This is a genomic window from Kitasatospora sp. NPDC093102, from assembly GCF_040683915.1.
In the GTDB taxonomy this organism is placed as follows: Bacteria; Actinomycetota; Actinomycetes; order Streptomycetales; family Streptomycetaceae; genus Kitasatospora.
In genome coordinates this window covers 57,672-284,231 of sequence record NZ_JBFBFA010000006.1, presented here as the reverse complement: position 1 = coordinate 284,231, position 226,560 = coordinate 57,672, and the positions used below count along the sequence as shown (strand labels likewise).

Sequence of the window (226,560 nt, the reverse complement as noted above, 5' to 3'; positions counted from 1 at the left end):
GATCAGCACGACCCCGAGCCCGGCGTCGCGGGCGGCGGTGACGTACTTGAGCACCACCCCGGACTGCTTGACGCCGAGCGCGGCGGTGGGCTCGTCCAGGATCAGTACCTTGGCGCCGAAGTGCACCGCGCGGGCGATCGCCACGCACTGGCGCTGCCCACCGGAGAGGGTGCCGATCGGCCGGTCGACGTCGTGCAGGTCGATGCCCATCCGGGCGAGCGCCTCTCGCGTGGTGGCGCGCATCCCGTCGGCGTCCAGCCGCAGGCCGCCCCAACGGCGCATGCCCTGCTCGGAGCCGAGGAAGAAGTTGCGCCAGACCGGCATCAGCGGGACGACCGCGAGGTCCTGGTAGACGGTGGCGATGCCGCGGTCGAGGGCCTGGCGCGGGGAGTCGAGGCGGACCTCCTCGCCCTCCACGGTGTAGCGGCCCTCGTCGTGCTGGTGCAGCCCCGCGATGATCTTGATCAGGGTGGACTTGCCGGCCCCGTTGTCACCGAGCACGCAGCTGATCTCGCCGGCCCGCAGGGTCAGCGAGACGTCCTGGAGCGCCCGGACGGTGCCGTAGCTCTTGCCGACGCCGTCGAGGGAGAGCAGTTCGTCGCCGGTCGGAACCCCGGTCCTCATGCGTCCACCTCGTTCCGCCCGGCGGAGGCGTCCGCCCACGCGCACCTCTTCATGCTTCTCCCCCGGCCTCCGGCCCGGGGGCACCTCCCGGCCGCCAGGCCGGGGGCGGGTGCCCCGGTCCTCCGCTCGCTCATCGCGGCCCCCGTTCGGCCCGGCGCTTGACGTAGGCGTTCAGCAGCGCGGCCAGCAGCAGCATCGCGCCGAGGAAGAACTTGAACCAGTCCGGGTTCCACTGGGCGTAGATGATCCCCTTGCTGGCCATGCCGAAGATCAGCGCGCCGAGCGCGGAGCCGACCACCGAGCCGTAGCCGCCGGTGATCAGGCAGCCACCGATGACGGCCGCGACGATGTAGATCAGTTCGTTGCCGACGCCCTCGCCGGACTGCACGGTGTCGAAGGAGAACAGCAGGTGCTGGCCGAGCACCCAGGCACCGAAGCCGACGCCCAGGTAGAGCACGGTCTTGGTCCGGGCGACCGGCACGCCGACCGCGCGGGCCGCGGCCGCGTCGCCGCCGACCGCGAAGATCCAGTTGCCGAAGCGGGTGCGCAGCAGCACCCAGCTGCCGACCACGAGCAGGCCGAGCCACCACCAGACGGTGGCCTTGATCGCCAGCCCGCCGACGGTCACCTCGGAGGCGAACAGCCAGCGGCAGGAGGCGAAGCCCTCCATGTCGGAGATCGGCTTGGTCGAGACGGTGCCCGAGATCGCCTTGGTGACGCCCAGGTTCGCGCCGGTCAGCATCAGGAACGTGCCGAGCGTGACGATGAAGCTGGGCAGCCCGGTGCGGCCGAGCATCCAGCCGTTGAACCAGCCGACGGCCAGCGTGGTCGCCAGCGAGACCAGCACGCCGACCCAGGTCACCGCGGTGAACTGGTACGAGACCATCGAGGAGGTCAGCGCGGCGGTGGTGACCAGCACGCCGGCCGAGAGGTCGAACTCGCCGCCGATCATCAGGAGCGAGACCGGGACCGCCATGATCCCGATGGTGGAGGCCGCGTACAGCACCGTGCCCAGCGAGGAGACCCGCAGGAAGGGTTCTGCGACCGCGGCGAAGACCACGAAGACCGCGACGGCGGCGATCAGCGAGCCCAGCTCGGGGCGGGCGAGGAGCCGTCGCAGGGCCGCCGGGCGCCCGTCGACCAGGCCGTCCCGGGCGAGGAGGTCGGGGGTGCTCACCTGGTCCCCCTCGCGACGTACTCGGCGAGCGCGTCGGCGTTGTCCTTGGTCAGGATCTGCGGGCCGGTCTCGACGGGCTTGCCGCCGCCGAGCATGTTCAGGTTGTACTTGTACAGCCAGAGCAGGTCGACACCGGTGTAGCCCTGGAGGTAGGGCTGCTGGTCGACGGCGAATCCGACGCTGCCGGACTTGAGCCCGGACACCACCTGCGTGCCCAGGTCGAAGGTGTCCAGCTCGACGCTGCGGTGGGCGTCCTGGACGGCCTGGAGGCCGGTGGCGGCCATCGGGCCGGAGAGGGTGAGCACGGTGTCGATGGCCGGGTCGGCCTGGAGCTTGGCGGAGATCGCGGCACGGGCGTCGGGCATGTCGACGCCGTTGACGTAGAGCACCTGGAAGGCGCCGCCGGCCTTGGACTGGGCACCGGAGCAGCGCTGCTCCTGGCCGACGTTGCCCTGCTCGTGGATCACGCAGAGCACGTTCTTGCGGCCGCGCGAGGCCAGCTCGGTGCCGGCCGCCTGGCCGGCGGTGGCCTCGTCCTGGCCGATGTGGGTGAGCGCGCCGAACTTCTGCGAGTACTCCTGGCCGGAGTTGATGGTGATCACGGGGATGCCGGCGGCCTTGGCCTTGCCGAGGACGTCAGCCATGGCGTCGCCCTTGGCGAGGGTGACCAGCAGGCCGTCGACCTTCTGGTCGATGGCGGCCTGGACGAGCTGGACCTGGTTCTGGGTCTGCGCGTCGTTGGAGTACAGGAAGGTGATGTTGTCCTTGGCGGCGGCCTGCTCGGCGCCCTTGCGCACAGTGTCCCAGAAGGCGTCGCCGGCTCCGGCGTGGGTCACCATGGCGACCTTCCAGCGCGGGGTGGTGACGGCGCTGCCGCCGGCGGCCGCGGCCTTGGCGCGGGCCTCCTCGGCGCGTCTGCCTCCGGTACTGCTGCAACCGGCCGCGGTGACCGCGAGTGCCAGGAGGGCACACACGGGCCAGAAGCGGCGGGACGGGCGAAAGCGGGTGATGCTCATCCCCATAGTCTCCCTGCCCCGGTCTCGCGGGATCGCACCGCCTCGCCCGGCAGCGCGAACGGCCTGGGAGGTAAGGTGCCCCGGGGGACCGTTCCTGGTAGTCCGCTGAGCAGCCCGTCCGGACGACATCCGTTCGGGTGGCAGACTAGGCGCCGATCCGAATGGGGCTCATCACAAGAACGTGATGTTCCTCTCAGGTTCCGCACAGATTCGGACGGCAACCGATCACCGGTCCATCGCCGTCCAATGCCATTGACGTGCGTTCGGGCGAGTGGGGCCCGGGCGGCGTGCGACCCGGATACGAGAACTCGATGGAACTGACAGGTACGCCATTCTTCCTCCTCACCGTCGTCCTGGTACCGGTGTCCATCGCGGTGGCGCTGCTTTTCTGGGGGAAGGTCGGCGGCCCGCAGCCGGTTCGCCATCTCACCCGGATCGTCATGATCATGTTCTGCCAGGTCACGGCCGTCCTGATGGTCTTCGTGATGGTCAACAACGCCAACCTGATCTACGGCAACTGGGACGACCTGCTGGGCACCGGCGACCACGTCCGCGCGGTGCCCGTGGTGGCACCGGTCGACCCGGCCGCCGTTCCGGGCCAGAGCGCTGACGCCGCCAAGGAACCGCCGAAGGTCAAGCAGAGCTTCGGCGGCGTGAACGACCCGCTCGTCCCGGGCGACGTGCAGAAGACCGAGCTCAAGGGACAGGTGTCCGGGGTCGACGGCGAGGTGCTGGTCTGGCTGCCGCCGCAGTACAACGACCCGGCGTTCAAGGACAAGAAGTTCCCCGTGGTCGAGCTGATCCCGGGCTACCCCGGCTCCTCCTCCACCTGGTACGGCACCCTCAAGGTCTCCGAGCAGCTCAAGCCGCTGATGCAGCAGGGCAAGGTCGCGCCGTTCATCCTGGTCTCGCCCCGCACGAAGCTGCTGAACAACCAGGACGCGGGCTGCACCGACATCCCCGGCAAGATCAACGCCGACGCCTGGGTCACCCGCGACGTCCCGCAGATGGTGCTGGACAACTTCCGCGCCGACCCGTCCGCGGACCGCTGGGCGATCGCCGGCTACTCGGCCGGCGCGCACTGCGCGGCCAAGCTGTCGCTGTCCCACCCCAACCGGTACCGGGCCGCCATCGCGATGTCCGGCTACAACGACCCGGCCCAGGAGCCGGACTCCCTGGTCGGCAAGGACGCCAAGCTGCGCGAGGCCAACAACCCGGTCAACATCCTGAAGACCGCCGCGCAGCCGCCGAAGGTCGCCCTGCTGGTCAGCGGCTCCAAGGGGGACGGCTACGAGGACGGCGAGGCGATCCGCGCCGCGGCCAAGGCCCCGACCACCGTCCAGGTGGAGGAGGGCACCGGCCCGCACACCACCGAGCAGTGGAAGAAGATGGTCCCGGGCGCCTTCCAGTGGCTGACCTCGGTCATCCCGGTGCAGTAGCGGACCGGCAGCAGCGGACCGTACGAAGAGGGCCCGCCGCGACCAGTGGTCGCGGCGGGCCCTCCCGCGTGTCGGGGCGTGCCGTCAGGCCAGTTCCAGCGCCAGGTAGAAGTCCACCCGGTCCTCCAGCCGGGAGAGGTCACGCCCGGTCAGCTCCTCGATCCGGCCGATCCGGTACCGCAGGGTGTTCACGTGGACGTGCAGCTGCGCGGCGCAGCGGGTCCAGGAACCGTCCGACCGCAGGAAGGCCTCCAGGGTGCGGACCAGGTCCGCCTGGTGCTCGATGTCGTACGCGATCACCTTGTCCAGCAGCCGGCTGCGGAAGGCGCGGCGCACCTCGTCCGGGACGGCGGCCAGCAGCAGCACGTGCGAGGCGAGTTCCTCGGGGCCCGCGACGCAGACCCGGCCGACCCGGGAGGCGGCGATCCGGCGGGCGTGCCGGGCCTCCTCCAGGGCGCCGCGCAGGCCCCCGGCCTCGGAGGCGGGGGCGGAGACCCCGAGGGTGATCCGGCCCTCCGAGCCGAGCCCGGCCTCCAGCGGGGCGAGCAGTTCGCGCAGGGTGTCGGCGGGCACCGGGCCCTCCAGCGCGGGCAGCACCACCACCGCACCGGTGCCGGCCCCCGCGACCAGCGCGCGGTCGGTGATGCCGCCGAGCGCCTCCTCCAGCACCGCCCGTACGGTGCCCTCCGGAAGGCCGGTGCCCTCGGCGCTGAGTACCAGCCAGGAGCTCTCCTCCGCCTGGGACTTGGGCTCGGGGATCTCGTAGCGGGCGGCCATGGCCGAGGAAGCGTACAGGGTGCGGCTGATCTCGGCCGGGTCGGCGTCGCGGCGCAGCAGGGCGAGCACCTCGTCGGCGAGCCGGCGGCGCAGCCGGCGGCCCTCGTCGCGGCGGTGGCGCTCGGCGGCGACCAGCCGGGCCAGGTTCTCGGCGAGCTGCTGGCGCTTGGTGGTCCATTCGGTGACGTCGCCGGCCACCGCGAGCACCCAGTCCGCCAGCGCGCAATCGGCCTGCGGCGCGCCCTGCTCGGCGGAGGCCGGGGCGGGCAGCAGCGAGTAGGAGCCGGCCGCCAGCCGGACCCGGTGCGGGGGGCGGCGGCGCTGGCGCTGGGCGGCGAGGTGGGCGCGGACCAGCTGGTCGCGGTCCTGGGCGGAGAGCCGGTCCGCGGGGCCGGCGATCACCGCGCCAGTCGGGGTGAGCACCCAGCAGTCCAGGTCGAGGTCGCCGCCGAGCAGGTCCAGCACCGCGTCCAGTCCGCCGCCGCCGGCCGCCGAGACCAGCAGGCGGTGCCGGTCGACCAGGGCGGCGAGGTCGGCCGCGCGGTCGGCGGAGACCTGGCGGCCGATGAACTCGGCCACGGTGCCGAAGGCGATGTCGTCGGGGACGGCGAGCAGCGGCATCCGGTGCCGGCGACAGGCCTCGACCAGGTCCTCGGGCACCGGGCCGACCTCGGCCTCGCCGGCCGCCAGGGCCACCGCGCCGCCGGCCGCGAGGGTGCGGACGAAGCGCTCGGAGTCGGCCGGGACGGTGCGCCAGAGCATGCCGGTGAGCACCAGTTCGCCGCCGTGCAGGTAGCGGCCCGGGTCCTGGAGGTCCGTCGTCATCACACCGCTGACCTGCCGGTCCAGCTCTTCCTCGGCCGCGAGCAGGCGCAGTCGCGGGGCGCCGGGGGCGAGCAGGTCACGGACGCGCATCCGCGGACTCCTTAACGGGACTTGGGGGGAGGGATGAAGGGGTAACGATAGGGCCTGGCCGAACAGGCGTGCGCCCGGGCCCGTAGCCCGCGCGTCACGGCCGGATTACGGTCGTAGGTAGCACACGGTGAACACCTGGGCTGCGAGATTCTCCTCCTTAGAGGAACGTACAGGATGCCGGGCGGGCTCACAGCCGGGGCTTCATGCCATCGGTGACTGCCAGTGGGCCGCGTCACAGCGGTTCACTGGGCGACACGCCGCCGGACACCCGGCGGGCGACGACTTGAGGAGACACCCGCATGGAGTTTCTTCGGCCCGCCACCTGGGACGAGGCGCTCGCGGCGAAGGCCGAGTACCCGACCGCACTGCCCGTCTCGGGCGGTACGGACGTCATGGTCGAGCTGAACTTCGACGTGCACCGGCCACCCGCGATCCTCGACCTGAACCGCATCGCCGAACTCGCCGAATGGTCGAACGACGGCAGCGTCGTCAGGCTCGGCGCCGCGGTCCCGTACGCCCGGATCATCGCGGAGCTGTCCACTCCGCTGCCCGGACTGGCGCTGGCGGCCCGCACCGTCGGCTCGCCGCAGATCCGCAACCGCGGCAGCGTCGGCGGCAACCTCGGGGCGGCTTCCCCGGCCGGCGACTCGCACCCGGCGCTGCTGGCGGCCGGGCGGGACGTGTTCGTCGAGGCGGCCTCGGTGCGCGGCACCCGGCTGATTCCGATCGACGACTTCTACGTCGGGGTGAAGCGCAACAGCCTGGAGGCCGACGAGCTGATCCGGACCGTGCACATCCCGGTGGCGGACGGACCGCAGCAGTTCTCGAAGATCGGCACCCGCAACGCCATGGTGATCGCGGTCTGCGCGTTCGGCTTCGCCCTGCACCCCCGGAACGGAACCGTCGGCACCGGTATCGGCTCGGCCGCCCCCACGCCGCGGCGCGCCGTCGAGGCCGAGGAGTACCTCCAGAACGTACTCGCCGAGCGCGGCCTGTGGGAGTCCGGGGAGCTGCTGGGCGCCGAGGTGGTCCAGCGCTTCGGCGAGCTGGTGAAGGCCGCGGCCTCGCCGATCGACGACGTCCGGGGGACCGCCGACTACCGCCGGCACGCGCTCGCCGTGATGGCCCGCCGCACCCTCACCTGGACCTGGACCGACTACAGCAAGCAGATCAGGAGCGCGGCATGAGGGTCACTTTCACCGCCAACGGCAAGCCGGTCGAGGCCGACGACGTGTGGGAGGGCGAGAGCCTGCTGTACGTGCTGCGCGAACGGGTCGGCCTGCCGGGCTCGAAGAACGCCTGCGAGCAGGGCGAGTGCGGCTCCTGCACGGTCTACCTGGACGGCGTCCCGGTCTGCTCCTGCCTGGTCGCGGCCGGCCAGGTGCAGGACCGCGAGGTGCGCACGGTCGAGGGCCTGGGCGCGGAGGACGGCGAACTGGGCCTGGTCCAGCAGGCGTTCGTCGACACCGGCGCCGTCCAGTGCGGCTTCTGCACCCCCGGGCTGCTGGTGCAGACCGACGCGCTGCTGGAGGACGACCCGCAGCCGAGCGACGACGACATCCGCGAGGCGCTGTCCGGCAACCTGTGCCGCTGCACCGGCTACGAAAAGATCATGGACGCGGTGCGGCTGGCTTCGGCCCGCAAGTGCGCGGGGAAGGCCGGTGCGGCGTGAACGAGCGGACGATCCAGCGGACCATCCGGGGGCAGAAGAACCTCCAGAACATCAACCAGGCGTCCAAGGACGGCATCGGTGGCTCGCCGCTGCGCCCGGACGGCAACCTGAAGGTCCGGGGCGAGTTCGCCTACTCCTCCGACCTGTGGCACGAGGACATGCTCTGGGGCACGGCGCTGCGCTCGCCGCACCCCCGGGCGAACATCCTCTCGGTGGACATCTCCGAGGCGCTCAAGGTGCCCGGGGTGTACGCGGTGCTGACGCACGAGGACATCCCCGGTTCCAAGTACTACGGCCTGGAGATCCAGGACCAGCCGGCCCTGGCCATCGACAGGATCCGGTACCACGGCGAGGCGATCGCGCTGGTGGCCGCCGACCATCCGGAGACGGCCCGCCGCGCGGTGAAGAAGATCGCGGTCGAGTACGAGGTGCTCACCCCGATCGTCACCGAGGAGCAGTGCCTCGACCCGGAGACGTACGGGTACGTGCACGAGCCGCACGAGTACAAGTCCCATGCGCACGGCAACATCTGCCACGAGCAGAAGCTCGTCTCCGGCCTGGGCGTGACCGACGAGGTGCGGGCGCTGGCGGACGTGATCGTCAGCGGCGACTACGAGGTCGGCATGCAGGACCAGGCCTTCCTCGGCCCGGAGTCCGGCCTCGCGGTGCCCGCCGAGGACGGCGGCATCGACCTCTACATCGCCACCCAGTGGCTGCACGTCGACCGCCAGCAGATGGCGCCGGTGCTCGACCTGCCGGAGGAGAAGGTCCGGCTCACCCTGGCCGGCGTCGGCGGCGCGTTCGGCGGCCGCGAGGACCTGTCGATGCAGATCCACGCCTGCCTGCTGGCCCTGCACACCGGCAAGCCCGTCAAGATCGTCTACTCCCGGGACGAGTCCTTCTTCGGCCACGTGCACCGCCACCCGGCGCGGATGCACTACGAGCACGGCGCGACCCGGGACGGCAAGCTGGTCTTCGCCGACTGCCGGATCGTCCTGGACGGCGGCGCGTACGCCTCCGCCTCCCCCGCCGTGGTCGGCAACGCGGCCTCGCTCGGGCACGGCCCGTACGTGATCCCGAACGTGCGGATGCACGCCATCGCGCTGTACAGCAACAACCCGTCCTGCGGGGCGATGCGCGGCTTCGGCGCGGTGCAGGCGGCGTTCGGCTACGAGTCGCAGATGGACAAGCTGGCCGCCGAACTGGGCATGGACCCGGTGGAGTTGCGGCAGCTCAACGCGATGTCCGAGGGCGACTTCATGCCCACCGGCCAGCAGATCGACTCGCCCGCGCCGGTGGCCGAACTGCTCCGGCGGGCCAAGGAGATGCCGCTGCCGCCGCCACTGGACACCGAGCACCCGGACCTGCGCCGGCTGCCCGGCGCGCTGTCCAACACCTCGCACGGCGAGGGGATCGTACGCGGCGTCGGCTACTCGGTCGGCATCAAGAACGTCGGTTTCTCCGAGGGCTTCGACGACTACTCCACCGCCCGGGTGCGCCTGGAGGTGATCGGCGGCGAGCCGGTCGCCATGGTGCACACCGCGATGGCCGAGGTCGGCCAGGGCGGCGTCACCGTGCACGCCCAGATCGCCCGCACCGAGCTGGGCGTCGAGCAGGTCACCATCCATCCGGCCAACACCGAAGTGGGGTCGGCCGGTTCGACCTCCGCCTCGCGCCAGACGTACATGACCGGCGGCGCGGTGAAGCTGGCCGCCGAGGCGGTGCGCCGGGAGCTGCTCGACAGGGGCCGTCGGCGCTACGGCTGGACCCACGACGACCTGGCGCTGGCCGGCGGCAAGGTGGTCTCGAAGAGCGCCGGGGTGCTGGTCTCCATGGTCGACCTGCTCGGCGACGAGGCCGTCGACCTCACCCGCGAGCACCACCACCGGCCCACCCAGCCCTTCGACCGGGAGACCGGCCAGGGCTTCGGCCACGTCCAGTACAGCTTCTGCGCCAACCGTGCGGTGGTGGACGTGGACGTGGAACTCGGCCTGGTCAAGGTGGTCGAGCTCACCGCCGTCCAGGACGTCGGCAAGGCGCTCAACCCGCTCTCCGTGGTCGGCCAGATCCAGGGCGGCTGCACCCAGGCGCTGGGCCTCGCGGTGATGGAGGAGATCATCGTGCGGGACGGCAAGGTGCGCAACGCCTCCTTCACCGACTACCTGATCCCCACCATCCTGGACACCCCGCCGATCCCGGTGGAGATGCTCGAACTGCCCGACCCCAACGCGCCGTACGGGCTGCGCGGGGTCGGCGAGGCGCCGACCGTCTCGGCGACGCCGTCCATCGTGGCCGCCATCCGCAACGCCACCGGGCTGGCGCTCAACCGGATCCCGGTCCGGCCGGAGCACCTGACCACCGAACGGCCGGGCTGAGCACCGAACGGCCGGGCTGAGCACCGAACGGCCGGGAACAGCTTGCCCGTCGGCACTTCCCCGGGGCGGCAACCGTCTTCCCCGCCGCCCCGGGGCACACCCGCCCCCACCTCCGCTGCCCTGCCCGCGCCGGGGTTCGCAGCGGTGCGCACCACGCTCGGATGCACCGCCGGCACTCCCCTCTCTCGCGAGTGCCCCCAGTGAGTCGATACGTCCCCCTACGCCGCTTCGTTGACCGGCAGTCAGGTCGGCTCGCCCACCCCAACCCCCTTTGACACTTGGGAGTGGACATGACCAGGATCCCCATGGAGCCCGGCACCACCGAAGACAGACCCGCCGAGGACGACGCCCACCCGTCGCCCCCGGCACCACGCCCCACCGGCGCGCTGGACGCCTACTTCAAGATCTCGGCCCGGGGATCGACCCTCGCCGACGAACTGCGCGGTGGGCTCACCACCTTCATGGCGATGGCGTACATCATCCTGCTCAACCCGCTCATCCTGAGCGGCGCGGACGTCACCGGCGTCAAGCTGGACCACGCCGCGCTGACCACCGCCACCGCGCTGGCCGCTGCCGTCACCACCGTCCTGATGGGCCTGGTCGGCAACGTGCCGCTCGCCCTCGCCGCCGGACTCTCGGTCTCCGGCGCGGTCTCCGCACTGGTCGTCCCGCACACCACCTGGGCGCAGGCCATGGGCCTGTGCGTGATCTACGGCCTGCTGATCGTGCTGCTGGTGGTCTCCGGGCTGCGCGAAAGGATCATGAACGGCATCCCGCTGCCGCTCAAGCACGCCATCACCATCGGCATCGGCCTGTTCGTCACGGTGATCGGCCTCTACAAGGCCGGGTTCATGCACACCGGCGGTCCCACCCCGCTCTCGCTCGGCCCCACCGGCGAGCTGGCCGGCTGGCCGGTGCTGGTCTTCTGCGTCACCCTGCTGACGATCTTCGTACTGATGGCGCGCGGTGTCCGCGGCGCGATCCTGATCGGCATCGCCGGCGGCACCGTGCTCGCGATGATCGTCAACAAGGCCGCGCACGTGCCGGCCGAGGCCTGGAAGAACTCGGTGCCGGTCTGGCCCGGCAGCCCGGTCTCCGCACCCGACTTCAGCCTGTTCGGCGACGTCGACCTGTTCGGCGCGTTCGGTGGCCGCGGCATGGGCGCGATCAGCGCCTCGGTCGCGGTGTTCACCCTGGTGCTGGCCGGCTTCTTCGACGCGATGGCCACCATCATCGGCGTCGGCACCGAGGCCGGACTGGCCGACCGGCAGGGCCGGATGCCCGGGCTGTCCAGGGCGCTGTTCATCGACGGCGCGGGCGGCGCGGTCGGCGGCCTGGCGGGCGCCTCCGGGCAGACCGTCTTCGTCGAGTCCGCCACCGGCGTCGGCGACGGCGCCCGAACCGGGCTCGCCTCCACCGTCACCGGCGCCCTGTTCACGCTGATGCTGTTCTTCTCGCCGATCGCCGGGATCGTTCCGGTCGAGGTCGCCTCGGCCGCCCTGGTGGTGATCGGCTCGATGATGATGAGCCAGGCCCGGCACATCGACTGGTCCGACCGGGAGGTGGCCATCCCGGCCTTCCTCACCTGCGCGCTGATGCCGTTCACGTACAGCATCACCGCGGGCGTCGCGGCCGGCGTCATCTCGTACACCGCCATCAAGGCCGGGCTGGGGCGTCCGCGCGAGCCCGGGCCGCTGATGTGGATCCTCACCGCGGTGTTCGTCGTGTACTTCGCGATCACCCCGGTCAAGTCCTGGCTGGGCGTGCACTAGCCGTCCGCACCGCCGGCCGGGCGCCGCCGCTGCCCGGGCGCCGCCGCACTGGGCACTACCGCCGTCGTACGGGATCGTTTCCCGTACGACGGCGCCTCCCGCTACTGTCGAAACCGTGTAAGGAGCCTCCCCATGCAGGACATCGCCGAGCAGCTGCTGGCCTGGCACGCGTCCGGGCGCTCCTTCGCCGTGGCCACCGTGGTCGGCGTCTCCGGCAGCGCTCCGCGCGACCCCGGGGCGGCGCTGGCCGTGGACACGGACGGCGAGGCGGTCGGCAGCGTCTCCGGCGGATGCGTCGAGGGCGCGGTGTACGAGCTGTGCCAGGCCGCGATCGCGAGCGGCCGGCCGGTGCTGGAACGCTTCGGGTACAGCGACGAGGACGCCTTCGCGGTGGGTCTGACCTGCGGCGGCGTCCTGGACGTGTTCGTCCAGCCGGTGGTGCCCGGGGCCGACGCCGGGCTGGACGCCGGGATCGCGCACATCGCGGCCGGCACGCCGGTGGCGCTGGTGCGGGTCATCGTCGGGCCGGGCGGGCTGGTCGGGGCCACGCTGGCGGTCACCGCCGACGGCGTCGCCGGCGCGCTCTCGCCGACACCCTCGACGGTCGGCGGGCTGGAGAGGGCGATCGTCGCGGAGGCCCGGGCGATGCTGGAGGCCGGACGCACCGGCCGGCTCGTGCTCGGCCTGGACGGACGCCCCTGCGACGAGCACCAGCAGGGCACCGTCACCTGCTTCGTCGAGTCGTACGTGCCCGCGCCGCGGATGCTGGTGTTCGGGGCGATCGACTTCGCGGCCGCGGTGGTGCGGATCGGAAAGTTCCTGGGCTACCACGTGACCGTCTGCGACGCCCGGCCGGTCTTCGCCACCGCCCGCCGCTTCCCCGAGGCCGACGAGGTCGCGGTCGACTGGCCGCACCGCTACCTGGACTCCCAGCTCGGCCGGATCGACGGGCGAACCGTAATCTGCGTGCTCACCCACGACGCCAAGTTCGACATCCCGTTGCTGGAACGCGCCCTGCGGCTGCCGGTCGGCTACGTCGGCGCAATGGGCTCGCACCGCACCCACCGGGACCGCGCGGCCCGGCTGCGCGAGGCGGGGCTCACCGAGGCCGAACTGGCCCGGCTGCGCTCCCCGATCGGCCTGGACCTCGGCTCGCGCACCCCGGAGGAGACGGCGGTCTCGGTCGCCGCCGAGATCATCGCCCACCGACGCGGCGGCAGCTGCCTGCCGCTGAGCGCCTCGGACGGGCCGATCCACCACGACGTGTCGCGGACGGCGACGGAGGGTGACGCGGCGGGCGGCCCGACGCACCGTACCCACGCGGCCTGATCCCGGAGACGGCTTCGCCGCCGCTCACGTTTGCGTGGCCTGCTGGAGGTCGCCGTTGAGACCCCGGCAACGGCCTCGATCAGTCGGTCAGTCCGTCAGTCGGTCAGTCGGTCAGTGCCAGCTTCACGCCGAAGCCCACCACGACCGCGCCGGTCACCCGGTCCATCAGCCGCCGGGCGGCCGGCCGGCGCAGCCAGCCGCGCAGCACCCGGGCGAAGCCCACCAGGACGGTCGACCAGAGCAGGCCCTCCACGACGTGTACGCAGGTCAGCGCCACGCCGGCGGCGAAGTGCGGGGCGCCGGCCGGGATGAACTGCGGCAGCACGGCCACGTAGAAGACCCCGACCTTGGGGTTCAGCAGGTTGGTCAGCGTGCCCCGCCGCCAGCCGTGCGCGAACCCGCCGGCCTCCGGCTCCTCCTCGACCGCCGCCTCGCCGCCCCGGTTGCGCAGCATCCCGATGCCCATCCACACCAGGTACGCAGCGCCCGCCCAGCGCAGGATCTCGTACGCCACCTGCGAGGCGGTCAGCAGCGCCGTCACCCCGGCGGAGGTCAGCGTCCCCCAGAGCAGCGTCCCGGTCTGGATCCCCAGGACGACCCCCCACGCCTGCCGTCGGCGCCCCAACGCCGAGGTCCGCAGGACCAGCGCGGTGTCGAGCCCGGGCGTGAGCGTGAGCAGCCCCACAACAAGGGCGAAGGACCACAGGGCCGTTGTCATCTCCATGGGCCTCGATGCTCTCACAGCCCCGGGCGGCGCTGCGGGCCGCCCGGGGCACATCCGCCGGCGGCCGGGTCAGGTGACGTTGAGGCGTGCGGCGAGGCGGAGGAGGCCGGGGCTGAGCCGGGAGAGCAGCCGGGCCGCCTTGGCCTCGGGGGTGACGGGGACCACGGGCCTGCCGGTGCGGACCGCGGTGAGGATGGCGGTGGCGACCTTCTCCGGCGGGAAGCCGCGGCGGGCGTAGAGCTTCGCAGCGCGGGCCTGCTTGGCAGCCTGCTCGGTGGAGGTGGTGGCGGAGAAGGTGGAGGTGCGGGTGATGTTGGTGTTGACGATGCCGGGGCAGATGGTGGAGACGCCGATGCCGTGGCCGACGAACTCGGCGCGCAGGCAGTCGGAGAGCATGAACACCGCGGCCTTGCTGGTGGCGTAGGCGGTGAGCGCCTTGGACGGCAGGTAGGCGGCGGCGGAGGAGACGTTGACGATGTGGCCGCCCTGGCCTCGGTCGGCCATCAGGGTGCCGAAGGCGCGGCAGCCGTGGATCACGCCCCAGAGGTTGACGTCCAGGACCCGCTGCCACTCCTTCTCGGTGGTCTGCAGGAACGTCCCGGAGTGGCCGATGCCCGCGTTGTTGACCATCACGTCGGGCACCCCGTGCTCGGCGGCGACGGTCTGCGCGAAGGCGTCCATCGCGGCGCCGTCGGAGACGTCCACCCGGTAGGCGTGGGCCTTCGGACCGATCAGCGAGGCCAGTTCGGCGGTGCGCTCGGCGGCCGCGAGGTCGAGGTCGCAGACCACCACCCGGGCACCGTCCTCGGCGAAGGCGAGCGCGGTGGCCCGGCCGATGCCGCTGCCGCCGCCGGTGACCACGACCAGCCGGCCGTCGCCCTCCGCCGGTCGGGACTGCCCCTCGTCGATGCGGGCGGCGAACTCGCGGACCAGTCCGGCCACGGTGGCTCCCTTCTCCAGCAGCGCCGACCAGTGGCCGGCGTGCAGCGTCCTGCGGGTCAGCTTGGTCACCCAGCGCTCCAGCCCCTCGGAGAGGTAGGTGCCGACGTACCGGTCCCGGGTGAGGGTGATCAGCTGGACCGGCACCTCGGTCCGCCGTTCGCGCGGACGGCCCAGGGTGGGGCGGAAGTTGGCCCGGTACAGCTCGATGCCGCGGACCGCGTCGCGGCGCAGGGTGGGCTGTGGGTGGTCGGCGCGCGGGGTGACGTGTTCCAGGTCGCGCAGCACCCGCGGCCAGGCCCGGGCCAGGCCGAGGCGCCAGATGCCGGGGGCGAGGTAGGGCAGGTGGAAGGCGGTGATGTACCAGGAGCGCACGCCCTGGTGCAGCAGCTGCCCCAGGTGGCGCGGGGTGGGGCGGCGCAGCCGGTGGCGCAACCAGTGGCCCATGTGGTCCAGGCTGGGGCCGGACAGGGTGGTGTACGAGGCGATCCGGCGTTCGGCGCCGGGTGCGGTGACGGCCTCCCAGGACTGGATCGAGCCCCAGTCGTGGGCGAGCAGGTGCACCGGTCGGTCCGGGCTGACGGCGTCGGCAACGGCGAACAGGTCCTCGGCGAGGTGCTCCAGGCGGTAGCCGGACCGGTCGGCGGGGGCGGCCGACTCGCCGGCGCCGCGCACGTCGTAGCGGACCACGTGGTGGTCGCGGGCGAGGTCGGCGGCGACGTCGTCCCAGACGGCGTGGGTGTCGGGGTAGCCGTGCACGAGGAGGACGGTGGGGGCGCCCGGGTCGCCCTGCTCGAAGACGGCGAGCGGGAGGCCGCCGGAGTGGACGGTGCGGCGGCGGACCGGGGGCGCCGCCGGGCGCTTCGTCCGGCTGGTCGTCGGGTGCGTCATCGGGTGGCCTCCAGGGTGGTCGGCTCGGTGGTGGTCGGCTCGACGGCGGTCCGCTCGGTGGCCGGCTCGACGGCGGTCCGCTCGGTGGTGGTCAGCTCGGTGGTCTGCCCGGTGGTCTGCCCGGTGGTCCGCTCGGTGGTGGCGGTCCAGCGGCGGACGTGCGGCAGGTCGTTGTCGAGCCAGTAGGCGTCGTCCTCGGTGACCACCAGCAGTTCCTCGAACTTGATGCCCACGCCGCGGAAGCCGATGTGCGGCTCGACCGCCCACAGGCCCGGGGTGGGCGCGTGCCGGGAGGAGCGCCCGTCCGCCCAGAGCGGCGAACGGCCCTGCAGGCGTTCGGAGATGAGCTCGCGACCGAGGGTCTGGAGGGTGCGCACGCCGAAGCCGAAGACGTTCACCCCGGCCGGGCCGCGCGCGGTGTTGCGGGTGACCTGGTGGCCGATCACCCGGCCCGGGTAGACCTGGTGGCGGTTGTCGTAGCCGTGCGCGGCGAGCTGGGCGTCCACCGCGGCGTACACCTCGGCGAGCGGTTTGCGGGCCCGCACCTCGTCGAGGATCAGCTCGCGGTAGACCTTCAGGTCGGCGGCCAGGCGGTCCCAGACCCGGTTCTCGCCGACCTTGCCGCCGTAACCGATGTCGGCGGTGTAGCCGTCCACCACGGGCGCGCAGTCCAGTACGTACGGCATGCCCTCCTCCAGCCGTCGGTTGCCGGCAAAGAACTGCAGCGGGGTGTGGAAGTGCCGGAACGCCGTCCGGTCGCCGAACCAGGCGAAGGGGACGTGGAAGAAGTCCTGGACCCCGGCGGCGACCAGGCGGCGGCGCAGCTCGGCGGTGGCCTGCCGCTCGGTGACGCCGGGTTCGATCCAGGCGGCGACCTGTTCGGCGCAGTCGTAGGCGAGCTGCTGGGTCTCACGGAAGCGGGCGAGGTCGCGCTCGGTGTAGCGGAAGGCGGGGGTCGCTTTCGCCATGGCAGGACTCCTTCTAGAGGTCGAGCACGAGGGTCTCGCCCTCGGCGGCCCGGGAGACACAGGGCAGCAGGGCGCCGGCGGCACGCTGCTCGGGGGTGAGGCGGCGGTCCCGGTGGTCGGGCGAGCCGGACAGCACGCGGACCTCGCAGGTGCCGCAGAAGCCCTGGTGGCAGGAGTACGGGAGGTCCGGGCGGGCCTCGCGCAGCACGTCCAGGGCGGAACGGTCGGCGGGGACGTCGAGGGTGGGGCCGTCGGTGCCGAGGCGGACGGCGAACGGCTCGCCGCCGGTGACCGGAGCGGCGCCGAAGCGCTCGAAGTGCAGGGAGGCGGCCGGGGAGCCGTCCAGGGCGCGCTGCACGGCGGCGAGCATCGGGGCCGGGCCGCAGCAGTAGACGGCGGCACCACGCGGGGCGTGGGCGAGCAGCTCCGGGCCGGTGGGGACGCCGCCGTGCTCGTCGTCGGTGCGCAGCACCACCCGGTGCGGGTCGAGGGCGCGCAGCTCGTCCGCGTACGGGAGGGTGTCGGCGCTGCGGCCGACGTGCACCAGGCGCCAGTCCAGGCCGTGCCGCTGCGCCTCACGGGCCATCGGGAGCAGCGGGGTGATGCCGATGCCGCCTGCCAGCAGGAGGACGGCGGGCTCGGCGCAGAAGGCGAAGCCGTTGCGCGGGCGGCGGGCGGCGAGCCGGGTGCCAGGGTGCAGGACGTCGTGGACCTCGACGGACCCGCCGCCGCCCTCGGGCAGCCGCCGGACGGCGATGCGGTAGGTGGTGCGGTCGGCCGGGTCGCCGCTGAGGGAGTAGTGGCGCTCGCGGCCGGAGGGCAGGGCGAGGCGCAGGTGGGCACCGGGCTGCCAGCCGGGCAGCGGGCCACCGGAGGGGTCGACGAGTCGCAACTCGATGACGTCCATGGTCAGTTGGCGACGCTCGGCGACGACCAGCCGGAGCGGCTGGGTGGGGCGGCTGAGCGGGCGGCGGGGGTTGCGGCGCAGCAGCGGGCCGCCGAGGGCCGGGGAGTAGCGGTCGCTGAAGGCGGTGAGCCAACGGATGAAGCCGTCGGCGCGGGGGCGGCCGTAGAGGTCGGGGGGCGGGGTGGTCAGGTCCATCCGGCGGGATCCTTGGGCGTCGGGAGAGGGCGGGCGGCGGGCGGCGGCGGGTGACAGGTTCCAGACTTCAGAGTTCAGATTTCAGACTTCAGCGAACAGAGTTCAGCGAACAGAAAACGTTTTCTGTTCGCTGAAATCCGAACCCTGCCATCCGTCAGCCGCGCCCGGCGGCCACACGGGCGGCCGGGGAGGTGGCGAGGTAGCCCAGCGCCTGGCTGGACGAGCCCTCCTGGGTCGGGTGGTAGCCCGGTCGCAGGTAGCGCAGCCCGGAGCGGATCGACTTGACCGGGTCCGGCAGCAGTCCGCGCTTGGCGATCCGGCCCGCCTCCCGCCAGGTGGGCTTGAGCCGCCCCTTCAGGGCGGGGTCGGCGGCGAGCAGGAAGCGGGCGCCGCGCACCCAGAGGTGGACCAGCAGCGGCCCGGAGATCACCATCCCGCGCACCCGACGCAGGTAACCCGGGTCCAGGTGCACCATCAGGTCGTAGGCAACGCTGCGGTGCTCGACCTCCTCCGCGCCGTGCCAGCGCAGCAGGTCCAGCATGGTCGGGTCCGCCTTGGCCCGGTCCAGGCCCGGGGAGTTGAGCGCCCAGTTGCCGAGGAAGGCGGTGAAGTGCTCGATCGCCGCGATGAAGGCGACCCGCTCGATGAGGTTCTCCCGCCGCCGGGCCGGCGCCAGCCCCGGCTTGTCGCCGAGGACGCGCTGGAACAGCCAGGAGATCTGCCGGACGTACGGCCGCGGGTCGAGCCCCTGGCCGAGCAGGTGGTCCAGGACCTCCTGGTGCGCCTCGGCGTGAATGGCCTCCTGCCCGATGAACCCGAGGACCTCCTCGCGCAGTTGCTCGTCCCGGATGAGCGGCAGCGCCTCCTTGAACACCTTGACGAACCACCGCTCCCCCTCGGGCAGCAGCAGGTGCAGCACGTTGATGACGTGGGTGGCCATCGGCTCGTCAGGGATCCAGTGCAGCGGCAGCTGGGCCCAGTCGAAGTGGACGTCCCGGGGCTCCAGGACGAGGCCGTCGTGCACGCGCGCCGCGGGGGCGGCAAGGGCGGGGACGGGGGTGGAACGGGACATGGCAGGCCCTCCTGACCTGGGGGCGGCGGCTCGGCTCAGGGAAACGTACTCGCGGGTAGCCGCCGGGACAAGGGCTTCGGCGACTCTTATCGACATCGAGTCTAATAAGTGCCGCACACCGGCAGCCACCACGGGAAACGCGGGAAGCCCCACCGGCTTCCCGGCAGGGCTTCCTCGAACTCATGTGCGCGACCGTCGACCGGCCGTCAGACCGCCATCGCCAGCATCAGCGGCGCCGCCCGGGCCGCGAGCAGCTCGGCGGCGGCCTTCAGTTTGTGGATGTTGTCCACCGGCATCGAGGTGGCCAGGCAGCCGACCGTGCTGCCCGCCGTGATCGGCACGGCCGCGCACACCGTTCCCAGCGCGTACTCCTGGATGTCCAGCACCGGCACCGTGGCCGGCTGCCGCTCCAGCCGGTGCATCAGCTGGTCGGCGTCGGTGACGGTGCGGGAGGTGAGCCGGGCGACCGGGTGCCGCGAGAGGTGGTCGCGCCGGCCGTCCGCGTCCAGCTGGCTGAGCAGGCACTTGCCGATCGCGCTGGCGTGCGCGGTGGCCCGGAAGTCCACCCATTCCTGCACGGCCGGCGCGTAGTCGGCGGCCGAGACCGCCTCCACCGTCAACTCACCGTCGTGGTAGCGGCTGAAGTACACCGCGGCGCCCAACTCGTCCCGGAGTTCAGCGAGCTTGCGGTTGAGTCGGGCCTTCACCAGCTGCTCCCGGTTGTGCTGGCCGAGCAGGGCGAAGGTGCCGCCCAGCAGCCAGCCCCCGTCCTGGCACTGGAGGTAGCCCTCGACCTCCAGGATCTCGGCGAGCCGGCGCACGGTCGGCAGCCCGAGCGAGGTCTCCCTGGCGAGGGACACCAGGGTGGCGCCGTCGGGGTGGCGGTCGACCGCCTCCAGCAGTCTGAGGGCGTGCTGGAGGGAGGCGGGCGGGCCCGTCAGACCCTGGTCCAACGCGGCGTGACGACCCGGGGCTGGTGTCGACATGTCGTCCCCTTCCGATGTCCCCCCACGGAGCGACCGCGGGCACCCACCAGCCTATCGACCCGGCGGCTCCGACGGCTGCCGTCCGTACATATCCATGGACGTTCCGTGCAGCAGCCGCCGGACCGTTGACGGACCGCGAGCCCCTCGACGGCAGGACCGCGCCGTTCCGGACCGCCATCGTCCGGGGACGAACCGGTCGGTCGCCGCGCATGGGTACGTCCGGCTTCCGGACGGCCGGATCCGGACGATCACCACCGGAGCCGGCCGACATCGGCGACACCACGACGGGCCCCGCCCCACCGCCCCGGAGGAAGGGCCCGTCGTACGGGAGGTGTCAGCCCTCGTCGCCCGCCCGCAGCCTGGCGACGGCGGCGGCCAGCCGGGTACCGTACTCCTCGTCCGCGGCGTGGAAGTGGGCGAGGTTCTTCTCCACCACGTCGTCACGCGAGACCTGCGCCAGGAAGCCCGCGATGTTGTCGATCAGGCGGGTCTTCTCACCTGCCGACATCAGCCGGTACAGCTCGCCGGCCTGGAAGAAGTCGTCGTCCTTGGTGTGCGCCGGGGTGGTGTAGGTGCCGGTGTGGCCCGCGACCGCGACCGGCGCGGCCTGCGCGTCGCCGGTCTGGGCCGGGCCGTCGTACGAGTTGGGCTCGTAGTTCTTGCCGCGACCGGCGCTGTTGACGGCCATGTAGCCGTCCCGCCCGTAGTTGGCGGCCTCGGTGGCGCGCGGGGCGTTCACCGGCAGCTGGGTGTGGTTGACGCCGAGGCGGTAGCGCTGGGCGTCCGCGTAGGCGAACAGGCGGCCCTGGAGCATCTTGTCCGGGGACGGGCCGATGCCGGGCACGAAGTTGTTCGGCGAGAACGCGGCCTGCTCGACCTCGGCGAAGACGTTCTCCGGGTTCCTGTTGAGCACCAGGCGGCCGACCTTGACCAGCGGGTAGTCGGCGTGCGGCCACACCTTGGTGAGGTCGAAGGGGTTGAAGCGGTAGTCCGCGGCCTCGGCGACCGGCATCAGCTGGACGTAGAGGGTCCAGGACGGGAACACCCCGCGCTCGATGGCCTGGTGGAGGTCCCGCTGGTGCGAGTCGGCGTCGCCGGCGACCACCTCGGCGGCCTGGGCGCCGTCCAGGCAGCGGATGCCCTGGTTGGTCTTGAAGTGGTACTTCACCCAGTAGGCGTCGCCGTCGGCGTTGACCCACTGGTAGGTGTGCGAGCCGTAGCCGTTCATGTGGCGGTACGAGGCGGGGATGCCGCGGTCGCCGAACAGCCAGGTGATCTGGTGGGTCGAGGCCGGCGAGTGGGCCCAGAAGTCCCAGACGTTGTCCGCCTCCTGCACTCCGGTGTACGGGTCGCGCTTCTGCGAGTGGATGAAGTCGGGGAACTTGATCGGGTCCTTGATGAAGAACACCGGGGTGTTGTTGCCGACGAGGTCGTAGTTGCCCTCCTCGGTGTAGAACTTCAGCGCGAAGCCGCGCGGGTCGCGCACCGCGTCGCTCGCGCCGAGGTTGCCGGCCACGGTGGAGAAGCGCAGGAAGACCTCGGTGCGCTTGCCGATCTCGGAGAGGAAGCCCGCCCGGGTGTACTGCGCGACCTCGTCGGTGACCTCGAAGTAGCCGTACGCACCGGAGCCGCGGGCGTGCACCACGCGCTCCGGGATGCGCTCACGGTTGAACCGGGCCAGCTTCTCCAGCAGCTGCTGGTCCTGGATCAGCAGCGGGCCGTACTCGCCGGCCGATGCCGAGTTCTGGTTGTCGGCGACCGGGGCGCCGGACTCCGTGGTCAGGATCTTGGACATGGAGGGTCCTTCAGGTGTCGATAACGGCGGTGCGTGGGGAGTGAGATGACATATCGTCAGATTCTGGGCCGGGGAGCACCGAGGAGATGGCGGTGGCGGCAGGTCAGTTGCCGAACAGGCTCCGGACGACGGTCTCGGCCGCGGCCGGCCCGGCCGCCGGGCGGGCGGCGGTCAGCGCGGCGGCCTCGTCGGCGCCGAGCCCTGCCCCGGTCAGGGCCGCGACGGCCTCGGTAGCCGGGAGGGCGTTGAACCAGCGCAGCGCCAGGGCGGCGCGGCCGGCCCTGGTGAGGCGGCCGGTGAGCCGGAGTCGGGCCAGCCCGCCGTCCGGGTGGACGTTGATGCGCACGTGGGTCACCGCGCGGCCGGCGTCGAGCCGGAAGCGGTGCCGGGTGTCGGGCTGGAGCCGCGTGCGGGGCAGGAGTTCGAACCACTCGCCGTCGGCCGGGTCCGCCCCGGTCGAGGCGTCGAAGCCGATCAGGTCGGCCCAGCCGGGGGCATTGGCGACGAAGCAGGAGGTGTCCACCTCGACGGCCAGGACCTCACCGCCCCCGGCCAGGGCGATCTGCACCCAGTCGTTGGCCTTGTCGCGCCGACGCCGGGTCTCCCAACCGTCGCCCATGACGGAGGCGCGGCCGGGAGCATTCAGGTTGTGCGGGGAGGAGAAGTAGCGGTCGGACGCCGCCTCGGCCACGCCGCCGTACTCCTGGGCGGCCAGGTCGAAGGTGAGGCCGTCCAGTTCGCGCGGGTCGGGCAGCACCTCGCCGTGCACCCGCAGCCGGGCGACGCCGCCGTCCGGGAAGATGTTCAGCCGCACGTGGGTGTAGCGGGTGCCGTCCGTGACGGCGAACTCGTGGACGGTGTCGCCCCTCAGCGCGGTGCGCGGCACGATCGTGGTCCACTCGGCGTCCTGGAGTTCCTCGGGCGAGGGGTGGCCGGGGACGGACGCGGCCTCGACCGAGGCGGACTCCGGGTAGTTGCCGGTGAAGTGGGCGGTGTCCACGATCACACCGCGGACCACCCCGGCGGCACCGAGCCGGACGATCGTCCAGTCGTGGTCCTCGTCGGTGGGGTGCGGCTGGTCGGCGGAGACGCCGCGGCGGCGCTTGGACTCCCAGCCGTCCATGATCTGGCCCTTGTGGCCGAACGTGTGCGGGCGGAACTCGGCCGGCTTGGCGACCAGCAGGTTCTCGGCGTCCGCGAAGGTGTCCTCGTTCGTGGCGACGACGCCCGCACCGAGCAGCCGGGAGGCCAGGTTGACCAGCTCGGTGAAGGGAGCACTCGGGTTGTCGGCAGTGGTCACTGACTCTCCTCTAGGCGCGTTCGGACGGGGTGGTGGCGGGGTGGGAACGGGGCCGGACGAGCTGCCGGCCGAAGGGGCGGGCCGCGGGGTCCACCTCGCGGCCGCACAGCCAGGTGGTGTGCACCGCGCCGGTGAGGGTCCGGCCCGCGTAGGGCGTCACCGGGTTGCGGTGGTGCAGTCCGCTCGCCCGGACGGCGAACTCGCCGTCCGGGTCGAAGGCGACCAGGTCCGCGTCGTGGCCGGCGGCGATGGCGCCCTTGGTGCCGGTGAGGCCGACCAGTTCGGCCGGTCCGGCGGACATCCAGCGCACCACGTCGACGAGGGTGTGGCCGCGCCGGCGGGCCTCGGTCCAGACGGCCGGCAGGCCGAGCTGGAGCGAGGCGATGCCGCCCCAGGCGGCCGCGAAGTCGCCGCTGCCGCCGTACTCGGGCAGCAGCTTGAGGTCGGGGGTGGACGGCGAGTGGTCGGAGACGACGGCGATGAACTCGCCGTTCGCCAGGGCCTCCCAGAGCGCGTCCCGGTTGGACTCGTCGCGGATCGGCGGACAGCACTTGAAGGCGGTGTCGCCGTCCGGCACCTGCTCGGCCGCGAGGGTCAGGTAGTGCGGACAGGTCTCGGCGGTCACCCGTACGCCGTCCTCGCGGGCCTGCCGCAGCAACGGCAGCACGGAAGCGGAGGAGACGTGCAGGATGTGCACCCGGGCACCGGTGCGCCGGGCCGTGTCGAGCAGGTGGGCGACGGCCGCGGTCTCCGCGTCGGCGGGCCGGGAGGCCAGGAAGTCCCGGTAGTGGACGCCGGGTTGCTGCGGGGCGGCGGCCAGCACGGCCGGGTCCTCGGCGTGGATGATCGCCAGCGCCCCGATCCGGGCCTGCTCGGCCAGCGCGGCCGCCAGGTCGGCGGCCTCGACGTGCGGGAACTCGTCCACCCCGGAGGGCGCGAGGAAGCTCTTGAAGCCGAACACGCCTTCCTCGTGCAGCGGTTCGAGGTCGGCAACGTTGCCGGGGACGGCGCCGCCCCAGAAACCGAGGTCGACCCAGGTCTGACCCTCGGCGATCTTCCGTTTGAGCGCCAGCCCCGCCACCGTGGTGGTGGGCGGGATCGAGTTGAGCGGCATGTCGATGATCGTGGTGACGCCGCCGGCCGCGGCGGCCCGGGTGGCGGTGGCGAACCCCTCCCACTCGGTGCGGCCGGGCTCGTTGACGTGCACGTGGGTGTCGACCAGCCCGGGCAGCAGGGCGGTGTCACCGAGGTCGACGAGGTCGCCCTCACCGGCCGTGAGCGAGCCGTGCGGGGCCGTCCGGGCGATCTTCCCGTCCTGGATCAGCACGTCCGCGGGGCGCTCGCCGTCGGGCAGGACCACCCGCCGGGAGCGGATCACCGTCGGTTGGCTGAAAGGCATGGGAGACCTCCGGAACCTGGGAGTCGGGGTGGTTCGAGGGCGCTTCGGGGGTGCTTCGGGGGTGCTTCGGGGGCGTCGCTTCGGAGCCGGTGGAACGCGGGAGGTGGCGAGGGATTGCCGGGAGCCTAGGCCCGCCTTCAACAAAACGTCAATGGATGAACGCACGAGGGTTCAGCGCGGCAACAGCCGGGCGGCCAGCTGCTCCCCCGCGAGTTCGGCCAGCTCGGCGGCCCTGGTCATGCTCTCCCCCGGCTCCTCGGCCAGGTCGGTCAGCGCGACGGCGGCGGTGAAGCCGGCGGCCCGCCACTCCGGCTCGGAGAGCTCCAGCCGACCCGCCACGGCGGCCACCCGAACCCCCGCCCGGGCGGCCGCCGCGGCGACTCCGGCGGGGGCCTTGCCGTGGAGCGTCTGCGCGTCCAGGCAACCCTCTCCGGTCACAACGAGGCGTGCCCCACGCACGGCCCCGTCGAAGCCCAGCAGTTCGAGCAGCAGCTCGATGCCGGGTCGCATGGTGGAGCCGAGCAGGGCGAGGGCGGCGAAGCCCACCCCGCCCGCGGCGCCGGCGCCGGGCGCCTCCCGGACGTCCCGTCCGGTGGCCTCGGCGACCAGGTCGGCGAACCTGGTCAGCCCCTCCTCCAGGACCACCAGGTCCTCGCCGTCGGCGCCCTTCTGCGGGCCGTAGACGGCGGTGGCGCCGCGCGGCCCGAGCAGCGGGTTGTCCACGTCGCAGGCCACCACGACCTCGACGCCGCCCAGGGCGTCGGCCAGCGGGCCGAGGTCGATCTCCGCGAGCCTGCGCAACGCAGCGCCGCCGGGCGGGAGTTCGACGCCGTCGGCATCACGCAGCCGCACCCCGAGCGCCTGCACCATGCCGGCCCCACCGTCCGTGCAGGCACTGCCGCCGAGGCCCAGCACGATCCGCTTGACGCCGAGCGAGACAGCCTTGGCGATCAGCTGGCCGACCCCGTAGGACCCGGCCGCGAGCGGGGCGGTGCGCCCGCCGGGCAGCCGGGCGAGACCGGAGGCCTGTGCCAGCTCGACCACGGCGGTGTCGTCCCGGACTGCCAGTGCGGCGTCCACCGGCAGTCCCGTCGGACCGGCCACCTTGGCCGGGACCCGACTGAAGCCGGCCGCGAGCGCGGCGGCCAGGGTGCCCTCGCCGCCGTCGGCGACGGGCAGCTCGCGCACCTCGGTGCCGGGCGCGGCGCGCCGGATGCCGGCGGCGATCCGGGCCGCCACCTCGGCGCCGTCCAGGCTGCCCTTGAACTTGTCGGGGGCGACGACCACATGGCCCTGGTGGGGGGTGGGGGGCATGGCGCGGTCCTCGCTTCCGTACGGGTCTGGCGGTGGTGGTACGACGTGCGTCCAGCATGGGGCCGGCCGGCCCGGGGGTGCGAGCTCCTCGGCCGGAGTGGCCGGGACGGAACACTCCGAGGGGATGCGACCCCGTTCGGAGCGTTCCGAAGGGGCACGGCCCCGCCCTGGGCTGCCCTGAGGTGCGCCCCCGTCCCGGGCGGCCCTGAGGCGCGGCCCCGCCCCGGGCGGCCCTGAGGTGCGCCCCCTCCCCGCCGTTCCACTCGTCCCGCTTCCGACGCACGAGAGGCTCCCCTCGGCGGGGAGGAGGCCGGGCGACGCGTACCGGGCACGACCGAAGTGCCCCCAGGGGGACGTACGCGTCACCGGCTTGGATCGACCGACGGGCGGGCGGATGAGCCCCGGCCCGCACGCCGGTCGGGTCCGGCCTCCTGACGGCGCGGGCACGACCGGATGGGTACACGCCGCCAGGAGGAGCTCGGGACGGGGGCTCCACGCGGGAACCCCCGAGGGGGATTACTCGACCTCGCGCCCGGAGAGCCGCTCGACGCCACGCAGGAGCGCCGAGTGGTCGAGCGAGCCGTCGCCATTGGCCCGGGCGGAGGCGACCAACTGGGCCACCACGGCGCCGACCGGCAGCGCGGCACCGACGGCACGGGCGGCGTCGGTGACGATGCCCATGTCCTTGTGGTGCAGGTCGATCCGGAAGCCGGGGGCGAACTCGCGGTTCAGCATGTTCGCCTTCTTGCGGTTGAGCACGGTCGAGCCGGCCAGGCCGCCGCCGAGCACGTCCAGCGCGGCCGCGAGGTCCACGCCGGCGTTCTCCAGGAACACCACGGCCTCGGCGAGCACCTGGATGTTGACCGCGACGATCAGCTGGTTGGCGGCCTTGACGGTCTGGCCGGCACCGGACGGGCCGACGTGGACGACCGTCGTGCCCAGCACATCGAACAGCGGCTTGGCCTCGGCGAAGTCCTCGGCGGCGCCGCCGACCATGATCGACAGGACGGCCTCCACCGCGCCGGCCTCGCCGCCGGAGACCGGGGCGTCCAGGGTGCGGACGCCCTTCTCCCCGGCGGCGGCCTCGACCTTGATCGAGGTCTGCGGGGTGATCGAGGACATGTCGATCACCAGGGTGCCGGGCTTGGCGTTCTCCAGCACGCCGCCCTCACCCAGGACGACCTGTTCGACCTGCGGGTCGGCCGGGACCATCGTGATGACGACCTCGGCGTCCTTCACCGCGTCCGCGATGCTGGTGGCGCCGTGGCCGCCGGCCGCGACCAGGGCGTCGATCGGCGGCTGGGTGAGGTTGAAGCCGGTGACGTGGTGGCCGGCCTTGACGAGGTTGGCGGCCATCGGGCTGCCCATGATGCCGAGGCCGATGAAGGCGATCTTGCGGCTCATCGCGTCGAGTTCCTTACGTGTGCGGGTGGGAGGTCGGGTGGGTCCGCGGCGCGCTGCCCGGAGGCTCGGCTCGGCGGCTCCGCTACTTGGCGGCTCCGCTATCCGGCTGCGCGCAGCTCGCGCGGCAGCCACCCGAAGCTGTCGGCGCTGACGCCGGTGGAGGGGCGGTACTCCAGGCCGATCGAGCCGGTGTAGCCCGCGGCCGTGAGCCGGGCGAACAGGTCCTCGAAGTCCAGCTCTCCGGTGCCGGGCTCGTTGCGGCCCGGGTTGTCGGCGATCTGCACGTGGCCGATGCGGTCGGCGTGGGTGTCGATGACCGCCGCCAGGTCCTCGCCGTTCCTGGCCAGGTGGTACAGGTCGCAGAGGAACCTGGCGTTCCCCAGGCCGGTGGCGGCGTTGACCTTGTCGACCACCTCGACCGCCGCGGCGGCCGAGACCAGCGGGTAGTCCGGCGACTCGGCCCTGTTCAGGGCCTCGATCAGCAGGACGGCTCCGATTCCGTGCGCGGCCCGCGCGGCGAGCACCAGGTGCTCCAGCGCGAGCGCGTCCTGCTCGGCCGGGTCGACGCCCTCGATCCGGTTGCCGTACAGCGCGTTGAGCGCGGTGGCGCCGAGCGAGGCGGCGAGTTCCACGGCGACCGGGACGTTGGCGCGGAAGCGGTCCCGCTCGGACGGCACCGAGACGGTACCGCGAGCGCCCATGCTCAGGTCGTCCAGGAAGTTGAGGCCGGTGAGCCGCACGCCGGCGTCGGTGAACGCCTTGCGCAGCACGTCCAGTTCGGCCTGCGAGGGGTCGTGCTCCTGCCCGAAGGGCCACCAGAGTTCGGCGGCGGTGAAGCCGGCCGCGGCGGCCGCGGCGGGGCGCTCCAGGAGCGGCAGTTCGCCGAACAGGATCGACAGGTTGACCGTGAAGCCGTGCTTGGCAGCCGCCGTCACGTCACTCACCTCTCATCTCTCTTCCTTCATCCGCAACTTCCACGATCCGGAAGAGGGATTCTGTGTGGTGGAAGCATCTCCGGCCCGCCGAGCGAGTGTCAAGAGAGTCGCAACATTTTGTTGAAGAGCCCCCGGGCATGCGCCGCACCCGAGGGCCGGACTGTTCGATCACCCGGCCCCTGCCCGCCCGCACACCTGCTCGCTACAGTGACCCCGTGCGATTGATGGTGGAGTTCACGACAGAACCGTTCGAACTGGACACGTTCCCGGAGCACGCCGCGGCGGCCCGCAAGGCCGTCAACGAGGCCGGCCTGGCCGTGTCGGTCGGCCCCTTCGGCACCGGCGCCGAGGGTGAGGCCGCGCAGGTCCTCGCCGCGGTGACCAAGCTGCTCAAGGAGACCCTGGACGCCGGGGCTACCCGGATCTCGGTCCAGGTCAGCGTGCTGGGCGAGGAGGGCGGTACGCCGTGACCGAGAACGCGGAACACCCGCTCGCCGCAGCGGTGAAGCCGCTGCTGGCCGCGATCGGCGCGACGCCCGTCCCACTGGACGAGGCGAAGCCCGACGACGTGGTCCTGGAGTGGGAGGGCGCCCCGGCCCTGGCCGTCCGGCTGCCGCACCTGGGCAGCGCACTGGACCGGCTGCTCGCCGAGATGACCCGCCAGTTCGACGGCCGCCCGCTGGCCGAGCTCGACCGGCTGGAGAAGCAGCGAGTCGTCGCCCTCCTGGAGGAGCGCGGCGCCTTCACCGTCCGCCACGGCGTGGAGACCGTCGCCTCGGCCCTGGGCGTCAGCCGCTTCACCGTGTACAACTACCTGAACCGCCAGGACGGCGCGAAGTCGTCCTGACGCCCCGGTTCGGCGCCCTTCGGGGCGCCTGCGCCCCCCGTCCCGGGGGGCTTCCGAACGGGTGACCCCGCCGGCACGGCAGGACTGGATCGGCCTGCGGCGGGGCACACTTGGCGAATCGCACACGAAAGGGCCCGGCACCGCGGCCCGGTTCAAAACGTAACCACCAACCGTTCAACAAAGTGTTGACGGCCGGGTGGGGCCGATCTAGCTTTTCCGGGTGGCACCACTCTTCAGGAGGTCCACTCGTGACCAGCCATCCCCACGCCCTTGACGCCCTGGCCGCGGCGGACGCCGCGGAGTTGGAAGAGATCCTGCTGGAGGTATGCTCCAGCCCCCGTTGGGCCGCCGCGATCGCGCAGGCCCGCCCCTGGTCCGACCGCGAGGCCCTGCTCGCCGCCAATTCGGCGGCCATGGCGTCGCTGACGACCGAGGACCTGCGCGACGCGATGGCCGGCCACGCCCGGATCGGCAAGCCCACGGCGGGCGACGCCACCTCCGAGCGCGAACAGGCCGGAATCCAGGGCGTGGACCGGGCGATCCTCGACGAACTGCACGAGGCCAACGCCGCCTACGAGGCCAAGTTCGGCCACGTGTTCCTGATCTGCGCGACCGGCCGCACCGCGGTCGGCATGCTCGCCGCCCTGCGCGAGCGCCACCCCAACGACGCCGCCACCGAGACGGAGATCGTCCGAGGGGAGCTGCGCAAGATCAACGACATTCGGCTCAACCGCCTGCTCGACGCATCCTGACGGCTCGCCGTTCCAGTTCTTGCCGACCCGTTCCGGGTATCCCATCAGGAAACTGACGCATCATCACCTCTGCCATCAGTAAGGTCACTCCACCCATGACTGGCATCTCCACCCACGTGCTCGACACCAGCCTCGGCCACCCGGCCGAGGGCGTCCCGGTCGAGCTCGCACTGCAAACCGAGGGTGGCTGGCAGGTGCTCGGCACCTCCGCCACGGACTCCGACGGCCGGGCCAAGGACCTGCCGGCCGTGGAGGCGGGCTCGGTCGTCCGGCTGCTCTTCGACACCGGCGCGTACCACGCGCTCAAGTCCTCCGAGCCGCCGTTCTTCCCCGAGGTCTCGATCGTCTTCACGGTCGCGCCCGAACAGCACCACTACCACGTGCCGTTGCTGCTCAACCCGTTCGGATACTCGGTCTACCGCGGAAGCTAGTGGACCGACCTTGAAAGCTTAGGAGCCACGTCATGGCCCACGTGCTCGGTCAGAACCAGTACGGCAAGGCGGAGAACCGCATCGTCCGGATCCACCGCGACTCCACCCGGCACGAGATCAAGGACCTGAACGTCTCGGTCTCGCTCCGCGGCGAGTTCGAGGACGTCCACCTCACCGGGTCCAACGCCAACTGCCTTCCCACCGACACCACCAAGAACACCGTCTACGCCTTCGCCAAGAAGTACGGCATCGAGTCGGCCGAGGCCTTCGGCATCCTCCTGGCACGCCACTTCGTCGACGACACCGAGCGCGGCGTCGTGCACAGCGCCCGGATCCGGATCGAGGAGTACGCCTGGGAACGGATCCGGACGCCGGACAGCTCGGCCCGCTTCATCGGCTCGGAGGAGGTCGGTCACTCCTTCGTCCGCAGCGGCCAGGAGACCCGCACCAGCGAGATCGTCTACGACGGCGAGTCCGTCCAGGTGATCTCCGGTCTGAAGGACCTGGTCGTCCTGAACTCCACCAACTCGGAGTTCTGGGGCTACATCAAGGACGGCTACACCACCCTCCAGGAAGCCTACGACCGCATCCTCGCCACCCAGGTCACCGCCCGCTGGAAGTTCGGCTACAGCGGCAGGGACGGCGAGGCCCAGCCCAACTGGAACCGCTCCTACACCCAGGTGAAGCGGCACATGCTGGAGGCCTTCGCCGAGACCTACTCCTACTCGCTGCAGCAGACCCTGCACGCGATGGGCACCCGGGTCCTCAACAATCGCGCCGAGGTGGACGAGGTCCGGCTCGAACTGCCGAACAAGCACCACTTCCTGGTCGACCTGGAGCCGTTCGGCCTCAAGAACGACAACGAGGTCTACTTCGCCGCGGACCGCATGTACGGCCTGATCGAGGGCACCGTGCACCGCGAGGGCGTCGTCCCGGTCATCCCGGTCGCCTGACCTCCCCGCGCCACCACCAGGTGGACTCCGCCCGGAATCGCCGCACCCTCCGGCCCCCACGGGCCGGTCGAGTCCGGGCGGGCCGCTCCACCGGCCCCACCATCGCACCACCGCGCGTTCCACCCGTACCAGCAGTTTCTCCACCCCCACCCCCCACCCACCGGAGTTCGTGTCTGCCTCACGGCGGCCGGCCCGGGGCACTGGAGAGGCCGGCCGAGGGATCCTTGCACCGCCGTCCCGCCCTCGGTCACACCAGCACCAGCCGCACTCCAGCGTCACGGGCGCGCCGGGAGCCACGGGCACAAGAGGGGCTCGACATGGCACCCAGCAACACCAGCAGTACAGACGGCGGTTCCACCCCAGAACGTACGCACGGCCCGGACGGCGCGTCGGCACACCTCCCCGGCGAGCCGCCCCGGTCCGGGACCCACCCCGTGGACGAGTTGCTGCCCCCGGTGAAGCTGTTCTCCACCGGACTCCAGCACGTCGCCGCGATGTACGCGGGGGTCGTCGCACCCCCGCTCATCGTCGGCGCCGGCGTCGGGCTCTCCGCCGCCGAACTCGCCCTGCTCATCTCCGCCAGCCTGTTCACCGCCGGACTGGCCACCCTCCTCCAGACGCTCGGCATCTGGAAGATCGGCGCGCGACTGCCGTTCGTGAACGGCGTCTCCTTCGCGGGGGTCGCGCCCATGATCGCCATAGCAAAGGAGCACGGACCGAAGGACGCCCTCCCGGTGATCTTCGGAGCGGTGATCGTCGCGGGGCTCCTGTGCTTCCTCGCGGCACCGTACTTCTGCAAGCTCATCCGGTTCTTCCCCCCGGTCGTCCAGGGCACCGTGATCACCCTCATCGGGGTGTCCCTGCTTCCGGTGGCGGTCAACTGGGCGCGCGGCGGCTCGCCGAGCGCCCCCGGGTACGGCTCCATGCGGGCCATCGGCCTCGCCGCGACCACCCTCGTCGCGGTGGTGCTCTGCAACCGGCTGCTGCACGGTTTCTGGCAGCAGCTGTCGCTGCTCATCGGCTTGGCGTTCGGCACCCTGATCGCCTTCCCGCTGGGGCTCGCCGACTTCGGCGCGGTCAAGGACGCGAACGTCTTCTCGCTCCCCTCCCCGTTCCACTTCGGCGCGCCGGTGTTCGACGCCGCCGCGATCGTCTCGATGTGCATCGTCATGATGGTCTCGATGACCGAGTCCACCGCCGACATGCTCGCCCTCGGCAAGATCGTCGATCGTGAGGCGGACGAGCCCACCCTCGCCGCCGGCCTGCGGGCCGACGGTCTGGCCACCGCGCTCAGCCCCGTCTTCAACGGCTTCGCCGCCAGCGCCTTCGCCCAGAACATCGGGCTGGTGGCGCTGACGAGGATCCGCAGCCGCTACGTGGTCGCGGCCGGCGGAGTCATCCTGGTCCTGCTGGGGCTGTTCCCCGTGCTGGGCTCGGTCGTCTCCCTGGTTCCGCAGCCCGTCCTCGGCGGCGCCGGGATCGTGCTCTTCGGCACGGTCGCGGCCAGCGGCATCCGCACCCTCGCGGAGGCGGGGATGGAGTCCGGCTCGAACACCATCCTGGTGTCGGTCTCACTCGGTGTCGGCATCATCCCGATCGCCGTGCCGACGTTCTACGACTCCTTCCCGGAGGCCGTCCGGACCCTGATGCACTCGGGGATCTCGGCCGGCTCCGTGGCGGCCGTCCTGCTCAACCTGCTCTTCCACCACGTCGGGGCCGCCCGCCGGACCAGGTCCGGCCAGGCCTCCGGCGCGACGGTGCCGACGGCGACACCGTCCTGACCGGCCGGGGAGGGCGTGCGCCCTTCGGTGCGCGCCCCTCCCGGCCCTCCCCCATAGGAGTCACGCCATGGCAGTCCAGCCCCCGCCCGCGGACCAGCGGATCGTGATCGAGAACGTCGCGATCGCCACCGTGGACGCGAACGACACCGAGTACGCCCGCGGCCACGTGGTCATCCTCGGCAACACCATCGAGGCGGTGGGCGACGGCCCCGCCCCCGCGTGGCTGGACAACGTGGTGCGCCGGATCAACGGCGAGGGCCACCTGGTCACCCCCGGCCTGGTCAACACCCATCACCACTTCTACCAGTGGATCACCCGCGGCCTGGCCCAGGACGACATCCTGTTCGACTGGCTGGTCGCCCTCTACCCGACCTGGGCGCGGATCGACGAGAAGCTCGTACACGCCGCCAGCCAGGGCTCCGCCGCCGCACTGCTCAAGTCCGGCTGCACCACGGCCGCGGACCACCACTACGTCTTCCCCGAGGACGGCGGCGACGTGCTGGGCGCCTCCATCGAGGCCGTCCGGGAGCTCGGCCTGCGCTTCACCGCGCTGCGCGGCTCGATGGACCGCTCCCAGAAGGACGGCGGGCTGCCGCCGGACCACGCGGTCGAGGGGCTGGACGACATCCTGTCCGCCTCCGAAGCCGCCGTGGACCGGTACCACGACTCCTCCTTCGGCTCGATGCTGCACGTCGCCATCGCGCCCTGTTCGCCCTTCTCGGTCTCCACCGACCTGCTCCGCCAGTCCGCCGAACTCGCCCGCCGCAAGGGCGTCCGGCTGCACACCCACGGCTCGGAGACGGCCGAGGAGGAACAGTTCTGCAAGGAACTGTTCGGCATGGGGCCGACCGACTACTTCGAGTCGGTGGGCTGGCTCGGCGAGGACGTCTGGATGGCGCACTGCGTGCACATGAACGACTCCGACATCGCCAAGTTCGCCGAGACCGGCACCGGCGTCGCCCACTGCCCGTCCTCCAACGCCCGCCTGGCGGCCGGCATCGCCCGGGTGCCCGACATGCTCCGGGCCGGCGTCCCCGTCGGCCTCGGCGTCGACGGCACCGCCTCCAACGAGTCCGGCGAGCTCGGCACCGAGCTGCGCAACGCCCTGCTGATCAACCGGCTGCACGGCTCCCCCGCCGCGCTCACCGGGCGGCAGGCGCTGCGCCTGGGCACCATGGGCGGCGCCCGGGTGCTCGGCCGGCAGGACGAGATCGGTTCGGTCGAGGCCGGCAAGCTCGCCGACCTGGCGCTGTGGAAGATCGACGGGATCATGCACTCGTCCATCGCCGACCCGGTCGCCGCGCTCACCTTCGGGGCGCTGCCGCCGCTGTCCGTGCTGTTCGTCAACGGCAACGCGGTGGTCGAGAAGGGGCAGCTGACCACCGTCGACGAGGACCGGATCGCGCGTGACTGCGCGCGCGCCGCCCGCGAGCTGGCGGCCCGTCCGGTCTGACGCCCACCCGCACTCCGGGGGCGCCCAGGGACGGTGCGCCCCCGGACTCCGTCCACCCCGGCGGGTGTACGGACCGCGGCCCCGGACCCACGGCGAGGGTCCGGGGCCGTGGCGTGCCTCCGGAGCACGGCGGACGGATTTCAGCGAACAGATGACAGATTTCATCATCTGTTCGCTGAAATCTGTTCCGTGCTCTCTGCTCCTGCTCCTCGTCAGGTCTCTGTTCCTGCTCCTCGTCAGGTCGCTGTTCCTGCTCCTCGTCAGGCCGTGCGCCCGATCGTCGCCAGGTAGGCGCGCCAGCCGCCGTGGTGGGTGATCTCGCGGTGGACGCCGCGCTCCAGCTCGCCCCGGGAGAGCAGCATGGACAGGCACGCGGAGCCGTCCTCCAGCTTGATGACGCCCAGCTCCAGCTCCCGCGGCTCGCCCGGCAGGATGACGTCCCGCAGCCGCTCCAGCGGGATGTCGTACAGCTCGCCCTCGATGGCGGTGTCCGCCTCCGGGTCGGCCAGCAGCCCCGGACAGACGTCCGTCCCGCCGCTGTGGTCGATGGAGAAGAAGCGGTAGCCGGGGGCGGTCCGGGCCGGCCCGATCAGCGAGTCGGCGACCTTGGCGTGGAAGGGGCCGCCGACCATCGCCTGGCCGTTGAAGAACATGCGCGTCATGAGTGAACTCCTCACGTGGAAAAGACCGTTCCGTACGGCGACGAGAGGACAGGTGGATTCGTCGCCGTACGGAACGGAGTGGTGGGCCGCCGGAGTGCCGCAGCCTGGCAGGCGGCAGCGATGGCGCCGGCGGGTGGGTCGGACTCAGCCCAGCAGGGGCAGCGCGGGAAGGGTCAGGAAGTCCACGAACTCCTCGGCCAGGGCGACCTGTTCGAAGAGCCGGGCGGCCTCGCGCCAACGGCCGGCGCTGTAGGCCTCCTCGCCCAGCCCGGCGAGGAGGCCGGCCAGCTCCGCGGCGACCAGGCCACGGACCAGCTCGGCGGTGGCCTTCTCGCCCGTGTCGGACAGCACGACCCCGTTGTGGATCCACTGCCAGATCTGCGAGCGGGAGATCTCGGCGGTGGCGGCGTCCTCCATCATGTTGAAGATGCCGACGGCGCCCAAACCCCGCAGCCAGGCCTCGATGTAGCGGATGCCGACCTGGACGGCGTTGTGCAGCCCCGCGTGGGTGCAGGTGCCACCGGCACCGGCGATGTCGAGCAGCTGGGCGGCGGTCACCGGCTCGGCCGGGCCGGGGTTGTCCTTCTGGTGGGGGCGCTCTCCGAGCACCGCGTCGAAGGAGGCCCGGGCGACCGGCACCAGGTCGGGGTGGGCGACCCAGGAGCCGTCGAAGCCGTTGCCGGCCTCCCGGTCCTTGTCCGCCTTGACCTTCTCCAGCGCGGCCGCGTTGACCTCGGGGTCGCGGCGGCTCGGGATGAACGCGGCCATGCCGCCGATCGCGTGGGCGCCGCGCCTGTGGCAGGTCTGCACCAGCAGCCGGGTGTAGGCGGACATGAACGGCGAGGCCATGGTGACGCTGTTGCGGTCCGGCAGGATGTAGTGCTCGCCGGCGTCGCGGAAGTTCTTGACGATCGAGAACAGGTAGTCCCAGCGCCCGGCGTTGAGGCCGGCCGCGTGGTCGCGCAGCTCGTAGAGGATCTCGTCCATCTCGAACGCGGCGGTGATGGTCTCGATCAGCACGGTCGCCCGGATCGTGCCGTGCGGGATGCCGAGTTCGGCCTGGGCGTGGGTGAACACGTCGTTCCACAGCCGGGCCTCGAGGTGGCTCTCGGTCTTCGGCAGGTAGAAGTACGGGCCGGAGTTCGGGTCCCCCGCACCCTTGGCCAGCAGTCGGGCGGCGTTGTGGAAGAAGTAGAGGCCGAAGTCGACGAACGCGCCGGCCACCGGGGCGCCGTCGACCAGCAGGTGGTTCTCGTCCAGGTGCCAGCCGCGCGGACGAACCACGACGGTGGCCAGCTCGGCGGCGGGCTTGAGGGTGTAGGCCTTCCCCGCCTCGCTGGTGAAGTCGATCCGGCCCTCGAAGGCGTCGATCAGATTGACCTGGCCGCTGACCACGTTCTCCCAGGTCGGGGAGGTGGCGTCCTCGAAGTCGGCGAGCCAGATCCTCGCCCCGGAGTTGAGCGCGTTGACGACCATCTTGCGATCGGTCGGGCCGGTGATCTCGACCCGGCGGTCCTGGAGCGCACGGGGCGCCTCGGCGACCTTCCAGTCCCCGGCCCGGATCTCGGCGGTCTCGGGGAGGAAGTCCAGCGTGCCGGCGGCGGCGATCTCGGCACGGCGGCTCCCCCGCCTGGCCAGCAGCTCCTGCCTGCGCCCCTCGAAGGCGCGATGGAGCCCGCCGACGAAGGCGATCGCCTCCGGCGTGAGCACCTCCTCCGCCCGGTGGACGCGAGGACCGGCGACAGTGACGACCGGAGCGGCGAGAGAGGAGGCGGTTGGGGGTACCCCCGGCCGGAGGCTGGGGGAGGGCCCCTGATCTGCAGCCATGAGCAGGACACTCCTAAGACGGTTGAGCCTGGCGAGGGGAGCTCCGGTGGGAGGTTCCTCGGGGAACTTCCTCGATCGGAACCCGCCTGTCGGCGAGTTCGATTCTGTAAGGTGGAGACTAGTTTCCGCGATACAGAATTTCAACGGTTTGTTGAAGAGGTCGCCGGGACTCTACTCCTCCCCGACAGCGAAGGGAACGCCGGTGGTTGCGACCCCCGACCCAGCATCGACGACAGGCGCCGACCGCACGGGCGGCGGCGTACAGTCCGTCGAACGCGCCTTCCAACTCCTGGAGGCGCTGGCCGACTCCGGCGGTGTGGCCACCCTCAGCGAGCTCTCCACCAGTTCCGGCCTCCCGATGCCGACCATCCACCGACTGGTTCGTACCCTCGTCCAGCAGGGCTATGTCCGCCAGGACACTGCGCGCCGCTACACCTTGGGCCCCCGGCTGATCCGCCTCGGCGAAACGGCCGGCCGGCTGCTCGGCAGCTGGGCCCGCCCGTACCTGGCCGAACTCATGGAGGCCACCGGCGAGACCGCCAACCTGGCGGTGCTGGAGGGTGGCGAGGTGGTGTACGTCGGCCAGGTCCAGTCGCGCCGCTCGATGCGGATGTTCACCGAGGTCGGCCGACGGGTGCAGCCGCACTGCACCGGCGTCGGCAAGGCGCTGCTCGCCCAGCTGCCCGAGGACGAGGCCCGCGCCGCCCTCGGCCCCAACCCGCTGCCCGCGCACACCGAGTACACGGTCACCGACCCGCAGGAGTTGATGCGCCAGCTCGTCGAGGCGCGCGAGCGCGGCTACGTGGTCGACGACCAGGAGCAGGAGATCGGCGTCCGCTGCATCGCGCTCGCCGTCCCGGGCGCGCCGACACCCACGGCGCTCTCGGTCTCCGGCCCGGAGGCTCGCATCCGGGCCCTGGAGGGGCAGGCCGGGGCCGCCTCACTGGTCCCGGTGATGCACCGGATCGCGACCCGGCTGGGGCAGGTCCTCGCCCCCTGACACCCCGTCAACCCCCCTTGTCGGACCACCGGGTCGGGGCGGCGCGCCGCTTCATCCGTTCGGGCGGACGACGGGCGGGTTGCCCCCGGGCTCCGATGCCGGCTCCGCCACCCTGGTGCCGACGCCGCCCGCGACGGCGCGGACGGCCGGGACGCGAGGGCAGGGTGAGCGGGGATGGAGCAGCAGCACCGGGACGTTCGGGGCGGTGAGGCACCGGGCGGCCACGTACCGGGCAGTGACGTGCGGAGCGGTGGCGCACGGCCTGCCGCGAGAGACCGGGGGTTCGGCGGGGCCGCACTGGTCGCCGCCCTGGCGGCGGGATGCGCGGTGACGGTGCTGGCCACCGACCCGTCCTGGGCGCTGCGGCAGCCCGAGCCCCGGCCCGCGGTGGAGGTCGTCGCGACGGGCGCGTCCGGGGTGTCCACCTTGCCCGCCCCGGCGAAGCCCGGAGCAGCGACGGGCACAGGACCCGAGGCCTCCACGCTGCCCGCGCCGGCCGCCGCTCGCTCGTCCGACTCCGACCTGGAGGTGGTCCGGACCGCCCCGGACCCGGCCACCCCCGGCGGCACCACCACCGTCCGCGCCTTCGTCGGCAACGGGGGCCCGGACACCACCGCCTCCCCCTTCACGGTCGTGGTCACCCTGCCGGAGGGCGTCAGCCCGGAGGGCCCGTACTTCCCTTCCGACTGCCGGGTGCTGGGCCACCGCCGCATCGTGCGGTGCGTGTTCGGGCCCGGACTGCGGGAGGGGCGCAGCGCGACCGCCCTCATCCCGGTCCGGCTCGACCCGGAGCTGCCGGCGGGCAGGCTGAGCGGCGGCTCGGTCGTGGTGCGCGGCGCGGACGACCGGAACGAGGGCAACAACCGGCAGCCGTTCGACATCACGGTGGTCGAGACGACTGCCGCCTCCTGAGTCACGCCGTCCTGCCGGTGGGGCCGGCCCGACCGGCGGGACCGTCCTGCCCGTGGCCCGGTCCTACCGGTAGACGCGGACGTAGTCGGCGGCGAAGGTGATCGGGGCGGTCCCCTGCGGCGCGGGGTGGTACTGCCCCGCGCACACCGAGAGGTTGAGGATCAGGTGCGCCGACCAGTTGGCGCCGACGCCCTTTCCGTCCGAGAAGACCTTGACGCCGTTGACGTACCAGTCCACCGAGTCGGCGCCGTAGTACGTGCCGATGGTCACCCACCGGTCCTTCGCGATGGCGCTCGCGTCGGTGTGGTACCTCGCGTTGCCCGGGTTGACGTGGTTGGTCAGCTCCAGCAGGTTCGGGTTGTCGGGGTGGTACTCGAAGGAGTCGACCTCGCCGTTGCCGTTCTTCCAGGTCCACAGGGCCGGCCAGGCGCCGCTGCCGGCGGGCAGCTTGACCCGGGTCTCGGCGTAGTCGCCGGTCCTGACCTGGAAGCCCTCGTTGGAGCCCTCGGTGGTCAGGAACCCGGTGTTCCAGGACTGCTTGCCGTTCTCCAGGACCGGCCCGCCGGGCGTGGCGGTGAAGGTGGCGACCCCGTCGGCGACGCTGACGTTGTTCCTGTTCAGCCAGTCGAGCTTGCTGTCGCCCGGGTTGTGGTTGCCGTACTTGTACGCGGTGCTCTTGTCGCCGACCCAGCGCCGGCCCCAGCTGATCGCACCGTTGAACTCGTCCGACCAGGTCAGCGACTTGCCGGCGACCGGGGAGGACGGCGCCGGGGCGCTCGGGCTCGGGGTGGCGCTCGGGGTCGACGTGGTCGTCGGGCTCGACGTGGTCGCGGTGGTCGCGGTGGTCGCGGTGGTCGCGGTGGTCGCGGTGGTCGCGGTCGGCTTGGCCGTCGGGGTCGGCTTGGCGGTCGAGGTCGGGGCCGGCGTCGGCGTCGGGGTCGGGGTCGGGGTCGGAGTAGACGCCCCGGCGGCGGAGACGACCAGCTGCTGCGAGGGCAGGTTGTGCCAGGCGCCGCCGAGGTCCTGCCAGAAGCCGAACTGGGTGTACGTCCCGGCGGGCAGGGCGCGCGCACCGCTGGTGAAGTCGACCCCGCTCGGGCAGATCCGCACGTCGGAGGCGTTGCCGGGGAAGTCGAGGTTGTTGCCGCGCGCGTCGCGCACGCCCACACCGACGGTCTTCGCGGTGAAGCAGGCCGAGGAGTGCAGGCCGAGCGAGGCGGTGGCGGCCCTGCCCGCGACCATGGTGGCGGGGCCGAGCCGGTCCTGGGTGACGGCCGGCGCGATGACGGCCTGGGCACCGGTGACCGCCGACAGGCCGAGCAGCCCGGCGCCGCTGATGGCGAACGCCCCGGTGGCGGCGAGGGCGGCGTTGCGTCCGCGGTGGGACGGACGGGCGTGGCGCGGTCCACGGCGTCGGGCGGCCGCGGGCGCCGGCCGGTGCGTCGAGCTGGCAGGCTTGGGCATGGGGTGACCTCTGCGACGCCTGCGAGGTGAGTTGTCGGGTTCGGGCTGAGGTCGCCCGGCCGCCTGCGGAGCGGCTTCACCCCTGGCCGCGGCCCGTACGCCGTGGCGTGGTGTACGGGCCGGGCGCTGACCGTGGTTCCCCCGCTCCCGTCCGCTGTGGTGCTCGGCGACCCGCCAGCGGGTGGACAGGATTCGGCGTCCCGGCGGCGGGGTCCGCGAGGGCGGACGACCGTTGCAGGCTAGGTGGGTCGTACGTGTGCGGACAACTCGGCCGGGCGGGTTGTCGCGCAGCTCACAGTGGTGTCGATCAACGACGCTGCGTGGCAGTCGAGTTGATCAATTTCCGGGAGCGGGAGGGCCAAGGCGGGCCAGGCGGCGCGGTGGTGTCCACCCCGTACTGCGCGGTGTACGCGCCGCAGCAGGTCGGTGTGTGGGGGTGCGTCTCATGGCCGGACGGCAGAACCGGCGCGCGCTCCCGCCCATGTGCCGGTCGCACATCCGGGCGGCCGCGTGGTGGCGGACCGTACCGTGGCGAGCGCCTGACCGAGTGGGCCCGGTCGGATAAATTGGAAGCCTGACATCAGCCGCTGTGCACAAGAGCGGCGAGCCCGACCGGATGCTCGCCACGACCGAACAGGAACGAGGACCCGCCCCACCATGACCGCGCCCCTGCCCGCCTTCGCCGGCCGTACCTACCTCTTCCGGGCCGACAACGGCGCGGCCTTCCGCAACACCTACTCGGCCGACGGCACGCGGCTGCGCTGGGAGGGCCTCGGCGAGTCCGCGGGCCAGTGGGAGGACGTGCGGCTGCACGTCGCCGAGGTCGCGCCGGAGATCTACTTCGTCAGCTGGACGGAGCAGAGCGGGATCACCGTCAGCCACGTGATGGACCTCGGCAGGCTGACGGTGCGGGCCTTCTGGACCTTCGAGGGCGAGGGCGGCCGGGTCGGCGAGCTGCACACCGGGACGCTGGAGCGGGTGGCCTGAGCGGCGGGACCGCTGGGCGGGATCCGTACGGCTCGTGAACGACCGAACCCCCGGGCCGTGGCCCCGGGGGTTCGGTCTTCTGCCCAGCCTGTTCGGATGGTCCGGGCGGTCCGGGCAGTTGGTTCTGGTGCCGCTCCCCGTCAGACGGTCTGGTTCGGCACCTTGAGGTGCTGGGACAGCCACTCCAGCGAGGAGGGCAGCAGGGCGCTCCAGGTCTCGAAGTTGTGGCCGCCGTTCTCCAGCATGCTGTACGAGACCTTCATCGGGCTCTGCGCCGCGTCGACGAAGGCCTCGGTCTCCTGCCGGTAGTTGCCGTCGCCCTTCTTGGTCCCGGCCAGCAGCACGGACACCTTGGGCTGCGGCAGGTTCTTCAGCCGCCACAACAGGTTGGCCTCGTCGCGGCGCTGCTTGCTGCCGCCGAACAGGTCGCCCGTGGTCGGGTCGTCGGCGGCGTCGTAGTAGGCGGAGAGGGCGACGGCGGTCGGGAAGACGTCCGGGTGGCGCATGGCCAGCTTGAGCGCGCAGTAGCCGCCGGTCGAGTTGCCCATGAAGGCCCAGGCCTGCGGGTCGCTGGAGACCCGGAAGCTGGCCTGGATCGCCGAGGGCACGTCCTTGGTGAAGTAGGTGTCGGACTGCGGGCCGTTCGGGACGTCCTCACACTCGGTGTCCTGCGGCAACGCGGGCGAGGGACGCACCAGGACCATGACGGTCGGCTGCATCCGCCCTTCCTGCAGCAGCTTGAGCGCGGCACCCGGGTAGTTGAAGCGGGTGATCAGGTTCTCGGCGATTCCTGGGAATCCGGTGCTGACGATCACGGCCGGGAACTGCTTCTGGGCGTACTCCGGCTGGAAGTACTGCGGGGGCAGGTAGACGTAGCCCTCGGTGGACAGCCTGCTGACCGCGCCGTCGATCCGGACCTTGCGGATCTCGCCGGACTGGCCGGGCTCGCGGCCCATCGCGCCACCGCCCTTGACCGCGGCCTGCCCCATCGTCTCCACCATCAGCCGGCCGGAGGCGTCCGCCTTGTTGTGGATGACCACGGGGCCGGTGTCGCCGGTACCCAGCAGGTCGTCCCAACTGCTGTAGAAGGCGAAGTAGTTGTTCGCGACCAGGCCGAGCGCGGCGAGTACCGCGAGCTGGGTGGCGAGCAGCGCGCCGATCCGGCCGAGCACCGCCTGCCAGGTCCTCTTCGCGAGTCTGGGCCACAACCAGACCGTGCCGACCATCATCACGACCGCGATCAGTGCGGTCAGCGCCAGCACCTTGTGGCTCGTCAGACCCATGTCCTTCTTGCTCCCACGCCTCGAACTCCAGTCCCCTCCGCTGGGGACATCCGAGGAGGCCACCCCGGTTCCCCCGCCGGGGCGCGAGGACCAACCCTAACGCCAGCTGGGAGGACGCCGATCGCGGCTGGGAGGTTGCGGGGAGCAGGCCAGACGAATGACAACTTTCAGATGACAGATTTCGAAATCTGTCATCTGAAAGTTGTCACCTGTCGCGGGCCGCCACCGCCCACGCCGCCGGCCGGGAACAGGCCGGGCTCAGCCCACCCGCTCCCAGAGCCGCAGCCCCGCCGTGAGTTCGCGCATGCAGCGCGCACCGAGGTCTCGCGGGGAGCCCGGACCGGCGAGGGGCGCGTCGGAGGAGGCCCACTGCTCCAGGGCCACCCGGATCGCCGCGGTCGCGGCGGCGGCGGCCAGCCGGATCTCCAGCGGATCGGTGTCGTCCGGGAAGCGCTCGGCGAGGGCGGCCCGCAGCCTCTCCTCCGAGTCGGCGTGGACGCGCTGCCAGGTGGCGTTCAGCCTCGGGTCGCGCAGCAGACCGCGGGCCCACTGCATCATCTCGGCCCGCGCCTCGTCGGCCGGGGTCAGCGAAGCGGCCGCCGCGCGTTCCAGCGCCTCCCGGGGCGGCAGGTCCGCCGGGCTCGCCACGAACAGCTCCACCCACTCCTGCCCACCCGCCGCGAGCAGCGGGGCGACGGCATCCTCCTTGACGGAGAAGTACCGGTAGAAGGTGCGCAGCGAGATGCCCGCGGCGAGAGCGACCTCCTCGGCGGTGGTCGCCTCCGCTCCCCGCTCCGCGAAGAGCGCGGCGGCGGCACGGGCGATCTCCAGTCGAGTGGCCTCACGGCGGCGCTGGGTCAGGGTCGGGCGTCCGGTCACGGGACCAGCCTACGCGGGCGGATGCCAAGGAGGCACGTTGCGACGGAGCGGCACGATGAGACTTTTTGGCACAGCGTGCCATCAGGGCGTACCGTGTCTTTTGAGGTCGAGAGACCACGAACGAACGGAGTACCACCATGGAGCGCTTCAGCGGACGGAACGTCCTGATCACCGGCGGCGGCTCGGGCATCGGCCAGGCCACCGTCCACCGGATCCTCGCCGAGGGCGGGAAGGTCGTCGCCGTCGACGTCAACGAGGACGGCCTGAAGAAGACCCTGGACCGCGCCACCACCGAGGGGACCGCGGACCGCCTGACCATCCAGGTGCTGGACATATCGGACGAGGCGGCCGTCGTCGCCGGCGTCGCCGAGGCGATCGCAGGCCTGGGCGGCCTGGACGTGCTGGTCAACGCGGCCGGCATCCTCCGCTCCTCGCACACCCACGAGACCACCCTGGAGTTCTGGAACAAGCTCCTCGCGGTGAACCTCACCGGCACCTTCCTGATGACCCGCGAGGCGCTCCCCGCGCTGCTCGCCGGCGGCAAGGGCGTGGTGGTCAACTTCAGCTCCACCTCCGCGAGCTTCGCCCACCCCTACATGGCCGCGTACGCCGCGACCAAGGGCGGCATCCAGTCCTTCACCCACGCCATCGCCTCGGAGTACTCGAAGCAGGGCCTGCGCGCGGTCTGCGTCGCGCCGGGCAGCATCGACAGCGGCATGACCCACAACCCGGGCCTGCCCGCCGACGCCGACTTCAGCCTGCTGGCCAAGCTCTCCCCCGCCCTCGGCCAGGGCTTCGCCGGCCCGGAGACGGTGGCCGGCGTGATCGCCATGCTCGCCTCCGACGACGGCGCCTTCGTCACCGGTACCGAGCTCCGCATCGACGGCGGCACCCACATGTGACCGGTCGGTGCGGTTGACGGCGGGGCCTGTGCCATCCCCCGTACGGCACAGGCCCCGCTTCCGCGTTCTCCCGGCGCCGCCGCACGGGGACGCCGGGGCCCGGCCGCTGCCCCGCTTCCGAGCCGGGTACGACGGCCGTCACCGCAGGGGCTTCACCAGGAGGAGTTCCCGGGTGACCCCGTCGGTGAGCAGGTCACCGGGCTCCGCGAGCGGGACGAAGCCGTGGCGACGGTAGAGGGCGAGCGCCGTCCGGTTGCCGGGGAGCGCGGCGAGGCGCAGCGTGATGCCGCCGGTGGCCCGGGCCCAGCGTTCCACCTCCTCGATGAGCCGGTCCGCGACGCCCCGGCCGCGGGCCCGTGGGGCGACCCAGAGCGAGCGCAACTCCCGTACGCCGTCCGGTGATCCGGGGAGACCGCCGACCAGGCCGACCGGGCCGTCGCCCAGGAAGGCCACGACGTGGTGGGCGTCCGGGAGGTGGAGCCGGTCGCGCCAGCGGTCCTCGCCGCCCTGGTGCCAGTCGGCGAGGCCGGCCTTGAAGGCGCCCGGCGCATCGGTCAGGGCGGCGAGGCGGAGGTCCCGCCAGAGCGGCCAGTCGGCGGTCATGAGGCTCCGGAGCGTCGGCGTCACCATGCACCGGACAGTAGAGGGCGCGCCCAATGGCCGTCAGGCCCTTCCCCGGCCTGTGGTGCGTCCCACCCCCGGCTCCGGCCGTTCGGGACGTCCCGTCCGGCCAGGCGCCCGGGCCGGCGGAGCCCTACGGCGTGCGCCAGTGGGCGGCGAAGGCGGCGGCCGGGTTGGTGGTGAGGAGCAGCTCGGGCAGCTCGGGGCCGTAGCTGCGGGCGAGGCGCGGGGCGAGGTCGGTGAGCAGGCGGACCGGGCCGCCAGCCGCGCGGGCGGTCCGGGTGGTGGTGTCGGCGCCGAGCAGCAGCTGGGTGGCGTGACCCGCCTCGACCAGGTCGGCGATGACGTCGAAGGCCTGGTGGTCGGCGTGATGGCCGGCCCGGGAAGGGCTGTCCAGGGCGAGGTGGACCCCCTCGGCGGCCAGGGCGCGGTGCAGCGCGCGGTCGGGGAACCGGGTGAGGTGGCCGAGGATGATCCGGTCGGGCCGCACGCCGTGCCGGTCGTGCAGCCCGCGCAGGACCCGGTGCGGAGCGCCGTCGGCTTCGAGGTGGACGGCGATCGGGGCGCCGGTGGCGTGGTGGGCTTCGGCGGCAGCGGCCATCGTCCACCGGGTGTGCCGGGTGGTGGGCCCCGCGTCGTCCGCGATCTTGATCAGCCCGGCCCTGACCCCCTCGGGCGCGCCGGGCAGACCGGTGGTGAGTTCGGCGACGAAACGTTCCGCGAGGTCGGCGTACGGGCCGGGGCTCTCGCCCGGCTGGACGGCAGGTTCGGTGGGTTCGGTGGGTTCGGTGGGTTCGGTGGGTTCGGTGGATTCGGTGGGTTCGGGAGGCTCGGGGAAGAAGCCCGGCGCGTAGTGGACCGCCTGGTGCACGCCGGTGGCGGCGACGATGTGCACGCCGGTCGCACGGGAGAGCACGGCGAGGGAGTCCGCGCCCCGGCCCAGGCCGAGCGGGGTCCACTGGACGAAGGTGCGGCCACCGGCGGTGGCGTAGGCGCGCAGCACGTCCTCGGCGGCGACCGGTTCGTCCAGTTCCTGGCCGGGGAGCAGCGGGCTGCGGATGAAGAGGTGGTCGTGGGAGTCGGTGGTGCCGAGGTCGGCGGGGGCCAGGTCGCCGAGGACGGTGCGGACGGTACGGCTCATGCCCTGGCCCCCTCGCCGGCGACCTGGGTGGCGGTCTCGGCCGCGGTCTCTACGGGTGCGGTCTCAACGGGTGCGGCCGGGCCGGTGGCGCTCGTGGCCGCGCTCCCGGCAGTGCTCTCGGTGGCGCTCTCGGTGGCCTCGGCGAAAGTGGCAGTGGCGACGCGCAGGCCGGCCAGCGCCTTGGGGAGGCCCACGTAGGGGGCGAGGTGAACGATGACCTCGGTGATCTCCGCCTCCGTCAGGCCGATCCGCCGGCTGTAGCGGACGTGGTCGGCAAGCTGCGGCTCGACGCCGCCGAGGGCGGTGAGGGCGGCCAGGTTGGCGATCTGGCGGTCGCGCAGGGCGAGGCCGGGGCGCTGGTAGGTGCCGCCGAACAGACTGGTGACGATCCAGTCGGGGAAGCCGGGGGCGAGGGCGTCCAGGCCACCGAGGGTGGTGGTGGCGCCCGGACCGGCGAGGTCGGCGAGCAGCGCGTAGCCGGCCGCGCGGTCGAGCGCGGCCCGGGTGAGTTCGCTGCCGGCGGGAGCAGTCGCGGGGGGCATCGGGGCGGTGGGTCCTTTCACCAGTGGCGGCCGGCCGGCAGCCGGTCGAGTTCGGGGCGGGACAGGTGCAGCACCTCGTACCGGACGCCTGGCGCGTCCTCGGGGGCCGGACCGTGCCAAAGGGCGAAGCGGAGCAGTTCCCAGCGGCTCGGGTCGACGGCCACGGCGGCGGTGTGCAGGGCCGGGTGCGCAGGCAGGTCGGCAAGCGCCCGCTCGACGGCCTCGGCCGGGTCGGCGGCTTCCGGCAGCCGTACGGTCTCGCGGGTGGCGGTGGTCGGCGGCCCGGCCGTTTCCCCCGCGGGTGCCGACGCTGCCGGCGCGCCGTGGGCCAGGCCCGCGCCGAGCCAGTGCCGGACGGCGGGGCGGCCGAAGTCGGCGCTCAGGCCTCGGAAGCCCGGCCCCCAGAGGAAGCCGTTCATGCCCTCGGCGGTGCGCCAGAGGTAGAGCGGCGCGTACTGGTTGACGGGCGAGCCCTGCCGACCGCGCTCGCGGACCAGGTAGGCCTTGAGGCCGAGGCCCGGGTACGCGTCGAGCAGGTGGCCCTTGTCGGCGACCCGCTTGCGGATGACGCCCATGTCGTAGTCGGCGGGGAGGGTGATCTCGTACTGCATGGCGTGCACGGCGGGCTCCTCGGGTTCGACGGGTCCGGCGGGTCCGGCGGGTTCGACGGGTGCCTGGGGTTCGGCAGGTCTTCGGGTCCGGCGGCGCGGGTCAGGCCTTACGGGTCAGGCCGTGCGGTGTGTCGCGAGCAGGCCGAGGGCGCCGCGGACGGCCCGGTCGAACGGCTCGGCGCTGTCGGCGGCGCGGGCCAGGACATAGCCGCCCTGGACGACGGCGACCACGGCGGCGGCGGTGTCGGCCGGGTCCAGGCCGGGGGCGAACTCGCCGTCCGCCTGGCCTTCGGCGATCAGTCCGGCGATGCGGCCGCGCAGCCAGTCGAAGGTCTCCTCGACGGGCGCGCGCAGGTGCGGGTCGGAGACCACGTCCGGGTCCTGGGCCATCCGGCCGATCCGGCAGCCGCGCAGGACGTCGCGGTCGCGGTGCAGGTAGGCGGCGATCCGGTCGTAGGCGGTGCCGGGGGCGGCGAGATCGGCCTCGGCGACGCCCCGCATCTGCTCGGCGCTGCGGCGCAGGGCGGCGGCCGCGAGGTCGGGCTTGCCGGTGAAGTGGTGGTACATGCTGCCCTGGCCGACCCCGGAGCGCTGCTGGATGGCCTTGGGGCTGGTGCCGACGTAGCCGCGCTCCCAGAGCAGGGCCTGGGTGGTCTCGATGAGGCGGTCCTGGGTGCTCATGCGGATCACTGTACATACCAGTAGGTACAGAAGGCCAGTGCGGACTCCGCCCGAGCTCCGAGGATCCCCCCCCCCGCCGGCCGGAACGATCGAGGGCCGTGCGCCGCCCCCCGGCGGCCACGGCCCCTCGACCGTTCGTCATCCCCCGCACCGCCGAACGGCACTCCGGCGCGCCCGGTGGCGCGCGTCACGTCACGGACGGTGGCCGGCGTCACGCCGCGTAGGGGTGCACGGCGCACTGCGCGGGCGGGCGGCGGACCCGGGCGGCTACGGCAGCGCGCGGCGGATCTCCGGGGCCACCTCGCTCGCGAACAGCTCCAGCTGCTCGCGCTGCACCCCTTCGGTGAGCGCATCCACCCCGATGCCGACCACCTCGTTGCCGAAGGCCTCGTGGTACCGGTGGATCTTCTCGATCACCTGCTGCGGGCTGCCGACCAGCGCCGAACCGCGCTCCAGCGCGTCCTCCAGCGACCGGAACGGCGAGTTGTTGTGCCGGCCGGCGGCCGAGTCGAACAGCGCGTTCCAGTACGGGCGGAAGCCCTCGACGGCGTCCTGCGAACGCTTGGCGACGTACAGTCCGCCGAAGCCCGCGCCCACCCGGGCCCGCTCCGGGTCGTGCCCGTAGTGCTCCCAGCGCTCGCGGTAGTGCTCGACCAGCGCCCGGTACTTCTCCAACGGGTGGAAGGAGTTGGCGGAGAAGAGCGGGTCGCCGTGGCGGGCGGCGAGGTCGGTGGACTGCGTGCTGGTCGCGCTGCCGTGCCACACCGGGATCGGGTCCTGGAGTGGGCGCGGCCAGACGGTGGCGTCCTTCAGCGGCGGGCGGGTCGAGCCCTCCCAGGCCACCTTCTCCTCGCGCCAGAGCCTGCGCAGCAGAGCGTAGTTCTCGGCGAGCGCCTCCCACTGTCGCTCCTCGGGGAGGCCGAACATCCCGAAGTGGCGCGGGTCGTTGCCCTTGCCGATGATCAACTCTAGGCGCCCGCCGGACAGTTGGTCGAGCATCGCATAGTCCTCGGCGACCCGGACCGGGTCGAGGATGCTCAGCACCGTCACCGTGGTGAACAGCCGGATGGTGGAGGTGCGGGCGGCGATGGCGCTGAGCAGCAGGGGCGGTGCCGGGGAGAGGAACGGCTCACCGTGCCGCTCCCCCACACCGAAGCCGTCGTAGCCGAGTTGCTCGGCGAGGACCGCCTGGTCGATGACGCTGTGCAGCTTCTGCTGCGGGGTGCGCCGGACGCCGGTGACCGGGTCGGGGGGGTTGGCGACGAGGGACGAGACGGTGAACCGCACGGCGGTCTCCTTGGGTGCTCGGGAGGGGCTCGGAGTGGTCCCGGAACACGATCGGCAGGGGTCGGGTGGAGTCCCGGGGCTCGGTGAGCCGCGCAGAGCGCGGGGAACCGGGAAGTGAACCGGCGCTGCGCTCTCACGGACGGCACCGGCGGGCATGGCTGACGGGGCGGGCGGCGGGCCGCTCGGGCGGCAGGTCGCGCGGGTGGTGTCAGCGGTCGGTGCTGCGGCGGTGACGACAACAACAGCGGGCTGCGGTGGTGGTCACGGTCCGGACTGCCATCTCGCCCCCTCGCCTCGCACACACACGATCCTCCGTGAGGATAGGCACCGGCCGGAAGCGGGGGCAAGGGGTTGAGCCGCCGCGCCCGGGTGGCAAGATGTCCGGCATGAGCTACCTCGCCGCGGATGACCGCTATGACTCGATGACCTATCGGAAAGCCGGCCGCAGTGGCGTCCAGCTGCCCGCCGTCTCGCTCGGGCTCTGGCACAACTTCGGCGACGCCCAGCCGCTGGAGGTGCAGCGGGCGGTGCTGCGTCGGGCCTTCGACCGGGGCGTCACCCACTTCGACCTGGCGAACAACTACGGCCCGCCGTACGGCAGTGCCGAGCGCAACTTCGGCTACCTGTTCGCCCAGGACTTCCGGCCGTACCGGGACGAGCTGTTCATCGCCACCAAGGCCGGCTGGGACATGTGGCCCGGCCCGTACGGCAACGGCGGCAGCCGCAAGTACCTGCTGGCCAGCCTCGACCAGTCGCTGGACCGGATGGGGCTGGACTACGTGGACGTCTTCTACTCGCACCGGTACGACCCGGACACCCCGATCGAGGAGACGATGGGGGCGCTGGACAGCGCGGTGCGCTCGGGCAAGGCGCTGTACGCGGCGATCTCCAACTACCCGGCGGAGCAGCACCGGGAGGCGGTGGCGATCCTGCGCGAGCTGGGGACGCCGGTGCTGCTGAACCAGTCGGCGTACTCGATCCTCAACCGGTACGTGGAGGACGGCGGCGTGCTGGACGCGGTGGGCGACACCCAGACCAGCCTGATCGCCTACTCGCCGCTGGCCCAGGGGCTGCTGACCGACCGCTACCTGTCCGGTGAGGTGCCGGCCGGCTCGCGGATGTCGGTCGGGAAGTTCCTCACCGAGGAGGCACTGACCGGGCCGAAGTTGGAGCAGCTGCGGGCACTGGCCAAGGTCGCCGAGGGACGCGGGCAGACGCTGGCGCAGCTGGCGCTGTGCTGGGTGCTGCGGGATCCGCGGGTGGTCTCGGTGATCATCGGTGCGAGCAGCGTGGCCCAGCTGGACCAGAACCTCGACGCGCTGGCGGGAGGGCCGCTGACGGCGGAGGAGCTGGCGGAGATCGACCGGCTGAGCCGCTGAGGGGACGGAGCGGCAGCCGACGGGTTGACGGGTGACAGGTAACAGCTGACAGATTTCGAAATCTGTCAGCTGTTACCTGTCATCTGTTATCCGTTGCCCGTCAGCTGTCAGCCCGTCCGTCCGCCGGCCGGCGGCGGCCGGCAGACGGACGCCGACCCATCCGCCGACCCGTCAGGGTCGCTTGATGCCCAGAGCGGGCAGAATCGTTTCTGCAACCCGGTGGGCCTCCTCCAGCAGCGGGTTGCCCGAGAGGATGAAGGTGTCGACGCCCAGCGCCTCGAACTCCTGCAGACGCTCGATCACCTGGGCCGTCGAGCCGACCACCGCCGTCCCCGGGCCGGGACGGAACAGGCTCATCCCCGGCCAGAGATTGGGGTGGGCCTCCAGCTCCCGGGCCCGCGCCGGCACCCTGCCGCCGTGCTGGCGGAACTGCCGCTGCCAGCCGACCCCGTCCTCCCCCTTCGTCTCGCCCAGCCGGCGCGCGTAGGTCGCCTCGCTGGTGACGTCCAGCAGTCGGTCGGCGGCCGCCCAGGCCTCGTCCTCGGTGTCGCGGACGATCAGGTGCAGCCGCAGCCCGATCCGCAGGGTCCGGCCGTGGGCGGCGGCGCGCTCGCGGACCAGGTCCAGCTTCTCCTTGAGCAGGTGCGGCGGCTCGCCCCAGGTCAGGTAGACGTCCACGTGCTGGGCCGCCATCTCGATGCCGGCCGCCGAGCTGCCGCCGAACCAGAGCGGGATGCCGCCGGGCTGCACCGGGGTGAGGTCGCGCAGACTCGCACCCGCGTTCTTCAGCTCGTAGAACTCGCCCTCGTGGTCGAAGACTTCGCCCGCCGTGAGGCGCTTCACGATCGACCAGTACTCGCCGCTGAGCCGGTAGCGGTCGTCGTGCTCGACGTCCAGGCCGTACTCGCGCAGCTGCGCAGTCGAGCCGTTGACCACGTTGAAGCGCAGCCGGCCGCCGTGCAGGTGGTCGAAGCTGAGCGCCATCTTGGCCAGCAGGGTGGGCGAGACCAGCCCCGGGTGGACGGCCAGCAACGGTTTGAAGGCCGGGGTGGTGGCGGCCGCGAGCGCACTGCCGAGCGTCCAGACGTCGTACAGGTCGGTCGCGAGCAGGGCGCCGGTGTAGCCCAACCGCTCGACGCTGCCGGCCAGTTGCTGGAGGTAACGGAGGTCCACCGGACGACGCCCGGCTGGTTCCCAGGGGTAGTGTCCCTCACGAGGGATGATGTACCAGAGGACTTCGGAGGCCACGGGTCAGACCGCCTTCGCGAGCGCGGCGGCCACCGGGGCCTCCAGCGCGGGGAGGTGGGCGTCGGAGACGGTCAGCGCCCGGTCGATGAAGCCCACACCGTGGAAGATGTTCGCGGCCTCCTGTTGCTCGGCGACGAACCCGGCGGTGGCGGGCTCCAGCTGCCAGGGCAGTGCGCCCAGCGCGGACTGCCAGTCGGCGGCCGTGCCGCCCAGCTCCTCGGCAGCGATCGCGGCGGCCTCGGCCGGGTTGGCGGCCGCCCAGGCATCCGCCCGGCGCAGTGCGGTCACGATCGCGGCAATCACCTCGGGGCGCTCGGTCGCGAAGTCCCGGCGGGTGAAGAACACCGAGCGGTCGGTGGTGACGTCGCCGGTGCGGATCAGCTCGCGGAACTCCCCGCTGCGGCGGGCCGCGGCGAGTTCGGCACCCTGGGCGATCCAGCCGGCGATCTCGCCGTCGCGCAGCCGCCGGGCCTGGTCCTCACCGGCCGCCGGGCGCGCCGGGGTGACGTCGTCGCCGTACGAAAGCCCCTGCGTGTGCAGGGCCTTGGCGAGCAGGTGGGTCTGCCAGGAGCCCACGGCGAGCACGACGGTGGTGCCCTTGAGGTCCGCGACCGTCCGCACCGGGCCGGAGTCCGACACCAGCAAGGCGCCGTGGTCCGGGCGGGGCGCCGAGACCGCCGCGTAGACCAGGTCGTGACCGGCCGCCTGGGCGGTGATCGGCGGGGTGGAACCGGTACCGCCGAAGTCGATGACGCCCTCGGCGAGCAGCGCGCCGGTGCGGGTGCCGTCCGCGTAGTGGTGGAAGGCGCCGGTCTCGCCGAGCGGGGCCAGCTCCTCGTCCAGGTACGGGAGTCGGGCGAGGTAGTAGAGCGAGGGATTGCTGGCGTGGACGCCGAGGGTGACGGTCATCTGGTCAACTCCGGTGGTGCGGGCTCGGTTTGTCGGAAGTCGGAGGAATCGGGGGAATGCCGGGACATTTCAGGGGGATCACGGACGTCAGTGGACGCCGAGGTCGGCGAGCAGGCGGCGCCGCAGGTCGGCGAAGGCAGGATCGGCCGGGTCGCGCGGACGCTGGACGGTGACGGCTTCGTCCCGGGCGAGCAGGCCCTCGCGCAGCACCACGACCCGGTCGGCGAGCCGTACGGCCTCGTCCACGTCGTGGGTGACCAGCAGCACCGCCGGGCGGTGGCGGCGCACCAGATCGCCGACGAGGTCCTGCATGCGCAGCCGGGTGAGCGCGTCCAGTGCGGCGAACGGTTCGTCGAGCAGAAGGAGCTGTGGCTCCCGAACGAGCGCCCGGGCGAGCGCGACGCGCTGTGCCTCACCTCCCGAGAGGGTGGCCGGCCAGGCCTCGGCATGCCGCTCCAGGCCGACCTCGGCGAGCGCCTTCAACCCGGTCTCCCGGGTCGCGGCGCCCCGCGGCAGGCCGACCGTGACGTTGGCCAACACCCGCTTGGACGGCACCAGCCGGGGTTCCTGGAACACCACGGTACGGACCGGCGGGACGAGCACGGTGCCCCCGCCTGCCCGGTCCAGCGCCCCGAGGATCCGCAGCAGCGTGGTCTTGCCGGTCCCACTGGCGCCCAGCAGGGCGACGAACTCGCCGCGGGCGATGGAGAGGTCGACCCCGTCGAGCACGGCCCGGGTGCCGAACACCCGGCGCAGACCGCGCAGGTGGACGGCCGGGACCGCCGCCTCGGCCGCCGAGGGGGAAGGAAGAGAAGAGGGGGAGAGCGTGGCGGTGGTGGACGTGTCGGCGGTCATCGGGCCGCTCCCTGGACGGCCTGGCGCCACGGCATCAGCACGCGCTCCAGGACTCGGACGATGCCGTCGGCGCCGAGGCCGAGCAGCCCGTAGATCAGGATGCAGACGGCGAGGACGTCGGTGCGCGAGTAGTTCTGCGCCTGGGCCATCAAGTACCCGATGCCCTCGGTCGAGTTGATCTCCTCGGCGGCGATCAGGGCGATCACGCTGAGCGTCATCGACAGGCGCAGTCCGGACAGCAGCGAGGGCAGCGCGCCGGGCAGCACGACCGTGCGCACGATCGCCCAGCGGCCGAGGCCGAAGCTGCGCATCGCCTCGACCAGCTTGCGGTCGGTGCTGCGGACCCCGCCGGAGGCGGACACGTACATCGGGAAGCTGGTGGCGACCGCGATCAGGGCGACCTTCGCGGTCTCGGTGATGCCGAACCACACCATGAACAGTGGGACGAGGGCCAGGAACGGTACGGTGCGCAGGACCTGGATCGCGGAGTCGAGCAACTCCTCGCCGAGGCGGGTGAATCCGGTGACCACGCCGAGCACCAGTCCGGTGGTCGCACCGAAGAACAGGCCGAGCCCGGCGCGGGTGAGGGAGACGGACAGGGCGTCGGTCAGCTGGCCGTTTCCCCACAACTCCCCGACGGCCTCGGCTACCTGGGTGGGCGAGGCGAGTACGTCCTGGGTGAGTGCGCCGGTGGCGGAGGCGATGGCCCAGCCGCCGAGCAGGGCGAGCGGACCGATGGTCCGCAGGGTCACGGCGAGCGCGCGGGGGCGCGGCCGGCGCCGCCGGCTCTGCGGGGCAACCAGGCCGGCGTCCAGCGCCGCCCGGGTGTCGGCGGGCGTGAACTTCTCGGTCGTCGTGGTCACTTGGCGCCGTCCCCGAGCTTGTTGACGTCGATCAGGTACGGCTTGACGTCCACCAGTTGCTTGGTGACCTTCTGATCGGCGAAGAACTGGGCGACCGTCCCGAAGCGGGCGATGTCGGCGTCGGATATGGCGTCGGCCGGAGCGCCCTGCCTGCTGACGTTCACCGCGACGTCCTTCTCGGCGGGGGTGACGGCGGTCGGGCCCGCGTCGGTGAACACGTTGAGGTAGCCGGCCGGGTCGGCCTTCTCCCTCTCGCCGTTCTCCCGCAGGTAGGTGTAGAAGGCCTTGACCACCGCGGGGTGCTTCTCGGCGAAGCCGGTGCGCACCGCCCAGACGGCGTAGTTGTCGGAGCCGACCTCCTGGCCGTTGACCAGGAAGTGCGCACCGGCATTGGCGATGGCGGGCGTCGAGAAGGTGTTCCAGGTCGCCCAGGCGTCCACCTGCCCGGAGTTGAAGACCCCGGAGGTCTGGTCGGCACGCAGGTAGACCCGCTCCACCTTGTCGGCCGGGATCCCGTTCTTCGCCAGCGCCTTGAGCAGCAGGTACTCGCTGGTTCCGCCCTGGGAGACGGCGACCTTCCGGCCGACGAGGTCCTGGACGGACTTGATGGGCGAGTCGTTCTTCACCAGGATTCCCTCGCCGACGCCGTCGGGCGCGGTCTGGGCGAACAGCCTGAAGCCGGGCTTCTGGGCCAGCGCGGCGACGGCCGAGGTGATCGAGCCCTGGGCGACGTCCAGTTGGTCGGCGGAGAGGGCCTGGGCGGCGGGGGCGAAGGGGCCGGCGCTGCCGGTCCAGGCGACCTTGGCGTGGACGGCGGCCAGGGCCCGGTCCAGCGAGCCGTCCTTCTTGCCGCGGGCGAGGAAGCCGTTGTTGCCGGGGTCGGGCAGCCGGAGCGCCACGTCGGCCTTTCCGCCGGTCCCGTCTCCGGCGGAGGCCTTGGCCCCGTCGGCGGACGAGCCGCAGGCGGCCAGGGCGGTGGAGGCGAGCAGCGCGGTGGCGGCGAGGGCGAGGCGGGGGGTCTTCACGGGCTCTCCAAACAAGTGACAGATGACAGCAGACAGCTGACAACTTTCGAAATCTGTTAGCTGAAGGCTGTTATCCGAAGTCTGTGCTGCGAACAGCACCGGCACCGGCTCCGGCAACCGCCTCACCACCGGCACCAGCACCCGCACCCGCACGCCGCTCACGCAGCAGCTCGCGGGCCGCACGGAGCGGCTCCGGGTCGGCCCACGCCTGGACGTCCACCGGCGCGACGAGAAATCCCTGCTCCCCGAGGAATCGTTCCTGCAGCGCCAGCAACTCCAGCCGCTCCGCCGACAGGTCCAGGTACAGGGTGCGGTGGCTGCCCGGTGCGTAGGCCCCCACGACGCCCTCGGCCCCGGCACCGGTCTCGGCCTGCAGGATCCGGACCACCTCCTCCGGGTGCTCCGCCGCCCAGTCGGCGGCCTCCAGCAGCACGGCGAGGAAACGGGCGACCAGCTCGGGCTGCTCGTCCAGCAGCCGCTGGTGGACGGTGATCGGCCGGGGCGTGCCGTTGTTGACCCGGGCCCTGCGGTCCGGCGCCGCGTCCAGTTCCACGGCCACCTCGGCGCCGATCCGGCGGGCCGCCTCGACGGCGAGCGCCCCCTTCACGTACACCGCGTCCACCGTGCCGTGCCGCAGCGCGGCCAGCTCGGCGGACCACTGCCCGCCGCCCGGGGCGCCGGGGACGTCCACCAGCTCGGCGTCCGCCAGGGTGAGGCCCGCGAGCCCGAGAGCGCCACGGAAGCCGGCCAGCGCCATCGCCCGCCAGAAGTCGATGCCGATGTCATGACGTGGGATCGCCAGCCGCAGTCCGCGCAGCTGCCCTGGTCCGGTGATGCCGCTACCGGCCCGCACCAGCACCGCCTGGTGCTCCTCGATCCAGGTGAGACCGATCAGCCTGGTCGCCTCACCGCGCGAACGGGCCCACAGCGCGGGGACGTTGCCACCCTCCCGGAACAGGCCGGTCAGCGCGTGGGTGTAGTGGTGGTCCGCGGCCACCTCGGGCGGAGCATCCTGCAGCGAGCGGATCGCGATGCCGTCAGCGGCGAACTCGCGGGCGAGCCACCCCTGGTCGGCGGCAATCCCGGTCGCGGTGGGCACCGGGCAGCGGGTGAACCAGAGGGTGTCGGGAAGCGCGGAAGCGCTGTGGGTGCGACTGGACAACGGAGTCGGTCCTCCACGGGGGCTCCGGCGGCAACCGGAGAAACTCGGGGTCGATTACCTGCACGACGGCCCACAAGGCCTGGTGCGCAAGGGAGTTGTACGCCACGATGCAGGAAAGGGGCAGGCGGCGCGGGAGACGTTCGGTCAGCGACAACACGCACGGGAGGGGAGACACCGGTGGGACGTCACGGTGCTTCTCCTTCCGTAGAGTCGGGGCGGGCGCCGCCTGGGCCGAGTGGCCGTCCGACGCGATGCGAGGAGCGTTCCACGGCGGGCGAGCCGGAGGCAAGCCTTTGCCACATGGTGGGATCAGTTGTTCATCAAAGCCATTCCATTGCAACGTCGTCGACACATTCCCGCAGCACCGGCTGCCCTACGCTGAGACCGCCTCCGGCCGCCCGCCCGGAGTCCCGAACCGAAACGCGAGGTGCCATGGCCGAGGCCGCCACCGCCGTCCAGAGTCCGCCGGCCGGTGCGCAGGCCGTCCAGCGCGCGCTCGGGCTGCTGCACTGCTTCCACGACAACGGCCCCGACCTGAGCGCCTCGGACCTGGCCCGCCGGATGGGCCTGTCGGTCTCCACCGCACACCGGCTGGCCCGCACGCTGGTCAGCGCCGGGTTCCTGGAGCAGGACGAACAGACCGCGCGCTACCGGCTCGGCCCGGCCGTCGCCGAACTCGGCCAGCTCACCTTCCACCAGCGCGGGCTGCACCTCGCCGGGCCCGAGCTTGAGCTGCTGTCCCGGCGCACCAAGGCGACGGCCGATCTGGCGATCCGCAGCGGCGCGCACGCGGTGATCCTGGTCGGCGGCTCGGTCCGCCCGGACACCGGGCTGGGCCTGCGCCGCCCGCTGCACTCCACCGCGCTCGGCAAGGTCCTGCTGGCCTGGCCCCGCCCGGGCGTGACGGCACCGTCGACGCTCGGTCCGCTGCCCTCGTTCACCGACCGCACGATCACCGAACCGTCGCTCCTGGAGGAGGAGTTGGCAAAAGTCCGGGCGGCCGGCTACGCCCTCAACGACGGCGAGTCGGCCGCCGGGGTGCGGACGGTGGCCGTGCCCGTCCTGGACGCCGCCGGGCAGGCCCGGTTCGCCCTGGCGGTCCGCTCGACGCCCGCGCACCTCACCGACGACCGGCTGGACCGGTTCCTCGGCCACGCCCGCAGCTGCGCCGACGCCCTCGCCGTCCTCCTGCTTGCGCCGGACCAGCGCCCCTGACGGTCCACCGGAACACGACGAAGCAGCGGGCCGCCCGTCCGCGTCAGGACGAGCGGCCCGCTGCTTCGACCGACCTTCGACGGCCGGCCTTCGACGGCCGGCCTTCGGACCGGCCGTCGTACCAGCCCGTCAGACCGTGGCCGGGGTGTACTTGTAGCCGACCCGGCGGACCGTCACGATGGTGTCCCGGTAGGCCGTTCCGAGCTTGCGGCGCAGCCGGGCGACGTGCACGTCGACCGTCCGCCCGTCCCCGACGTGGCCGTAGCCCCAGACCGAGGAGACCAGGTGGTCCCGGGTGTGCACCCGCTGCGGGTGCTCGGTGAGGTGGGCCAGCAGCTCGAACTCCAGGTAGGTGAGGTCGAGCAGCCGCCCGTCGACGTAGGCGTTGCGCCGCTCGGTGTCGACGGAGATGCCGCGCGCGGCCGGGCGGGCCGAACGGACCCCCGTCACGGTCTGGGCACCGGGCCCGCCGGTCGCCGGCTGCGCACCGGGGACGGCGTGGGCCGCTGCGGAGCCGGTGGCCCCGACACCGACCGGAACCCCGGACAGGCCGCCGGCCCCCGCCACCGGGCTTTCGGCCGGCACCAGCACCAGGTACCCGACCATCGGGCCGCCGTTCAGGCCGCCGAACTGCGTGCCGTACTGGGCGAGCAGCCCCTGCGGCAACACGCCCTGCGGCAGGGTGGCGACGACGGCCGCTCCCTCCGGCAGCGCGGCGAGCAGCGACTGGGGCACCTGCGGGACCGCCACACCCGGCTGCGGGACGGGCGCGGGGACGGCCGCCGGGCGGGCCGGCCCGGCATGGGGCGGGCGGGCCGCTGCCCCGGGCCATCGGTCGGACACCGACACCGGGGGGACGGACGGTCCCGCGGCCCCGGACGTGCCGGGACCGACCGGCACGGTGGCGGGGACGGAGGAGACCGGTGGGACGGTGGAGACCGGCGGGACAGAGCGGACCGCGCGCAGGTGCGGGGTCGCGGCGGGCAGGGGAAGGGTGGCCGTGGAAGAAGAAGACATGGTGTGCCGCTCATTTCGCGCGTGACGGACGGGGTGGAGTCGTCTGCGCGTCGACCGGGCGTACTGCCTGGGCTGGGCCGGACCGAACCGGGTCAGCGGGCGGAGGGCCGGGACGCGCTGGGCGAGCCGGGACACGTCTGATCGAACAGGTGCGGCTGCCGGGACGGCCAGAACGGTTCGAGGTCGAGGCGATCCCGACGGCTGTCCACGGCGCGGCTCCCGCACCGGTTCCACCGTCCGGTCCGTCCACCCGCGCACATCGCGGGGGCCGTCCCGGTCGTTCGGGTACGGCCGGCGACGCCGGGGGCGGTGCTGGGGCAGACGATGTTCACTGGTGGTCTCTCCGCTGGGCGGGTCCGGTTGGTCGGCCGCGGGCACGCCGGACGGGCGGTCCGCTACGGCCTGGTCGACGGGTTTCGGCGGTGCGTCGGGCGGTGGGCCGGGTGGGCCGGGAGCGCCGGAGGACGTACCGGGAAGGTCAGGCCGGTCAGCGACAACACGCGCTGCAGATCAGCGCGTGGTCGATGTGGCGGCGGACGGTGAGCGCCGGATCGGCGGCACCGGGCACGGCGGTACCGGGCACGGCAGCGCCGGACATGAGGACACCGGGCACCGGGGAGCCGGGCACCGCGGTGATGACGTGTCGTCGGCCGACGCTCATCCTGCTGCCCTCCCCCTCGTTCTCCACACGGCGGCGCACCGCTGCCGGTGCCCGCCGACAATGCCTCGCCGGTTCGCCGAAGGCCGTCCGCCGGTCTCAACGCCCGCGTGAACGGGGCGTTTCCGGCACTCCCGACGGCATGGCCGGGCGGCCTTCGTCCACAGAGCCTTCCACGGCCGGGCCGGTCTAGGCAACCTTCGGCGCAGTGATCGTCCGGGATGCGGACGGCCGGATGAGACGTCGGCCGGAACGGGGAGGTCGACGCGCCCATCTGCCGAGCCGTCGCACAAAACGCCGTCCGACCGGCGTCGCGGCCGTCATCCGGTCGCGTCCGGCCCCGACCCACCCCGACCGGCCCCGGCCGGGACGGCGTCGAGCCGGAACCGAACCGTCCTCAGGCGCCGACCGGGGCGCGGCGGTACCGGTGGGCGGCGGCGTGCTCGACCAGCGCGACGAGCAGGTCCTTGCCGTCCTGCCGCAGCCGCGCATCGCAGAGCAGCACCGGGATGTCCGGGTCGAGGTCGAGCGCCTCGCGGACCTCGTCCGGCGCGAACCGCTCGGTGCCCTCGAAGCAGTTCACCGCGACCAGGAACGGGATGCCGCGCTGCTCGAAGAAGTCGACCGACGGGAAGCAGTCGGCCAGTCGACGGGTGTCCGCGAGCACCAAGGCGCCGAGCGCACCGCGGGCCAGCTCGTCCCAGACGAACCAGAACCGGTCCTGCCCGGGCGTGCCGAACAGGTAGAGCGCGAGGCCCGGCCGCAGGTCGATCCGGCCGAAGTCCATCGCGACGGTGGTGGTGCGCTTCGCCTCCACCCCCGAGGTGTCGTCCACCGGACGGCCCAGCTCGCTGAGCTCCTCCTCGGTGCGCAGCGGCCGGATCTCGCTGACCGAGCCGACCAGGGTGGTCTTGCCCGCGCCGAAGCCGCCCGCGACCAGGATCTTCACCGCGACGGCCGGACCGCCGCGCCAGCGCGGGTCGTTGGCGTTCGCCGGGTGGGGCGCGGTGCCGTCCGGGTGGGGCGCGGTGCCGTCCGGGTGCGGCGCGGTGCCGTCCGGGTGCGGCGCGGTGCCGTCCGGGTGCGGCGCGGTGCCGTCCGGGCGGGGGTGGGGGTCAGAGCGCACGGAGTCCATTGATCACGTCTCGCAGCAGGCGCTCGTCCGGCAGCTCGGCGAGCGGAACGGGTCGGGTGACGCTGATCAGCTCGGCGTCGTAGAGGTCGCCGAGCAGCACCCGCACCACGCTGACCGGCAGGTCGGTGAAGGAGCCGAGCTCGGCGACGGAGAGCGGCTCGCGCCGGCACAGGGTGAGCAGCGTCTGGTGCTCCGGGTCGAGGACGTGCGCGGGCACGACCCCCGCGACCGGCCCGGGATCGGCGGCGGTGACCAGCGAGATCAGGTCGAACAGCCCCTCCTCGACCGGCCGGGTGCGGCCGCGGGTCATCGAGTAGAGCCGCACCACCGGACCGGCCTCGTCGTCGAACCAGCGGTCGTCGACCGGGGTTCGCGGCCGGAACAGGTCGACCTCGGGCCCGTCCGGGTCCGCCCGCCCGTCCTCCGCCGCCGCCTCCGGGCGGTCCGAACCGTCCGAATCGCCGGCGCCGGACGGCCCGACCGTGCCCACCGGCACCTGGGGGCCGTCCGGCGGCTCCGGGCCGTCCGGCACATCCGCCTTCGGATCCGCCATCGGACCGCTCATCTCACCGGCGGGGCGGTTTCGGTGCGCGGCTCGGCGGCCATGTGCTCGCCGACCCGCTTGACCAGCAGCGCCATCTCGTACGCGATCTGGCCGATGTCCGCCTCGGCCTCGCTCAGCACGGCCAGGCAGCTGCCGTCGCCGGCGGCCGTGATGAACAGGAAGGCCTCGTCCAGCTCCACCATGGTCTGTCGGACGCCGCCGACCTTGAAGTGCCCGCCGGCACCCTTCGCCAGGCTGTGGAACCCGGCGGCGACGGCGGCCAGGTGTTCGGCGTCCTCGCGGTCGAGGTCACGGGAGGCACCGGTGGCCAGGCCGTCGTTGGAGAGGATCACCGCGTGCCGGAGGGCCGCGACGCGCCCCACCAGGTCGTCCAGGAGCCAGTTGAGGTCCCCGGACGACTGCATCGACGTGGTCATGAATCAGTTCCTTCCGCTGGAGCGGGTGGTGCGGGTGGTGCGGGTGGTGCGGGTACAACGCGTGGTGCGGGTACGACGGGCGGTGCGGGCGCACCGGTGTCCGGGCTCCGGCGGACCGGCTGCCCGGGCGGCACCCGACGGACGAGCGATGCCCGGCGGGTGTCCTGCGGCGCGGGCAGCGCCGCCGGGGCGGGCGCCGGGCCGATCGCCCGCCGGGACCGGTCCGGCGGCTGCCAGGCCGGTACGGCGGTGGACCGCCCGTTCCCCCGCACGGCACGATCGTCGGGTGTGCCGGGAGGATCCGTCAACGGAGCACCGGTGCGGTCCGAGGGCGCGCCCGTACGGTCCGCCGGAACCGTGGCACCGCGCCCCCTGGTGAAGCCGCGCTGGAACGAGGCGAAGGTGGCCCGGGCTTCCTCGGGCGAACGCTCCCGGGCCTCCCGGCTCTCCCCGCCGTCGTGGGAGCCCCGGCCGTCCTGGGCGTTTCCGGCCGGGGCTCCCCCGGCCTCGACGGCCCCGACCCCGTTGCGGAACCGTTCCTTCAGCTGCTCGGTGAGCTGCTCCCTGAGCTGCGGCGCCAGGTTCGCCTGCCGGACCCGCCGGGGCAGGCCGCCCGCCGTCCGGGGCGCGGCACCCACAGGTGCAGCCGCAGCCGGGTCGGTCAGCCCGACGGCTTCAGCGGCTTCGGCGGCCCCGGCCGGCGGGACGGCCCCGGCGGCCGCGACGGCCACCTCGGCCGCAGCCACCACGACGTCCTCCCGCCGGTGCCGCCCCGTCCCCGGCGCGTCCTCGGTCTCCGCCGCGGGCGCCGGAACCAGCACCGGCCCGCCCTTGTTCCGCGAGGCCCGGCGCGGCAGCCCGCCCACCGTACGGCCCGCCTCCGGCGTGGAGGGCCTCGGCCCGCTCGTCGTCCCGCGGTGCCGGCCTCCCGACCCGCCACCGGTGCCGGCTCCCGCACCACCGGCCCTCGTACCGGCACCGGCGGAGCCGGCCCCGGACGCCGACGCGGAGGCACCCCCCGACCCGGGCACGGCGACCAGGTCCCGCTGTCCGCGCCGCCCGCCCGCCGTCGGCCGCTGCCCGGCCGTGCCCGGCTCCGGCATCCCGTCCGGCGCCTCCGCGAGCAGTTCGCGCGGGATCAGCACCACCGCCGTCGTCCCGCCGTACGGGGACGGCCGCAGGTGCACCCGGATGCCGTGTCGCCGGGCCAGTCGGCTGACCACGAACAGGCCCAGCCGGTCGGTGTCGGCGAGGTCGAACTCCTGCTCCACGGCGAGGCGTTCGTTGATCTCGGCGAGCAGCTGCTCGCTCAGCCCGAGGCCGCGGTCGTCGATCTCCAGCGCGAAGCCGTGCGCCACCACCTCGCCCTGGACGGTGACCTGGGTGTTCGGCGGAGAGAACACCGCGGCGTTCTCGACGAGTTCGGCGACCAGGTGGGTGACGTCCGCGACGGCGCTGCCGAGCAGGCCGGTGCCGGGGAACGGCCGGACGATCACCCGGGCGTAGTCCTCGACCTCGCCGACCGCCGCCCGGACCACGTCCACCATCCGGACCGGCTTGCGCCAGGCGCGCCCGGGCGAGCCGCCGGCCAGGATGATCAGGCCCTCGGCGTGCCGGCGCATGCGGGTGGTGAGGTGGTCGACCTTGAAGAGGTCTTCCAGCTCGGCCGGGTCCTCGGTGCGGCGCTCCATGGTGTCCAGCAGGGTGAGCTGGCGGTGCAGCAGAACCTGGCTGCGCCGGGCCAGGTTGACGAACACCGCCGAGACCCCGCGCCGCAGTTCGGCCTGTTCGACGGCGGCCTCGACCGCGGCCCTCTGCACCGCGTTGAACGCCTGGCCGACCTGGCCGATCTCGGCGTCCCCGAAGTGCAGCTCGGGGGCCTCGGTGGCCACGTCCACCGGTTCGCCGCGGCGCAGCCGCAGCATGACGGACGGCAGCCGGGTGCCGGCCAGCTCGTCGGCCGCGTTGCGCAGGCCGATCAGCTCGCGGGCGAGGCCGCGGCCGATCCGGAACGAGATCATGATCGACAGCACGACCGCGACCAGGCCGACCGCACCGGCGATGCCGCCGCGCCACAGCAGTCCCACCGCGGCGGACCGCGCGCGCTCGTCCAGCCCGGCGGAGATCCGGCTGTTGATCGAGGCGAGGTCGCCGAGCGCCCGGTCGGCGGTCTCCCGCCAGGAGTCGCTGTTGAGCGCCTGGACCACCCGGTCGGGGCCGCCGGCGCCGACGAAGTCCGCCTCGGCGCGGGCCAGCGCGCCCCAGGCCTCGCCGCCGCGCAGCGCGATGTAGTCGGACTGGTCGGCGGGTTCGAGTTCGGCGACGTAGACGGTGAACAGCGCCTGCTGGTTGTGCAGGGCGTCCAGCGCGACCTGGTACTGCTCGGCGGTGGGCTTGGCGGCGCCGGTGCGCAGGCCCTCCATCGCCGCGTCCTCCTGCGACAGGTACTCGCGGGCGCGCACCAGCTCGATCAGGATGGTGCCCTGGCGCGGGAGCTGCCCGCTCTGCCGGGCGACGTAGGCGGACCGGAAGCCGAACACCGGCTTGACCAGGTCGCTGTACTGGTCCAGCGCGAACTCCCAGTTCAGCGCGGAGCGGCCGACCTGGGCGCGCAGCGGTCCGATCTGGTCGGCTGCGGCGATGATCTGCACGAAGCGGCCGCGCTGGGGGGCGGAGAGCTTGCCGGCGGAGCTGTCCTTCTTCTGCCGCAGCACGTCCAGGCTGTGGTCGGTGGCGGCCTTGGCCCGCTCGTAGGCCTCCCTGGCGGCCGGCGAGCGCGGGTCGGCCAGCCGCTGGACGGCGGCGCGGCGCTCGTTCTGCAGGTCGCCGGTGTACTGGTCGACCGGGCCCGCGAACTCCTTGTACGTACGACTGATCCCGAGCTGGTTCCAGACGTCCCCCGTGGTGGCGACCGTCGCGTACGCCCACAGGGCGGTGAGCGCGACGATGGGCACCAGGAGCAGCGCGATGATCTTCGCGCGGATCGAGCTGCTGCGCAGACGCATGGAGTCCTCGGTCGGGAAGTGCCAGGCGCGGACGGGGAGCGACGGGGCGGTGGAGGAACGGTGTCGAGGGCTGGCCGGGGCGGTTCGGAGTGGCGCGGGGGCGGCGTGGAGGGTGCTGGGGGACACGTCGGAGGAGGGGCTCCCGGCCACAGGTCTGCGAGACTCTACTACGCCCCCACCACTCGTTCGAGGGGCGAACCAGTCCACTGACCGGTCTCGTCCCGCACACGTCAGAAACCGGTCGTCCCCGCCTCCGCTTCGCGTCCGAATCGTTCACACATGCCCGGAATACCGGGTTGACACGAGACCCCCCGGCCTCCGCGGTTCCTCCCCCGCGCCTCCCCCGCGCCTCCCCGGGCGCGACACCATCGGAGGGGGACCGTGCCGATCCCGTCGTGTCACCGCCACAACCCTGGGCAGTGACAGGGCGATCCGATAGTTTCGGCGCACCCCGTACTACCGGCACCGAACTGGGGAGGACCGTGCGCGAGTTCACCACCCCCGCCCCGGCCGCGCCCGAGGCCACCGGAGGACTCGCCGACTCCCTCTACGACACCGCCGAGCGCGCCCCCGGCCTGGTCCAGCTGTCCTGGCGGGCCGAGGACGGGCAGTGGCGGGACGTCACCGCCCGGGAGTTCCGGGACCAGGTGCTCGCCCTGGCCAAGGGCCTGCTCACCCACGGCGTGCGCTACGGCGACCGGGTCGCCCTGATGTCCCGCACCCGCTACGAGTGGACGCTGTTCGACTACGCACTCTGGTCGATCGGCGCGATCACCGTCCCGGTCTACCCCACCGCCGCCGCCGAACAGGTGCGCTGGATCCTCGCCGAGACCCAGGCGGTGGCCTGCCTGGTCGAGGACGAGGACGCCGCGATGACGGTCGGCGCGGTCTGTGACGCGCTGCCCGACCTCACCGGCATCTGGCAGCTGGACCGCGACTGCATCGCCGCGATCACCGAGGACGGCCTCGGTGTGCCCGACTCCCTGGTGCACCGCCAGCGCCTCGGCGTCGCCGCCGAGAACATCGCCACGGTCGTCTACACCTCGGGCACCACCGGCCGCCCCAAGGGCTGCCTGATCACCCACGCCAACCTGGCCGCCGAGGCCGACGCCCTGCTCGCCGGCTGGGGGGACGCCCTGCGCGACACCGCCGGCGGCCGCCCCGCCACCCTGCTGTTCCTGCCGCTCGCACACGTCTACGGGCGGGCCGTGCAGATCGCGGCGATCCGGGGCGGCTTCCGGATCGGCCACATCCCCGAGGTCTCCACCGACGCGCTGCTGCCCGCGCTGCAGACCTTCCGTCCGACCTTCCTGCACGCCGTCCCGTACGTCTTCGAGAAGATCTTCCAGCAGGCCCGGCGGGCCGCCGAGGACGCCGGCCGCGGCGAACTCTTCGAACAGGCCCGGCAGGTGGCCGTCGACTGGGCCGCCGCCCGGGAGCAGAAGGCCTTCGGTCGCGGTCCCGGCCCGGGCGCGGCCCTGCGGCTGCGCCACCTCGCGTACGAGCGGACCGTCTACCCGAGACTGCGGGCGGTGCTCGGCGGCCGGGTGCGCAGCGTGATGTGCGGCGGCTCCACGCTCCGGCGCGAACTGGGCCTGTTCTTCACCGGCGCCGGCCTCCAGCTGTACGAGGGCTACGGGCTGACCGAGACCACCGCCGCGATCACCGCCAACCCGCCCGGACGGCAGAAGCTCGGCACGGTCGGACAGCCGGTGCCTGGCGCCTCGGTGGCGATCGCGGACGACGGCGAGGTGTGGGTGCGCGGCGGCTCGGTCTTCGGCGGCTACCTCAACCATCCGCGGTGCACGGCCGAGTCCCTGGTCGACGGCTGGTTCGCGACCGGCGACCTGGGCCGGCTGGACGGGGACGGCTACCTCACGATCACCGGCCGCAAGAAGGACCTGATCGTCACCAGCAGCGGCAAGAACCTGGCCCCGGCGGCCTTGGAGGAGCGGGTCGAGGCACACCCGCTGATCTCCCAGTGCCTGGTGGTGGGCGACGACCGCCCTTACGTGGCCGCACTGATCACGCTCGAACCGGCGGCGCTGGCGCACTGGCTGAAGACCCGCGGGCGGGAGCAGCCGGACCCGTGGACGGTGCTCGTGGACGAGGAGCTGCACGTGGAGATCCAGCGTGCGGTGGCGGCCGCGAACACCGCGGTCTCACGGGCCGAGTCGATCCGCGCTTTCCGGCTGATGCCAAGGGAGTTCAGCCAGGAGCAGGGACTGCTGACCCCCTCGCTCAAGCTGCGGCGGACGGCGATCGCGGAGTACTACGCGACGGACATCGAGGAGCTGTACCTGTCCTGAACCGGGCTTTCCCGTTCGACCCCTGACGCTCCGTCTTTCCCCTTGTGTCGCAGGCGCGACGGCCGCGTGACGGCCGCGGGGTTCATCCACCGTTCCCTTGACGGCCTCATTGGTCTAGTCCATTGTTGCGACGACCCGGAGTTCCACGGCTCAGCGTTCCATGGCGCAGAGTCCACGACTCGGAGTTCCACGGTCCGATTCCGCTCACGCCCTCCCCACGGGCGTGCCCCCACCTGCTGGAGTCCTCACGTGTCGATGTCCACGCGCCTGTCCGCGCTGGCCGCCTCGGTCGCGCTGCTCACCGGTCTCGCCACACCGGTGGCCTCCGCCGACGCTCCCCCGACCGTCAACCTCGCCACCAACCCCGGCTTCGAGGTGCCCTCCCCCGACCTCGCCGACTGGGGCAGCGTCCCCGGCTGGAACTGCACCGGCGGCCCGGCCGAAGCGGCCGTCACCACCACCGCCCCGCACGCCGGCACCTCCGCGCTCACCGTCACCCCGGCGAACGCCGAGTCCACCGGCGAGTGCGCGCAGACCGTCGCGGTCCGGCCCGGCACCACCTACACGGCCTCCGCGTGGGTGCGCGGCACGTTCGTCCACCTGGGCGCCACCGGCACCGGCAGGGACGTCGCCCCCGCCTGGACGGAGACCACCGGGGGCGGCTGGCAACGGCTGAGCACCCGGTTCACCACCGGCCCGAACGCGCGCACCATCCGGCTGTACGTGCACGGCTGGTACCAGCAGGGCCCCTTCTCCGTGGACGACGTCCGGGTGGACGGCCCCGCACCCGCCCCGGCCGTCGCCGCGGGCTCCGTCCCCACCAATGACAAGGTCGTCTTCTTCACCGTGGACGACGGCTGGCAGCGCACCCCCGAGGCGGAGCAGTTCATCGCCGACCACCGGCTGCCGATCACCGCCTTCCCGCTGCCGATGCCGGCCGCCACCGATCCGGCCTTCTTCCAGCGGGTCACCGCCGTGCCCGGCTCCTCGGTCCAGGACCACAGCGTCTCCCACGCCGACCTCAGCAAGCTCCCGATGGACCGGCAGCAGGTCGAGATCTGCGACGCCCGTGACACCATGACCCGCCTCTTCGGCACCGCACCGGTCTTCTTCCGCCCGCCGTACTTCGCCTGGAACGCCGACACCCTGCAGGCCGCCGCCAACTGCGGCATCCGCACCGTGCTCACCGCCGACGCGGACTTCAGCTGGGGCGCCGCCAACATCTGGCACCCTGGCCTGCTGCAGCCGGGCGACGTCGTGCTGATGCACTGGACCGACACCCTCGCCGCCGACCTCCAGCGCGCCCTGGCCGCCGCCGACGCCGCCGGACTCAAACCGGCCGGCCTGGTCGACCACCTGCGCTGACGGAGACCGCCCGGACCCGACGCGCCGCCGCCTCCAGGGGGAGCGCGGCGGCGGCGTCGAGGTCCAGCACGTGTTCCACGGCGGTTCCGGCTCTCCTCGGGCGGCGGTCGTGCTCGTTGACAGCGCGTCCGCGGCCTGGCTCTAATGGGGGCGTGCAGCGCGGCGTCGGCCACAGAGCAGTGGGCCGGCCGGCAGCCGAGCGAGCACCTTTCCGAAGGGACGATGCGCGATGAGCACTCTCTCCGCTTCCCTGATCTGACGCCAGGCTGTCACCGCGGTGCCCGCGTGCGCGAGGCGCGTCCTGCGACGAAGGTCGCCGGACGCACGACCAGCCGTACCACCGGCTCCGGCACCGGCACCATGGGTGGCCGCAACTCCCCTTTCCTCTCCGGAGATCCATCACACACGCATGCCCATGTCTTTCAATCTGAACGTCATCGAGGAGTTCCGCGCCAACGACGGCCGGGTCGGCGGCCCGTTCGAGGGCGGCGACCTGCTGTTGCTGACCACCACCGGGGCGCGCTCCGGGCGGCCGCACACCGTGCCGCTCGGATACGTCCGGGCGGAGGGGCTGCTCCTGGTCGTCGCCTCGGCCGCCGGGGCGCCGGAGCACCCCCAGTGGTACCGCAACCTCCTCGCTCACCCGGTGGTCCGGGTCGAGCTCGGAACCGAGGCTTTCGACACCGTCGCCGTACCCGCTGAAGGCGCCCGCCGGGAACGGCTGTTCGCCGCCGTCGTCCGGAAGGCCCCTGGCTATGGCGACTACCAGGCTCACACCGACCGGGAGTTGCCGGTGATCGTCCTGGAACGGCCCGAACCTCCCTCCGACAGCCCGGCCCCGGTGGCGCGCAACCTCGCCGACAAGCTGCTGGAGTCGCACACCTGGCTGCGCGCGCAGCTGCGCCACGTACGGGAGGAGGCGCACGCCCACCTCCCGGGCCGACCGGCCACGCTCGGGCTGCAGCTGCGCCAGCACTGTCTGGCCTTCTGCGACGGGCTGACGCACCATCACACCAGCGAGGACGCCGCGATCTTCCCCGCCCTCGCGCGCAGTCATCCGGAGCTGGCCGAAGCCCTGGCACGGCTCGGCGAGCAGCACCGGGCCATCGGGCGGATCAAGGAGGAGCTGGTGGCCCTGCTGGCCGGGATCGCGGTCACCGAGCCGGAGCGCCTCCGGACGGAGCTGGACCGGATGTCCGCCGAACTGGAGGCGCACCTCGACTTCGAGGAAGCGGAACTGCTGCCCGTCCTCGCCGGCATCCCCTTCCCGCCGACCCGGCCCGCGCCGAACGGGCCTGCGCGGAACCGGCCTGCGCGGAACCGGCCTGTGCGGAACGGATCTGCATCGGGTGAGCCCACGCCGGGCCGCGGCTGAGACGACGGTGCCACCGTCCCCTCCCGAGCTGTGGGAGGGGACGGTGGCACCGGCACGTCCTGCGAGGAGGCAGTCCGTTGCGGCAGGCTTACAGCGCCGAGAACACCGGCAGGTAGCCGCCGGAGTGGCCGGACGCCTTCGGGTGGTAGCTCTCGTCGACCGGCAGCGTGGTGCTGTTCAGCCAGGTGGTCAGCGAGCCGCAGATCTCGTGCTCGTTGAAGATGCTGCGGACGTCGCCGAAGGCGAAGCCGGCGTTGGCGGCCCGCTTGGCGAGGACGCTGTCCAGGGTGTCGGCGGCACCGTTGATGGCGGCGCGCTTGGTGTCACCGATGCCGAAGATGCAGCTGCCGCCGACCTTGTAGATGTGCGGGTAACCCAGCACCACGACGTGGGCGTTCGGGGCCTTGGCCTTGATCGCCGAGTACACCTTGTCCAGCTGGCCGGGCAGGGTGGTGGTGGCGTAGTTCTTGGCCACGTTGACGGCGTCGATGCACTCCTGGTCCCCGTCGAGGACACAGGTCTGCATGGTGTCGGCGAATCCGGCGTCGTTGCCGCCGACCGAGATGCTGACCAGCGTGGTGCTGGCGTCGAGGGCGGAGATCTGGCTGTTCAGGATGTCGCCGGTCCTGGCGCCCGAACAGGCGACGAACTTGAAGGAGGACGGCGCGTGCGCGTTCTTCCACAGGTACGGGTACGCGTTGGTGCTGCGCTTGCAGCTGCCGCTGTCGCTCAGGTAACTACCGGCGCCGACACCGGAGGAGTACGAGTCACCGAGGGCCACGTAGTTGACGCCGGCCGCATTCGCGGACGAAGCGGCGAAGAGCGTCGTCATGGTGAGACCTGCCGCTATGGCAGCGATGGACAGAGCGCGGACGGGGCGGATCATCATGCCTCCAGGGGAACGGCGTGGCGTGGGTCACAGAAGTGATACCAGGCGGTAGCCAAACCTGGAAGGAGTCATGCCAAGGATATTGACGGGACGTCTGATAGCTCAGGGATGAACTGCCGCCGACAATCCGTGATTTCACGCTGGTCAGAGCAGGTGCATCGTGACGCGCGTAGCGCAGCGCGCGTAGACCGGCAACTTGCGGAAATTCCGCGCAAGACGAGCCGGGAGATTGCCGCCCGGCCATCGCCGGGTCGGGTTCGAAAGGAGTGTCAGCAGGTACAGGGGGGGCGGATGACGCGACTCGAGGCACATCGGAAGGTGGGCCAAAGGGGGCATCAACGGCACCACTGGAATTCGCCCCCGCGACCGGTCGGACCCACGCGACAGGTGTGAGCGACCGTCAGGAGGACGTACCGGGGCAGCGTGCCGGGAGGTCGCTCGGGGGTACGGCGCCGCGCCAGGTCAGCCCTGCGCGCAGGGGCGGCCACCACCGGGGTGCACGGCGCCCTGGTACACGATGCCCGGCGAGACCGTGCAGCCTTCGACCGGCAGCTCCTCGATCGCCTCGTTCGCGGCCGCGGGCACACCGAGCCAGCGGGCGGCGGTGGCGACGGCCGCACGGGCCTGGCGCAGCCCGGGAGCACCCCAACCGAGCAGCTCGACGGCGAGGCCCGGCGCGACCAGTAGCCGCCGGTAGTGCCGGCCCGAGGCCGGGTCGGCCGCGCTCGGACCGACCGCCCGCAGCGCCGCCGCCATCCGGACCCGCGCGCACTCGTGCCCGCCGTTCGCCGATCCGACCCGGTCGTAGAGGTAGCCGAGGTAGTACGGCCGGCCGATCAGGGCCTGCGCCTCCTCGGCCGACTCCCGGGCCAGGGCGGCCGACGGGTCCCCGTCGTCCTCCGGCTCCAGTGAGCCGCCGGGTAGCGAGCAGATCCCGTCCCTCGGGTTCACCAGCGTCAGCACCCGCCCGTCCGGCGCGAACAGCCACCCCCAGGACTGCTTGACCGGCAGCCCCTCCGGTACCTGCTCGCCCGGCCGCCACGGCCAGCCCGCCGTGGGGCGCCGTCGCACCTTCCCGAGCAGCTCGGCGATCTCCGCGCTGTACTCGATCGGGCTCATGCTCTCGCCCCGCGGCGCTCGGCGGGGGCGCTCGCCCACGCGCACCCCCTGGCGCCGAGCTCGCTCCGCTCGCTCATCCGTCCCCCTCTCGCTGTCGGGCTTCGCCGGACCGGCGGTGCGCGAGGAGGACCTGCATGGCGCGGTACGGGGCGGAGCGGCCGGAACGACGGCGTGGGGCACCGCACGCTCCTGCTGTTGATCTTCTCCGAATCTTCCCCGAACAGGCGGTCGATGAACAGCCCCCAGCGCCGCATGGTGGATGCGGAGGCGCTGAACGTGGCGATCACCCCAGCGGCCCACCCCCTTCCCCGTGACCCCGGAAGCCGGGCAGCGGAAACCCGGGGCGAGGGTCCACCCCGGGCGGGAAGGGCAGCCCGCGCGCGGCGTCGTCGGCCAGCTCGTCGAACACCTCGTGCGCGGTCATCGGCCGCAGCCGCCCGCCGGCCAGCGCCCAGCCGCGCACCGGCGGCCGGGGCCGGGCCTCGGTGGCCGGGGAGTCGGGGGGACCGCCCGCCGGGGCGGACCGGTCTTCGGTCCGGCCGTCGGCCCGCACGCCCACCGACGGATCGCCGTGCAGCAGCAGCGCCCCCTCCCCGCCCAGCGCGATGCCCGCCGCGAGCGTGACGCAGAACGCCTCGGCGTCCCGCCCGGCGGGGTACAGCTGCCCCTCCTCCACACAGACGTCCGCCGCCGAGGTGAGCTCCTCGCCGTCCTCGGGTCCGTGACAGCGCAGCGTGAGCAGGTGACACCCCTCCCCCGCGCCCTCGGCCAGCGCCAGGTAGACCGAGGTCACGTACCGCATCACGGCCGCCATCCGGAACTGCCCGGCCGGGTCGTCGCCGACGGCGCCCAGCAGGGCCGCGCAGGCCACGGACATCCGCACCCGCGCCCGGTGGTCGTCCAGCAGCACCGGGACCAGCTCGGCCAGCCGCTCACCCGCGTAGACGAAGGGCTCCCCGGCCAGCTCCGGATCGCCCGCGTACGCGACCCGGGCGGCGGGCATCCGGGGATCGAGGCCGAGCGCCTCGCAGTAGTCCTCGAAGTCGGCCGCCTCCAGGACCCGCAGGTGCACCTCCAGCCCCTGCCGGTGCAGGGCCGTCAGCTGCTCCTCGGCCCGCCGCAGGTACGCCTGGTGCCCGAGCCCGCCGAACAGGCCGTACCGCGCGAGACCGGCGAAGTCCCCGGCGTCGACGGCCAGCGCCACCGCCACCGGCTGGGGCGGCGGCGCACCCCGGACCCGCCCACCGCGCCCGGCCGCCCGCGCACCACCTCCTCCCGCCCGCGCACCCGGCGGCCGCCCGACCCCGGGCGGCACCGCCCCTCCGGGCCCGCCGGCCGGCGCCCCGCCGGCACCCTCACCCGGCCTCCGGCCGGCCAGCACCAGCACCCGCCGACACCTCCGCGACGGCCGTCCCGCCGCAGCGCCCGGCACCCCGCACACCGGTTCCCGCACAGCAGCCATGGCTCCTCCTTCTCGCTCGCCCGACACCGGATCGCGCCGACCACCCCGGCTGGGAACGGCCGACGCGGAGGAACATACACAGAGCCACTGACAATTCACCCCAAGTAATCGAACAAGCTCAGCGCCGCCCCTGACCGCCGCCGCTGAGCGCCCCGGGGCCCGGACCGCCGGAAACCGGGGAGACGCGAACGCCGGCCACCGGCTCCGCGCAGGCCGGCCGACCCCCACCGAGCGGGCAGGCGGCTCCCGCGCCCCGCCGGCGGGCGGGCAAGGCCCCAGGCGTGTGGAGCCGGGACCACCGCGGCCCCCGGGGCCTGCGGTGCCACGGAGCCGGGCGGGATTGTCAGTGCTGCGCGTTAGGGTCGGGGACCATGCGACTGCTGCATACCTCCGACTGGCATCTCGGGCGCTCGTTCCACCGGGAGAGCCTGCACGACGCCCAGCGCGCCTTCCTGGACCACCTGGTGGAGGTGGTCCGGTCCGAGGGCGTGGACGCCGTACTGGTCGCGGGTGACGTGTACGACCGGGCACTGCCCGGGCTGGAAGCGGTCGCCATGTTCGACGACGTGCTGCACCGGCTGGCGGACCTCGGCGTGCCGACGGTCTTCATCAGCGGCAACCACGACTCGGCCCGCCGCCTCGGGGTCGGGGCGGGGCTGATCGGACGGGCCGGCATCCACCTGCGGACCGACCCGGGCGAGTGCGCCGAGCCCGTCCTGCTGGCGGACGAGCACGGTCCGGTGGCGGTGTACGGGCTGCCGTACCTGGAGCCGACGCTGGTGCGCGAGCGGTTCGGGCTGGCGAAGGGCGGGCACGCGGCGGTGCTCGGGGCCGCGATGGACCGGGTCCGGGCGGATCTCACGGCGCGCCCCGCCGGTACCCGGGCGGTGGTGCTGGCGCACGCCTTCGTCACCGGCGGCGCGCCGAGCGACAGCGAGCGGGACATCGCGGTCGGCGGCGTCGCCTCCGTACCGGCGTCGGTCTTCGACGGGGTGCACTACGCCGCGCTCGGCCACCTGCACGGTTGCCAGACGCTCGCCCCGCACCTGCGCTACAGCGGCTCCCCGCTCGCCTACTCCTTCTCCGAGGTGAACCAGCGCAAGACCATGTGGCTGGTCGACCTGGCCGCCGACGGCTCGGTGACTGCCGAGCGCGTCCCCTGCCCCGCGCCGCGCCGGCTGGCGACGCTGCGCGACACGCTCGACGCACTGCTCACCGAGGAGAAGTACGCCGGGCACGAGCAGTCCTGGGTACAGGCCACGCTCACCGACGCGGTCCGGCCGAGCGAGCCGATGGAGCGGTTGCGCCGCCGCTTCCCGCACACCCTCCAGCTGCTGTTCGACCCCGAGCAGAGCGACGCCGAGCCCTCGCAGTCCTACGCGGCCCGGGTCAGCGGCCGCGCGGACCTGGAGATCGCGGAGGGCTTCCTGCGGCACGTGCGCCCCGGCGCCGAGCCGGAGCCGGACGAGCTCGGCTGGCTGCGCGAGGGCTTCGAGCGCGTCCGGGAGACCACCGACCGGAAGGCGGACCTGCCCCGATGAGGCTGCACCGGCTCACCGTCACCGCCTTCGGCCCGTTCGCGGGCACCGAGACGGTGGACTTCGACGCGCTCGCCGCCGGCGGGCTGTTCCTGCTCCGCGGCGCGACGGGCGCGGGCAAGACCAGCGTGCTGGACGCGGTCTGCTTCGCCCTGTACGGCGAGACGCCGGGCGCGCGCCGGGCCAATCGGCTGCGCAGCGATCACGCCGACCCGAAGCGGCTGACGTCGGTGGAGCTCGAACTGACCCTCGGCGGGCGGCGGCTCCAGATCACCCGGCTGCCGGAGCAGCGCCGGCCGAAGAAGGTCGGCACCGGCACCACGGTCGAGCGGGCGCAGACCCTGCTGCGCGAGTGGGCCGCCGACACCGGCGACGGCACGCCCGGCTGGCGGGGGCTCAGCACGTCGCACCAGGAGGCCGGTGAGGAGATCCACCGGCTGATCGGCATGAACCGGGAACAGTTCTGCCAGGTCGTACTGCTTCCGCAGGGCGACTTCGCCCGTTTCCTCAAGGCCGACTCGGAGGAGCGCGGCAAGCTGCTGCGGCGGCTGTTCGACACCGAGCGGTTCCAGCACGTGGAGGCCTGGCTGGCCGAGCAGCGCCGCGGTCAGGAGGCCGCCGTCCAGGCCGGCCGGCGCCGGCTGCGGGACCTCGCCAGCAAGGCCGAGCAGGCCGCCGGTCCGGGGGCCGAGCCCGCCGCGGACTGGGTGCCGGCCGAGGACGACGACGCCGGTCTGACCGCCGGGGTGCTCGACTGGGCGGCGGTCCTGCGCAGCGGCGCGGCCGAGCAGCTCGCCGTCACCGAGGCCGCCCTCGCGAGCGCCGAGGCGGCCCAGCGCGCCGCCCAGGCGCACCGCGAGGCCGCCGAGGAGCTGGCCGGACGCCAGCGCCGGCACCGCGAGGCGCTGGACCGGGCGGAGCGACTGGCCGGCTTCGATCCCGCTGCGGCCGCGGACCGGCGGCGGCTGACCGCGGCGCAGGAGGCCGTCGGGGTGGAGTCGGCGCTGCGGCTGCGGGAGAGCGCGGCCGAGGCGCTCCGGCGCGCGCAGCAGGCGGAACGCCGGCACCGCGAGGCGCTGGCCGCCTCCGGCGGCGACGGCCGGGCGCTCGCCGGGGCCGATGCCGCCGGGCTGGCCGAGGCCGACCTGCGGCTGCGGGCCGAGGTGGTCCGGCTGGAGACGGCCCGGACGGAGGAGCGGCGCTGCGCCGAACTCGACCACGAGCAGGGCTCCCTGACGGACGACCGGCGCGCCGCCGAGGAGCTGGCCGAGGAGGCCGAGGACTGGCTCGCCGAGTTCGAGGGCGAGCTGAGCCGCCTGGAGCAGCAGCACACCGAGGCCCGCTCGGCAACCGCCCAGGTCGAGCAACTGGACGGGCAGCGCACCGAGTTGACCGCCCGCCTGGGCGCGGCCCGAGAGCGCGACGGCCTGCGCGCCGAGATCGCCGCGGCCGAGCCCCGGGTGACTGCCCTGCGCACCGCCGCGCTGGACGCCCGCGAGCACAGCCTGGACCTGCGGGACCGCCGGCTGAGCGGCATGGCCGCCGAACTGGCCGAGCAGCTGTGCGCGGGCGAGGCCTGCCGGGTCTGCGGCTCACCCGAGCACCCGGCGCCCGCCGAGGCTGCGCCCGGCAGCCGGGTCGGCGCCGAGGACGAGGAGCGGGCTCGCCGGGCACAGGCCGCGGCCGAGCGGGTCTGGACGGAGGCCGACCAGGCGCTCACCGCGCTGCGGGTGCGCGAGGCCACCGCCGTCGGCGCGGCCGGGCCGGACGGTACGGAGTCGCTCGCGCAGGCCCTCGCCGGGCTGGAACGCGAGCACCGCGAGGCGCGGCACGCGGCGGAGGCGCTCGGCCGGGTCGAGCAGGAGATCACCCGGCTGTCGCAGGACCGGGCCCGCCGGGTGGAAGAGCTGCACGAGGCCAAGGAGCGCGCCGCCGTCCTCTCCGACCGGCTGCTGGCACTCGGCACCGAGCAGCGGACTCTGGCCGCCCGGGTGGCGGCCGCCCGGGGCGAGGCGGCCTCGGTCGCCGACCGGTCCGCGGCCCTCACCAGGCTCACCGAGGCGGTCGCGGCGGCGGCCAGCGCCGCCCGGGCGCACGCGGAGGCGGCGGCCCGGCTCGACGAGGCCGAGGGCGAACTGGGCAAGGCCGCCGCCGCGGCGGGCTTCCCGGACGCCGAGGCGGCACTGGCCGTGCTGCTGCCGCGCGAGGAGCGCGAGCGCTTGGAGGCCCGACTGGAGCAGCACGGCGCGGAGACGGCCGCTGTCCGCCGCGAGCTCGCGCTGCCGGAGCTGGCCGAGGCCGCGGGCCGTCCACCGGTGGACCTGCCCGCCGTCGCGGCCGGGCTCGGCGCCGCCACCGACCGGTTCGGCCGGGCGCATGCCGCCCGGGCAGCGGCCCACGAGCGCTGCGGGGCACTGGCCGCGATCGGGCGGCAGCTCGCCGGGCTCGCCGCCGAACTGGCCCCGGCACTGAACCGGTACGGGCGGATCAACCGGCTCGCCGCGCTCGCGGCCGGCACCTCCGCCGAGAACCGGCTGCGGATGCGCCTGGAGTCGTACGTCCTGGCGGCCCGGCTGGAGCAGGTCGCGGCGGCGGCCAGCGACCGGCTGGTCCGGATGTCCGGCGGGCGGTACACGCTGGTCCACAGCGACGACCGGGGCACCGGAACCAAGCGCTCGGGCCTGGCCCTGCGGGTGGTCGACGCCTGGACAGGCACCGAGCGGGACACCGCGACCCTCTCCGGCGGCGAGAGCTTCTTCGCCTCGCTCTCCCTCGCCCTGGGCCTGGCCGACGTGGTCACCGACGAGGCAGGCGGCATGCCGCTGGACACCCTCTTCATCGACGAGGGCTTCGGCACCCTCGACGAGCACGCCCTGGAGGAGGTCATGGACGTCCTGGACGGTCTGCGCGAGCGGGACCGCACGGTCGGCATCGTCAGCCACGTGGCCGACCTGCGCAGCCGCATCCCCGCCCAGCTGCTGGTCCGCAAGGGGCGGCACGGCTCGACCCTGGCGCTGGCCGGGCGGGAGGACGCGTAGGGCCGGTCGCCCTGACCGGGGCGGGGACCAGCCCGGGATCGGTGCGGGATCAGCCCGGGCTCAGCCCGAGCAGGCGATCCGCTGCGCCTGCTGCCAGGCGCACACCGGGCAGAGGGTGCTGCCCGGCTGGTCGGCGGGCAGTTCGGTCGGCTCGCCGCACAGTACGCAGTCGGCGCGTGGCCCGGTCGCCTCCGGGTCGTGCCGCAGCGCCGCCTGCGCTCCGCCATCGGGCCCGAGTTCGCAGACGCCCGCTTCCTGGTTCGTACCGGTGTCGCTCATGTCGCCTTCCTACTCCGCACCCCCGCCCTGCTGCAACACGCTCCGGCCTCGGCCCCGGCCCGGCGGACGAATGCCAGCGAACAGATTTCAGAAAACGTTCGCTGTGATCCGTCATCTGAAATCTGTCCGCCGGAGTCCGTCCGCTGCTCCGCCCGCCGCCCCTCCCGTCGTCCCCTCCCGGCCGGCGGCTACCGTGACCGGCATGTCCACCGACCTGCACCGACGCCTGCTCGCCGCCCACGCCACCACCCCGCCGTACCCCGAGGTGGGCGCCACCCGGGGCGGGGGCGGACGACTGCCGGACGGCTACGCCCACCTGCGTCGGCGGGTCCACCTGGGGCACGGGCCGGAGGTGCTGGAGCGGGCCGGCCGGTACGTGCTCGGGTGGGGCAGCCAGTTGGGCACCGGCTTCGCGGTGTACCCAGCCGGCCCGGCCAGGGAGGGTGGGACGGTGCTGCTGCGGCTGAACCTGCCGGGGCGCCGGTGGCCCCGGCTGCTGATCCCCTGCCGGGTGGTGTGGACGGTGGACGAGCCGGGCCGGATCGGGTTCGGCTACGGAACCCTCCCCGGGCATCCGGAGTGCGGCGAGGAGGCCTTCCTGGTGTCGATGGACGCCGACGGCGAGGTGTGGTTCGAGGTCACCGCGTTCTCCCGGCTGTCCGCCTGGTACGCCAGGCTGGGCCGTCCGGTGGCGCTGCTCTGCCAGCACCTGGCGATCGAGCGCTACCTCGCCGCGGTCGCCGCGCACGTCCGCCGAGTCCACTGAGTCCACTGAGTCCGCCGAGCGTCGCTGGGTCCGCCCGCCGGGCTGCCCACCGCCGGGCAGCGTCGCGCCCGGGCCTCGCGTCCGGCCCCGCACACGCCGTCGGGCGTCAGCCGAGGAAGGACAACCGGACGGTCCGGCGCGGGTTGTCCCCGTTGGTGTCGATCAGCACCACCGACTGCCAGACACCGAGCGCCAGTTGACCGCCGAGCACCGGCAGGGTGGCGTGCGGGGCGACCAGGCCGGGCACCACGTGGTCCCGGCCGTGGCCGGGGCTGCCGTGCCGGTGACGCCAACGGTCGTCGGCCGGGAGCAGGTCGCGCAGGGTGGCGAGGAAGTCGTCGTCGCTGCCGGAGCCGGTCTCCAGCACCGCGATCCCCGCGGTGGCGTGCGGCACGAAGACGTTGAGCAGGCCGTCGCGCCCGGCGGCCCGTTCGTCGAGGAACGCTGCGCAGCGGTCGGTGATGTCGAGCGCGACCTCGCGGCTGCCGGTGGTGATCTCGAGGGTGCTGCTCTGGAAGGTGGTGGCCGGGAACGATCCGGCCTGGGTGGAGTGGTTGTTGTCCGCCATGGCGCCATCCTGTCCCAGGTCAGCGGGCCGGACGTACTCCCTCGCCGACTCGCCTTGCCGGGGAGGCAAACTCGCATAAGGTGAAAGGTTCAGACCACAGCGCCCCGGCCATCCGGGCCACCCGCCGGACGCCACCCGGCCACCGCCCGGACACACCGAAGACCCGGCGGACCGGACGGTCCACCGGGTCGGTTCCCGACCGGGCGGCGGGGGGACCCGTGCCGCGCCGGCCGGACTAGCCGCGCCCGCCGAAGAGGCTCCGCCGCAGCCGACGCAGCGGCGTCAGCAGCGAGATCCTGGTGTGGCGACGACGGATCGTCGGGGCCTCGGCGCCGCGCGGCGTGAGTTCCCTTATCAACCCGAGCGCCTCGGCGGTGTCCACCGCCGGGAGTGCGGGCGCGCCGAGCACGGCCAGGTGTCGCTCGATCCGGCGGCCGGTCGTGCCGACACCGCACTGGATCGCCGGCACGCGGGGCCGAGTCCGCACTTGCATGTGTTCCATCAGTTTTCCCACCCCTACGAGGCGCCAGGGCCGTGAGGCGAAGACTATCCGTGACGGACGGCCTTCGCGCAACCGTCCTTGGTGTTGTGCCACCGTATCGTGCGGCGTCAACTGACGAAGCACCAGGGGCTGACCCGGCCGGTCACGACTAGGCATCAATGATGGTGCACGACCGGCCGTCCGTCACCAGGACCGGCAGTCGCGGGCGCGGCAACCGCGCGCCCGGCGCACCGCAGCGCCCCAGCGGCGCCCCACCCCATGCCCCGCCCACAACCGCCCGCGTCCCACCCGCATCCCGCCCGCGTCCCGGCCACACGCCCGCGTCTCCATATAGGGGACAGCCGCCACATCGACAAAGCGATCGACAGGGCGCCCGCCGGACAAGACCCGCCCGAACGGGGATGCCGCCGACACCCCAACCGCCCGATTTCAGGAAGTGAACACATTCGCGGGATTGACTCCGGCCGATCCTCCAAGCAATATCTGTTGAACGCGCCAGTGCCCGCACCGCACGCAAGCGCGTGTTCGAGTGATGAAGAACTCCGGCTCCCGCGAGCCACTGCCCGGCCGCCTCGACGCTGCGGTGGCCAGGCTCGCGCGGTGCCCGGACCGGCGGTCGGCCGTAGAGGGTCGGCCGGACCGCCACCTGACTGCCGGTGCCGCCCCGTGAGGGGCCCGGCACCGGCGGTTCCGGGGCCCCACGCACGCCCTGTCCAGCCCCCACCCGGACAACCGCCCGGCCCCCGCGTCCGCACGCCCCGCCCGGGCCCCCGGCCGCGACAGCCCCGCCGCCACCGCCCCCGGGGCCCTGCACCGGACGTCCGCGCAGGTCGCACCCTGTGGATCGGTACACTCGGCCAGCGTGTCCCTCCTCCTCAGCATCGTGCTCCCGGTCCACGGCGTGGAGCGGTACCTCCCGCGCTGCCTCGACTCGATCCTCGGCGACACCCCCGCCGCGGAGACCCGCTTCGAGGTGATCGCGGTCGACGACCTCTCCCCCGACGGCTCCGGCGCGATCCTGGACGCCTACGCGGCCCGCGACAGTCGCCTGCGGGTGCTGCACCTCACCGAGAACCAGGGCCTCGGCGGCGCCCGCACCGCCGCCCTGCCGCAGGCCCGCGGCCAGTACGTCTGGTTCGTGGACAGCGACGACTGGGTGCCCGAGGGCACGGTCGGCGTACTGCTGGACGAGCTGGTGCAGGAGCGCGGCCGGGAGACCCCCGCCGACGTGCTGGTCACCGGCTTCACCCACGTCTACCCGGACGGCGGGACGGAGCCGAACCCCTGGCGCCACGTGCTGGCCGGCTCCCCGCTGGTCGAGGGCTGCACCCTGGCCGAGCACCCGGCACTGTTCCAGACGGTGATGTCGGTGTGGAACAAACTGTTCCGCCTCGAGTTCCTGGACGGCCTCGGCGTCTCCTTCGGCCGCGGCTACTACGAGGACATCTCGGTCACCTACCCGGCGCTGCTGGCCGCCGAGCGGCTGCGGTACCTCGACCGCCCCTGCTACTTCTACCGGCGCGGCCGGGACGGCGCGATCACCGCCACCGCCTCCCCCAAGCACGCCGACGTGTTCGCCCAGTACGACGCGATCTTCGCCTTCCTGGACCGCCCGGACCGCCCCGGCCGGCCCGTCCCGGACTCGCTGCGCACCATGGTCTTCGACCGGACCGTCCGCCAGGCGCTGAACGTCTACGACACCCCCGGCCTGGTCCCCGCCGACCTGCGCAAGGACTTCTTCCAGCGGATCGCCCGGCACTTCGACCGCCACCGCCCGGCCGGGTACCGCTTCCCCGGCGGGGTGCGCGGCGTGCAGTACCGGCTGGCCGCCCGCGGCGCCCGGATCGCGTACGCGGAGCTGCGCCGCACCGGCCGGCTGCCGCGCGAACTCAAGCGCGGGGCACGGGCGGTGGCGCCGGCGGTGAAGAAGGGAATGCGCAGCGGCGCCCGGTTCACCGCGTACAACGCGTTCCGCCGACTGCCGCTGGACCCGAACCTCGCGGTCTACGCCGCGTACTGGCACCGGGGTTACGCGTGCAGCCCGGCGGCGATCTACGAGAAGGCGAAGGAACTCGCCCCGCGGATCCGGGGCGTGTGGGTGGTGGAGAACCGCGCCCAGGCCGCCACGCTGCCGCCCGGGGTGCCGTACGTGATCGTCAACACCCCCGCCTACCTCAAGGTGATGGCGACCGCCAAGTACTTCGTCAACAACGTCAACTTCCCCCGCACCATGACGAAGCGGCCGGGCACGGTGCACGTCCAGACCCAGCACGGCACCCCGCTCAAGGCGATGGGCATGGACCTGCGCGACCACCCGGCGGCGGCCGAGGGGATGGACTTCGAGCTGCTCCAGGAGGCCGTGGACCGCTGGGACTTCCTGGTCTCCCCCAACCCGCACACCAGCGGGCACTTCGCCCGCGCCTTCCCCGGTCGGTACGAGATGCTGGACACCGGCTACCCGCGCAACGACCGGCTGGCGAACGCCACTTCGGACGAGGTCCGGGCGATGCGAGAGCAGCTCGGGCTGCAACCGGACACCCGGGCGGTGCTGTACGCGCCGACCCACCGCGGCAGCAAGGGCGGCTACGTGCCGCTGCTGGACGTGGCCGAACTGGCCCGGCGGCTGGGCCCGGACCACACGCTGCTGGTGCGCACCCACTACTTCCACACCGACGGCCCGGGCGACCTCACGGGGGCCGGCGCGGAATCGGCGCGGATCGTGGACGTCTCGGCGCACCCGACCGTCGAGGACCTCTACCTCGCGGCGGACGCGCTGGTGACGGACTACTCGTCGATGATGTTCGACTACGCGGTGCTGGACCGGCCGGTGGTGATCTTCGCCCCGGACTGGGAGGAGTACCAGCGGGAACGCGGCGTCTACTTCGACCTGTTCGCGGAGCCGCCGGGCGCGGTCACGGTGGACGCGGACGGGCTGGCGCGGGCGTTGCTGGCGGGCGACCCGGAGCCTGCGGCGCGGGCGCGGTTCCGGGCGAAGTTCTGCGTCTGGGACGACGGCGGGGCGGCGGAGCGGGTGGTGCGCCGGGTGTTCCCGGTGGAGAAGCGGTAGGACCCGCGCTGCGGCAGATCCCCGTACCGCAGCAGAGCCCGGACAGGTGGGGAGCCCCGAGCCGGACCTCCGGACGGGGCCGGTGCCGCCGGTACGGCGACCGGCCCCGTCGGCGCGAGCTCAGCGCCGGCGGGCGGCCAGGAACTCCTCGAAGGTCAGGACGCCGTCGTGGTTGGTGTCCATGCTGTGGATCAGCGCCTCGGCCATCGAGAGGGTGACGTCGTGGTCGCCCATCTCGTTGGCGGCCAGGGCGTACTCGGCCGCCGTGATCCTGCCGTCGCCGTCCTTGTCGAAGCGGTCGAAAAAGGCCTTGATAGCCTCGGTGGTCTCCATCGTGCCCTCCTGGGTACTGCGGGGTCTTGCTTGGTTCGGACGGCCGTACCCTACCCGGCCGTGGCACGCGCCACGGCCGCCGGGAGTGGACGGGCGCAGGGGTGGGTGTCGTAGTCTGCGGATCTGATTGCGGGCCCGGGCTCCTCCCGGGCGGTCGTCCATCCAGGGAGGGAATCGTGCTCGACCTCGTCACCAAGTTGGTGCTGAAACCGGTCTCGCGGGGGATCTGGCGGCCGGTCATCGAGGGAATCGAGAACGTGCCGCGCAAGGGCGGGGTGATTCTGGCCAGCAACCACCTGTCCTTCATCGACAGCGTGGTGATCCCGCTGACCGCCCCACGCCGGGTCCACTTCCTCGCCAAGGCCGAGTACTTCACCGGTACCGGGCTCAAGGGCCGGCTCTCCAAGGGCTTCTTCGAGGCGATCGGCGCGGTGCCGGTCGAACGCGGCACCTACCGTTCCGCTCAGGCCTCGCTGGAGTCGGCGCTGGAGATCCTGGAGGACGGCAAGGCCTTCGGCATCTACCCCGAGGGCACCCGCTCGCTGGACGGCCGGCTCTACCGGGGCAAGACGGGCGTCGCCTGGCTCGCGCTGACCGCGGGCGTGCCGGTGGTCCCGGTGGCGCTGGAGGGTCCGGAGCAGATCCTTCCGGTGGGCAAGCGCGTGCCGCGGCTGAAGAAGGTGACGGTCCGCTTCGGCGAACCCCTGCACTTCGACGAGCTGCACGGACAGGCCCGCTCGCTGAAGGCCCGTCGGCAGGTGACCGACGAGGTGATGGCCGCCATCCAGCGGCTCTCCGGCCAGGAGGTCGCGGAGAGCTACAACGAGGTCCCGAAGGCGGCCTGACCGCCGCTCCGTCGCCGCGCGGCCGCCCTGTGCACGGTCACGACCGCGATGGGCGCCCGCGATGTGCGACCGCAATGTGCAGGGGCGCGGGCGTCGTGGCCGCACCGGCCGACCGTGCCCCGGCCCGTCACACGTGACCGAGCCCGGCCGGTTCCGGCCGGCCGACGACCCCCGGCGCCTCCCGGCGCAGCAGCGCCGCGTACCGGCCGTCCAGCGCCACCAGCTCCTCGTGGGTGCCGAGTTCGACCACCTCGCCGTGGTCCAGGACGGCGATCTGGTCGGCGGTGCGGACGGTGGAGAGCCGGTGCGCGATGGTGATCGTGGTGCGGCCGGCGGCCAGAGCGTCCACGGCCTGCTGGACGGCGCGTTCGGTGCGGTTGTCGAGCGCGCTGGTCGCCTCGTCGAGGATGAGCACCGGCGGGTTGCGCAGGATCGTCCGGGCGAGTGCGAGGCGTTGCTTCTCGCCGCCGGAGAAGCGGTAGCCGCGCTCGCCGACCAGGGTGTCGTAGCCGTCCGGGAGTGCGGCGATGGCGTCGTGGATCTGCGCAGCCCGGGCGGCCTCGACCAGTTCGGCGTCGCTGGCGCCGGGCTTGGCGAAGCGCAGGTTCTCGGCAACCGAGGCGTGGAAGAGGTAGGTCTCCTGGGAGACCACTCCGACCGCGCGGGCCAGGGTGTCGAAGGACAGCTCACGCACGTCCACGCCGTCCAGGGTGACCCGTCCGCCGGTGACGTCGTACAGCCGCGGGACGAGGTAGCTGAGGGTGGTCTTGCCGGATCCCGTCTCGCCGACCACGGCCAGTGAGCTCCCGGCCGGGACCTCGAGGTCGACACCGGCCAGGGTCGGGCGCTCCTGCGCCGGGTCGTAGCGGAAGTCGACGCCCTTGAAGCGGACCTCGCCGCGGATGTCGGCCAGGGTGACCGGGTCGGCCGGCTCGGCGATCTCCACCGGCAGGTCGAGGTACTCGAAGATGCGCTGGAAGAGCGCGAGCGAGGTCTGCACGTCGACACCGGTGGAGAGCAGGCTGACCGTCGGGCGGAAGAGGCCCTGCTGAAGGGTGACGAAGGCGACCAGGGTGCCGACCGAGACGATCGGCGCGCCGGCGGCGGAGGTCAGCCCTGCCGCCCAGTAGATCAGCGCGGGCATCGCGGCCATCACGATCTGGATGGTGTTCATCCGCCAGCGCCCGGCCATGCTGGCCCGCACCTCCAGGTCGGCGAGCTGGTCGGACTGCTCGGTGAACTCGCGGGCGAGCGAGCCGGAGCGGCCCATGGTGCGGCCGAGCAGGATGCCGCTGACCGAGAGCGACTCCTGGACCGCCGAGCTCATCGCGGCCAGCTGCTTCTGCCGCTCGGTGGTGATCTTCTTGCGCTCCTGGCCGACCCGGCGGCTGATCCAGACGAACAGCGGGAGCAGCAGCAGCGAGACGACGGTCAGCCGCCAGTCGAGGGCGACCATGGCGATGACGGAGGCGACCACCGCGGTCAGGTTGGAGACCAGGCTGGTCGCGGTGGAGGTCACCGTGGACTGCATGCCGCCGATGTCGTTGGCGATCCGGGACTGCACCTCGCCGGTGCGGGTGCGGGTGAAGAAGGCCAGCGACTGCCGCTGGAGGTGGCCGTAGACGGCGGTGCGCAGATCGTGCATCACGCGCTGGCCGACGGTGGTGGAGATCAGCGTCTGGAGGACGTTGAAGATGCTGTTCACCACGGCGGTCAGGATCATCCCGAGCGCGAGCAGGCTGAGCAGCCCGGTGCGGCCCTGCGGGATGGCGGTGTCCAGGACGGCCTTGAGCAGGAACGGCGAGACGACCGAGACCACGGCGGAGGCGGCGACCAGCAACCCGACGACGGCCAGGCGGCCCCGGTACGGACGGAAGAGGCCGAGGATGCGGCGCCACTCGGCCGGCGGGCGGGGTTCGCCCTCGGCGCGTTCGGGTGGGGTCCAGTCGATGGCGGTGGGCCTCAAGGACGGGCCTCCCTGGATGGGACGGTCGGGCGGACGGTCGAGCGGCAGTCAGCATAGCGAGGATAGCTCATAGTTAGACAAGCTAATAGTGAGGGTTGCTCTATTCCTCGACGTCCATGCCCGGGGCCGATCCGTCCCCGCCGCCAGGCCGGGGCCCCAGACCCGGGGCCCGACCGCCCGACCGCCCGACCGTCAGTTGGTCCGGTAGGTGCGCGCCGCCTTCGAGGAGAGCCCGCCCAGCTTGCCCGAGGGCAGCACCCGGGCGATGGCCACGGCAGCCTTGTACCGCTTGCCCGGCACGGACACGGACCGGCCGCGGACCAGGTCACGCATCGCCTCGTCCACCACCCGCTCCGCGGAGAGCCAGGACCAGGACGGGATGTTGCCGGTGCCCATCCCGGCCCGCTGGTGGAACTCCGTCCGGGTGAAGCCCGGGCACAGCGCCATCATCCGAACGCCCGTACCGCCGAGGTCGCGCAGCACACCCTGGGTGAAGCTGACCACCCAGGCCTTGCTCGCGCCGTACGTGCCGCGCGGCAGGAAGGCCGCCACCGAGGCCACGTTGACGATCGCGCCGCGGCCACGCTCCCGCATGCCGGGCAGGGCGGCCGTGGTCAGCCGCAGGACCGCCTCGATGTGCACCTTCAGCATGGCCAGCTCGTCCTGGAGCGGGACGGCCCCGAAGGCACCCTTGTTGCCGAAGCCGGCGTTGTTGACCAGCAGGTCCACCGGTCGGGCGGAGTCGGCGAGCCGCGCCTCCACGGCTCCGATGCCCTCGTCGGTCGCGAGGTCGGCGGTCAGCACCTCCGCCTCGATGCCGTACCTGCCGTGCAGGTCGGCGGCGGCGTGCTCCAGGCGCTCGGTGTCCCGGGCCACCAGGACGAGCTGGTAGCCGCTGCGGGCGAGCCGGCGGGCGAAGGCGGCTCCGATGCCGGCGGTCGCGCCGGTGATCAAGGCTGTGGTCATGCCCCGACCGTACCGACTCTCCGCATCCGAGCCCACACCCAGGGGAACGCCCCTGCTCAGACGGCGACGGCCTTGGCGCGGTCGGCGGCGATGTGCACCGCGAGGCCGGCGAGGACGGTGCCCATCAGGTAGCGCTGGATCCGCAGCCAGGCGGGACGGCGGTTGAGGAAGGCCGCGATGCTGCCCGCGCTCACCGCGATCAGGCCGTTGACGGTGATCGCGATCACGATCTGGGTCAGGCCCAGCAACAGGCTCTGCACGGCGACGTGACCGCGTTCCGGAGCCACGAACTGGGGCAGCAGCGAGATGTACATGATGGCGATCTTGGGGTTGAGCAGACAGGTCAGGAAGCCCATCGCGAACAGCCGGCGCGGCGGGTCCGGCGGCAGCTGCTGCGGGGCGAAGACCGCCGTGCCGCCCGGCTTGACCGCCTTCCAGGCCAGCCAGAGCAGGTATCCGGCGCCGGCCAGCTTGATCGCGGTGTAGAGGGCGGGCACCACCGAGAACACCGCGGCCACCCCCGCCGTCACCGCGACCAGGTAGACCAGGAAGCCGGCCGCGACCCCGACCAGCGAGACCAGCCCGGCGCGGCGGCCCTGCGCGATCGAGCGCGAAACCAGGTAGATCATGTTGGGCCCGGGCGACAGCACCATGCCCAGGGCCACGGCGGCGATCCCGAGCACGGCCCGGCCGTCCACGGCGGAGGTCAACGCGTCCATGCGAGGAGGCTAGGGCGGGCAATCAGGTCGATGCAATGATGACTTTGCACTCGGTGCAATGTGCGCGCGCCGCTGCACGGGACCTCTGGAGGGCCGACCGCCGATGGACGACTACCGACTGATCGCCGACCAGGTCGCCGCCGAGATCGCGGACGGGCGGCTGCGGCCCGGCCGGCAGCTGCCCACCCAGCGCGCGTTCGCCCGCAGCCGGGGAATCGCCAACTCGACGGCGGGACGGGTCTACCGGGAACTGGCCCGGCGCGGGCTGACCGTCGGAGAGGTCGGGCGCGGGACCTTCGTCCGGGCCGGGCGCGCACCGGACGGCGCCCGGGTGGCACTCGCGGAGCCGGCCACCGCCCCCGTGGACCTGGAACTCAACTACCCCTCCGTCCCCGGGCAGGCCGAGCTGCTGGCGGGCGGACTGGCGCCGCTGCTGCGGCCGGACGCGCTGGGCGACGCGCTGCGGCCGGTCGGCGCGGCCGGGACGGGCGCGGCCCGGCGGGCGTTCGCAGGACTGGTGTCGGCCGGCTCCTGGGAGGTCGGGGCGGGCGAGCTGCTGTTCGCCGGCAACGGACGCCAGGCCATCGCCGGGGCCCTGTCGGCCCTGGTACCGGCAGGGCAGCGGCTGGGCGTGGAGGAGCTGACCTATCCGGTGGTCAAGGCGGTGGCGGAGCGGCTGGGCATCACGCTGGTACCGCTGGCCATGGACGAGCACGGGCTGCTGCCGGATGCCGTGGCGGCCGCCCACCGGGCCGCACCGCTGCGCGCGGTGTACGTCCAGCCGCGCCTGCAGAACCCGCTCGGTGCGAGCCTGCCGGGGGATCGGGCCGCGGGCCTCGTGGCGGTGCTGCGGCAACTCGACCTGCCGGTGGTCGAGGACGCCATCTGGTCCTTCCTGCGGCCCGGGTCGGCGCCGTTGGCCGCGCTCGCGCCGGAGCGCACGGTACTCGTGGACAGCCTCTCCAAGCGGCTCGCCCCGGGGCTGACCACCGGGTTCGCGGTCGTCCCGGCGGCGCTGCGCGAGCGGGTGGCGGGCGCGTTGCGCTCGGGCGGGTGGACGCCGAGCGGCTTCGCGCTGGAGGCGGCGGTGCGCTGGATCGGGGACGGCACGCTGGCGGCGGTGGAGGCGGCGAAGCGGGCCGATGCGACGGCCCGGCAGCTGCTGGCACGTGAGGTGCTGGCGGGACAACGGCTGCGGTCCGACCCGTGCTCGTACTACCTCTGGTGGGAGCTGCCGACGGGCCTGCGGGCGGAGACCTTCGCCGCGGAGGCGGAGCGTGCCGGGATCTCGGTCACGCCCGCTGCGGCCTTCGCCGTCGATCCCCGGCGCTCGCCCTCCGCCGTCCGGGTCGGGCTCGCCTCGCCGACGCTGCCGGTGCTGGCGCGGGCGCTGGAGACGCTGGTGGGGATCGCGCGGGGGGTGGGTGGTGGCGGCGGACAACGAACAGATGACAGCTGACAGATTTCGAAATCTGTCAGCTGTCATCTGTCGCCTGTCATCCGTTCGCCGTCATCCGTCGACCGTCCGCCGTCCGCCGTCAACCGCCAGCCACCGGCCGTCAGTCACCCGTCCCGCTCCGGCTCCCCCGGACCGCCGTGTCCGCCGCACCCCCGGCGCCGACGGCGCGCAGGCGGCTCGCGGCAGTGGCGGCGAGCTGGGGGGCGATCCGGGCCACGTCCCGGGAGCCGACCGCCGCTATCAGGCTCGGCAGCAGCCAGCGGACCGGCTGCATCCCGCGCAGCCAGGCCTGCGCGTAGACGTGGGCGGACCGGCGGGCGATCCCCGCGACGATCCGGTTCACCGCGGGCTCCAGCGGATACGTCTTGTTCGCCGGCCAGGGCAGCCTGGAACGCATCTGCTTCAGCACGGCGTCCTGGTCGGCCCCGCGCACCATGTCCGTGTCGGTCCAACTCAGGTACCCGACACCGACCTTGATCCCCCGGTAGGCGACCTCGGCGCGGATAGAGTGGGCGAACGCCTCCACCCCGGACTTGCTGGCGCAGTACGCGCTCATCAGCGGCGCGGGGGTCAGCGCTGCGAGCGAGGCGATTTGGAGCAGGTACCCGCGGCTCTCGGCGAGCGCCGGCAGGAAGGCCCGCGCGGTGGCTACACTGCCGAGCAGGTTGACCTCGATGACCCGGCTGAACGCCTTGTGGTCGCTGTCGGTCAGCGGCCCACCGATGGCGATCCCGGCATTGGCGACGACGGTGTCGATCCGCCCGTAGTGCTCCTTGATCCGCCGGGCGGTGTCCTCGAGCGCGTCGAGGTCGGTGACGTCCACCTCCCAGCTGGTCGCGGACGGGCCGCACTGCGCGGCGACGGCCTTCAGCTCCTCCGGTTCCAGCCCCAGCAGGGCCACCTTGGCCCCGCACCGGGCGAGCTTGCGGGCCAGCGACGCGCCGACGCCGCGCGCGGCCCCGGTGACGACGACGACCTGCGCGGACAACGGCGGGATGGCGTTCATGCGACGGCGGTCCTCTCGTCGACGGAAGCGGGAACAGCGCCGGCGGGCGCGGGAGAGGCCGCGGGCGCGGCCGTCAGGTACGCGGAGGCCATCCGGTGGATCTCGGCGGCGACCTCCGCCGGACGCTCCAGCGGAGACATGTGGCCGACCCCGGGCAGCAGCAACAACCCTTGTGAGTCCTGGAGTTCGGCGACGATCCGGTGGGCGTGCACCGGTGGCGTCAGCCGGTCGTCGGTGCCGACCACCACCGCCGTGGGCGCGGCGAGCCGGGCGAGCCCGGCATGGACGTCCAGCCGGTCCAGCACCGCGGCCCAGTTGGCGCGGACGGTGGTCGGGCAGGCATGCACGATCCGGGCCGTCGCCTCGACCTGTCCGGTGGGCGAACTCGCCCCCATGGTCGCGTACTTGAGCGCCACCCGGCTGAACGGCGAGACCGGCCCGAGCGGCATCCGGGAGCGCAGCAGCTGCCGGTGCAGGAATCGCCGCAGGCCCCGGGAGCGCACGGCCGGCGGCAGGACGGTGAGTTCGGCCACCAGGTCGCCGGGCCCGGTGGAGATCAGGACGGCCGCGGCGGTGCGCTCGGCGACCTCGGGGCGGCCACCGGCCGCCATGATGGTCATCCCGCCCATGCTGTGCCCGGCCAGCACGGCTCGCTCGCCCGCCGGAACGGTGCGCGCGAGCACGGCGGACAGGTCCTCGGCCAGCGCCCGGGTCGAGTAGCGGGCCCGGCTCGGCGGGACCTCGCTGTGCCCGTGGCCGCGCTGGTCGTAGGCCACCACCCGGTAGCGGTCGGCGAGCCGGCGGATCACCGGGGCCCAGAAGGCGGTCGAGCAGGTCCAGCCGTGCGCGAGCACCACGGTGGGCGCGCCGGGCTGGCCGTGCACCTCGGCGTGCAGCCGGATGCCGTCCGCCGACCGGACGCTCAACTCCTCCACCGGAACGGGAGGTTCGTACTCCTCAGGCAGGTGAACGCCGTTCACGCGGAGACCTCCTGGACGGTGCGGGCGGCAGCCGGCGCGGCACGCATGATCAGCTCGTACTCACCGAGGTCGACCTTGCGGGTGGCCCGGCGGAACGAGGTGGTGGAACCGGGCCAGAGCACGGTGTTCTTGCCGTTCGGGTCGAGGTACCAGCTGAGGCAGCCGCCGGTGGTCCAGACGGTGCGGTCCATCCGGTGCTGAAGTTCGAGGTTCCACTGCCGCTGCGCGCGCACGGTGGGCTGCATCGCGGTGGCACCGATCGAGCCGAGGGTGGTCAACGCATCGATCATGTAGTTCAGTTGGGACTCGATCATCAGGATCATCGAACTGTTGCCGAGGCCGGTGTTGGGCCCGATGACGAAGAAGAGGTTCGGGAAGCCGTGCACGGTCGAGCCGCGCAGCGCCTCCATGCCGTCCTTCCACTCCTCCGCCAGGCTGGTGCCGTTGACGCCGAACACCCTGGCGCCGATGGGCATGTCGGTGACGTGGAAGCCGGTGCCGAAGACGATGGCGTCCACCTCGTGCTCGCTGCCGTCGGCCGCAACCAGCGTGGAGCCGCGCAGTTCGCGCAGACCGGAGGAGACGACCTCGGTGTTGGCCGCCGCGAGCGCCGGGTAGTAGGTGTTGCTGAGCAGGATGCGCTTGCAGCCGATCCGGTAGTCCGGGGTGAGCCTGGCGCGCAGCGCCGGGTCGGGGACGCCCTGGGCGATGTGGCGTTCGGCGAGCTGCTGGACCAGGCGCAGCAGGCCGGGGCGGCGCACGAACGCGTCCACCTGGATCTCCCGGAGAGCGAACAGGGTGCCGCGGCGGATCTTCGCGGTGACCGGCAGGCGGCCGTGCAGCCACTTCTCCAGCTGGGTGATCTCGCGGTCGCGGCGCGGCAGCACCCAGGCCGGGGTGCGCTGGAAGACCGTCAGCTTGCCGACCTTGGGCTGGATCGACGGGATGATCTGGGCGGCGGAGGCGCCGGTGCCGACCATCGCGACGCGCTTGCCGGTCAGGTCGAAGTCGTGGTCCCAGCGGGAGGAGTGGAACACCTTGCCGGGGAAGCCGCTCAGTCCGGGCAGGTCGGGGATCTGCGGGTCGGCGAGCGGTCCGGCGGCGGAGACGATGGCGTCGGCGGTCCACTGACCGGCCGAGGTGGTGATCCACCAGCGAGTCTGCTCGCTCTCCCACCGGGCTTCCAGCACTTCGGTGTTGAAGCGCAGGTGGGGGCGGAGACCGAAGACGGTGGCGACCTTCTCCAGGTAGGCGCGGATGTCCGGCTGGCCGGAGAAGCTGCGCGGCCAGTCGGGGTTGGGCGCGAAGGAGAAGGAGTAGAGGTGCGAGGGCACGTCGCAGGCGCAGCCGGGGTAGCTGTTGTCGCGCCAGGTGCCGCCGACGGAGTCCGCCCGCTCCAGGACCACGAAGTCGGTGATCCCGGCACGTCGCAGTCGCACCGCGGCGCCGAGGCCGCCGAAGCCGGAGCCGATCACCGCCACCCGGACGTGCGGGACGGGCTCCTGCGCAGCGGCGGTGTCGGTCGCTGCGGACGCGCCGGAGCGGGGGCTCTTGCTGCTGGATGCCATGCGGCAACCTCCTGAGGGTGGGACGGTGCTCGTCGCGCTCTCCCGGGGCCCGCGCCCCGGAACCTCCCGGGGACTCGCCTCCGGGACCCTGCCAATCGCGCCAGTAATCACTGGCATGATTGGCAGGGTAGCCCTTGCCGACACCGGAATGGAAGAAGCACGACGGCTCCGGTTCGGGGAGCCTTCCGGGCCGGCAGTCCTATGCTGATCGCCGTGGACAAGGTCAGAGCTGCTGCGGGCGACAGAAAACGCGAGTACCGGGTGGAGGAACTGGCCGAGGCCGCCGGCATCACCACCCGCACCCTGCGCTTCTACCGCGAGCGCAAACTGCTTCAGCCGCCCCGCAAGGAGGGCCGCATCGCCTGGTACGGCGAGGAGCACCTCGCCCGGCTGCGGATGATCGGCGAACTCCTCGAACGCGGCCACACCCTGGGCGGCATCGCCGAGCTGATCGGCGCCGGCGAGAGCGGGAGGGACGTCGCCGAGCTGATCGGGCTGGAGGCGGCGATCGTCGCGCCGTGGTCCGACGAGACCCCCGTGCGCCTGGACTGGGACGAGCTGAAGACCGCCTTCGGTGACCAGCTCACCGAGGAGAACACCGCCGAGTCGATCGCCCAGGGCTACATCACCGTCTCGGAGGACGGCATCACCCACGTCAGCCGCCGGCTGATGGACGCCACCACGGAACTGGTGGCGGAGGGGGTGCCGCTCTCGGCGGTGCTGGAGGCCAGCCGGCGCACCCAGGAGCACGTGGACGCCATCGCCGAGATCTTCATCGAGGTGGTCAGCGAGCACCTGCTCAGCGCGCTGACCGCCGACACCCCGCTACCGCCCGGCGAGGCGGCCCGGCTCACCGAGCGCATCCTGCGGGTGCGGCCGCTGGCGCGCACGGTCGCGGACGCCCAGTTCACCCTCGCGATGGACCGGCGGGTGCATGTCGAGTACGTCGAACTCCTGCGCCAGCGACGGGAGAACGGTTCCGAGGCGTAGCCGGGCCGCTGTGCGGGCAGGGATTCCCGCGCCCTGCCCGGACGCTGGAGGTGCCGCCGATGACCCGACCGCTCAGCCGCCGTGCCGCTCTCGGTCTCGCCGCAGGACTTGCCCCGGGCCTCGCGCTCGCCGCGTGCGGGTCGGGCTCCTCGGCGTCCGGCTCCGATCCGTCCGGCCCCGGTTCGTCCGGCTCCGGCGGCACCCGCACGGTCCGGCACGCTCGCGGCGAGACCACCGTGCCGGCACGGGCGAGCCGGGTGGTGGCCCTGGACACCGACGCACTGGATTCGGTGGTCACGCTCGGCCTCAGCCCGGTCGGCGCCACGACCGTCGCCGCGGGCGCCGCCTTCCCCGCGCACCTGCCCGCCGAACGACTGGCTGGGACGAAGCCCGTCGGGGCCATCGGCCAGCCCAGCCTGGAGGCGATCGCAGCACTGCGGCCGGACCTCATCCTGAGCAACCAGGTCCGCGACGACAAGCGGTACGACGAACTGTCGAAGATCGCGCCGACGGTGCTCTCCAGGACCACCGGGCCGACCTGGAAGGAGAACGTCCGGCTGCATGCCGAGGCGCTGGGCCGCCAGGCCGAGGCCGATGCGGCGGACGCGGCGTACCGGGCCGAGCTGCGGGACCTGGTCACCGCGCTCGGCGGTCCGGCCAGAGCGACGGCCACCCGGGTCGAGATGGCCCGCTTCCTGGCGGGTGCGCCGACCCGGCTCTACCTGAACGACACCTTCGTCGGCTCGCTGTTCAAGGACCTCGGGCTCGGCCGGCCCGCCAACCAGGACAAGCCCGGCTTCTCGACGGAGATCAGCCCCGAGCAGGTGGACCAGGCGGCGGCCGACGTCATCTTCTACTCGGTGTACGGGGACGCGGCCAAGTCCGACCAGGGGAAGATCACCGAGGGAGCGCTATGGAAGAACCTGGATGCCGTCCGCAGTGGGCGGGTGTTCCGGGTGGACGACAACCTGTGGATGCTCGGCATCGGCTACACGGGAGCCGGGCTGATCCTGGGCGAGATCCGCAAGGACCTGGCGCCGACAGCCGGGTGACGGCCGACAGGCGACGGCCGACGGATTTCAGATGACAGATGACAGATGACAGATGACAGATGACAGATGATGAAATCTGTCATCTGAAATCCGTCACCTGCCATCCGCCACCCGTCGCCCCTCCCGTCACCCCCGCCCGTACCGGCCCGGCCGCAGGCGCCCGGTGAACGCGAGGAACGCAACGAACCCGCCGAGGACGATCCAGCCGGGCCAGCCGGCCAGCGACATGGTGAGCGGGTCCAGGTCGGCATTCGGGTCGGCGAACTCCCGGACCATCGACACGCTCATGCTGCTCGTGAAGGCGTGCGCCAGCACCGCCGGGACCACCGACCCCGAGCGCAGCCTCAGCCAGGTGAAGACCGGCAGAACGAGCACGCAGCTCACCGTCAGCGCGGGCACCGACACGTACCAGGGCCGCCCCGGGTACTGGCCGCCCATCAGCAGCGTCGGCAGGTGCCAGAGCGCGAAGGCCGTCCCCGTGAGCAGGTACGCCCGGACGAGCGCCGCCGTGCCGCCGCCCGGACCGCCGGAGCCCCCGCCGACCTTGAGCAGCCGCGGAAAGAGGAAGCCCTGCCAGCCGATCTCCTCGCCGAAGAACAGTGGCAGCGAGAGCATCATCCCGATCAACCCCTGAACCGCCCACGATCCGACCCGCCCCGCGTCCAGCGAGCCGAAGCCGGCGAACGGGTAGCTGCCCACCAGCGCACCGAGCGCCAGCGTCACGGCCGTCAGTCCGCCGAGCACCCCGAGCGGCAGCAGACAGGCCCGAACCGCGCGGGCCCGGGGCCGGGGCCAGCACAGCGCGAGCGACTCCCGCACTCCGCCGCCGCGCTCGACGACGCGGACCACGAGCAGCGCCGCCAGCGCCGGGGCCAGCATGGCGGCCCCGATGCAGAGCTGCTCCAGGGTGCCGACCTCCTCCCGGGCGTCGGCGCGCTGGTAGCCGTCGGCGAGCAGCGGCGCCATGGCCGCCCACATCCCGGCGTAGGCGAGCACCAGGTAGACCAGCAGGCCGCGCCGCCGGACGGCGCTCGGCGGGGTTTGCGTCAGTAGCGTCATGCCGAGGACGCTACGGACCAGGGGGTTCGCCCTGGAACCACGTTCACTGCCGGTCAATGGAGTTGTCCACTACCGCCCGATGGTCGAGTTTTCTGGGTGTACGGAGACCGACCGGAGGTGCTACTTCGCGCCCCGCGCCCTGCCCACCCGCCGCCCCCTGCGCCACGGATCGGAACGGAAGCTGCAAGAGACGGGAATTTGACGTATCGTCAGGCGTCACACGGCGGGGGCGACGGTGGTCCGCTCACCGTCGCCCCCGCCGTACTCTCCCGCCGGCCGGCACCCACGGCCCGGCGGGGCCTCGACGCGCTCCGGGCCGGGCCTGATCGGTTCAGGCCCGGGCCGGTTCGGCTCCGGGCCTGGATCACACCCGAAGCCTCCCTGGAACAGGGTCAGTTGACGTTGACGGCCGTCCAGGTGGCGGCGACCGCGCTGTACTCCGCGCTGCCCGAACCGTACAGGTCCGCCGCCGCGCTGAGGGTGCCCGCACGGGCGCCCGCGTAGTCGGTGGTGGAGGTGAAGTAGGTGGTCAGCGCGCGGTACCAGATCTGCGCGGCCTTGTCCCGGCCGATGCCCGCGAGCGTGGAGTTGTCGTACGTCGGGCTGTTGTAGCTGAACCCGTTGATCGTCTTCGCGCCGCTGCCCTCGGACAGCAGGTAGAAGAAGTGGTTCGCCACCCCGGACGAGTAGTGGACGTCCAGGTTGCCGACGTTCGCGTCCCAGTAGTCCGCCGAGGCGCCGTCCTTGCTCGGCTGGTCCATGTAGCGCAGCGGGCTGCCGTCGCCGCGCAGGTTGATCAGCTCGCCGATCCAGTAGTTCGGCGGGTTGGAGGGCAGGTTGGCGTACCACTCGACCATCGTGCCCATGATGTCCGAGGTGGCCTCGTTGAGGCCGCCGGACTCGCCCGCGTAGTTGAGGTTGGCGGTCGCGGCGGTGACGCCGTGGCTCATCTCGTGGCCGGCCACGTCGATCTCGGTGAGCGGCGCGGTGTTGTTGCTGCCGTCGCCGTACGACATGCAGAAGCAGCTGTCGTCCCAGAAGGCGTTGACGTAGTTGGAACCGTAGTGCACCCGGCTCAGCGCGCCGACGCCGTCGTTGCGGATGCCGCTGCGCCCGAAGGTGTTCTTGTAGAAGTCCCAGGTGGTGGCGGCACCGAACTGGGCATCCACGGCGGCGGATTCGCGGCTGTTGACGGTTCCGTCGCCGAAGCTGTTGCTGGTGTTGGCGAAGAGCGAGCCGGTCCCGTCGGTGCCGTTGTTGAGGTCGCTGGTGGACTGACCGCCGCGGCTCGCGTCCTGCAGCCGGTACTCCGAGCCGCTCTGGGTGGTGGTCAGCGGGACCTGGCCGACGAAGATGCCGTTGCCGGTGCCCGCCGCGGTCTGGATGGTCTCGTGGCTGGCGAGGATCCGGCCGTCGGCGGCGTCGGTGACCAGGACCTGCCGGCTCGGGGTGCCGTCGGCGCGCAGCCCCGTGACCGTGGTGCGGTACGCCAGACGGGGAGTGCCGTCGACGGCCCAGACCACCAGCTCGGCCTGGCCGGCCCCGTGGACCTCGGTGAGCGGCGACTCGTCCGCGTCGGTGGTCGCCCCGACGGTGGCTTTGACCGACTCGGCGACCTGCGCTCCGGCCCGGTCGGCGGCGATCTCCGGGGTCAGGCTCGGCAGCGCGATCCGTGCGGCGACCGCCTTGTCGACCGCCTTCACCGAGCCGTCGGCCTTCTGGTGGACGATCAGGTCGCCGCCGATCACCGGCAGGCCCCCGTAGGTGCGCTCGAAGCGCAGGTGGCGGGTGCCGTCCTTGTCCACCGCGGCGTCCTTGGCGACCAGCTGCTCCTTGTCGCCGAGCTTGAGCGCCTTGGCCAGCGGTCCGGCCTGGCCGGCCGCCAGCTTGAGCACGGTCGCGTGCTGCTGGGCGGCCTGGGCCTGCAGCGAGGGGGTGGGAGCGGCCTGGGCGGCGGTGCTCACCTGGATCACACCGGTCAACAGGGCCGTGGCCGAGAGTACGGCGACGGCCGCGAGCTTACGCTTCACGTACGAGTCCTTCCGGGAAACCGCGTCTGGACGCGGTCGCACCACGTCCCGGGAGCCGGGTCGGCACCTGTGGGGCGGAACGGGCACTGACGTGCGAGAACCCCGCGCAGTCGAGCGGCTCGCCACCAGGGGGTGGGGGTGGGGCTACCGCCGGGGGTGAACAGAAGCATGACAATCCAGCAGGTGCATTGACAGGTCTGCATCAGCGATTGGCCGGGTCCCGCCACTGGGTAAAGGGCTCCCAATCCGCGGCCGAACCGGGGCGATTCACCACATCCCACCAAGGGCTTCCAACCCGAACGACGGCCGACCGCCTGCACTGACGGACGCTCGGCCACCGAACGCCGATTCGACCTGCGGGACCGGCCGGCCCTCGATCGACTTTTACATGCGTGTAGAAGACTCCATACGGTTCCTTGACACCAGGGTGGCGAGGTTCCGCCACCCGAATCCCCTTGCTCAACGGGAAGGTGTCTGCTAGTCAGCCGCCGGCGCCGTCACCGCAACCTCCCGGAGCGCAGCTCGGCGAGCCGCCGCTCCAGGCCGGCCCGACAGGACGGCCCGGCAGGACGGCCCCGCAGAACGGCCATTCCTCGTCTGTGATCGAGAAGACCGCCGAGTCCCGCAGCCTCCCCACCTCCCCCGGCGCCCAGGACCGCGACCAGTTCCGCAGCACGCCCTCGAAGGTCGTCCCGGCCTTCGCGATCGCCGCCCGCGAACGGCCCTTGCGGGCATCGGTCTTGAGGTCGGTCCTGGCCACGCCCCACGCCCCGAAGGCGTGCCGGAACAGCAGGTGCTCGGCCTCGGTGTTCAGCCCGCTCCCCTGCAGCCTCCCAGGCCACCCGCACCCCGCGCTGCGATTGTCACCCCTCGGACGCTCTCCGCCCTCAGGCCTCGCCCGCCCCACGGGTTCCCTTACTGGAGCCGCCACTCCTGGGCGGTGTTGCCGGGGGTGCAGGTGACCATGGTGACCGCGTTGCCGGGGCCGTTGTTGGTCATGCAGCTCTGGTTCTGGTAGTCGCCCAGGGTGTACGAACCCGCCGAACTTCCGGTTCGGACCGTCCAGTTGGTGAGGAAGCTGAACCCGCTGTTCAGGACCACCTTCCCGTCCATGGTCTGGACCATCAGCGGGCCGCCGTTGTTGCAGGCGTTGAAGAGGATCCACGAGCCGGGGTTGGTCGAGCGCACCCAGCCGTACTGCGCGTGACCGCCGACCACGATCGGGTTGTCGCCGTTCAGGTTGTCGTCACGCATCCCGATCGTACGGCCGTCCTTCACGCTGACGATGTTGGTCCAGCTGCTTCCCTCACAGGACGGCGGCCTATTCGAACCTTGTGGGGTATTGCCGGTACCGCTTGTGGCCGGGGGCTGCGGGTTCTGATTGGCGGGCGGGTTGGGCGGGTTGCCGCCGCCGGACTGGCTCGCCTGACCGCCCGACGACCCGCCCGCAGCCGTGCCCGCACCACCGGTCCGGCTGCCGCCCGAGCCGCCGCTACCGGTGCCGCCCTGACCTGCGGCCGGGTCCGGGACCGGTACCGGAACCGGCGGCTGGTTCTGAGCCGCGCCGGGCGTCGGCTGGTCGGGGCCCGCAGTGGCCGCCGGGGTGTCGGTCGGCGCCGGGGTGGCGGGCGTGGTGGTGGCAACCGAGGCGGCGGTGCCCGGATTCACGGGGCCGGTGACCACCACGGTCGGCTGGACAGCGGGCGGCCGGGCGTCGGAGCCGCCGGAACCGCGGTCGACCAGCAGGACGGTCGCCGTGCCCATCGAGATGACGACGGGGATGACGATGGGCACCAGCAGAGTGCGCCACGACCGCCGGCGGCCGGGTTCGGTCGACGCCTGCGGCTCCACCTTCGCAACCTCGGCCGGTGCCGGTGCGCCGCCCGCGGCGGGCGCCACCACGGCCCCCGCCTGGGCCGGCTCGACGGCACCGTCCTTGGCCTGGCCCACCGCGGCACCGCCCTTGACCGGCTCCGCCACGCCGCCCTCGGCCGCCCCACCGGCACCGGGCCGGAGCGCGATGGTCCGGCTGTCGGCCACCCCGGCCCTCCCGGCCGCCTGCTCGCCTCGCGCGACGCCCTCCCCCGCGAGCGCCGCACGGGCCGCCGCCGCCATCTCGGCGGCGTCCGCGTACCGTTCCTCGGGTTTCTTGGCGAGCGACCGGGCGACCAGCGCCCGCACCGGCGCCGGGAAGGTGTCCGGCAGTTCCGGCACCGGCTGGTTGACGTGCTTGAGCGCGATCTGGAGCGGCCCGTCGCCGGAGTACGGCGGCTCGCCGACCAGCAGCTCGTAGCAGACCACGCCGATCGAGTAGAGGTCGGTGGCCGGCCCGAGGTTCGCGCCCTCGGCCTGCTCCGGGGACATGTAGAGCGCGGTGCCGATGATCGCGAACGGGGCGGTGAGCTTGGTGCTGGCGAGGGCCCGGGCGATGCCGAAGTCGGTGATGGCCACCCGCCCGTCGACGCGCACCATCAGGTTGGACGGCTTGATGTCCCGGTGCACGATCTCCCGCTGGTGCGCGGCGTGCAGCGCGTCCAGGGCGCCGGCCACCAGGCCGAGGGTGCGCTCGACGGTCATCGGGCCGGTGTCCTTGAGCACCCGGTCCAGCGGGCGGCCGTCGATCAGCTCCATGACGATGTAGGCGCAGCGCTCCTCGCCGTCCCCGCCGCTCTCGCCGTAGTCGTGGACGCCCACCACGCCGGGGTGGTCGACGGCGGCGACCAGCTGGGCCTCGCGGCGGAAGCGCTGGGCGGAGGTGTCGTCCTCCAGCAGCTCCGAGCGCAGGATCTTGACCGCGACCTGCCGCGCCAGCACGGTGTCCTCGGCCTTCCAGACCGAGCCCATGGCGCCGCCGCCGATTTTCTCGACCAGCTCGTACCGCCCGCCGAGCACGGTGCCCGCCCCGCTCATACCCTGCTCCCCCGTGTCGTGACCCGCCCCGGCGAGTCGTCGGCACACAGTGTGCCAGAGCGTGTCGCGGGCTCAGCAGTGCAGTTCCGAAAAGGAATTGGGCATGAGTTGTCAGTCTTTGAGGAAGTATCGGACGCGGTCCGCTACTTCTCGGACGGCCGCGACGACCGCCTGGGGCCGGTCGGCCTGGATGGCGTGACCGGCGCCGTGGACCGAGCCGTGCGTTCCCCGGACGGCGTTCGTCGCGATGCCCCTCTGCAGTGCGGTCCAGCGGACGCGCATCGCCCTGGGCAGCCCCTGGGTCGCGCTCAGGACCACCAGCGGCACCTCGGGCGGCGGCGCCACGGCTCGGCGCCGTCGGATCTCGGGGACGGCGGCGGCGGTCAGCCGCTGCTCGGCGAGGATGGTCCGCCGCTGGTGCCGGTGCGCGATCACGGCCGCCCCGGCCCGGTCGAGCACCTCTGCCGGTCCGGGCGACGTCGGCGCCAGCGCGGCCCGGTACAGCCACAGCCGATTCAGCACGGCCTCGGCGATCCGGATGCTCTGCGGCTGGAACTCCTCGTGTGCCGGGTCCACCAGCACCAGCCCGGCCACCGCCTCCGGCCGCTGCCAGGCGAGGAGTTGGGCCAGCTGGGCACCCCAGCTGTGCCCGACCAGGAGGGCCGGCCCCGCGTCCAGCCGCTGCACGAGGGCGGCCAGGTCGGCGAGCTGGCCGTCCAGTGTCGGGGCGGCGGACCGGTCCGGCTCGCTGGCGCCGATCCCGGCCCGGTCGTATGCCACGACCCATCCGTACCGGGCGAGTTCGGGCAGGACATTCGACCAGGTGAGCACCGACGTTCCGGAGCCTGCGATCAGCACCACCGGGGCGACACCTCCCTGGCCTGCTTCCGACCAGCGCAACGCCCGCCCGCCGCAGTCCAGTTCACCGGTGCGAACGCCGCCTGGCAGGTGCTCGCCGAGCGCCCGCGCGATGGCCTCCTGGACGCCCCGCAGGCCCGGCCCGTCCGGTTTCCCCCGCCCGCCCCGACTGGTGTTCACGTGCGTTCCCCCTGAATCCGTCGTTCGCCCCCGTTCGCCCGGCCCTGGCCAGGAACGGCCTGCGACCGGCCGATCAGGTGTCTGGTCAGCCGGTCGACAGGAGAATCGGTCCGCCGGTCCGCCGGTCCGCCGATCGGCCGACAGGTCGGCCTCAGGTCGGCAGGACCCGCTTCAGCACACCGAGCAGCGCCTCCCAGTGTCGCTCGGTGGCCGCCGCGTCGTAGCGGCTGGTGTCGGCCTGGGTGTAACCGTGCAGGGCGCCGGCGTAGACCTCCGCCCGGTACCGGACGCCGGCAGCGGTGAGGGCCGCGGCGAGCCGGTCGATCTGCTCGGGCGGGAGCGAGGGGTCCTCGTCCGCGTGACCGAAGTACAGCTCGGCGGTGATCCGGTCGGCGCCCAGGTGCGGGCTGTCCGGGCTCTCGGTGGCGAGGCTGCCGCCGTGGAATCCCGCCGCGACGGCGATCCGGTCCGGGTGGCTGGCGGCCGTGCGCAGCGCCAGCAGGGCCCCGCGGCAGTATCCGGTCAGGCCGACCGGGCCGTCCTGGACCAGCGGGGACTCGGCGAGCCAGCGCAGGTACGCGTCCGCGTCGCGGGCGGTCACCTCCGGGGTGAGGGTGTTGAGCAACGGGACGAGCCGGGCGAAGAGTTCGCCGGCCTGGTCCACGTCGATGAGCTCCGGCAGTTCGACGACCGGCGCGCGACCGTTGCGGTAGTAGAGGTTGGGGACGAGCACGGTGTATCCGGCCGCGGCCAGGCGGTCGGCCATGCTCTCCATGTGCGGTCGGAGCCCGAAGGCGTCCGTGTAGATGATGACGCCCGGGTGGGCCCGGTCGTCGTCGGGGTGGGCGAGGTAGGCGTCGGCGGTGCCGTCCGCCGTCGGGATGTCCACGAGGGTTCCGCGCACGGGCATGATGAGGGGCGCTCCTTCCGGTTCGTCCGGCAGCGTATCCGGTGGGCCCGCCGCCCAGGCGCTTTCGCCACCGTGCGCCCATGTTTCGCCCGGAGGGAACGCCGCGGCCCCGCGGCCGCGTTGAGCGGGCATGGGGTTGATCGCGGGTGTGGCGGCGGCGGTCGCGGCGGTGCTGGGGCTCGTGCTGCTGGCGGCGTGGCAGGTCTGGGGCGAGTCCTCGTCGCGGCCGCGAGGACGCGGACCCGGGGCCGGGACGGGCGTCGGCGGGCTGGAGGAGCTGCACGCGCTGTTCAGCCCCGGCAAGCAGGTGCAGGTCGAGCAGAAGCGGGAGCAGCTCGCGCAGCGGGACGACGCGCAGGCCGGAGCGCCGCCGCACCTCGGCGTGGACCTGGACCAGGGTGTGGCGGTGCTGCCCGGCGGGGCCGGGGGGGGCGGGCGCCCGGACCCGCGCCGCGCACGGGAATCCGAACGGGTACGGCTGGTCAGGCGCCCCGGGAGACGGGCGTTCAGGCGCCCCAGGTGCGGGAATAGAGGACCAGCCGGTAGCCGTCCGGGTCGGCGACCGTCACGCCGCACTCGTCCCAATACGGGTTGTGGGCCTCGACCCGAGTGCCGCCGGCCTCTTCCAGCCGGGCGACCAGGGCTTCGCCGACCGGAACGCCGAGTTAGACCACGAACAGGTCGTCCACCGTCGGGGTGGGCTCCAGCGGCCGCTCAGGGTCGTGCGTCAGCTCGAAGTGCCAGCTGCCGCCGGGCGGGCCGACCATCAGCAGGTCGTGCTTGCCGGACACCCGCTCGGTGCTGCGCCACTGCACGGCGAGGCCGAGGCCGTCGACGTAGAAGCGCTCGGCCGCCGCGAGGTCGCGTGAGGGGCGGGCGATCCGGACCCGCATGGTGGAATCGATCACGCTGGCGACCATAGCCGATGCCACTGACGGCGAACCATGCTGTGCGGCTGGGCTGTGGACCGGCCGTCAGATCCGTCGCAGGCGCTCCTCGCCGGAGGTCCGCGAGCCGGACGGCCATGGCGGCGACGGAGGCACTGACAGATGACAGATAACAGATGACAGATTTCGAAATCTGTCATCTGTCGGCTGTTGGCCGTCATCTGAAATCCGTCGGCTGAACCCCGTTCGCCGCCCGCCGTCGATCGTCCGCCTCCGGCCGTGCACCCACCGTCCACCACCCGGTCCGCCGCCGCCCCCTTACTCCACTCGTGGGAGAGTGGTTGCAGCGAAGGGAGCGCGAAAGTGCTGATGGACAAGGTGGCGGAGATACTCGCCGAGGCGTCGGCCGAGGCGGTGGAGCCGCGCTTCCGGGCGCTGGCCGCCGGCGAGGTGATGGAGAAGGCTCCCGGCGAGGTCGTGACTGTCGCCGACCGCGAGGCCGAGGCGATCATCGCCCGCCGGCTGCACGAGCTGCTGCCCGTCCCCGTGGTCGGCGAGGAGGCGGTCGCCGCCGACCCGTCGCTCGCCCGGGCCCTCCACGACGAGCCCGCCGTCTGGCTGGTCGACCCGGTGGACGGCACCGCCAACTTCGTCGCCGGCCGACCCGAGTACGCCGTGATGTGCTCCCTGGTCCGCTCCGGCCGGACCGTCGCCTCCTGGATCTGGCAGCCCGCCACCGCCACCACCTACTGCGCCGAACTGGGCTCCGGCGCCTGGCGCGACGGTGTACGCCTGACCCGCCCCCCGGCGCCGAAGGACGCCGCGAAGCTGCGCGGCTCGGTCAAGAGCCGCTACCTCGACGACGAGCACCGCCGCCGGCTCCAGGACAACATCGCGGCCTTCGGCGAGATCTCCCCCGGCCGGCACGCCGCCGGGATCGAGTACCCGGACGTCATCGAGGGCCGCTTCGACTTCATCCTCTACTGGCGCACCCTCCCCTGGGACCACGCCCCCGGTTCCCTGCTGGTCACCGAGGCCGGCGGCGTCTCCGCCCGCCTGGACGGCGCCCCCTACCGCCCGGAGGCCCCCGGCTGCGAGGACGGTCTCCTGGTCGCCGCCGACCCCGACACCTGGGAGCTCACCCGGTCGATCCTCCTGGGCGACTGACCCCGGGGCTCTGCGCGCCGGGAGCCGCCGCACACCTGGCCGCACACCCGTTGCCCTGCCCGCCCTACCCCGCCCGCTCGCCCGCCACCTTGCGGCCGGCGCCCACCACCTCCCGCAGCAGCGCGCCGACCTCCCCCACCGTGGTGTGGGGGTTCAGCAGCGTGAGCTTCAGCCGGACCCGGCCCGGGCCGTCGCCCGGGAGTTCGGTGCGGCCGATCACCGCCCGGCCGGTGCGCAGCAGCAGGCGCCGCAGGCGACCGTTCATCTCGTCCAGCACCGCCTCGTCCGTCGCACCGGGCGGCCGGTAGCGGAAGAGGACGGCAGTGAGCACGGGCTCGGCGTGGAGTTCGAGCGCCGGGTCGGTGCGGACGGCGTCCGCGGCGGCGCGGGCGAGGTCGTGGCAGCTGTCGACCAGCCGGCCGAGTCCGTCGCGTCCGAGGGTGCGCAGGGTGACGGCGAGTTTGAAGGCGTCGGCCCGGCGGGTGGTGCGCAGCGAGCGGCCGAGCAGGCTGGGGTAGCCGGCCTGCTCGTCGTCGACCGGGTTGAGGTACTCGGCGCGGCGGGCGAGCGACGCATAGGTCTCGGCGCGGCGCACCAGGAAGACCCCTGCCGCGGCCGGCTGCCAGCCGATCTTGTGCCAGTCGAGGGAGACCGAGTCGGCGCGGGCGATGCCGTCGAGCAGTGGGGCGAGCCGGTCGGAGAGCAGCGCCCCGCCGCCGTACGCGGCGTCCACGTGCAACCAGGCGCCGTAGCGTCCGGCGAGGTCGGCGGTGGCGGGTAGCGGGTCGATGGCTCCGGTGTCGGTGGTGCCGGCGGTGGCGACCACGGCGATCGGGGTCCGTCCGGCCCGGCCGGCCTCGGCCATCGCCCGTTCCAGTTCGTCCTCCCGCATCCGCAGTCCGCGGTCGACCGGGACGGGGATGACGGCCCGCTCGCCGAGGCCGAGCAGGGCGGCGGCGCGCTGGACGGAGAAGTGCGCGGCCTCGGAGGCGAGGATGCACGGCCGGACGCCGGCCGGGATGCCGTCCAACTCCACGATGCCGTCGAGCTTCTGGTCGCGCGCCAGCATGAGCCCCATGAGGTTGGACTCGGTGCCGCCGGAGGTGAGGACGCCGGCGGAGCGCTCCGGGTCGTAGCCGACCAGCCCGGCGATCTCGGCGAGCAGTGCGCTCTCCAGGGCGGTGGCGGCGGGGGCCTGGTCCCAGGAGTCCTGGGAGGGGTTGAGGGCGCTGACCGCGAGGTCGGCCGCGGCGGCGACGGCGAGCGGCGGGCAGTGCAGGTGCGCGGCGCAGGCCGGGTCGGCGGGGTCGGCGGCGCCGTAGGCGAGCAGTTCGGTGAGCCGGGCGAGCGCGCCGGGTCCTTCACTGGTGGCCAGCGCGTCGTCGACGAGTGCGGCGATCTCGGCCGGGCTGCCCGCCGGAAGAGGTCCGGAGCGCATGGCGGTGCCCGTCTCCAGCGAGTCGAGGACGGTGGCCAGCAGTGGTCCGAGCGCGCCCGGCCCGGCCGCGCCGCCCGCCAGGGCGTCCGCGGCGAAGCCGTCCCCGGGGAGCCGGGCGAAGCCGTCCCCGGGGAGCCGGGCGGTGCCGTCCCCCGGGAGCCCCGCGGGGCCGGGGCCGGGCGCGCTCACCGCTGCCCCCGAACCGCCGACGGACTCGTCGGACCCTGCGCCGCCCCACTCGCTGCCCCACCTGCCGGCCCGCGCGCGGAGGCCGCTGCGATCGCCTCCGCCAGCCGCTCCAGTACCGCCGCCACCTGCTCGTCGGTGATGGTCAGCGGCGGGAGCAGCCGCAGCACCGCGTCGTGGCGCCCGCCGAGCTCGACGATCAGCCCCCGCGCCAGGCACTCCTCCCGGACGCGCACCGCGAGCGCCGGGTCGGCCGGTCGGGCGCCGCACGCGTCGGGCTCGGCCGCCGGGTCGACCAGTTCGACCCCGAGCATCAGTCCCCGGCCGCGCACGTCGCCGATCACCGGCAGTTCGGCCGCGAGCCCGCGCAGCCGGGCCGCCATCCGCTCGCCGACGACGGCGGCCCGCCCGGCCAGTCCGTTGGCCGCGACGTGGCGCAGCGTCGCGGCCCCGGCGGCCATGGCGAGGGTGTTGCCGCGGAAGGTGCCGGTGTGGGCGCCGGGTCGCCAGCCGTCGTAGTCCTCGCGGTAGACGACGACGGCGAGCGGCAGGCTGCCGCCGATGGCCTTGGAGAGGACCATGGCGTCCGGGACGATGCCACTGTGCTCGATCGCCCACATCGCGCCGGTCCGGCCGACTCCGGTCTGCACCTCGTCGACGATCAGCGGAATGCCGCGCTCGGCGGTGATCCGGCGCATCGCGCGCAGCCAGCCGTCCGGCGCGGGGACGACCCCGCCCTCGCCCTGGACGGCCTCCAGGATCATCGCGGCGGGCGCCACCACGCCGCCCGAGGGGTCGTCCAGCAGCCGCTCCACGTAGGTCGCGGCGAGGTCGGCGCCCGCCTCGCCGCCGACCCCGAACGGGCAGCGATAGCCGTACGGGTAGGGCAGCCGGGCGACCTCACCGCCGCTCGGCAGCGGCTCCTTGACGGCGATGTTGCCGGTGAGCGCGAGGGCACCGGCGGTCATGCCGTGGTACGCGCCGGTGAAGGCGAGCGCGCCGGAGCGGCCGGTGGCGGTCTGCATCAGCTTGAGCGCGGCCTCGACGGCGTCCGTCCCGGCCGGTCCGCAGAAGTGCACCCGCGCGCGGGCGGCGAACTCCGCCGGCAGGCTCTCGAACAGCGCGCTGGTGAAGTCGTCCTTCTCGGCGGTGGCGAGGTCGAGCAGGTGCAGCGGGGCGCCGCTGTCGAGGGTGCGGCGGATCGCCTCCAGCACCACCGGGTGGTTGTGGCCGAGGGCGAGCGTGCCGGCACCGGAGAGGCAGTCCAGGTAGCGCCGTCCGTCGGCGCCCTCGACGGTCATGCCGTTGGCACGGACCGGGACGATCGGGAAGGAACGGGCGTACGTTCTGGCGGCGGACTCGCGGACGCGCTGACGGCGCAGGATGGCCTCACCGGCGGCCGGGGCTCCGGAGGCGGCCTGGACGGGTACGGCGGCGAGCGACACGAGAGACCCCCAGGGGAAGTTAGGTAAGCCTAACTTTACTGATCCCGACCTGGCGGAATGTTCTCGGGGCCCCGAAACCACCCGAGCGAGTGAACCTCCCGCGGTTCCTCCAACGAGCGCCGCGCGGAGAGGTCACGGCGCGGGGCCCCGAAACCCCGCCGACCGCCCCGGCCCGACCCCGCCCCGCCGACCGCCCCGGCCCGGCCCCGCCCCGCCGACCGTCAGCCCTGCCCCCGCCACCGGTAACAGAGCTCCGGCCGCCCGACGCTCCCGTACTGCGGCTCCCGCACCGCGCACCCGGTCTCCACCAGGTGCTCCAGGTAGCGCCGCGCGGTGATCCGTGAGACCCCGGCGGCGGCGCCCGCGGCCGCCGCCGACAGCCCGGTGGCCGCCTCGCGCAGCACCGAGGCGACGGCGTCCAGGGTGGGCGCGCTCAGCCCCTTGGGCAGGGTGGTGCGCTCCGGAGTGCGGAGCAGGGCGAACGCCTGGTCGACCTCCTCCTGTCCGGTCGCCTCGCCGGTGCGCCCGAGGCTGTCACGGTAGCGGGCGTAGCGCTCCAGGCGGTCGTGCAGGGCGGCCGCACTGAACGGCTTCAGCAGGTACTGCACGACCCCCGCGGAGACCGCCTGCCGGACCATGGCGAGGTCGCGGGCCGAGGTCACCGCGATGACGTCGGCGCCGTGGCCGGTCGCGCGCAACGTGCGGCAGAGCTGGAGCCCGTGGCCGTCCGGCAGGTAGAGGTCCAGCAGGATGAGGTCGACGGGCGTCCCGGCGGCGCGGGCCCGGTCCAGGAAGCGCAGCGCGTCGGCGCAGCTGTGGACCGCCCCCGCGGCGTGGAAGCCGGGCTCCCGCCGGACGTACAGGGTGTGCGCAGCGGCGGCCACCGGGTCGTCCTCGACCACCAGGACGGAGATCCCCGCCGCGGCGGCGGTGTCGGCGGCGCCGCTCACACCAGGGCCCCTTCCTGCTCCCGGCCGGTGGTCTCCCGCGGCTCGCCGGCGGATTCCCCCGCCCCGCCGGCGGGCCCTGCCGTCTGCCCGCCCAGCGGCAGCCGCACGGTGAGCACCGCGCCGCGCTCCCGCCCGACCTCGACGGTGCCGCCGTTGCGCCGGGCGGTCTGGGCGACCAGCGCCAGCCCGAGCCCGTGCCCGCGACCGTCCTGCTTGGTGCTCCAGCCTCGCCGGAACACGTCCTCGACCGCGCCCGGGGCGATCCCCGCACCGGTGTCGGCGACCCGCAGCAGCAGGCAGTCACCGTCCGCCCCCGCACCATCGCCGCCGCAGTCCCGACCGCCGCAGTCCCGACGGCTGGCGATCCGCGCCGTGACGGTGACCTCCGGCGGGACGGCGCTCCCGGCCGCACCGGCGATGGCGGCGTCCACGGCGTTGTCGATCAGGTTGCCGAGCACGGTGATCAGGTCCCGCGCGGAGAGCCCGGGCGGCAGCACCCCGTCGTCGATCCGGCTGTCCTCGGTGAGGGTCAACTCCACGCCCCGTTCGGCGGCTTGGGCCGCCTTGCCGAGCAGCAGCGCGGCCAGCACCGGCTCACTCACCGCCGCGACCACCCGATCGGTGAGCTGCTGGGCGAGTTCGAGCTCGGCGGTGGCGAACTCCACCGCCTGCTCGTGGCGGCCGAGTTCGATCAGTGAGACCACCGCGTGCAAGCGGTTGGCGGCCTCGTGCGCCTGAGCGCCGAGCGCCTCGGTGAAGCCGCGAACGGAGTCCAGCTCGCCGCTGAGCGCCTGGAGTTCGGTGTGGTCCCGGAGGGTGACCACCCGGCCGAGCCCGGTTCCGGTGCCGATGGTGGAGGTGTTCAGCACCACGACCCGCTCGGCGGTCAGGTGCACCTCGTCCCGGACCGGCTCCTCCCCCAGCACGGCCGCTACCAGCGCCTCCGGCAGGCCCAGCCCGGCCACCGGACTGCCTTCCAAGTCGCCTGCCAGACAGAGCAGTTCACGGGCGGCGTCATTGCACAGCACCACCCGGTGCGAGCGGTCCAGCAGGACCAGCCCCTCGCGCACCGCGTGCAGGGTGGCCTGGTGGTACTCGTAGAGGTGGCTCAACTCGTCCGGCCCCATCCCGTGGGTGTGCCGCCGCAGCCGGGAGTTGGCGAGGTAGGTGCCGACACCGCCGACCGCGAGCGCGGCCACCGCCACCCCGACCAGGGCGAGCAGCGGACCGCTCAGCTGCGCGGAGATCGACTCCACCGTGAGGCCCGCACTGACCAGCGCGACCACCCGGTGCCGGTCGTCCCACACCGGGGTGACCACCCGCACCGACGGGCCGAGCGTGCCGGTGTACGTCTCGCTGCGGGTCTGCCCGGCGAGCGCCCAGTCGATGTGCCCGAGGTAGGTCCGACCGATCTGCTCGGGCAGCGGGTGGGTCCAGCGCACGCCGTCGGTGTCCATGACGGTGATGAAGGAGACCCCGGTGTCGGCCCGCACCTGCTCGACGTACGGCTGGAGCACCGCGGTCGGGTCCGGACCGGCGACCGCGGCCCGGACGGACGGCGAGTCCGCGACGGCGTGCGCGACCGCGGTGACCTGACGACGGGCGGCATCCTCGGTACGGCCGGCGGTGAAGAGGTACGCGAGCACCGCGCCGCCGGCGACCACGGCGGCGACGATCACCACCTGGACCACGAACAGCTGCCCGGCCAGGCTCCGGACGAGCCGCCGGGGGAGGCATCGGGGCAGGCGGTGGGGCAGGCCCCGGGGCAACCGCCGGGGCGCACGGCCCGGCGGCCGGCGCGAGCGGCGGCGCGGGGCGGTGGGGGCGGCGTGCTGGGACATGCCTGCCAGTGTGCACCACGCTCCCGGGCGATCACAGAGCCCGTCCGGCCCGCATCGTTCGCGAGCCCGCCATCCGGACCACCCGCACCGTTCATGAACTCTATGAACGCAAACGTGGCCTGCGTCACCTCGGGGCCCATAGTTCGGAGCGGCCCATCCCCCGGGGCCGCCAGGACTGCACGGCAAGGGAGCCGCAGATGTCGATCACTGGAGCCGCCAAGGCGGCGGGACCCAGACCCAAGGACAGGACCCACTACCTCTACATCGCGGTGATCGCCGCGGTGATCGCGGGTGTGGTGGTCGGTCTGGCCGCCCCCGGCTTCGCCGTGGAGCTGAAGCCGGTCGGCACGGGCTTCGTCAACCTGATCAAGATGATGATCAGCCCGGTGATCTTCTGCACCATCGTCCTGGGCATCGGCTCGGTGACCAAGGCCGCGAAGGTCGGCAAGGTCGGCGGCCTCGCCATCGGCTACTTCCTCGCCATGTCGACCGTCGCGCTGGCCATCGGCATGGTCGTCGGCAACCTCCTGGAGCCCGGCGGCGGCCTCCACCTGACCGCCGCGCTCGCCAAGTCCGGCCACGCCCAGGCGGCCGCCGGCGGCGCCCAGTCGACCACCGACTTCCTGCTCGGGATGATCCCCGAGACCCTGCTCTCCGCCCTCACCCAGGGCAAGGTGCTCCAGACCCTGCTGGTCGCCCTGCTCATCGGCTTCGCACTCCAGGCGATGGGCCAGGCCGGCGCGCCGGTGCTGCGCGGGATCGAGCACGTGCAGCGGCTGGTCTTCCGGGTCATGTCGATGATCATGTGGGTCGCGCCGATCGGCGCCTTCGGGGCGATGGCCGCCGTGGTCGGGGCCACCGGCACCGCCGCGCTGAAGAGCCTGGCCGTCATCATGATCGGCTTCTACGTCACCTGCGCGCTGTTCGTCGTCGTGGTGCTGGGCACGCTGCTGCGCCTGGTCGCCGGGGTCAACGTGTTCACGCTGCTGAAGTACCTCGGCCGCGAGTTCCTGCTGATCCTCTCCACCTCCTCATCCGAGAGTGCGCTGCCCCGGCTGATCGCCAAGATGGAGCACCTGGGCGTCAGCCGCCCGGTCGTCGGCATCACCGTGCCGACCGGCTACAGCTTCAACCTCGACGGCACCGCCATCTACCTGACCATGGCCTCGATCTTCATCTCCGAGGCGATGGACAAGCCGATGTCGCTCGCCGAGCAGCTCTCGCTGCTGGTCTTCATGGTGATCGCGAGCAAGGGCGCGGCCGGTGTCACCGGCGCCGGACTGGCCACGCTCGCAGGCGGACTCCAGTCGCACAAGCCCGCGCTGGTGGACGGCGTCGGCCTGATCGTCGGCATCGACCGCTTCATGTCGGAGGCCCGCGCGCTCACCAACTTCGCGGGCAACGCCGTCGCGACCTTGCTGATCGGACACTGGACCGGCGAGCTCGACGCCGAGCGCGCCCGGCGGGTGCTGGCCGGCGAGCTGCCGTTCGACGAGCTGACGCTGGTCGACGCCCACGGCGGGCCCGCCTCCGTCTCTGACGACTCCACGGCCGCCGCCCCCGAGGCCGTCCCCACCCAGGGCGTCGCCCCCGCCGGCGTCTGAGCCCGGCAGCGACCCTCGCACTCCCCCGGTCCGGCGCCTCCCACCAACCCCCGGAAAGGCGCCGGACCGGGGGTCTTCGTCTTCCCGTCCGGTCGCCTTCCCGTCCGGACGGGCTCTTTCACCCGACCGGGCTCCGGACCCGTCACAGCTCCTGGGAGCCGCTGACCACCCAGGCCACCCCGCTCACGGGGTCCTCCAGTGCGACATGCAGATGGTGCAGCCCGGCCGACGGCTCCTGCCAGGTGAAGCAGCGCATGCGGGCCACCAGCGCATTCACCTCGCCCCGGTCCACCTCGCCCGCCCCGTCCGGACCGTCCGTTCCGGCCATGGCGGCCATCGCGGCCAGGGCCCGCCACAGCCCCAGCCGCCCGTGCGCGCATCCCTGCGTCCGCCCCACGGCGCCGGCCCGCACCAGCGCCGGGTAGGCGAGCGCGAACGGCAGGTGGCCGCCGACCACCCGCCGGTCGCGGGCCACCAGGGCGGCCGCCGCCAGGGCCTGACCGCGGACGCAGGCCGTCTGCGCCCACGGCGCGAGCGCGCCCAGCCCGGACAGTGCCCGGGTGACCCGCGGCCCGCCCGGCCGCCCACCCCATCGCCCCGCCGGGGGAAGTTCCACCTCGCCCAGGCCCTCCCGGCTGGCCGGCAGAGTCAGTAGCGCGCTGCGCGCGCCCCCGCCGGGCAGGTACTCGCGCACCCGGGCCGCCTCGTCCCAGCCCGCCGCCTCCCACGACTCCAAGCACAGCGGCACGCCCTCCGGATCGGGCTCGGCCTCGTGCGAGAGGTCCTCGCCGAGCAGTGCCCGGGTGTGCGCGACCAGCCGTCGCACCCGGGCCGGGCCGAGCAGCGGGGACAGCCGCAACCAGGAGTGCCGGGTCGCCAGCACCTCCCAGAGCGGGCCGGCGTCGTGGTCGGCCACCCCGGCAGCCGTTCCCGCACCGCCGTCCCTGTCGAAGAGCCGGACGGCCAGCTCGGGCGGCGCCGCGTAGGCGATCAGGTGGCCGAGCGGCGCCGTCAGCACGGCCGCGGCTTCCTCCCCCGCCTCCGCCACGGCCGCCGCCCGGCCCTGCCGGTAGGCGGTGAGCAGCTCGGGCCAGCGGCCGTCGTCGGCCAGTGCGCGCAGGCGGCCGTCCTCGTACGTGATCACGATTCGCAGGGTACGGGCCGGGGTGGCGCATCAGATGACTTGCCGTCAGTTCGGTGCGTCGGAGCGGTGACCCCCTCCACCGCCGCGCCCTCAGCTCCGCTCGCGCTCGCGCTCCCGTTCGCGCCCCGCCTGCCGCTCCCATTCGCGTTCCCGCTGGAGGACGGCGCGCAGCCTGCCGTGGGCGCGGCGCCGGGTGACGGCCAGCGTGCTGCGGTGCAGCCCGAGCAGTTCGGCGGCCTCGTCGACGCTGTAGCCGTCGAGGTCCACCAGGACCACCGCACGGGCCTGCTTGACGGTGAGGAAGCCCAGCAGCCGGAGCACCTCCCAGCGCGCCTGCAACTCGGCCATCCCGCCGGCCCGCGGATCGGGCGCCCCCCGGCCCCGCTCGCCGGCGCCGCCCGCCTCCGGCACCTCGGGCATCGACACCTGCCGGCGCTCCCGGCGCCACTGGTCGCGCAGGATGTTCACCATCGTGGTGAACGCGTAGGCGTACGGCTGCGGATGGCCGAGGAAGCGCTCCGGCCGGCGGGCGATCCGGAGGTACGCGTCGTGGACAACGTCCCCGGCGCCGACCGGACCGCCGGCGAGGGAGGCTGCCGCCTGGTGGAGCCTGGGCAGCAGATCCATGAACACCCGGTTGAATTCGGCCGATTGACCGCCGCTCCCACTCGGACCGAAGTCCGTTTCCCGTCCGCCGCCCACATTCCGACCGCTGCAGTCCGCCATGCCGCTCTCCCCGGAAATCGGCACCCCGAGCACCCGGTCCGGCCGCAGGGGCCGCGAGCCAACCGGACGACTTGTGACACAGGTCACATCATAGTTCGTCGTCTCACCATGCGCAGTCATTCGTGCGCAATACGTCACCAGTCGTGCGGGGGGCGGGACTTGACCCCCCGTACGGACGTCCCGGCAGGCGGGACACTCCACCCGACGAGAAACCCTCAGCAAGGAGAACGACCGTGCGAGGTTGCATCGCCAGGAAGATCGCCACACTCGGACTGGCCACCGCGGCCGCTCTGGGCGTGCTCGGGACCACCACCCAGCCGGCCGCGGCGGCGGCGATCCGGGACCAGACCGTCACCCCCGGAACTGCCGCGACCTGGAACACCATCGCGGCCGAGGCCTACCGCTGCGCCATCACCGCCGACTACGGCTGGCGCTGGGAGGGCTACTGCTACGTCTACTCCGGGCGACTGCGCACCATCACCTACTGCGCCGACGGCTCGCACACCACCGGCCTGTGGATCGGCGCGCGACCGCAGGCCTGGTCGGCCTGGGGCAAGTGCCCCGGATCCACCTGGACGAAGATCGCGTTCCAGTGGCACAGCTGAGCCGCTGACCGAGCCGCAGGTGCACCCCCCGACCGAACCCCTGACCGAACCCCCGACGCACCCAGCCGCCGAACGGGGCGGGTGACGAGCAACAGGCAGCAGACGGCAGCCGACGATCGACGCCCGACAGATGACAACTGACAGCTGACAGATTTTGAAATCTGTCAGCTGTCAGTTGTCAGCCGCAAGCTGTCCGCCCGGTCGGCCCTCCCGGCGCCACCTCAGCCCACCGGCGAGGCGTCCGCGAGCAACCGGGCGGCGTGCACCCGACCCGCGTGCTCGACCAGGTTGATCAGCACCTCCTTGCCCGAGGCCCGGCGACGCGCGTCGCACAACAGCACGGGCGTGCCGGCGTCCAGGTCCAGCGCGCGGGCGACCTCCTCCGGGCCGAACTCCCGCGTCCCGGCGAAACGATTCACCGCCACCACGAACGGAATGCCCCGGTGCTCGAAGAAGTCGACGGCCGGGAAGCAATCGGTCAGCCGGCGGGTGTCGGCGAGCACCACCGCGCCGAGCGCCCCCTGGGCCAGCTCGTCCCAGAGGAACCAGAACCGGTCCTGCCCCGGGGTGCCGAACAGGTAGACCGCCAGTCCCTCGCGGATGGTGATCCGGCCGAAGTCCATCGCCACCGTGGTGGTGGTCTTCCGCTCCACTCCGTCCAGGTCGTCCACGTCGCGTCCGGCCTCGGTCAGCCTCTCCTCGGTGCGCAGCGGGCGGATCTCGCTGACCGCGCCGACCAGCGTCGTCTTGCCGACCCCGAAGCCGCCCGCCACCAGGATCTTGAGCGCGAGCACGGTGCCGTCGGGATCCTCGGCATCGAACGGATCCGGCGCGCTGCACGGATCGGACGGGCCGAAGGGACCGGGCGGTTCGGACAGCCCGGACGGTACGGACGGGTGGTCAGAGTGCACGGAGTCCACGGATGACCTCCTGGAGGATGCGCTCGTCGGGGAGCAGGGCGGGCGGGACGGGACGGCGGACCCGGATGAGCCCGGCCGCCAGCAGGTCACCGAGCAACACCCGCACGACGCCCACCGGCAGGTCGAGCTCGGCGGCCAGCTCGGCCACGGACAGCGCGGTGCCCCGGCACAGCGCGAGGATGCGCGCCTGTTCCGGGCCGACCGGCGGCTCGGGCGCGTCCGGCACGAGTGCCGGGTCGGGCAGCTCGGCGAGCACCACGGCGATCAGGTCGAACTGCTGGTCCCCGGCCCCGGTGCGCCCCCGGGTCATCGCGTACGGGCGGACCAGCGGCCCGGCCTCGTCGTCGTACCAGCGGGCCCGGTGGGCGGCGGCGAGCGGGTTGCGGGGCCGCTCGTCGGGTTCGGCCCTCGGGTGCTCCGGATGTCGCCCCCGGTACGGGCGGGGCACCGGACTCACCGGCCGCCCACCGCCCGCGGCGGGGTGCCCAGGTGCTCCCCGACCCGGCGGACCAGTCTGGCCATCTCGTAGGCGATCAGGCCGAGGTCGGCCCGGGCGGTGGCGAACACGGCGAGGCAGGTGCCTTCCCCGGCCGCCGCGACCAGCAGGTAGCCGCCCTCCAACTCGACCATGGTCTGGCGGACTTCGCCTGCGTCGAAGTGCCGGCCTGCGCCCTTGGCCAGGCTGTGGAAGCCGGAGGCGACGGCCGCCAGATGCTCTCCGTCCTCGCGTGCCAGTCCGGCCGAGGTGCCCATGGCCAGGCCGTCGGCGGAGAGCATCACGGCGAAGCGGAGCTCGGGGGCGCGCTGGACCAGCTCGTCGAGGAGCCAGTTCATCTCCCCCGCGCGGTAAGTGGTGGCGATCACGGACGCTCTCCTTCGGGTCGGGACGAGGGTTGGGGGTGACGCGCCCGCGGCGGCTGCGGGGGGCCGGCGGGCTGTCCGTCCCGCCGGCCCTCCGGGTACAGGCCGCGTGCCCATCCGCTCTGGAAGGCGGACATTGCCGCCCGCGCCTCCTCGGGGCTGCGGCCCGCGGCGCCGAATCCGTCGCCGGAGCCGGGCTCAGCGGAGCCGGAACCAGAACCGGAAGCGAAGGCGGCGGCAGCCGTACGACGGCTGTGCGCGGTCGGACGGGCCGGGGCCTCGCGCAGCTGGGGCACAAGGCTCGCCTGACGGGTCCGGCGCGGCAACTCGTCGGGGCCCGGGTCGGCTCGGTGACCGTCCGATCGGTGACCATCCGATCGGTGACCGTCCGATCGGTGACCGTCCGAACCCGGCCCGGGCACCGGCTCCGAACGGGGTTCCGTACGGTGCGAGACCGCGCCGTACGGCTGCGGCGGTCCGGACTGCGGACGGGCGGCCGCACCCGCGCCCCCGTCCGCAGCCGGACCGGCCGCCCGGGCGCCGGAGGCCCGGAAGGGGGCGCGGCGCACCGGCCCGGGGTCACTGCCCCGGGCGCCGAACGGCAGCAGTGCCCCGCCCTCCGGCGGCGGCCCACCCGCCGCCGGAAGCCCGTCGTCTCCCCTGCCCCGCAGGTGCTCCCGGTACCTCGGATCGCCGGTCAGGCCGCCGGTCGGATCGCCACTCGGGCCGCTGCCCGAACCGCCCGTCGGGCCCTTCGCATGACCGTGCACCGGCGCGAACTCCCGCTCCGGGTCGTCCTGCTGCGCCTGCTCGGTGAACACCGGCTCAGCCGGCCCCGCCCCGACTGCCGCGCCACCCGGCATCGCTGCCGGCGGTGGAGGCGCGAGCGGTTCGAAGCCGTACCGCAGGTCCTCCGGATCCACCGCCGCCGCTTCGTCGGCCAGCAGCATGGTCGGCAGCAGGACCACCGCCGTGGTGCCGCCGTACGCGGAGGTCACCAGCGAGACCTTGACGTCCTGCCGTCGGGCGAGCCGGCTGACCACGAACAGGCCGAGCCGGTCGCTGTCGAAGAGGTCGGCCTGCTCGGCCGCGGTGATCCGGCGATTGGCCGAGGCCAGCACCTCCGGGCCCATGCCGAGGCCGCGGTCCTCGATCTCCAGCGCGAAGCCGTTGCCGACCCGTTCGCCCCGGATGTGCACCCGGGTGTGCGGCGGGGAGAACCCGGTGGCATTCTCGACGAGTTCGGCCACCAGGTGGGTGAGGTCGGCGACGGCTTGGCCGACCACGGCGGCGCGCGGCAGCGGGTGCACCTCGACCCGGGCGTACTCCTCGACCTCCGAGACGGCCGCGCGCACCACGTCCACCAGCGGGACGGGCCGGCGCCAACCCCGGCCGGGGGCCGCCCCGGAGAGGATGATCAGGCCCTCGGCGTGCCGGCGCATCCGGGTGGTGAGGTGGTCCAGCCGGAACAGGTCGGCCAGCTCGGACGGGTCGTCGGTGCGGCGCTCCATCGCGTCCAGCAGCGTGAGTTGGCGGTGCACCAGGACCTGGCTGCGGCGCGCGAGGTTGACGAACACACCGGAGACCCCGGAGAGCACCTCGGCCCGTTCGACCGCCGCCGTGACGGCCGCCCGCTGGACGGTGCCCAGCGCCCGGTGCACCTGGCCGATCTCGTCGCCCCGCTCCACCGGCCTGGGCGCCTCGGCCTCGATGTCCACCTCCTCGCCCGCGCGCAACTTCCGCATGGTCGCAGGGAGTTTGCGGCCGGCGAGCTCAAGTGCGGAGTTGCGCAGGCCGATCAGCTCGGTGACCAGCCCGCGCCCGATCTGCACCGAGATCACCAGTGAGGCCACCACGCCGACCAGACCGAGCAGCACGGCCGTCCCGGCCGGGGTGAACAGGCCCAGGGCGTAGGGGTCCTGGCGCTCGGCGGCGATCCGTCCGGCCTGGTCCTCGACGGTCCGCAGGGCGCCGGCCACATTGCCCGCGACCATCGCCCAGCGGTCGGCCGGCACCGCCGCGACCGCCGCCCGGCCGTCGGCGGCCGTCCGCACCTTGTCCTCGTACCCGGCCAGCTCGCGGTGGTCCTGGCCGCCGGTGACGGCGAGCAGCGCCTCCCGGTCGACGGGCCCGAGGTCGGCGGCGGCGCCCCGCTCGAACTCGCGCCGGGCGAAGGCCGCGCCGGCGAACTCCCGCAGCCGGTCGTCGCCGAGCCCGCCGGACAGCTGGGCGGCGCGCAGCAGCGCGTCCTCGCGGGCGAGCAGCTCGCGGGACCGGGCCAACTCCAGCAGCACCCGCGCGTCGGCGGCCACCTGGCGGTCCTGGAAGGGCGTGACGGCACCGGCGGCGGCGAGCGCCCGGTCCACCGCTTCGCCGTACGCGGCGTACGCCTCGGGCCAGCCGACGCTCCTGGCCAGGACCCGGTCGCGCAGGACGGGCAGGGCGGCGAGCGAGCTGCCGAGGGCGTCCAGCCGGGCGGCCGCGTCACCGGCCAGGCCTTGGGCGTCGGCACGGTTGTAGCCCCGGTCGGGGTGGCGGGCGTCCGGGAACAGCGGAGTGAGCGCCCGGTCGGTGACCGCCGCCGCCTCGCGCAGGGCGCTCTCCCGGGCGGCGGTGGGGGCGGTCGCCGGGACGGCCAGCAGCTGACCGACGGCGGTGCGTTCGGCCTGCAGCCCGGCGACCGTCTCGGCGACGGGGGTGAGCAGCGTGCGCTGGGCGTCGCGCTGGCGCAGCAGGTCCCAGACGCCCCGGGCGGTGGTGACGGTGGCGAACCCCCACAGGGCGATGACGGAGACGACCGGGACCATCAGCAGGGCGATGATCCTGGCGCGGACGGTCCGGGGGCGCAGCCCGCGCAGCCACGGGCCGGGGCGCGGCGCACGGGCGGGCGGCCCGGCATGGGCACCCCGACGGATACCGGGGGCGGTACCGCGGTCATCTCGCATGGGTGAGGAGCCTTTCGGGCGGGGAGAGCGGGCGGGTGGAGGCGCGGGCGGGGTGGGCGGAGGCGCAGTGGGACGGAGGCCGGGAAGGCGCCGCCGGGGTGGGTGCGGCTCGGGCGGCCTGGGATGCGGCTCAGGCCGCGTGGTCGCGCCACTCCGCGTCGTGGTGCCCGGCCACGGCCGGGGCGGGCTCGGGCCGGGTGGGTTCGGGGTGCGGGGGCGCGCCGGGGAGGTCCTCGATGGCCGGCTCGCCCGCCTCCCGGTAGCCGACCCGCTCCTGGGCGGTCGGCGAGAGCGCCACGAACGCCGAGGCGAGGAAGAGGAACGAGCCGAGGCCTACGGCGAGCGGAAAGACGAACTCCATCGGGCTGGCCCCGCCGAGACCGGTCCGGGTCGGCACCAGCTGGACGTGGACGGCGGCCATGCCGGTGTAGTGCATGCAGCTGACGGCGAGGCCCATGGCCATCGCGGCGGCCGCGGCCGCGTACACGTTGCGGATGGTGACGGCGGCCCAGAGCGCGGCGGTGGCGGCACCGACCGCGACCAGCACGGACAGCGCGACCGTCGCGGCGTCGTAGTGCAGCCCACCGTGCATCCGGACGGCGGCCATGCCCAGGTAGTGCATCGCGGCAACGCCGAGGCCGGTGGTGACGCCACCGGCCAGCAGGGAGAGACCGCGGTGCCGGCCGTAGCAGACCACGGTCAGGCCGAGGCCGGTGACCAGCACCGCGACCACGAGGCTGAGGACGGTCAGCGGGACGTTGTAGCGCAGCTCGGTGCCGTCGACGGCGAAGCCGAACATGGCGACGAAGTGCATGGTCCAGATGCCGGAGCCGATCGCGGCGGCGGCCGTCATCAGCCAGTTCCGCCGGGCCGGGCCGCTCGCGGCCAGGCCTCGCAGCGTGCAGCGCAGCCCCAGGGCGGCGCCGGCGCAGGCCATCAGGTACGAGAGGGCAGGCGTCAGCCAGCCGAGGCTGAGATGGTTCAGGGTGCCCATGGGACCTCCGGTCGACCGGTCGGGCCCGGGGCGGTAAGCGGTGCGCCCGGGCTCCCCGGGCCGGGCGGACTGCATACGAATGGCATATGCCAACCGCATGTGCGCTTCCGGTCTGGGGTGCCTGGGACGCTATCGAGGGGCCGGAATCGGTCAGACAAAGATCTGAAAAGCTGCCCGCAGGACGGGGGTGGTGTGTTCGAATGGCCCTGTCGTATGCCCAGCGGGCGGCGAACGGCGAACAACTCACAGGCGACGGCACACGAACGACAGCGGACAGATAACAGAGTCTGAAATCTGTTATCTGTCCGCTGAACTCTGTCCGCCGAACTCCGTCGCCCGTCGGCTGCCCGCCGAACCGCCGCCCGTCTGCCGTCTGCCTGCTGTCAGCCGCCCGCCGTCACCCGGATCCGCATCGGGCTCGCCGCCCGCAGCGTGATCCCCTGGGCGAGCGCCACCCGCCGGTCCACCGCCTCCACCTCGAAGTCCCGCAGCAGCACCCCCAGCGTCAGCACCGCCTCCAGCATCGAGAAGTGCTGCCCGATACAGGCCCGCGGCCCGCCGCCGAACGGGAACCAGGCGTAGCGGTGCCGGGCCTGCTCGGCCTCCGGCAGGAAGCGGTCCGGGTCGAACCGCTCCGGGTCCGCCCAGTGGTCCGGGTGCCGGTGGGTGACCAGCGGCGCGACGACGACCTGCGCCCCGGCCGGGATCACGTACCCGTCGATGACGGTCTCCGCGACCGCCCGCCGCCCGCCCAGGGCCGCCGAGGGGTAGAGCCGCATCGCCTCCTTCAGCACCCGGGTGATGTACGGCAGCGCGTCCAGGTCCGCCGCCGTCGGCGCCCGCCCGGCCAGGACGGTCCGCGCCTCCTCCCGGGCGAGCCGCCGCTGCTCGGGGTGGATCGCCAGCAGGTGCAGCGCGAAGGCCAGTGCGGTGGCCGTGGTCTCGTGCCCGGCGAGCAGGAACACCAGGACCTGGTCGCGAAGTTCGCCCGGGTCCAGGCGGTCGCCGTTGTCGTCGCGGGCCCGCCCGAGCAGGGTGAGCAGGTCGTCCACGTACTCGTCGCCGCCGCCGCGCGCGGCCCGTTCGGCGATGATCCGGTCGCAGACCCCATACAGCGCCCGCTGGGCCTCGGCACCGCGCCGGTTGGCCGGGGTCGGCCAGGTGCGCGGGAGGCGGACCGGAGCGTAGCCGCGCTCCGCCACGTACTCGCCGAGCACCGGGAAGCTGCGGTGCACCACCGCCACCGCCTTCTCCACGTCGGCGCCGAAGAGGATGCGCGCGACCGCCCGCAACGCGAACCGGGACATCTCATCGGCGGCGTCCACCACCCCGCCGGGCACCGCCCGCCAGCGCTCGGTGAGCGACTGCGCCTCCTGCGCGAGCGCGCCCGCGTAGCCGTCCACCCGGCGCCGGGTGAACAGCGGCTGCACCATGCGGCGCTGGCGCTGGTAGTCGGCGTCCTGGCTGGTCAGCAGCCCGTTGCCGACGCTGGTCCGCAGCTCGTCGTAGAAGGAGTCCTCCTTGCGGAAGTTGGCCGCCTCGCCGGCCAGCACCTGGCGGACGCCGTCCGGCGAGAACACTCCGTAGAAGTCGGACCGAAGCCCGGGCGGCCCGGCCTGGAAACGCACCACGTCGCCGTGGTCGCGGCGGGCCGCGAGGTAGCTGCGCAGCGGGCGGCGGGTGAGGTCGAACAGCGATCCGACCAGGCGGTTCCCGGCCGGGACGGGTATCGCGGAGGTGGGGGCGGGCACGAGGCCGCGGACGGGAACGGGGACGACTTCGGTGGCCATCGGCACTCCTTCTGTCCAGGGATGCGCCCGCCGGCCCTACCGGCGGGCAGCCGGCACCCGAAAGGAGCCGCGCCCGGACCCGCCCGACCGGGCAGGCCGGCCCGGTCGGATCCGGACCCGTCTCACTCGTATTCGGTGCCCCCCTTGCGGGTCAGGTAAGCGTCGCCGACCACCTTGGCGATCGCCCGCCCGCCGAGCACCGGGCTCCAGCGCTCCGTGACCGGCCGCACCACCACGCCCTCCCGCAGGTGCAGTCCACGTCCTGAGACGGTCTCCTTGCCCCGGGCGAACCCCAGCACGGTCTCCGGGTCGAACGGCCCGCGCCACAGCTCGGGCACCAACGGCAGCTCCCCGTCCAGCAGTTCGGCTGCCGACAGCCAGTTCAGCTGTCCGTCCACCAGGACCGACACGTCGAAGGCCGCGTAGCCGGGCCGCTCGGTGCGCGCCGAGGCGCCGTAGCCCAGGTCCTGCACGCCTTCGCCGAACACCTCGCCGAAGATGCCGACCCGCTCGGCCCCGAGGCGCTCCGCCAGCCGGGCCGCCACCGCCGGGACGTCGTACCCGCGCACCGCCCGCCAGTACAGGTTGCGCGCGTCCTCGGCCAGCGCCAGCCCCTGCGCGCCGATGCCCTTGGACGACACCTGCACCTCGCCGGTGGTGGCGAAGTACGTGACCAGGCAGCAGCTGCCGTGCAGCTTCTCGGTCAGCACCACCGGCTCGCCCGGCTCGAAGGCGTCGGGGTAGCGCTCGAGGTTCTCGATGTCCACCCAGGGCAGCAGGTCCGGCGCGCTGACCACGTCACCGCTCATCGACGTCGGCACCGGCGGCTGCCACTTGACGACCCCGAGCAGCTCGGCGAAGTCCTCGCCCCGCTCGGCCGCGGCGGCCAGGTCGGTGCCGGCGAGCGCGTCGGGCCGGCAGACGATGCCCTGGGACAGCTCGCCGCGCAGCCGTACGGCCTTCACCCGGTTCGCCCGGGCACCGGCCAGCTTGCCGGTCAGTCCCAGCTCCTCGATCAACTCCTCGGGCAGGAGGGACTGTTCGGGGATGTAGACGGCATGGTCTCCGGTCCGGTACGCACCCTTCGCGACCACCGCCCGGTAGAGGCCGACCTGGGCGAGCTCCAGGGCATCGGCGTTCGGGTGCTCCAGGATGATCAGCTTCTCGGCGGTGACGCGCAGCGTGGACATGGACGGACTCCTCCCCTTGGTTCGGCCGCGGCGGTGCATCCGACCGACCCGGCCGTGTGTACGGACGGCGACCACTCTGGCCGCCCGACCGCCCACGGCGCGACGCAATTTCCGCACGCCCCTGCCGCCCCCATCTGCTGCACCACCCCCGCTGCCCCACGCACTCCGCACGCGCCGGGCCGCCCCCGTCAGACCCGTTCGAGCCATCCCACAGCAGCCCGGAGGCCCGCACCCGCCCCCTCCTGTGCGAACCGACAGGGGATTTATCGCTTGCATTTGCGGCACTATGATCGCCGTAATGGCCGCACCTGCGACCAGTCCCTCGCGCCCCTTCCGGCGCGCACCCCGGAGGGGAAGCACCGATGAGCACCCGTACGCCCGCCACCCGCAGACTCGCCGTCGCCGCCGCTGCGGCCCTCGCCCTCGGCCTCGGGGTCACCGCCTGCGGCAGCGACGGCGGCAAGTCCTCCGGTTCCACGGCCTCCTCGGACGCCTCCGCCGCCGGCAGCGGCGTCCCGAAGGCCTCCGGCACCATCACCGTCTTCGCCGCCGCCTCGCTCAAGGAGACCTTCACCGAGCTCGGCAAGAAGTTCGAGGCCGCCAATCCGGGCACCAAGGTCACCTTCAACTTCGGCGGCAGCTCCAGCCTCGCCACCAGCATCAACTCCGGCGCCCCGGCAGACGTGTTCGCCGCCGCCAGCCCGGCCACCATGAAGACCGTGACGGACGCGGGCGGCGCCGCCGGACAGCCGACGACCTTCGTCAGGAACACGCTCACCATCGCCGTCCCCAAGGGCAACCCCAAGCACGTCGCGGGCCTCAAGGACCTCACCGCCTCCGGCGTGAAGGTCGCCCTGTGCGCCAAGGAGGTGCCGTGCGGCGCCGCCGCCCAGACCGCGCTCAAGGCGGCCGGCCTCGACCTCACCCCGGTCACCCTGGAGCAGGACGTCAAGGGCGCGCTCACCAAGGTCGAACTCGGCGAGGTCGACGCCTCGCTGGTGTACCGGACCGATGTGCAGGCCGATGCCGCGAAGATCGACGGTGTGGACTTCCCCGAGGCCGACAAGGCCGTGAACGACTACCCGATCGCCGCGCTCGCCAAGGCGCCGAACAAGGACGGCGGCGCCGCCTTCGTCGCGTACGTCCGGTCGCCCGAGGCCAAGCAGGTGCTGACCGCGGCGGGCTTCCAGGCGCCGTGAGCGATCGCACCGCCGGCCTCGGGGACAACCGCCCGGGCCGGGACCACCAGTCGCGGACCGCCGACAGCGGCCCGGCAGGACCCGCGCAGACCCTGCCGCGCCGCCGCCCGCGCCGTCGCCCGGGCACGCACCGCGTCCCGGTCACCCTGCTGCTCCCGGCGCTTCTCGGACTGGCGTTCCTGATCCTGCCGCTGGTCGGGCTGCTGATCCGGGCGCCGTGGAGCGGCCTGTCCGCGCAGCTCACCAGCACCGCCGTGTGGGACGCGCTGCGCCTGTCACTGATCAGTGCGACCGCGGCCACCGCGGTGTCGCTGGTCCTCGGTGTCCCGCTGGCCTGGCTGCTCGCCCGCACCGAGCTGCCGGGCCGGCGGGTGATCCGGGCTCTGGTCACCCTGCCGCTGGTGCTGCCGCCGGTGGTCGGCGGCGTGGCGCTGCTGCTGGCGCTCGGGCGGCGCGGCATCGTCGGCTCCTGGCTGGACTCGGCCTTCGGCATCACGCTGCCGTTCACCACCACCGGGGTCGTGATCGCCGAGGCGTTCGTGGCGATGCCGTTCCTGGTGATCAGCGTCGAGGGCGCGCTGCGGGCTGCCGACCCCCGCTACGAGGAGGCCGCCGCGACCCTGGGCGCCTCCCGGCTGACCGCGTTCCGGCGGGTCACCCTGCCGCTGATCGCTCCGGGGATCGCGGCCGGGGCCGTGCTGGCCTGGGCCCGGGCGCTCGGCGAGTTCGGTGCGACGATCACCTTCGCGGGCAACTTCCCGGGCCGCACCCAGACCATGCCGCTGGCCGTCTACCTGGCCATGGAGTCCGACCCGCAGGCGGCGATCGCGCTGTCGCTGGTGCTCCTGGTGGTCTCCGTGACCGTCCTGGTCGGCCTGCGCGACCGTTGGCTGTCGACGCCATGACCCCGCCCGCACGCGTCCCCTCAAACGCCGTGTCGGGCGCCACCTCGGGTGCTTTCCCGGGCATCACCTCGGACGCGGTTGCGGTCGCGCCCCCGGCCACTCTCTCGGACACTCCCCCGGACACCTGGATGCTGCCCCGATGAGCACCGAAAACCTCTCCGGCCCCGCCCTGGACGCCCGTCTGCGGGTCGAGCGCGCCGCGTTCGCCCTCGACCTCGCCCTCACCGCCGCCCCCGGCGAGGTGGTGGCGCTGCTCGGCCCCAACGGCGCCGGCAAGTCCACCGCCCTGCGCGCCCTCGCCGGACTGCTCCCGCTCACCGGCGGCCACCTGCGCCTGGACGGCCGCCTCCTGGAGGACCCGGCGCAGCGTGTGCACACCCCGGCCGAGGAACGGCCGGTCGGCGTGGTGTTCCAGGACTACCTGCTGTTCCCGCACCTCAGCGCGCTCGACAACGTCGCCTTCGGCCCGCGCTGCCAGGGCCGCCCCAGGCGCGAGGCACGGGCCGAGGCGGCCGACTGGCTGGAGCGGATGGGCCTGGCCGACCACGCCTCGGTCCGCCCCGGCCGGCTCTCCGGCGGCCAGGCCCAACGGGTGGCGCTCGCCCGCGCCCTCGCCGTACGCCCCCGGCTGCTCCTGCTGGACGAGCCGCTGGCCGCCCTGGACGCGCGCACCCGGCTCGACGTACGGGCCCAACTGCGGCGACACCTGGCCGAGTTCGAGGCGGTGGCGGTGCTGGTGACGCACGACCCGTTGGACGCCATGGTGCTGGCCGACCGGCTGGTGGTGATCGAGGACGGGCAGGAGGTGCAGTCCGGCAGCCCCGCGGAGGTCGCCCGGCGCCCGCGCACCGACTACATCGCCCGGCTGGTCGGGCTGAACCTGTACCAGGGCCGGGCCGAGAGCACCCGGGTCACGCTCCCGGACGGAACGGTCCTGGCCACCACCGAGGAGCTGGACGGGCCGGCCTTCGTCGCCTTCCCGCCCTCCGCCGTGACCCTGTACCGGGAGCGCCCGCAGACCAGCGCGCGCAACCTGTGGAAGGCCGAGGTCACCGGGCTCGACCTGCACGGCGACCAGGTCCGCGCCGAGCTCTCCGGCGAGCTGCCGATGGCCGCCGACCTCACCCCGGCCGCCGTCGCCGAGCTGGAACTGGCGCCAGGCGTCGCGGTCTGGGCCTCGGTCAAAGCCACCCAGACCCACGCCTACCCGGCCTGACAGCCCGTCGGAGGCATCACCTCGGCGGGGCCACTCCGACGGCTCGACGAACCCCGACTCGTACGCAGCGATCACCCCCGCCGCCCGTCAGCCGCCGTCCGCGACGCTCGTCACCGCAGCGCCGGATGCTCCGCGATCACCGTGCAGCTGCCCGGCGCGATCTCGGTGAAGCCCGCGTCCTGGACCACCGGCAGCCCACTGCGGACGAGTTCCTCCCACGCCTCCGGCGAGGCCGTCCGGACCGCCAGCGCGAAGCCGGCCTCGGCCCACTCCTTGCGCTGTGCGTCGTCCAGCCGCCACCAGGCGAGCTGGGCGGCGTGGCCGGTCTGCGCCATCGTCTTTCCCGCGCTCATCTCCAGCTCCGGATTGAGCCACAGCACCGGCAGCCCCGGCTCGGGCGCGCCGGCCTCGGCCGTCTCCTCCAGGTCCGTCCCGGACACCTGGAGCTTGGCCAGGTCCTTCGGCCAGCCGTCCAGCGGGATCGGCGGGAACACCCGCACCTCGGCCTCCCGCCCGTGCACCGTGACGCCCGGCAGCTCGCCCCCGCGACGCCACTCCCCTCCCCGGGCCCGCCGGACCACCTTCCGGATCCGGGCGTCCTCCCAGGCCGCGACCCGCTCCGCCCACTCGCCGTCCGCCTCGGTCACCCGCGGGTCGGCCAGCAGGGTGAGTACCGCCCGCGCCGAGGTCTCCAGCGCGTCCGTCCGGCCCGGCGGAGTGGCCCGCTCCAGCCGGACGACCAGCGGCAGCACGTACTGCGGCCGCTCGTCGCGGCCCTCGCGCTCCGGGGCGTCGCCGGGGTCGGCCACCGGGGAGGGAGACACGGAGCCCGGGGTCGCAGAAGGGGTCGCAGACGCGGAAGTCGGAGCATCGGAAGGAGAAGTCACCCGTCCAGGATGCCAGCCCCGCCCCGCCCGACTCGGCCGGCCCCGTCCACCTCGGCCTTCACCGCCGCAACCACCGCCCCGACCAGTGCGGCGCTCACCGCAGCGTTCGCCTCGGCGCTCACCTCAGCCGCTGCCGCAGCTCGTCCACCGCCGTCCGGATGCTCGCGTTGTACGCACCCTCGGGCAGCGCGTCCAGACTGCGCACGGCCCGTTCGAGCTGGTCGCGGGCGAGGTCCGGCTCGCCGAGCTTGAGGTGGTCCGAGGCCAGGTTGAGGTGCAACGAGGGGTAGAAGGCCCGCACCTGGAGCGCCGACTCGTACGTCTGGGCGCGCCCGGTGCCGAGCGAGTCGGCGGCGGCCAGGGCCCGCCGGTCCCACTCCAGCTCGGCGCGCGGGTCGTCCTGCAGGTCGGCCAGGTAGTGGGCGACGACGCACCGGTGAAAGACGTCCTGATCCCCCAGCGCCTCCCAGAGCGCCTCGAAGCCGACCCGGGCCTCGGCCGTCCGGCCGCGCTGCGCCGCCTGCGCCCCGTCCAGCCCGAGCGCGATCCGGGCCAGCGCCGCCTCCTCCTCACCGCTCGGCGCCCCGTTCGACCTGTTCACGTTCGCCCTGTTCACACCCTCAGGAGCATCGGGGCTTCCGAAAGCATCGCCGGAGCCACCGGTGGACAGATCATGCATTCCGGGCACATCGGACATGCCCGCAGCCTAACCGCCGATTCGCCGGGCCGCCCGGCCCGGGCGTCGGCCACGGAGCCCCGGCGCCCGGCGCCCCGGACAGCCCGACCCGACCCGACCCGGCCCGGCCCGACCCGGCGGCGCAACGTCCCGTCAGCGCCGGTAGCCGCGCTGCGGGTCCCGCTCCTCCGCGTCCTCGTACATCAGGAACCAGCCCTCCGGGTGGGTGGCCGCCAGCAGCGCCTCCGTGCGCTGCTCCGCCCCCAGCTCCGGGTCGCCGTCGTCCGGCCCGTAGACGCCGAACAGCTCGTCGTGGCAGCCGTCCCAGTCGTAGTCGTACAGGTCGGCCGGAAGGTCGCCCATCATGTCCGCCACCGACTCGGGCTGCGCGACGAGCAGGGCCCGGGCGTCCACCAGGGCCATCCGCAGCGCGAGCTCCTCGGCCAGGCAGCGCGGCAGCGGCCACTCGCCGAGCGCGAGGTCGTCGGCGAGGTCGTCGAAGGCGCGGGCCATCGCGCGGCGCCAGCCCCGGTGCATCCGCCAGGTGCGCTGGGGAAGCCGGGCGAAGACCGTCCAGTCCGTGTCCTCGCCGTCGGCGACCGGCTCGTCCCCGTGCTCGTCGAAGTCGTCGTACGCGGCGTCGGCCAGGCCGATCAGTTGGGCGTGGAGCAGGCAGGCTGTGCGCGGGGTGAGCGTCCAGTCCGCGCCCGCGCCGCCCTCCTCCTCGTCGCCCTCCAGCGGGAACAGGTCCGCGAAGTCGGGGGTGAAGTCCTCGGTGACGCTGATCTCCAGCGTGCCGCCGATCGCCTCGACCCCGGGGATGGCGGCCACCAGCCGGTCCGGATGCAGCAGCGCGCCGAGCGCCGCGTTGGCATCCTCGGCGACCTCGCGCAGCAGTTCGCGGCGCTGGCCGGCCGGGTCGATTCCTTCGAAGTCCAGTTCCTCGACGGCCCTGATCGCGGCCGCGCGCAGGGCCGGCCAGTCGGTGATCCGCAGGCCCAGCACCACCGTCGCCTCGATCTCCTGCGCGCCGGAGTCCTCCGCCGCGCCCGGCCCCTGTGGATGATCGCTTCGCTCGCCCATGGGGCTAACGGTACGGCCTTTCGGTCCCCCGATCACCGGTCCGGACCAGCTTCCGGATGCCTTCTCGGCCACCATCCGGCCCCGCCTCGCTCACCCGGACGCAGGAACTTTGGCAGGATGCGTCCCATGGCAGACATCAACGAGTACGGCGGCGGGCAGGGCCCGAACGCCGACGTCCTGGTCGTGACCACCAACGACATCCCCGGTTTCCGGGTCGACCACGTGATCGGCGAGGTCTTCGGGCTGACCGTCCGCAGCCGTCACCTAGGCAGCCAGATCGGCGCCGGTCTGAAGTCACTGATCGGTGGCGAGCTGCGCGGTCTGACGAAGACCCTGGTCGAGAGCCGCAACGAGGCGATGCAGCGGCTGATCGAGCAGACCAAGGCACGCGGCGGCAACGCCGTCCTGATGATGCGCTTCGACGTCACGGAGGCGGCCGACGTCGGCACCGAGGTCTGCGCCTACGGCACCGCCGCGGTGATCTCCCCGGCCGCCTGACACCCCTCCGGCCACGCGCCCCCGTTCACGTCCCACCTGTTCACGTCCCACCGGTTCACGCCCCACCGGTTCACGCCCCACCGGCGGAACCCAGGCGGGAACAGCCGCCGGGGTTCCGATGTTTCACGGGCGTGACTGTTTACGGTGCAACGAACAGCGTTCCGCAACGCGTGGACGTCCTGGTGGTGGGCGCCGGGCAGGCAGGCCTGTCCGCCGCCTACCACCTGCGCCGTCGCGGCTTCGCCCCCTACCGGGTGGGCGTCGGCGGCGGTTTCGTCGTCCTCGACGCCAACGCCGTACCCGGCGGCGCCTGGGCGCACCGCTCGCCGTCCCTGCGGATGGCCACCGTGCACGGCTTCCATGACCTCCCCGACGCCGAACTCCCGCCGCCGGACACCGAGGCCCCCGCGCGCGAGGTGGTTCCGGAGTACTTCGCGGCGTACGAGGCCCGGCACGCGCTCCCGGTCGTACGCCCGGTCACGGTGCACACCGTCCGGGCCGAGTCCGGGAGCCCCGACTCCCGGCTGCTGGTCGAGACCGACCGCGGCACCTGGTCCACCCGCGCGCTGATCAACGCCACCGGCACCTGGACGCGTCCCTTCCTCCCGCACTACCCGGGCCACTTCGCGGGCCGCCGGCTGCACTATGCCGAGTACCGCGGTCCCGAGGAGTTCGCGGGCAAGCGCGTGCTGGTGGTGGGCGGCGGCGCCTCGGCGATCCAGGTGCTGTCGGAGGTGGCGGCGGTCGGCGAGACGGTGTGGGTCACCCGCTCCGAACCCGTCTACCACGAAGGGCCGTTCACCCCCGAGTACGGGCGCGCGGTGGTGGCCAAGGTCGAGGAGCGGGTCCGCCAGGGCCTTCCGGTGCGCAGCGTGGTGAGCGTGACCGGGCTCGGCCCGTCCGTCGCCTACCGGCGCGCCGAGGAGCTGGGCGCGCTGCACCGCCGGCCGATGTTCGACCGCCTGACCGAGCACGGGGTCGCGTGGGGCGACGAGGAGCTGGCGGTGGACGCGATCGTCTGGGCGACCGGCTTCCGGCCCGAGGTCGGGCACCTCGCCCCGCTCGGGCTGCGATCCCCCGGCGGCGGCATCGCGCTCACCGGCACCCGCGCCACCGCAGACCCCCGCGTCCACCTGGTCGGCTACGGCCCGTCCGCCAGCACCGTCGGCGCCAACCGGGCCGGACGCGCGGCCGTCAACGACCTGGTCAGGCTGCTCGGCGACCCGGCACTCGGGAGGCCGACGCCCGAAGGACCGACGCCCGGGGTTCCGGCGCTCGGAGAACCGACGCCCGGGAACCCGGCGATGGAGCCCGCCGTCGTCTGAGGCTCAGCGGTCGTAGTCGACCGTCACCCGGTCGGTGAGCGGGCGGGCCTGGCAGGTGAGAACGTAGCCGGCGGCCAGTTCCTTCTCCTCCAGCGCGAAGTTGCGGCGCATCTCCACCTCACCCTCGGTGACCAGGGCGCGGCAGGTGCCGCACACCCCGCCCTTGCAGGCGAACGGCAGGTCGGGGCGGGAGCGCTGGGCGCCGTCCAGGATCGAGCGGTCGCGCGGGAGGCAGAGCGTGCTGCCGCGGCCGTCGAGGACGACGGTGACCTCGCTCTGCGCGCCCGACGCGCCGTCGGACGAGCCGTCGGTCCGGTCCCAGTCCTCGTCGCGCTCCGGGAGCGGCTCGTCCTCGGCGTGGAACAGCTCCTGGTGCACCCGCTCACCCGGCACGTCCAGTTCGGCGAGCAGCTCCTTCGCCCCGGCGACCATGCCGAACGGGCCGCACAGCCACCAGTGCCCGACGCTCCCGACGTCCACCAGCGCCGCCAGCAGCGCACGCACCCGCTCCGGGTCCAGCCGGCCGCTGAGCAGCTCGGCGTCCCTGGTCTCCCGGGAGAGCACGTGGACCAGCTGGAAGCGGCCGAGGTAGCGGTCCTTCAGGTCGGCCAGCTCGTCCGCGAACATCACGGTGTCGCTGCGCCGGTTGCCGTAGAACAGGGTGACGGTGGAGCTGTGGTCGGCGGCCAGCACGGAGGCGGCGATCGACAGCATCGGGGTGATGCCGGAGCCGGCCGCGAGCAGCACGTGGTCGGCCGGGACGCCGAGCTCGGGAGTGAACAGGCCGGAGGGCGTCAGGACTTCCACCTTCTCGCCCGGCTTCGCCTCGCGCACCAGCCAGCGCGAGAACAGCCCACCGGGCACCTCCCGCACGGCGATCCGCAGCGGCCCGCCGACCGGAGCGCAGATCGAGTACGAGCGGCGCTCGTCGGAACCGTCCACCAGCTTGCGCAGGGTCAGGGTCTGCCCGGGGCGGAAGGCGTACTCCTCCGCCAGCCCGTCCGGCACCGCGAAGGTCACCGCGACGGCGTCCTCGCAGAGCCGCTCGACCCGGTCGATCGACAGCCGGTGGAAGGTCGGACGGCGGGCGGGGCGGACGCCGGGCGCCTCGGCGCCGAGAGCGGACCCGGTGGTGGCCCCGGCGGCGGAAGCGGGAGTGGCGGAGGCGGCAGCGGGGGAAGCGGCGGGCATTCAGATCTCCTTGACGCGTTCGAACGGCTCGCGGCAGGCCCGGCAGCGCCAGAGCGCCTTGCAGGCGGTGGAACCGAAGCGGGACAGTTCCTCCGTGTCGGCGTCACCGCAGTGCGGGCAGGGCACGGGGGACGCGGTCACGGTCGCGGTTCCGGCGCGGGTCGGGCCGAGGGTGAGCGCCACCGGTCCGGCCGCGGCGGCGGCGACGGTCGGGCGCGGTGGGGCGATGCCCGCCTCGGCGAGCTTGCGGCGGCCCTCGGCGGTGATCAGATCGGTGGACCACGGCGGGTCCAGCCGCAGCCGCACCCGGACGTCCGGGTACCCGGCCGCGCGCAGCCGGCGGTCCACGTCGGCGGCCATCTCGGCGACCGCGGGGCAGCCCGAGTAGGTCGGGGTCAGCCAGGCGGTCACGGTGCCGCTGCCGCCTTCCACCTCGACCTCGGCCAGGACGCCCAGGTCGGCCAGGGTGAGCATGGGCAGCTCCGGGTCCGGGACGGCCGCGGCGACCGCCCAGGCCGGGTCGCGGGTCGTCGGGTCCGCCGTGCCCGTCACCGTGTCGCCCGTTGCCGTGCCGCCCGTCACCATGTCGCCCCCGGGTGGGTTCGGGCCAGCACCTGGAGCTCGGCGAGCAGCGGGCCGAGCGCCTCGGTGTGCACGCCGTCCCGGCCGGCCCGGCCGAGGACGGTGGCCAGTGGCGCCACGTCCGGCACGGTCAGTCCGGCCTCGGTGAGGACGGCGGCGAGCGAGCGCAGCACCGGGTCACGCAGGGTCGCGGGGTCGACGCCCGCCCGCAGCTCCACCGGGTGCGCCGTGAACAGTTCCTCCAGCAGCGGCCAGACGGCGTCCAGCCCGGCCTGCATCCGCTCGGCGGAGTACGGCGTGCCGTCACCGAGGCGCAGCGTCCAGGCGGTGGCGTACTCCCGGTGGTACGCCAGTTCCTTGACGCCCCGGGTGGCGACCGCGGCCAGCACCGGGTCGGGGTGCGCGCTCAGCGCCTCGTACAGGGCGCCGCGAGCAGTGGCGAACAGCAGCAGCCGGGCGATCGAGTACGCGAAGTCGCCGTTCGGCGTCTCCACCAGGCGGACGTTGCGGAACTCGTGCTCCTCGCGCCAGTACGCCAGGTCGTCCTCGGTGCGGCCGGTGCCGTCCGCCTGGCCGGCCCGGGTGAGCAGCAGCCGGGCCTGGCCGAGCAGGTCGAGGCCCAGGTTGGCGAGCGCGACCTCCTCCTCGAGTTCGGGTGCCCGGGTGCACCACTCGATCAGCCGCTGCGCGAGGACCAGGGCGTCGTCGCCCAGCATCTGGCAGTAGGCGGCGAGGTCGGTGCCGTCCAGACCGGCGGGCAGCGCGGTGTCCACGCCGAGCAGCGGGTCGGCGAAGCCCGTCCCGTAGGCCCAGCGGCCCTCGCCCTCGGGGCCGGGGGCGGCGTCGGCGAGGCTGAGGTAAACGTGGTCGTCCTCACCGGCGCCGGTGGTGGAGGTGGTGTGGTCGTGCACGATGACTCCCCCGTCAGATGTGCGGGACATCCTCGGGGATGTCGTAGAAGGTCGGGTGGCGGTAGACCTTGTCGCCGCTGGGCTCGAAGAACGGGTCGCGCTCGTCCGGGGTGGAGGCGGTGATCGCGTCGGAGCGGACCACCCAGAGGCTCACGCCCTCGTTGCGACGGGTGTACAGGTCGCGGGCGGCGAGCAGGGCCATCCGGTCGTCGGCGGCGTGCAACGAGCCGACGTGGACGTGGTTCAGCCCGCGCCGGGGGCGCACGAACACCTCGTACAGCGGCCAGCCGGCCTTGGACCCGGCCTTGGACGCTGCCGGGGAGCCAACCTGGGGGTCGGTCACTTTCCGTTCTCCTGTTCGGTGGCTTCGACGGCTTCGGTGGCTTGGGTGCCTTCGGTCGCTTCGGTGACTGCGGCGGCCTCGGCGGCGCGCTTGGCCGCGTAGGCGACGGCCGCCTCGCGCACCCAGGCACCCTCCTCGTGGGCAGCGCGGCGGCGTTCGATCCGCTGGGCGTTGCAGGGGCCCTGGCCGTGGATGACCCTGGTCAGCTCGGACCAGTCAGGCTCACCGAAGTCCCAGCCGCCGCGGTCCTCGTTCCAGCGCAGCTCGGGGTCCGGGAGGGTGACCCCCAGGTGCTCGGCCTGCGGGACGGTCATGTCGACGAAGCGCCGGCGCAGCTCGTCGTTGCTGTGCCGCTTGATCCGCCAGGCCATCGAGCGGGCGCTGTTCGGGGAGTCTGCGTCCGAGGGGCCGAACATCATCAGCGACGGCCACCACCAGCGGTCCACCGCGTCCTGGACCATCCGGCGCTGCGCCTCGGTGCCGCGCATCAGCGTCATCAGGAGCTCGTAGCCCTGGCGCTGGTGGAAGGACTCCTCCTTGCAGATCCGCACCATCGCGCGGGCGTACGGGCCGTAGCTGCACCGGCAGAGCGGCACCTGGTTGCAGATCGCGGCGCCGTCGACCAGCCAGCCGATCACGCCGACGTCGGCGAAGGTGAGGGTCGGGTAGTTGAAGATCGAGGAGTACTTCTGTCGGCCGGAGATCAGCTTCTCGGTCAGCTCGGCACGGTCGACCCCGAGGGTCTCGGCGGCGGCGTAGAGGTAGAGGCCGTGGCCGGCCTCGTCCTGGGCCTTGGCGAGCAGGATGGCCTTGCGGCGCAGGGACGGGGCCCGGGTCAGCCAGTTGCCCTCGGGCTGCATGCCGATGATCTCGGAGTGGGCGTGCTGGGCGATCTGGCGGATCAGGGTGGCCCGGTAGGCGTCGGGCATCCAGTCCCTGGGCTCGATCCGCTGCTCGGCGGCGACGACCGCCTCGAACCGCTCCTCCGGCGTTTGCGCGGGGACCGCCTCGGTCACCTCTGCTGTCACCACGGTCCCCTCTCGTCTCCTGCCCGGCCGGTCGCCTCGACGCCAACCGACCGACTGACCGTTCGGTCGGTACCATTCTGCGTGGCGGGACGGAGGGATGGCAAGGTGCGAAACAGATAACAGCTGACAGATTTCAGAATCTGTCAGCTGTTATCTGTCGGCTGCTCTCTGTTCGCTGTCGCCTGTCTGCAGTCGTCCGTCCGCTGTCTCCTGTTCGCGGCCACACGTTCGCGGCCGCCTGCCCACCGACTGCTGTTGCCACTTGCTGCCGGCTGCCGGCTGTCGACTACCGGCTGCTGACTGCTGACTGCTGACTGCTGACCGTCAGCGGTTCACCGCGGGATCATCCCTCCGCGCGGTCACGCAGTCGCGGCAGCGGCACCGCAAGCAGCGCCGCCAGCAGGGCGATCCGGGGGGCGATCTGGTCGAGCCGGATGTGCTCGTGCCGCGCATGGGCCCCGGCACCCACGGCACCGAAGCCGTCCAGGGTCGGCAGCCCGCGTGAGCCCGGCAGGTTGGTGTCCCCCGCCCCGCCCGCCGGGGCACCGTCCAGCTGCTGCCCGAGCGCCGCGGCCAGCGAACGCACGTGCCGCAGCAGCGGGTTGCCGGTCCGCTCGGGCCAGGCCGGACGGCTGGAGAGCACCTCCGTACGGACGCGGGCCCCCGGACGCAGCGCGGTGAGCCGGGCAAGGTTGTCGAGCGTACGGCGCTGCGCCTCGGCGGTGGAGAAGCGCAGCCCCAGCTCGGCCTCGGCCCGGCCGGCGACCACGTTGGCGCGCGAACCACCACTGATCCGGCCGGCGTTGAGCTCGGTACCGGGCTGGCCGGCGAGGTCACGCACCAGCACGAGCTGGTCCACCAGCTCGTCGACCGCGGACACCCCGTCGTGGGCGTCGTTGCCCGCGTGCGCCTCACGGCCGGTCACGGTGAGCCGCACCCGGGTGCTGCCGCGCCGCGCGGTCTTCAACCGACCGTCGGGGTGCGGCGGTTCGAGCCCCACCACCGCTGCGGCCCCACGCAGCTGGCGCTCGACCAGGCGCCGCCCGTCCGGGCTGCCCACCTCCTCATCGGAGACCACGACCAAGCGGACGGTCCGGTGCGGGCACTCGCCCAGGTCCGCGAGCAGCGCCAACGCACCCTCCAGGATGGCGAGTCCACCCTTCATGTCGACCACGCCGGGACCGGTGAGCCGGCCGTCCTCCTCGGTCACCGGCCAGTCCGCGAGGGTGCCGACCGGCCAGACGGTGTCGTGGTGCCCCACGATCAGCAGGTGCGGCAGGGACTCGTCCCGGCCCTCCCACTCCAGCACGAGGTGGTCACCGGCCGGTCCGGGTTCGCGCCGCGCGGTGGCGCCGGTGGCCCGGAAGCCGGCGGCCAACTCCTCGGCGAGGGCGTCGAGTCGGGGAGCATCTCCGCTGGGTGACTCGATCCGCGCCAGGTCGGCGCAGCGGCGCCGGACGGCTCCGGCAAGGGTCCGGGCACGGGTGCTGAGCGCCTGCGGCACCCCGGGCAGCGCCGTGGGGACGGTGGTGGCCCCAGGGGCGGCGGTCCCAAGGGTGGCGGTCCCAGGAGCGGCGGTCCCGGGGGTGGCGGTGGCGGCCGATCCCGTCGCGGGCTTCGCGACAGCAGGCTTCGCCACCGCGGTCTTCGCGACGACGGTTTTGGTGAGGACGGACTTCGCGAGAGCGGACCTGGCGGCTGCGGTCTTCGCGACGGCCGTCCTGGCCACGGCGGTCTTCGCGGCACCGGACGTGGCTGCGGCGGCCTGAACCGAGGCAGACGGAACCATGGTTGCCTGATCCGCCGCGGTAGTTGCCGTGCCAGCGGCAGTGGCTGGGGTGATGGTGGCGGCTGTGGCGAGGACCTCGCTGTCGGTGGCGGCCGGGACGGCGACCGGGGTCCCGTCGGGTTCCGCTGCGGCGCCCGGCACGGCCGGCGACCCGACGATCTGGGGACTCAACGCTCGCCTCCGCGGCCGCCGTCGGTATTCAGTGGCCGTACCGGCCGACCGCTCCCGCCCGGGTACCAGGCCCGGCCGGATCTCGCCGGTCGGCCGGGATGATGAGCGGCCCACCGAATCGGCCCGTCTGGCCCAAGTACGGTGGAACGGTTGGGCGGCGTGCTTGGCATGTGCGTCCTCCTCGCTCGATCCGGTGGCCCCGGTCCGCCCGGAGCCCCGTGGACGGCGGCCTCCTGGCGGCGGGCGCAGTGGCCGGACCGCCGCAGGGAAGCCGAGATGTGAGCCTAGAAGAACCGTTCGGTTTCCTGCGAGGTGGCCCTGCTCCCAGCGTGCCGGTACCGGGCCCCGCTTCGGAGGCCGCCCGTCCACGATCGGCGCGGGCGCTCGGCGCGCGGGCCTGGATCGGCGCGCGGGCGCGGTCGCCGGATCGCGCCCATCTCCACCATGGACCCGCCGCCCGAGTTCGGCAGCGCAAACGGCCAAGGCACGGCATTTCCACGCCGGATGGGTGACAGCGGCTCAGCATGCGATACGAACCGGGGGCACGCGGCGGCTCAGTGAAGCCCGCTTCGACGCCCGCTCCGACTCCGGGAGAACGTCCGGGGAACACCCGCGTGAACACCGGCCGATGCCGTGCCCCGATGTGCCCCGCCGAGCCCCGACGTCCCTCGGCCGCCACCCCCGGAGCACGACCGGGCGGTATCCGGGAACAGCGGGAGCGCGCTCGGGCACGAACGGGCACGGACGGTCGGAACCCCGGTGCCCGGCCCGGGCGCAGCCGGTCTCAGCCGTCCGTCCTCCGTCCTCAGCCACCGTCGCCCACCAGCCCGGCGTCCCGTGCTAACAGCGCTGCCTGGACCCGGTTGCCGACCCCGAGCCCGGTCAGGATCCGGCTGACGTGCGCCTTGACGGTGCTCTCGCGCATCCCGAGCACGCCCGCGATCTCTGCGTTGGAGAGCCCGTCGGCGAGTTCGCGCAGCACGTCGGTCTCCCGCGGGGTGAGCCCGGCGACCCGGTTGCGGGCGGCCACCGACCGGGGCGCCCCGACCCGGTGGTAGCGGTCGATCAGCCGCCGTGCGGCCGCCGGGTGCAGCATCCCCTGACCGCCCGCGACGACGTGGACGGCCCGGGCGATCTCCGCGGGCGGGGTGTCCTTCAGCAGAAAGCCGTCCGCCCCGGCCGCGAGCGCTTGGTACACGTACTCGTCCAGGTCGAAGGTGGTGAGGGCGATGACCCGCGGGCCGCCGGGGAGTTCACGCAGCCGCCGGGTGGCGGCGATCCCGTCGAGCCGGGGCATCCGGATGTCCATCAGTACGACGTCGATCCGCCGGCTGCCGGCGAGTTCGACGGCCTGCAGCCCGTCGGCGGCCTCGGCGACCACGGTGAGTGCCGGGTCCTGGGTCAGGAGGTCGACCAGGCCGAGGCGCACCAGCGCATCGTCGTCGACCACCATTGTTCGGATCATGCGGCGCCCTTCGGCTGCTTCGGTTTCCGCTCCGGTTCCTGCTCCGGCTCCTGCTCCGATTGCTTCGGTTGCTTCGATGGCGTCGGCGGTTGCGCCCCTCGCGCCCCTTGCACCCCGTCCTGCGATTGCCGTGGCCCTCGTTTCCCCTGGGCCGGCCGCGGCAGCGCTCGCCCCGGATGTGCAGCCGGACCGTCGCCGCGGGCGGGAGCCGGGTCGGGCATCGCCTGCGGCTGGCGGTCCGGCGCGGGTAACCGGGCGGAGAGCCGGAAGCCGCCGCTGCCATCCGGGCCGGCGTCGAGGTGGCCGCCGAGGGCGCCGACCCGTTCGGCCAGCCCCACCAGCCCGTACCCGCCGCCGGTACCCGGCCCGTCCGGCGGCGCCTCGCCCGGGCCGTTGCGGACCTCGACCGTCGTCGCCGGCGCCCCGTAGCCGACCCGGACGGTGACGGGCGCGGAGTGTGCGTACTTGCGGGCGTTGGTCAGTGCCTCCTGGACCAGCCGGTGCACGGCCAGCCGGTGGGTGGTCGGGACGGTCTCCGGGTCTCCGGAGAGGGCGAGTTCGACCCGCTGACCGGCCTGGGTCGCCTCGCCGACGAGTTCGGTCAGGTCGCGCAGGGCGGGCGCCGGGACGCGCCCGGCCTCGGCCGGAACGGACGGCTCGCCTCCCGTGGCAGGCGGTGCCGGTGGATCCGCCCGCAGTGCGCCCAGGACGTCGCGCAGGTCGTCGAGCGAGCGGGCCGCGGTGGTGCGCAGCAGTTCGAGACGGTGGGTGAGCCGGTCGAGGTCGGCGGCGACGGTGCCGGCCCTGGCCTGGTCGCGCAGCACCCCGGCGTGCAGCACCAGGAGGCTGAGCCGATGGGCCAGCACGTCGTGCATCTCCCGGGCGATCCGGGCGCGTTCGGCGGCCCGCGCCTGTTCGGCGCGCAGCTCCCGCTCGCGGCGCAGCACGTCGACCTGCTCGTGCAGGGTGCGGATCAGCACCCGCCTGCCGTGCAGCCACAGGCCGACCGCCAGCGTGGCGGCCTGGACCAGGAGTTGGGACCCGGTGGTGCCGGCCCAGCCGACCAGCGAATCCGCACCCGTCGCGCTGACCACCGCGATGGCCGCGCCACCCGCCATCGCCGGGCCGCTCCGGCCGAGGTAGGCGAGGTGGAAGACACTGAACAGGCCGGGAAAGGCCCGGTTGAACAGCCCGCCGGTGAGCACCGGCAGCACGGCCGAGGCCACCGGGTAGCGGCGGGCGAAGAAGAGCGACAGCGAGGCGAGCGCGGCCACGACCGTACGCGGCAGGCGCAACGGGCCGTCGGAGTGCGCCCACTGGACCAGGGCCTCCTCGGTGGTGAGGCCGAGCAGACCGAGCAGCAGCAACGTGTCGGTCCCGGCCCGGTGGTCCGGCCCGTACCAGCCGAGCACACTTCTGCGCATGATGCTCCTCCTTCCCGTTCCTCTTCCCTCGTTCCGAGGGCCTTCCGTACGTACGGCCTTCCGTACGTGAGGCGTTCGGCATGCCGGGCTCGATGCTAGGGGCGCCCAGCCGCGCAACGCCTCTGTCTTCCGGGTAACCGCACCCTCGACTTTCGTCGGGGGTCGGCGCCGCTGACCGGCCGATTCGCGGCTCCTCCGTCCTGCCTAGCGTCGACGGCATGACCAACGAGCGGCTCCACCACCGTCCCGACTCCCTTTCCCCCCGGTACAGTTCGCCCACCGGCGGGGACCACCTGCTGTTCCTCGCCGAGGCGCTGCGCACCTTCCATGACACCGGCGCGCTGGCCCCGAGCGGCCCGGAGCTGGTGAACGCGCTGGTGGTGCCGGTCACCAGCCGCCCGAACCGTCCGATCTCGGTGCTGGAGGTCGGCGCCGGCACCGGCGTGGTGACTCGTCGGCTGGCCCAAGTGCTGCGCCCGGGCGACCGGTTGCACGTCGTCGAGGCCAACCCGCGGTTCGCCGACCGGCTGCGGGAGGACCCGGTACTGGCCGCGCGCCGCCCCGGTGTCGGGCTGCGGCTGTCGGTCTGCCGGATCGAGGAGCTTCCGGAATGCCACCCACCGACGCCGGCGGGGGCCCGGACGGAGGAGTTCCCGGAGCGGTACGACGTGATCGTGTCCGGGCTGCCGTTCACCAACTTCGAGCCCGCGCAGGTGCGCGACATCCTCGACCTCTACCTGCGGCTGCTGGCGCCCGGCGGGGAGCTGACGTACTTCGGGTACCTCGGCACGACGACGGCGCGCACCCTCACCTCGGGCCCCCGCCGGGGCGCCCGCCACCGGGCGGTGGTGCGGATGCTGCGACGCTTCGAGGCGGCGTACGGCCTCGGCGAGCGCACGGCGTGGCGCAATGTGCCGCCGGCCCGCGCCTACCTGCTGCGGTCGCCGGGCGGACGCGAGGCCTGGGGGGCGGCCGGGAGCCCGGCCGTCGAGCCGACGGACGCGGCGAAGGCGGCCGACGCGGCAACGACGGCGGACCTGACGGAGTCGAGGGACCGGGACGCGACCGGGGCCACGAGCACGAGGGACACGAAGACCACCTCGGCCGAATCGACGGACGGGGCGGCGCCGGTCGCTCGATGATGGACCGGGGCCGGGCCCGGCTCCGACTCTCCGGCAGTGAGGAGCCGCGATGACCCTCTCGGTACGCGACGTGGAAGCCCGGCACCGCTTCGAGGCCTGGGAGGACGACAAGCCGGCGGGCTTCGCCGAGTACCTGCGCAGCGACCAGCTGGTGGTCTACCCGCACACCGTGGTCGAGCCCGCCTTCGAGGGCCGGGGCATCGGCAGCGCGCTGGCCCGGGCCGCCCTGGACGACGCCCGCGCCCGCGGCCTGTCCGTACTGGCCACCTGCCCCTTCATCAAGGGCTGGATGCTCCGCCACCCCGAGTACACCGACCTCGCGTACGAGAACCGCAGTCGGGTCACCGACTGACTAGCTGGCGCTCAGGGCCCGGACAACGGGAAGGGTCGGGGCGAGGACAAGGACGGCGGCGGGCGGACACATCAGGGCGCGGGCATCGCGCTCACCTTCGACGCGGGCGTCCGCCGCCACGCCGCCGAGTGCGTGCACGGGCTTCCGGCGGCGTTCGACACCGGGCGGCGTCCGTGGATCAGCCCGGACGCGGCGGCGCCCCAGGGCGGCCGCCGAAGGCGGGGTGCGCGAGACCCCACGGGCGATGCTGTGCTGCTGCGGGCTCAGCCGCGGGCAGCCGACCTGCGACCGGGCAGCCGACCTGCGACCGGTCGGGCGCCTGCGGGGCCGGCTGACCTGGAGCCGCCAACCCGAACAAATGACAATCGACAGATTTCAACTTTCAGATAACAGACGACAGCGAACAGATTTTGAAATCTGTTCGCTGTCGTGCCATAGTGGCACCCGGGTCACCCTGCCCCTGCCCCTGCCCCCCGGCACCGCATCCGCCCCCTGGAGCACCCGTGTCCACGAACACCCGCCCCACCCGGCGCGCCCTCGGCACCACCGGTCCGGTCACCTCGGCCCTCGGCCTCGGCTGCATGGGCATGTCCGACCTGTACGGCCCGGCCGACGAGGCCGAGAGCATCGCCACCATCCACGCCGCGCTCGACGCCGGGATCACCCTGCTCGACACCGGCGACTTCTACGGCATGGGCCACAACGAGCTGCTGATCCACGAGGCACTGCGCGGCCGCGACCGCGACCGCGTGCAGATCAGCGTGAAGTTCGGCGCCCAGCGCACGCCCGACGGCCAGTGGCTCGGCTACGACGCGAGTCCCGCCGCCACCAAGACCGCGCTCTCCTACACCCTGCGCCGCCTGCGCACCGACCACGTCGACGTCTACCGCCCGGCCCGCCTGGACCCGAACATCCCGGTCGAGGAGACCGTCGGCGCCATCGCCGACCTGGTGCAGGCCGGCTACGTCCGCCACATCGGACTCTCCGAGGTCGGCGCCGACACCCTGCGCCGGGCCGCCGCCGTCCACCCGATCAGCGACCTCCAGATCGAGTACTCGCTGCTCTCCCGTTCGATCGAGGCCGCCGTCCTGCCCACCGCCCGCGAGCTCGGCATCGGCATCACCGCCTACGGGGTGCTCTCCCGCGGCCTGCTCGGCGGCCACTGGGACCGGGACCGCGCCCTCAGCGGCACCGACTTCCGCAGCCACAGCCCGCGCTTCCAGGGCGAGAACCTGGACCACAACCTGGCGCTGGTCGAGGCCCTGCGCGAGATCGCCGCCGCAAGGGGTGCGACCGTCGCCCAGGTCGCCATCGCCTGGGTGGCCTCCCGCGGGCAGGACGTCGTCCCGCTGGTCGGCGCCCGCCGCCGGGACCGGCTGACCGAGGCCCTCGGCGCGCTCGACGTCACCCTGACCAGGGCCGACCTCGCCGCCATCGAGGCCGCCGTACCTGCCGGCTCCGCCGCCGGTGACCGGTACGCTGCCGCACAGATGGCCCACCTGGACAGCGAGCGCTGACCGCACCGGCACCATCGCCGCACGACCCGACCGCACGACCCTAAGGACGGACCTCCCCGTGACCACGGACAGCACACTCACCGCCGAGCAGATCCTGATCGCGGCGGAGGACGTCCTCCGGCGGTTCGGCCCGGCCAAGGCCACCGTCGTGGACGTCGCCCGCATCCTCGGCGTCAGCCACAGCAGCGTCTACCGTCACTTCCCCAGCAAGGCCGCGCTGCGCGAGGCGGTCACCCAGCGCTGGCTCGACCAGGCCCACCACGAGCTGGCGACCATCTCCAACGAGGGCGGCCCCGCCGCCGAACGACTGCACCGCTGGCTGACGACGCTGTTCACGGCCAAGCGGAAGAAGGCGCTGGACGACCCGGAGCTGTTCGCCACCTACATGGTGCTGGTCGAGGAGAACAGCGGCCTGGTGGACACCCACGTCGACACCCTGGTCGACCAGATCGCGCAGATCGTCGAGGAAGGCATGGAGGGCAAGGAGTTCAAGCTCGCCCACATCCGCAACACCGCCCGCGCCGTCTTCGACGCCACCGGCCCCTTCCACGATCCGGCCTACGCGTCCACCTGGTCCGCTCCTGGGGCCGACGACCGGTTCGAGGCCGTCTGGAAGCTCGTCCTCGGCGGCCTGAACACGAAGTGACCAACCGCCGGTTCCCGGCGGGCCGAAGGGCGGGAGGAAATCCGCTCGCCGTCGCCCCGCCCGTCCGGCAGACTGCCGCGCACAGTTGATCTCACCTGGAGGATGACATGCGTGCGGCCGGCCCGGCCCTGGAGAGCCTGGAGAGCCTGGACGGACTCGCCCTCGGCGACGCCTTCGGCGACCGGTGGTTCTCGGTCCCGCCGGACGAGGCACCCGCCGCACTGGCCGCCCGGCTGGTCCGGCCCGCGCCCTGGCACTGGACGGACGACACCGCCATGGCACTCGTGCTGGTCCGCCACCTGCACGGTGCGGGAGAGGTCCGACCGGACGCGCTCGCCCGGGAGTTCGCCGCCGAGTACGCCCGCGAGTACGGGCGCAAGTACGGCCCGTCGATGCACCGGGTGCTGCGCGGGATCGGCGCAGGTGGGGACTGGCGCGCCATCACCGCCGGCCAGTTCGAGGGCCAGGGCTCGTACGGGAACGGCGCCGCGATGCGGGTCGCCCCGCTGGGGGCCTGGTTCGCGGAGGACCTCGACGCGGTGGTCCGGCAGGCCGAACTGCAGGCGCTCACCACCCATTTCCACCCGGAGGCGATCGCCGGGGCGGTGGCGGTCGCGCTCGCGGCGGCGCTGGCGGTCCAGAGCCGAGGCGGAGACCCGCCCGGCCGGGCCGAGTTGCTGACCGAGATCGCCGGACGCCTGCCGGACAGCGAGGTCCGTTCCGGGCTGCGGATCGCCGCCCGGCTGCCCGAGCACACCAGCGTCCGGCACGCGGCCAACGTGCTCGGCTCGGGAGCGCTGATCTCCGCCCCGGACACCGTGCCGTTCGCCCTCTGGTCCGCGGCCGGGCACCTGGACTCGCTGTCCGAGAGCATCTGGCAGACCCTGGGGGGCTGGGGCGACATGGACACCACCTGCGCCATCGCCGCCGGCGTGGTCGCGGCCAGGACCGGGCTCGCGGACGTGCCGCCCGGCTGGGTCGACGCGCGCGAACACCTCCCTGGCTGGGTCGCCGGAGTGTCCCGGCCCGCCGACCGGCGACCGGGAACTCCGGGCGGTCCGGGCGGTCCGGGCGGTCGGCGCCCGCCGATCAGCGCCGCGCGATGAAGCGGAGCACCCGGTAGGCGAGGAGCAGGACCATCGCGCCGCCGATCGCCGACACCCAGGTCGTGACGTCGAGCAGGCCCACCTTCACCGTTCCGTGCATCCAGTGCGAGACGATCCAGGTGCCGATGTAGGAGCCGGTGATGCCGATCAGGGTGCTGCTGATCAGACCCCGCTCACCCCTCGACATCGCCATCCTGGCCAGGGTCCCCGACACCAGGCCCAGCACGATCCACGCCATCCAGCTCATCCGCCGCCCCTTGCGTCATCGGTGTGACGACCCCGCCGAGCCCCCGGGTCCGACCGGAAGGACGTACGAGGACCCCGCACCGTTCCAGCATCCGGCAGGACCGCGTCGAACCGGCCACCCGGGCGCTGCCGCTCAGGGCGGCGAACTCGCCCGCGGCGCGGTCCCGTCGCCGCACGGGAAACCGGGCCGCGGCTGACTCGACCGTCAGCGGCGCGAGTTGCCGAACAGCAGTCGGTAGACGATCAGCAGGACCAGGGCGCCGCCGATCGCCGAAACCCAGGTCGCCGCGTCGAAGAAGTGCGCGGTGACCGAGCGGTGCAGGAAGTGCGACGCGATCCAGCCGCCGACGAAGGACCCGGCGATGCCGATCAGGGTGGTCACGATCAGGCCGCCCGGGTCCTTCCCCGGCAGCAGCAGCTTGGCCAGCCCACCTGCCAGCAGGCCCAGCACGATCCACGCGATGATGCTCATCGGTCAGCCTCTCCCGTCCGAGGCGCGACGGGCCCCGTCCCGTCCGCTCTGCCCGCGAAGACGCCCCCGTCCCGTCCCCCGGTTCCGCACCCGGTTCGCCCGGTTCCGCCACCTGGCAAACCGGCCACCGAGAACGGCGCGGCAAAGGTCCCCACCGCCGTCGAACGGCCGGCGGCAGCGGCCGGGTGACGGACAACAGGCGACGGCGAACGGCGAACAGCTGACAGATTTCGAAATCTGTCAGCTGTTCGCCGTCATCCGTCAGTCCTCCCCCTCCTCCGCAGCGCCCCTCCCGAACACCCCGCTCAGCCCCAGGTGCACCACGGCCGCCGCCGTCAGCCCGACGGCCCAGCCGTAGTCGGCGAGCGGCTTGAGGACGGGGATCAGGCCGTCCGCCGGGAACGGGCCCTGCTTCGCGCCGTTGGCGTCGAGGGTGGAGTACGAGCCGCCGACGGACAGCACGCCACCCACCAGCAGCGCCGTGACGGCCCTCCAGTTCCAGCCCGCCGCGTACCAGTACGCCCCTCCCGGCCGGTACAGCTCGGCGAGCCGGAGGCGGGTGCGCCGCAGCACCCAGTAGTCCGCGATCAGCACTCCGCCGACCGTGCCGAGCAGGCCGCCGACCACGCCCAGCCAGGTGTAGATGTACACGTGCGGGTCGGAGATCAGCCGCCACGGGAAGATCACGATCCCGACCACCCCCGTGACCAGCGCCCCGGTGCGGAAGGTGACGAGGCGCGGCAGGAGGTTGGCGAGGTCGTAGGCGGGTGAGACGACGTTGGCGGCGATGTTCACCGACAACGTCGCGACCAGCACGGTCAGCAGCGCGAACAGGATGCCGACCGGGTTCTCCATCCTGGCGGCCAACTGGATCGGGTCCCACACCGGCACCCCGTAGACCGCTTCGGAGCCCGAGGTGACCAGCACGGACAGGAACGCGAAGAGCGTCATCGTGGTCGGCAGGCCGAGCGCCTGCCCGCGGATCTGGGCCCGCTGGCTGCCGCCGAAGCGGGTGAAGTCGGGGATGTTCAGCGAGAGCGTGGACCAGAACCCGATCATGCCCATCAACGCAGGGAAGAAGACCTTCCAGAAGCCGCCGCCCCACCCCAGCCTGGAGGGCTGGTCGAGCAGCGGCCCGAACCCGCCCGCCTTGACGGTGATCCACGCCAGCAGCGCGAGCGCACCGACGATGACGAACGGCGCCGCCCAGTTCTCGAACCTCCGCAGCGCCTCCATCCCCCGCGCGATGACGGCCATCTCGATCAGCCAGAACAGCAGGAACGAGAGCCACTGCGTCCACGGGTAGCCGCCGAACTCCCCTGCCGTGCGCCAGGATTCGCCGAACAGCTTGCCCGCCAGCAGGAAGATGCCCTCGCCGCCGATCCAGGTCTGGATGCCGAACCAGGCGCAGGCCACCGCCGCCCTCAGCAGGGCGGGCAGGTTGGCGCCGCGCAGCCCGAAGGCGGCGCGGGCGAAGACCGGGAACGGGATGCCGTACTTGGTGCCGGCGTGCCCGGTGAGCAGCATCGGAATCAGCACGATGAGGTTGGCGAGCGCGATGGTCAGCACCGCCTGCTTCCAGTCCATGCCGAGCGCGACCAGGCCCGAAGCCAGGGTCCAGGAGGGGATGTTGTGGGCCATGCCGACCCAGAGCGCGAGGAAGTTGTACGTGGTCCAGGTGCGCCGCGCCACCGGGACCGGCCGCAGGTCGTCGCTGGTGAAGCCGTTGGGGGGCAGTGCCCCGGCGACCGGGTCGAGTTCGACCCGGCCGTCGGGGTGATGCCACTGTCTGCCGCCGCTGGTCTCGGTGTCGGTCATGGACAACTCCCGTCCACCGCGGGCGAGTCCGCGGCTCAGCTCAGAGGGGGTTCACAGTCGGGTCCACGGGCAGGTTCTCAGGCGGGCTCTCAGTCGGGTTCTCAGGCTGGTGCACGATCGGTGGAACTCTCGGGGTGTCACGAACAGGGCGCCCCGGGCCGGGCGCCGCAGGTGGGCGTCACAGGTGCGGGATGACGTCCGTCCCGTACGCGTCGATGGTGGTCTCGATGGCGTCGTGCATGGCGTAGACGGCGAACTGGTCGACGCCGAGCGAGCGGAGCTCCGCCAACCGGGCCCGCTGCAGGTCCGCCGGGCCGATCAGGCAGAAGCGGTCGACGATCTCGTCCGGGACGAAGGCGGTGTCCGGATTCCCGGCCCGGCCGTGGTGGCTGTAGTCGTACCCCTGGCGGCCCTTGATGTAGTCGGTGAGCGCCTCCGGTACCAGGTCGGAGTGCTCGCCGTAGTGGCTGACCAGATCGGCCACGTGGTTGCCGACCATCCCGCCGAACCAGCGACACTGCTCCCGGGCGTGGGCGAGCGCCTCGGGCGAGTCGTCGGCAGTGACGTAGGCCGGGGCGGCGACGCAGATGGTGAGCGAGTCCGGGTCCCGTCCAGCCTCCACGGCGGCGGCCCGCACCGCCTTGATCATGAACTCGGTGAGGTACGGATCAGCCAGCTGGAGGATGAAGCCGTCGGCCTGATGTCCCGTCAAATTCAGCGCCTTCGGCCCGTACGCACCCATCCAGATCGGCAGGGACGCGCCGGCTCGAACCCACGGCAGGTGCATCTCGGTGCCGTCCACCTCGGCGGTACGCCCCTCGGCCAACTCCTTGATGGCGTGCATGGCTTCGGAGAGGCGGGCGAGGGTGGCGGGGCGCCGCCCGGCGACCCGCATGGCGGAGTCGCCTCGGCCGATGCCGCAGACGGTCCGGTTGCCGTACATGTCGTTGAGCGTGGCGAACAGGGAGGCGGTCACCTCCCAGGTGCGGGTGGAGGGGTTGGTGACCATCGGGCCGACGGTCATCCGCTCGGTCTCGGCGAGGATCCGGCTGTGGATGACGAAGGGCTCCTGCCACAGCACGCAGGAGTCGAAGGTCCAGCCGTGGGTGAACCCGGCCTGCTCGGCACGGATCATCCGGTCGATGACCAGTCGGGCGGGCGGGTCGGTCTGAAGGACGAGGCCGATGTCCATGAGGGTCTCCAGGAAGAGGGGTCGGCCCGCCGCCCGGCCCGCCGGCCGGATCGATCCGGCGGGCGGACGGGCGGACGGGCGGACAGCGAAGCGCGAAGGGCGGACGGCGAAGGGCGGATGTCGAAAGCGCGGGATGGCGGTAGCGGGGGGACTCAGACCAGGTACTGGCAGGTGTCCCGGCGCAGGAAGGTGCCGTGGCCGACCCGGCCGAGCCACTCCCCGTCGTCCAGCACCACGGTGCCGCGGGACAGCACCGTCCGTGCCCGGCCGGTGAGCCGGCGGCCCTCGTAGGCCGAGTAGTCCACGTTCATGTGGTGGCTCGCGGCGGAGACGGTCTGCACCGCGGCGGGGTCGTAGACCACCAGGTCGGCGTCGGCGCCCGGGGCGATGGTGCCCTTGCGCGGATGCAGGCCGAACATCCGGGCCGGGGTGGTGCAGGCGATCTCGACCCAGCGGCGCCGGCTGATGTGCCCGTCCACCACGGCCTGGTGGAGCAGGTCCATCCGGTTCTCCACGCCGGGAAGGCCGTTGGGGATCTTCGAGAAGTCCCCCCGGCCCAACTCCTTCTGGCCGACGAAGCAGAACGGACAGTGGTCGGTGGAGACCACCTGGAGGTCGTTGGTGCGCAGCCCGCGCCAGAGTGCCTCCTGGTGCTCGCGGGGCCGAAGCGGCGTGCTGCACACGTACTTGGCGCCCTCGAAGCCGTCGGCGCCCTCTTCGGCGAGGTTGTCGGTGGAGAGGAAGAGGTACTGGGGGCAGGTCTCGCCGAAGACGTTGAGGCCGGTGTCCCGGGCCCGGGCGAGTTCGGCGAGCGCGGCGGCGGCGGAGACGTGCACCACGTAGAGCGGGCTGCCGGCCACCTGGGCGAGCTTGATCGCCCGGTGGGTCGCCTCGGCCTCCAGCAGTTCGCGGCGGACCTCGCCGTGGTAGCGGGGGGCGGTCCTCCCGGCCGCGAGGGCCTGTTCGACCAGGACGTCGATGGCGATGCCGTTCTCCGCGTGCATCATGATCAGCCCGCCGTTGACGGCGCCGCGCTGCATGGCGCGCAGGATGCGGCCGTCGTCGCTGTAGAAGACGCCGGGGTAGGCCATGAAGAGCTTGAAGGAGGTGGACTCGCCGGAGTCGACGAGCGCATCCATCTCCTTGAGGACGGCGTCGTTGACGTCGGAGACGATGGTGTGGAAGGCGTAGTCGATCGCGCAGTTGCCCTCGGCCTTGGCGTGCCAGGTGTCCAGGCCCTCGCGCAGCGAGCCGCCGACCGGCTGGACGGCGAAGTCCACGATGGTGGTGGTGCCGCCCCAGGCTGCGGCCCGGGTGCCGGTCTCGAAGGTGTCGGAGGCAGCGGTGCCGCCGAACGGCAGCTCCATGTGGGTGTGGGCGTCGACGCCGCCCGGGATGACGTAGTGGCCGGTGGCGTCGATGACGGTGTCGGCGGTCCAGGCCTCGGCGGCGGAGCTGCCGGTGGCGGCGAGGGCGGCGATGCGCTCGCCCTCGACCAGGACGTCGGCGTGGAGTTCCTCGGTGGCGGTGATGACGAGGCCGCCGCGGACGACGGTGCGCCGGTGCGGGTCGCGGGTGGTCATCGTGCTGCTCCTCACGCCTCGGCGAGCGGTCCGTAGGCGTCGGGTCGGCGGTCGCGGTAGAACGCCCACTGCTGGCGGACCTGTTCGATCAGGCCGAGGTCGAGGTCGCGGACGACGAGTTCCTCCTCCTTGTCGGAGGCGGCGTCGCCGACGAACTGGCCGCGCGGGTCCACGAAGTAGGAGGTGCCGTAGAAGTCGTTGTCGCCGTACTCCTCGGTGCCGACGCGGTTGATCGCGGCGACGAAGTACTCGTTGGCGACGGCGGCGGCGGGCTGTTCGAGCTGCCAGAGGTAGGCGGACAGACCGCGGCTGGTGGCGGAGGGGTTGTAGACGATCTGCGCGCCGGCCAGGCCCAGGGCGCGCCAGCCCTCGGGGAAGTGGCGGTCGTAGCAGATGTACACGCCGACCTTGCCGACGGCGGTGTCGAACACGGGCCAGCCGAGGTTGCCGGGCTTGAAGTAGTACTTCTCCCAGAAGCCCCTGACCTGCGGGATGTGGTGCTTGCGGTACTTGCCGAGGTAGCTGCCGTCGGCGTCGATGACGGCGGCGGTGTTGTAGTAGACGCCGGTCTGCTCCTCCTCGTAGACCGGGACGACCATCACCAGCCCGAGTTCGCGGGCGAGGTCCTGCATCCGGCGTACGGTCGGGCCGTCGGGGACGGCTTCGGCCCAGCGGTAGTGCTCGGCCTCCTGGACCTGGCAGAAGTACGGGGAGTTGAAGACCTCCTGGAATCCGATGATCTTCGCGCCCTGGGCGGCGGCCTCCCGGGCGTACCGCTCATGGAGCGCGATCATGCTCTCCTGGTCCCCGGTCCAGCGGGTCTGGACGAGCGCGGCACGGACGATCTGCGACATGGGTACCTCCGCAACTCCGCGGTCCGGCCGTGCGGTCGGACGCGCGGTCTGAGGGTTGACGGGGCGGGTCTCCCCTGCGGGTCCGCTCGGGGAACCGCAGGGTCTACGTGCGTAGAAAGCGATCTGTAGACGGTAGGCCTGGCCTCGGTGGCCTGACAATACGTTGGCGGAAACGCGTCTGGGGCGATCCTGTTGCGCGGACACGCGGGCGGTCCCGGGTGGGGTGAAAAGCTGATCTACCCAGGGAGTTGCCTTCTTACTCGTTCGAGTGAAACCGAACGCCTGGGGTACGCAATCTGCGGTGGCGGGGTAAGACCCGCGTGGACATCGCTGTGGATCACGACGGATCGTCAGTCCGGCGTGGTTCCATACGAGTTCGGCGGCTCGGTCACGGGGGATCGGGGCGACCAAGCGGGGGGTGACGACGGTGGCGGTGTCGAAGTCCGCAGCGGAAGCGGCGGAAGCGCCGGGTACGGCGGATACGGCGGCGGGCGGAGGCCCGGCTGCACGGTCGCCCGCCCTGTCCGCCCGGGCCGGCCTGCTGCTCGCCCTCGGCGCACTGCTGCCGGTCGTCCTCGGCGGGCTGCTGTTCCTCCGCCAGGCACCCCGCGTACCGGACGTCGCGCTCCAACTGGCCGGCTCCCGTACCGTCGCCGAGGCGGTGGTCGGCGGGCGCGCCGCGGACCACCTGGCCGCACTGCGCGCCGACGGCTGGCTGATCGGCGGCTACGGGCTGACGCTGGTCGCGGTCGCGCTGCTCGGCGGGTACGTGCTCGGGCCGGTGCGTCGACGGCTGCCGGCGCTCGCGGTCGGCGGCGCCGGGCTGCTCGCGGCCTGCTGCGACCTCGGCGAGGACGCGCTGCTGCGCGCGGGGCTCGACGGCCTCCAGCCGGGCCCGGGCGGGTCCGACACCCCCTTCGCCGCCGCCACCGCGCTCGCCACCGTCAAGTGGCTGCTGCTCCTGCCCGCCGGGGCGGTCGCGGCGGGGCTCCTGCTGGTGACCGTCACCCGGGCCGTGCGCGGGCTCCGGCCGTCGCGGGCGGGCGCGCAGGCCGGCGGCACCGGCTTCCCCGATCGCCCGGCGCTGATCCCGCCCTGGCCGATCGCCACCCGGCACGGCACCTCACCGCCCGCCGCCGCGCCCCCGCTCGCCCCCGAGCCGCCGGACGGCCTGGACGCCCCGGCCCGGCACGCCCACTGGCGCGACGCCGCCCGGGTGCCGCCCGGCCGCGAGCCCGCCGAACTCGGCTTCTGCGCCTCCGGCGGCGGCATCCGCTCGGCCTGCGTCACCCTCGGCGCACTCCAGTCGCTGCGCCCCTGGTTGAAACGGGCCCGCTACCTGGTCTCCGTCTCGGGCGGCGGCTACACCGTCGGCGCGCTCCAGCTCGCACTCAGCGACTCGGCGCCCGGCAGCCCGGTGCACGCCGTCTCGGGCCTGACCGCCAACACCGTGATGGAGCCCGGCTCCCCGGAGGAGGACCACCTCCGCCGGCACGGCAAGTACGTCGCCGACGGCGCGGGCGAGTGGCTGGTCGCACTCGGGACGCTGCTGCGCGGCGTGCTGTCCGCACTCACCCTGCTGCTGGCCGCCGTCCTGGCGCTCGGCCTCGGGCTCAGCCGCTTCTACCGGGCCGTGCCACTCACCGACCTGAGCCGCCTGGCGGCGGCCGGGCTGCGCCACACCGATGCCATACCAGCGCCGCTGGAGTTCCGGGCACCGGCGCTCGCCACCCTCGGTGCACTGCTGGCCGCGGCCGCCGGGTGCTGGCTGCTCTGGCTGCTGGCCTTCCCGTCGCTCGGCTGGCAGTCGCTGCTGCCGCGCGTGCTGCGCCGGGCCAATCTCGGCCTGCTCGGGCTGGCCGCCCTGCTGACGGTCGGAGTCCTGGCCGTGCCGGGGCTGGCCTGGGGCGCCGTGCGGCTCCAGCAGGCGCTGGCGGCAGGGCCGCAGCTGACCGGCGCGGGGCTCGCTCTGACCCTGGCGCTCAGCTACCTGGCGCTGTTGCTCGGCATACTCCGGCGCGACCGCCGGACACCCGGCCGGGGCGCCGCAACGGGCGCGGCAGGCCGTGGCGCGGGCAGCCGCGGTGGCCGCGCCGCCGGCCTCCCCCAGACCCTCGTGGTGTGGGCCGCTCTCCTCGTGCTGACGGCCGGTGCGCTGCTGGCCCTCGGCTGGGCGGTCGCCACCGGGTACGCCTGGCCGACCGCTGTCCAGGTTCTGCTGCCGCTGGTGCTCGGCGCGGTCGGGCTGAACCTCGACCAGACCTGGATGAGCCTGCACCCGTTCTACCGGCTGCGGCTGGCCTCGGCGTTCGCGGTCCGGAGGGCCACCGAGGGCGGCCGGTCACTGGCCCGCCCGTACCACTTCTTCCGGGAGCAGACCTGGCTGAGCCACTACGGCGCCCGGCACCCCGACTTCCCCCAGGTGATCTTCTCGGCGGCGGCCAACCTGTCGGGCAACTCCCGTACGCCACCGGGCCGTCCGGCGGTCTCCTACTCGCTCTCGTACGACTACGTGGGCGGTCCGGACATCGGCTACGCGCGCACCGACCTGCTGGAGCGGCGCACCCGTCCGCACATCGCCCGGGACCTCACCGTGCAGTCGGCGATGGCCGTATCCGGCGCGGCCTTCTCCTCCGCGATGGGGCGCGAATCCCGCGTCTACCAGCGGCTGTTCGCGGTGACCAACGCCCGCCTCGGGACGTGGCTGCCCAACCCGGCGGTGCTCGGCCCGGACTGGTCCGGTCCACCGGACTGGCGCCGTCCCGCGCAGCCCGCCGTCCGCCGCCTCCCGTACCAACTGCGGGAACTGATCGGGCGGTTCCCGGACGACGACCGCTTCCTGCTCACCACCGACGGCGGGCACTACGAGAACCTCGGGCTGGTCGAGCTGCTGCGGCACCGGGTGCGCACGGCGGTCTGCATCGACGCCAGCGGCGACGCGGGCCACGCCGCCAAGCTGGCCGCCGCGATCACACTGGCCCACGAGGAACTGGGCGTCGTCATCACCCTGCACGAGCCGGAGCTGCTGATCCCGGGCAGCGCCGCCGACCAGCCCGTCGAGGGCGGCACCCCGGACGACGGCGCGGACGGCCACGCGAGCCGTCGGCCACCGCCGCTGCGCGGGCTCGCGGCACAGCTGTCCGCCCGGCTCTCGGCCCGGTCGGTGGTCACCGGGGACATCCGCTACCCGGACCTGGGCGAGGGGCCAGGGGCCGTCCGGCAGGGCCGGCTGATCGTCCTCCAGTCGGTGCTGACCCCGGACATGCCGTACGAGCTGCACGCCTACGCGATGGAGAACCGGGCGTTCCCCAACGACCGCACCAGCGACCAGTGGTTCGACCACCAGCAGTTCGACGCCTACCAGACGCTCGGCCGCCACCTGGGCGAACAGGCCGCACCGCTGGTCGAGCGGGCGCTGGTCGAGCAGGCACTGACCGGCCCGGCGCCGGACACCGCTGGGTCGCTGCCCGCGCAGCCGGCGGGCGGCACCGCGTGGGCCCCGTCCACCACGGCTCCGTCCGCCACGGCTCCACCGGCGCCGCGTCGCCGGGCCGAGGAGTAGCCGGGGGGGGAAGACGAAGAGGAGCCGAAGGGTGCTCGACGGGTAGCCGACGAGCCCGCCCGGCACCGGTGACGGGCGACGGCGGGCCGCCGGCTCGGCTTGACTTCGTCCGGTTCGCTCGGGAAGGATCCGGCGCATGGAATCCGGCGCCACTCTGGTCTGCCGCCTGCACGTCGATCTGCGACGCCAGGCGAGTTCCATCTGTGCCTGTTGACCTTGCTCTCCCCCGCCGGTCCCGCTCTGTGACGTCTGCCAGGGCACGAGCCGCGCACCCGCACCCGCAGTTCTGACACCCGCCCCGCCCCGGCGCACCCGTGCGTGCCGGGCCGCTCCGTCGGCCCGAGCCCGTCCACCGCCGCCGGACAGCAGGCGCTTCCCGCCGACGTTCCCGCCGCATCCGAGGACGCCCTCATGAGCCTGAGCATCAGCCCCGACACCCGCCCGGCCCTCGGCCCCGACACCGGCCCCAACACCTGCTCCGGCACCGGTGCCAGCTCCACGAGGCCGGCCGGCACCCCCGAACCACCACCGACGCCCTCCGCCGGGGACACCCGCTCGCCGCTCACCCCCAGCACCCTGCGGACCGTCGTCCGCGAGCTGGCCGAGCGGCCCGAGGAGTGGATCCACCACGTCCGCCTCTCCACCGAGGAGCGCTGGTACCGGCGCCTGGCCGCCGACGAGGACCACGAGGTGTGGCTGATCAGCTGGCTGCCCGGCCAGTCCACCGGCTTCCACGACCACGGCGGCTCACGCGGCGCCTTCACCGTCGCCCTCGGCGAGTTGGAGGAGCTGTCCCTCGGCGGGCCTGACCAGGGCCTGCTGATCCGCCGGATCCCGGCCGGCACCGCCCGCGCCTTCGGCCCCGAGTACGTGCACGACGTGCGCAACACCGCCGTCGGCCCCGCCGTCACCCTGCACGCCTACTCGCCGCCGCTGAGCTCGATGGCGCACTACGACCTACGGGCCGGCGGGCTCGTCCGCACCTCCGAGGAAGGACCGGAACAGTGGTGACCACGATCGACGACCTGGTGGAGCGGGCCCGGGAGGGCGTCCACCGGCCGCGCGCCCGCGAGGCGTACCAGGCCCAGCTGGACGGCGCGCTGCTGGTGGACATCCGTCCGGCGGCGCAGCGGGCGGCCGAGGGGGAGATCCCCGGCTCGCTGGTCATCGAGCGCAACGTGCTGGAGTGGCGGCTCGACCCGACGGGCAGTCATCGGATTCCCGAGGCCTCGGGCTACGACGTCGAGGTGATCGTGGTCTGCTCCGAGGGCTACGCCTCCAGCCTGGCCGCCGCCTCCCTGCGCGAGCTGGGGCTGCACCGGGCGACCGATCTGGACGGCGGATTCGTCGGCTGGGCGGCCGCGGGCCTGCCGACCCGTCAGGGCGGCTGAGGTCGCAGCCGCACCGCGTGCCGGACGGTAAATCAGAGACAGGAGATGACGCAGGTCATAGTCTGATCCGAGTTTCCGCCGGTCCAAAGCTGGGCAGCCACGCGGGCGGAAGTACGCCCGGGCGCTTGAAACCGCCATCACCGCACGACCCGACCGAACGACCGACCGACCCAGGCGCCGCCTCCCCGGGGCGCCCTGACGAGGAAACTCCACGTGATCAGATTCGAGGGCGCCGGAAAGCGCCACCCCGACGGCACCGTCGCGGTCGAGGGCCTGGACCTGGAGGTCCCGACCGGTCGGATAACCGTCCTGGTCGGACCGTCCGGGTGCGGGAAGACCACCCTGCTGCGCATGGTCAACCGGATGGTCGAGCCCACCTCGGGGCGGGTGCTGCTGGACGACACGGACGTCGCGAAGCTGGAACCCGCCAAGCTGCGCCGTGGCATCGGGTACGTGATCCAGCAGGCCGGGCTCTTCCCGCACCGCAAGGTGATCGACAACATCGCCACCGTCCCGTACCTGCTCGGCTGGGACCGCAAGAAGGCCCGCGCCCGCGCCGCCGAGCTGCTCGAACTGGTGGGGCTCGCACCGGAGACCGCCAAGCGCTACCCGTTCCAGCTGTCCGGCGGCCAGCAGCAGCGGGTCGGCGTGGCACGCGCACTGGCCGCCGACCCGCCGGTGCTGCTGATGGACGAGCCGTTCAGCGCGGTCGACCCGGTGGTGCGGGCCGGTCTCCAGGAGGAGCTGCTGCGGCTCCAGTCCGAGCTGCACAAGACGGTGCTGTTCGTCACCCACGACATCGAGGAGGCCGTCCGGCTCGGCGACCAGGTGGTGGTGCTCCGCGAGCACGGCCGGATCGCCCAGTTGGCCGACCCGCACACCCTGCTCACCACCCCGGCCGACGAGGCCGTGGCCGCCTTCCTCGGTCGCGACCGGGGCCTGCGCGGCCTCGGCCTGCGCCCTGCGAGCACCGTCAAGCTCAGTCCGGTGGGCAACGGACTCCGTTACGGGAGCTGGGAGTTGGCCCTGGACGACGAGCGCCGCCCGATCGGCTGGATCGACCGCGACGCCGTCACCGCCGAGCTGCACCCGGCAGTGGGCTTCCACCCGGACGCCGACACCCTGCGCACCGCGCTGGACGCCGCCGTCCTCTCCCCCGCCGGGGTCGCGGTCGCGCTGGACGCCGACGGCCGGGCCACCGGCACCGCGAGCCGCGAGACCGTCCTCGCCGCGCTGCGGCCCGACACCTCCGGTACGCCGGCCGCCGATGCGCCCGTCCGCACCGACAAGTCCCCGATCGCCGGAAGCCGCCCGGACAACACGGGCGGCACGGGCGGCACAACCGGAACGGGCGGCACGGACGAAACCGGCGGTACGGACGGAGCCGACGGTGGACGATGAACCGATCGTCCGCTGGTACTGGATCGGCGACCACCTCGGCTACCTCGGCCACCTGCTCGCCGACCACGCCGTGATCGCCCTCGTCCCCGTGCTCATCGGCCTGCTGCTGGCCGTCCCCCTCGGCCTGGCCTGCGCCCGCTACCCCCGGCTGTACCAGCCGCTGTCCGCCGTGTTCAACATCGTCTACGCGCTGCCCTCGCTGGCCGTGTTCGTGGTGCTGATCCCGTACACCGGCCTCGCCACCCAGGCGACCGTGATGATCCCGCTCACCTTCTACGCCCTCGCCGTGCTGCTGCCGACCACCGTGGACGGGGTGCGCGCCGTCCCGGACGCCGTCCGGCAGGCCGCCACCGCGATGGGGTACGGCCCGTGGCACCGGCTCACGTCGGTCGAGCTGCCCGCCGCCGTGCCGTATCTGATCGCCGGACTGCGGGTCGCGGCGGTGTCCAGCATCTCGCTGGCCAGCGTCGGCGCGCTGGTCGGTCGCGGCGGGCTCGGCTACCTGTTCGTCGACGGCTTCCAGCGCACCTTCCCGACCCCGATCGTGGCCGGCATCGTGCTGATCGCCGCCCTGGCTCTGGCCGTCGACCTCCTGCTGGTGGCCGCCCGGCGGCTGCTCGCGCCCTGGGCCGTACGGGAGAAGGGAGCGGGCTCGTGAACTGGCTGAACTGGCTGAACGACTTCTTCACCGCCCCGGACCACCGCAGCGGGCCGGATTCGATCGTGCACCGGGTCTTCGAGCACCTGCTGCTCTCCGGCGAGGCCCTGCTGTACGCGTCGCTGATCGCCGTCCCGCTCGGGCTGCTGATCGGCTACACCGGGCGCGGCGTCACCGCGGTGACCGCACTCGCGGGCGCCGCCCGCGCCCTGCCCACCCTCGGCCTGGTGACGCTGGCGGTGCTGCTCGCCGGGGTCGGCGACACCGCCGTCCTGATCCCGCTGGTCGCGCTCGCCGCACCACCGCTGCTGGTGGCCGCCGTCGAGGGGGTGCGCGGCACCGACCCGGACGTCCGGGACGCCGCGCGCGGCATCGGCCTGACCCACCCCCAGGTGCTGTGGCAGGTCTGCCTGCCCTCGGCCGCACCGACCATGCTGGCGGGCTTCCGCACCGCGACCGTGCAGGTGATCGCGACCGCCACGGTGGCCGCCTACGTCGGTCTGGGCGGCCTCGGCCGCTACGTCATCGACGGGCTGGCGACCCGCAAGTACGCCGTGACGGTGGGCGGCGCGCTACTGGTGGTACTGCTCGCGGTCGCCGCCCAGCTGTTCTTCGCCCTGCTCGCCCGGTTCGCGCTCCCGCCCGGGGTGCGCGCCCAGCAGCGGTCCCGCTGACCCCCTTTTCCCCTCCTCTCCCACTCCGGAAGGACATCTGTCACCATGTCGACAATCAACCGTGGCCGCCGTGCCGCCGTCCTCGGCACCCTCGCCGCGCTCGCCCTCGGCGCGACCGCCTGCGGCTCCTCCGGCGGCGACCCGCTCGGCGGGGGTTCGAGCGCCTCGGCCGCGGGCGGCTCAGGGGGAACCGGCGGATCGGGCGCTTCCGGCTCGACCGTGGTGGTCGGCTCGGCCAACTTCCCCGAGAACGTCCTGCTCGGATCGATCTACTCGCAGGCGCTCAGGGCCAAGGGCGTCAAGGTCCAGGAGAAGTTCAACATCGGCAGCCGCGAGGTGCTCTACGGGCAGTTGCAGAGCGGCAACCTGACCGTCCTGCCCGAGTACAACGGCTCGCTGCTCGCCTACCTGGACGCCAAGTCCACCGCCGTCACCACGCAGGACGTGAACGCGGCGCTCACCAAGACGCTGCCCGCCTCGCTGGGCATCCTCGACTCCTCCCCGGCCGAGGACAAGGACTCGCTCAGCGTCACCCAGGAGACGGCCGACAAGTACGGCCTCAAGAGCATCTCCGACCTCGCGGCGAAGGCCGGCGAGTTCACCATCGGGGGGCCGCCGGAGTTCAAGAACCGTCGCGAGCAGCAGCTCAAGGACGTCTACGGACTGACCTTCAAGGAGTGGAAGCCCACCGCCGACACCACCGCGAACGCGCTCAAGGACGGCAGCATCCAGGTCGGCAACGTGTTCACCACCGACCCGAAGATCGCCCAGTACAAGCTCGTCCCGCTGGCCGACCCGAAGAACCTCTTCGGCGCGCAGAACATCACCCCGCTCGTCAACAAGTCGGGCGTGGACGCGACCGCGACGGCGGCGCTCAACGCGGTGTCGGCCAAGCTCGACACGGCCGGGCTGGTGACACTGATGAAGCGCGTGTCGGTGGACAAGGAGGACCCGTCGACGGTCGCCAAGGACTGGCTGGCGTCCAACGGTCTCGGCTGATGCCCAACGGTCTCGGCTGACGGCCGGCGGGAGGGCAGGCAGTCGCGGCTTACCGCCGGCCGACCGGCCCGACGGCGCCCCGGCCCGGACGTCCGAGGACCGTGAACGCGGCGGCCCGAGGAGCTTCCTCCGGGCCGCCGCCCGCCGTTCCGGAGATCGTCTTCCGGCTGCCGGAGGGACCTTCCCTTCTGCGCCGCGAACATGACAGTCTGGGTGCCATGCGCACTCGTCTCCTCGCCGCCACCCTCACGGCACTCGCCGCGGTGAGCCTCGCTGCCTGCTCCAGCTCCGGATCAGGGTCGGGCAAAGCCACCTCCGCGGCCGGCTCCCCCACCGCCCCCGCCGCCTCGACCGCCTCGCCCTCCGGCGCCGTCACCACGCCCGCGGCCCCCGCGCCCGACCCGGCCGCCCCCACGGCCGACGGCGCCACCGGCGCTCCCGCCCCCGACGCCGGCGCCTCGGGAGCCCCCGCGCCGGCCAAGCCAGCCCCGCCCGCCGACGCCGGACTGCCCGCCAAGCCGGGCGCCGACCTGACGGCCAAGCTGGTCTCCGCGCTGGACGCGATCGACCCGGCGATCGTCGGCGGCAAGCCCGACCAGGCCGTGGACCGGGCGCGCAACCAGTGCCAGTCGATGTACCAGTTCCCCAAGGACCAGCAGAAGCTGGTCGAGCTGGCCAACCAGCGCTTCACCTCCACCGACCACCCGCAGGGCTTCGGGCCGGACACCGCAGCGAAGATCAACGAGGCGCTGCTCGCCACGCTCTGCCCGCCGCCCCGCTGATCCGGTCCGCAGACCCGCAGGTCCGCGGGCCCGTCGGTCCGCAGATCCGCAGATCCGCAGATCCGCGCCATCATGAACCGCCCGGTGTCCTGAGCGCCGGGCCGCCGTGGCCGCGCCCCTCACCGGGTGTGCGGCCACGGTCTTCTCGTTTCCGACACCTTTCGCCATCGCCGACTCCGTCGCCGACACCGGCACCGACACCGGCCGCCGACGCCACTGACGCCCCCTCCGGCGAGTCCCGCCGACACCCCACCCGTGCGCGCCGCCCGTCCGCCACCTTCGCCCGTGCGGGCCGTGTGCTGACGAACTGTTAGGTCTCTTGACAGACCAGTGGTCTAGTCCAAACATAAGCATGTCGATCCGACCGGGATGCACTGTGGGGGTGTGACCACCGGCGGCTGAGGCACTGCCCTGCCATGCTCCGCTCCACCCCCGCTCCGTACGGCGCGCGCATTCGCACGCCGCCCGCGTCCACGCGAGTCAGTGGGCCTTCGCACGCCCGCACGCCCGCACTCCCGACATCCGACCCGGTCCCGGGACCGCGGCCGACCCCACACGGCCGCCCTGCCCGGACCGACCGAACCTCCCCAACGTCCTGCCCCACCAAGTCTGTTGGAGAATCCATGCGCCTCCGCCGAACAGTCCAGGCCGTGTTGACGGCCTGCGCCACGCTGGCCGCCTCGGTCGGCCTGGTCGCCGCCGGGACGAGCTCCGCCCAGGCCGCCACCCCGCTTCCCAGCCGGGTCTTCGCCCCCTACTTCGAGGCCTGGACCGGCCAGAGCCCGGCCCAACTGGCCGCACAGTCCGGTGCCAAGCACCTGACCATGGCGTTCCTCCAGGCCGCCACCAAGGGCTCCTGCACGCCGTACTGGAACGGCGACTCCTCCATGCCGGTGTCCTCCTCGACCTTCGGCGCCGACATCGCGACCATCCGCGCCAACGGCGGGGACGTGATCCCGTCGTTCGGCGGCTACACCGCCGACAACACCGGCACCGAGCTGGCCGACAGCTGCACCGATGTGAACCAGATCGCGGCCGCGTTCGAGAACGTGATCACCACCTACGACATCAGCCGGATCGACCTCGACATCGAGGACAACTCGCTGACCAACAGCGGCGGGATCGACCGCCGCAACAAGGCGATCAAGCTCGTGCAGGACTGGGCCGCCGCCAAGGGACGGAACGTCCAGTTCTCCTACACGCTGCCGACCACCACCTCCGGGCTGGCCGACAGCGGCCTCGCGGTGCTGCGGAACGCGGTCAGCAACAACGCGCGGATCGACGTCGTCAACATGATGACCTTCGACTACTACGACAACGCCACCCACGACATGGCGGCCGACACCCAGACCTCCGCGCAGGGCCTCTACAACCAGCTCGCCAAGCTGTACCCGTCCAAGACCCCCGCCCAGCTGTGGGGTTCGATCGGGATCACCGAGATGATCGGTGTCGACGACTTCGGCCCGGCCGAGACCTTCACCCTGGCCAACGCCAACACCGTGTACAACTGGGCGGTCTCCAAGGGCATCAACACGCTGTCCTTCTGGGCGCTCCAGCGTGACAACGGCGGCTGCCCGGGCACGGCCGGGAACGACAACTGCTCCGGGATCGCCCAGAACACCTGGGACTTCACCCACGTCTTCGCGCCGTTCACCAGCGGCTCGACGGTGAACAACGACTTCTCGGTGTCGGTCAGCCCGAACTCCGCCACGGTCACCGCCGGTTCGTCCGCCTCGGCGACCGTCGCGACAGCCGTGACGGCGGGCTCGGCACAGAGCGTCAACCTCACGGTCAGCGGCGCCCCGGCCGGCGTCACCGCCACCGTCACCCCCGGCAGCGTCACCGCCGGCAACAGCGCCACGCTCAACATCTCCACCACCTCCTCGGTCACGCCCGGGAGCTACCCGCTCACGGTCACCGGCGCGGCGGCCTCCGGCAGCCACACCAGCACCTTCACCCTGAACGTCACCGGCACCCAGCCCGGCAACGACTTCTCGGTCGCCGTGAACCCGAACTCCGGCACGGTCGCGGTCGGTTCGTCCACCTCCGCCAACATCGCGACGGCGGTCACCTCGGGCTCGGCGCAGAACGTCAACTTCACGATCGTCAGCGTCCCGATCGTCGGCATCAACGCCACCGTCACCCCCGGCAGTGTCACCACCGGCAACAGCGCCACGCTCAACATCTCCACCACCGCGGCCGCGACTCCGGGCACCTACCTTCTGGGCGTCACCGCCACCGGGGCCTCGGGCAGCCACACCGCGACCTACACCCTGACCGTCACCGGGAGCGGCCCGACGACCGGACTGGTCAACGGTGACCTGGAGAGCGGAAGCCTGGCCCCGTGGACCTGCCAGAGCGGCGGCGCCGTGGTTTCCACCCCGGTCCACTCCGGCGCCAAGGCACTGCAGGCCGCCGCCACCGCGAGCCAGACCGGCGAGTGCTCGCAGACCGTCACGCTGAAGCCCAGCACCAGCTACACCCTGAGCGGTTGGGTGCAGGGCAACTACGCCTACGTCGGCGTCAGCGGTGGTGCCACCGCCAGTGCCTGGACCAGTTCTTCCGGCTGGACCAAGCTGTCCGTCCCCTTCACCACCGGCGCCAACGGCACCGTCACCGTGTACCTGCACGGCTGGTACGGCCAGGGCAACGTGTACGGGGACGACTTCTCCATCGCCTGAGCCGCTTCGGGTGACGCATGACGCATGACGGATGACAGCTGACAGATTTCAACATCTGTCAGCTGTCATCCGTTTTCCGTTCGCTGTCTTCTGTTCGCTGTTATCTGCCCACCGTCACCTGTCACCTGTCAGTTGACCGGCCCCCACCTGCGGCCCGCCACCTGCCGACCGCCCACCCGTCAGCCGCCCGCCTTCCGCATCCGCTCCGGTCGGCACAGCGCCAGGTACACCACCGTCGCCAGCACCCCGCAGACCAGGACCACCAGCGCCATCAGCATCGCCGACGGCCGACCGCCGAGGCTGCTCAGCGGTGCGACCACCGCTCCGCACAGGAAGTTGCCCGTCCCCAGCAGCGCCGACGCCGTACCGGCCACCTGCGGCTCGACCAGGCCGAGCGCCTGGGCAGCGGTGTTCGGCAGGAGCACCCCCAGGCTGCCCATCATCACGAACAGCGGCAGGCAGAACCCGGCCAGCCCGAAGTCCCACACCGTCGTCAGCAGCACCAGCGCCACCCCGGAGGCGACCGTCGCCGCAAGGCTGCCCAGCATCAGCGCCCGCTGCGTGAAGCGCGGTGCCAGCACCCGCCCGTTCACCTGGGTCATCACCACGATCGCGAGCGAGTTCAGCCCGAACAGCAGGCTGTAGGTCTGCGGCGAGACCCGGTACACGTGCTGGAGCACCGTCGACGAACCGCTGATGTACCCGAACAGCGCCCCGAAGGCGAGCGAGCTGGTCAGCGCCAGCCCGAGGAACGGCAGGTTGCGCAACAGCCGCCCCATCGTCCGCAGGGCCGCGCCCACCCCGCCGCCGTCCCGGGTCTCCGGGGGCAGCGTCTCGCGCAGCACGCCGAAGGACACCAGGGTCAGCAGCAGCCCGAGCGCCGTGAGCACGCCGAAGGTGCCACGCCACGAGGTGAACCGCATCAGCTCCGCGCCGATGATCGGGGCGAGGATCGGCGCCAGCCCGGATATCAGGGCGATCGAGGCGAGGAAGCGCAGCAGTGCGACGCCCTGGAAGCGGTCCCGGGAGACGGCGCGCCCGATCACCAGCCCGGCGGAGCCGGCCGCGCCCTGGACGAACCGGGCGGCGATCAGCACCGACAGGTTCGGCGCGAACACGCACACCACGCTGGACAGGGTGTAGAGGACGAGCCCGACGAGCAGCGGCGGGCGGCGCCCGTAGCGGTCGCTGAGCGGCCCGAAGAGCAGCTGCCCGGCCGCGACCCCGAACATCGAGAAGGTCAGCGTGAGCTGGACGGCGGCCGGCTGGGCGACCAGGTCGTCGGCGATCGCGGGCAGGCCCGGGAGGTAGAGGTCGGTGGTGAGCGGGCCGAGCGCGGTGAGACCGCCGAGGGCGGCGATCACGGTCCAGCCCGGACGGGCCTGGCCGGTGGCGGGTGCGGGGGCAGGTGGGCTGGCGGCAGCGGTCGACGTGTCGTCAGTGGGGCCGACGGTCGGGCCGGGCATGGCGCTCCTTACGGACGGGTGACGCGGGGCTCGTTCGCGCTCCGTCCTATCGCAGCCCGGTGCGGTTCCGACAGCGAGGGTACGCGCTGCTCGGCCGCGGGAGTGCGTCCGGCCGATCGTCCACCGCCCGTTCCCGGCCCGCACACGACGACGGCCCGCCCGCACCTTCCGGTGCCCGGCGGGCCGTTCCGTTCCCTGGTCAGGAGTGACGATGAGGGGTCGAGAGGGCTGCTACCCGGTCGACGCGCCCGAGGCGCCCGCCGCACTCAGTGCTTGGCGACGTGCTCGGCACGCAGCGCCGCCTGCACGGCAGCGCCGTCCTGCCACGCGTAGAGCTGGTTGCCGGTCAGCGCCACGTTGTAGTGCCCGCAGGTGCCGCTGGCCTTGGTCGCGACGTTCTCGGGGAACCAGCCGGCCTTGAGCGACTCCGGCACGGGGTGCGCGCTCTTGCCCGGCAGCCCGACGGTGCAGCCGGCGGGCAGCCGGCCCTCCGGGAGGGTAGCGCTCAGCAGACGGTCGTCGCCCCTGGTGGACATCAGGTACTTCACCCCGGAGGCGTTGTCGGGCAGCCAGGCCGGCATCGACCGGCGGTCGGCCTTGGCCTGGGTGCCGGTCTCGTACGAGCCCTGCTGCTGATGGTGCTCGTCGTACCAGTCGGACACCCGCGGGCCGATTGCCACGGCCGCCACGGCGACGGCCATGCCGGTGCCCGCGACTCCCAGCGCGACCTTGCTCACGATGCCTTTCATGCCCGACTGCCCTCTCCGTGTCGTGACCGGTGCGGCCGCTGCCGCTCGTCTGAGCTGCCGGTGGCCGCTCAGGTCCGCACCACCGGCGCGGTCGGCGTGCTCCGTCGGCCGGTGCAACCATCGTGGCCCGTCCGAACCCGTCGGATCGTCACCACCAGGTCGCGACCTTGTCTCCAACCCACGGGGTACCTTCTCCACCTTCAGGCGTATGCCATTCGACAGGGACCCTGAGGCCCGAGGGTTCCGGGCCCCGCAGGACCCGGCTACGTGCCGCTCCGACGCTCGGGTCGGCACGCCCGGGTCGGGCACGGCCCGAGCCCCGATCGAGCCTCGCCCGAGCCCGGAACCGCCGCAGCTCGGCCTGCTGCGCCCGGAGCAACGGCGGCCCCCAGCGCCTCGACCACCGTGCCTCAGACCGCCGCCGGTACCGGCCTGGTGACCGGGAACGGGCGACCGTCGAGGGTCCAGTGCGGGTCGATCGGGCGCAGCAGCGAGGCGTACACCTGGGCGGCGACGTCCGGGTGGCGGATCTCGCCGGTGGGCGGGCCGGCCGGGATGTCGTGCCCGGCGCAGGCGACCCAGGCCGTCCGCTCCTCGACCGTACGGCCGCCGTGGCCGCCGGCGTCCACGTGCCCGTGGTCGGTGACGACGATGACCGTCCACTGTTCCTCGGCGTAGGTCTCCCGGCCGCGGACGGCGTCCAGGAGGCGGCCGAGGCGCTCGTCGGCGGTGCGCATGGACGCGCGGTACTCGTCGCCGCAGCCCAGGAAGTGGGCGGTCTCGTCGACGGCGCCGAGGTAGACGAAGGAGGCCTCGGGGTCGGCGGTGCCGAGGACGTGGACGGCTTCCCGGGCGACCTCCTCGTCCACCGCCTCCCAGGCCTCGGGGGTGTCCTCGGCGGGGGCGACGTAGGAGAGCCGGCCGGGCGCGCGGAACAGCGGGCCGCCGGCCTCGTTGATCATCAGCGGGTCCCAGCCGGCGGCCACGAAGGTACGGCGACGGTCGGCCCGGTTGAGTCGGGTGGCGAAGTCGGGGAACACGTCGAGCCGGTTGCCGCCCAGGTGGTTGCCCCAGACTCCGTGCTTGGCGGGCTCGACCCCGGTCACGATGGTGGCCCAGCACGGCCCGGACATGGTGGGCGTGGTGTCCGCGACGGTGACCGGCACCAGGAACCCGGCCTCGGCGACCTCCTCCAGTCGCGGCATCGGCACCTGTGCCAGGTAGTCGTGGCGGACGCCGTCGATCCCGACGACGAGCACGCGGGGGCGGGGCCACTGGGCAGCGGACATGGCGGGGGTTCCTTTCGGTCGTGCGCACCCGGCCGCACCCACCGAGGGCGCCGCCGACCGCGCCATGTTTCACCGGCCGCCGTACCGGCCGGCGTCCCTCCACCGAACGGCAGGTGTCCGCAAGGTGTCGGAAGCGCACGCCGGGAATCCGCCGGGAGGTCGTCCGCCGCCAGCCGCGCGCAACGAACTGCCCACGGCCCCGCCGCCGGCCGCGCGGACGCGGTCTGTGGCGGGGCCGATCACGGCCGCGGGCTCGGTCAGGGGCCGATCACGGCCGCGGGCTCGGTCAGGGGCCGATCACGGCCGCGGGCTCGGTCAGGGCTGCGGGTTCGGTCAGGGCTGCGGGCGGAACTCGTGGACGAGCTCGATGCGGCCGACGATGTGCCGGTTGAACTCGGCCAACTCTTCGGCCGGCACCCAGAGTTCGAGGATCGTCCGGCCGCCCGCCTGCTGCACGGGGTAGCGGGCGAGGAAGGCGGTGTCGACCTCGAAGCGGGTGACGTAGCCGACGCCCGAGGCGGGGACGTTCCAGTCCCGGGCGATCCGGATCGCGTAGTCCTCGTTGAGGACGGGGTAGAAGATCGGCTGCTCGGGCAGCCGGGGCGGCCAGGCACGCCAGTCGGCGGCCTCGACCAGCGCCAGCTCCTCGGGGCCGGTGGGGCGCCAGAGGGTGGTGGTCGGGGGCGTCTGTGTGGTCGGACCGTTCACGGGAGGGACGGTAGCCGGGCCGCGGCGGGCCCGGCCACCGGTTTTACCTGCTCGAACGGGGCGGCCGGCCCGTCAGCGGTAGGCGGACTCGCCGGTGATGGCCTCACCGAGGACCAGGGTGTGGATCTCGCTGGTGCCCTCGTAGGTGAGCACCGACTCCAGGTTGTTGGCGTGCCGCAGCACCGGGTACTCGGTGGTGATGCCGTTGGCCCCGAGGACGGTCCGGGCGCTGCGGGCGATCTCCAGCGCGGTGCGGACGTTGTTGAGCTTGCCGAAGCTGACGTGCGGCGGGCGGGCCGCGCCCTGCTCCTTGAGCCGACCGATCCGCAGGGCGACCAGGTAGGCCTTCTCCACCTCCAGCATCATCTCGACCAGCTTCTGCTGGGTCAGCTGGAAGCCCGCGATCGGGCGGTCGAACTGGATCCGGCTCTTGGCGTAGTCCAGGGCGGCGGTGTAGCAGTCACGGGCGGCGCCGACGGTGCCCCAGAGGATGCCGTAGCGGGCCTCGTTGAGGGAGGAGAGCGGTCCGCGCAGCCCGACCACCCCGGGCAGCACCGCGTCGGCGGGCAGCACCACGTCGTCGAAGGCCAGCTCGCTGGTGACCGAGGCGCGCAGCGAGAGCTTGCCGTGCACGTCGGTGGCGGTCAGGCCGCGGGTGCCGCGTTCGACCAGGAAGCCGCGCACGCCCTCCTCGGTCTGCGCCCAGACCACGGCCACGTCGGCGATGCTGCCGTTGGTGATCCACATCTTGCTGCCGGACAGCACCCAGTCGCCGCCCTCGCCGCCCTTGCGCACTGCCCGGGTGCGCATGTTGGCCGGGTCGGAACCGAAGTCCGGCTCGGTGAGGCCGAAGCAGCCGATCAGCTGGCCGGCGGCCATGCCGGGCAGCCAGCGCTGCTTCTGCTCCTCCGAGCCGAAGGCGTGGATCGAGCGCATGGCGAGCGAGCCCTGGACGGAGACGAAGCTGCGCAGTCCGGAGTCGGCCGCCTCCAGCTCCATGCAGGCCGCCCCGTACGCCACCGCGTCGGCGCCCGCGCAGCCGTAGCCGTCGAGGTGCATGCCGAGCACGCCCAGGGCGCCGAGCTCGGGGGCGAGTTCACGGGCCGGGAAGACCCCGCGCTCGAACCAGTCGCCGATGTGCGGGCGGATCCGCTCCTCGGTGAACCGGCGGACGGTGTCGCGGATCAGCCGCTCCTCGTCGGAGAGCAGGTCGCCGACGGCGAGCAGGTCGGAAGGGTCGATCCGGGTCGGCTTCGTCATTGAAGCTCCTTGTACTCTCGGCGGAATACCGGCGAGTATTCCGCACCCGGCCGGGCGGCGGGCGGGCGCGAACGAGTGAGGATGGCGACATGTCCGACGGTGCCTACGTGGTCGGCGAGGTGACGGCTCAGGAGCTGGCCGGCTCGGCGGAGGAACTCGCCGACCTGCTGGTGGAGACCGTGCACGGCGGCGCCTCGGTCGGGTTCCTCGCCCCGCTGCACCCGGACGAGGCCGCAGCGTGGTGGCGGGCGCTCGGCCCGGACGTCGCGGCCGGCCGGCTGGTGCTGTGGACCGCCCGCGCCGGGGACGACGGACGGCTCGCCGGAACGGTGCAGCTGCGACCGGCCACCACCGCGAACGGCCGCCACCGGGGTGAGGTGGCCAAGCTGATGGTGCACCCCGCGGACCGCGGGCACCGGTTGGCCGGGCGGCTGCTGGCGGCACTGGAGGAGCGGGCGGTGGAGCTCGGTATCCGGCTGCTGGTGCTGGACACCGAGTCGGGCAGCCCGGCCGAGCGGCTGTACGAGGCGGCGGGCTGGAGCCGGGTCGGCTCGGTGCCGGACTACGCGGCCGACCCTGCGGGCATGCTCCGGCCGACCACCATCTTCTTCAAGTCCCCGACGCGCTAGCGGAACGGGAAGGACCGGGAAGGAACGGGAGCAGGACATGGCACGTTGGGCGCTGGTCGCCGAGGAGACGGTGGGCATCGGCCAGGACCGGACCTGGGGCAGCACGGTGCTCGCCGAGGTCGAGGGCACCCGCGAGGAGGCCGTCGAGGAGCTGAAGCGGCTCGTCCCCTCCTACACCCCGCAGCACCCCTTCAACAGCCGGCGCCGGACGCTGCTCCGCGACGGGGACACCTACCTTCTGATCTCGCGGGGCAGCATGAGGGACTACCACTGCGTCTTCAAGGTGTGGGAGCTGCTGTGGGACAGCGGTCGGCCGGAGGTCCAGGCCGAGCGGCTGGCCGAGGGCTGACGCAGGCGGGGGTTCCCCCGCTCACGCCACCCCGCAGAGCCGCAGCAGCGCCGTGGTCGCCGCGCCCGCGACGACCACCGCCGGGAACGGCGCCCGGCGCAGCGCGAGCACCCCCGCGACCAGCACACCCGCCGGACGGGCCCACCCCGCGAAGCCGTGCCCCTGGGTCAGCGCGCCGGTCGCGATCAGCGCCACCAGCAGCACCGCCGCCGCGACGGCCAGCAGGTGCCGCAGCCGCTCCGAGAGGGTGAGCCGGCCGCCGAGCAACGGCCCGGCGAGCCGGAAGGCGTACGTCCCGACGGCCAGCAGCAGGACCGCGTACAGCGGCATCATCGGACCGCCTCCTTCTTCCCGTTCGCCGCGTTCTGTTCGTCCGCCGCCTCCCGCGCCGCCGCCCCTGCCGTCGGCCGTCCGGCGAACAGCAGCCCGACGAGGGCGAGCAGCACCGGCAGCCCGGCCGGGACGAACGGCGTCGCCGCGACCGCGACCACGGCGCCCACCACCGCCGCCGTACGCGTGCGGCGGTCCGCGAGCGAGGGCAGGACGAGCGCGAGCAGCACCGCGGGGAAGGCCGCGTCCAGACCGAGCGCGTCCGTGTCGCCGATCAGCCCGCCCGCGAGCGCGCCGAGCAGCACCGAGATGTTCCAGACCACGAACAGGGCGATCCCGCAGAGCCAGTACACGGCCCGGCGCCGGCGCGGCTCGCTCTGCTGCAGGGCGAAGGCGGCGGTCTCGTCGGTGAGCAGCTGCGCCCCCACCAGCCGTCGCCACCGTGGGCCGTCGAGCACGTCGGCCACGGTGAAGCCGAAGGGCAGCAGCCGGGCGTTGAGCACCAGTCCGGTGGCGACCGCGGCGAGGGCACCGCCGCCGGAGAGCACCACGCCGACCGCCGCGAACTGGGAGCCGCCGGCGAACACCAGGACGGAGAGGGCGATCGGCACCCAGAGGGGCAGACCGCCGGAGACGCTGATCGCGCCGAAGGAGGCGCCGACGAGGGCGTCGGCCAGGCAGACCAGAGCGACGTCCCGGAGGGTGGCACGCTCCAGTGTTCGAATGAGCGAACGCATGTTCACTAGAGTGAACGGCTCGACCTCGTTCGTCAAGGCGAACAGGCGGGCCGATCGGGCGAACGACGGCCGGCGTCCGGCCGTGGCAGCATGAACGGCGGCATCAGCCGACCGGGAGCCGCAGAAGGGGCCAGGAGGAAGCGTGAGTGGCGAGCATGAGTGACCAGACGTCCCCGGCCATGGGCCCCCGCGGCTCCGGCGGCAGCAACAACGACGGCGGCAGTGCCAGCGTCAGCGGCGCCGAGCTGATCGGACAGATCGCCACCTCGATCCGGCGCGAGCGCGAGCGCAGCGGGCTGTCGATGGCCGAGCTGGCCCGGCGCGCGGGCATCGCCAAGTCCACGCTGTCCCAGCTGGAGTCGGGCGCGGGCAACCCCAGCGTGGAGACGCTCTGGGCACTCGGAGTCGCACTGAACGTTCCGTTCAGCCTGCTGGTGGACCCGCCGCGCCCGGCGGTCAAGGTGATCCGGGCCGGCGAGGGCCCGGTGACCCACTCCGAGCGCGCCGACTACGCCGCCACCGTGCTCTCCTCCTGCCCGCCCAACGCCCGGCGCGACATCTACCGGATCGAGGCGCAGCCGGGCGAGACCAGGGCATCCGATCCCCACATGCCCGGCACCGTCGAGCACGTGCTGATCGGAGCCGGGCGGGCACTGGTCGGGCCGACGGAGGCGCCGGTCGAGCTGGGACCGGGCGACTACGTGAGCTACCCGGGCGACGCTCCGCACGTGTTCCGCGCCCTGGCTCCGGACACCCTCGCGGTGATCGTCATGGAACACATCTGACGGATCGCCGGCCATCGCGGGGTGCGCGTCGGTTACTTCAACAGCCTGTCCAGGAAGGGGTTTCCGAACACCCGGTGCGGGTCGTGGCGGTCCAGGACCGCGACCGCCTCGTCCCAGCCGGGCCCGCCGCCGGCCCGCAGGCTGTCGGGGACGGCCCGGTCGATCAGGTCGGGATCGGACCAGGCGGCGGCGTCGGTGTAGGCCCAGCCCTTGGACCACTCGACCCGCAGGCCCGCCCGGGTGCCGTCGAAGGTGCGCAACAGCCACTGCTCCAGCTCCCGGGCGAAGCGCTCCAGTCCGGGAGTGCCGGGGAAGGCGAGGACGTCCAGCCAGACCGCCGTGTCCCACTCGGGGCGGTCGGCGCGCGGGCGCAGCGCGGACAGCAGCGGGGGCCGGGCGCCGGGGACGCCGGAGGAGGCCGGGTCGTCCAGGCCGGTGACCCGGATCTCCACCGCGCCGTTCACCGGGAACTCACCCCTGGCCTGGTAGGCCGCGAGCAACTCCCGGTAATGAGCGGCGAATTCGCTCACCACCCACTGGAGGTCGGCGCGCTTGGCGAGGACCGCGTAGCCGTTCGCGGTGACCCGCAGGGTGGTCGGGCGGATGTACTGGAGCAGGGTGCGGGAGGGGCCCCAGAGGTCGGAGCGCAGTCCGCCCGCGAGCAGGTGGGTGAGCACCTCGCCACTGAGCAGTCGGCGCAGCAGCTCGCCGGAGAGCAGGACGTCCGTGATGTCTCCGGTGAGCCCCACCTTCGCGACCAGGTACTGGAGTTGGCCGAACAGCGGAGCCGATGCCCAGGCGCCGGTGACGATCTCGTCGGCGAGCCGGGCGACCGGTTCCGGAATGCTGTCCGAGAAGGGGTAGTTGTAGGGGTGGTCGACGGCCAGGGAGGCGAGCGGCTTGTTCGGGGTGACGCTCCAGGTCTTGAGCCAGGGGTACTCGGTGTAGGCGAACCAGATCACCTCGGCCCGGCCGTCGCGCTCCACGAAGTCGGCGAGGGTGCGCGGGCCTCCCCCGCCGCCGAGGACCCCGCCGAGGACTCCGCCCAGCACTCCCCCGAGCACTCCCCCGAGCCCGCCGCCCCCACCGGTATCCGCACCGGCGCCCGTGCCGGTGCCCGCACCGGTGCCTGGGCGGGCGAAGAGCTCGCTCGCCGGGATGTCGAGCCGGCTGACGCAGCGCAGAGGCCGGTCGGCGCCGGCCCGCAGCACCACCTCGGTGAGGAAGGCGCGGCCCAGGTGCACCAGGAAGGCGGCGCTGTCGGCCTCGGAGCGGTCGAAGGTGCGCAGCGCGTAGCGGCCGGTGGCCGGGTCGAGGACGACGGCCGTGAGTCGGACGACCTGGTTGCTGACCGAGCCGTACCCGTGCCCCTCCGGCCGCACCTCCCCGGCCGCCGGGGCAGCGGTGCCGTGGCCGCCGATGGCGAGCACACCACCGACGGTGATCTCGCCGGGGGCCGGGCAGGCGGTCAGGCCGAGGCCGCGGGCGGCCAGGTGCGCGAGCAGGGCCTCCATGGTGGCGCCGGTCTGCACCCGGACGGTGCCGGGCGCGTCGGCACTGATGACGGTGAGGTACCGGCTGGTGTCCACGAGCAGGATCCGGGCGCTCTCCGGGGTCCCGGTGGCGACGGTGAGCGGCGCCCAGGTGTGCCGGTAGCCGGAGGCGCGCAGCCGCCAGCCGTTGGCGTGCGCCCAGTCGGCGAGGGCCGGGACCTCCTCGGGGGTGCGGGGCGCGCAGGTCCACAGCTGGTCGGTGCGGATCTCGCCGGACCAGTTCTGGAAGACCCGCTGGTAGAGCTCGGTGCCGGCGGGCAGTCCGGGCGGTACGGGCGCGGCGGCCTCGGCGCTGTCCGGGCCGATGGTGCCGCGCAGCAGCCAGGCCGCGCCGCCGAGCGCCGCCGACGCGCCCAGCAGCTGCCTGCGGGTGAGGCCGCCGGGGGTGCTCTTCCGGGTGTCCGCCGGGGCATTCGCTCGGGCATTCGTTGGGGTCATCCCCGTCGGTGTCGCCCCGCCACCCGTTCCGCCCATCGGGCCGTGTTCCGTGGTCATCCGTCCGTCCGCCCCCTCGCGCTGGTCCCCCGGGGCCGGGCTACGGCGATCCGGGTCCGGCCGGAGTCCGCCCGGCCCGGTCCGGAGCGTATGGAGGGGCGCACGGCAGTTTGAAGCGTCCGCCCTGGATCTCACTCCTTCGAGTGAGATCCGTTCGATCGGCCCCGGAGCCCGATCCACCTGCCCGGCCCCTCGCCCGAGCTCTGTTGCCCGTGTCCTCGGCGGGCGCATAGGTTGATCACGACCACCCCACCCCGCCCGCCGGAGGCTCCGCCATGCCCTCGTCCGCGTCCTCGTTCGCGAACGCTCCCGTGCCCGCAGCACTGACCGTCGCCGTCGCCCAGCCCGTCTGCGCCGCCGCCGGCCGTCCGGACACCGTGTCCGAGAACGTCGCCCTGCACGCCACGGCGGTGCGGGAGGCCGGCACCCGGCTGGTGGTGTTCCCCGAGCTGTCGCTGACCGGCTACGACCTGGCCGCACCGGCCGTCGACCCGTCGGACGCCCGCCTCGCGCCGCTGGTGGCGGCCTGCGCCGCCACCGGTGCCGTCGCCCTGGTCGGGGCACCGGTCGCCGAGGCCGACGGGCGCGAGTCCATCGCCACGCTGGCGGTCACCGGGGAGGGCGCCGAGGTCGTCTACCGGAAGATGTGCCTGCACGGCGCCGAGGTCGAGCGCTTCGCCCCCGGCGAGAAGCCCGTCGTCCTGGAGCTGGACGGCCTGCGGCTCGGCCTGGCCGTCTGCGCGGACGCCGCCGACCCGGCGCACGCCGAGGAGACCGCCGCACTCGGCATCGACGCCTACGTCGCCTCCACCCTCTACGGGCCCGGCGCCGCCCAGGCCGAGCGCCGGGACGGCCACTTCCGCGACCGGGCGGCCGCCCACGGGGTGTGGTGCGTGCTGGCGACCTGCGCCGGGGCGAGCGGCGAGTACCTGGAGACCTCGGGCGGCTCCGGCGTCTGGGCCCCGGGCGGCGACCTCGTCGTCCAGGCCTCCACCGCCCCGGGCGAGCTGGTCCGCGCCGCGCTGCCCCGGCGGTAGGCGCCGGTTCCGGGCACGGGCCCGGAACCGGTCCGGACCGGACCGGACCGGACCACCCGACCGGAAATACCTGCGCCCCACGCGCGGCTGTGGTGATCGGAGATCCGTTCCGGGCCGGTCGGGCCCGTACAGGAGGTGCAGCGCGCGATGGGTGGCCAGCAGGAGAAGCCGCAGAAGTACCGGATCGAGCACGACTCGATGGGCGAGGTCAGGGTGCCGGCCGACGCGAAGTGGCAGGCGCAGACGCAGCGGGCGGTGGAGAACTTCCCGGTGTCGGGCCAGCGGCTGGAGCGGGCGCACATCGCCGCGCTGGCCCGGATCAAGGCCGCCGCGGCCCGGGTGAACGCCCGGCTCGGGGTGCTGGACGAGGAGACGGCGGAGGCGATCGCGGTTGCGGCCGGGGAGGTCGCGGAGGGGCGCTGGGACGACCAGTTCCCGGTGGACGTGTTCCAGACCGGCTCGGGCACCTCGTCCAACATGAACACCAACGAGGTGATCGCCACCCTGGCCGGTGAGCGGCTGGGCCGGCCGGTCCACCCGAACGACCACGTCAACGCCAGCCAGTCGTCCAACGACGTCTTCCCGTCCTCGATCCACATCGCCGCCACCGCCGCCGTCACGCACGACCTGGTGCCGGCGCTGGAGCACCTCGCGGAGGCGCTGGAGCGCAAGGCCGCCGAGTTCGCCCGGGTGGTCAAGTCGGGCCGCACACACCTGATGGACGCCACGCCCGTCACGCTCGGTCAGGAGTTCGGCGGCTACGCGGCGCAGGTGCGACACGGGCGGGAGCGGCTGCTGGCCACCCTCCCCAGGGTGGCCGAACTCCCGCTCGGCGGGACGGCGGTGGGCACCGGCATCAACACCCCGCCCGGTTTCCCGGCGGCCGTCATCGCGGAGGTCGCCCGCGTGACCGACCTGCCGCTGACCGAGGCCCGGAACCACTTCGAGGCGCAGGGCGCGCGGGACGCCCTGGTCGAGCTGAGCGGTCAACTGCGCACGGTGGCGGTCGGGTTCACGAAGATCGCGAACGACCTGCGGTGGATGGGCTCCGGTCCGCGCACCGGGCTCGGCGAGATCAACCTGCCGGATCTCCAGCCCGGTTCGTCGATCATGCCGGGCAAGGTGAACCCGGTGCTGCCCGAGGTGGTGCTGATGGTCGCCGCCCAGGTGGTGGGCAACGACGCGACGGTCGCGCTGGCGGGCGCGAGCGGCAACTTCGAGCTGAACGTGATGCTCCCGGTGATCGCCCGCAACGTGCTGGAGTCGGTGCGGCTGCTCGCCAACAGCGCCCGGCTGCTGGCCGACCGAACGGTGGACGGCATCACCGCCAACGTCGAACGGGCCCGGGAGTACGCGGAGTCCTCACCCTCGGTGGTGACCCCGCTGAACCGCTACATCGGGTACGAGGAGGCCGCGAAGGTCGCCAAGCAGGCGCTGGCCGAGCGCAAGACGATCCGTCAGGTGGTGGTGGAGCGCGGCTACGTCGAGCAGGGCCGGCTCACCGAGGAGCAGCTGGACGAGGCCCTGGACGTGCTGCGGATGACGCGTCCTTAGTGGGGGCCGTGCAATGGCCGGCGCGCGTCGGGGTACGCCCGCGGACGCGCGCCGGGGCGCGGCGGGCGGTTGCGCCCCCGCGCCCCGGTCACGGGCTGCGGGGAAGATCAGTCCTTGGCACGGCCGGCCCGGCCGCGCCGCATCGACGCTCCGTTCGAGGTCATGGTCGCCATGGAGATCGCCGCGAGGCCGAGCAGGAACATCACGGCACCCACGATGATGCAGGTCACGATGTTCTTGCCGTGCGCGACGGACCCGGAGACGACCCAGGGGGAGATGATCGTCCAGACACCGAGCGCGGCGGCCGCCCAGGCCCGCGCGTGGGTGCGCTCGTAGGCCGATCCGTAGCCGGCCATCAGGACCGTGTAGGCCAGACCCACGATCAGGCAGGTCACGGTCAGGGTGCTGTACGCGGTGAAGCCGACGATCCATGGCGATGCCGCCAGGAAGAGACCGGCCAGGACAGCCAGGGCCTCCACGCCCTGGGCGCGGGGGGTCGTTGTGACCCGCTCGTAACGTTCGCGCAGTTCGACGATGTCCGGATGGTGCTCCATGCCCGTCGTCGGGATATGGGTTGCCACCGATACCACCTCCTGTGGTCGGAACCGGTAAGGCGCTTGCCCCGTACCCATTCTGGCGCTTATCTAGCGTTTTGCACCTGATGGTCCGGAATGGCCGGTAACCATCCGATCACGCCGGTGACCTGCGTCTCAACCATCCGGGTCGCCATTGCCTATGCAACTCGTTGCATAGCAGGATGCGGGCCATGGCACTGGAGCACGCGATCCTCGTCTCGCTGCTGGAGCAGCCCGGCTCCGGCTACGAACTGGCCCGGCGCTTCGACCGCTCGATCGGGCGCTTCTGGACCGCCACCCACCAACAGATCTACCGGGTGCTGCGGCGGATGGAGGCGGACGGCTGGGTGGCCGCGCAGGAGATCCCCCAGGACGGACGTCCGGACAAGAAGGTCTATTCGGCGGCCGAGGCCGGACGGGCCGTGCTGGCCGGCTGGCTGCGCGAACCGGTCGAGCCGGAGACCGTCCGGCACGAGCTCGCGGTCAAGATCCGGGCCGCCGCCTTCGACGACCCGGCCGCGCTGGTCTCCGAGGTCGAACGCCACCGCGAGAGCCACGCCGCCCTGCTCGCCCGGTACCTGCACGGCGAGCAGCGGGACTTCCCCGACGCCGCCGCGCTCGACGCCGGGCAGCAGTTGCAGCACGTGGTGCTGCGCGGCGGCATCGAGTACGAGCGGATGACGCTCGCCTGGCTCGACGACGTGCTCGCCACCCTGCGCCGCCTCACCGCCGACCGGCCGTCCTGACCATCCGTCCTGACCGACCACCCCGCCCTGCCGTCCCGTCCGGACGACAGGCGCCGGACGACGGGCGCCGGACGACAGGCGCCGGACGACGGCGAACAGCCGACAGGCAACGGATGACAGATAACAGATAACAGATTCTGAAATCTGAAACCTGCCATCCGGACCCGGCGGCCCGCCACCCGCCCTCCCCACACCCTCGACCCCTCGGGAGCCCCTCGATGCTCTTCAACCCGCGCAGCTACGACCCCGCACAGTTCGACGAGCCGACCCGCCGGCTGCTGCGCGCGACGGTGGACTGGTTCGAGTCCCGCGGCAAGAAGGCCCTGATCGATACCTACATCGACCGCAGCTGGTACGCCGACTTCCTGGACTTCGCCGCGAAGGAGGGCCTGTTCGCGGAGTTCCTGACCCCCGCCGCGGCCGACCCCGACAAGCGCTGGGACACCGCGCGGATCGCCGAGCTGAACGAGATCCTCGGCTTCTACGGCCTCGGCTACTGGTACACCTGGCAGGTCACCATCCTGGGTCTCGGCCCGGTCTGGCAGAGCGAGAACGAGGCCGTCCGCGCCCGCGCCGCCAAGCTCCTCGCCGACGGCCACGTGATGGCCTTCGGCCTCTCCGAGCGCACCCACGGCGCCGACATCTACTCCACCGACATGATCCTCACCCCGGACGGCGAGGGCGGCTTCACCGCGACCGGCTCCAAGTACTACATCGGCAACGGCAACGTGGCCGGCCTGGTCTCGGTGTTCGGCCGCCGCTCGGACGTCGAGGGCCCGGAGGGTTACGTCTTCTTCGCCGCCGACAGCCGCCACGACGCGTACCACCTGGTCAAGAACGTGGTGAACGCGCAGATGTACGTCAGCGAGTTCCGCCTGGAGGACTACCCGGTGCGCGCCGAGGACGTGCTGCACACCGGCCAGGCCGCCTTCGACGCCGCCCTCAACACCGTCAACGTCGGCAAGTTCAACCTCTGCACCGCCTCGGTCGGCATCTGCGAGCACGCGATGTACGAGGCCGTCACGCATGCCCACAACCGGGTGCTGTACGGCAAGCGGGTCACCGACTTCCCGCACGTCAAGCGGGAGTTGACCGACGCGTACGTCCGCCTGGTGGCGATGAAGCTGTTCAGCGCGCGGGCCGTGGACTACTTCCGCACCGCCTCCCCCGAGGACCGCCGCTACCTGCTGTTCAACCCGATGACCAAGATGAAGGTCACCACCGAGGGCGAGAAGGTCATCGACCTGATGTGGGACGTCATCGCGGCCAAGGGCTTCGAGGCGGACACCTACTTCGACAAGGCCGCGAAGGACATCCGCGGCCTGCCGAAGCTGGAAGGCACCGTCCACGTCAACCTGGCGCTGATCCTCAAGTTCATGGGCAACTACCTGTTCGCCCCGGCCGACTACGCCCCGGTGCCGACCCGCCTGGACGCCGCCGACGACGCCTTCCTGTTCCGGCAGGGCCCGGCCCGCGGCCTCGGCGCGATCCGCTTCCACGACTGGCGCACCGCCTACGACCGCCACGCCGAGCTGCCCAACGTCGCCCGCTTCCGCGAACAGGCCGACGGCTTCTGCGCGCTGCTGCTCGAGAACGCGCCGAGCAAGGAGCAGCAGGCGGACCTGGACTTCCTGCTGGAGATCGGCCAGCTGTTCGCGCTGATCGTCTACGGCCAGCTGGTGCTGGAGCAGGCCGAGCTGACCGGCCTGACCGCCTCCGACCACGGCGGCGACGTGCTGGACCGGATCTTCGACGCGTTGGTCCGCGACTTCTCCGCGCACGCCACCGAGCTGCACGGCAAGGCCTCGGCCACCGAGGAGCAGGCTGCCTGGGCGCTGGCGAACGTGCGCCGCCCGGTCGCCGACCCGGCGCGGGACACCCGGGTGTGGGCGCGGGTCGAGGCGCTCTCCGGCGCGTACGAGATGCAGCCGTAGCGCACGGGCACCAGGACCCCGGGGGTGCAGGTCGGCGGGCCGGCACCCCCGGTTCACCCCTCCGGGGGCTCCGGTCGTCGCCGACCCACCTCGCCGCCGAACACCACCCCGGTCCCGCGCTGGTCCGGACCGGTTACCGACCCCGTGCGCCGCCCTCCGTCCGCACCCCTGGGAGCCATCCGCCCGCACCCCCGGAGCCGCCGCCCGTGACCGCCCCGAGCCGGGCCGGAACGACGTACGGTGGAACCGGAGGCCGTGTCATGCACGTCACCGGAACCCACTTCACCCACTTCGCCGACCGCACCGAGGCGGGCCGTCGGCTGGCCGCCCGACTGGGCCACCTGGCCGGCCCCGACACCGTGATCGTGGCGCTGCCGAGGGGCGGCGTGCCGGTGGCCGCCGAGGTCGCCGCGGCGCTCGGCGCGCCGCTGGACATCTGCGTGATCCGCAAGCTCGGCGTGCCCTACCAGCCCGAGCTCGGCATGGGGGCGATCGGCGAGGGCGGCGTCCGGGTGCTGAACGACGAGGTGATCCGGTTCTCCGCGGTCACCGACGAGCAACTGGCCGAGGTGGAGCGGCGCGAGCGCGCCGAGCTCCAGCGCCGGGCCCGCCGCTACCGGGGCGACCGGCCGGCCGCCGACCTGCGCGGACGCACGGTGGTCGTGGTGGACGACGGCATCGCCACCGGGTCGACCGCCCGGGCGGCCTGCCGGATCGTCCGGGCGCACGGCGCCGCCCGGGTGGTGCTCGCGGTCCCGGTCGCACCCTCGGACTGGACCGAGCGCCTAGGCGAGGTCGCCGACGAGCTGGTCTGCGTCGACACGCCGTCCCCGTTCTACGCGATCGGCGAGTTCTACGCCGACTTCTCGCAGACCGAGGACGAGGAGGTGCTGCGGCTGCTGGCCGAGGCCGGCGGCGACCCGCCCGCGACCTCCACCGGGGTGGACCGCGAGCTGCTGCTGCCCGTCGCCGGGGTCCGCCTGGCGGGCCGGCTGACCGTCCCGGCCGGCGCGCGCGGGATCGTCGTCTTCGCGCACGGCAGCGGCAGCGGCCGGCACAGCCCGCGCAACCGGCACGTCGCCGAGTACCTGAACCGCACCGGTCTGGCCACGCTGCTGTTCGACCTGCTGACCGAGGACGAGGAACCCGACCGGCGGAACGTGTTCGACGTGACGCTGCTGGGCGGCCGGCTGACCGCCGTCGCCCGGCGGCTGGGCGCCGAGGAGGGCGGCCCGGACCCCGTCGTGCCCGAGACCCGGGGCCTGCCGCTCAGCCTGTTCGGCGCCAGTACGGGCGCCGCGGCCGCGCTGTACACCGCCGCCGAGCTGGGCCCGGCCGTGCGCGCCGTGGTCTCCCGGGGCGGTCGCCCGGACCTCGCCGCGCCCGACGCGCTGGCCCGGGTGCGCGCCCCGACGCTGCTCGTCGTCGGCTCCATGGACTCCACCGTGCTCGACCTCAACCGACAGGCCCGGAGCCGGCTGCGCTGCGAGACCGCGTTGGCGGTGGTGCCGCACGCGAGCCACCTGTTCGAGGAACCGGGAACCCTGGACCGGGTCGCCGAGCTGGCCTCGGACTGGTTCCTCCGCCACCTCCCGCGCCCCAGGGGCCGCGGAAGCGCGTGACCGTCCCATTGCGCAGACGTCGTGTATCGCTCCCGGTCAGCAGCGCATTTTGCGCAGCCGACAGCGGGATTTCCTGACCAGCTTGTACACATTGAGCAGTCGAAATCCGACCTGTTGCCCAACCATCCCGACAGTAGCAAGCTCTCCGCAACCACACCGCCCACCCGTTCGCGGTGCGGTCGTGATCCGGCGGGAGCCTCGACGGCGAGGCCCGAAGTGGAGGAACGAGCGATGACCCCGCAGTCCCACGCCCTTGAGTTGACCCCCGAGGAGCGCGAGGCCGGTCTTGACGCCGACCAGCTGCGCCGCCTCGTCGGCCTCGTCGAGCACGACGCGGCCGCCGATCCGTTCCCGGTGACGGCCCAGGACGCGGTCGTCTTCGTGGTCGGCAACGCCACCCAGACGGCCCAGTTCTACCAGGTCGTCTTCGGCATGGAGCTGGTCGCCTACTCCGGCCCGGAGACCGGCCGTCGGGACCGCAAGGCGTACGTGCTCCGCTCCGGTTCCTGCCGCTTCGTGATCAAGGGCGGCGTCCAGCCGGACAGCCCGCTGCTGGGCCACCACCGCCGCCACGGCGACGGCGTCGTCGACCTCGCCCTGGAGGTCCCGGACGTCGACAAGTGCATCGAGCACGCCCGCGCGTCCGGCGCCACCGTGCTGGAGGAGCCGAACGACGTCTCGGACGAGAACGGCACCGTGCGCCGCGCGGCCATCGCCACCTACGGCGAGACCCGCCACACCCTGATCGACCGCTCCCGCTACCACGGCCCGTACCTGCCGGGCTACGTCGTCGCGGAGAGCAAGGTCACCCACCCGGCGGGCTCGCCCAAGCGCCTCTTCCAGGCCCTCGACCACGCCGTCGGCAACGTCGAACTCGGCCGGATGGACGAGTGGGTGGCGTTCTACAACCGCGTCATGGGCTTCGTGAACATGGCCGAGTTCGTCGGCGACGACATCGCCACCGAGTACTCCGCGCTGATGTCCAAGGTCGTCGCCAGCGGCAACCACCGGGTGAAGTTCCCGCTCAACGAGCCGGCCGTCGCCAAGAAGAAGTCCCAGATCGACGAGTACCTGGAGTTCTACACCGGCCCCGGCTGCCAGCACATGGCGCTCGCCACCAACGACATCCTCACCACCGTGGACGTGCTGCGGGCGCGCGGCGTGGAGTTCCTCTCCACCCCGGACGCCTACTACGACGACCCGGAGCTGCGCGAGCGGATCGGCAAGGTCCGGGTGCCGATCGAGGAGCTGAAGAAGCGTGGCATCCTGGTCGACCGCGACGAGGACGGCTACCTGCTGCAGATCTTCACCAAGCCGATCGGCGACCGCCCCACCGTCTTCTACGAGTTCATCGAGCGGCACGGTTCGCTCGGCTTCGGCAAGGGCAACTTCAAGGCGCTCTTCGAGTCCATCGAGCGCGAGCAGGACCGACGCGGCAACCTGTGAGCGTCGACGAGCTCCGACGAACGGGTCTCTGACCGGTTCACCGAACGGATCTCTGCCATACGGTCGAGGAGGACCACGGAGATGGCGTACTACCGGCAGCTGGGCAGCATCCCGCCCAAGCGGCACACCCAGCACCGCACCCCCGAAGGCGGTTTGTACTACGAGGAGTTGATGGGCGAGGAGGGGTTCTCCTCGGACTCCTCACTGCTCTACCACCGGGGCATCCCGTCGGCGGTGGTCAACGCGGTGCCCTGGGAACTGCCGGACCAGTCCACGGTGCCCAACCACCCGCTCCTCCCCCGTCACCTCAAGCTGCACGAGCTGTTCACGGACCAGGACTGGAAGTCCGCGGACGTCGTCGGCAGCCGCCGGCTGGTCCTCGGCAACGGCGACGTGCGGATCTCGTACGTCGCCGCCGGGGCCCCGAGCGAGCTCTACCGCAACGGACTCGGCGACGAGTGCGTGTACGTGGAGTCCGGCTCCGGCACGGTCGAGACGGTGTTCGGCTCGATCGAGGTCGGGCAGGGCGACTACGTGATCATCCCGCGCGCCACCACCCACCGCTGGGTGCCGGCCGGCGACGAGCCGGTGCGCGCGTACTGCATCGAGGCGAACAGCCACATCACCCCGGTCAAGCGCTACCTCTCCAAGTACGGGCAGCTGCTGGAGCACGCGCCGTACTGCGAACGGGACTTCCGCGGACCGGTCGGCCCCCTGGTCGTCGACGCCCCCGGGGACGTCGACGTGCTGGTCAAGCACCGCGGCCCGAACGGGATCGCGGGCACCCGCTACACCGTGCCGCACCACCCCTTCGACGTGGTCGGCTGGGACGGCTGCCTGTACCCGTACGCCTTCAACGTCAAGGACTTCGAGCCGATCACCGGCCGGATCCACCAGCCGCCGCCGGCCCACCAGGTGTTCGAGGGCAACGGCTTCGTGATCTGCAACTTCGTTCCGCGCAAGGTGGACTACCACCCGCTGTCGATCCCGGTGCCGTACTACCACGCCAACGTGGACAGCGACGAGGTCATGTTCTACTGCGGCGGCGACTACGCGGCCCGCAAGGGCTCCGGCATCGGCCAGGGCTCGATCTCGCTGCACCCCGGCGGGCACACCCACGGGCCGCAGCCGGGGGCGTACGAGCGCAGCATCGGCGCGGAGTTCTTCGACGAGCTGGCCGTCATGGTGGACACCTTCCGTCCGCTGGAACTCGGCGAGGGCGGCCGGGCCGGCGAGGACCCCGACTATGCCTGGACCTGGGCCGGTCGGGGGCCCGGGCGATGAACGCGCTGCCTTCGGGGGGAGTGATCCCCGAGCTGTTCCGCGGACTGTTCGACGACGCGGCGGTGTTCCCGCCGGGGAACCTGCCGGTCGTCGACGCGGTGCCCGCGCACCGGGTGCACCGCGCGGCCTGGTACGCCGAGGCGGTCGGCCCCTTCCTCTGCGGGGCGGGCCGGCTGGGCGAACTGGCCGCCGCGGTCGCGAACTCCCCCACGGCCGCAGGCCCTTCCACGGCCGAGGGTTCCGCGGCCGTGGCGGCCGCCGCGGCCGAGAGGGGCACCGCGGGGGCGGACGGCGCGGCGGCGGGCGACCCGCCGCTCAAGGTCGGGCTGGTGCTGCCGGGGGGCAGCACCGAGCTCGCCCCGGCGCTCGCCGCTGCCGCACCGTTCGAGCTGGCCGGCGTCGAACTGGCCACCCGGGACGCCGTCGAGGCGGTGGCCGCGCTGGACCGGCTGCTGCCGCCGGACGTCCCGGCCGCCGTCGAGCTGCCGCGCGAACTCCTGCGCGGGGACGGGCTGGACGCCGCCCTGGACGTGCTGGTGGACAGCCCGTACCGGGCGAAGTTCCGCACCGGCGGGCTGGTCGCCGAGGCGTTCCCGGACGAGGACGAGCTGGCCGCCTTCCTGACCGGCTGCGCGCGGCGCGGACTGCCGTACAAGTGCACGGCCGGGCTGCACAACGCCGTCCGGCACACCGACCCGGAGACCGGCTTCGAGCACCACGGCTTCCTGAACGTGCTGCTGGCCGCGCAGGAGACCGACCGGGCCACGGCCGCGGCGGTGCTGGCGGAGCGCGACGGCGAGGTACTGGCCAAGGCCGTACGTGCACTGACAGACTATCAGGTCACGGTGATCCGCAACTCGTTCACCGCGTTCGGCACCTGTAGCATCGCCGAGCCCCTGGGCGACCTGGCCGCGCTCGGCCTGCTGTCGTCGCCCAGTCCACTGCACCAGGAGGACCGTTGACCACCCCCCGCAGCTGGCTCACCAGCGCCCAGGACTCGCCGTTCGGCGTGCACAACCTGCCGTACGGCGTGTTCACCGCCGCCGACCAGCCCGGGCGGCGCCGGATCGGCGTGCGCGTCGGGGACTTCGTGCTGGACGCCGGGGCGGCCGCCCGCGCGGCCGGCGCGCCCTCGGTGCTGCTGGACGCGGACTCGCTCAACCCGCTGATGGCGGCGGGGCGTCCGGCCTGGACCCGGATGCGGGCCGACCTCACCACCTGGCTCACCGACGAGTCCTTCCGCGAGGCGCTGTCACCGGCGCTGCTGCCGGCCGGCGAGGTCGAGCTGCACCTGCCGTTCGAGGTCGCCGACTACGTCGACTTCTACGCCTCGGAGCACCACGCCACCAACCTGGGCCGGATCTTCCGCCCGGGCTCGGAGCCGCTCACCCCCAACTGGAAGCACCTGCCGATCGGTTACCACGGGCGGGCGGGCACGGTCGTGGTCTCCGGCACGCCGGTGGTACGGCCGCACGGGCAGCGCAAGGCGCCCACCGACGCCGCGCCGACCTTCGGGCCGTCGCGTCGGCTGGACATCGAGGCCGAGGTCGGCTTCGTCGTCGGCGCGCCGTCGGAGCTGGGCCGGCCGGTCCCGCTGGACGACTTCCGCGAGCACGTCTTCGGCGTCTGCCTGCTCAACGACTGGTCGGCGCGTGACATCCAGGCCTGGGAGTACGTGCCGCTCGGTCCGTTCCTCGGCAAGTCCTTCGCGACCTCGGTCTCGCCCTGGATCGTCCCGCTGGAGGCGCTGGAACACGCCCGGGTCGCGCCGCCGGCGCGCGACGTCGAGCCGCTGGCATACCTGGACGACCGGGGCGGCGAGCCGTGGGGCCTGGACCTGGCGATGGAGGTCCGGCTGAACGGGCACCCGGTCTCCCGGCCGCCGTTCGCCACCATGTACTGGACGGCGCAGCAGCAGCTGACCCACATGACGGCCAACGGCGCCTCGCTGCGCACCGGCGACCTGTTCGCCTCCGGGACGGTCAGCGGGCCGGAGCGGGACACCCGGGGTGCGCTGATCGAGCTGACCTGGAACGGCGAGGAGCCGCTGAAGCTCCCGGACGGGACGACCCGGACCTTCCTGGAGGACGGCGACGAGGTGACCATCACCGCCACCGCACCCGGGCCGGACGGCACCGTGGTCGGGTTCGGCGAGGTCTCGGGGCGCGTGCGGGGCTGAGGGATCGCTGGTAGCGGACAGCGAGCAGCGAACAGATAACAGCAAACGGATGACAGCTGACAGATTTCATCATCTGTCAGCTGTCATCCGTTGGCCCGCCTTTGCCCGCATCCCCGCCCCGCGCCTACGGCCCCGACCCGCCCGTGGCGTCGACCACCCGTCCGGTCACCCAGCGCGCGTCGTCGGAGGCGAGGAACGCGACGACGTCCGCGATGTCCTCCGGCTGCCCGACCCGACCGAGCGCGGCCGCCGAGGCCGATCCGGAGGCGCCGGCCGGCTACTTCGGCACGGTGCTCCAGGGCATGTCGCAGCAGGCCCGGGACGGCGCCACCGCCGCCGATCTGGCCCGCACCGCCGAACTCGCCCTGCGCGCCTGGCCCTGAACCGCGGCCGCACGCTCCCGCCCCCGGCCCGGCGATCGGAACCGCCCGCCGCCCCCGGTACGGTGGACGCCGGGGTTCCGGCAGGAACCGGCGAGAACCGCCGGCAACGAACAGCGGACGGCGGCGGGTGCCACCAGGGCCCGGCGGACTCCGCGGAACGTGGACATCACCGAGGGACGGGAGCGGGCCCGATGAGCGCAGAGGTGGCGGAGGTCCAGGCGTTCCTGGACGGCGGCGTCGGACGGCTCGTGCTGAACCGTCCGCGGGCACTCAACTCACTGACCCACGGCATGGTCACCGCCCTGCGCGCCACCCTGGACGACTGGGCCGTCGACGACCGGATACGCGCCGTCGTGCTGACGGGCGCGGGCGAGCGCGGCCTGTGCGCGGGCGGCGACATCCGCGCGATGCACGACGACGCCAAGGCGGGCGGGGCCGGCACCCGGGCGTTCTTCCGCGACGAGTACCGGCTGAACGCGCTGATCGCCCGCTACCCGAAGCCCTACGTCGCGGTGCTGGACGGCATCACCATGGGCGGCGGCGTCGGCGTGTCCGCCCACGGCGCGGTGCGGATCGTCACCGAGCGCTCCACCGTCGCGATGCCCGAGACCCGGATCGGCATCGCCCCGGACGTCGGCGGCAGCCGGCTGCTCGCCCACGCCCCGGGCGAGTTGGGCACCCACCTCGCGCTCACCGCGGCCTCGATGGGCCCGGGCGACGCCCTGCTGTGCGGTTTCGCGGACCACTTCGTGCCCTCCCCGCGCATCCCGGACCTGCTCGACGCCCTGGGCCGGAGGACCGCTGCGGCGACCGGGAGCACCACCGCCGAGGTCGCCGCCCTCGTCTCCGCGCACGCCGAGCCCGCGCCACCCGCCGCACTGGCCGCCCAGCGCAGCTGGATCGACGCCTGCTACGCGGCCGACACGGTCGAGGAGATCGTCGAACGGTTGCTGGACTCCGGTGTCCCCGAGGCGAAGGAGGCTGCCGAAGCCGTCCTGGCGAACTCACCGACCGCCGTCAAGACCACCCTGGCCGCGCTGCGCCGCGCCCGTACGCTCCCCTCGCTGGAGGCCGTGCTCGACCAGGAGTACCGGATCTCCTGCGCCGCGCTGGAGGGGCACGACATGGTCGAGGGCATCCGCGCGCAGGTGATCGACAAGGACCGCAACCCCCGCTGGAGGCCCGGCACGCTCGCCGAGGTGACGGCGGCGGATGTCGCCCGTTTCCTCGCCCCGCGCCAGGGCGACGAGCTGGGCCTGGCGTGACCCCCGCCCGGCTTCGGCCTCTCGGACAGCCGCGCGGCGGCTCGGCGGCGCGGCGGCACTTCGGGGTGGACGCCGAGTCGGTGACGGTCGCGGCGCCGGCCGCTCCGGCCCGCCGGGGCGAGGTCACGGCGGAGACCGTACGGCGCGCGGCGGAGCGCTACGGCGTCCGCTTCTGACCGGCTCGACTTCCGCCCGCCTCCGCGGCCTGGTGACCGGCGTCTCGCATACCAAGACTGGCGCGAGGCGGGGCGCGTCGTAGATCGTTGGGTGGTCAGGGCGCGCCCACGGGCGCCGAGCAGCGGAAATGGGAGTCGACGGCGATGACCGAGACCGAGACCTACGAGACGATCCTGGTCGAGCGCAAGGGCCGGGTGGGGCTGATCACGCTCAACCGGCCCAAGGCGCTCAACGCGCTGAACACCCAGCTGATGAACGAGGTGGTCGCCGCGGCGACCGCCTTCGACCGGGACCCGGAGATCGGCTGTCTGGTGATCACCGGCTCGGAGAAGGCCTTCGCGGCCGGCGCCGACATCAAGGAGATGCAGGGCAACCGGTTCCCGGACGTCTACCTGGACGACTGGCTGGGCCCGTGGGACCGGCTCGGCGCCCTGCGCAAGCCGGTGATCGCGGCGGTGGCCGGGTTCGCGCTGGGCGGCGGCTGCGAGCTGGCGATGCTGTGCGACATCCTGCTGGCGGCGGACACCGCGAAGTTCGGACAGCCGGAGATCAAGCTCGGGGTCATCCCCGGCATCGGCGGCTCGCAGCGGCTGACCCGCGCGGTCGGCAAGGCGAAGGCCATGGAGCTGTGCCTGACCGGCCGGATGATGGGCGCCGAGGAGGCCGAGCGGGCCGGACTGGTCTCCCGGATCGTCCCCGCCGACCAGCTGCTGTCCGAGGCGCTGGCCACCGCCGAGACGGTCGCGGCGATGTCCGCTCCGGCGGCGATCATGATGAAGGAGAGCGTCAACCGGGCCTTCGAGACCACCCTGGCCGAGGGCGTCCGCTTCGAGCGCCGGCTCTTCCACGCGGCCTTCGCCACGGCGGACCAGAAGGAGGGCATGGCGGCCTTCGCCGAGAAGCGCCCGCCGGAGTTCCAGAACCGCTGACGACGGAGGACGGCCGACAGATGACAGCTGACAGATTTCAGATGTTGAAATCTGTCAGCTGAACTCTGTCGGCCGTCGACTGTTCGCCGTCCGCTGTGCGCCGCCGGCTGCCCCGGCCGCCGGCCGACAGTCGCCACCTGCCGTGCGTCGGCCCTCCGCCGCACTCAGCCCTGTTCCTCCTCCACCGCCACCGTGTTCAGCCGGGCGAGCCCGCTTCGGGTGGCGGCGACCACGATCTGGTCGCCCGGGACGAGCCGCCGGGTACGGTCGGGGAAGTTCCACTGCAACTGCCCGCCGTGGGCGAAGCGCACGGCGATCACCCGGACGCCGCCCGGGTCCTCCAGGTCGTGCCGGTTCATCCCGATCAGCCCGCCGCCGTCCTCCACCTTCAGCTCGGCGATCAGCAGCACGTGCCGCAGCACCGACAGCATGCCGCGCACCTCGCGCCCCATCAGCGCCGCCGCGAAGGCGGGCGCGGCCAGGTAGGACACCGACCGGGAGGCCGCGTTGTCCAGGGTCTTGTAGAAGTGGCTCGCGAAGTCGTCCTCGAACAGCCGCACCACCACCCGGACCTCGGGATTGCCGTGGCGCGCCTCCAGGGCCGCCTCCAGGTTGGTGGCGTCGTCCCCGCTGACCGCGACCAGCGCCCGACTGTGCTTCAGCCGGGCCCGGCGCAGCTGCTGCTCGAACGGGCCGTCGCCCATCACCACCGGGATCCCCAGCGCCCGTACGGCGGCGATGCCGCGTGCCTGCGGGTCCCGCTCCATGCAGACCACGGGCACGCCCATGTCGTGCAGTTGGGTCGCGACCCGGGTGCCGACGTTGCCGAGACCGACGACGATCACGTGGTCCCGGGTGCCCGCCCCGGGGTTGCGCGGTTGCCCGCGCCGCCCGGAGCCGAGCACCTCGACCGCGATGGCGGTGGCGACCGGCGCGAAGGTGATCCCGCAGATGGTGATCACCACCTGCGCGACCCGCTGCCAGAACCCTCCGGTGCCCGTCCCGGCGGAGATGTCGGAGAGCTGGTCCGGCTGGGCGGCGCCGGCCAGGTCGAGCAGCGCGATGTAGACGGTCCAGCCGAAGTTCCGGTTGAGGTACCAGAGCACCCCGAAGGCCAGCAGCACCGCCGCGAGGGCGGTGAGCAGCACCAGTCGCATCCGGGCGCTGGTGAAGAAGCGCATGGTGTCGAGCAGCCGCCAGCGCAGCCGTCGCATCCAGTCGGTCGGTTCCCGGGGCTCGATCCGCAGCACCTGGAGCGCCGCCCGGCCGCCCGGTTCCTCCTCCGGAGCGGGGTGGCCCGACGGTACCGGTTCACGCCGTACACCATCGGGCCGGATCGGCCCGCGGTCGCCGAACTCGCTGGCGAGCCGGACGAATTCGGCCGAGTCGCCCTGCTGCTCGGGCAGCAGCCGGATCCTGCCGAGGTCCTGCCGGTCAATGTGGTCGGCGACCACGCAGATCCGGTCGGAGGTGATCTCGTCGTCGAACGCGATGTGCAGGTAACGCCCCTCGATCTCCACCGAGTTGGGCCGCCCGAGCGCCGCGGAGGCGAAGGCCGGAGCGGCGGTGGCGGAGCCGGAGAGCGCGGCACCGTTCTTGAGCAGCCGTTCGATGTTCTCGCCGAGCCGCTGGTTGAACATCCGGAACACGATGCGGATGTCCGGGTTGTGGTTCTGGGCGCTGAGTGCGGCGTGGATGTTCTCCTGGTCGCTCCCCTCGACCAGGGCGAGACCGCGCGCGGTGCCGATGGACACCGCGCGCAGCGCCTCCTCGGTGACGCTGGCGTACTCCACGACCGCTGCGACTCCGGAGAGTTGCTCGATCTGCGGCGCGTGGTCGCGGGTCCGGTCGGCGACCAGGACGACGACCGGGACCTCGTAGTGCTCGACGAGTTCCAGGACCAGTCGGTGCGCCAGCGCGTTGCCCCCGCAGACGATGTAGTGCTGACTGATCGGCTCGACCGGAGGGGTCCCCCACCCTTCAGAAGTCATACCGACGGATGATATCGACGACAAGTGTCCGGAGGGTGACGTTCCGGCGACCGCGGCGGATCCCCCGAACGGCCGAATCCGGCGCGCGGCCCGGCGGCGGCGCGGAGAGGCTGGGCTTCGTTCCCTGCCCGTCAGCCGGCCGATCCGACCTCACCCGTCGTGCGTCACACGACCAGCGTGTCACCCGTCGCCCGGCGTCAGCTCAAGGAGTACGCCACCGTGGCCCCTCCGATCATCACCCCCGACGGTACCCCGGTCCAGGGCCCGCTCGGACTGCTCGCCAAAGCCGCCTGGCAGGTCCTGCTGGTCGCCGGACTCGTCTCGCTCGCACTCGGGATCGTGGTCTTCGTCTGGCCCCGGGAGACGCTCCTGGTGGTGGGCGTGCTGTTCGGCCTCTACCTGCTGGTGATCGGCATCGTTCAGCTGGTCGCCGCGTTCGGCACCCACTCCACCACCGCGCTACGGGTGCTGGCCTTCATCAGCGGCGCGATCTGCGTGCTGCTGGGGCTGCTCTGTTTCCGCAGTGCGGCGCAGTCGCTGCTGCTGCTCGCGCTCTGGATCGGGATCGGCTGGCTGTTCCGCGGCATCACCCAGCTCGCCGCCGCGATCTCCGACCCGCTGATGCCCGCCCGGGGCTGGCAGGCCTTCGCGGGCGTGGCCAACACCCTGGCCGGCGTGCTGCTGATGGTCTGGCCGGCCGGGTCGATCACCGCGCTGACCGTGCTGGCCGGGTGCTGGCTGGTGATCCTGGGCCTGATCGAGATCGTGACGGCGTTCCAGGTCCGTAGCCGGGCCAAGCAGATCCCGTCGGGGGTCTGACCGCACGCCCCGCAGGCCGCCACCTCCCGGAGGCGGCCATCCCGCGGGGACCGTCACCCGCGTTTCGGCAGCACGTCGAAACGGCGCAGCAGCTCGTCGGCCGTGAGCTCCCGGACCTGGGTGAGGCAGCAGGCCTCGCCCAGGCCGGGTAGCGCTCCTCGAACCGGGTGTGGCCGGCGGGGTGTGCGGTCATGAGGGCGATGCTGCCGGACGCCTCGGACAGCGCCCGCCCGAGGCCGTCAGAGCCAGACCGGTTCGTCCGTTCCCCAGCGTCCCGGCGGGCGCGACCAGTCGGCGGGCGCCCCCTCGTACCCGATCGGCGGCAGGGCGTGGCGCAGCCGGCCGCACGCGGAGTCGGTCTCGGCCAGCCACCGGGAGGGGTCGTACGGTCCGGGCGAGGCTCCCTGGGGCGCCTCCGGCTCGATGCCGTGCAGCAGCCAGGAGGCCGTGCCGGCGAGGGAGAACCGCAGGTGGCGGCCGCCGGGGCGGCGGGTGCGCTGGTCGGTGAGGGATCGCAGGACGGCGGCCGCGATGAGGTAGCCGGTGCCGTGGTCGAGGGCCTGGGCGGGCAGCACGCCGGGGCGGCCGTCGGGGGCGGCCTCGTGGGCGGCGATGCCGACGCCCGCCTGGACCAGGCTGTCGAAGCCGCGCCGGTCGGCCCAGGGGCCGGTCCAGCCCCAGGCGCAGAGCTGGACGAGGATCAGGTCCGGGCGGCGGGCGAACAGCGCGTCGGGGCCGAGGCCGTGGGCGTCGAGGGCACCGGGCCGGTAGCCGGTGACGAGGACGTCGGCGGTGGCGAGCAGGTCCTCGAAGACGGCGCGGTCGGCCGGCTCGGCGAGGTCGAGGCGGGTGGAGCGCTTGCCGAAGCCGGTGTCGGCGTGGGCGTCCTCGGCCTCGGGCAGTCGGGGCGAGTCGACGCGCAGGACGTCGGCGCCGAGCAGGGCGAGGGTGCGGGTGGCGACCGGTCCGGCGATCACCCGGGTGAGGTCGAGGACCCGGACCCCGGCGGCGGGCCGGTCCACCGGGGCCTCACCGAGCGGCCGGACCGGCGCGGTCCCGGCAGCGGCACCGATGTCCCGGTGCTCCACGAGGGGGTGCAGGGCAGGGCTCACCGGCGCGACGGCCACCGCGAGCGCCCCCGCCTCGTACGCGCGCTCCTGGATCCGCTCGGCCGGCAGCTTGCCGAGCGTGTCGGCGAGCTGCTCGGGCCCGGCGTCTGCGGCGAGGCCGAGGGCGGAGAGCAGCCGGGTGCGGTGGTGCGGGTAGTTGGCGTGGGTGCGTACCCAGCCGTCGGCGGTGCGCCAGAAGCCGGAGTGCGGGGCGAAGCTGACCGGCGTGCGGCCGTCGATCGTCAGGTACCGCTCGCTGACGAAGGCGGTGCCGACCACGCCCTGGTCCACCCGGACGACGGGGACGGGCGCGCCGCTGCGGCGGGCGGCGAGCTCGGCCGCGGCCAGCGAGCAGACGGCCACGGTGGCCCGGGCGAGCCGGCGTACCGGGAGGCCGGAGGGCAGGACGTCGTCCGGGCCGTGGAAGGCCACCCGGTCCAGCAGTTCGGCCGCTCCGCCCAGGGCCGCCCAGGCGTCGGCGGTGGGGCGGTCGGCGGGTTCGCCGCCCGATCGGCCGCCGTGGCCCAGGGGACCGGCGGTTCCGGTGGTTCGTGCTGCTCCGGTGGTTCCTTCTGGCAACGGACGATCAGTCATGCCCGGCATTGTGCTCCCGTTCTCAGGCGCTCGCTGTGACGCCCGCCACCAGCATCAGCAGCACCGCCGAGACCACGGTCATCCGGCGGGCCGCCTGCGGGGTGCCGCCGAACCGGCCGCCGAGCCGCCCGCTGGCGTGCGCGACCAGCCCGTACACCACCGCGCAGGCCAGGACGTTGAGCGAGCCGAGCGCGAGCACCTGGCCGCTGACCGGCAGCGCGGCGGCCGGGTCGACGAACTGCGGCACCAGGGAGAGGTAGAGCAGCAGCCCCTTGGGGTTGAGCAACGCGGTCAGCATGCTCTGGCGCAGCACGGTCGCGGTGGGCTGCGGCTTGGGCGCGGTCAGGGCGGCGGCGCCCCCGCCCTTGCGCAGCGCCAGCAGCATCATGACGGCCAGTACCAGCAGGTACGCGGCGCCGGTGAGGCGCAGCACGGGCAGGGCGGCCGGGACGGCGCGCAGCGCGGCGGCCAGTCCGGCGCTGGAGAGCAGGGTGTGGACGGCGTACCCGGCGCAGACCCCGCCGACCGCGGTCAGCGCGGCACGGCGTCCCTGGCCGAGGCCTCGGGCGGCTATGTAGAGCCAGTCGGGGCCCGGGGTGCAGACCAGCAGCAGGTCGACTCCGAGGAAGAGGAGGAGGGCGTGGGTGTCCATGGGCGTGGGCGTGGCCTGTCGTGCTCGTCGTGGTGTGGGCCCGGCGGGTCGGCCGGGGCTGTCCCGGCGCTCGGCCGAGGGCTGTCCCGGCGCTCGGCCGAGGGCTGTCCCGGCGGTCGGCCGGCGTGCCCCGGCGGTCGGCCGGGATGTCCCGGTGGCCGGTTCGGTCACTGAAGGTAGCCGGACGGGGCTGGCACGCGATGGCCACTTCACGCTGGTCAGGGCGGTGTTTTGGCAGAATATTGCGCCATGGACCGAATCGATCGCAGAATCCTCCGCGAGCTCCAGCAGGACGGGCGCCTGACCAACGCCGAGCTGGCCTCCCGGGTGGACCTCACCCCTTCCCCCTGCCTGCGCCGGGTACGCCAGCTGGAGCAGGACGGCGTGATCCGCGGCTACCGGGCGATGCTGGACGGCGCGGCGGTCGGCCGCGGCTTCCAACCCTTCGTGACGATCACCATGCGCCACGAGGACCAGGTGACGGTCGCCGAGTTCGAGCGCCGGGTGGCCGAACTGCCGGAGGTGGTGGAGGCGCACCGGCTGTTCGGCGAGCCCGACTACCTGCTGCGGATCGCGGTGGCCGACATCGCCGCGTACGAGCGCTTCATCACCGACGTGCTCTCCGGTCTGCCGGGCATCGCGCAGGTCAACTCACACCTGACGATGAAGCAGGTGAAGGCCGACCGGGGGCTGCCGGTCGGCAGGTAGGGTGCGAACCGGGGGCCTGTGCGGCCGCCCGTACGAGGGCAGAGCGACGCACTGCGACATGGGGGCTGAATTGCGCGTGATCCGCCGTCTCGACCTGGGGTACTTCGTCCGGCCGGCCACCGAGGTGGGCGGCCCGGAGCCGCGCGTGGAGCCGGTGCTCGCGTACCTGGTCCGGCGTCCGGAGGGGTTGCTGCTGTTCGACACCGGGATCGGCGGCGGCGAGCCGGAGACCGAGGCGCACTACCGCCCGGTCCGCCGCCCATTGCCGGAGGCGCTCGCCGCGGCCGGGGTCGCCGTCGCCGACATCGACCTGGTGGTCAACTGCCACCTGCACTTCGACCACTGCGGGGGCAACCCGCTGTTCGCCGGCACGCCCGTCCTGGGCCAGGCGGACGAGCTGGCCACCGCCCGGCGCGGCGGGTACACCATCGACGCGCTGGTCGACTACCCCGGCGCCGAGTACCGCGAGCTCGACGGCGAGACCGAGATCTGGCCGGGCGTGCGGGTGCTGCCCACCCCCGGCCACACTGCGGGCCACCAGTCGCTGCTGGTCGACCGCCCGGGCAGCGGGCCGGTCCTGTTGGCCGGGCAGGCGTACGACTTCGCCTCCGAGTACGGACAGGCGGTCCTCGCCCGGCGGGCAGCGCACGAGGGCGTGGCCGCTCCGCTGCCCGGCTACCGGACCTGGCTCGACCGGGTGGCGGAGCACGGGCCGCACCGGGTGCTGTTCGCACACGACCACGCGGTCTGGGAGCAGACCGACTAGCCGCGGGAACCCCGGCCGACCGGCCACGGGAGCACCGGCTGGGAGGCTCGGGAGGGTTCGGAAGGTCAGAAGGTGAAGCGCAGCGAGCGGACCCGGTGGTCGAAGCTGGACGGGACGAGCTGCGGCTCGCCGACCGACCGCGCCTCGGGGAGTCGGGTGAACAGCTCGCGGAACAGCGCCGTCATCTCCTGCCGGGCCAGGTGCGCGCCGAGGCAGTAGTGCGGACCGCCGCCGCCGAAGCCGAGGTGGGGGTTGGGCGTGCGGGTGATGTCGAAGGTGTCCGGGTCGGGGAAGACCTCCTCGTCGCGGTTGGCCGAGCCGTAGAACAGCGCGACCTTCTCGCCCGCGCGCAGCAGCGGGCCGCCGGGGCCGCCCAGCTCGTGGTCCACGGCGAGGGTCCGGTTGAACTGGATGATCGGCGTGGCGTGGCGGACCATCTCGTCCACCGCGCCACCGAGCCGCCCGTCGAGGTCGGCGAGCAGCAGGGCGCGCTGCTCAGGGTGGACGGTCAGCAGGTGCAGGCCGTGGGCCAGCGCGTTGCGGGTCGTCTCGACCCCGGCGACCAGCAGCAGGCTGAAGAAGGCGCCCAGCTCGCGCCCGGTGAGCCGACGGCCGTCCACGTCCGCGGTGACCAGCGCGGAGATCAGGTCCTCCTCCGGCCGGCGACGGCGTCGGCGGCCGATCCCGGCGACGATGCCCTGCATCCGGGCGAGCGCCCGCAGCCCGCGCCCGGGCGCCCGGAACCGGCGGCGCAGCGGGCGGGCCACCCCGATGTCCTCGGAGGTGCGGTTGACCAGGTCCAGGATTTCGCGGCGCGGCCGCTCCGGGATGCCCATCATGGTGCAGATCACCTGGAACGGAAGCTCGGCGGCGACTGCGGTCACGAAGTCCTCCGGCCGCTCCTTCTCGATCCGGTCGACCAGGTCGGCGCTGATCCGCCGGACGTCCTCCTCGACCCGGTCGAGCAGCCGCGGGGTGAACGCCCGCGAGACGATCCGGCGCAGCTGGGCGTGGCGGGGGTCGTCCAGGTTGACCATCGAGTCGCCGAACAGCAGCCGGACCCAGCGGGCCGGGGCCGGGGTCGTCACGCCGGGGCCGCTGAGGAAGACGGCGGGGGTGCGGCCGGCCTCGACCACGTCGGCGTGGCGGACCAGGGCGTGGAAGCCCCGGCCGGTGGCGCGGTCGCCGAAGAACACCGGGCCGGAACGGCGCCGCAGCTCGGCGAAGGCGGCGGCGCGGGCGGGGGCGGGCAGCTGCCAGAAGCGGGGGTCGGCGAGGTCGACGGACTCGGGCGGGGCGGGGGCTTCGGCGGGGTCTGCGGACGCGGGCGGGCCGGAGGGCTCGGTCGAGTCTGCGGGCCCGGCCGCCTCGGCGGGCTCAGCAGCGTCGGCGAGGTCGGTGGGCTCGGGCGAGTCGACCTGCTCGGCGGCTCCGGGCTGCTCGGCGGGTTCGGCCTGTTCCGCGGCTCCGGGCTGCTCGGCACGTTCGGCCTGCTCCGCCGGTTCGGTCGCCTCCGCGGATGGGGCCGACCCGGCGGGCTCGGCCGACTCGGCGGGCTCCTCGGCCCGGACAGGAGCCGTCGCCTCTACCGCGGCCGTCGCCTGCTGTGGGACGGTCGGCTCGCCGGGGGCAGTGGACTCGGCAATGTCGGCAATGGGCGCCGAGGCATCCGTCGGGGTCTTCAAGGCCGAACCTCCCTGCTTCTGGACGGCACCACTTCGACACGCACCGTACTTGGGTGTGCACATTAAGTGAGCAGAGGATGTCCGCTGTCAAACCGCCCCGATGGTCGGACGAGCGGTTGTTCGGTTCGGCGCGCCGGGCAGGTGCGTCGGGCAGGTGCGTCGGCCAAAGGTGATCCGGTGGGCTGCGGGCCGGGCGGCCGGGCATGGTCTCATGACACAGAACCAGCCATGACCGGAGGGTGCGGTACGGGCCGGGCGGAGCGGGTGCGACGATGAGTGCCATCGTGATGACCGACCGGATCCGCCTGCTGCGCGCCGTGGTCTTCGCCGCGCTGTGCGTGGCAATGGCCGCCACCGCGCACGTCGCCATGGCCGGGTCCGGGGTCACGCCGACGGTGCTGGCCGGCGCGTTCGGGGCGATCCTCGGGCTGACCTGGCTGCTGGCCGGGAAACGGCGCGGGCTCGGCGTGATCAGCCTCTGGATGGTCGTGGCGCAGACCGCGCTGCACCAGCTGTTCGAACAGGCCGGGGCGCTCTCCCGAGGGGGCGGCGGCCTCGGCCGGCTCGCCACCACGGACTGGGCCGCCCTCCTGCTCTGCAACCCCGACCGGGCGCCCGGCGGGCTCTCCCCGGTCGAACTGGCACGGATGGCGGGTATCGACCCGGACGTCCCACCGGCCGCCGACAGCCTGCGGCCGACGGCGGGGACGCACCACGGGGCCGAGGGCACGACGGCCATGGACCCCGGCCCGCCCGGGATGGCCGGGATGACGGGGATGCCCGCCGGGCCGCACCCGATGCCGGACGGAACGTTCCACGGCAGCGGGTCGTACGACACGGCGCAGGACCTGGTGGGCGGACCGGCGCACGACATGGCGCACGGGATGTCCCACGGCATGTCGCCGGGGATGACCGCCGCCCACGTGCTCGCCGCGCTGGCGTGTGCGCTCCTGCTCTGGCGCGGTGACGCGGCGCTGGTCCGGCTCTTCGAGCTGCTCGGCGCGCTCGGCTCGGTGGTCGCCGGGGCTCTGCTGGTCCCACTGCTGGCGCTGTTCGCGCGCCCCTTCGGCTACCGGGCCCCGGCGACGCCCCACCCGGCCGCCGAACGGGCCCGGCCGCCCCGGTCGGCACTGCTGACGCATGCCGTGGTCCGGCGCGGGCCGCCGGCGTTCGCCCTCGCCTGCTGACGCGCCCGCCGCACTCTCCTCCCACCCCGGCCGCCTCCGGTCGCCGGGACGCCCGCGACGGGCAGGTCGCCCTGCCGTACGGCCGCGCCTTGCGCCGTCGTGCCGTCAGGGTGCGGGCCCGCGTCCACCGCCGGCCCCCTCAGGGGGCCGGCGTGCCGCGCGGCTGCCCATGGACGCCGACGGTGCCGCGCTGCGCGGCGCCGCTCCCCGCCTTCCCCTCGGGACCTTCCCATGCCTGACTTCGACGGCGCACCGGCTCCGGCCGGCGCCACCGTCCTGCCGTTCCCACTCCTCCGGGCGCGCCGGCCGCGCCTACCGTTCGACGGCCTGCGGGCCGTCCGGGGCACAGCCTCCCGGCCGGCCCTCGCTCGACTGGTCCTCGTCCAGCCGGGCCAACAGCCGGGCGGACCACTCGGGCGAGGGCCCGTCTGCGGCGCCCTCCCCCACCCGGCCGCGCAGTTGTTCGGCCCGGGCCAGCCACTCCCGGCAGCCGGCGCAGCGCGCGACGTGCTTGTCCAGCCGGACCTCCGGCAGGCCGCCCGGTTCGCCGTCGAGCCGGGCGGACAGAGCGATACGGAACTGCGCGCATCTCATGTGCCCATCGTCCCGCACGGCCGTACCGTCGGGAGCTGCCGGGTGGGGGGCCGCCGTGGATGACGAGCAGCTCACCGCACTGGCCCTGACCGCCCGCTCGGGGAGGGCGGCCGACGTCGAGGCCTTCGTCCGGGCGACCCAGCGGGACGTCTGGCGCTTCGTCGCCCACCTGACCGACGTGCAGTCCGCGGACGACCTCGCGCAGGAGACCTTTCTGCGCGCACTGCGCGGTCTGCCCGCGTTCGCGGGGCGCTCCTCGGCCCGCACCTGGCTGCTGTCGATCGCGCGGCGCACGGTGATCGACCGGTACCGGATGGCCGCCGCCCGGCCGCGCTGCGCGGCACTGCCGGACTGGCAGGAAGCGGCGGAGCGGCAGGGCGGCGCAGCTCCGGCCGGGTTCGAGGACGGCGTCGCGCTCGGCGACCTGCTCGACCGGGTGCCCGCCCAGCGGCGGGAGGCCTTCGTGCTGACACAGGTGGTCGGCCTGAGCTATGCCGAGGCGGCCGAGGTCGCCGGCTGCCCCGTCGGGACCGTCCGCTCCCGGGTCGCCCGGGCTCGGGAGGAACTGGTGGCACGCCTGCGCGCCGCGGAGACCGGGGAACTCGCGACCGCCTGCTGACTGGCGGAGGGGCGGTGGCGAACGGCTGACGGCTGACGGTGGACAACCGGCGGCGAACAGATGACAGATTTCGAAATCTGTCATCTGTTCGTTGAAAGTCGTCGGCCGTCGCCTGCCGACCGTCGACTGTTCGCCGCGCGCGCCACCGCGCCCAGCCTCACCCACCGACCCCGCCCCGCCCCACCCCGGGAAGAAATCCCCCAGGTGTTCGGAACCAGAACCCCTTCGCCCCCGACTGCTGTACCGGACCCCGCCGCCGAGGCGGTGTCCGGTCCGGCAGTACGGGAGACGGAGGGACTTCATGGCAGCGCAACGGACCCCGAACGCGCCATCCCTGACGGAGCATCAGGCACAGCAGCCGGTCGACCGCTGGAGTCTGGTCATAGCCGCCGGCCTGCTGTCGTTCGTCGCGATGCTCGACATGAACGTGGTCAACCTCGCGCTCACCGACATCTCGGCCGGCCTGCACGTCTCCCCCGGAGTCGCCCAGTGGGCCGTCCTCGGCTACCAACTCCCGCTCGTCGCCCTGCTGTTGCCCGCCGGACGATGGCTGGACCAGGTCGGCACCCGCTCGGCCCTGCTGCTCGCGGTCGGCTGCTTCGCCCTGTGCAGCGTGCTGGCCGCCTGCGCCCCGTGGGCCGGCTGGCTGATCGCGGCCCGGCTGTTCCAGGGCGCCTTCGGGGCGGTGCTCTTCGTCCTGATGCCGGTACTCGCCGCCACCTCCGTCCGGCCCGAGCTGCGCGGCCGGGCGATGAGCGTACCCGCGACGCTCGGTCCGCTCGGCGCCGTCACCGGGCCGGTGGTCGGCGGTCTGCTGCTGGACCACCTGGGCTGGCGGGCGATCTTCCTCGTCAAGCTGCCGGTCTGTCTGGCCGCCGTCCTGATCGTGCGGCGCCACGCCCCGCGCCGGGGCGGGCTGCGACCGCCCGACCGGGCCTCGCTCGGCGACGCCGCGCTGATCGGTGCTGCCGTGGCCGCCGTGCTGCTCGGGCTGACCCTGGCTCCGGAGGCGCCGCAGTGGCTGCTGCTCGCACTGCCCGCCGTGCCGCTGGTGCTGCTCTGGCTGCGCCGCCCGGGTGGGCGGCCGGTGGCCGAGGTGCTGCGGGCCGCCGGGACCGCCGGGGTCAACGCCTCGGTGCTGGCACTCGCCGCCGGCTTCGCCGCCTGCCACTACCTGCTCGCCCAGCACCTGCGCGGCCCCCGGGGCGAGAGCGCCACCGCGACCGCGCTCACCATGCTGGCGTTCCCCCTCGGCATGGTGCTGGCCGGCCGGATCGGCGGCCGGCTGGCCGACCGCTGGGGCACCCGGCCCACCGCGCTCACCGGCGCTGCCGTCACCACCCTCGGCCTGGCCCTGCTCGTCCCGCTGGACGCCGGCTGGTCCGCCCCCGACATCGCCGCACGACTCGCCCTCGCCGGTGCCGGGATGGGCCTCAACGGCGGCCCCACCCAGGCCCTGGTGATGTCCGCCTCCCCGCCCGGGAAGCTCGCCACCGCCGGCTCCGCCGTCCAGCTCGCCCGCAGCCTCGGCTTCGCTCTCGGCCCGGCCCTCGCCACCGCCGCCGCCCTCGCCGGGAGCCGCGACACCACCGGGACCCGCGCCGGGATCGCCCTGGCCGCCCTCGTCGCGGCGACGGCGGTCGTCCTGCTCGCCCCGCACCACCGCGGCAACCACAGCGACCGCAGCAGCCGCAGCTGACTCCGGGATCCGACGCGCAGCACCCCCCCGCTCACCGCATCCCGCACCCCGTGACAACCACCCGCCCCGCACCACCGAAGGATCACCCCCAGATGACCGACGCCACGCCCGACGCCCCGCGCTGCCCGTACGGGCACGACCGGCTCCCCTCCCCCGTCCCGCTGTACGGCCCGGAGTACAAGCGCGATCCGTACCCGCTCTACCGGCGGATGCGCGAGGCCGGGCCGGTGCACCGGGTGGAGTTCCCGAGCGGCATCCACGCCTGGCTGGTGACCGGCTACCGGGCCGCCCACTCGGCCCTCAACGACCCTCGTCTCGGCAAGAACCACACCCTGGGCAACGACAATTGGCGCCGACTCGCGTCGATCATGCCCGAGCCGCAGCACTCGCAGCTGCAGGTCCATCTGCTCCACCAGGACCCGCCCAAGCACACCTCGATGCGTCGGCTCGTACTGGACGCCTTCGCCCCGCGCCGGGTGGAGTCGCTGCGCCCCCGGTTCCGGGAACTGGCCGACGCGCTGGTGGACGAGCTGCCCGAGTCCGGCGGCGCGGACCTGGTGGCCGGCTTCGCGGCCCACTACCCCTTCCGGGTGCTCGCCGAAGTCATCGGTCTGCCACCCGAGCTGGCGGAGCGCTTCGACCGGGACTGGGGCAAGGTGGTCCAGCCGGTCGGCCCGCAGGACCCCGGCCGCCCGGCGTACGAGGCGCGGCTGCGCGGCCTCCAGACGTACATCGCCGACGTCGTCGCCCGCAAACGCGCCGACTGCCGGGAACCCGGTTGGGTGGCCCAGGAGGACCTGCTGGGCCGGCTCGTCGCCGCCCATGACGCGGGCGAGTTGAGCCGCGAGGAGCTCGACTCGATGGTGTTCCAACTGCTGGTCGCCGGGCAGGAACCGGTCACCAACCAGATCACCACCATGCTGGTCCCCCTGCTGCGCCACCCCGAGCAGCTCGCCCGGCTGCGCGAGGACGTCGACGATCCCGGCCGGCTCGCCCGGGCGGTGGAGGAACTGCTGCGCCACGACGCCTCGTTCGAGCTCACCACCTGGCGGTTCTTCGCCGAGGACAGCGATCTGTTCGGCACCACCATCCCGGCCGGAGACTCCGTGATCGTCTCGCTCTGCGCCGCCAACCGCGACGACGCGCAGTTCCCCGACCCCGACCACCTCGACCTCGACCGCACCCCCAACACCCACCTGGCCTTCGGCCACGGCATCCACTACTGCCCCGGGGCCGCGCTGGCCCGGGCCGAACTCCAGGTCGCCCTCGCCACCCTGCTCAGCCGACTGCCCGGCCTGCGCCCGGCCGAGGCGCCCGGCGACGGCCTGGCAGACCTGGCCTGGGTTCCCGCCGTCCTGGCGCGCGGGGTGAACCGGCTGCCGGTCGCCTACGACCGCCGCCGCTGACCCCCGGGACAAACGGCACCACCCGGCTCCGCCCGTCCGCAGCCCGCAGTCCCTGAACCGCAGCCCGTACCGCACCACCTTCCGTGGAGGACCCACCATGCCGCCCGTCGGCACCGCCCCTGCCGCCATCACCCCTGTCGCCACCCCCGCCACCCCCGCCACGACCCTCGAAGACCGTCCCTCGGCCGAACGGCTCGCCGCCCGCATCCTCGGCCTGCTGATGCCGCACCGCCGCGCCGCGGACCCGGATTTCGACGCCCGCCCGGAGCACTTCCCGCTCCAGCTCGCGCAGTTGACGGACTTCATCGCCGCCGGCGAACCGATCACCCTGACCCTGCCCGGCTTCCCCTGCAAGTCGCCGAACCCGGCGAAGGTGCTCGGCCACCTGCCCGACGAGGGCGAACGGCTTTCGCTGAGCTTCCTCGACGGGCTCTGCGCCGAGATCGGCCGCCTGCACGCGCCCGGTGCCCGCATCCTGATCTGCTCGGACGGGCATGTCTTCGGCGACCTGATCAACGTCCCGGACGACCACATAGACGCCTATTCGAACGCCCTGACCGCCATGATCGCCCGCGAGGGCCTGACCCACCTCGACACCTTCGACCTGCGGGCCGTCCTCGGCGACCTCCCCTACGACGAGAAGCGCGCCCGGGTGCACACCCAGTACGCGCCGAGCGTCGAGGAGTTGCGCGAACAGGTGCTGACCGAGGAGGAGACCCTGCGGCTCTACCGGGGCATCACCCGCTTCCTCACCGAGGACACCGTCGGCTTCACCGGCACCCGCTCCGCCCTCCAGCGGGAGTGCCGCCGCCGCGCCTACGGCGTGATCCAGCGCAGCCGCGCCTGGGGCGAGCTGATCGCCGAGCACCATCCGCGCGCCGTCCGGCTGTCCATCCACCCGCAGCCGGCCGGAACCGCCAAGTTCGGCATCCGGCTGCTGGAGGCGGCCGACGCATGGATGACGCCCTGGCACTCGGCAGCGCTCCACCGACCCGACGGAACGTGGGAGTTGCTGCGCAACGAGGAGGCCGCCCGGCTCGGCCGCCCGGTGCTGCGCGACGGCCGGCCGAGCCACTACGAGAGCTCAGGACCGTCCGACAAATGATCACCTGGCCGGTTCGTGGCGCCGGAGGGCCGGGGGCTCGGGGAAATTCCGAATTTCCGCCCCCGTAAGCCGCGCCCATTCGTGCCCGCATTTGCTTCTCGAACCACACCCCTATTCAACGGAACGCGTTCACGAGTGGACGGACGGTGACCTGTCGCGCGGATCCTTCTGGCCTGTGCTCTGCTTGAGGAAGCGGTCATCCGTGAAGACTCAGGCATGGGCCCGCAAGGTGGCGCGGCAAAACACCGACCACCGTTCAAAGCGGTTCATTCCCTTCTGTCGAGTCCGGTGGAATCGCCGCTATCCTTCACCAGGAAACGGATCGCTGCCCCCTGTCCGGCCCCGTCAGCGAGGGGGCATCAATCGGAGGGGTCATGCACACAGCTGAAGGGAGTAAAGATGAAGCGAGGAATAGTAGGCCTGGCACTCTCCGGGCTCCTGGCTGTCACGGCGCTGGGAGGAACGGCACATGCCGCCGAAAGCAAAAGTGCAGCACGCAGCGTGAGTGTGTACCTCACCAACGACACGGACTGCGACTGGACCTTGACCGGCCAAGGCATACCTCACGGTGAGTGGACGGTCCATCCTCCGAGCAAAATCATGAAGAACACCAAGAACAACCACATGCGCACCGAATCCAATGGAATCGGGACCGGGACCGAAGCCTGGGTCACCTACAAGGCTTACAACTGCAAGACGAGAACGGCCGAGGGAAAGCAGATCGCCTTCCACTGGGACAACCCGTTCTCCGGGACCAACAGCTACCATTTCGACGGCACGGACCGGGTGTTCGGCACGAACTATTCAGGGGGTAGCGGTGACAACGCCGTGGTGTACCCCAAGGTCTGGATCCAGCCGACGCACTAGTGCCGCATCGGCCGGCATTCGCTCCTCAGTACTGAAGGCCGGCCCGATGCGGTGCTAGGCCGGCGGGGCCTGCGCCGGGGCGCGGTGGTCGAAGGCGATCAACGGGTCGCCGGTGAGGGGGTGTTCGACCACCGCCGCCCGCACCCCGAAGACCTCGGCCAGCAGGTCGGCGGTCAGCACCTCGCGCGGCGCCCCGGAGGCCACCAGGGCGCCGCCGTGCAGGACGTGCAGCCGGTCGCAGACCGAGGCGGCGGCGTTGAGGTCGTGCAGGGCCACCAGGGTGGTGCGGCGCTGCTCCCGGAGCAGGGCGAGCAGTTCGACCTGGTGCCGGACGTCCAGGTGGTTGGTCGGCTCGTCCAGCACCAGGACGTCCGGCTGCTGGGCGAGTGCGCGGGCCAGCAGCACCCGCTGCCGTTCGCCGCCGGACAGTTGGGCGAACCGGCGGTCGGCGGCCTCGGCCATGCCGACCCGGACCAGTGCCTCAGCGGTGATCCGGTGGTCCTCGGCGTCGTCGGGCGCGAAGGCCCGCTTGTAGGGCGTGCGGCCCATCGCGACCACCTCGCGCACGCTCAACTCGAAGTCCCCGCCCCGCTCCTGGGGCAGCGCCCCGATGTGCCGGGCGGACTGCGCGGGTCGCAGCTCCGCCAGGTCCCGCCCGGCCAGCAGCACCCGGCCGGCGCTGGGCCGCAGGTGCCGGTAGACGGTGCGCAGCAGGCTGGACTTGCCGCTGCCGTTGGGCCCGACCAGTCCGGCGATCTCCCCCTCCTCGGCGATCAGATTGGCCCCGGCCAGCACCGTACGGCCGGCCAGGGCGACGCTCAGGTCCTCGACGGCGATCCTCAACTGCGCTCCAGTCGTCGGTCCAGCAGGTAGAGCAGGGTGGGGGCGCCGAGGACGGCGGTGACCACGCCGATCGGCAGTTCCTGGCCGTCCAGGGCGGTGCGGGCCACGGTGTCGACGACGACCAGCAGCAGCGCCCCGGTGAGCGCGGACAGCGGGAGCAGCCGCCGGTGGTCGCCGCCGACCAGCAGCCGGCACACGTGCGGCACCATCAGCCCGACGAAACCGATCGCCCCCGAGACGGCGACCAGCACCCCGGTGAGCACACTGGTGACGACGAAGACCTCGCGGCGCAGCCGGGTGACGTCCACACCGAGCCCGGCGGCCGTCTCGTCGCCCATCAGCATCGCGTTGAGGCCCCGGGCGCGGGCCTGGAGCAGGGCCAGTCCGAGCGCCACGGCGACGGCAGGGACGGCGAGTTGGGCCCAGACGGCGCCGCCGAGACTGCCCATCAGCCAGAACAGCACTCCCCTGGTCTGCTGCTCGTCGCGGGTCTGCAGGACCAGGTAGCTGGTGATGCCGCCGAGGAACTGGGCGATGCCGATACCCGCGAGGACCAGGCGCAGCGGGGAGAATCCGCCGCCGCGCCGGGCCATCAGCCAGACCAGCGAGAACGCGGCGAGCGCGCCGGCGAACGCCGCCAGGGAGACGGTGAGGCCGAGCGCGCTGCCGAAGGAGAGCTGGAGCCCGAGGGTGGTGCCGAGGACGATGGCGGCGACCGCCCCGAGCGAGGCGCCGGAGGAGATGCCGAGCAGGTAGGGGTCGGCGAGCGGGTTGCGGACCAGGGCCTGCACGGCGGTGCCGACCAGGCCGAGTCCGGCGCCCACCACGGCCGCCAACAGGGCGCGCGGGACGCGCAGTTGCCAGACGATGAGGTCACGGGTGCCGGGTTCGGGCGCCTGCCCGGTGAGTCGGCGGGCGACCACCGACCAGACCTCGCCGGGCGGAACGTCGACCGAGCCGAGCGAGACGGCGGCGGTCAGCGCGAGCACCAGGGCGGCGACGAGGGCGGCGGCCAGCGGCCCGGCCCGCAGGGTGCGGGCCGGGCGGGCTTCGCCGCGATCCTTCCGGGCGATGGCCGAAGTCACCGGCTACTGCCCGTTCTTGGCGAGGTCGGGGTTCTTGACGAGGTCCGGGTGGACGGTCGCGGCGATCTGCCGGACGGCGTCCGCGTTGCGCACCCCCGCGATGGTGGTCACCTCGGAGCCGAGCCGGACGAAGTGCCCCTCCTGGACGGCCTTCAGGCCCTGGGTGGCGGGGAAGCCCTTCAGGAAGGCCTCGGCCTCGTCGAAGGCCTTGCGGGTGGCCTCCTCGCTGCCCCGGTTGCGCACGGCCAGCTGGATCCAGTCCGGGTTCTTGGCGACCACGTCCTCCCAGGAGCCCGGCTTGAAGTCGGCGTCGCAGTCGGCGAACACGTTGCGTGCCCCGGCCTGGGTGATCACGGCGTTGGCGACCTGCCGGCCGCAGACCGCCACCGGCTGCTTGGTGCCGGCGTCGAAGTCGAAGACGAAGTAGCTCGGCCGCTGCCCCTCCGGTACGGCGGCGAGCGCGGTGCGAACCTCGCCGAGCTGCTTCTCCATCCCGGCGACCAGTTCCTCCGCCCGTGCGGCGGTGCCGGTGACGGCGCCGAGCCGGCGGACGTCCTCCTCGATCCCCGCGAGGTCGGTGCGCGGCGCCTTGGCGGCCTTCGGCGTGCCGGCGCAGGCGGTGGAGAGCAGGTACACGTGCTGGATGCCGGCCGCCGCGTACTCCTCCTCGCTCGGCCCGGTGGCGCCACCGCCCATCATCGGCATCGCGCCGAAGGTGTCCACGTAGAGGTCGGCACCGGAGCCGAGCAGCTTCTCCTTGGCTATGCCCTTGTCCCCGAGCACCGGCACCTTGGCGCCCTGTTCGGCGAGGGCGGCGGGCAGGGTGCCCTTGCCGGGCGGGAAGCCGGTGCCGATCACCCGCTCCCCGGCACCGAGGTGGAGCAGCAGCTCCAGGCTCGACGCATTGCTGGTGACGATCCTGGCGGGCGCCTTGGCGATGGTGGTCTCCTTGCCCGCGCAGTCCGCGACCTTGACGGGGAATCCACTGCCCGGGTCGGCCTGGGCGGTGACGGAGGCGCTCGGTCCGCCCCCGGTCCCGCTTCCGCAGGCCGTGGCGAACAGGGCGACGGCGGCCGCGATTCCACAGACGACGCGAGGACGCATGACAACTCTCTCCTGGTCGGTGACCGTGCTCGGTGACGGTGCTGGGTGACCGTGTCCGGTAACGGTGACGGTGCTGGTGCTGGTGCTGGTGCTGGGTGATCGTGCTGAGGGCCCGTGCTGCGGACCCGGACCAGGTAGTCGGGCGTCCGGGGCTGCGGGTTCCCGCCCGTTCACGACCGGTTGCCGCTGGTGCGCCCCTGGGCTCGTACGCCGCCGACCGCCCCGGACGTAGGCTGGCCGGATGGCCGACCCCACCGCCCCTCGCGACGACCTCGACCTCCCCGTCCGGCTCGGGCCACGCCCGCCCCGCCGGGTGGTCTCGCTGGTGCCCTCGCTGACCGAGGCGGTCGCCGTCACCGCGCCCGGGCTGCTGGTCGGCGCCACCGACTGGTGCAGCCACCCCGCCGACCTGCCCGTCCCCCGGATCGGCGGCACCAAGAACCCGGACGTCCCGCGCATCCTCGCGCTCGCGCCGGATCTCGTCCTCGCCAACGACGAGGAGAACCGGCGCCCCGACCTGGACGCGCTGCGGGCGGCCGGCGTCCCGGTCTGGGTCACCGACATCCGCACCCTGGACGACGCCTTCCGCTCCCTGGACCGGCTGCTGACCACCGCCTGCGGGCTGCCCCGGCCGGCCTGGCTGGACGAGGCGGAGGCCGCCTGGGCCCCGGTCGGGGGCGGCAGCACCCCTCCGGAGCCCGGCGGCCCGCGAACCGTCGTGCCGATCTGGCGCCGCCCGTGGATGGTCCTCGGCCGCGACACCTTCGCCGGGGATCTGCTCCGCCGCCTGGGCCTGCGGCTCGTCCACGCCGACCACCCCGAGCGCTACCCGGCCATCCCGCTGCCCGAACTGCTCGCCTGCCGAGCGGAGTTGGTGGTCCTGCCGGACGAGCCGTACCGCTTCACCGCCGAGGACGGCCCGGAGGCGTTCCCGGGCACTCCGGCGGCACTGGTCAGCGGACGGCACCTGACCTGGTACGGGCCGTCGTTGGTGACCGCCCCGGCCGTGCTACGGCGGGCCCTCGACCACCCGTCCGGTCCCGGCGGTACGGGCACCTCGTAGGATGACCGCCACTCACCGGCGACCGCCGGTGAGAAGTGGGGGGACCACACATGAGAGTGAGCACGACCCGGCGGACACTGGTCCTGGTGTCCGCCGTCGCCGTCTCGACCGCCGTCCTCGCCGGCTGCGGGACCGAGCACGCCGGCCGGCACCAGGACGCGTCGGCCGACAGCACCCCGGTGGCCGCGAGCGCCTCGGCCGTCACGACACCGACCGGGAGCCCGTCCACGGACACCACTCCGAGCCCGACCGCCCCGGCGAGCACGAGCCCCGGCGCCACCCAGAGCCCGAGCGCCGGCCCGGGCAAGTCCGGAAAGCCCGCCCCGACCACCCCGTCGGGCGGCGCCGCCAAGGCGGGGGCCGGTGCCGGCGGCCTGCCCGCGGGGGTGCCCACCCAGCCGCCGGTCGCCAAGCCCGTCGTCGTGGCCCCGGTGCCGAGCGCCAAGCCCGGCCCGGTCGCGCCCCCGCCGCCCGCGCCCGCGACCCCGCACGTGCCCCCGGCACAGAGCGGCTGCACACCCAGCAAACCCCGGCCGGACGAAGCCAGGGAGACCGTCGGTACGGCGCTCGCGGCGGCGGCCGGCCAGTCCCGGACGCTCAAGCTCGGCACCGGCGGCACCGACCAGCTCCCGCCGCTGCCCGTCAACCTGGTCAAGGCGATCGCCTGGCAGGAGAGCGGCTGGCAGTCCGGCATCGTCGCCTGCGACGGCGGGATCGGCACCATGCAGGTCATGCCGAACACCGTCAGCTGGATGAACGGCAAGTTCGGCACCACCTCGGACCCCGCCACCCTCACCGGGAACGTCCAGCTCGGCACCCAACTGCTCGACTGGCTCGTCGCCTACTACGGCGACTCCTCCTTCGGCGGCAAGTACGACCTCTCGCCCGACCCGGCCACCGGCAAGACGCCGCTGCTCGACCTGGTCGTCTCCGCGTACAACGCGGGCGCGGGCAACGTGCACTACAACGCCGTCACCGACCCGGCCACCGGCGAGGTCGTCGGCAGCCTGGCCATCCCCAACCCGGGGTACGTCGCCAACGTGAAGGCCCTGATGTCCAGCCAGCCGTGGAACAAGGCCGGCTGACGGAGGACACCCCCGGAACACGACAGGGCCCGGGACGCATGACCGCGTCCCGGGCCCTCCGCCTTTCTGCCGTACGCCGTCAGCCCCGTGCGGCGGCGACGGCGGTGCCCAGCGCCTCCTTGATCCGGGGGCCGAGGCGGGCAAAGCCCAGCTCCTTCATGGCCGCCCGCAGCAGCTCCTCGTCCGTCCGCTCGACACCGTCGCCGTTCACCCACCGCACGACGGCGAGCAGCTCGTCGGCGGAGTAGGCGGTCACGGGACGACCGGGCGTGAAGTCCGGCTTCGCGGGACGGGCGTCGGTCTCCGGCTCGGCGACGGTCTCCTCGGCAACGGCAGCGATGGGCTCGGGCTCGGGCTCGCCGGCGGGCTCCTCGGCCTCGACCGCAGGCGCCTGGGCGGCAGCCTCGGCCACCGACTCCGTCACCTTTACCGCGACAGCCTCGGACTCGGCGACGGTCTCGGGCTCGACCTCGGCAACGGTCTCGGACTCGACCTCGGCAGCGACCTCGACCACCTCAGCCTCAGCCACCTCCGCCTCGACGGCAGGCGCGTCAACCTCCGCAACCGGCTCCTCGACAGCGGGCTCCGCCACGACGGCCTCAGGCTCACTCTCAGCCACCGGCTCGGCCTCGACCTCAACCAGCGGCTCCGTCACCTCGACGGCAACAGCCTCGGACTCGGCGACGGTCTCCTCGACAACGACCTCGGCAGCGACCTCGACCACCTCGGCCTCAGCCACCTCCGCCTCGACGGCAGACGCGTCAACCTCCGCAACCGGCTCCTCGACGGCAGGCTCCGCCACGACGGCCTCAGGCTCACTCTCAGCCACCGGCTCGGCCTCGACCTCAACCAGCGGCTCCGTCACCTCGGCCGCAGACTCGTCGGCCTCGACCACCGGCTCCACAACCGCGACCTCGGCGACGGGCTCCTCGACAGCGACCTCCTCGGCGACCGGGGCGGCCTCCGGCTCCACCGCCGCCGTCTCGTCCGCAGTCTCCGCCTCGGCCTCGACCAGGGCGGCAGTCGCGGCGGCCACCAGGTCGTCGGCCGCCGGGGAGGGCGCCGGGAGGGAGACCGCAGCAGCCGGGGTCTCCTCCGCGGCCTGCGCCACCGCCGGCTCACCGTCAGCGACACCCACGTCCGACACCGCCTCGGCCTCGACCTCAACCTCGGTCTCAGCCTTGGTCTCGGCCTCTGCCTCGGCGGCCGCAGCGGCCTCGTCGGCCTCCTCCGCCGGAGCCGTCACCGGGACCGGGGCCGCCTCGACAAGCCCGTCCCGCTGCCCACCGGCCAGCGCCTGCAGGGCAGCCGCCTCGGCGTCAGCCCGGTCGGCCGATTCCTCCGCACCGGCCTCCGCACCGGCCTCACCCCCTGCCTCACCATCGGACTCGACGGCGGTCTCAGCCACGGCCTCGGCCGCCACCTCGGCACCCGGCTCCTCGACCGCCGTCTCCTCGGCGGCAGCGGCCTGCTCCGCCAGCCCGTCCCGCTGCCCGGCCACCAGCGCCTGGCGGGCCGTGTACGCGGCCTCGGCGGCGCGGCGGTCGGCCTTGGCGGCGGCGAGTTCGGCGAGCAGGTCGGCGAGGCCGGCCTCCTCCAGGCCGACGCGCAGGCCGCGGATGGTGGGCAGGCGGTAGAGGGTGCCCTCGTCGGCGGCGAGCCGCTCGACCAGGTCGATCAGCTCGGCGAAGGGCAGCCCGTCCAGGTCGTGGTCGGGCAGCAGTCGGGCGAGGCCGCGCAGGCCGGTGTTGATCGCCTCGAAGGCCTGGGCGGTGCGGTCGACCAGGGCACCGTCGGCGGGCACCCGCGGGAGGGTGCCGACCGGGGCCAGTGCGGCCCAGACGCGGCGCTCGACCTCGGCGGAGGCGAGGGCCTCGTGCAGGTCCTCCCGGCGGATGCGGCGGTCGGTGGCGAGCGCAACGGCCTGCTTGCGCAGCGAGCGGCCGCGCAGCCAGGAGAGCTTGACGCCGTTCTCGCGGCGCCAGGCGCTGTCGGCGGTGGCGGCGGTGAGGGCGCCGAGGTCGGCGTCGTACACGGCGGGGAAGAGGGTCGCGGAGGTGCGGTGCACCCGCTGGAGCATCTCGACCAGCAGCGCGGTCTTGGCGACGGTGTCGGGCTCGTCCAGCTTGGCCTCGGCGGCGAGGGCGGTGACGGCCTCCCAGGTCTGCTGGAGGTCGCTGCCGCGCAGTTCGGCGAGGGCCGTGGAGGCGGCGCGGGCGTCCTCGGGGGTGGCGACGGTGTCGACGGCCGCGTACCAGGCATGGGTCTCGGCGGTGAGCGTGAAGGCCCCGAGCTCGGCGTAGCGGCCGAGGTCCCCGCGGAGGCTGGGCTCCGCGGCGGCGTCCTGGGGGTCCTTGACGTCTGCGGCGTCGGCGACGTCCGCCGGGTCGGCTGCGTCGGCGTTGCGCGAGTGAAGCACTGTCATGTGAGGTCCGGTTCTGGGCGACGGCGGCGGGGCTGGCGGCGAGGGGGCGGCGGACCGGTTGCGCGGGGTCGCCCCTGGGCGGGGCCGGGGAGCGCGCGGTCGGGCTGCCGGTTGTGGAGGCCCAGAATACGGGTGCCCGTTCGAGCCTTGCACGCACCCACCGCCCCGACGGGCGGGTGTCGCGTGCCATACCGCCCGCCTGGCCGCCACTCGGGCGGTCCGACCGGGTGGTCCGGCGTTGCTCCGGACAGGTGTCTCCGCTACTCACGGCTCCTCCCGGCGGCCCCTCACCGCGGCTCCTCGCGCTGCTCTCCGGCGGACGGACCGGACCGGCGGTCGGGCCGGGGGCCGGTCCGGCGCCCGTGCCGGCGGAACCGCTCCAGCGGCACCTCCCGGACACCGCGTCCCTGCGCCGGGCCGCGTCGGCCGAGCGGCGGCCGGAAGCCGGCCCGGCCGAGGGCCTGCAGATCAACCGGCGCGAGGTACTCGCTGAGCGCGATGCGGTGCCACCACGCACCGGTTTCCCGCAGTTCGCGCCAATCGGTGAACCGGTAGAGGTAGAGGGTCGCCCGGACGTGGGTCGGCGGGGCGTCCGGGAAGGGGTTGTGGCGCAGCAGGCGCAGGGTGGCGCGGTCGCCGGACAGCAGTCGGGCGACGAAGGGCAGGAACCACGGGCGGGCGTAGGCGGGCGAGATGCCGGCGAACCACATCAGCCAGTCGAGCCGCAGGTGGTAGGGCGCGAACTGGCGCGGGAGGCGGCGCACGTCTCCGGGCTTGCCCTTGAATCCGTACTCGCGCCAGACGGTGTGCGGGGTGAGCACCGCCTCGTCGGTGCCCTCCACCACCACCTCCTGGCGGAGCCGGTTGATGCTGCCGAAGGCGCCGTAGGTGTTGACGAGGTGCAGCCGGTTGAAGGAGCGGTTCATGGCCTGGCCCCGGGAGATCATGTTGCGCACCGGCCAGTAGCTGAGCACCACGACGGCGACGGTCAGCGCGATCACCAGCGCCTCGTACCAGACCGGGGTGCCGGGGTAGTCGCGGGCGTGGACGGGCAGGCCGAGTCGGGCCGGCTCCACGGCGGCGAGGACGAGGACGATGGTCAGCCAGTTGAGCCAGGCGAAGTTGCCGGAGGCGACCAGCCAGAGCTGGGTGACGAGGACAGCGCAGGCCGCGTAGCTCGCGACCGGCTGCGGCAGCAGCAGACAGACTGGTACGACGAGTTGGACGAAATGATTTGCGGCGACCTCCACCCGGTGCAGCGGATCGGGCAGGTGGTGGAAGAACCAGCTGAGCGGTCCGGGCATCGGCTGGGTCTCGTGGTGGTACCGGAGGCAGGTCAGATCGCGCCAGCAGCTGTCTCCGCGCAGCTTGATCAGCCCGGCGCCGAACTCGACCCGGAAGACCAGCCAGCGCATCAGCCACAGCACCGGGGCGGGCGGGGCGGTGTCGGCGTTGCCCAGGAACGCGGCGAGGAAACCCGCTTCGAGCAGCAGCGACTCCCACCCGAAGGAGTACCAGGTCTGCCCGACGTTGACGATGGAGAGGTAGAGGACCCAGAGCACCGCCCACAGCGGGATCGACGCCCAGAGCGGAACGGCGTCGCCGAGCCCGGCCGCGACGGCGGCGGCGAGGGCGGCACCGCTCCAGGCGACGGCGGCGAAGAACCGGTCGCTGTAGTGGAGGTGGAACAGGCCGGGCGCCCGGCGGAACGGGACCCTGGCGGTGAACCGGGGCACCGGCAGCATGCCGTCGGTCCCGATCAGGGCGCGGAACTGCGCGGCGGCGGCCAGGAATCCGATCAGGTAGAGGGCTGCGAGCAGGCGTTGGACGAGCAGCCGGCTCAGCCAGTAGTCGGGGGCGGCGAACCAGTCCATGCGGCCCATGCCTACCACCCGGCGGCCCCGGCACGGGCCCGGCCGGGGCGGCGGAGCGGGAACGGTTCACCCACTCGGCCCGGGGGGCGGCCCCGGGAGGACACCGGAACGCAAGCGCCGGACCCCGGCGAACTGCCGGTCCCGGACGGCACCGTGGCGGGGTCCTCTCCACGGGGGTGAGAGGCGCCCCGCCACGGTGGTGGACGGTCCGCACCGGCCGGGGTTCAGCCGGGCAGGACGGAACCGGCCCCGCCGGGGATCGCCGAACGGCCGGGCACGGAGGCGCCGCTCTGCTGGAGCCGGTCGACGAGCAGGGCGGCCAGCGTGCCGAGCTCCTCCTCGGTGCGGGACTGGGCGGTGATGTCCATGCCGACGGTGAGGACGCCGTTGATCCGGCCGGTGAGCGCGGCCCGCAACGGGGTGCAGGTGAAGCTGAAGACCTGTCGGCCGCGCTGGGTGTCCGGACGGGCGGACTGGATCCGGACGTTGTCGAGGACGGCGGTGCGACCGGTGTGGTACGCCTCGACGACGGCCTGTTCGAGGCCCGCAGCACCCAGCTGCGGGTACGCGGCGCCGATCGTGCCGTACGCCGAGGGTGCGCCGAAGGTATCGGCGTGCTGGGCGTTGGCGTACCGGATCTCCTGGCCCGGCCCCTCGGTCAGCATGATGGGGAACGGCGAGCCGTCGAAGGCGGCGAACATCTCCTGGCGCTGGGTGAGCAGGCTGTCGCGCAGCCGGATCTCGGAGAGCAGCGCCTCGGCGAGGTGCTGGATGTCGCGCAGCCGCTCACGCCCCCACTGCCGGGGTTCCCGGTCGAGCACGCAGACGGTGCCGATGACGGTGTTGGTGTCGTCGACGAGCGGGGCGCCGAGGTAGGCGCGGACGCCGAGTTCGTCCACCACCGGGTTCCCGGCGAACCGGGGGTAGGCGAGGATGTCGTCGAGGGCGAGCGGGGAACGCTGGGCGACCACGTGCGGGCAGAAGCCGTGACTCAGCGGCATCTCGCGGGTGGGGAGGTCGAAGGCGATGCCGCGGTCCGCCCAGGACGATCCGTCCTCGGCCGCGATGTCGGCCGAACTTGGCGGAATGTAGAGCCCGCGAAACATCTGACGCTCGTCGTTGATGAAGTTGACCATCGCGATGGGAGCGCGCGTGATACTGGCTGCCAGGTGGGCGAAGCGGTCGAAGGCCTCGTCCGCGGACGGGTCGTTGAGCCCAAGGCCGCGCAGCCTGCGGGTTCGCGCGGACTCCCCGGAGGCACCCGGGAACTGGCCTTGAGTGCTCATCACATCAGTCATGGCGGACATGTAACCAGACATCAGAACGACCGGCCGGTTCCGATCGACCGTTCCTCGGCCCTGCCGACGACCGGCCAGAACCACATGTGGACGACCGATCGACGGACCGTCACGGAAGCGGAGATCGATTCCCTTCCCCGCCCGGAACGAAACCCCTCTCGGTGAAGACGGGCCGAATCACGCCAATCCAAGATCGACTCTGGGATGCCCCGGCACCCCATACAACAATGAGCCCTGCCGAAGACACGGACGGCGCCCGCCACCGGGACACCGCCCGGTGACGCATGCGCCGATCGCACCGGGGCGACCGGCCGACACTCCCGCACACCCATCGCCCCCTTGGGGGTTGCCGGAGCGGCATCGACGGCACGGACGGAGGCACGGCACCACACGCATCGAGAGGACCGGAGCATGGCGATGGACTACTTCACCGACGACCGTCACGAGGGCCTTCGCGCCGAAGTCCGTGACTTCGCGGAGAAGGAGGTGCGTCCGCGGGTGGCCAGGATGGAGGCCGAGCGGAAGGTCGAGTTCGAGCTGGCCCGGGAGATCGCCCGCCAGGGCTGGATCGGCGTGACGATCCCGCAGGAGTTCGGCGGCCTCGGCCTGGGGCACGTCGCCAAGACCGTGATCATCGAGGAGCTGGCCCGGGTCAGCGGGGCCGCGGGCTCGATCGCGCAGGCCTCCCAGCTGGGCGTGGCCAAGGTCCTCCACTACGGCTCCCAGGCCCAACGCCGCAAGTGGCTGCCGAAGTTCGCCTCCGGGGAGTGCCTGCCGACCATCGCCGTCACCGAGCCGGAGTCCGGCGGGCACGTGCTCGGGATGACCGGCACCGCAGCCCGCGACGGCGACGAGTACGTCCTCAACGGGCGCAAGTGGTTCGTCGGCAACTCCCACATCGGAGACGTGCACGGCGTGGTCCTGCGCACCGGCGAGGGCAGTCGGGGCCTGTCCGCCTTCCTGGTCGAGAGCGACCGTCCCGGGTTCCGCACCGGCTCCCCCGGGTCGCAGAGCGGGCTGCACGGTTTCAGCTTCGGCGAGATCCTCCTGGAGGACTGCCGCATTCCGGTCGGCAACCGGCTCGGCCGGGAGGGGCAGGGGCTGGACGTCGCCTACTCCTCCTCCACCCTCTACGGCCGGATCAACCTCGCCGCCGTCGCGCTCGGCATCCACACCGCGATCGTCGAGGACACCGTCCGGTTCGCCGAGGGACGCGTCCTGTACGGCCAGCCGATCAACCAACTGCCGAACATCATGCTGAAGTTGGGTGAGATGCAGTCGCGGCTGATGACCGCCAGGCTCGCCGCCTACCACGCCTCCCACCTGCTCGACCACGGCCGCGCCTGCGACGCCGAGCTGATGAACGCCAAGCTCATCAACACCGAGTACGCGCTGGACTCCGCGCGCAACGCGATGGAGATCCACGCCGCCCGGGGCCTCCAGCCCGAGTTCGGCATCGAGCGCTACCTGCGGGACGCCACCCACGTCTACCCGCCGGCCGGCACCTCGGACGTCCAGCGGCTGCGACTCGGACAGGTCGCCTCGGGCACGTACGGCAAGCAGTGGTCCGCGGAGCTGTCCGACCTGACCAGCTGGGCCTGGAACGAACTCACCGCCCAGCGGGAGGCCCCGGTGGAGAAACCGCCGGGACTCGGCAGACGGGTGCTGCCGATGCCGCTGGCGGGCTGAGACCCGGAGGCAGGGTGGCGGCAGGACGGCGGCCGGAAGCCGGAGAGGACGTGGCGGACGTCCGCCACACCAGCGCTTGACCTGTGCCTGACGAATTCTCCGGGGCGCGCCCTCGGCCTCCCGGGGCCGTCGGCCCGATCCTGCCGACGTCCACGACCTGCTGCGTTGCGCCGGCGAACCATCCGGACCGAAGTCCGCTCCGACGCCACCGTCCCCGCGTGCGCGGCCAGTTGATATTGCGTCGGCGGCGCCCCGGGCTGATAGCGTTCCGTGCCGTCGGCGGCCGTGCTGCACCCCGCCGGGCCAGTGGCAGCACGTCACCGGCTCCGGCAACCCCCGGCTTCGACGCCCTGAAGCCCGGCCGCGCCGTACGGAATCGACCCGCCGCTCGGACCCACCGGTCCGAACCCGGCGTCCCGGTCCCGCGGCTCGGCCCTGCAGCAAGGAATCAGATGCCAGGCATATCGGCCCACCGCACGGGCCACCGCGCCGGCCGGTCCGGCTCCCTCCGCAGCCCGCTCCTCTCCCTCGTGCTGGTCCCCAGCCTGGGCCTCGCCGCCGCCTGGGGCTACGCCGTCTACCTGCTGCGCGGCTCCGGGGAGCGCACCGCGCTGCTGACCGGCAGTGCGGTCGTCGCTCTGGTGGTGCTGATCAGCCTGTTCCGCGGCGTCCGGGCCGCCTGGACACTGTCCGCGCGGCTGTCCCAACTGCGGGCCGACACCATCGCGCTCGCCGAGCAGGAGATCCCCGAGGTCGTCGACCGGTTGCGCGCCGGGGAGCAGGTGCCCGCCCCGACCGCCTGGGCGCCGTCCCGGCGGACCGGCGACGACGTCCAGCAGACCTCGGACGGCCTCACCGCCGTCCGCCGGGCCGCCGTCGCCGCCATCGTCCACCAGGCCCAGGGCCGCGAGGGGACGAAGAAGGTCTTCCTCAACATCGCCCGGCGCACCCAGATCCTGATCCACCGGCAGATCAGCATGCTGGACGCACTGGAGCGCGAACACGAGGACCCGGAGCTGCTGCGCGAACTGTTCGCGGTCGACCACCTGGCCACCCGGATGCGGCGCAACGCCGAGAACCTGGTCATCCTGGGCGGCGCCCTGCCCGCCCGGCGCTGGCGCAACGCCGTGCCCATGGTCAACGTGCTGCGCAGCGCCGTCTCGGAGACCGAGAGCTACTCCCGGGTCGTCGTCCAGGGCGTACCGCGGGTCTCACTCGACGGGCAGGCCGTCGCCGACGTCATCCACTTGGTCGCCGAGCTGATCGAGAACGGCACCACCTTCTCCCCGCCGTACACCCAGGTGCAGGTCTCCGCGCAGGAGGTCCCCGAGGGCCTGTCGGTCGAGGTCGAGGACCGCGGGCTCGGCATGACCGAGGAGGAGTACGAGCGGCTCAACGCGTACCTGGCCAACCCGCCCGAGCTGGACGTCTCCGCACTCGGCGACGACCTGCGGCTCGGCCTGTTCGTCGTCGCGCGCCTGGCCGCCCGGCACGACGTCCAGGTCTCCCTGCGCCCCTCCCCGTACGGCGGCACCCGGGCCGTGGTACTGGTGCCCTCGGCCCTGCTGGAGCAGGCCGGGCAGTCGGCCACGGTGCCCGGGCTGCCGTCGGGTGCCCGGATCACCCGGGCCCCGGCGTCCGACCCACAGCCAGGGGCAGGGGCCGGTCCGGGTTCCGGTTCCGCGCTCGGGTCCGGGCCCGACGCCTTCGGACAGGCGCCGGCGGGCGCGACGGCCGCGGGGTTGGGCGGACTGCCGGGCGGTGGCCAAGGGGCTCCGGGGCCCTTCGGCGCCCCGGGGGCTCCTGCCGTCCCCTACGTCCCGGTCACGCCCCAGGCCCCGGCGGCGCGCACCACGGACGGCGTCCGTCCGGGCGCCCCGGGGGTCGGCGGCGCCGTCGACCACGCCGCCGCACCTGCCGACGGGGGCCTTCCGGCCGGTGCCGAGATCCCCGGACTGCCCGGCGCGGTGGTCGTGCCCCGGCCCGTCCTGCCGCGCATGTACGAGCTGTCGGGCAGTCCCACGGTGGACCACGGCGCCGCGGGACTGCCCGACAACGGCCCTGGCAGCGGCCCCGACGGCAAACTGCCCACCCCGCGGGTCCGGCCGCGGCGGGCCCGCGACGTCGTCCAGGGGGCCGAGGAACAGCAGTGACGGCGCGGCACGCCGAGCCCCGGCGCGACCTCGACCGGCTGCCGGAGCAGTCGGGCCGGGGCAGAGCCTGCGCGGGCAGGCCGCATCGGGCTCAGGCGCCGGTCCGGGCTCAGGCGTTGGCGTGCGCGTGGGCGTTGGCTCAGGCGTTGGCTCAGGCGTTGGCTCAGGCGTTGGCTCAGGCGTTGGCTCAGGCGTTGGCCGGGTGGAGCTCGGCGAGCGACCCGACCAGCGGGGCCAGCTCGGGGACCTCGGTGGCCTCGGCCAGCGTCGCCTCCAGGGCGGCGTCGTGCACCGGGCGGGCGGCCGTCAGCAGGTCGCGGCCCTCGGGCGTCAGCTCGGTGTAGATGCCGCGCCGGTCGTCCGCGCAGAGGAAGCGGCTGAGCAGGCCCCGGTCCTCCAGGCGGCTCACCAGCCGGGTGGTCGCGCTGCTGCTCAGCGCCGCCGCGCGGGCCAGCTGCTGCATCCGCATGTGCCAGCCGTCCTGACGGGAGAGCGCCTCCAGCACCGTGTACTCGACCACCGAGAGCTTGAACTCGGCCTGAAGCGCCTTCTCCAGCGCGGTGTCGATCATGCCGTGCAGCGCGGCGAGCGTCCGCCAGCCGCGGGCCCGGACCTCGGCCGCATCGTCGCGGATTCCCATGGCTCGCCTACCCTTCCGTCGCGCTGGGCGTACCGTGTGCCGGACGAGGCCCTGTACGAGAGCTCCTCCGGTGTCTTCCTGAGACAAGTATGCCAGTTGGCGCGGGATATCGGTCTGTGCAAATAGTTCAGCTTATACCCCGGCCGGGTCCTCGCGCCGACGACCGCTGCTCCGTGCCCGCTCGGTTCCGGTCCGACTCCGGTGAAACCCTGCCCGGCCGACGCTCAGGGCGCCGACCGGAGCACGGAGCCGCACTCCCCCTGCCTTCCCCGGCTGCCCTCACCCCTCCCCGGACCAGGCCGCCGCGCACAGCGCCGTGGCCAGCTCCTCGGTGTAGGAGGCGGCGGTCAGCCAGGCGTTGGCGAAGGCCTCGTGGTCGTCCGTGACGATCCGGCCGAAGACGTCACGGTCCCGGTTGACCGCGGCGGCCCGCAGGCCGTCGAGGAGCTCGGCGGCGGTGGCCAGCCCCGCGGCGCGCAGCAGACCCCGGTCGGCCGCCGCCGAGGCCTCGCTCGGGGCCAGGGCGTGCCGGCCGCTGGTGACCGTCTGCTCGACCCGGCGGCCGAGCACATGGACGGGCGGGCCGTACGGCGCAGGGGCCGTCGGCTCGTCCGCCGGGCCGGGCCCGGGGGCAGAGGCCGCGGGCTCGGGGGCCGCGGGCACGGGCGCTGCGAGGTCGGCGGTCTGGAGGCGTTCGAGGCCGAGGTTGACCCGAGCCGCCCGGTCCGCGGGCAGGGTGAGCGGGTCGGAGGCGTCCGGCGGCGTGCCGATCGCGAGCAGGCGCAGCTCCGGACGGTCCGCGCGCTCCAGGCGGCCGATCACCCGCAGCCGCAGGCCGGGCACGGTGGCGAGCAGCGCGAGGTTGGCCCGGAACGGCAGGCCGGGGTGCTCGTGCGCCGGGCGCAGGACGATCACCGGACCGCCGGCCGCCGGATCACCGGTCGGGCCGTCCGTCGTGCAGCGCGCCAGCAGTTGCGGCATCCCGCCCGGGCCGGTGGGGGCGGTGCCCAGCAGGGTGACGTCCAGGAACAGCAGGTCGCTCCCGGCCGGGCGGCTCTCGTAGGGCAGCTCCTGCGCCGCCAGCGCCCGGGCCACCTGGGCGGGTGCCGGTTCGGACCACAGCCGGGAGGCCGGCTCCGCCGTCCACGCCGCGCCCGCCGCGCGGACCGCCCGTACCGAGGCACCGGCGCCCAGCCGACCGCCGGTGGACCTGGTCGCACCCTGGACGGCCAGCCCGGCGCGGCTGAACTCGCGGTGGCTGAGCGCGGTGTCGCCCAGCCGGACCGTCCGGTTGCCCGCCCCGAGCGCCTGCGGGGCGGCGGACACCGCGTCGTCGTGCGGCATCACCTCGGCGATCGTGCTGAGGCGCCCGTCGGCGTCCACCGCCCAGCTGACCGCGCCGGCATGGGTGGCCGTCAGCACCGGCTCGGCGAACAGGCCGTAGAGCCGCAGACCACCCTCCTCCCGGTAGGTCTGGCGCGCGGTGCCGCGCAGCTCGGCGACCGGGGTGGCACCCGCGGCCAGGGCGGTGGTGAGGCCGAGCAGTTCGCGCAGGCCGGCCACCAGGTCCACCAGGCGGTGGTCGGGCGCGCCGGAGCGCGCCGCCCGGACCCGGGTCGCGACGGTGACGGCCGCCGCGGCCGGGCGGTGCAGCCCCGCGAGGCGCGCCCGGTGGGCGGCCCGCAGCAGCTCGGCCTGGGAGACGGCGCCCGCGCCGCTCACCCCGGCGGCCAGCACGGCGGCCGCGGCCCCGTGGAGGTGGCGGACGGCGGCGAGTTCGGCGGCGGTGAGGGGGGCGGGGGCCGGCTGGCCGGCCGACTCCTCGGGAATGTCCCGGGCGCCTTCCCGGCCTGCCGTGGCTTCCGTCCCGGTGCCGCTCCCGGGCTCTGACTCGGACTCGCGTGCGTCCTCGAGCTCTGACTCGGACTCGACCACAGGCTCGGGCTCGGCTTCGGCGAGCGGGCAGAGGGTGACGGCGGCAGCCCGGTGCACACAGGCCGGGGCGAGCAGACAGCCGCAGCGGACATCGGCCTCCCCGGCGATCACCCCGCCCGGGGCGTGCAGCACGAGCACCGTCTCCTCGTCCACCTCCACCCGCCACTCGTCGCCCTCCCGGCCCACCGGACGCTCCGCCAGCTTCGCCGCCGCGCCGTCCAGCCGCTTCTGCAGCCGGGCGCTCAGCCCGGCCACCACCTCGGCGACCACCGCGGGCCGCACGCCCGGCCAGTCGCTCGTCCGCGCCGTCATGCTCATCGCACCTTCTCCCCCACCCAGCGGGCCAGTTCCAGCGGGCTCAACGCCGCCACGGGCATTCCGGCCGCGACCAGTCGGCCCGCGACCGCCTTCGAGTAGCGGGCCGTCCCGGTGTCGTCCAGCGCCGCGCAGCCGAGCAGGTGCACACCGGAGTCCACCAGCGCCCGGGTCTGGGCCAGCAGCCCGCCGACCGGCCCGCCCTCCTCGAAGTCGCTGACCACCGCGATCAGCGTGCGGGACGGCACCGTCACCAGCTCCCGCGCGTAGCGCAGCCCGCTCGCGATGCTGGTGCCGCCGCCGACCCTCACCTCCAGCAGCAGGCTCAGCGGATCGTCCACCCGCTCCGTGAGGTCCAGGACCTCCGTGGAGAAGGCGACGAAGTGGGTGCTCAGCGAGGGCACCCCGGCCAGGATCGAGGCCGTCAGCGCGGCCCACACCGTGGAGGCCTCCATCGAGCCGGAGACGTCCACGACCAGGATCAGCCGCCAGTCGTTGGCCTGCTGCGCCCTGGTCCGGAAGACCGGGCGCTCGGGCACGATCAGGGTGCCGCCGTCCGGCGCGGGACGGGCGGTGGCCAGGTTGGCCCGGATGGTCCGGTCCAGGTCCAGCCCGCCGCCCGGGCGGCGGGACGGGCGCGGCACGGCGATCCCGGTCAGGGCCGGGCGCAGCCTGGTGGCCAGCTCCCGGCTCAGCTCGTCCACCAGGCGCCGCACCAGCGGGCGCAGCCGGGCCACCCTGGCCTCCGGCAGGCCGCCCGCGTGGTCCAGCACGGTGCGCAGCAGGTCGACGGACGGGCGGACGGCGGCCGGGTCGATCGCCTCCAGGACGTCGGTACGGCCCTGCGCGACGGCGGCGGCCAGCACCTCCTCGCGCAGGCCGGGGCCGAACAGCGACTCCAGCTCCTCGGCCCACTCCCGCACCCCGGGGTACGGGGCCTCGCGGCCGCCCTTGCCGCCCCGGCTGTCCAGGCCCGGGCCGGAGCCCTCGCCGTGGCCGCTGCCGTACAACTCGTCCAGGGCGGTGGCGAGTCGGGCACCGCGCCCGGTCAGGCCGCCGTTGCCGGGGCGGCCGAGGAGCAGCCGCCAGCGCTCGGCGGGGGCGAGGGCGTGGGGCGGGCTGGTCGTGCCGAGGAGCCGCTCCGGGGTCGTGGGCCGCGGTGCGGCTTCCATGGCTTCCGTGGGTCCCGTGGCTTCCGAGGGCATCGGGGGTTCCGCGGAGGCCGGAGGGAGGAGGCCGCGACGGGCGAGTGCCGCGCGCGCCGTGAGGTCCGCACGCACCCAGGCGGCGAGCACGGCGGGCCCGGCCTCCTCGGGCAGCGCGGCGAGCCGGGTGCCCAGGCGCTCCTCGACCAGGGCCAGCAGCCGCTCCCGGGCGGCCGGGCTGAGTGTGTCGAACCCTCCGCGCAGCGCGGGCAGCCGGTCCAGGAAGGCATCGTCGGGCAACGAGGTGACCCGCTCCAGCAGCGGTTCCAGCGCCTGCGGTGCGGAGTCGAACAGCCCCTCCGCAGCCGTCAGCAGACCGACCAGCGCCCGTCCGAGCGCCTGTCGCGCCTCGGGACCGGTCGCGCCGTCCACCCAGGAAGCGGCCCGGCCGCCCAGCACGTCGGCCGGCTCCTGCCCGAGCAGCACCCGCACCGCACCGGCCGCACCCCGTACCAACGGGCTCCCCTGCTCGGCGAGTTCGGCCAGCACGTGCGCCAGCCGCACCCCGCCGAGCCGGTCCGCCCGCCGTACCAGCTCCACCAGTGCCCGCGCGTCCTGCGGATCGTCCGACCCGCCCAGCCCCTCCAACTGCCGCACGGCGGCAACGGTGAGCACCTCGCCGGCCGCGGCGAGGACGGGCCGGCCCGTCGGCCCGGAGAGCGGGCCGGGATCGGCATCTCCCCCTGGGGCGAAGCCCGGGAAGTGCCCCGCGGCCAGGCGGTCGAGGAGGGCGAGTGCGTCGAGGAGGTCGGAGAGGGTGGCGGAGGTGGGGAGGACGGTGGTGAGTTGGGTGAGGCGGGTCTCGGCGAGGGCGGGGAGGGCGCAGGAGGCGGCGGCGGTGAGGCCGTCGAGGATCTCGCGCGGGGTCGGCTGGTCGGTCAGGCGGGCGCGCAGGGCGCCTTCGGCGGCCTGGGCGGGGGTGACGCCGCGGGTGCCGGCGACGGTGAGCATGGCGGCGGTGGCGGGCGTCCAGTGCAGGCGCCAGCGGGTGCCGAGGGTTTCGGTGCCGCCGGCGCCGGTGGTGGCGACGGGTTCGGCGTAGGGGACCTCGCAGACGGCGAGGCGGTGCAGCAGGATTTCGCGGCGGCGGTCGAGGTCGCTGCGCAGCGGGTCGAGGCGCAGGTCGCGCGGGCCGGGGTCGGTGGGGCCGGGCAGGCCGAGGTCGGCGAGGAGGGTCTCGGCGGCCGGGGCGAGTCCGCTGCGCGGGGCGGCGGGGGTGGGCCGGCCGGTGCGGGTGCCGACCAGGACCTGTTCGAGGGCGCGGGCGACGGCCCTGCCGCGGCCGAGGGGTTCGCCCTGGGCGAGGACGGTCTGCACCGCTTCGACGAGTTCGCCGCGGCCGGGGGCGGCGTGGCCGCGCAGCCGGGCGAGGTCGCCGGCCAGGCGGACGATCTCGCGGGCGTCGGCCGGGCCGCTGGGGTGGTCCTGGGCGCGCAGGGCGGCGCAGATCCGGACGGCGGTGGTGGTGAGCGCCTCGGCGAGGCGTTCCGGGTCGCCGCCCGCGTCCAGGACGGTGTGCTGCCACTCCGGGTCCCGGATGCCCGCCGGGTAGCCGGAGCGGGCGTCGAGCAGCGGGTAGGTGTACGGGATCAGGGACAGGACGTGCCCGGGGTCGTCCGGGTGCGGCGGCTCCTCGGGGGCGAGGGGGCCGTCCAGCAGGGCGGGTGCGTGGAAGGCGCCGATCACGGCGGCGACCCGGCGCCCGCCGGCCGAAGCGGCCTGGATGCGGGCCCGCATCCAAGCCTCGCGGCGCAGGTCGTACGGGTCGACGCCGGGGCCGGTCTCGGCATCCCGGCGCAGTGCCCAGCCGACCATCAGGGCGGCCCGCCGGACGGCCTCCGGGGTGGAGCCGGGGGCGGCCGTCTCGACCAGGCGGTCCCACAGGTCCTCGTCGGAGCCGCGGCCGGTGAGGCGGTGGCGCAGCGCGTCGGCGACGCCGGGCCGCTCGGCCCGGTCGGTGGCCCCGCCCCGTCCCGTCCCGCCGGCCGCCGTGCGGGCGGCGCGGTGGGCGAGCGGGAGGTCGCAGGCAATGGCCTCCACCCCGTTGCGCCGGGCCCAGCGCAGGGCGGCGAGTTCCGGTGAGAAGTCCGCGAACGGGTAGAAGGCGGGCCCGGCCGTCTCCTCCGGCCCGGCCGGGGCCGCCGCGAGGGCGACCGGGGCCCGGGTTTCCTCGTCGGCGAGCCAGCCGAGCCAGGGCTGGAACTCGGCGGGCAGCTCGACCAGGACGGCCTGCGGCCGGGCCGCGTCGAGCAGCGCGGGGACGACCGCGCTGAGGGACGGCGCGTGGTGGCGCACGCCGATCAGGTGGGGCCCGGGGCGGCCGGTGCCGGAGGCGGCCAGTCGGTCGGCCTCGGCCCGGACCGCCCGGTCCGCGTCGCCCGGGCGGGAGATCTCCGCGCTGCTCATCGGATCAGGCCTCCAGTGCCGAGCGGAGGTCCCAGAGGGTGCGCCAGGTGGCGGCGCCCTGTTCGGCGCGGCGGCGGACCGGGCCGTCCCAGTAGCCGAGCAACCGGGCCGCGTCGGACGGGTCGTCCTTGCGGACCACGCCGAGGAGCTGGCCGGGCAGCCGGCCGAGCAGGTCCCCGCCGTCGGGCAGGTAGGCGGCGCTGACGCCGAGCGAGGTGGCGACGGAGACCGCCTCGGCGGTGCTCATCACGGTGGACGGGCGTTCGACGTCCCAGCCCTCGGTGGAGCGGCCGGTGCGCAGGTCACGGAAGGCGGTGACCAGGGCCTCCAGGACGGCGTCGTCCACCCCGTAGGCGGCGCCGGCCCGGGCCACGGCGGCGGTGGACTGGCGGCGGACCAGGTCGACCTCGGCGGCGAGGCTGCCGATCGGGCCGACCGTCTCGAAGTTGAACCGCCGCTTGAGCGCCGCGGACATCTCGCTGACGCCCTTGTCCCGCAGGTTGGCGGTGGCGATCAGGGTGAAGCCGGCTGTGGCGTGCAGTTGCGCGTCCGGGGTGCCCGCCAGCTCGGGGACGGCGATGCGCCGCTCCGAGAGCAGGGAGACCAGGGCGTCCTGGACCTCGGGCAGGCAGCGGGTGACCTCCTCGACCCGGGCGACCGCGCCGGTGGTCATCGCGGTGAGCACCGGCGAGGGGACGAGGGCCTCGCGGCTGGGGCCCTTGGCGAGCAGCAGGGCGTAGTTCCAGCCGTACTTGAGCTGGTCCTCGGTGGTGCCGGCGGTGCCCTGGACGGTGAGCGCGCTGGTACCGCAGACGGCGGCGGCGAGCAGCTCGGAAAGCATGGACTTGGCGGTGCCGGGCTCGCCGACGAGCAGCAGGCCGCGCTCCCCGGCGAGGGTGACGACGCAGCGCTCGACGAGGGCGCGTTCGCCGACGAACTTCGGCTCGATGACCAGGCCCTTGCGCCCGGCCTTGAGCTTCTCGCCACCGCTGCCCATCACGAAGGTGACCACGGCGCGCGGGGTCAGCCGCCAGCCGGGCGGGCGCGGGCCGCTGTCGTGGGCGGCCAGGAACTCCAGCTCCGCGGCGTACTTCTCCTCGGGCGGGACGGTCTGCCGGTCCGCGGCGGCCGGGGCGGTGCCGGTCGCTCCGGTGGTGGTCTCGGTGGCGGTCATCGGCGGGCCTTCCTGCGCTTG

At 73.5% G+C, this 226,560-nt stretch carries 192 protein-coding genes, 7 pseudogenes and 1 riboswitch (2 of these 200 running past the window's edge); of the genes and pseudogenes, 84 read left to right on the top strand and 115 right to left on the bottom strand.

What is annotated here, in order from left to right:
• The 3 genes from AB0O11_RS11935 to AB0O11_RS11925 form a co-directional block, all read right to left on the bottom strand.
• Positions 1 to 624: the 5' portion of an ATP-binding cassette domain-containing protein gene (locus tag AB0O11_RS11935; protein ID WP_363384548.1), read on the bottom strand. 222 nt of this gene lie to the left of the window's left edge; only the first 624 of its 846 coding nucleotides appear in the window; its start codon is at positions 622 to 624; the stop codon falls past the left edge of the window.
• A 130-nt stretch (positions 625 to 754) separates the two neighbouring features.
• The gene (locus AB0O11_RS11930; RefSeq protein ID WP_363384545.1) at positions 755 to 1,801 is read right to left on the bottom strand and encodes an ABC transporter permease; all 1,047 of its coding nucleotides are present in this window, start codon (positions 1,799 to 1,801) and stop codon (positions 755 to 757) included.
• A complete protein-coding gene (locus tag AB0O11_RS11925) occupies positions 1,798 to 2,817 on the bottom strand; it encodes a sugar ABC transporter substrate-binding protein (RefSeq protein ID WP_363384543.1) in 1,020 nt (339 codons plus the stop codon). The genes AB0O11_RS11930 and AB0O11_RS11925 overlap by 4 nt, the downstream gene beginning before the upstream one ends.
• Positions 2,818 to 3,128: 311 nt before the next feature.
• Between AB0O11_RS11925 and AB0O11_RS11920 the strand changes: the two genes are divergently transcribed.
• Complete coding sequence (locus AB0O11_RS11920) at positions 3,129 to 4,256, top strand: alpha/beta hydrolase-fold protein (protein WP_363384541.1); 1,128 nt, start codon at positions 3,129 to 3,131, stop codon at positions 4,254 to 4,256.
• Between the two features lie 84 nt (positions 4,257 to 4,340).
• On the opposite strand, the gene AB0O11_RS11915 is transcribed toward AB0O11_RS11920, so the two are convergent.
• Complete coding sequence (locus tag AB0O11_RS11915) at positions 4,341 to 5,948, bottom strand: helix-turn-helix domain-containing protein (protein WP_363384538.1); 1,608 nt, start codon at positions 5,946 to 5,948, stop codon at positions 4,341 to 4,343.
• A 299-nt stretch (positions 5,949 to 6,247) separates the two neighbouring features.
• On the opposite strand from AB0O11_RS11915, the gene AB0O11_RS11910 reads away from it, so the two are divergent.
• The 5 genes from AB0O11_RS11910 (at position 6,248) to AB0O11_RS11890 (ending at position 13,096) form a co-directional block, all read left to right on the top strand.
• Positions 6,248 to 7,135 (top strand): FAD binding domain-containing protein, encoded by an 888-nt coding sequence (locus tag AB0O11_RS11910; protein WP_363384535.1) that lies wholly within the window; start codon positions 6,248 to 6,250, stop codon positions 7,133 to 7,135.
• Positions 7,132 to 7,620, top strand: coding sequence for a (2Fe-2S)-binding protein (locus AB0O11_RS11905; RefSeq protein ID WP_363384532.1), 489 nt, complete (start codon positions 7,132 to 7,134; stop codon positions 7,618 to 7,620). The genes AB0O11_RS11910 and AB0O11_RS11905 overlap by 4 nt, the downstream gene beginning before the upstream one ends.
• A 23-nt stretch (positions 7,621 to 7,643) precedes the next feature.
• On the top strand, positions 7,644 to 9,995 hold the full coding sequence (gene pucD, locus AB0O11_RS11900; protein ID WP_363384740.1) for a xanthine dehydrogenase subunit D: 2,352 nt from the start codon (positions 7,644 to 7,646) through the stop codon (positions 9,993 to 9,995).
• A 290-nt stretch (positions 9,996 to 10,285) separates the two neighbouring features.
• Positions 10,286 to 11,767, top strand: a complete 1,482-nt coding sequence (locus tag AB0O11_RS11895) for an NCS2 family permease (RefSeq protein WP_363384530.1) — start codon at positions 10,286 to 10,288, stop codon at positions 11,765 to 11,767.
• Between the two features lie 132 nt (positions 11,768 to 11,899).
• Positions 11,900 to 13,096 (top strand): XdhC/CoxI family protein, encoded by a 1,197-nt coding sequence (locus AB0O11_RS11890; protein ID WP_363384527.1) that lies wholly within the window; start codon positions 11,900 to 11,902, stop codon positions 13,094 to 13,096.
• A gap of 103 nt (positions 13,097 to 13,199) precedes the next feature.
• Here AB0O11_RS11890 and AB0O11_RS11885 read toward each other — a convergent pair whose 3' ends face one another.
• From AB0O11_RS11885 to AB0O11_RS11830, 12 genes are all read right to left on the bottom strand, one after another.
• Positions 13,200 to 13,820, bottom strand: a complete 621-nt coding sequence (locus AB0O11_RS11885) for a LysE family translocator (protein WP_363384524.1) — start codon at positions 13,818 to 13,820, stop codon at positions 13,200 to 13,202.
• A gap of 69 nt (positions 13,821 to 13,889) precedes the next feature.
• Complete coding sequence (locus AB0O11_RS11880) at positions 13,890 to 15,650, bottom strand: SDR family oxidoreductase (RefSeq protein ID WP_363384521.1); 1,761 nt, start codon at positions 15,648 to 15,650, stop codon at positions 13,890 to 13,892.
• Positions 15,647 to 16,618, bottom strand: coding sequence for a M24 family metallopeptidase (locus AB0O11_RS11875; protein WP_363384518.1), 972 nt, complete (start codon positions 16,616 to 16,618; stop codon positions 15,647 to 15,649). The genes AB0O11_RS11880 and AB0O11_RS11875 overlap by 4 nt, the downstream gene beginning before the upstream one ends.
• Positions 16,619 to 16,631: 13 nt before the next feature.
• Entirely contained in the window at positions 16,632 to 17,720 is a 1,089-nt protein-coding gene (locus AB0O11_RS11870; RefSeq protein WP_363384515.1) for a PDR/VanB family oxidoreductase, read from the bottom strand.
• Between the two features lie 154 nt (positions 17,721 to 17,874).
• On the bottom strand, positions 17,875 to 18,792 hold the full coding sequence (locus tag AB0O11_RS11865) for a metal-dependent hydrolase (RefSeq protein ID WP_363384512.1): 918 nt from the start codon (positions 18,790 to 18,792) through the stop codon (positions 17,875 to 17,877).
• A gap of 206 nt (positions 18,793 to 18,998) precedes the next feature.
• Positions 18,999 to 19,778 (bottom strand): IclR family transcriptional regulator C-terminal domain-containing protein, encoded by a 780-nt coding sequence (locus AB0O11_RS11860; protein WP_363384509.1) that lies wholly within the window; start codon positions 19,776 to 19,778, stop codon positions 18,999 to 19,001.
• A gap of 334 nt (positions 19,779 to 20,112) precedes the next feature.
• The gene (locus AB0O11_RS11855; RefSeq protein ID WP_363384506.1) at positions 20,113 to 21,573 is read right to left on the bottom strand and encodes a catalase; all 1,461 of its coding nucleotides are present in this window, start codon (positions 21,571 to 21,573) and stop codon (positions 20,113 to 20,115) included.
• A 103-nt stretch (positions 21,574 to 21,676) separates the two neighbouring features.
• Complete coding sequence (alc, locus tag AB0O11_RS11850; protein WP_363384503.1) at positions 21,677 to 22,873, bottom strand: allantoicase; 1,197 nt, start codon at positions 22,871 to 22,873, stop codon at positions 21,677 to 21,679.
• A gap of 10 nt (positions 22,874 to 22,883) precedes the next feature.
• Positions 22,884 to 24,272 carry an allantoinase AllB gene (gene allB / locus AB0O11_RS11845; protein WP_363384500.1) on the bottom strand — a complete coding sequence of 463 codons (1,389 nt, stop codon included), beginning with the start codon at positions 24,270 to 24,272 and terminating at the stop codon, positions 22,884 to 22,886.
• Positions 24,273 to 24,443: 171 nt separating this feature from the next.
• Complete coding sequence (locus AB0O11_RS11840) at positions 24,444 to 25,586, bottom strand: glycerate kinase (RefSeq protein WP_363384498.1); 1,143 nt, start codon at positions 25,584 to 25,586, stop codon at positions 24,444 to 24,446.
• A gap of 516 nt (positions 25,587 to 26,102) precedes the next feature.
• Complete coding sequence (locus tag AB0O11_RS11835; RefSeq protein WP_363384495.1) at positions 26,103 to 26,990, bottom strand: 2-hydroxy-3-oxopropionate reductase; 888 nt, start codon at positions 26,988 to 26,990, stop codon at positions 26,103 to 26,105.
• Between the two features lie 98 nt (positions 26,991 to 27,088).
• Positions 27,089 to 27,934 (bottom strand): TIM barrel protein, encoded by an 846-nt coding sequence (locus tag AB0O11_RS11830; RefSeq protein WP_363384493.1) that lies wholly within the window; start codon positions 27,932 to 27,934, stop codon positions 27,089 to 27,091.
• A 215-nt stretch (positions 27,935 to 28,149) separates the two neighbouring features.
• On the opposite strand from AB0O11_RS11830, the gene AB0O11_RS11825 reads away from it, so the two are divergent.
• The 7 genes from AB0O11_RS11825 to AB0O11_RS11795 all read left to right on the top strand — a co-directional run bounded on the left by AB0O11_RS11825 (position 28,150) and on the right by AB0O11_RS11795 (position 34,142).
• On the top strand, positions 28,150 to 28,395 hold the full coding sequence (locus AB0O11_RS11825; RefSeq protein ID WP_363384737.1) for a thiamine-binding protein: 246 nt from the start codon (positions 28,150 to 28,152) through the stop codon (positions 28,393 to 28,395).
• Entirely contained in the window at positions 28,392 to 28,772 is a 381-nt protein-coding gene (locus AB0O11_RS11820) for a helix-turn-helix domain-containing protein (protein ID WP_363384491.1), read from the top strand. Before AB0O11_RS11825 ends, AB0O11_RS11820 begins: the two co-directional genes overlap by 4 nt.
• A 248-nt stretch (positions 28,773 to 29,020) precedes the next feature.
• Positions 29,021 to 29,524, top strand: a complete 504-nt coding sequence (uraD, locus tag AB0O11_RS11815; RefSeq protein ID WP_363384488.1) for a 2-oxo-4-hydroxy-4-carboxy-5-ureidoimidazoline decarboxylase — start codon at positions 29,021 to 29,023, stop codon at positions 29,522 to 29,524.
• 95 nt (positions 29,525 to 29,619) lie between these two features.
• Positions 29,620 to 29,955 (top strand): hydroxyisourate hydrolase, encoded by a 336-nt coding sequence (gene uraH, locus AB0O11_RS11810; RefSeq protein WP_224275184.1) that lies wholly within the window; start codon positions 29,620 to 29,622, stop codon positions 29,953 to 29,955.
• 32 nt (positions 29,956 to 29,987) lie between these two features.
• Positions 29,988 to 30,908: a factor-independent urate hydroxylase gene (gene pucL / locus AB0O11_RS11805; protein WP_363384484.1), complete on the top strand. Its 921-nt coding sequence runs from the start codon at positions 29,988 to 29,990 to the stop codon at positions 30,906 to 30,908.
• A 317-nt stretch (positions 30,909 to 31,225) separates the two neighbouring features.
• Positions 31,226 to 32,689, top strand: a complete 1,464-nt coding sequence (locus AB0O11_RS11800; RefSeq protein WP_363384481.1) for a nucleobase:cation symporter-2 family protein — start codon at positions 31,226 to 31,228, stop codon at positions 32,687 to 32,689.
• A 67-nt stretch (positions 32,690 to 32,756) separates the two neighbouring features.
• Complete coding sequence (locus AB0O11_RS11795; RefSeq protein ID WP_363384478.1) at positions 32,757 to 34,142, top strand: 8-oxoguanine deaminase; 1,386 nt, start codon at positions 32,757 to 32,759, stop codon at positions 34,140 to 34,142.
• 260 nt (positions 34,143 to 34,402) lie between these two features.
• Here AB0O11_RS11795 and AB0O11_RS11790 read toward each other — a convergent pair whose 3' ends face one another.
• On the bottom strand, positions 34,403 to 34,804 hold the full coding sequence (locus AB0O11_RS11790; RefSeq protein WP_363384476.1) for a gamma-glutamylcyclotransferase: 402 nt from the start codon (positions 34,802 to 34,804) through the stop codon (positions 34,403 to 34,405).
• Between the two features lie 144 nt (positions 34,805 to 34,948).
• Positions 34,949 to 36,541, bottom strand: a pseudogene (aceB, locus tag AB0O11_RS11785) (malate synthase A); the annotation flags it as partial.
• 292 nt (positions 36,542 to 36,833) lie between these two features.
• Between aceB and AB0O11_RS11780 the strand changes: the two are divergent.
• Both AB0O11_RS11780 and AB0O11_RS11775 read left to right on the top strand, forming a co-directional pair.
• Positions 36,834 to 37,631, top strand: coding sequence for an IclR family transcriptional regulator (locus AB0O11_RS11780; RefSeq protein WP_363384473.1), 798 nt, complete (start codon positions 36,834 to 36,836; stop codon positions 37,629 to 37,631).
• 174 nt (positions 37,632 to 37,805) lie between these two features.
• Positions 37,806 to 38,543, top strand: coding sequence for a hypothetical protein (locus AB0O11_RS11775; protein ID WP_363384470.1), 738 nt, complete (start codon positions 37,806 to 37,808; stop codon positions 38,541 to 38,543).
• A gap of 63 nt (positions 38,544 to 38,606) precedes the next feature.
• Here AB0O11_RS11775 and AB0O11_RS11770 read toward each other — a convergent pair whose 3' ends face one another.
• Positions 38,607 to 40,007 carry a glycoside hydrolase family 16 protein gene (locus tag AB0O11_RS11770; RefSeq protein WP_363384467.1) on the bottom strand — a complete coding sequence of 467 codons (1,401 nt, stop codon included), beginning with the start codon at positions 40,005 to 40,007 and terminating at the stop codon, positions 38,607 to 38,609.
• A gap of 1 nt (position 40,008) precedes the next feature.
• A riboswitch (cyclic di-AMP (ydaO/yuaA leader) is annotated at positions 40,009 to 40,186 on the bottom strand.
• A gap of 478 nt (positions 40,187 to 40,664) precedes the next feature.
• On the opposite strand from AB0O11_RS11770, the gene AB0O11_RS11765 reads away from it, so the two are divergent.
• Entirely contained in the window at positions 40,665 to 40,994 is a 330-nt protein-coding gene (locus tag AB0O11_RS11765) for a MoaF N-terminal domain-containing protein (protein WP_363384464.1), read from the top strand.
• 140 nt (positions 40,995 to 41,134) lie between these two features.
• Here the strand turns inward: AB0O11_RS11765 and AB0O11_RS11760 are convergent, their stop codons facing one another.
• Together AB0O11_RS11760 and AB0O11_RS11755 are read right to left on the bottom strand one after the other, a co-directional pair.
• Entirely contained in the window at positions 41,135 to 42,277 is a 1,143-nt protein-coding gene (locus AB0O11_RS11760) for an alpha/beta hydrolase-fold protein (protein WP_363384461.1), read from the bottom strand.
• Between the two features lie 258 nt (positions 42,278 to 42,535).
• A complete protein-coding gene (locus AB0O11_RS11755) occupies positions 42,536 to 43,156 on the bottom strand; it encodes a TetR family transcriptional regulator (protein WP_363384458.1) in 621 nt (206 codons plus the stop codon).
• 137 nt (positions 43,157 to 43,293) lie between these two features.
• Between AB0O11_RS11755 and AB0O11_RS11750 the strand changes: the two genes are divergently transcribed.
• A complete protein-coding gene (locus AB0O11_RS11750) occupies positions 43,294 to 44,058 on the top strand; it encodes an SDR family oxidoreductase (RefSeq protein WP_363384455.1) in 765 nt (254 codons plus the stop codon).
• 138 nt (positions 44,059 to 44,196) lie between these two features.
• On the opposite strand, the gene AB0O11_RS11745 is transcribed toward AB0O11_RS11750, so the two are convergent.
• The 6 genes from AB0O11_RS11745 to AB0O11_RS11720 form a co-directional block, all read right to left on the bottom strand.
• The gene (locus AB0O11_RS11745) at positions 44,197 to 44,688 is read right to left on the bottom strand and encodes a GNAT family N-acetyltransferase (protein WP_363384452.1); all 492 of its coding nucleotides are present in this window, start codon (positions 44,686 to 44,688) and stop codon (positions 44,197 to 44,199) included.
• A gap of 124 nt (positions 44,689 to 44,812) precedes the next feature.
• Positions 44,813 to 45,820 carry a phosphotriesterase gene (locus AB0O11_RS11740; protein ID WP_363384450.1) on the bottom strand — a complete coding sequence of 336 codons (1,008 nt, stop codon included), beginning with the start codon at positions 45,818 to 45,820 and terminating at the stop codon, positions 44,813 to 44,815.
• On the bottom strand, positions 45,817 to 46,362 hold the full coding sequence (locus AB0O11_RS11735; RefSeq protein ID WP_363384448.1) for a carboxymuconolactone decarboxylase family protein: 546 nt from the start codon (positions 46,360 to 46,362) through the stop codon (positions 45,817 to 45,819). The genes AB0O11_RS11740 and AB0O11_RS11735 overlap by 4 nt, the downstream gene beginning before the upstream one ends.
• 17 nt (positions 46,363 to 46,379) lie before the next feature.
• Positions 46,380 to 46,982 (bottom strand): DUF4865 family protein, encoded by a 603-nt coding sequence (locus tag AB0O11_RS11730; protein WP_363384445.1) that lies wholly within the window; start codon positions 46,980 to 46,982, stop codon positions 46,380 to 46,382.
• Between the two features lie 105 nt (positions 46,983 to 47,087).
• A complete protein-coding gene (locus AB0O11_RS11725; protein ID WP_363384442.1) occupies positions 47,088 to 47,654 on the bottom strand; it encodes a TetR/AcrR family transcriptional regulator in 567 nt (188 codons plus the stop codon).
• Positions 47,655 to 47,921: 267 nt separating this feature from the next.
• Positions 47,922 to 48,941, bottom strand: a complete 1,020-nt coding sequence (locus tag AB0O11_RS11720; RefSeq protein WP_363384439.1) for an LLM class flavin-dependent oxidoreductase — start codon at positions 48,939 to 48,941, stop codon at positions 47,922 to 47,924.
• Between the two features lie 386 nt (positions 48,942 to 49,327).
• On the opposite strand from AB0O11_RS11720, the gene AB0O11_RS11715 reads away from it, so the two are divergent.
• Positions 49,328 to 50,320 carry an aldo/keto reductase gene (locus AB0O11_RS11715; protein ID WP_363384436.1) on the top strand — a complete coding sequence of 331 codons (993 nt, stop codon included), beginning with the start codon at positions 49,328 to 49,330 and terminating at the stop codon, positions 50,318 to 50,320.
• Positions 50,321 to 50,491: 171 nt separating this feature from the next.
• Here AB0O11_RS11715 and AB0O11_RS11710 read toward each other — a convergent pair whose 3' ends face one another.
• The 6 genes from AB0O11_RS11710 to AB0O11_RS11685 all read right to left on the bottom strand — a co-directional run bounded on the left by AB0O11_RS11710 (position 50,492) and on the right by AB0O11_RS11685 (position 56,382).
• Entirely contained in the window at positions 50,492 to 51,568 is a 1,077-nt protein-coding gene (locus AB0O11_RS11710; protein WP_363384433.1) for an LLM class flavin-dependent oxidoreductase, read from the bottom strand.
• Positions 51,569 to 51,571: 3 nt separating this feature from the next.
• A complete protein-coding gene (locus tag AB0O11_RS11705; RefSeq protein ID WP_363384431.1) occupies positions 51,572 to 52,477 on the bottom strand; it encodes an ABC transporter substrate-binding protein in 906 nt (301 codons plus the stop codon).
• Between the two features lie 87 nt (positions 52,478 to 52,564).
• Positions 52,565 to 53,332, bottom strand: a complete 768-nt coding sequence (locus AB0O11_RS11700) for an ABC transporter ATP-binding protein (protein ID WP_363384428.1) — start codon at positions 53,330 to 53,332, stop codon at positions 52,565 to 52,567.
• The gene (locus AB0O11_RS11695; protein WP_363384425.1) at positions 53,329 to 54,195 is read right to left on the bottom strand and encodes an ABC transporter permease; all 867 of its coding nucleotides are present in this window, start codon (positions 54,193 to 54,195) and stop codon (positions 53,329 to 53,331) included. Before AB0O11_RS11695 ends, AB0O11_RS11700 begins: the two co-directional genes overlap by 4 nt.
• On the bottom strand, positions 54,192 to 55,220 hold the full coding sequence (locus tag AB0O11_RS11690; protein ID WP_363384423.1) for an ABC transporter substrate-binding protein: 1,029 nt from the start codon (positions 55,218 to 55,220) through the stop codon (positions 54,192 to 54,194). Before AB0O11_RS11690 ends, AB0O11_RS11695 begins: the two co-directional genes overlap by 4 nt.
• A gap of 70 nt (positions 55,221 to 55,290) precedes the next feature.
• Complete coding sequence (locus AB0O11_RS11685; protein WP_363384420.1) at positions 55,291 to 56,382, bottom strand: ABC transporter substrate-binding protein; 1,092 nt, start codon at positions 56,380 to 56,382, stop codon at positions 55,291 to 55,293.
• Positions 56,383 to 56,814: 432 nt separating this feature from the next.
• Between AB0O11_RS11685 and AB0O11_RS11680 the strand changes: the two genes are divergently transcribed.
• Positions 56,815 to 57,597 carry an IclR family transcriptional regulator gene (locus AB0O11_RS11680; RefSeq protein ID WP_363384417.1) on the top strand — a complete coding sequence of 261 codons (783 nt, stop codon included), beginning with the start codon at positions 56,815 to 56,817 and terminating at the stop codon, positions 57,595 to 57,597.
• 129 nt (positions 57,598 to 57,726) lie between these two features.
• Here the strand turns inward: AB0O11_RS11680 and AB0O11_RS11675 are convergent, their stop codons facing one another.
• From AB0O11_RS11675 to AB0O11_RS11650, 6 genes are all read right to left on the bottom strand, one after another.
• Positions 57,727 to 58,266, bottom strand: coding sequence for a winged helix-turn-helix domain-containing protein (locus AB0O11_RS11675; protein WP_363384734.1), 540 nt, complete (start codon positions 58,264 to 58,266; stop codon positions 57,727 to 57,729).
• Positions 58,267 to 59,101: 835 nt separating this feature from the next.
• The gene (locus tag AB0O11_RS11670; RefSeq protein ID WP_363384414.1) at positions 59,102 to 59,275 is read right to left on the bottom strand and encodes a hypothetical protein; all 174 of its coding nucleotides are present in this window, start codon (positions 59,273 to 59,275) and stop codon (positions 59,102 to 59,104) included.
• Between the two features lie 394 nt (positions 59,276 to 59,669).
• The gene (locus AB0O11_RS11665; RefSeq protein ID WP_363384731.1) at positions 59,670 to 60,221 is read right to left on the bottom strand and encodes an ATP/GTP-binding protein; all 552 of its coding nucleotides are present in this window, start codon (positions 60,219 to 60,221) and stop codon (positions 59,670 to 59,672) included.
• Between the two features lie 166 nt (positions 60,222 to 60,387).
• Positions 60,388 to 60,792: a DUF742 domain-containing protein gene (locus AB0O11_RS11660; protein WP_363384728.1), complete on the bottom strand. Its 405-nt coding sequence runs from the start codon at positions 60,790 to 60,792 to the stop codon at positions 60,388 to 60,390.
• Between the two features lie 176 nt (positions 60,793 to 60,968).
• Positions 60,969 to 61,388 (bottom strand): roadblock/LC7 domain-containing protein, encoded by a 420-nt coding sequence (locus AB0O11_RS11655; RefSeq protein ID WP_049652175.1) that lies wholly within the window; start codon positions 61,386 to 61,388, stop codon positions 60,969 to 60,971.
• On the bottom strand, positions 61,385 to 64,393 hold the full coding sequence (locus tag AB0O11_RS11650) for a nitrate- and nitrite sensing domain-containing protein (RefSeq protein ID WP_363384411.1): 3,009 nt from the start codon (positions 64,391 to 64,393) through the stop codon (positions 61,385 to 61,387). The genes AB0O11_RS11655 and AB0O11_RS11650 overlap by 4 nt, the downstream gene beginning before the upstream one ends.
• A gap of 482 nt (positions 64,394 to 64,875) precedes the next feature.
• Between AB0O11_RS11650 and AB0O11_RS11645 the strand changes: the two genes are divergently transcribed.
• The 3 genes from AB0O11_RS11645 (at position 64,876) to AB0O11_RS11635 (ending at position 69,442) form a co-directional block, all read left to right on the top strand.
• Positions 64,876 to 66,702, top strand: a complete 1,827-nt coding sequence (locus AB0O11_RS11645; protein ID WP_363384408.1) for an AMP-dependent synthetase/ligase — start codon at positions 64,876 to 64,878, stop codon at positions 66,700 to 66,702.
• A 255-nt stretch (positions 66,703 to 66,957) separates the two neighbouring features.
• Positions 66,958 to 68,067 (top strand): polysaccharide deacetylase family protein, encoded by a 1,110-nt coding sequence (locus AB0O11_RS11640; RefSeq protein ID WP_363384725.1) that lies wholly within the window; start codon positions 66,958 to 66,960, stop codon positions 68,065 to 68,067.
• Between the two features lie 409 nt (positions 68,068 to 68,476).
• Positions 68,477 to 69,442, top strand: coding sequence for a nitroreductase/quinone reductase family protein (locus AB0O11_RS11635; protein ID WP_363384406.1), 966 nt, complete (start codon positions 68,477 to 68,479; stop codon positions 69,440 to 69,442).
• An 88-nt stretch (positions 69,443 to 69,530) separates the two neighbouring features.
• Here AB0O11_RS11635 and AB0O11_RS11630 read toward each other — a convergent pair whose 3' ends face one another.
• The 3 genes from AB0O11_RS11630 to AB0O11_RS11620 form a co-directional block, all read right to left on the bottom strand.
• Positions 69,531 to 70,274 (bottom strand): SGNH/GDSL hydrolase family protein, encoded by a 744-nt coding sequence (locus tag AB0O11_RS11630; RefSeq protein WP_363384403.1) that lies wholly within the window; start codon positions 70,272 to 70,274, stop codon positions 69,531 to 69,533.
• Positions 70,275 to 70,793: 519 nt separating this feature from the next.
• Complete coding sequence (locus tag AB0O11_RS11625) at positions 70,794 to 71,450, bottom strand: hypothetical protein (protein ID WP_363384400.1); 657 nt, start codon at positions 71,448 to 71,450, stop codon at positions 70,794 to 70,796.
• A 283-nt stretch (positions 71,451 to 71,733) separates the two neighbouring features.
• Positions 71,734 to 72,654, bottom strand: a complete 921-nt coding sequence (locus AB0O11_RS11620) for a hypothetical protein (RefSeq protein WP_363384397.1) — start codon at positions 72,652 to 72,654, stop codon at positions 71,734 to 71,736.
• Between the two features lie 629 nt (positions 72,655 to 73,283).
• On the opposite strand from AB0O11_RS11620, the gene AB0O11_RS11615 reads away from it, so the two are divergent.
• Together AB0O11_RS11615 and AB0O11_RS11610 are read left to right on the top strand one after the other, a co-directional pair.
• Entirely contained in the window at positions 73,284 to 74,453 is a 1,170-nt protein-coding gene (locus AB0O11_RS11615; protein ID WP_363384394.1) for an exonuclease SbcCD subunit D, read from the top strand.
• Complete coding sequence (locus tag AB0O11_RS11610) at positions 74,450 to 77,488, top strand: SMC family ATPase (protein ID WP_363384391.1); 3,039 nt, start codon at positions 74,450 to 74,452, stop codon at positions 77,486 to 77,488. Before AB0O11_RS11615 ends, AB0O11_RS11610 begins: the two co-directional genes overlap by 4 nt.
• A gap of 60 nt (positions 77,489 to 77,548) precedes the next feature.
• On the opposite strand, the gene AB0O11_RS11605 is transcribed toward AB0O11_RS11610, so the two are convergent.
• Positions 77,549 to 77,767, bottom strand: coding sequence for a hypothetical protein (locus AB0O11_RS11605; RefSeq protein WP_363384389.1), 219 nt, complete (start codon positions 77,765 to 77,767; stop codon positions 77,549 to 77,551).
• 202 nt (positions 77,768 to 77,969) lie between these two features.
• Between AB0O11_RS11605 and AB0O11_RS11600 the strand changes: the two genes are divergently transcribed.
• On the top strand, positions 77,970 to 78,533 hold the full coding sequence (locus tag AB0O11_RS11600; protein ID WP_363384386.1) for a DUF1990 domain-containing protein: 564 nt from the start codon (positions 77,970 to 77,972) through the stop codon (positions 78,531 to 78,533).
• Positions 78,534 to 78,639: 106 nt separating this feature from the next.
• On the opposite strand, the gene AB0O11_RS11595 is transcribed toward AB0O11_RS11600, so the two are convergent.
• Complete coding sequence (locus AB0O11_RS11595; protein WP_363384383.1) at positions 78,640 to 79,101, bottom strand: YjbQ family protein; 462 nt, start codon at positions 79,099 to 79,101, stop codon at positions 78,640 to 78,642.
• A gap of 235 nt (positions 79,102 to 79,336) precedes the next feature.
• On the bottom strand, positions 79,337 to 79,603 hold the full coding sequence (locus AB0O11_RS11590; protein WP_224282190.1) for a hypothetical protein: 267 nt from the start codon (positions 79,601 to 79,603) through the stop codon (positions 79,337 to 79,339).
• Positions 79,604 to 80,465: 862 nt separating this feature from the next.
• On the opposite strand from AB0O11_RS11590, the gene AB0O11_RS11585 reads away from it, so the two are divergent.
• Positions 80,466 to 82,670, top strand: a complete 2,205-nt coding sequence (locus AB0O11_RS11585) for a bifunctional glycosyltransferase family 2 protein/CDP-glycerol:glycerophosphate glycerophosphotransferase (RefSeq protein ID WP_363384380.1) — start codon at positions 80,466 to 80,468, stop codon at positions 82,668 to 82,670.
• A gap of 120 nt (positions 82,671 to 82,790) precedes the next feature.
• Here the strand turns inward: AB0O11_RS11585 and AB0O11_RS11580 are convergent, their stop codons facing one another.
• Positions 82,791 to 83,003 (bottom strand): EF-hand domain-containing protein, encoded by a 213-nt coding sequence (locus AB0O11_RS11580; protein WP_363384377.1) that lies wholly within the window; start codon positions 83,001 to 83,003, stop codon positions 82,791 to 82,793.
• A 176-nt stretch (positions 83,004 to 83,179) separates the two neighbouring features.
• Here AB0O11_RS11580 and AB0O11_RS11575 point away from each other — a divergent pair, with 176 nt between their 5' ends.
• On the top strand, positions 83,180 to 83,848 hold the full coding sequence (locus tag AB0O11_RS11575; protein ID WP_224282187.1) for a lysophospholipid acyltransferase family protein: 669 nt from the start codon (positions 83,180 to 83,182) through the stop codon (positions 83,846 to 83,848).
• A 127-nt stretch (positions 83,849 to 83,975) separates the two neighbouring features.
• Here AB0O11_RS11575 and AB0O11_RS11570 read toward each other — a convergent pair whose 3' ends face one another.
• The 3 genes from AB0O11_RS11570 to AB0O11_RS11560 form a co-directional block, all read right to left on the bottom strand.
• Positions 83,976 to 85,814: an ABC transporter ATP-binding protein gene (locus tag AB0O11_RS11570; protein WP_363384373.1), complete on the bottom strand. Its 1,839-nt coding sequence runs from the start codon at positions 85,812 to 85,814 to the stop codon at positions 83,976 to 83,978.
• Between the two features lie 192 nt (positions 85,815 to 86,006).
• Positions 86,007 to 86,780: an SDR family oxidoreductase gene (locus AB0O11_RS11565; protein ID WP_363384370.1), complete on the bottom strand. Its 774-nt coding sequence runs from the start codon at positions 86,778 to 86,780 to the stop codon at positions 86,007 to 86,009.
• Positions 86,781 to 86,836: 56 nt separating this feature from the next.
• Complete coding sequence (locus tag AB0O11_RS11560) at positions 86,837 to 87,499, bottom strand: LysE family translocator (protein WP_363384368.1); 663 nt, start codon at positions 87,497 to 87,499, stop codon at positions 86,837 to 86,839.
• A gap of 103 nt (positions 87,500 to 87,602) precedes the next feature.
• On the opposite strand from AB0O11_RS11560, the gene AB0O11_RS11555 reads away from it, so the two are divergent.
• Complete coding sequence (locus tag AB0O11_RS11555) at positions 87,603 to 88,958, top strand: PLP-dependent aminotransferase family protein (RefSeq protein ID WP_363384366.1); 1,356 nt, start codon at positions 87,603 to 87,605, stop codon at positions 88,956 to 88,958.
• A gap of 100 nt (positions 88,959 to 89,058) precedes the next feature.
• Here AB0O11_RS11555 and AB0O11_RS11550 read toward each other — a convergent pair whose 3' ends face one another.
• The 3 genes from AB0O11_RS11550 to AB0O11_RS11540 are packed head-to-tail and all read right to left on the bottom strand — an operon-like array spanning position 89,059 to position 92,512.
• Entirely contained in the window at positions 89,059 to 89,964 is a 906-nt protein-coding gene (locus tag AB0O11_RS11550) for an SDR family oxidoreductase (RefSeq protein ID WP_363384364.1), read from the bottom strand.
• On the bottom strand, positions 89,961 to 90,944 hold the full coding sequence (locus AB0O11_RS11545; protein ID WP_363384362.1) for an alpha/beta hydrolase: 984 nt from the start codon (positions 90,942 to 90,944) through the stop codon (positions 89,961 to 89,963). The genes AB0O11_RS11550 and AB0O11_RS11545 overlap by 4 nt, the downstream gene beginning before the upstream one ends.
• Positions 90,941 to 92,512 (bottom strand): NAD(P)/FAD-dependent oxidoreductase, encoded by a 1,572-nt coding sequence (locus AB0O11_RS11540; RefSeq protein ID WP_363384360.1) that lies wholly within the window; start codon positions 92,510 to 92,512, stop codon positions 90,941 to 90,943. Before AB0O11_RS11540 ends, AB0O11_RS11545 begins: the two co-directional genes overlap by 4 nt.
• Positions 92,513 to 92,725: 213 nt before the next feature.
• Here AB0O11_RS11540 and AB0O11_RS11535 point away from each other — a divergent pair, with 213 nt between their 5' ends.
• A complete protein-coding gene (locus AB0O11_RS11535) occupies positions 92,726 to 93,502 on the top strand; it encodes a MerR family transcriptional regulator (RefSeq protein ID WP_363384358.1) in 777 nt (258 codons plus the stop codon).
• Positions 93,503 to 93,561: 59 nt separating this feature from the next.
• Positions 93,562 to 94,554, top strand: a complete 993-nt coding sequence (locus AB0O11_RS11530) for an iron-siderophore ABC transporter substrate-binding protein (protein ID WP_363384355.1) — start codon at positions 93,562 to 93,564, stop codon at positions 94,552 to 94,554.
• A gap of 126 nt (positions 94,555 to 94,680) precedes the next feature.
• On the opposite strand, the gene AB0O11_RS11525 is transcribed toward AB0O11_RS11530, so the two are convergent.
• The 6 genes and pseudogenes from AB0O11_RS11525 to AB0O11_RS11500 all read right to left on the bottom strand — a co-directional run bounded on the left by AB0O11_RS11525 (position 94,681) and on the right by AB0O11_RS11500 (position 102,504).
• Positions 94,681 to 95,613, bottom strand: a complete 933-nt coding sequence (locus AB0O11_RS11525; protein ID WP_363384352.1) for a CPBP family intramembrane glutamic endopeptidase — start codon at positions 95,611 to 95,613, stop codon at positions 94,681 to 94,683.
• 392 nt (positions 95,614 to 96,005) lie between these two features.
• The gene (locus AB0O11_RS11520) at positions 96,006 to 97,643 is read right to left on the bottom strand and encodes a M4 family metallopeptidase (RefSeq protein ID WP_363384349.1); all 1,638 of its coding nucleotides are present in this window, start codon (positions 97,641 to 97,643) and stop codon (positions 96,006 to 96,008) included.
• A 481-nt stretch (positions 97,644 to 98,124) separates the two neighbouring features.
• Positions 98,125 to 98,469 (bottom strand): annotated as a pseudogene (locus AB0O11_RS11515) (GNAT family protein); the annotation flags it as partial.
• An 89-nt stretch (positions 98,470 to 98,558) separates the two neighbouring features.
• On the bottom strand, positions 98,559 to 100,553 hold the full coding sequence (locus tag AB0O11_RS11510; protein WP_363384346.1) for a serine/threonine-protein kinase: 1,995 nt from the start codon (positions 100,551 to 100,553) through the stop codon (positions 98,559 to 98,561).
• A gap of 111 nt (positions 100,554 to 100,664) precedes the next feature.
• On the bottom strand, positions 100,665 to 101,591 hold the full coding sequence (locus AB0O11_RS11505) for an alpha/beta hydrolase (protein ID WP_363384343.1): 927 nt from the start codon (positions 101,589 to 101,591) through the stop codon (positions 100,665 to 100,667).
• Between the two features lie 151 nt (positions 101,592 to 101,742).
• Entirely contained in the window at positions 101,743 to 102,504 is a 762-nt protein-coding gene (locus tag AB0O11_RS11500) for a dienelactone hydrolase family protein (protein WP_363384722.1), read from the bottom strand.
• Between the two features lie 127 nt (positions 102,505 to 102,631).
• Between AB0O11_RS11500 and AB0O11_RS11495 the strand changes: the two are divergent.
• Positions 102,632 to 102,901 (top strand): annotated as a pseudogene (locus tag AB0O11_RS11495) (DUF6191 domain-containing protein); the annotation flags it as partial.
• 106 nt (positions 102,902 to 103,007) lie between these two features.
• On the opposite strand, the pseudogene AB0O11_RS11490 reads toward AB0O11_RS11495, so the two are convergent.
• Positions 103,008 to 103,421 (bottom strand): annotated as a pseudogene (locus AB0O11_RS11490) (VOC family protein).
• Positions 103,422 to 103,757: 336 nt separating this feature from the next.
• On the opposite strand from AB0O11_RS11490, the gene AB0O11_RS11485 reads away from it, so the two are divergent.
• Entirely contained in the window at positions 103,758 to 104,555 is a 798-nt protein-coding gene (locus tag AB0O11_RS11485) for an inositol monophosphatase family protein (protein ID WP_363384719.1), read from the top strand.
• Positions 104,556 to 104,619: 64 nt separating this feature from the next.
• On the opposite strand, the gene AB0O11_RS11480 is transcribed toward AB0O11_RS11485, so the two are convergent.
• The 4 genes from AB0O11_RS11480 to AB0O11_RS11465 all read right to left on the bottom strand — a co-directional run bounded on the left by AB0O11_RS11480 (position 104,620) and on the right by AB0O11_RS11465 (position 110,415).
• Positions 104,620 to 106,182 carry a pyridoxal-dependent decarboxylase gene (locus AB0O11_RS11480; RefSeq protein ID WP_363384340.1) on the bottom strand — a complete coding sequence of 521 codons (1,563 nt, stop codon included), beginning with the start codon at positions 106,180 to 106,182 and terminating at the stop codon, positions 104,620 to 104,622.
• Positions 106,179 to 107,624 (bottom strand): diaminobutyrate--2-oxoglutarate transaminase, encoded by a 1,446-nt coding sequence (locus AB0O11_RS11475; RefSeq protein ID WP_363384337.1) that lies wholly within the window; start codon positions 107,622 to 107,624, stop codon positions 106,179 to 106,181. The genes AB0O11_RS11480 and AB0O11_RS11475 overlap by 4 nt, the downstream gene beginning before the upstream one ends.
• 221 nt (positions 107,625 to 107,845) lie before the next feature.
• Positions 107,846 to 108,574, bottom strand: a complete 729-nt coding sequence (locus tag AB0O11_RS11470) for a response regulator (protein ID WP_363384334.1) — start codon at positions 108,572 to 108,574, stop codon at positions 107,846 to 107,848.
• A complete protein-coding gene (locus tag AB0O11_RS11465) occupies positions 108,571 to 110,415 on the bottom strand; it encodes an ATP-binding protein (RefSeq protein ID WP_363384332.1) in 1,845 nt (614 codons plus the stop codon). Before AB0O11_RS11465 ends, AB0O11_RS11470 begins: the two co-directional genes overlap by 4 nt.
• A 197-nt stretch (positions 110,416 to 110,612) precedes the next feature.
• On the opposite strand from AB0O11_RS11465, the gene AB0O11_RS11460 reads away from it, so the two are divergent.
• Positions 110,613 to 112,019: a cation:dicarboxylase symporter family transporter gene (locus tag AB0O11_RS11460; RefSeq protein WP_363384329.1), complete on the top strand. Its 1,407-nt coding sequence runs from the start codon at positions 110,613 to 110,615 to the stop codon at positions 112,017 to 112,019.
• A 142-nt stretch (positions 112,020 to 112,161) separates the two neighbouring features.
• Here AB0O11_RS11460 and AB0O11_RS11455 read toward each other — a convergent pair whose 3' ends face one another.
• A complete protein-coding gene (locus tag AB0O11_RS11455) occupies positions 112,162 to 113,163 on the bottom strand; it encodes a hypothetical protein (RefSeq protein WP_363384327.1) in 1,002 nt (333 codons plus the stop codon).
• A 90-nt stretch (positions 113,164 to 113,253) separates the two neighbouring features.
• Positions 113,254 to 113,865 (bottom strand): RNA polymerase sigma factor, encoded by a 612-nt coding sequence (locus AB0O11_RS11450; protein ID WP_363384716.1) that lies wholly within the window; start codon positions 113,863 to 113,865, stop codon positions 113,254 to 113,256.
• A gap of 257 nt (positions 113,866 to 114,122) precedes the next feature.
• On the opposite strand from AB0O11_RS11450, the gene AB0O11_RS11445 reads away from it, so the two are divergent.
• Positions 114,123 to 114,494, top strand: a complete 372-nt coding sequence (locus AB0O11_RS11445) for a hypothetical protein (protein ID WP_363384325.1) — start codon at positions 114,123 to 114,125, stop codon at positions 114,492 to 114,494.
• A gap of 221 nt (positions 114,495 to 114,715) precedes the next feature.
• Here AB0O11_RS11445 and AB0O11_RS11440 read toward each other — a convergent pair whose 3' ends face one another.
• The 7 genes from AB0O11_RS11440 to AB0O11_RS11410 form a co-directional block, all read right to left on the bottom strand.
• Positions 114,716 to 115,288 carry an ATP/GTP-binding protein gene (locus tag AB0O11_RS11440; RefSeq protein ID WP_363384713.1) on the bottom strand — a complete coding sequence of 191 codons (573 nt, stop codon included), beginning with the start codon at positions 115,286 to 115,288 and terminating at the stop codon, positions 114,716 to 114,718.
• Between the two features lie 106 nt (positions 115,289 to 115,394).
• Positions 115,395 to 115,724, bottom strand: a complete 330-nt coding sequence (locus AB0O11_RS11435; RefSeq protein WP_363384711.1) for a DUF742 domain-containing protein — start codon at positions 115,722 to 115,724, stop codon at positions 115,395 to 115,397.
• A gap of 143 nt (positions 115,725 to 115,867) precedes the next feature.
• Positions 115,868 to 116,248, bottom strand: a complete 381-nt coding sequence (locus AB0O11_RS11430) for a roadblock/LC7 domain-containing protein (protein WP_363384708.1) — start codon at positions 116,246 to 116,248, stop codon at positions 115,868 to 115,870.
• 26 nt (positions 116,249 to 116,274) lie between these two features.
• Positions 116,275 to 119,220: a nitrate- and nitrite sensing domain-containing protein gene (locus tag AB0O11_RS11425; protein ID WP_363384322.1), complete on the bottom strand. Its 2,946-nt coding sequence runs from the start codon at positions 119,218 to 119,220 to the stop codon at positions 116,275 to 116,277.
• A gap of 130 nt (positions 119,221 to 119,350) precedes the next feature.
• The gene (locus tag AB0O11_RS11420; RefSeq protein WP_363384319.1) at positions 119,351 to 120,214 is read right to left on the bottom strand and encodes an MHYT domain-containing protein; all 864 of its coding nucleotides are present in this window, start codon (positions 120,212 to 120,214) and stop codon (positions 119,351 to 119,353) included.
• 383 nt (positions 120,215 to 120,597) lie between these two features.
• Positions 120,598 to 122,004 (bottom strand): cytochrome P450, encoded by a 1,407-nt coding sequence (locus AB0O11_RS11415; protein ID WP_363384316.1) that lies wholly within the window; start codon positions 122,002 to 122,004, stop codon positions 120,598 to 120,600.
• Between the two features lie 122 nt (positions 122,005 to 122,126).
• Positions 122,127 to 123,194: an RNA ligase (ATP) gene (locus AB0O11_RS11410; protein WP_363384313.1), complete on the bottom strand. Its 1,068-nt coding sequence runs from the start codon at positions 123,192 to 123,194 to the stop codon at positions 122,127 to 122,129.
• 362 nt (positions 123,195 to 123,556) lie between these two features.
• On the opposite strand from AB0O11_RS11410, the gene modA reads away from it, so the two are divergent.
• The 3 genes from modA to AB0O11_RS11395 all read left to right on the top strand — a co-directional run bounded on the left by modA (position 123,557) and on the right by AB0O11_RS11395 (position 126,514).
• On the top strand, positions 123,557 to 124,393 hold the full coding sequence (gene modA / locus AB0O11_RS11405) for a molybdate ABC transporter substrate-binding protein (protein ID WP_363384310.1): 837 nt from the start codon (positions 123,557 to 123,559) through the stop codon (positions 124,391 to 124,393).
• A 92-nt stretch (positions 124,394 to 124,485) separates the two neighbouring features.
• Complete coding sequence (locus tag AB0O11_RS11400; protein ID WP_363384705.1) at positions 124,486 to 125,298, top strand: ABC transporter permease; 813 nt, start codon at positions 124,486 to 124,488, stop codon at positions 125,296 to 125,298.
• Positions 125,299 to 125,437: 139 nt separating this feature from the next.
• Positions 125,438 to 126,514: an ABC transporter ATP-binding protein gene (locus AB0O11_RS11395; protein ID WP_363384307.1), complete on the top strand. Its 1,077-nt coding sequence runs from the start codon at positions 125,438 to 125,440 to the stop codon at positions 126,512 to 126,514.
• A 110-nt stretch (positions 126,515 to 126,624) separates the two neighbouring features.
• Here AB0O11_RS11395 and AB0O11_RS11390 read toward each other — a convergent pair whose 3' ends face one another.
• The 3 genes from AB0O11_RS11390 to AB0O11_RS11380 form a co-directional block, all read right to left on the bottom strand.
• A complete protein-coding gene (locus AB0O11_RS11390) occupies positions 126,625 to 127,338 on the bottom strand; it encodes an aminoacyl-tRNA hydrolase (protein WP_363384304.1) in 714 nt (237 codons plus the stop codon).
• Between the two features lie 181 nt (positions 127,339 to 127,519).
• Entirely contained in the window at positions 127,520 to 128,002 is a 483-nt protein-coding gene (locus AB0O11_RS11385) for a hypothetical protein (RefSeq protein ID WP_363384301.1), read from the bottom strand.
• A gap of 228 nt (positions 128,003 to 128,230) precedes the next feature.
• On the bottom strand, positions 128,231 to 129,160 hold the full coding sequence (locus AB0O11_RS11380) for a hypothetical protein (protein ID WP_363384298.1): 930 nt from the start codon (positions 129,158 to 129,160) through the stop codon (positions 128,231 to 128,233).
• 126 nt (positions 129,161 to 129,286) lie between these two features.
• On the opposite strand from AB0O11_RS11380, the gene AB0O11_RS11375 reads away from it, so the two are divergent.
• Positions 129,287 to 129,658, top strand: a complete 372-nt coding sequence (locus tag AB0O11_RS11375; protein ID WP_224275238.1) for a YbjQ family protein — start codon at positions 129,287 to 129,289, stop codon at positions 129,656 to 129,658.
• Positions 129,659 to 129,828: 170 nt separating this feature from the next.
• Complete coding sequence (locus AB0O11_RS11370) at positions 129,829 to 130,983, top strand: NAD(P)-binding domain-containing protein (RefSeq protein WP_363384294.1); 1,155 nt, start codon at positions 129,829 to 129,831, stop codon at positions 130,981 to 130,983.
• A 3-nt stretch (positions 130,984 to 130,986) separates the two neighbouring features.
• Here the strand turns inward: AB0O11_RS11370 and paaE are convergent, their stop codons facing one another.
• The 8 genes from paaE to AB0O11_RS11330 form a co-directional block, all read right to left on the bottom strand.
• On the bottom strand, positions 130,987 to 132,174 hold the full coding sequence (gene paaE, locus AB0O11_RS11365; RefSeq protein ID WP_363384291.1) for a 1,2-phenylacetyl-CoA epoxidase subunit PaaE: 1,188 nt from the start codon (positions 132,172 to 132,174) through the stop codon (positions 130,987 to 130,989).
• Positions 132,175 to 132,726, bottom strand: coding sequence for a 1,2-phenylacetyl-CoA epoxidase subunit PaaD (gene paaD, locus AB0O11_RS11360; RefSeq protein WP_363384288.1), 552 nt, complete (start codon positions 132,724 to 132,726; stop codon positions 132,175 to 132,177).
• A gap of 26 nt (positions 132,727 to 132,752) precedes the next feature.
• Positions 132,753 to 133,667 carry a 1,2-phenylacetyl-CoA epoxidase subunit PaaC gene (gene paaC, locus AB0O11_RS11355; RefSeq protein WP_363384285.1) on the bottom strand — a complete coding sequence of 305 codons (915 nt, stop codon included), beginning with the start codon at positions 133,665 to 133,667 and terminating at the stop codon, positions 132,753 to 132,755.
• 13 nt (positions 133,668 to 133,680) lie between these two features.
• On the bottom strand, positions 133,681 to 134,010 hold the full coding sequence (paaB, locus tag AB0O11_RS11350; protein WP_363384282.1) for a 1,2-phenylacetyl-CoA epoxidase subunit PaaB: 330 nt from the start codon (positions 134,008 to 134,010) through the stop codon (positions 133,681 to 133,683).
• Positions 134,007 to 135,041 (bottom strand): 1,2-phenylacetyl-CoA epoxidase subunit PaaA, encoded by a 1,035-nt coding sequence (gene paaA, locus AB0O11_RS11345; RefSeq protein ID WP_363384279.1) that lies wholly within the window; start codon positions 135,039 to 135,041, stop codon positions 134,007 to 134,009. The genes paaB and paaA overlap by 4 nt, the downstream gene beginning before the upstream one ends.
• A gap of 340 nt (positions 135,042 to 135,381) precedes the next feature.
• A complete protein-coding gene (locus AB0O11_RS11340) occupies positions 135,382 to 136,827 on the bottom strand; it encodes a M20/M25/M40 family metallo-hydrolase (protein ID WP_363384276.1) in 1,446 nt (481 codons plus the stop codon).
• Between the two features lie 976 nt (positions 136,828 to 137,803).
• Positions 137,804 to 138,463, bottom strand: coding sequence for a response regulator transcription factor (locus AB0O11_RS11335; RefSeq protein WP_363384272.1), 660 nt, complete (start codon positions 138,461 to 138,463; stop codon positions 137,804 to 137,806).
• Positions 138,460 to 139,887 (bottom strand): histidine kinase, encoded by a 1,428-nt coding sequence (locus AB0O11_RS11330; protein ID WP_363384269.1) that lies wholly within the window; start codon positions 139,885 to 139,887, stop codon positions 138,460 to 138,462. Before AB0O11_RS11330 ends, AB0O11_RS11335 begins: the two co-directional genes overlap by 4 nt.
• 218 nt (positions 139,888 to 140,105) lie before the next feature.
• Here AB0O11_RS11330 and AB0O11_RS11325 point away from each other — a divergent pair, with 218 nt between their 5' ends.
• From AB0O11_RS11325 to AB0O11_RS11300, 6 genes are all read left to right on the top strand, one after another.
• Positions 140,106 to 141,029, top strand: a complete 924-nt coding sequence (locus AB0O11_RS11325; RefSeq protein ID WP_363384266.1) for a methyltransferase domain-containing protein — start codon at positions 140,106 to 140,108, stop codon at positions 141,027 to 141,029.
• 49 nt (positions 141,030 to 141,078) lie between these two features.
• Complete coding sequence (locus AB0O11_RS11320; protein ID WP_363384263.1) at positions 141,079 to 141,381, top strand: GNAT family N-acetyltransferase; 303 nt, start codon at positions 141,079 to 141,081, stop codon at positions 141,379 to 141,381.
• 132 nt (positions 141,382 to 141,513) lie between these two features.
• Positions 141,514 to 141,771: a hypothetical protein gene (locus AB0O11_RS11315; RefSeq protein ID WP_363384261.1), complete on the top strand. Its 258-nt coding sequence runs from the start codon at positions 141,514 to 141,516 to the stop codon at positions 141,769 to 141,771.
• 113 nt (positions 141,772 to 141,884) lie between these two features.
• Positions 141,885 to 142,898 carry an aldo/keto reductase gene (locus tag AB0O11_RS11310; protein WP_363384258.1) on the top strand — a complete coding sequence of 338 codons (1,014 nt, stop codon included), beginning with the start codon at positions 141,885 to 141,887 and terminating at the stop codon, positions 142,896 to 142,898.
• Positions 142,899 to 142,956: 58 nt separating this feature from the next.
• On the top strand, positions 142,957 to 143,544 hold the full coding sequence (locus AB0O11_RS11305) for a TetR family transcriptional regulator (RefSeq protein WP_363384255.1): 588 nt from the start codon (positions 142,957 to 142,959) through the stop codon (positions 143,542 to 143,544).
• 107 nt (positions 143,545 to 143,651) lie between these two features.
• The gene (locus AB0O11_RS11300) at positions 143,652 to 144,650 is read left to right on the top strand and encodes an ADP-ribosylglycohydrolase family protein (RefSeq protein ID WP_363384252.1); all 999 of its coding nucleotides are present in this window, start codon (positions 143,652 to 143,654) and stop codon (positions 144,648 to 144,650) included.
• On the opposite strand, the gene AB0O11_RS11295 is transcribed toward AB0O11_RS11300, so the two are convergent.
• From AB0O11_RS11295 to AB0O11_RS11270, 6 genes are all read right to left on the bottom strand, one after another.
• On the bottom strand, positions 144,634 to 144,897 hold the full coding sequence (locus tag AB0O11_RS11295) for a GlsB/YeaQ/YmgE family stress response membrane protein (RefSeq protein WP_363384249.1): 264 nt from the start codon (positions 144,895 to 144,897) through the stop codon (positions 144,634 to 144,636). The genes AB0O11_RS11300 and AB0O11_RS11295 overlap by 17 nt on opposite strands.
• Positions 144,898 to 145,101: 204 nt before the next feature.
• Positions 145,102 to 145,368, bottom strand: coding sequence for a GlsB/YeaQ/YmgE family stress response membrane protein (locus tag AB0O11_RS11290; protein WP_363384246.1), 267 nt, complete (start codon positions 145,366 to 145,368; stop codon positions 145,102 to 145,104).
• Positions 145,369 to 145,629: 261 nt separating this feature from the next.
• Positions 145,630 to 147,186, bottom strand: a complete 1,557-nt coding sequence (locus tag AB0O11_RS11285; protein WP_363384243.1) for an NCS1 family nucleobase:cation symporter-1 — start codon at positions 147,184 to 147,186, stop codon at positions 145,630 to 145,632.
• A gap of 178 nt (positions 147,187 to 147,364) precedes the next feature.
• Complete coding sequence (locus AB0O11_RS11280) at positions 147,365 to 148,378, bottom strand: TIGR03842 family LLM class F420-dependent oxidoreductase (RefSeq protein ID WP_363384240.1); 1,014 nt, start codon at positions 148,376 to 148,378, stop codon at positions 147,365 to 147,367.
• Positions 148,379 to 148,530: 152 nt separating this feature from the next.
• On the bottom strand, positions 148,531 to 149,961 hold the full coding sequence (gene hydA / locus AB0O11_RS11275; protein WP_363384237.1) for a dihydropyrimidinase: 1,431 nt from the start codon (positions 149,959 to 149,961) through the stop codon (positions 148,531 to 148,533).
• An 11-nt stretch (positions 149,962 to 149,972) separates the two neighbouring features.
• Positions 149,973 to 150,815, bottom strand: coding sequence for a nitrilase-related carbon-nitrogen hydrolase (locus AB0O11_RS11270; RefSeq protein ID WP_363384234.1), 843 nt, complete (start codon positions 150,813 to 150,815; stop codon positions 149,973 to 149,975).
• 433 nt (positions 150,816 to 151,248) lie between these two features.
• Between AB0O11_RS11270 and AB0O11_RS11265 the strand changes: the two genes are divergently transcribed.
• From AB0O11_RS11265 to AB0O11_RS11220, 10 genes are all read left to right on the top strand, one after another.
• Positions 151,249 to 154,377, top strand: a complete 3,129-nt coding sequence (locus tag AB0O11_RS11265) for a hypothetical protein (protein WP_363384231.1) — start codon at positions 151,249 to 151,251, stop codon at positions 154,375 to 154,377.
• A gap of 136 nt (positions 154,378 to 154,513) precedes the next feature.
• The gene (locus tag AB0O11_RS11260; protein ID WP_107054354.1) at positions 154,514 to 154,591 is read left to right on the top strand and encodes a putative leader peptide; all 78 of its coding nucleotides are present in this window, start codon (positions 154,514 to 154,516) and stop codon (positions 154,589 to 154,591) included.
• A gap of 197 nt (positions 154,592 to 154,788) precedes the next feature.
• Complete coding sequence (locus tag AB0O11_RS11255; RefSeq protein WP_363384228.1) at positions 154,789 to 155,388, top strand: cysteine dioxygenase family protein; 600 nt, start codon at positions 154,789 to 154,791, stop codon at positions 155,386 to 155,388.
• On the top strand, positions 155,382 to 155,768 hold the full coding sequence (locus AB0O11_RS11250) for a rhodanese-like domain-containing protein (RefSeq protein WP_363384225.1): 387 nt from the start codon (positions 155,382 to 155,384) through the stop codon (positions 155,766 to 155,768). The genes AB0O11_RS11255 and AB0O11_RS11250 overlap by 7 nt, the downstream gene beginning before the upstream one ends.
• A gap of 213 nt (positions 155,769 to 155,981) precedes the next feature.
• Positions 155,982 to 157,169, top strand: a complete 1,188-nt coding sequence (locus tag AB0O11_RS11245) for an ATP-binding cassette domain-containing protein (RefSeq protein ID WP_363384222.1) — start codon at positions 155,982 to 155,984, stop codon at positions 157,167 to 157,169.
• Positions 157,159 to 157,827, top strand: coding sequence for an ABC transporter permease (locus tag AB0O11_RS11240; RefSeq protein ID WP_363384219.1), 669 nt, complete (start codon positions 157,159 to 157,161; stop codon positions 157,825 to 157,827). Before AB0O11_RS11245 ends, AB0O11_RS11240 begins: the two co-directional genes overlap by 11 nt.
• Positions 157,824 to 158,501 carry an ABC transporter permease gene (locus tag AB0O11_RS11235; RefSeq protein WP_363384217.1) on the top strand — a complete coding sequence of 226 codons (678 nt, stop codon included), beginning with the start codon at positions 157,824 to 157,826 and terminating at the stop codon, positions 158,499 to 158,501. The genes AB0O11_RS11240 and AB0O11_RS11235 overlap by 4 nt, the downstream gene beginning before the upstream one ends.
• Before the next feature lie 45 nt (positions 158,502 to 158,546).
• Complete coding sequence (locus tag AB0O11_RS11230) at positions 158,547 to 159,500, top strand: ABC transporter substrate-binding protein (protein ID WP_363384210.1); 954 nt, start codon at positions 158,547 to 158,549, stop codon at positions 159,498 to 159,500.
• Positions 159,501 to 159,718: 218 nt separating this feature from the next.
• Positions 159,719 to 160,282 carry a hypothetical protein gene (locus AB0O11_RS11225; RefSeq protein ID WP_363384207.1) on the top strand — a complete coding sequence of 188 codons (564 nt, stop codon included), beginning with the start codon at positions 159,719 to 159,721 and terminating at the stop codon, positions 160,280 to 160,282.
• A 623-nt stretch (positions 160,283 to 160,905) separates the two neighbouring features.
• A complete protein-coding gene (locus AB0O11_RS11220) occupies positions 160,906 to 162,963 on the top strand; it encodes a glycosyl hydrolase family 18 protein (RefSeq protein WP_363384205.1) in 2,058 nt (685 codons plus the stop codon).
• A gap of 179 nt (positions 162,964 to 163,142) precedes the next feature.
• Here AB0O11_RS11220 and AB0O11_RS11215 read toward each other — a convergent pair whose 3' ends face one another.
• From AB0O11_RS11215 to AB0O11_RS11195, 5 genes are all read right to left on the bottom strand, one after another.
• A complete protein-coding gene (locus AB0O11_RS11215; RefSeq protein WP_363384202.1) occupies positions 163,143 to 164,429 on the bottom strand; it encodes a multidrug effflux MFS transporter in 1,287 nt (428 codons plus the stop codon).
• A gap of 266 nt (positions 164,430 to 164,695) precedes the next feature.
• Positions 164,696 to 165,178, bottom strand: a complete 483-nt coding sequence (locus AB0O11_RS11210) for a hypothetical protein (RefSeq protein WP_363384199.1) — start codon at positions 165,176 to 165,178, stop codon at positions 164,696 to 164,698.
• Between the two features lie 410 nt (positions 165,179 to 165,588).
• Positions 165,589 to 166,467, bottom strand: coding sequence for an alkaline phosphatase family protein (locus tag AB0O11_RS11205; protein ID WP_363384196.1), 879 nt, complete (start codon positions 166,465 to 166,467; stop codon positions 165,589 to 165,591).
• A gap of 333 nt (positions 166,468 to 166,800) precedes the next feature.
• The gene (locus AB0O11_RS11200) at positions 166,801 to 167,175 is read right to left on the bottom strand and encodes an ADP-ribosylation/crystallin J1 (protein ID WP_363384193.1); all 375 of its coding nucleotides are present in this window, start codon (positions 167,173 to 167,175) and stop codon (positions 166,801 to 166,803) included.
• 72 nt (positions 167,176 to 167,247) lie between these two features.
• Positions 167,248 to 168,435: an acyl-CoA dehydrogenase family protein gene (locus AB0O11_RS11195; RefSeq protein ID WP_363384191.1), complete on the bottom strand. Its 1,188-nt coding sequence runs from the start codon at positions 168,433 to 168,435 to the stop codon at positions 167,248 to 167,250.
• An 89-nt stretch (positions 168,436 to 168,524) separates the two neighbouring features.
• Here AB0O11_RS11195 and AB0O11_RS11190 point away from each other — a divergent pair, with 89 nt between their 5' ends.
• Together AB0O11_RS11190 and AB0O11_RS11185 are read left to right on the top strand one after the other, a co-directional pair.
• Entirely contained in the window at positions 168,525 to 169,064 is a 540-nt protein-coding gene (locus tag AB0O11_RS11190) for a GNAT family N-acetyltransferase (protein WP_363384188.1), read from the top strand.
• A 37-nt stretch (positions 169,065 to 169,101) separates the two neighbouring features.
• Positions 169,102 to 169,413, top strand: coding sequence for a hypothetical protein (locus tag AB0O11_RS11185; protein ID WP_363384185.1), 312 nt, complete (start codon positions 169,102 to 169,104; stop codon positions 169,411 to 169,413).
• 21 nt (positions 169,414 to 169,434) lie between these two features.
• On the opposite strand, the gene AB0O11_RS11180 is transcribed toward AB0O11_RS11185, so the two are convergent.
• The gene (locus AB0O11_RS11180) at positions 169,435 to 169,746 is read right to left on the bottom strand and encodes an AzlD domain-containing protein (RefSeq protein ID WP_363384183.1); all 312 of its coding nucleotides are present in this window, start codon (positions 169,744 to 169,746) and stop codon (positions 169,435 to 169,437) included.
• Positions 169,743 to 170,480, bottom strand: coding sequence for an AzlC family ABC transporter permease (locus AB0O11_RS11175; protein WP_363384180.1), 738 nt, complete (start codon positions 170,478 to 170,480; stop codon positions 169,743 to 169,745). The genes AB0O11_RS11180 and AB0O11_RS11175 overlap by 4 nt, the downstream gene beginning before the upstream one ends.
• Positions 170,481 to 170,635: 155 nt before the next feature.
• Here AB0O11_RS11175 and AB0O11_RS11170 point away from each other — a divergent pair, with 155 nt between their 5' ends.
• Complete coding sequence (locus tag AB0O11_RS11170) at positions 170,636 to 171,265, top strand: XRE family transcriptional regulator (protein WP_363384177.1); 630 nt, start codon at positions 170,636 to 170,638, stop codon at positions 171,263 to 171,265.
• A 32-nt stretch (positions 171,266 to 171,297) separates the two neighbouring features.
• Here the strand turns inward: AB0O11_RS11170 and AB0O11_RS11165 are convergent, their stop codons facing one another.
• On the bottom strand, positions 171,298 to 173,256 hold the full coding sequence (locus AB0O11_RS11165) for a cholesterol oxidase substrate-binding domain-containing protein (RefSeq protein ID WP_363384174.1): 1,959 nt from the start codon (positions 173,254 to 173,256) through the stop codon (positions 171,298 to 171,300).
• Positions 173,257 to 173,588: 332 nt separating this feature from the next.
• Here AB0O11_RS11165 and AB0O11_RS11160 point away from each other — a divergent pair, with 332 nt between their 5' ends.
• Positions 173,589 to 174,350, top strand: coding sequence for a carbon-nitrogen hydrolase family protein (locus AB0O11_RS11160; protein WP_363384171.1), 762 nt, complete (start codon positions 173,589 to 173,591; stop codon positions 174,348 to 174,350).
• 147 nt (positions 174,351 to 174,497) lie between these two features.
• Positions 174,498 to 175,904, top strand: coding sequence for a class II fumarate hydratase (locus tag AB0O11_RS11155; RefSeq protein WP_363384169.1), 1,407 nt, complete (start codon positions 174,498 to 174,500; stop codon positions 175,902 to 175,904).
• Positions 175,905 to 176,011: 107 nt separating this feature from the next.
• On the opposite strand, the gene AB0O11_RS11150 is transcribed toward AB0O11_RS11155, so the two are convergent.
• A complete protein-coding gene (locus tag AB0O11_RS11150; RefSeq protein ID WP_363384166.1) occupies positions 176,012 to 176,485 on the bottom strand; it encodes an SPW repeat protein in 474 nt (157 codons plus the stop codon).
• A gap of 185 nt (positions 176,486 to 176,670) precedes the next feature.
• Here AB0O11_RS11150 and AB0O11_RS11145 point away from each other — a divergent pair, with 185 nt between their 5' ends.
• The 7 genes from AB0O11_RS11145 (at position 176,671) to fahA (ending at position 185,690) form a co-directional block, all read left to right on the top strand.
• The gene (locus tag AB0O11_RS11145; protein WP_363384163.1) at positions 176,671 to 177,225 is read left to right on the top strand and encodes a PadR family transcriptional regulator; all 555 of its coding nucleotides are present in this window, start codon (positions 176,671 to 176,673) and stop codon (positions 177,223 to 177,225) included.
• 218 nt (positions 177,226 to 177,443) lie between these two features.
• Positions 177,444 to 179,159 (top strand): acyl-CoA dehydrogenase family protein, encoded by a 1,716-nt coding sequence (locus tag AB0O11_RS11140; protein ID WP_363384160.1) that lies wholly within the window; start codon positions 177,444 to 177,446, stop codon positions 179,157 to 179,159.
• A gap of 260 nt (positions 179,160 to 179,419) precedes the next feature.
• On the top strand, positions 179,420 to 180,781 hold the full coding sequence (locus AB0O11_RS11135; RefSeq protein ID WP_363384157.1) for a phosphoribosyltransferase family protein: 1,362 nt from the start codon (positions 179,420 to 179,422) through the stop codon (positions 180,779 to 180,781).
• A gap of 231 nt (positions 180,782 to 181,012) precedes the next feature.
• Positions 181,013 to 182,227 carry a 4-hydroxyphenylpyruvate dioxygenase gene (hppD, locus tag AB0O11_RS11130; protein WP_363384154.1) on the top strand — a complete coding sequence of 405 codons (1,215 nt, stop codon included), beginning with the start codon at positions 181,013 to 181,015 and terminating at the stop codon, positions 182,225 to 182,227.
• Positions 182,228 to 182,308: 81 nt separating this feature from the next.
• On the top strand, positions 182,309 to 183,511 hold the full coding sequence (locus AB0O11_RS11125) for a cupin domain-containing protein (protein ID WP_363384151.1): 1,203 nt from the start codon (positions 182,309 to 182,311) through the stop codon (positions 183,509 to 183,511).
• Positions 183,508 to 184,473 (top strand): hypothetical protein, encoded by a 966-nt coding sequence (locus AB0O11_RS11120; protein ID WP_363384148.1) that lies wholly within the window; start codon positions 183,508 to 183,510, stop codon positions 184,471 to 184,473. The genes AB0O11_RS11125 and AB0O11_RS11120 overlap by 4 nt, the downstream gene beginning before the upstream one ends.
• Positions 184,470 to 185,690 (top strand): fumarylacetoacetase, encoded by a 1,221-nt coding sequence (gene fahA, locus AB0O11_RS11115; RefSeq protein ID WP_363384145.1) that lies wholly within the window; start codon positions 184,470 to 184,472, stop codon positions 185,688 to 185,690. Before AB0O11_RS11120 ends, fahA begins: the two co-directional genes overlap by 4 nt.
• Before the next feature lie 124 nt (positions 185,691 to 185,814).
• Here the strand turns inward: fahA and AB0O11_RS11110 are convergent.
• Positions 185,815 to 185,955, bottom strand: a pseudogene (locus tag AB0O11_RS11110) (SDR family oxidoreductase); the annotation flags it as partial.
• On the opposite strand from AB0O11_RS11110, the pseudogene AB0O11_RS11105 reads away from it, so the two are divergent.
• From AB0O11_RS11105 to AB0O11_RS11090, 4 genes and pseudogenes are all read left to right on the top strand, one after another.
• Positions 185,948 to 186,073 (top strand): annotated as a pseudogene (locus AB0O11_RS11105) (TetR/AcrR family transcriptional regulator); the annotation flags it as partial. The pseudogenes AB0O11_RS11110 and AB0O11_RS11105 overlap by 8 nt on opposite strands.
• Positions 186,074 to 186,264: 191 nt before the next feature.
• Positions 186,265 to 187,338: an enoyl-CoA hydratase/isomerase family protein gene (locus AB0O11_RS11100; protein ID WP_363384142.1), complete on the top strand. Its 1,074-nt coding sequence runs from the start codon at positions 186,265 to 186,267 to the stop codon at positions 187,336 to 187,338.
• Entirely contained in the window at positions 187,335 to 187,514 is a 180-nt protein-coding gene (locus AB0O11_RS11095; RefSeq protein WP_363384139.1) for a hypothetical protein, read from the top strand. Before AB0O11_RS11100 ends, AB0O11_RS11095 begins: the two co-directional genes overlap by 4 nt.
• A 144-nt stretch (positions 187,515 to 187,658) precedes the next feature.
• A complete protein-coding gene (locus AB0O11_RS11090; protein ID WP_363384136.1) occupies positions 187,659 to 188,444 on the top strand; it encodes an enoyl-CoA hydratase in 786 nt (261 codons plus the stop codon).
• 164 nt (positions 188,445 to 188,608) lie between these two features.
• On the opposite strand, the gene AB0O11_RS11085 is transcribed toward AB0O11_RS11090, so the two are convergent.
• Positions 188,609 to 190,435: an NAD-binding protein gene (locus tag AB0O11_RS11085; RefSeq protein ID WP_363384133.1), complete on the bottom strand. Its 1,827-nt coding sequence runs from the start codon at positions 190,433 to 190,435 to the stop codon at positions 188,609 to 188,611.
• A 219-nt stretch (positions 190,436 to 190,654) separates the two neighbouring features.
• Between AB0O11_RS11085 and AB0O11_RS11080 the strand changes: the two genes are divergently transcribed.
• Entirely contained in the window at positions 190,655 to 191,254 is a 600-nt protein-coding gene (locus AB0O11_RS11080; protein ID WP_363384130.1) for an HdeD family acid-resistance protein, read from the top strand.
• Positions 191,255 to 191,493: 239 nt separating this feature from the next.
• Here AB0O11_RS11080 and AB0O11_RS11075 read toward each other — a convergent pair whose 3' ends face one another.
• Together AB0O11_RS11075 and AB0O11_RS11070 are read right to left on the bottom strand one after the other, a co-directional pair.
• A complete protein-coding gene (locus AB0O11_RS11075) occupies positions 191,494 to 192,957 on the bottom strand; it encodes a CoA transferase (RefSeq protein WP_363384127.1) in 1,464 nt (487 codons plus the stop codon).
• A gap of 22 nt (positions 192,958 to 192,979) precedes the next feature.
• The gene (locus AB0O11_RS11070; RefSeq protein ID WP_363384125.1) at positions 192,980 to 193,609 is read right to left on the bottom strand and encodes a LysE family translocator; all 630 of its coding nucleotides are present in this window, start codon (positions 193,607 to 193,609) and stop codon (positions 192,980 to 192,982) included.
• Positions 193,610 to 193,858: 249 nt separating this feature from the next.
• Between AB0O11_RS11070 and AB0O11_RS11065 the strand changes: the two genes are divergently transcribed.
• Both AB0O11_RS11065 and AB0O11_RS11060 read left to right on the top strand, forming a co-directional pair.
• Positions 193,859 to 194,317, top strand: coding sequence for an Lrp/AsnC family transcriptional regulator (locus tag AB0O11_RS11065; RefSeq protein ID WP_363384123.1), 459 nt, complete (start codon positions 193,859 to 193,861; stop codon positions 194,315 to 194,317).
• Positions 194,318 to 194,375: 58 nt separating this feature from the next.
• On the top strand, positions 194,376 to 195,083 hold the full coding sequence (locus AB0O11_RS11060; protein ID WP_363384120.1) for an N-acyl homoserine lactonase family protein: 708 nt from the start codon (positions 194,376 to 194,378) through the stop codon (positions 195,081 to 195,083).
• 65 nt (positions 195,084 to 195,148) lie between these two features.
• Here the strand turns inward: AB0O11_RS11060 and AB0O11_RS11055 are convergent.
• Positions 195,149 to 196,366 (bottom strand): annotated as a pseudogene (locus AB0O11_RS11055) (cytochrome P450); the annotation flags it as partial.
• A gap of 674 nt (positions 196,367 to 197,040) precedes the next feature.
• Here AB0O11_RS11055 and AB0O11_RS11050 point away from each other — a divergent pair.
• A complete protein-coding gene (locus tag AB0O11_RS11050) occupies positions 197,041 to 197,955 on the top strand; it encodes a hypothetical protein (RefSeq protein ID WP_363384117.1) in 915 nt (304 codons plus the stop codon).
• Positions 197,956 to 198,267: 312 nt separating this feature from the next.
• On the opposite strand, the gene AB0O11_RS11045 is transcribed toward AB0O11_RS11050, so the two are convergent.
• Positions 198,268 to 198,549, bottom strand: coding sequence for a zf-HC2 domain-containing protein (locus tag AB0O11_RS11045; protein ID WP_363384115.1), 282 nt, complete (start codon positions 198,547 to 198,549; stop codon positions 198,268 to 198,270).
• A 55-nt stretch (positions 198,550 to 198,604) separates the two neighbouring features.
• Here AB0O11_RS11045 and AB0O11_RS11040 point away from each other — a divergent pair, with 55 nt between their 5' ends.
• The 5 genes from AB0O11_RS11040 to AB0O11_RS11020 all read left to right on the top strand — a co-directional run bounded on the left by AB0O11_RS11040 (position 198,605) and on the right by AB0O11_RS11020 (position 204,245).
• The gene (locus AB0O11_RS11040; protein WP_224285265.1) at positions 198,605 to 199,168 is read left to right on the top strand and encodes a sigma-70 family RNA polymerase sigma factor; all 564 of its coding nucleotides are present in this window, start codon (positions 198,605 to 198,607) and stop codon (positions 199,166 to 199,168) included.
• Between the two features lie 301 nt (positions 199,169 to 199,469).
• Positions 199,470 to 200,867, top strand: coding sequence for an MFS transporter (locus AB0O11_RS11035; RefSeq protein WP_363384111.1), 1,398 nt, complete (start codon positions 199,470 to 199,472; stop codon positions 200,865 to 200,867).
• A gap of 92 nt (positions 200,868 to 200,959) precedes the next feature.
• Positions 200,960 to 202,273, top strand: a complete 1,314-nt coding sequence (locus AB0O11_RS11030; protein ID WP_363384108.1) for a cytochrome P450 — start codon at positions 200,960 to 200,962, stop codon at positions 202,271 to 202,273.
• Between the two features lie 220 nt (positions 202,274 to 202,493).
• Complete coding sequence (locus AB0O11_RS11025; protein WP_363384701.1) at positions 202,494 to 203,378, top strand: isocyanide synthase family protein; 885 nt, start codon at positions 202,494 to 202,496, stop codon at positions 203,376 to 203,378.
• 399 nt (positions 203,379 to 203,777) lie between these two features.
• Entirely contained in the window at positions 203,778 to 204,245 is a 468-nt protein-coding gene (locus AB0O11_RS11020; protein WP_363384107.1) for a hypothetical protein, read from the top strand.
• A gap of 54 nt (positions 204,246 to 204,299) precedes the next feature.
• On the opposite strand, the gene AB0O11_RS11015 is transcribed toward AB0O11_RS11020, so the two are convergent.
• From AB0O11_RS11015 to AB0O11_RS11005, 3 genes are read right to left on the bottom strand one after another with little or no spacing between them, the layout of a single operon-like run.
• Positions 204,300 to 205,088: an ABC transporter ATP-binding protein gene (locus AB0O11_RS11015; protein ID WP_363384105.1), complete on the bottom strand. Its 789-nt coding sequence runs from the start codon at positions 205,086 to 205,088 to the stop codon at positions 204,300 to 204,302.
• Positions 205,085 to 206,173, bottom strand: a complete 1,089-nt coding sequence (locus tag AB0O11_RS11010) for an iron ABC transporter permease (RefSeq protein ID WP_363384103.1) — start codon at positions 206,171 to 206,173, stop codon at positions 205,085 to 205,087. Before AB0O11_RS11010 ends, AB0O11_RS11015 begins: the two co-directional genes overlap by 4 nt.
• A 3-nt stretch (positions 206,174 to 206,176) precedes the next feature.
• The gene (locus AB0O11_RS11005) at positions 206,177 to 207,277 is read right to left on the bottom strand and encodes an ABC transporter substrate-binding protein (protein WP_363384102.1); all 1,101 of its coding nucleotides are present in this window, start codon (positions 207,275 to 207,277) and stop codon (positions 206,177 to 206,179) included.
• A gap of 241 nt (positions 207,278 to 207,518) precedes the next feature.
• Between AB0O11_RS11005 and AB0O11_RS11000 the strand changes: the two genes are divergently transcribed.
• Together AB0O11_RS11000 and AB0O11_RS10995 are read left to right on the top strand one after the other, a co-directional pair.
• Entirely contained in the window at positions 207,519 to 208,340 is an 822-nt protein-coding gene (locus AB0O11_RS11000) for a helical backbone metal receptor (RefSeq protein ID WP_363384100.1), read from the top strand.
• Between the two features lie 50 nt (positions 208,341 to 208,390).
• Positions 208,391 to 209,425 (top strand): transglycosylase SLT domain-containing protein, encoded by a 1,035-nt coding sequence (locus AB0O11_RS10995; protein ID WP_363384098.1) that lies wholly within the window; start codon positions 208,391 to 208,393, stop codon positions 209,423 to 209,425.
• Positions 209,426 to 209,504: 79 nt separating this feature from the next.
• Here the strand turns inward: AB0O11_RS10995 and AB0O11_RS10990 are convergent, their stop codons facing one another.
• The 3 genes from AB0O11_RS10990 to AB0O11_RS10980 form a co-directional block, all read right to left on the bottom strand.
• Positions 209,505 to 211,850, bottom strand: coding sequence for a hypothetical protein (locus AB0O11_RS10990; RefSeq protein ID WP_363384097.1), 2,346 nt, complete (start codon positions 211,848 to 211,850; stop codon positions 209,505 to 209,507).
• Between the two features lie 287 nt (positions 211,851 to 212,137).
• A complete protein-coding gene (locus tag AB0O11_RS10985) occupies positions 212,138 to 213,724 on the bottom strand; it encodes a lipase maturation factor family protein (RefSeq protein ID WP_363384698.1) in 1,587 nt (528 codons plus the stop codon).
• A 224-nt stretch (positions 213,725 to 213,948) separates the two neighbouring features.
• Positions 213,949 to 215,022 carry a GAF domain-containing protein gene (locus AB0O11_RS10980; RefSeq protein WP_363384095.1) on the bottom strand — a complete coding sequence of 358 codons (1,074 nt, stop codon included), beginning with the start codon at positions 215,020 to 215,022 and terminating at the stop codon, positions 213,949 to 213,951.
• Between the two features lie 417 nt (positions 215,023 to 215,439).
• Here AB0O11_RS10980 and AB0O11_RS10975 point away from each other — a divergent pair, with 417 nt between their 5' ends.
• The gene (locus AB0O11_RS10975; protein ID WP_363384695.1) at positions 215,440 to 216,711 is read left to right on the top strand and encodes an acyl-CoA dehydrogenase family protein; all 1,272 of its coding nucleotides are present in this window, start codon (positions 215,440 to 215,442) and stop codon (positions 216,709 to 216,711) included.
• A 452-nt stretch (positions 216,712 to 217,163) separates the two neighbouring features.
• Positions 217,164 to 218,864, top strand: coding sequence for an ATP-binding protein (locus AB0O11_RS10970; protein WP_363384093.1), 1,701 nt, complete (start codon positions 217,164 to 217,166; stop codon positions 218,862 to 218,864).
• Between the two features lie 187 nt (positions 218,865 to 219,051).
• On the opposite strand, the gene AB0O11_RS10965 is transcribed toward AB0O11_RS10970, so the two are convergent.
• The 5 genes from AB0O11_RS10965 to AB0O11_RS10945 form a co-directional block, all read right to left on the bottom strand.
• On the bottom strand, positions 219,052 to 219,504 hold the full coding sequence (locus AB0O11_RS10965; protein WP_363384091.1) for a MarR family transcriptional regulator: 453 nt from the start codon (positions 219,502 to 219,504) through the stop codon (positions 219,052 to 219,054).
• A gap of 279 nt (positions 219,505 to 219,783) precedes the next feature.
• Positions 219,784 to 221,751, bottom strand: coding sequence for a hypothetical protein (locus tag AB0O11_RS10960; RefSeq protein WP_363384089.1), 1,968 nt, complete (start codon positions 221,749 to 221,751; stop codon positions 219,784 to 219,786).
• 2 nt (positions 221,752 to 221,753) lie between these two features.
• Positions 221,754 to 225,365: a DUF5682 family protein gene (locus AB0O11_RS10955; RefSeq protein WP_363384086.1), complete on the bottom strand. Its 3,612-nt coding sequence runs from the start codon at positions 225,363 to 225,365 to the stop codon at positions 221,754 to 221,756.
• Between the two features lie 4 nt (positions 225,366 to 225,369).
• Positions 225,370 to 226,539 carry an AAA family ATPase gene (locus AB0O11_RS10950; protein WP_363384084.1) on the bottom strand — a complete coding sequence of 390 codons (1,170 nt, stop codon included), beginning with the start codon at positions 226,537 to 226,539 and terminating at the stop codon, positions 225,370 to 225,372.
• Positions 226,536 to 226,560, bottom strand: partial view of a hypothetical protein gene (locus AB0O11_RS10945; RefSeq protein ID WP_363384082.1) — the 3' end only. The gene runs 5,075 nt beyond the window's last position; only the last 25 of its 5,100 coding nucleotides appear in the window; its start codon lies beyond the right edge, outside the window — the gene reads right to left on this strand; it ends in the stop codon at positions 226,536 to 226,538. Before AB0O11_RS10945 ends, AB0O11_RS10950 begins: the two co-directional genes overlap by 4 nt.

What these genes read in the sequence shown, in the direction of transcription:
- AB0O11_RS11925 (WP_363384543.1), bottom strand. Translation starts at nt 2,817, where the DNA reads ATGAGCATCACCCGCTTTCGCCCGTCCCGCCGCTTCTGGCCCGTGTGT.
- AB0O11_RS11920 (WP_363384541.1), top strand. Translation starts at nt 3,129, where the DNA reads ATGGAACTGACAGGTACGCCATTCTTCCTCCTCACCGTCGTCCTGGTA.
- AB0O11_RS11915 (WP_363384538.1), bottom strand. Translation starts at nt 5,948, where the DNA reads ATGCGCGTCCGTGACCTGCTCGCCCCCGGCGCCCCGCGACTGCGCCTG.
- AB0O11_RS11910 (WP_363384535.1), top strand. Translation starts at nt 6,248, where the DNA reads ATGGAGTTTCTTCGGCCCGCCACCTGGGACGAGGCGCTCGCGGCGAAG.
- AB0O11_RS11905 (WP_363384532.1), top strand. Translation starts at nt 7,132, where the DNA reads ATGAGGGTCACTTTCACCGCCAACGGCAAGCCGGTCGAGGCCGACGAC.
- AB0O11_RS11895 (WP_363384530.1), top strand. Translation starts at nt 10,286, where the DNA reads ATGACCAGGATCCCCATGGAGCCCGGCACCACCGAAGACAGACCCGCC.
- AB0O11_RS11890 (WP_363384527.1), top strand. Translation starts at nt 11,900, where the DNA reads ATGCAGGACATCGCCGAGCAGCTGCTGGCCTGGCACGCGTCCGGGCGC.
- AB0O11_RS11885 (WP_363384524.1), bottom strand. Translation starts at nt 13,820, where the DNA reads ATGGAGATGACAACGGCCCTGTGGTCCTTCGCCCTTGTTGTGGGGCTG.
- AB0O11_RS11880 (WP_363384521.1), bottom strand. Translation starts at nt 15,650, where the DNA reads ATGACGCACCCGACGACCAGCCGGACGAAGCGCCCGGCGGCGCCCCCG.
- AB0O11_RS11875 (WP_363384518.1), bottom strand. Translation starts at nt 16,618, where the DNA reads ATGGCGAAAGCGACCCCCGCCTTCCGCTACACCGAGCGCGACCTCGCC.
- AB0O11_RS11870 (WP_363384515.1), bottom strand. Translation starts at nt 17,720, where the DNA reads ATGGACCTGACCACCCCGCCCCCCGACCTCTACGGCCGCCCCCGCGCC.
- AB0O11_RS11865 (WP_363384512.1), bottom strand. Translation starts at nt 18,792, where the DNA reads ATGTCCCGTTCCACCCCCGTCCCCGCCCTTGCCGCCCCCGCGGCGCGC.
- AB0O11_RS11860 (WP_363384509.1), bottom strand. Translation starts at nt 19,778, where the DNA reads ATGTCGACACCAGCCCCGGGTCGTCACGCCGCGTTGGACCAGGGTCTG.
- AB0O11_RS11855 (WP_363384506.1), bottom strand. Translation starts at nt 21,573, where the DNA reads ATGTCCAAGATCCTGACCACGGAGTCCGGCGCCCCGGTCGCCGACAAC.
- allB (WP_363384500.1), bottom strand. Translation starts at nt 24,272, where the DNA reads ATGCCTTTCAGCCAACCGACGGTGATCCGCTCCCGGCGGGTGGTCCTG.
- AB0O11_RS11840 (WP_363384498.1), bottom strand. Translation starts at nt 25,586, where the DNA reads ATGCCCCCCACCCCCCACCAGGGCCATGTGGTCGTCGCCCCCGACAAG.
- AB0O11_RS11835 (WP_363384495.1), bottom strand. Translation starts at nt 26,990, where the DNA reads ATGAGCCGCAAGATCGCCTTCATCGGCCTCGGCATCATGGGCAGCCCG.
- AB0O11_RS11825 (WP_363384737.1), top strand. Translation starts at nt 28,150, where the DNA reads ATGGTGGAGTTCACGACAGAACCGTTCGAACTGGACACGTTCCCGGAG.
- uraH (WP_224275184.1), top strand. Translation starts at nt 29,620, where the DNA reads ATGACTGGCATCTCCACCCACGTGCTCGACACCAGCCTCGGCCACCCG.
- pucL (WP_363384484.1), top strand. Translation starts at nt 29,988, where the DNA reads ATGGCCCACGTGCTCGGTCAGAACCAGTACGGCAAGGCGGAGAACCGC.
- AB0O11_RS11800 (WP_363384481.1), top strand. Translation starts at nt 31,226, where the DNA reads ATGGCACCCAGCAACACCAGCAGTACAGACGGCGGTTCCACCCCAGAA.
- AB0O11_RS11795 (WP_363384478.1), top strand. Translation starts at nt 32,757, where the DNA reads ATGGCAGTCCAGCCCCCGCCCGCGGACCAGCGGATCGTGATCGAGAAC.
- AB0O11_RS11790 (WP_363384476.1), bottom strand. Translation starts at nt 34,804, where the DNA reads ATGACGCGCATGTTCTTCAACGGCCAGGCGATGGTCGGCGGCCCCTTC.
- AB0O11_RS11775 (WP_363384470.1), top strand. Translation starts at nt 37,806, where the DNA reads ATGGAGCAGCAGCACCGGGACGTTCGGGGCGGTGAGGCACCGGGCGGC.
- AB0O11_RS11770 (WP_363384467.1), bottom strand. Translation starts at nt 40,007, where the DNA reads ATGCCCAAGCCTGCCAGCTCGACGCACCGGCCGGCGCCCGCGGCCGCC.
- AB0O11_RS11765 (WP_363384464.1), top strand. Translation starts at nt 40,665, where the DNA reads ATGACCGCGCCCCTGCCCGCCTTCGCCGGCCGTACCTACCTCTTCCGG.
- AB0O11_RS11760 (WP_363384461.1), bottom strand. Translation starts at nt 42,277, where the DNA reads ATGGGTCTGACGAGCCACAAGGTGCTGGCGCTGACCGCACTGATCGCG.
- AB0O11_RS11750 (WP_363384455.1), top strand. Translation starts at nt 43,294, where the DNA reads ATGGAGCGCTTCAGCGGACGGAACGTCCTGATCACCGGCGGCGGCTCG.
- AB0O11_RS11745 (WP_363384452.1), bottom strand. Translation starts at nt 44,688, where the DNA reads ATGGTGACGCCGACGCTCCGGAGCCTCATGACCGCCGACTGGCCGCTC.
- AB0O11_RS11740 (WP_363384450.1), bottom strand. Translation starts at nt 45,820, where the DNA reads ATGAGCCGTACCGTCCGCACCGTCCTCGGCGACCTGGCCCCCGCCGAC.
- AB0O11_RS11735 (WP_363384448.1), bottom strand. Translation starts at nt 46,362, where the DNA reads ATGCCCCCCGCGACTGCTCCCGCCGGCAGCGAACTCACCCGGGCCGCG.
- AB0O11_RS11725 (WP_363384442.1), bottom strand. Translation starts at nt 47,654, where the DNA reads ATGAGCACCCAGGACCGCCTCATCGAGACCACCCAGGCCCTGCTCTGG.
- AB0O11_RS11715 (WP_363384436.1), top strand. Translation starts at nt 49,328, where the DNA reads ATGAGCTACCTCGCCGCGGATGACCGCTATGACTCGATGACCTATCGG.
- AB0O11_RS11705 (WP_363384431.1), bottom strand. Translation starts at nt 52,477, where the DNA reads ATGACCGTCACCCTCGGCGTCCACGCCAGCAATCCCTCGCTCTACTAC.
- AB0O11_RS11700 (WP_363384428.1), bottom strand. Translation starts at nt 53,332, where the DNA reads ATGACCGCCGACACGTCCACCACCGCCACGCTCTCCCCCTCTTCTCTT.
- AB0O11_RS11680 (WP_363384417.1), top strand. Translation starts at nt 56,815, where the DNA reads ATGGCCGAGGCCGCCACCGCCGTCCAGAGTCCGCCGGCCGGTGCGCAG.
- AB0O11_RS11670 (WP_363384414.1), bottom strand. Translation starts at nt 59,275, where the DNA reads ATGAGCGTCGGCCGACGACACGTCATCACCGCGGTGCCCGGCTCCCCG.
- AB0O11_RS11655 (WP_049652175.1), bottom strand. Translation starts at nt 61,388, where the DNA reads ATGACCACGTCGATGCAGTCGTCCGGGGACCTCAACTGGCTCCTGGAC.
- AB0O11_RS11650 (WP_363384411.1), bottom strand. Translation starts at nt 64,393, where the DNA reads ATGCGTCTGCGCAGCAGCTCGATCCGCGCGAAGATCATCGCGCTGCTC.
- AB0O11_RS11640 (WP_363384725.1), top strand. Translation starts at nt 66,958, where the DNA reads ATGTCCACGCGCCTGTCCGCGCTGGCCGCCTCGGTCGCGCTGCTCACC.
- AB0O11_RS11635 (WP_363384406.1), top strand. Translation starts at nt 68,477, where the DNA reads ATGCCCATGTCTTTCAATCTGAACGTCATCGAGGAGTTCCGCGCCAAC.
- AB0O11_RS11630 (WP_363384403.1), bottom strand. Translation starts at nt 70,274, where the DNA reads ATGACGACGCTCTTCGCCGCTTCGTCCGCGAATGCGGCCGGCGTCAAC.
- AB0O11_RS11625 (WP_363384400.1), bottom strand. Translation starts at nt 71,450, where the DNA reads ATGAGCCCGATCGAGTACAGCGCGGAGATCGCCGAGCTGCTCGGGAAG.
- AB0O11_RS11615 (WP_363384394.1), top strand. Translation starts at nt 73,284, where the DNA reads ATGCGACTGCTGCATACCTCCGACTGGCATCTCGGGCGCTCGTTCCAC.
- AB0O11_RS11610 (WP_363384391.1), top strand. Translation starts at nt 74,450, where the DNA reads ATGAGGCTGCACCGGCTCACCGTCACCGCCTTCGGCCCGTTCGCGGGC.
- AB0O11_RS11605 (WP_363384389.1), bottom strand. Translation starts at nt 77,767, where the DNA reads ATGAGCGACACCGGTACGAACCAGGAAGCGGGCGTCTGCGAACTCGGG.
- AB0O11_RS11600 (WP_363384386.1), top strand. Translation starts at nt 77,970, where the DNA reads ATGTCCACCGACCTGCACCGACGCCTGCTCGCCGCCCACGCCACCACC.
- AB0O11_RS11595 (WP_363384383.1), bottom strand. Translation starts at nt 79,101, where the DNA reads ATGGCGGACAACAACCACTCCACCCAGGCCGGATCGTTCCCGGCCACC.
- AB0O11_RS11590 (WP_224282190.1), bottom strand. Translation starts at nt 79,603, where the DNA reads ATGGAACACATGCAAGTGCGGACTCGGCCCCGCGTGCCGGCGATCCAG.
- AB0O11_RS11580 (WP_363384377.1), bottom strand. Translation starts at nt 83,003, where the DNA reads ATGGAGACCACCGAGGCTATCAAGGCCTTTTTCGACCGCTTCGACAAG.
- AB0O11_RS11565 (WP_363384370.1), bottom strand. Translation starts at nt 86,780, where the DNA reads ATGACCACAGCCTTGATCACCGGCGCGACCGCCGGCATCGGAGCCGCC.
- AB0O11_RS11560 (WP_363384368.1), bottom strand. Translation starts at nt 87,499, where the DNA reads ATGGACGCGTTGACCTCCGCCGTGGACGGCCGGGCCGTGCTCGGGATC.
- AB0O11_RS11555 (WP_363384366.1), top strand. Translation starts at nt 87,603, where the DNA reads ATGGACGACTACCGACTGATCGCCGACCAGGTCGCCGCCGAGATCGCG.
- AB0O11_RS11550 (WP_363384364.1), bottom strand. Translation starts at nt 89,964, where the DNA reads ATGAACGCCATCCCGCCGTTGTCCGCGCAGGTCGTCGTCGTCACCGGG.
- AB0O11_RS11540 (WP_363384360.1), bottom strand. Translation starts at nt 92,512, where the DNA reads ATGGCATCCAGCAGCAAGAGCCCCCGCTCCGGCGCGTCCGCAGCGACC.
- AB0O11_RS11530 (WP_363384355.1), top strand. Translation starts at nt 93,562, where the DNA reads ATGACCCGACCGCTCAGCCGCCGTGCCGCTCTCGGTCTCGCCGCAGGA.
- AB0O11_RS11525 (WP_363384352.1), bottom strand. Translation starts at nt 95,613, where the DNA reads ATGACGCTACTGACGCAAACCCCGCCGAGCGCCGTCCGGCGGCGCGGC.
- AB0O11_RS11510 (WP_363384346.1), bottom strand. Translation starts at nt 100,553, where the DNA reads ATGAGCGGGGCGGGCACCGTGCTCGGCGGGCGGTACGAGCTGGTCGAG.
- AB0O11_RS11485 (WP_363384719.1), top strand. Translation starts at nt 103,758, where the DNA reads ATGGACAAGGTGGCGGAGATACTCGCCGAGGCGTCGGCCGAGGCGGTG.
- AB0O11_RS11465 (WP_363384332.1), bottom strand. Translation starts at nt 110,415, where the DNA reads ATGTCCCAGCACGCCGCCCCCACCGCCCCGCGCCGCCGCTCGCGCCGG.
- AB0O11_RS11460 (WP_363384329.1), top strand. Translation starts at nt 110,613, where the DNA reads ATGTCGATCACTGGAGCCGCCAAGGCGGCGGGACCCAGACCCAAGGAC.
- AB0O11_RS11435 (WP_363384711.1), bottom strand. Translation starts at nt 115,724, where the DNA reads ATGACCCGGGGGCGCACCGGGGCCGGGGACCAGCAGTTCGACCTGATC.
- AB0O11_RS11430 (WP_363384708.1), bottom strand. Translation starts at nt 116,248, where the DNA reads ATGAACTGGCTCCTCGACGAGCTGGTCCAGCGCGCCCCCGAGCTCCGC.
- AB0O11_RS11425 (WP_363384322.1), bottom strand. Translation starts at nt 119,220, where the DNA reads ATGCGAGATGACCGCGGTACCGCCCCCGGTATCCGTCGGGGTGCCCAT.
- AB0O11_RS11420 (WP_363384319.1), bottom strand. Translation starts at nt 120,214, where the DNA reads ATGGGCACCCTGAACCATCTCAGCCTCGGCTGGCTGACGCCTGCCCTC.
- AB0O11_RS11415 (WP_363384316.1), bottom strand. Translation starts at nt 122,004, where the DNA reads ATGGCCACCGAAGTCGTCCCCGTTCCCGTCCGCGGCCTCGTGCCCGCC.
- AB0O11_RS11410 (WP_363384313.1), bottom strand. Translation starts at nt 123,194, where the DNA reads ATGTCCACGCTGCGCGTCACCGCCGAGAAGCTGATCATCCTGGAGCAC.
- modA (WP_363384310.1), top strand. Translation starts at nt 123,557, where the DNA reads ATGAGCACCCGTACGCCCGCCACCCGCAGACTCGCCGTCGCCGCCGCT.
- AB0O11_RS11395 (WP_363384307.1), top strand. Translation starts at nt 125,438, where the DNA reads ATGAGCACCGAAAACCTCTCCGGCCCCGCCCTGGACGCCCGTCTGCGG.
- AB0O11_RS11380 (WP_363384298.1), bottom strand. Translation starts at nt 129,160, where the DNA reads ATGGGCGAGCGAAGCGATCATCCACAGGGGCCGGGCGCGGCGGAGGAC.
- AB0O11_RS11375 (WP_224275238.1), top strand. Translation starts at nt 129,287, where the DNA reads ATGGCAGACATCAACGAGTACGGCGGCGGGCAGGGCCCGAACGCCGAC.
- paaE (WP_363384291.1), bottom strand. Translation starts at nt 132,174, where the DNA reads ATGCCCGCCGCTTCCCCCGCTGCCGCCTCCGCCACTCCCGCTTCCGCC.
- AB0O11_RS11340 (WP_363384276.1), bottom strand. Translation starts at nt 136,827, where the DNA reads ATGGTTCCGTCTGCCTCGGTTCAGGCCGCCGCAGCCACGTCCGGTGCC.
- AB0O11_RS11335 (WP_363384272.1), bottom strand. Translation starts at nt 138,463, where the DNA reads ATGATCCGAACAATGGTGGTCGACGACGATGCGCTGGTGCGCCTCGGC.
- AB0O11_RS11330 (WP_363384269.1), bottom strand. Translation starts at nt 139,887, where the DNA reads ATGCGCAGAAGTGTGCTCGGCTGGTACGGGCCGGACCACCGGGCCGGG.
- AB0O11_RS11325 (WP_363384266.1), top strand. Translation starts at nt 140,106, where the DNA reads ATGACCAACGAGCGGCTCCACCACCGTCCCGACTCCCTTTCCCCCCGG.
- AB0O11_RS11320 (WP_363384263.1), top strand. Translation starts at nt 141,079, where the DNA reads ATGACCCTCTCGGTACGCGACGTGGAAGCCCGGCACCGCTTCGAGGCC.
- AB0O11_RS11300 (WP_363384252.1), top strand. Translation starts at nt 143,652, where the DNA reads ATGCGTGCGGCCGGCCCGGCCCTGGAGAGCCTGGAGAGCCTGGACGGA.
- AB0O11_RS11295 (WP_363384249.1), bottom strand. Translation starts at nt 144,897, where the DNA reads ATGAGCTGGATGGCGTGGATCGTGCTGGGCCTGGTGTCGGGGACCCTG.
- AB0O11_RS11290 (WP_363384246.1), bottom strand. Translation starts at nt 145,368, where the DNA reads ATGAGCATCATCGCGTGGATCGTGCTGGGCCTGCTGGCAGGTGGGCTG.
- AB0O11_RS11285 (WP_363384243.1), bottom strand. Translation starts at nt 147,186, where the DNA reads ATGACCGACACCGAGACCAGCGGCGGCAGACAGTGGCATCACCCCGAC.
- AB0O11_RS11280 (WP_363384240.1), bottom strand. Translation starts at nt 148,378, where the DNA reads ATGGACATCGGCCTCGTCCTTCAGACCGACCCGCCCGCCCGACTGGTC.
- hydA (WP_363384237.1), bottom strand. Translation starts at nt 149,961, where the DNA reads ATGACCACCCGCGACCCGCACCGGCGCACCGTCGTCCGCGGCGGCCTC.
- AB0O11_RS11270 (WP_363384234.1), bottom strand. Translation starts at nt 150,815, where the DNA reads ATGTCGCAGATCGTCCGTGCCGCGCTCGTCCAGACCCGCTGGACCGGG.
- AB0O11_RS11260 (WP_107054354.1), top strand. Translation starts at nt 154,514, where the DNA reads ATGGAATCCGGCGCCACTCTGGTCTGCCGCCTGCACGTCGATCTGCGA.
- AB0O11_RS11255 (WP_363384228.1), top strand. Translation starts at nt 154,789, where the DNA reads ATGAGCCTGAGCATCAGCCCCGACACCCGCCCGGCCCTCGGCCCCGAC.
- AB0O11_RS11230 (WP_363384210.1), top strand. Translation starts at nt 158,547, where the DNA reads ATGTCGACAATCAACCGTGGCCGCCGTGCCGCCGTCCTCGGCACCCTC.
- AB0O11_RS11225 (WP_363384207.1), top strand. Translation starts at nt 159,719, where the DNA reads ATGCGCACTCGTCTCCTCGCCGCCACCCTCACGGCACTCGCCGCGGTG.
- AB0O11_RS11220 (WP_363384205.1), top strand. Translation starts at nt 160,906, where the DNA reads ATGCGCCTCCGCCGAACAGTCCAGGCCGTGTTGACGGCCTGCGCCACG.
- AB0O11_RS11215 (WP_363384202.1), bottom strand. Translation starts at nt 164,429, where the DNA reads ATGCCCGGCCCGACCGTCGGCCCCACTGACGACACGTCGACCGCTGCC.
- AB0O11_RS11210 (WP_363384199.1), bottom strand. Translation starts at nt 165,178, where the DNA reads ATGAAAGGCATCGTGAGCAAGGTCGCGCTGGGAGTCGCGGGCACCGGC.
- AB0O11_RS11205 (WP_363384196.1), bottom strand. Translation starts at nt 166,467, where the DNA reads ATGTCCGCTGCCCAGTGGCCCCGCCCCCGCGTGCTCGTCGTCGGGATC.
- AB0O11_RS11195 (WP_363384191.1), bottom strand. Translation starts at nt 168,435, where the DNA reads ATGACGAAGCCGACCCGGATCGACCCTTCCGACCTGCTCGCCGTCGGC.
- AB0O11_RS11190 (WP_363384188.1), top strand. Translation starts at nt 168,525, where the DNA reads ATGTCCGACGGTGCCTACGTGGTCGGCGAGGTGACGGCTCAGGAGCTG.
- AB0O11_RS11185 (WP_363384185.1), top strand. Translation starts at nt 169,102, where the DNA reads ATGGCACGTTGGGCGCTGGTCGCCGAGGAGACGGTGGGCATCGGCCAG.
- AB0O11_RS11180 (WP_363384183.1), bottom strand. Translation starts at nt 169,746, where the DNA reads ATGATGCCGCTGTACGCGGTCCTGCTGCTGGCCGTCGGGACGTACGCC.
- AB0O11_RS11175 (WP_363384180.1), bottom strand. Translation starts at nt 170,480, where the DNA reads ATGCGTTCGCTCATTCGAACACTGGAGCGTGCCACCCTCCGGGACGTC.
- AB0O11_RS11170 (WP_363384177.1), top strand. Translation starts at nt 170,636, where the DNA reads ATGAGTGACCAGACGTCCCCGGCCATGGGCCCCCGCGGCTCCGGCGGC.
- AB0O11_RS11165 (WP_363384174.1), bottom strand. Translation starts at nt 173,256, where the DNA reads ATGACCCCAACGAATGCCCGAGCGAATGCCCCGGCGGACACCCGGAAG.
- AB0O11_RS11160 (WP_363384171.1), top strand. Translation starts at nt 173,589, where the DNA reads ATGCCCTCGTCCGCGTCCTCGTTCGCGAACGCTCCCGTGCCCGCAGCA.
- AB0O11_RS11155 (WP_363384169.1), top strand. Translation starts at nt 174,498, where the DNA reads ATGGGTGGCCAGCAGGAGAAGCCGCAGAAGTACCGGATCGAGCACGAC.
- AB0O11_RS11145 (WP_363384163.1), top strand. Translation starts at nt 176,671, where the DNA reads ATGGCACTGGAGCACGCGATCCTCGTCTCGCTGCTGGAGCAGCCCGGC.
- AB0O11_RS11140 (WP_363384160.1), top strand. Translation starts at nt 177,444, where the DNA reads ATGCTCTTCAACCCGCGCAGCTACGACCCCGCACAGTTCGACGAGCCG.
- AB0O11_RS11135 (WP_363384157.1), top strand. Translation starts at nt 179,420, where the DNA reads ATGCACGTCACCGGAACCCACTTCACCCACTTCGCCGACCGCACCGAG.
- hppD (WP_363384154.1), top strand. Translation starts at nt 181,013, where the DNA reads ATGACCCCGCAGTCCCACGCCCTTGAGTTGACCCCCGAGGAGCGCGAG.
- AB0O11_RS11125 (WP_363384151.1), top strand. Translation starts at nt 182,309, where the DNA reads ATGGCGTACTACCGGCAGCTGGGCAGCATCCCGCCCAAGCGGCACACC.
- AB0O11_RS11120 (WP_363384148.1), top strand. Translation starts at nt 183,508, where the DNA reads ATGAACGCGCTGCCTTCGGGGGGAGTGATCCCCGAGCTGTTCCGCGGA.
- AB0O11_RS11100 (WP_363384142.1), top strand. Translation starts at nt 186,265, where the DNA reads ATGAGCGCAGAGGTGGCGGAGGTCCAGGCGTTCCTGGACGGCGGCGTC.
- AB0O11_RS11090 (WP_363384136.1), top strand. Translation starts at nt 187,659, where the DNA reads ATGACCGAGACCGAGACCTACGAGACGATCCTGGTCGAGCGCAAGGGC.
- AB0O11_RS11085 (WP_363384133.1), bottom strand. Translation starts at nt 190,435, where the DNA reads ATGACTTCTGAAGGGTGGGGGACCCCTCCGGTCGAGCCGATCAGTCAG.
- AB0O11_RS11075 (WP_363384127.1), bottom strand. Translation starts at nt 192,957, where the DNA reads ATGACTGATCGTCCGTTGCCAGAAGGAACCACCGGAGCAGCACGAACC.
- AB0O11_RS11070 (WP_363384125.1), bottom strand. Translation starts at nt 193,609, where the DNA reads ATGGACACCCACGCCCTCCTCCTCTTCCTCGGAGTCGACCTGCTGCTG.
- AB0O11_RS11065 (WP_363384123.1), top strand. Translation starts at nt 193,859, where the DNA reads ATGGACCGAATCGATCGCAGAATCCTCCGCGAGCTCCAGCAGGACGGG.
- AB0O11_RS11060 (WP_363384120.1), top strand. Translation starts at nt 194,376, where the DNA reads ATGGGGGCTGAATTGCGCGTGATCCGCCGTCTCGACCTGGGGTACTTC.
- AB0O11_RS11050 (WP_363384117.1), top strand. Translation starts at nt 197,041, where the DNA reads ATGAGTGCCATCGTGATGACCGACCGGATCCGCCTGCTGCGCGCCGTG.
- AB0O11_RS11045 (WP_363384115.1), bottom strand. Translation starts at nt 198,549, where the DNA reads ATGAGATGCGCGCAGTTCCGTATCGCTCTGTCCGCCCGGCTCGACGGC.
- AB0O11_RS11035 (WP_363384111.1), top strand. Translation starts at nt 199,470, where the DNA reads ATGGCAGCGCAACGGACCCCGAACGCGCCATCCCTGACGGAGCATCAG.
- AB0O11_RS11030 (WP_363384108.1), top strand. Translation starts at nt 200,960, where the DNA reads ATGACCGACGCCACGCCCGACGCCCCGCGCTGCCCGTACGGGCACGAC.
- AB0O11_RS11025 (WP_363384701.1), top strand. Translation starts at nt 202,494, where the DNA reads ATGCCGCACCGCCGCGCCGCGGACCCGGATTTCGACGCCCGCCCGGAG.
- AB0O11_RS11020 (WP_363384107.1), top strand. Translation starts at nt 203,778, where the DNA reads ATGAAGCGAGGAATAGTAGGCCTGGCACTCTCCGGGCTCCTGGCTGTC.
- AB0O11_RS11005 (WP_363384102.1), bottom strand. Translation starts at nt 207,277, where the DNA reads ATGCGTCCTCGCGTCGTCTGTGGAATCGCGGCCGCCGTCGCCCTGTTC.
- AB0O11_RS11000 (WP_363384100.1), top strand. Translation starts at nt 207,519, where the DNA reads ATGGCCGACCCCACCGCCCCTCGCGACGACCTCGACCTCCCCGTCCGG.
- AB0O11_RS10995 (WP_363384098.1), top strand. Translation starts at nt 208,391, where the DNA reads ATGAGAGTGAGCACGACCCGGCGGACACTGGTCCTGGTGTCCGCCGTC.
- AB0O11_RS10990 (WP_363384097.1), bottom strand. Translation starts at nt 211,850, where the DNA reads ATGACAGTGCTTCACTCGCGCAACGCCGACGCAGCCGACCCGGCGGAC.
- AB0O11_RS10985 (WP_363384698.1), bottom strand. Translation starts at nt 213,724, where the DNA reads ATGGACTGGTTCGCCGCCCCCGACTACTGGCTGAGCCGGCTGCTCGTC.
- AB0O11_RS10980 (WP_363384095.1), bottom strand. Translation starts at nt 215,022, where the DNA reads ATGACTGATGTGATGAGCACTCAAGGCCAGTTCCCGGGTGCCTCCGGG.
- AB0O11_RS10975 (WP_363384695.1), top strand. Translation starts at nt 215,440, where the DNA reads ATGGACTACTTCACCGACGACCGTCACGAGGGCCTTCGCGCCGAAGTC.
- AB0O11_RS10970 (WP_363384093.1), top strand. Translation starts at nt 217,164, where the DNA reads ATGCCAGGCATATCGGCCCACCGCACGGGCCACCGCGCCGGCCGGTCC.
- AB0O11_RS10965 (WP_363384091.1), bottom strand. Translation starts at nt 219,504, where the DNA reads ATGGGAATCCGCGACGATGCGGCCGAGGTCCGGGCCCGCGGCTGGCGG.
- AB0O11_RS10960 (WP_363384089.1), bottom strand. Translation starts at nt 221,751, where the DNA reads ATGACGGCGCGGACGAGCGACTGGCCGGGCGTGCGGCCCGCGGTGGTC.
- AB0O11_RS10955 (WP_363384086.1), bottom strand. Translation starts at nt 225,365, where the DNA reads ATGAGCAGCGCGGAGATCTCCCGCCCGGGCGACGCGGACCGGGCGGTC.
- AB0O11_RS10950 (WP_363384084.1), bottom strand. Translation starts at nt 226,539, where the DNA reads ATGACCGCCACCGAGACCACCACCGGAGCGACCGGCACCGCCCCGGCC.